Source organism: Bradyrhizobium paxllaeri, from assembly GCF_001693515.2.
Classification (GTDB): Bacteria; Pseudomonadota; Alphaproteobacteria; order Rhizobiales; family Xanthobacteraceae; genus Bradyrhizobium; species Bradyrhizobium paxllaeri.
This window is the reverse complement of record NZ_CP042968.1, coordinates 167,781-395,315: the sequence shown is the minus strand read 5'-3', so window position 1 is coordinate 395,315 and position 227,535 is coordinate 167,781. Positions and strand designations below refer to the sequence as shown.

Here is a 227,535-nt window from a genome sequence, read left to right as displayed (position 1 = left end):
CGACGCCGCTTGCGGCATACGCCGGCTAGAACGCCGTCCCCGCCCGCTTCGGTTTCGGATCTTCCCCCTCGGCTTCGCGCGGCAGCGGCGTGATCTTCAGCGCGGTGATGCGGTTGCGCTCGCGGCGCAACACGCGGAAACGGCAGCCATGGAAGGTGAAATTCTGGCCGCGTTCGGGGATCGAGCGCGCTTCGTGGATCACGAGGCCCGCCACCGTGGTCGCCTCCTCGTCGGGCAGATGCCAGTTCATGGCGCGGTTGAGATCGCGGATCGGCACCGAACCATCCACCACCACGGAGCCGTCGGCCTGAACGCGGACGCCAGCAACCACGACGTCATGCTCGTCGGAAATATCGCCGACGATCTCCTCCAGGATATCTTCCAGCGTCACCATGCCTTCGACCTCGCCGTACTCGTCGACGACGAGCGCGAAGTGGGTCTTGCGGCGGCGGAACGCCTTCAACTGTTCGGACAAAGGCCGCATCTCCGGCACGAACCAGGGCGGCAGCATGATCGCCGATACGTTGATGCGCGACATATCGCCTTCGGAGGCGCGGATCGCGCGCAACAGATCCTTGGCGTGCAGCACGCCGATGATGTTTTCGGGCTTGTCGCGCCACAGCGGAATGCGAGTGTACTCGGTCGCCAGCACCTCGCGCACCAGGTCTTCGGGTGGCAGATCGGCGTTGATCATCATCATAGCGGTGCGATGGACCATGACGTCGGATACGGCGAGATCGCCGAAGCGGAAGACGTTGTGAATGTACTCGGCCTCGCCGCTCTCAATCCCGCCATGCACGGCGGATTCCTCCACCAGTCCCTCGATCTCGGAATCGGTGAGGATTTCATGCTGCGAGGATTCCTGCACGCCGAACATGCGCAGGATCCCGCGCGAGGCGCTATTGAGTAGCCAGTTCAGCGGCCAGAAAACCAGGTAGGACAGATGCAGCGGATAGGCGATCCATTGCGAGACCGGCATCGGCTGCCTGATCGCAAACGTCTTTGGCACCTGCTCGCCGATCACGATGTGCAGCGAGGAGAATATCAGAAAGCCGGCCAGGAACGACACGAAGTGCAGGGTACGTTCCGACATGCCGAGCGGGATCAGCAGCGGCTCCAGCAGCGCCGCAACCGTGGGTTCGCCGACCCAGCCGAGGCCGAGCGAGGCCATGGTGATGCCGAGCTGGCAGCAGGCGAGATAGGCCTCGATATTGCCCATCATGCCGTGCAACAGGCGCGCGCCGAAGCGGTCCTGCTCGACCATCGCCCGGATGCGAAAGCCGCGGCTCTTGACCAGCGCAAACTCGGCGGCCACGTAAAACGCGTTGGCGGCGAGCAACAGAATCGCGAGCAGCAGATTGGACGCGGTCGAACTCATATATGCCTCGTGACAGCCCCGGCCACGCGCGACGCTTGCCCCACGCTGCGCCCCGGCAATCCCGTTCTCATCCCGACAACTTCTGTTGCAGGAAATCGCGCACCAGCGCCGGCTCCACGTCGTTTGCCACCACCGCGCGGCCGATCGCCTGCAGCAGGATGAAGGTCAGCTTGCCGCGCTTGACCTTCTTGTCCTGCGCCATCAGCGCCATCAGCGCGTCGGCATCCGCAAGCCCCTCCTGGGCAAAGCCCGCGATGTCCTGCAAATGGGTCGGCAGGCCGACGGACGCAAGGTGACGCTCGACGCGGGCAGCGTCGGCCGCCGAGATCATGCCGAGTTGAGCGGAAAACTCCGCCGCCAGCACCATGCCGATGGCAACGCCTTCGCCATGGAACAGGCGATCGGAAAAGCCGGTCGCGGCCTCCAGCGCATGGCCGAACGTATGGCCGAGGTTGAGCAGCGCGCGCTCGCCATTTTCGCGCTCGTCGCGGGAGACGATCGCGGCCTTGGCGCGGCAGGAGGTCGCGATGGCGTGCTCGCGCGCCGCGCCTCCGGAGAAGATGTCGGCGTGGTTGGCATCGAGCCAGGTGAAAAAGGCTTCGTCGCCGAGCACGCCATATTTGGCGACTTCGGCGTAGCCGGAGCGGAACTGGCGCGGCGACAGGGTGTCGAGCACGGAGGTATCCGCGATCACCAGCACTGGCTGATGAAACGCGCCGAGCAGGTTCTTGCCCTGCGGCGAATTGATGCCGGTCTTGCCGCCGACGGACGAATCCACCTGCGCCAGTAGCGAGGTCGGCACCTGCACGAAATCGACGCCGCGGCGCAGGATCGCCGCCGCGAAGCCGGCGAGATCGCCAACCACGCCGCCGCCGAGCGCGATCACCAGATCGTTGCGCTCGATCTTCGCCGCGATCAGCGCTTCCGAGACCTTCTCGAGACCGGCATAGGTTTTCGATATCTCGCCTTCCTCGACGATGACGCGCGAGGTCGGAATGCCGGCCTCGCTGAGCGAACGCTCGGTCGGCTCCAGCCAATGCTTTGCCACGGTACGGTCGGTGACGATGGCGGTGCGCACGCCCGGGCGCAGCGCGGCGACGCGCGCGCCGAGCGTCTCCAGCACGCCGCGGCCGATGACGATGTCATGGGCGCGGTCGCCGAGGGCAACATCGACCGTGATGTCAGCGGAATGTTTCAATGGCGCAGTCATGGCGTGACGTTGATCCCGTCGGTTGCCGGCTGGGCAGAAGGGCTGCCAGCGCACAGCCGGGCGCGCAGGGCATCGATACATTCGTCGACGATACGGTCGTGCGGCACGTCGCGTGACAGAATGGTCAGGTCGGCGGTCTGGTAGACCGGCTCGCGCGCTTCGAGCAGGCGGCTGACGGTCGCGACCGGATCCTCGGTCTGCAGCAGCGGCCGGTCGGCGCGGCGCCTGACGCGCTTCATGATGATGTCGACGTCCGCTTTTAGCCAGATCGAGACCGCCCTGTCGCGGATGCGATTGCGGGTCTCCTCGCGCATGAAGGCGCCGCCACCGGTGGCAAGCACCACGGGGCGGCCCTCGAGAATTCGTGCAATCACCCGGGCTTCGCCATCCCGGAAATAGGGCTCGCCATAGTTTTGGAAGATTTCCGGGATCGTCATCCGGTGTGCCGTCTCGATCTCGGTGTCGGCGTCGGTAAAGGGCAGTTGCAGCCGCACCGCCAGCCGCCGGCCGATGGTCGACTTGCCGGCACCCATCATGCCGACCAGCACGATCGAACGCCTTCCCAGCGCCGACGTGATGTCGGCCTCCTGGGTCGGGCTCGCCTGTGCCGGTGCGGCGGTCTCGGACATCAAAAACCCTGCTGTTTGGCGGGATTTGACCCGCGCTGCGCCACCTATACTACCCCCATCGAGGCCGTTGCCAGAGACTCTTGCCACGGGGATGGGAACATGATGGATGATTTCATTGGTTAATTCGCCGCCCTGAGCCCCCTATGCCCAGTTTGTTCCGCTTTCTGACGGTCGTCGGCGTGATCGCCGCGGTGATCTATGGCGCCATTTTTGCGCTGGCGAACTTCGTCACCCCAAAACCCCGGGAAATGACGGTCACGATCCCCGCAGACAAGTTCCTCAAGAAATAGCCGCTATCGTCTGATTGGTGAGAGACCAATTCGGGGAGAGGCATCTCCATCGACGGGGATGTCCGGGCAATGCGTACCAGCAAGACGGCCAAAGACGGGACACTGATCAACCTGTTCCTCGACATGCTCGCGGCGGAACAGGGCGCGGGCGACAACACGCTGGACGCCTATCGCCGCGACCTCACCGATCTCTCGGAGTTTCTGACCCGCGCCGGCGAGAGCTTTTCCGGCGCCGGGACCGACGTGCTGCGCGATTACCTCGCCGACCTTGACACCCGCGGCTTCAAATCCTCCAGCGTGGCGCGGCGGCTGTCGGCGATGCGGCATTTATTCCGCTTCCTCCTGAACGAGCGGATCCGCGGCGACGATCCGGCGGCGATCCTGTCCGGCCCGAAACGCGGCCGCGGCCTGCCGAAAGTGCTGTCGATCGCGGATGTCGACCGCATGCTGACGCGGGCGAAAGAATTGACCGAGGCCGAGAACGCTTCACCCCAGCAGCGGCTGCGTGCGCTGCGGCTCTATTGCCTCCTCGAAGTCCTCTACGCCACGGGCCTGCGCGTCTCGGAACTGGTGGCGCTGCCGCTGTCGGCCTCGCGGCGCGATGCGCGCATGATCGTCGTGCGCGGCAAGGGCAACAAGGAACGGCTGGTACCGCTCAACGAAGCCTCGCGGCAGGCGATGGCCGATTATCTCGCCGCGATGGAAGCGCTCAGACCTGAGAAGAAGAAAAGCGCCAGCCCGTCGAAATGGCTGTTTCCTTCGTTCGGCGAGAGCGGCCACCTGACGCGGCAGCATTTTGCCCGCGACCTGAAGGAACTGGCGGCGGCCTCGGGCCTTGCGCCGCGGCTGGTCTCGCCGCACGTGCTGCGCCACGCCTTTGCCAGTCATCTGCTGCATAACGGCGCGGACCTGCGCATCGTGCAGACGCTGCTCGGCCACACCGACATCTCCACCACGCAGATCTATACCCATGTGGTCGAGGAACGGCTGAAAAGCCTGGTGCGCGACCTGCATCCGCTAGCGGAGAAGTAACCTTCGCCCCAAGCGACGCCTTGACTTCCGCGCCATCTCCCCCGAAACAGCCGTTTCCCGCCCGCGGCCTTGTTTGGCGCGCTTTCGGAAAGCCGGGTCGCCGGACCGAGATGCGCGCTAAATCATTGAAGATGCGTGCTTTCCTGAAGCGAATCGAAACCGCTTCGCCACAATGCACGATGTTACCTATATTGCTTTGATGCCGGATCAGATGCGCAGCTATCTCGACTTTGAAAAACCCGTCGCCGAACTTGAAGCCAAGGTCGACGAATTGCGCGCGCTGGCGGCGTCCGGCAGCGACATCGGCGATGAAATTTCGCGCATTGAGGACAAGGCGCAGCAGGCGCTTACCGATCTCTACGACAATTTGACGCCGTGGCAGAAGACGCTGGTGGCGCGCCATCCGCAGCGCCCGCACTTCACCGATTTCGTCAATGCGCTGATTACCGAATTCACCCCGCTCGCCGGCGACCGCAAATTCGCCGACGACGAGGCGCTGATGGGCGGCTTCGGTCGTTTCCGCGGCGAGAGCATCTGCGTGATCGGCCAGGAAAAGGGCGCCACCACCGACAGCCGCATCAAGCATAATTTCGGCATGGCCCGCCCCGAAGGTTATCGCAAGGCGGTACGGCTCATGGAGATGGCGGACCGTTTCGGCATCCCCGTGCTGTCGCTTGCGGATTCCGCCGGCGCCTATCCCGGCATCGGCGCCGAAGAGCGCGGCGTGGCGGAAGCGATCGCGCGCTCGACCGACACCTGCCTCGCGCTCGGCGTCCCCAATGTCGCGATCATCACCGGCGAAGGCATGTCGGGCGGCGCCATCGCCATCACCACCGCGAACAAGGTGATGATGTTCGAGCACGCGATCTACAGCGTGATCTCGCCGGAAGCGGCGTCCTCGATCCTGTGGCGCGACGGCACCAAGGCCCAAGAAGTCGCCACCAACATGAAGATCACCGCGCAGGACATGCTGCGCTTCGGCGTGATCGACCAGATCCTGAAAGAGCCTTCCGGCGGCGCCCATCGCGATTCGGCCGCGATGATCTCGGCCACCGGTGATGCGATCGCCGAGGCCTTCAACGAGCTGCGCAACCTCGATGCGGACGGTATCCGCCGGCAGCGGCGGCAGAAATTCCTCGATATCGGCCGCAAACTGGGCTGATTGTTTCGCCCTCGGATGATCGCGTCTGGTGCGGTCACTTGGGCCTGCCCGCCACAATCTTTAACAACCTCTAAACGGCCATTATTTTCGCCAGCGCGCTTGATTCGGCCGCAATTAGGCCGCGGCGCCGGTCTTTAAATTCTGTTGACCATGCCTGCCACCCGCAGCCGCTGGACGGTCTCGTTTGGGTTGCGGCGCAGAAGGTCAAAGGATACAGTTTTATCTAATGGCTTCAGGGCATGTTCGCTGTGATTTGGGGTGCGAAAATGCCCGGGTGGGTGTGGAGCTTAGCCTTTGATTAACCGGTCGCTGGTTCGCGCGCTCGTCACGTCGGCTGCCCTCGCAGGCACGGGCGCATTACTGGCCGGCTGTAACGGCGGGGACATGTCCCTCGCCAATAACGCCAAGGCCAACCAGCCCGTCCCGCCAAAGCTGGTCGCCGACATGACGGCAAAGGACATGGATCTGCAATCCCCGATCCTGGTCCGCCTGTTCAAGCAGGAAGCCGAACTGGAAATCTGGAAGCAGGACCGCTCCGGCCGCTTCGCGCTCCTGAAGACCTATCCGATCTGCCGCTGGTCGGGCGATCTCGGCCCCAAGATCAAGGAAGGCGACCGCCAGGCGCCGGAAGGCTTCTATTCGATCTCGCCGGCGCAGATGAATCCGCAGTCGGCCTATTATCTCTCCTTCAACACCGGCTATCCCAACGCATTCGACAAGGCGCTGGGGCGCACCGGCTCGCAGTTGATGGTGCACGGCGACTGCTCCTCGCGCGGCTGCTACGCGATGACCGACGAGCAGATCGCGGAAATCTATTCGCTGGGCCGCGAATCCTTCTTCGGCGGCCAGAAATCGTTCCAGTTGCAGGCCTATCCGTTCAAGATGACGCCAACGAACATGGCGAAGCATCGCAACAACCCGAACATGCCGTTCTGGAAAATGATCAAGGAAGGCAATGATCATTTCGAGGTGACGAAGCAGGAACCGAAGGTCGATTTCTGCGAAAAGAAATACGTGTTCGATGCCGCCAAGCCGCCGAACGCGACGCGTGACCTGGTATTTGACGCTTCGGCCAAGTGCCCGGCCTATGTGATTCCCGAAGAGATCGCCGACGCCGTGCGCGACAAGCAGGCCACCGACCTTGCCGAGACCGCGCGGCTGATCGCCAAGGGAACGCCCATGGCACGCATCAACACCGGCATCGACGGCGGCATGCACCGGGTGTTCGCGGCCCGCGTGCCCGAGGGCAGCACCGGTCTTTCCGAACCCGGCGACGGCTCGAGCCTGTCGCTCATGGCGCGGGCGCCCGGCACCGTTCCCTCCCACGTCAATCCGCCGAAAGCGCCCGCCGATCGGGCGCCTTCCGAGAATTTGCTGATGGGCGCGCCGGAACAGCCGAAGCTGGTCGCCGCGCCGGCCGCCGCTCCTGCCCCCGCTCCGACGCGGGTTGCCAATGCAGCGCCGGCAGCCACGAGCCAGAATGATGGGTGGTTCTCCAATCTCGCTCGCAAGGTCGGGTTCGGTGGCGGCGCAGCCGACGCCACCGCCAGCACACCGCCTTCAAAACCGAAGGCGGCCGAGGCCAAGCAGCCCCCGCGTCCTGAAGCGTCCGCACCCAAGACCACGGCACCGAAGCCCGACACCAAGCACGCTGCCGCAACTCGCCCGCCGCTGAAACCGTCGGTGTCGGATGCTCCGGCTCCGGCCGCCAAGGACAATCGGGTCTCGGGATCGGCGCCGATCGTGTCGACGAACTCGTTCGACAGCCGCTTCGGGGCGGTGAAGTAGGAAGCCTCGTTTCGTCTCCTGACCGACGAGGAAGAGGCGGCCAACGGCACTTTTGAATAGATCTGCCGCTGATCAGGCCATTTCGCCCGGCTTGGCTCCCTTGGCTTCTTTCGCCGCAAAATCGCGGAGAGTTCTTAGCCGCCGACTATTGGGGGCGATATTGGAAGCTCGAACGAAAGCACCGTATGCATCGCCAATTCGCCGGACGTTGAGGAGAGAGAGCGCGAGGCCCTCCCATGCGCGGCAGTCAAGCGGGTCCCTTTTCACTGCTAATTCGAAGCTCGTGACTGCATCCTGATAGTGCGCCATCCTCATCAAAGACCAACCGGCCCAGGACGGTGGGTTAATCGGGATTTGCGGAAGGTCCGTCATTGTCTGGAAAGCTCGTAAGGCCCCTTGATAGTCTTGAGTTACATAGCTTTTCAGGCCGTCGACTAGATGGACCGATATCGATGCGCTCCTTGGCAGTTGATGCAGCGCATTGACTACTGTTTGTGCGGCTCGCTCGTGCGGTACTTCAAGCAAGAGGTCAGAAAGAAGAATCGCATTTTCCAGCGATGGCGCTCGCTGCAGAGCGTCTGACAGGACCTCGACCGCAGCATCGATCTCATTGCGATAATAATGCAGCTTCGCCAGCACGGACACCAGATCAGCGCTTAGCGGACAATCGCCGCCAACACACGTGGTCGTGGGGGCCTCGACTGAAATCCGTCTTAGCAACGAGTAAAAAAGAGTGGTGCACTCTTCCGGTTCAGTGGCTCGCCCTGGCTCGGGAGTTGCATCGCCGCTCGTAATGCATGTCCCAAATATCGACGCGTCAGCGTAGGTCGGAGTCGAAATGATGGAGTAAGAGGCCGACGGACCGGCGATATTCATGTAGCGCCCAATCAGCGCATCGATGAAAACTGCCGCATCTTCGATGGCGGCGGCGGACTTGCTACGGCAATCGACAACGTCAATAGCTCGCATGACATCATGTAGGAAGTTCAGCTTCACGAAAAAAGCCTGCGGCGAATAGGCCTCCAACACATAAGTTGCAAGATTGTGAACTGTTGATTGGGCCGAGAGCGCTGCCAAGACTTGAAGACCCAATGGAATTCTTCGGGCGACTGGAATTTCTCGCAACAACTGGCCAATTTGGTCGATCTGGACTTGGTCAGAAGCCAGGCGGCATTCAAGTATCGGCTCGCGAAGATTCGGCGGAGAGTAGCTATATGGATTAAGCGGCCAGACGCCGACGCCCGGAGGCGGAGATACTTCAAATCCCGGGGCCACTACGTATCCATTTTCCAAGCATAGCTGATGAGTTGCCGGCCAATTAATCACAGCCGTGACGATTCCGGCTTGATCAAGACACTCCCAGATGGTCTTTGCGGCCCCCGCTCGAAAACCTACCGTTTCATAGAGCGCAGTTTCTCCGATTTGCCTGAATGGAAGAACGATACCGTGACGATCTGCATGACAGCCGGTCGCAACCGTTGCCCAGGAAGAGATTGAAAGATGAGGGGGAGGAAAATATGTAGGACGCCGATGGCCTAGGCTTGAAAGCTTTTCCAGGTGCGGCAGGCGCTTTGCTTCCAACAACCTGGAAAGCAGGTCCCAACCCAGCCCTTCAATTGCAATGACCATATGTCTAGCGGCGGAGGTCGAGCGAGTACGCAACTTCATCCTTGACCTGTTTCGCGCCGCTCAATCGAGCAATTTGAAGGGAGAAAGACACCGCGTCCGAGCACTTGTAATGTGCTTTCTCCTCTCCTGCTTCAAAAAAAATCCGCACCGATTCATAAAGCAGAAGTAGCGGCCCCGATGGAGATTTCCACGAAGGACTGACGGCCAAGAGATCGACGGAAGGCACTTCGCCGCTGCCGTCCCAAACGATGAGGCCCAGCAAGAGACCATTCTGCGTGATCCCGATCGAGTAGCGCGCGCAGCGTTCGTCCCGCAGCAGATAGTTAAGGCGGTGCTGCGCTTGCTGCGAATCCATTCCGTAGAATTGGGCATAGAGCGAGCTCGCGGGTACGATATCCAAAGTGCGAAGCGGAGCGATGATCAGATCGGTCGGAATCTTTTTGTGGGCACGCAATTTCTCGACCTTGGGCGCCAGGGCCGCGATCGTCGGAACGGAGAATATCTCGAATGTGTAGTTGTGATATTCCGGTTGAAAACCCCAAGACAGAAGTCGAGTCTGTTCCTGGGGATATGCCGTGGGGCGCCAAGCAAAGAGTCGCTCAACCTGCCAAAGACGAACTTCCTTTCCCAGTTCGTCTAAGAGCGCTTTTCCAATTCCCTGACGACGAAATTCTGGGACAACAACGACATTTCCTCGCAGCCCATAGACACGATTTCCATAGGGCGTGAGGGAAAAACATGCAGTTCCGGCAAGGCCGCCGGAAGTTTCCGCAACGAAAATGCTCTCCATCGGCACGTTGGAAGAGGGGATATCCGGAATCAGCCGGACTACTCCCTCGATATCCGATGGAAGAGCTTTCCTCAGCCTCAAGGCTTGGCTTTGGCCGAATCGCCTAGGCGGCGGCGAGCGATTTGCTGTTCGCTCGTCTCCGATAAAGGGCAAGTCCCACGAAGCCCAACGCCATCAAAGCCCAGGTCGAAGGCTCCGGAACAGCAGCGACCTGAGTAGGCGTCAACGGTGATCCCGCAGCAAACCTGGCGCCGGTGTTGTCGTACTCATATCCCTTGAGGACGACATTATAAGGCGAGTGTACATTGCTGTTGGTGATAACCAGATCAATGAAGCCGAAGTAGGTCTGTGCTCCAGAGGTAAAGGACATCGGAACGAACAGTTCGCCCGTGTTACCGCCGAAGTTATAGGAGGCCAAAGTACCGTAGATCGGATAGTAAATCGGGTATGAGCAGTTCTTTCCGCAACTTCCCGTTCCCGCATAGTAGGTGCCGACCTGCGCGGAATAAAAACTAGCGGCTTGGCTGGCTAGGATTTCGCCCGACAAGCTGGGGGACGAACCCGGAGTCACGCCCGAGGAAACGGGTGGACCGACAAGAGTTGTCCCGATCGATTTGTATGCCGACAGACTTATTATAGTAGGCAGTGCCGTAGTAATCGGTGCCGGCATAGCCGTAGGCATTGTTTATCGCGAACTTATTGGTGCCGTCGATATCCAGCGTAAAGGTTGAATTTGGCGCTATCGACTGGTTAAGGCCTGTGACCCCGACGATAGCAGCATCAGCCACGCTTGGCGCGAAGGACAGCGCCCCCAAAGACATCAAACCCAAACGGTAATTTAACATGTCCCTGCCTCAAAAATGTTTATTAAAATTGGGCACCATAAAATTGATTCTTTTGAATCGTGTCAAGACGGGATAAACTGTTAAATATGAGCTCCGGTTAATATAGCGTGCGCGAGGGGTGCGACTTACTCTAGCTATAACCTGTGGTAGCACGGCCTTCCTTTATCGCGATTTCTGCATTTCAAGATTGAATACTCAGCAAAATCCGAAGACGGACTTGAGCTCGGGCGCTCCGCGCCGCCCTTATGCTCAACACCCGCATCGAGGCGGTGAAACTAGACGCGGACGGAAGAGCCGCACTGGACGATCAACGCAGTCGGCTCGGAACGATTCATTCCGCATTACTAGTACGCAGCCTCTTCGATTTCGAACTTGTTGCCGCGCAACACCAGGATGCCTCTAAGCATAGCTCGCTGGCTGAACGACCGCTTCAAACGATCGCAGGTCCAGCTCGATGACCCTTCCGCGCGGCAAGGAGGTGATGTAGCCTCATAACAGGCCGCCAGCGGGCAGTGCCGAAGGCCCGTCGGAGTATCAGCGGCCTGGTGCCCACGGCGGGGCTGAAATCCTTCATCTCCAGGTTTTGTGCCGGCTCGTTTTTCATGTGAGCCGGAAGAGAGGCTAACGCCTCATCGATCAAACACGCCCTGACAGGAGGACATCATGCACTTCTGTATGACTGCGCAATACACGCCGAAATCTCTCAACGCTATCCTGGAAAATCCAAAGACCAATCGCTACGAAGCGGCCAAGAAGATGGTCGAAGCCGCCGGCGGCAAGTTGATTTCGATGTACAGCACTGCTGCCAACGGGCCCGGCGTTCTCGTGATCTTCGATGTGCCCGATCCCAACTCGGCATCGGCGATGTCAGGTGTCGTGATTGCGAGCGGCGCCGTCCACAATGTAACCCTCACTCGCCTTTGGACGCCGGATGAAATCACGCAGGTTCGGCAAAAGGCGGTCCAGATCAAAGGCTCGTACACGCCGCCCGGCGGCTAAGTGATCGGTGACCGGCTACTTGCCTGCACACTGTCGAGCACGGTCATAAAAATGGTGGCAGGCGATGACCTGCCACCATTGTCGTCCTCTGAAATCAGCGCCTAACCGTACTTGCCGTGGCAGTGCTTGAACTTCTTGCCGCTGCCGCAGGGGCAATCCTCGTTGCGGCCGACCTTGCCCCAGCTGGCGGGATTTTTCGGATCGCGATCTGCGGCGGCGACCTGGGGCACCAGCGAGACGTTGGCGAACGCCATTTCGTCCTCGCCCGTGTTGGGATCGAACTTGTGCGCCTCCATCGCCGGCAGCACCGGCTGCTGCTCTTCCGGCGGCACGATCTCGACGCGCATCAACTGCGCCGTCACCGCCTCGCGCAGATGCGCGATCATCGCCTCGAACAGGCTGAAGGCCTCCGACTTGTATTCCTGCAACGGATCGCGCTGGCCGTAGCCGCGCAGGCCGATCACCTGGCGCAGATGGTCGAGCATGATCAGATGCTCGCGCCAGAGGTGGTCCAGCGTCTGCAGCAGGATGGTCTTCTCGACATAGCGCATCACGTCGGGGCCCCATTGCGCGACCTTGGCCGCCATGTGCTCGTCGACATGCTTCTCGATGCGCGCCAGCAACTCCTCGTCGGCGATACCCTCTTCCTTGGCCCATTCGTCGACCGGCAGATCGACATCGAGCACACGCTTCAATTCGTCCTTCAGGCCGGCGACATCCCACTGCTCGGCATAGGCATGCTCGGGCACGTGCTTGGCGACGACGTCGTCGACAAAGGCGTGACGCATGTCGGCAACCGTCTCGGCGACGCTGTCGTCCTTCATCAGGTCGACGCGCTGGTCGAAGATCACCTTGCGCTGGTCGTTCTGGACGTTGTCGAATTTGAGCAGGTTCTTGCGGATGTCGAAGTTGCGGGCCTCGACCTTCTGCTGCGCCTTTTCCAGCGCCTTGTTGATCCAGGGATGGATGATGGCCTCGCCCTCTTTGAGGCCGAGCCGCTGCAGCATGGTGTCGAGACGGTCGGAGCCGAAGATCCGCATCAGATCGTCTTCCAGCGACAGGAAGAACTTCGAGCGGCCGGGGTCGCCCTGACGGCCGGAACGGCCGCGAAGCTGGTTATCGATGCGGCGGGATTCATGCCGCTCCGAGCCCATGATGTAGAGACCGCCGGGCTTGGTCATGGTCTTGGCCGGCTTTGAGCCCTTGGCGGGTTCGATCTCGACCACTTCCTCCGCCTTCAGCACGATCTCGCGGAAGCGCTCGATGTCGGCCTTGATCTGCTCGATCTTTTTGGCCTTCTCGGCCTCATCGGTGATGTTGGCGGTCTCCTGCTGGATCCGCATATCGAGCGAGCCGCCGAGCTTGATGTCGGTACCGCGTCCCGCCATGTTGGTCGCGATCGTGATCGCGCCGGGGACGCCGGCTTCGGCGACGATATAGGCTTCCTGTTCGTGGAAGCGCGCGTTCAAGACCGCGAACAGCTTGGCCGGCTTGCCGGCACGCGCCGCGGCATAGAGCTTCTCCATGCCGGCTTCGCTGCCGAAATCGATCTGCTTGTAGCCGTGCTTCTTCAGATAGTCGGCAAGCACTTCCGACTTTTCGATCGAGGCGGTGCCAACCAGCACCGGCTGCATCCGCGCATTGGCGCGCTCGATCTCCGCCAGGATCGCGGCGTATTTCTCGTTCTGGGTGCGGTAGACCTCGTCGTCCTCGTCGAGACGCGCCACCGGCACGTTGGTCGGGATCTCCACGACCTCGAGCTTGTAGATGTCGAACAGTTCGTCGGCTTCGGTCGCGGCCGTGCCGGTCATGCCCGACAGCTTTTCGTACATGCGGAAATAGTTCTGGAAGGTGATCGAGGCCAGCGTCTGGTTTTCCGGCTGGACCTGGACGTGCTCCTTGGCTTCCAGCGCCTGGTGCAGGCCTTCGGAATAGCGCCGGCCGGGCATCATGCGTCCGGTGAATTCGTCGATGATCACGACTTCGTTGTCGCGGACGATGTAGTCCTTGTCGCGGGTGAACAGCGAGTGGGCGCGCAGCGCCTGGTTGACGTGGTGCACGACCGAGACGTTCTCGACGTCGTAGAGCGACTCGCCCTTGAGCTGGCCGGCGTCACGCAGCAGCGTCTCGATCTTCTCCATGCCGCCTTCGGTCAGCGTCACCGTGCGCTGCTTCTCGTCGACCTCGAAGTCGACAACCTTCTCCAGCTTCGGCATGAAGGTGTCGATGGTGTTGTAGAAATCCGAACGGTCGTCGAGCGGACCGGAGATGATCAGCGGCGTGCGCGCTTCGTCGATCAGGATCGAGTCGACTTCGTCGACGATCGCGTAATAGTGCCCGCGCTGGACCATGTCCTCCAGCCGGTACTTCATGTTGTCGCGCAGATAGTCGAAACCGTATTCGTTGTTGGTGCCGTAGGTGATGTCGCGCGAATAGGCGTCCTTGCGCTCGGCGTCATCGAGGCCATGCACGATCACGCCGACGGTGAGCCCGAGGAAATTGTAGATCTGGCCCATCCATTCGCTATCGCGGCGGGCGAGGTAATCGTTGACGGTGACGACGTGAACGCCGCGACTGGCCAGCGCGTTGAGATAGACCGCCAGCGTCGCCACCAGCGTCTTGCCTTCGCCGGTCTTCATCTCGGCGATGTCGCCCTCATGCAGCACCATGCCGCCGATCAGCTGGACGTCGAAATGCCGCTGGCCGAGGGTGCGCTTGGCGGCCTCGCGGACGGTGGCGAAGGCCGGAATCAGGATGTCGTCGAGCGTCTTGCCGTCGGCGAGCTGCTGGCGGAATTCGGCGGTGCGGGCTTTCAGCGCCTCATCCGATAGTTTCGAGACCTCGGGCTCAAGCGCGTTGATGGCGTTGACTCGGGACTGGTACCCCTTCACCCGCCGGTCGTTGGCGGAGCCGAAAAACTTGCGGGCGAGCGCGCCGATCATGCCAATTCCTGCCTTTGCCGTTACTTGCGTTACGCCGTGACGTGGTCCACCAAGTTGCCTATCAACTCACCGTGACGCATCGCGGCAAATACCCGTTCCGGGGCATCATTCGCCTAATGAGTGGGAATTAAGCAATCCAAGGTTCAACGGCAAAAAACGCAGCAAAATAAGCGCTATCGCCGCTGGAGGTTCCGGCACAGATATGGCTGGGTCGGGGTCTTGTCAACGTAGGTCCATCTGTCAAGGAATTCATCATTTTGACAGACTTTTCGCGTTGCCAAGCCGGCATGATTGGGCGAGTGTCCCGCCGCCTTTGCCGCCCCCTCTTCAAGACAAGGATTTTCCATGACCACCTCGTTCCCGGAAACGAAAACCGGCCTGCGCTTCGGCCTCGCCTCCCTGGCCACCACGGCCTGTCTGGCTGCGATTCTGGCTGCCAGCCTGCCGGTTCGTGCCCAGGACAACCCCGTTCTCGCCAAGGTTAATGGCGTGGAGATCCGCCAGAGCGACGTTGCGCTCGCGGAGGAGGAACTCGGCCCCAGCCTCGCGCAAATGGACCCGGCAACCAAGAAGGACAATGTGCTGGCCTTCCTGATCGACCTGAAGATCGTCGCCAAGGCTGCCGAGGACAAAAAAGTCGAGAATTCCGAGGACTTCAAGAAGCGCCTGGCCTTCACCCGCAGCCGCCTTTTGATGGACAGCCTGCTCGCGTCCGAGGGCAAGGCCGCGACCACCGCCGAGGCCATGAAGAAGGTCTATGAGGAGGCCGCCAAGCAGATCACCGGCGAAATGGAAGTCCACGCCCGGCACATCCTGGTCGAGACCGAGGACGAGGCCAAGGCGATCGCGGAAGAGTTGAAGAAGGGCGGTGACTTCGCCGAACTGGCGAAGAAGAAATCCAAGGACCCGGGCGCCTCCGATGGCGGCGATCTCGGCTTCTTCACCAAGGAACAGATGGTGCCGGAATTCTCCGCCGTCGCGTTCACGCTCGAACCCGGCAAGATCTCCGACCCCGTGAAGTCGCAGTTCGGCTGGCACATCATCAAGGTCGAGGAAAAGCGCGCCCGCAAGGCGCCCGACTTCGAGCAGGTCAAGGCCCAGATCGAGACCTATGTAACGCGCAAGGCACAGGCCGAATACGTGGCCAAGCTGCGCGAAGCCGCCAAGGTCGAGCGCATGGACAAGCCGGCCGAGGCCGCCAAGACCGACGCCAAGCCGGATGCCGCCAAGCCCGCGGATTCCAAGATGGCGCCGGCGAAGAAGTAAAAAACCGCTGTCACTTCTTCGAGACCGATAGTATTTACCGTTGTCATGGCCGGGCCGAAGCGCCCGGCCATTCCATGTCCGGGGACGAGTTGGCAGCCCCGGCTGCGGTTGATCCGGTCGAAGAAGGTGCTCGCATGTCCACTACCGTCTCCCCCCTCGCCCCGACCGATGTCCCCGACATGCCCGCGATTGCGGGCGTGAAGCTCGCCACCGCGGCCGCCGGCATCCGTTACAAGAACCGTACCGACGTGCTGCTCGCGGTCATGGACAAGGGAACCACGGTCGCCGGCGTCTTCACCAAATCGAAATGCCCGTCCGCGCCGGTAGAGTGGTGCCGCGCCAAGCTAGGCCGCGGCGGATCTTCTAAGCCAGCATTTGCCCGCGCGCTGGTTGTCAATTCCGGCAATGCCAATGCGTTCACCGGCAAGACCGGCAAGCAGTCGACGGCGCTGACCGCGCAGATCGCAGCGAAGGCGGTCGGCTGCTCGACATCAGACGTGTTCCTCGCCTCAACCGGCGTGATCGGCGAACCGCTGGATGCCACCAAGTTCGACGGCGTGCTGGGAACACTGGCTGAAGCTGCCACGCCCGACCACTGGATGGACGCCGCCAAGGCCATCATGACCACCGATACCTTCCCGAAGGTCGCAACCGCCACGGTGAAGCTCGGCAAGACCAAGGTCACCATCAACGGGATGGCCAAGGGCGCCGGCATGATCATGCCCGACATGGCCACCATGCTGTCCTTCGTCTTCACCGACGCGCCGGTGTCATCCGCCGTGCTGCAGTCGCTCCTCAAGACCGGCGTCGAGGACACGTTCAACGCCATCACCATCGACAGCGACACCTCGACATCGGATACGCTGCTGGCTTTCGCCACCGGCGCGGCCGCTGCCAATGGCGCGCCGAAGATCAGCCGCGCCAGCGATCCGCGCCTGAAGGCATTCGCCAAGGCTTTCCACGAGGTACTGGCCGACCTTGCCGAACAGGTCGCCCGCGACGGCGAAGGCGCACGCAAGCTGGTCGAGGTGATCGTCGAAGGCGCGACCACCAGGACCTCGGCGCGCAAGATCGCGATGTCGATCGCAAACTCGCCGCTGGTGAAGACTGCGATCGCCGGCGAGGACGCCAATTGGGGCCGCGTGGTGATGGCGGTCGGCAAGGCCGGCGAGCCCGCCAATCGCGACAAGCTTTCGATCTCGTTCAACGGCATCCGCGTCGCCAAAAGCGGCGCGCGCGATCCGTCCTACAACGAGGCGGAGGTTTCCGAGGTGATGAAGAACCCGAAGATCCAGATCAAGGTCGCGCTTGGCCTCGGCAAGGGCCGCGACCGCGTGCTGACCTGCGACCTCACCAAGGAATATGTCGCGATCAACGGCGACTACCGGTCCTGAGCGAGGCAGCGGCGCATGGCTGACATCAAGCTCACCCTCGTCGTCGCCTGCGCCCTGGTCGATACCGACAAGCGCGTCCTGATCGCGCAGCGTCCGCAAGGCAAGGCACTCGCCGGCCTCTGGGAATTCCCGGGCGGCAAGGTCGAGCCCGGCGAGCGGCCGGAGCAGACCCTGATCCGCGAACTGCACGAGGAAATCGGGATCGACGTCAGCGAGCCGTGCCTGGCGCCGCTGACCTTTGCGAGCTACGCCTATGACAACTTTCACCTCCTGATGCCGCTCTATATCTGCCGGCGCTGGGAAGGCCTGGTTGTCGCGCGCGAGGGCCAGCAACTGGCCTGGGTCCGCGCCAACAAGCTGCGCGACTATCCGATGCCGCCCGCGGACATTCCGCTGATCCCGCATCTGATTGATTTGCTGATGTGAGGCTCGTTCGCGAGCACTTCTCCTGCCGTCATTGCGAGCGTAGCGAAGCAATCCATGTGGCCACCCGGGCATAGAATGGATTGCTTCGTCGCTCCGCTCCTCGCAATGACGAGTTCGGATCAGCCCTTCGGCACCCTCTTCACTGCCGCCTCCAGACTCGCCTTCGCCGATCCCGGCCGCAGCGGCCTCTGCTGGCTCTCGTGCGGCGCCCAGCCGGACAGCCAGACAATATCGAACGTCGCGCGGATGCGGCCATCCGCGTCGGCAAACCGCTCGCCGTAAATCTGCGCCATCCGCAACATGGTCGCGCGACGGGTCGGCGTGTGCCGCCGCTCGACCAGGATATTGGTCGCCCCCATCCGCCTGAGATCGGCCATCAGGGCAAACGCGCTGTCGTAGCGCACCACGACGCGATCGACATCGGTCACCGGCAGCGCGAAGCCCGCCCGCTGCAGCAGCGCGCCGACGTCGCGCAGATCGGCGAACGGCACAACCCGCGGCGACACCCCGCCCTCGCATTCGGCTTCCGCCCCAGCAAAGCTTTGCCGGAGCTCGGTCAGCGTATCGCCGCCGAGCATCGCTGCGAGCAACAAGCCATCGGGTTTGAGCGCACGGCGAACCTGCGCCAGCACGCCCGGCAGGTCGTTCACGAACTGGAATGCAAGCGCAGAGACGGCGAGATCGAGGGACTGCGGCGGCAAGCGCAGCGTTTCAGATTGATCGGGATCGATACGGGTGATCGACTGGAAGCGATCCGCAACAGGTTTTCGCAGCAATTCGCCCGGCGTCCAGATATCTGCGACATCGGCAAAATTCCGCATCACCGCCTGCAACCGTTCTTCAAAATCCTCCCGGACGCGATCGAGCAGAAACGTCACCGGCCCGCCACGCCGCGCGCGGTCCATCCGTGCGCGCAGCAACGCGCGGTCGAACAGGAGGGGCGCGGTGATCGGGTTCGAAGCCATGCGCGGTTGGTACGCCGGCCGCCCATCTCTGGCAATGCCGCGCTTGAGCCGCACGCGGCACGGCGCTAGCCTCATCCCATGGACGCCGAGGCATCACGATCACGCTCCATCGCAAGCCAGCTTCGCGGCGCGCTCGGCGCCTGCCGCGGCATGTTTGCACACATCCCGCGGCTGGCGCTCGACATCGCGCTGCCGACGCAGTGCGTTTCCTGCCGCGAACCGGTGGATGGCGAGGGAGTCTGTGCCGAATGCTGGGCAAAATTGTCGTTCATCGCGCCGCCGTTCTGTCCGCGGCTCGGCATTCCCTTTGTCTATGATCCCGGCCCCGAATTGCTGTCGATGGAGGCGATCGCCAATCCGCCGGCCTATCAGCGCGTCCGCGCCGCGGTGCGTTATGACGACGTCGCACGCACGCTGGTTCATGCGCTGAAGTACCAGGACCGCACCGATCTCGCGCCGGCGATGGGCCGCTGGATGGCCCGGGCGGGCAAGGAATTGCTCGACGAGACCGACGTGCTGGTGCCGGTACCCCTGCACTGGCGACGCGGCTGGAGCCGCCGCTACAACCAGTCCGGCGCGCTGGCGCGGGTGATTTCGCAGCAAAGCGGCGTCAAACTGGCCGCGGAGGCGCTTCGCCGCATTCGCGCCACCGAGCAGCAGATCGGCCTGTCGCGGCCGCAACGCGCCAGCAATGTGCAGGGCGCCTTCAAGGTCGCCGCCGATCGCATGGCCGACATCCAGGGCCGCCGCGTCATCCTGATCGATGACGTGCTAACATCAGGCGCCACCACTGACGCCTGCGCCCGCGCGCTGCTGCGCGCCAAGGCCGCACAGGTCGACGTGCTGGTATTCGCGCGGGTTGTGGACAGCCACCGGGCTCCCATATAATTCAAAGGCTTGTGCTTCAAGGACTTGCCAAATCAGGGCGCGCCATGACTGCCATTGAAATCTATACCCGTCCGGGCTGCGGCTATTGTACCGCCGCCAAATCGCTGCTGACGCGCAAGAATGCCGCGTTCACGGAACTGAACGTGGCCACGGATCCGATCTATCGCGATCAGATGTACGACCGTGCGGGCCACGGCTCGACCTTTCCGCAAATCTTCATCGGCACGACCCATGTCGGCGGCTGTGACGAGCTTTACGCGCTGGACCGCGCCGGCAAGCTCGACGCCTTGCTGGCCGGAGAAAAGGCCTCATCATGAGCGCTGATTCCACCTTCACCGCTGCCATGGTGCAGATGCGCACCGGGCTGTTGCCTGAGCCGAGCCTCGAGCAGGGTGTCACACTGATCCGCGAGGCCGTGGCGCAAGGCGCCGACTACGTGCTCACGCCCGAAGTGAGCAACATGATGCAGTTGAATCGCAAGGCGCTGTTCGAGCATCTCGCATCGGAAGAAGATGACCTCTCGCTGAAAGCCTATCGCGCGCTGGCCGCGGAACTGAAGATTCATCTCCATATCGGCTCGCTGGCGCTGCGCTTCTCGCCGGAGCGCGCCGTCAACCGTTCGTTCCTGATCGGGCCTGACGGCAATCTGCTCGCCAGCTACGACAAGATCCATATGTTCGATATCGACCTGCCCGGCGGCGAGAGCTATCGCGAGTCAGCCAACTACCAGCCGGGCGAAACCGCCGTGATCTCCGATCTGCCGTGGGGCCGCATCGGACTGACGATCTGTTACGACGTGCGCTTTCCCGCGCTCTATCGGGCGCTGGCCGAAGCCGGCGCATCGTTCCTCACCGTCCCTTCCGCGTTCACGAAGAAGACCGGCGAAGCGCATTGGCACACGCTGCTGCGCGCCCGCGCCATCGAGAACGGCTGCTTCGTGTTCGCCGCGGCGCAGGCCGGCATGCACGAGAACAAGCGCGAGACCTACGGGCATTCGCTGATCATCGCGCCCTGGGGCGAAATTCTCGCCGAGGGCGGCGTCGAGCCCGGCTTGTTCCTTGCCAAGATCGACACATCCAAGGTGGAGACGGCGCGGAAGGCCGTGCCGTCGCTGCAGCATGGCAGGCGCTTCGGCATCGCCGACCCCAAGGCCGGCCCCGAGCATCTGCACCTCGTCCGGGGCTCGGCATGATCCGCTACAACCTTCGCTGCGAGAAGGGCCATGCGTTCGAAAGCTGGTTTCAAAGCTCCGCGGCCTATGAAAGCCAGGAAAAGCGCAGGCTGGTGAGCTGCCCTGCTTGCGGCTCGGTGAAGGTTGAGCGCGCCATCATGGCCCCGCAGATCGTCAGCAAGAAGGGCCGCGAGCAAGCCGCGCCCGCGCCGGCGCCCGCAGAAACAGCGGGATCGGAATCGACGCCGCTGTTGATGGCGCAGGAGCGCGAGTTGCGCGCCAAGTTGAAGGAGTTGCGCGATCACATCGTGAAAAATGCCGACAATGTCGGCGAGCGCTTTCCCAACGAAGCGCGCAAGATGCATTACGGCGATATCGAGCATCGCCCGATCTACGGCGAGGCCTCGCCGGACGAGGCGCGCGCGCTGATCGACGAAGGCGTCGAGGTCTCCCCGCTGCCGGTGCTGCCGGACGACAGGAATTAAGAAGCGGGCACGATTCCGTAGGGTGGGCAAAGCGCAGCGTGCCCACCATGTAGCGGCAAACATCTGTGGTTGGAATGGTGGGCACGCTTCGCTTTGCCCACCCTACGGCTTCTGACTACGCCGCCACCAATAGCGCCACGCCCAGCACGATCAGCACGATCCCTGACAACTCTCGCGCCGAAATGGGCTGCTTGAACGAGTAATACGCAACGGCCTGCGCGAACAACACCTCGACCAGCGCCAGCGTGCGCACGTTGGCGGCCGCCGTCAGCGCAAACGCCAGAAACCAGAACTGCGAGGCGAACGCGCCCATGAAGCCCGCCAGCATCGAGGGCCGCCACAGGCCGAAAATCTTCATCAGCACATCAGGCGCGCGGGCGAGCAGATAGACCGTCAGCACCAGCGTCTGCACGAACAGGCCGAACACCAGCGTGAAGGAGGCAGTAGTGACGAAGGAGGCGCCGGGGACCGAGATAATCGCGCCGCGGAAGCCGATTGCCGACAGCGCAAAGCAACCGGCGGCAACGAGGCCGATGATCGTCGGCTTAAGCTCGGCAAAGCCCTTCTCACCGCCCGGCCGCAGCGCGGTGATGACCACGCCGACGGTCGCGATGATGATGGCGACCACTTTCAGCACCGTCAAATGATCGCTGAGGAAGATGAAGCCGAAGATCGCGGTCTGGATTGCTTCCGTCTTCAGATAGGCCGTCGTCACGACAAAGGAGCGGTCGTTCATCGCCAGCAGCATCAGGCCGGTGGCGACGATCTGGCTCAGTGCGCCGAGCAGCAGCCATGGCCAGAACACCGCGGCCGGCCACGGCACGGGATCGCCGGTGACGGCGATCACGAGCGCGCAGAAAATAACCGAGAACGGAAAGCCGAACAGGAAGCGGATATTGGTCGCGCCCCAGGTCCCGAGCGGTCCCGTCAACGAGCGCTGCATCGCATTGCGCGCGACCTGGCCGAGCGCAGCGATGAGGGTGAAGGGAATCCAGAGCGAGGCGATGGAAAACATCGGAAATACCGGCGGGAGCTGCCGCACCGTGCCGGGCAGGACGGATCAGGTCAACCGAAGCGGCGTCATGACAGGATTGCGCTCGGCCCGAAAGGCGGTGTCGTGCCTGCGAAAGCAGGGATCAAGAATCCCTACACGCCCTCCGCCACCACCATATAGTTCACGTCCATGTCGGACGAGATGCTCCACCGGTCGGCGAGCGGGTTATAAACTACGCCGGCCTGTTCGGTGATGGTGAGGCGGTTGTTGGCGAGATGCTGCGCAAGCTCGTCCGGCGTGACGAACTTGTCCCATTGATGGGTGCCGCGCGGCAGCCAGCGCAGCACATATTCCGCGCCGACGATCGCGAGCGCAAAGCTCTTCCAGTTGCGGTTCAGCGTCGAGACCACCATCAACCCGCCCGGCTTGACCATGGCCGCGCAGCGGGTGAGGAACGCGCCGACATCGGTGACATGCTCGATCACTTCCATCGCCAGCACGATGTCGAAGCGCTCGCGGTGGTCCATCTGCTCGACGGTGGTGCAGCGATAGTCGATCGACAGATGGCCCTTGTCGGCATGCAGCCTGGCAGCGGCAATGTTGGTCGCTGACGGGTCGACCCCGATTACCTGCGCACCGAGCCGCGTCAACGGCTCGCACAACAGACCCGCGCCGCAACCGATATCGAGGATCCGCAGGCCCGACAGGCAGCTCAGGCTCCGGGCATTGCGCTCGAACTTGCGGCATGCGGCGTCTCTGATGTAGCCGAGCCGCAGCGGGTTGATCTTGTGCAGCGGGGCCATCTTGCCCCTGGGGTCCCACCACTCGTCGGACAGTTTGGAGAATTTCGCGACCTCGGCCGGGTCAACGGTCGAGCCGGTGGCGGAGAAACCGGCGGAAGAATTCTGCTGCATAGCCATGGTTCAGGTGCCGGCCGGTCGTGCGGTGATGGCATTGCGAAACGACAATGGCGAAGCGATCATATCGAGGGTCTTTCCACCCTCGCCGACCCCCAGGACCGTTACGTCGCCGTAGTTGAGGAGGCGACCGAGGATGCTCTGGTTGACGTCAACGCTCTCAACCTTGTCGACACTCATCTCGAACGTCTGCCGTTTAACAAAGCCAGTCTTGTGAACGACGCGGAAATTGGTGACGTCAGTCTCGGTGGTCCAGCGATGGAACCAGGCGGTCGCCGTCTTGTACAACGCAGCGACGGCTGCAATCGCCGCCAGCGACAGACAGATCAGCACGGATGGTCCCGCCGGCACCATGGCCGAGAGCGTCAGGAATACGCCCGCTACAATCCAGCCGATGATCGCCGGCAGGAAAAATATCCAGTGCGCATTGGTCGAATACAGCACCTTTTCCCCGGGCTGCAGGATCTCATCGATATATCGGCCCATACGCTCGCCCTGAATTAACCCGCTACCACTGCAATTTGCGCCATTTTGGGTCGAAAACGGAACCGGGGGTGCTTGCCCCGGACCGCGCCGCTATGTATACGCCGCTTTCGACCCGGGCGCTCCACTTTCCGTGCGGGTCACCTAACTTATCCTCACAGGGAATGCACGCGTCGTCATGGGCCGCCTCGTGATGAAATTCGGCGGCACGTCCGTCGCTAATATCGACCGAATCCGCAACGTCGCGCGTCACGTCAAGCGCGAAGTCGACGCCGGGCATGATGTCGCCGTCGTCGTCTCGGCCATGGCCGGCAAGACCAACGAGCTGGTCGAATGGTGCCGAGACGCCTCGCCGATGCATGATGCGCGCGAATATGACGCCGTGGTGGCGTCCGGCGAACAGGTGACCTCGGGCCTGCTCGCGATCGTGCTGCAGGGCATGGGCATCCAGGCCCGCTCCTGGCAGGGCTGGCAGATCGCGATCAAGACTTCCGACGCCCATGCCTCGGCGCGCATTCTTGAGATCGACGGCACCGAAATCATCAACCGTTTCGGAGATCGCAAGGAAGTCGCCGTCATCGCCGGCTTTCAGGGCATCAATCCGCATACCAACCGAATCACTACGCTCGGCCGCGGCGGTTCTGATACCTCGGCGGTGGCGATTGCCGCCGCCATCCGGGCCGACCGCTGTGACATCTATACCGACGTCGACGGCGTCTACACCACCGATCCGCGGGTCGTTCCCAAGGCACGGCGGCTCGACAAAATCGCGTTCGAAGACATGCTGGAACTCGCCTCGCTGGGCGCCAAGGTCCTGCAGGTGCGTTCGGTGGAACTCGGCATGGTGCACAACATGCCCGTGTTCGTCCGTTCCAGCTTTGACAAGCCCGAGGATATCGACCCGCATGGCACGCCGCCGGGCACGCTGATCTGCAGCGAGGAGGAAATCATGGAAAGCCACGTCGTCACCGGCATCGCCTTCTCCAAGGACGAAGCCCAGATTTCGCTCCGCCAGATCGAGGACAAACCCGGCGTCGCCGCCGCGATCTTCGGCCCGCTGGCGGATGCCAATATCAATGTCGACATGATCGTTCAGAACGTGTCCGAGGACGGCAAGACCACCGACCTCACCTTCACCGTTCCGGCCTCCGACTATAACCGCGCCCGCGACACCATCACCGCCTCCAAGGGCAAGATCGGCTATGCCCGGCTCGACAGCGCCACCGACGTGTCGAAGGTCTCGGTGATCGGCAGCGGCATGCGCAGCCATGCCGGCGTTGCGGCGAAGGCATTCAAGGCCCTGTCCGAGCGCAACATCAACATCCGCGCCATCACCACCTCGGAGATCAAGTTTTCGGTGCTGATCGATGCCGCCTACACCGAGCTCGCGGTGCGCACGCTGCACACGCTCTACGGGCTGGATCAGACCTAGAACGATTTTCTCTCAAATTTTGCGCATGGTCTGATCGCCAAACCGGCTTGGTTCGGCGGATCTCCGCTTCGCGGGCGCAGCATCGGCCCTGACACACACGTTATTGCTTTTGGCAGGCGTTTTGCTTGGCAAAGCAAGCCTCGATTGGCTATACGGCCTGTGAGGTGGGTTGCCGCAAACTGCACCAAGGTTTTGGCGATCCCGATTCGGCGGGATCCGTTCCTGCGGCAGCGCCGAATGAATAAAATTGTAGTATTTCGTGTGTTTCACGCCAGCTACCGGCCACCCGGCGGGCTGGCCTCGCGGGGGAGGATACCAGCATATGCGGAGCACGTCGGGAGGTCCCCGCGTCTTGTTGAGACGGCTCCGCGAAACCATGGCGGAGAAGGTCTCGGCGCAGGAACGCCTGGACAAGATCGTGGTGCTGATCGCGGCCAACATGGTGGCCGAGGTCTGCTCCTGCTACGTGCTGCGCATCGATAATACGCTCGAACTTTATGCCACCGAGGGTCTGAACCGCGACGCGGTGCACCGCACCGTGCTGAACGCGCATGAGGGCCTCGTCGGCCTGGTTTCCAGCGAGGCGAGCCCGCTCAACCTCTCGGACGCACAGAGCCACCCGGCGTTCTCGTTCCGCCCGGAGACCGGCGAAGAAATCTACCATTCGTTCCTTGGCGTGCCGATCCTGCGTGCCGGCAACACGCTCGGCGTGCTGGTCGTGCAGAACCGCGCCAAGCGCACCTATGTCGAGGAAGAGGTCGAGGCGCTGCAGACCACCGCCATGGTGCTGGCGGAGATGATCGCCTCCGGCGAACTGGCGGCGCTGGCGCAGCCCGGCGCGGAACCGGCGGCGCGGCATTCCCTGCACAAGACGGGTGCAATCCTCTCCGATGGCATCGCGCTCGGCCACGTCGTGCTGCACGAACCGCGCGTCGTCATCACCAACTACATTGCCGAAGACCTGCCGAAGGAAATCAAGAAACTGGATGCGGCGCTGGCCAAGCTGCGCGCCGATCTCGACCGCATGCTGGAGCGCGGCGATGTCGCCGAGGGCGGCGAGCACCGCGAGGTGCTGGAAGCCTACCGGATGTTCGCCAACGACCACGGCTGGTCGCACAAGCTGCACGAGGCGGTCGCCACCGGCCTCACGGCGGAAGCCGCCGTCGAACGCGTGCAGTCCGACACCCGCGCGCGCATGCTGCGTTCGACCGATCCTTATCTGCGTGACCGCCTGCACGACCTGGAAGACCTCGGCCATCGCCTGATGCGGCAACTGGTCGGCCAGGATCACGCCCCCTCGCGCGAGCAGCTTCCCGAGAACGCCATCCTGATCGCCCGCGCGATGGGCCCGGCCGCCCTGCTCGACTACGACCGCAAGCGGCTGCGCGGCCTGGTGCTGGAGGAAGGCACCGCCAATTCACACGTCTCGATCGTGGCGCGTGCGCTCGGCATTCCCGCCGTCGGCGAGGTGCCGAATGCGCCCGGCATCGCCGATCCCGGCGATGCCATCATCGTCGACGGCACTTCGGGCTCGATCTACATCCGCCCCTCAGCCGAGATCGAATCCGCCTATGCCGAGCGGGTGCGGTTCCGCGCCCGCCGCCAGGCGCAATATGCCGCGCTGCGCGACCTGCCCTGCGTGACCAAGGACGGCCAGAAAGTCGAACTGATGATCAATGCGGGTCTCGTCATCGACCTGCCGCATATCGACGACACCGGCAGTGCCGGTATCGGCCTGTTCCGCACCGAGCTGCAGTTCATGGTCGGCCAGAGCCTGCCGCGCTCGTCCGACCAGCTCGCGCTCTATCGCACCGTGCTGGACGCCGCCGGCACCAAGCCAGTGACGTTCCGCACCCTCGATATCGGCGGCGACAAGGCGCTGCCCTATATGGAGGCCGTGATCGAGGAAAATCCCGCGCTCGGCTGGCGCGCGATCCGGCTCGGCCTCGACCGGCCGGGATTGCTGCGCGGCCAGATTCGCGCGCTGCTGCGGGCCGGTGGCGGTCGCGCGCTGAAGATCATGTTTCCGATGATTTCCGATGTCGCCGAGTTCGACCAGGCCAAGGCCATCGTCGAACGCGAGCTAACGTATCTGCGACAGCACGGCCACGCGCTGCCGGAGCGCATCGACGTCGGCACCATGGTGGAAGTGCCGGCGCTGCTCTATCAGCTCGACGAACTCCTGAAGAAGGTCGACTTCGTTTCGGTCGGGTCGAACGACCTGTTCCAGTTCATGTTCGCGGTCGACCGTGGCAACGCAAAAGTTTCCGATCGCTTCGACACCATGTCGGCGCCGATCCTGCGCGCGCTGCGCGACATCGTGCGCAAGGCGCAGGCGGCGAAGAAGACGGCCTCGCTGTGCGGCGAGATGGCCTCAAAGCCGCTCGGCGCGCTGGCGCTGATTGCGCTGGGTTACCGCTCGCTGTCGCTGTCGGCTACCGGCCACGGCCCGGTAAAGGCGATGATTCTCGACCTCGACGCCAAGAAGGCCGAGGCTGTTATCATGCCGCTGCTCGACGCGCCGGCCGGCAGCGTCTCGATTCGGCAGAAGCTGACGGAATTCGCGGAAGCCGAGGGGCTGTCGTTGTAGCGAGGCTCTTGCCCGACAACGCCGCCTTTCCGCATTCGCCGCCTGAGAACAACGCCATGCTACCCGAAGCCAAACTCGATATCCTGCTTGCCCACCACGCTTCGCTCGAGGCGGAGCTGCTGGGCCAGTTGAATTCCGAAAAATACGTCCAGATCACGCGTGAGCTCGCCGAGCTCAATCCGCTGATCGACGCCGTGAAGACCTATCGCGCGGCGCGGGCCGAGATTGCCGGCGCGGAATCGCTGCTGGCTGATGCCGCCACCGATCCCGAAATGCGCAGCATGGCTGAAGCCGAGCTGGAGACGCTGCAGGCGCGCGTTGCCGAGCTGGAGCAGAAGATCCGCGTGGCGCTGCTGCCCAAGGACGCCATGGACGACCGCAACGTGATGCTGGAAATCCGCGCCGGCACCGGCGGCGATGAGGCCTCGCTGTTCGCCGGCGACCTGTTCCGGATGTATGAGCGGTTTGCGGCCTTGCAGGGCTGGAAGGTCGAGGTGATCTCTGCCTCGGAAGGCACCGTCGGCGGCTTCAAGGAAATCATCGCCGAGGTGCAGGGCCGCGGCGCATTCGCCAAACTGAAATTCGAATCCGGCGTGCACCGCGTGCAGCGCGTGCCTGATACCGAGACACAGGGACGCATTCACACCTCCGCCGCCACCGTCGCCGTGCTGCCCGAGGTCGAGGATGTCGACGTCGACATCAAGAACGAGGATCTGCGGATCGAAACCATGCGCGCGCAAGGCGCCGGCGGCCAGCACGTCAACAAGACCGAATCGGCGATCCGCATCACCCATATTCCGACCGGCATCGTCGTGATGATGCAGGACAGCCGCTCGCAACATAAGAACCGCGCTTCCGCGATGAACATCCTGCGCTCGCGCATCTATGACGCCGAACGCCAGCGCGTCGATGCCGCGCGCTCCGCCGATCGCAAAGAGAAGGTCGGCTCCGGCGACCGAAGCGAGCGCATCCGTACCTACAATTTCCCGCAGGGACGCGTCACCGACCATCGCATCAACCTGACGCTTTACAAATTGCCGCAGGTCATTGCGGGCGAATCGCTGGGCGACCTGATCGACGCGCTGACCACCGAGCACCAGGCCGCGCAGCTTGCCGCGCAGGGCGCGGCGGCGTGAGCATCATCCCCACTGTCGTCCCTGCGAAAGCAGGGACCCATAACCACCGGCTTTTGTCGCTACCCAAGATCTTAACCCGCACCGCCCCAATCGAACGGCCGCGGAGTATGGGTCCCTGCGTTCGCAGGGACGACGAGTGGAGAGGTTTGCGCGAGAGCGCCAGATGACGGATTTCGCCAACCAGACTGTCGAAGCCGCGCGGCGCGCCCTCGCCGCGCAACTCAAAACCGCCGCCATCGAATCTGCCGAACTCGACGCACGGCTTTTGATCGGCCATGCGCTCAGCCTTGACCTGACCGGCATCATCACGTCGGCACAGCGCCAGCTCACGTCGGATGAATCGGCGCGCCTCGAAGATTTCGCCCGCCGCCGTCTCGCGAGCGAGCCGGTCGCCCGCATCATTGGCCAGAGAGAGTTCTGGGGGCTGCCGCTGCAACTTTCGGCCGCGACGCTGGTGCCACGGCCCGATACCGAGACGGTGGTCGAACTGGCGCTGGAGCTGCTGCGCGCCGGCGGAAACCTCGATCGTCCGTTGCGCATCGCCGATCTCGGCACCGGCTCCGGCGCGATCCTGCTGGCGCTGTTGTCCGAATTGCCGGCGGCGCACGGATTCGGCACTGACATTTCGGCGGCAGCCTTGCAGACCGCCGCCGCCAACGCGGCACGCACCGAACTTTCGGATCGCGCGACGTTCGTCGCCTGCGACTATGCGAGCGCATTATCCGGCCCGTTCGATCTGATCGTTTCGAATCCACCTTATATCCGCTCGGCTGATATCGCCGATCTGGACCAGGAGGTCAGGAAGCACGATCCCCTGGCCGCACTCGATGGCGGCTCCGACGGGCTGGACGCCTACCGCGCTCTGATCCCCCAGGCGGCCGGGTTTCTGGCCCCGGGCGCCGCCTTGGTTGTGGAGGCCGGAGAGGGCCAAAGCGGCCCGATCCAGGCGCTGATGGCGGCCGCAGGGTTAATGTGCACAACAGCACCCAAGGCCGATCTGGCGGGCATTCCGCGGGCGGTCGCGGGCCACAAAATGGCCCGATAAAGTCCCCTTGAAACGCAAAAAAACCCCTTGGAATATTCCCCGGGAGCGACTACGTTCCGGCCACAACATCGGTCCAGGGTCGCTGGCCCCGTAGTTCATGCGGGTGAGGCCAGAGTTCTCGAAACGAGAGCCCGCCGGGTGAAAGGTTCCAAACACAGGTCGAATCGAGCGCAATAGCTGGAGCTGTGCTGCTCTCGACCGTAAAGCGAACGAAAGCCTGATATTGCGCTTGAAGACTTACGCAACAGCCACTCACGCGAAGCCGTCACGCAAGACGATTAGGCTGGTTTTGGCAGGCTGAATGATTTGGTCCGGCGGGCGAATGTCAGCCGCCGGTTGGGGAACGCGTCTTTGCTGAACGCGATGGTTGGCGAAATCGACGACATGAAACTGAACGGCATCGTGATTCGGTGCGCATAAGCGCGCGTCCGGATCGGATCAAGGCTACGACGGCAACTGCATAACTTCAGGGCTGGAATAAAGGCGACACATGAGAAACGGTCAGAACAACAAGCGGATGCGTAACCGGAACAACAACAATAACAACAATAATAACCGGCGTGGTCAGAACCCGATGACCCGGGTGTTCGAATCGAACGGACCCGATATCAAGATCCGCGGCACCGCCTCGCACGTCGCCGAAAAATACGTCCAGTTGGCGCGCGACGCGCGCTCTTCCGGCGACCCGGTCGCAGCCGAGAACTACTACCAGCACGCCGAACACTACTTCCGCCTGATCGCCGCAGCCCAGGAGCAGTTCCGGCAGAACCAGCCGCAGCCGCGCATCGACACCGAGACGCAGCCGACGGAAGACGGCGACGACGAGGGCGAGAGCTTCTCGCATTTCGGCCAAGAGCCGGGCTTCGTGCCGCAGCAGCCGCAGCCCTATATCCGCGACAACAATCCGCGTGAGCAGCGCGGCGACAGCCAGCCCTACCAGCGTGATCAGCAGCAGCCGCGCGAGCATCATCGCGATCGCGATCGCGAGCATCGTCAGCAGCCGCAATATCAGCCGCAACAGCCTCAGCCGCAGCCGGTGGTTGCCGATACCGGCGGCGTCGATCGCCTGCCCTCCTTCATCACCGGCCCACAGCCGCAGGTGAATGGCACACCCGGCGGATATGAAGAGGGCCGCGGCGAGCGTTTCCCGCGCCGTCGCCGCCGGCCGCATGGCCCGCGTCCCGACAGCATGGCCGCCCCTGCCGCGCCGAGCGAAGATTTCAATCCGGGGAACGAGTAAGCGAATTCACTCAGCTTCGTAGGGTGGGCAAAGCGAAGCGTGCCCACCGCTCTTGCAGAGCCTGCGGATAAAATGGTGGGCACGGCGCTGACGTGCCTTTGCCCACCCTGCGTTTCTACGATCCCTTGAGCTTGTCCCGCGTTGCCGTCGACGACGGCACCAGTACCGGCTCCAGCGAGGGAATCAGCCGCGTGCGTTCGCGGCCCGCGGGGATCGCGCGATAGACCTGCTTGGTCGCTTCCACGATATGCACGCCGGCGAACGGCAGCGACAGCGCGGCGCCGACGCGCTCCCACGCCATCGCCGAACGCAGAAACCAGCCCTTGCCGACCGGCGGCAGAAACAGCGCTTCGCCCCACGCCGCCGGCGTGAACCAGGTCTGCCGCAGCAATTGCGTGATCTGTGCACGCGAATAGGGCCGACCGTGGCCGAACGGCGTATTGTCGGTGCGCGTCCACACGCCGCGCCGGTTCGGGATGACGGCGATCAGGCGACCGGACGGCGCCAGCACCCGCCACACCTCGCGCAGCAGGCGCTCGGGATCGTCGGACATTTCCAGCGCATGAACCAGCAGGATGCGGTCCACCGCGGCGTCCGGTAGCGGCATTGAAAACTCGTCGATCAGGGTCGCCAGCGCTGGCCGCGCCGTCGGCCATTTCAACACGCCCTGCGCCGCCGGCATGAACGCAATGCAGCGCTCGGAATCCTCGCGAAACAGGCCGAGATAGGGCGTAGGGTAGCCGAGGCCGAGCACGCGCTGCCCCGCCGCGTCGGGCCAGCGCGCCCGGATACCGCGGTTGATCAACTGCCGCGCCACGATGCCGAGGCGCTGCGAATAGAAATCGCGGAGATCGATGACGTCGATGGTCATGCGCGCAATCTACCACACCGTGTTACATTGCGGCGCACCGAAAATGGCATTGCCGCGCAAGCGTTAACGCCATATTTCTTTGGAATTAATGGGGCTGAAAGCCTGAACACGGAGCGATCATGGCCGCGGAAATTCGCACCTTCACCTGTCTCAGCGACAATTTCGGCTATTTGATCCACGATCCCGCAACCAAGGCCACCGCATCGATCGACGCGCCGGAAGCTGGTCCGATCATCAAGGCGCTGGAGCGCGAGGGTTGGACGCTGACCGATATCCTGATCACCCACCACCATCACGACCATGTCGGCGGCGTCGCCGAATTGAAGCAGAAATATAACTGCCGCGTCGTTGCACCGCACGACAAGTCCACCAAGATCGCCAATGTCGATCTGCGCACGAGCCATGGCGACGTCATCAAGGTCGGCAGCCTGCTGGTGCGGGTGCTGGAAACGCCGGGCCACACGCTGGATCACATCTCCTACGTATTCGACGGCGAGAAGGCGGTGTTCGCCGCCGACACGCTGTTCTCGATCGGCTGCGGCCGGGTGTTCGAGGGCACCTACCCCATGATGTGGGATTCGCTGCTGAAGCTGCGCGCGCTGCCGGACGATTTCAAACTCTATTGCGGCCATGAATACACCGCTTCCAACGTCAAGTTCGCACTGACCGTCGATGGCGACAATCCCGCGCTGCAGCTCCGCGCCGCGGAAGTGACGCGGCTGCGTGCGGAGAACAAGCCGACGATCCCGGTGCTGCTGGGCGAGGAGAAAAAGACCAACGTGTTCCTGCGCGCCGACGAGCCGTCGGTAGCCGCCAGGCTGCACATGAAGGGTGCCAGCGCCGTCGAAGTGTTCGGCGAACTCCGCGAACGCAAGAACAAGTCCTGATGGCACTGCCGAAGCAAGCCGCCGACATCATCGCGCGGCTCGACCTCAAGCCGCACCCCGAGGGTGGCTACTATCGCGAGACGTTTCGCGACGAAAGCGTCGACGCCGACGGTCGCTCGCGATCGACCGCGATCTATTTCCTGCTGGCCCGCGGCGAACGCTCGCACTGGCACCGCGTCGATGCCGTGGAGACCTGGCACTATTACGCAGGGAGCGCGCTGACGCTGCGAATCGCGGATGAGAATGGCGAACGCATTATCGCACTTGGCGCCGATCTTGCCGCGGGCGAAACCCCGCAGGCAATTGTGCCAGCGCATGCATGGCAGGCGGCCGAGAGCACCGGCGACTGGACGCTGGTCGGCTGCACCGTCGCGCCCGGATTCGAGTTTGCGAAATTCGAGCTGGCACCGAAGGGTTGGGAGCCTGCTTCGTAGGGTGGGCAAAGCGCAGCAAGCCCACCATCTTGGTCTGCTGTTGCACCTAAGAATGGTGGGCACGCTTCGCTTTGCCCACCTTACGGATTCTTTCTCAATACCATATCCTTTGCCGCGATCAGGCCGCCGCCGGCGATCAGGATCGCGGCGATGGCGATCGTGGCGGTGGCTTGCGCGAAACCGGCGAGAATCAGAAACGCGGTCGAGAGCAGCGGCGTCGCGTAGGACGCGGCGCCCAGCACGCGGATGTCGCCGCGCTTCATGCCGATGTCCCAGACGAAGAACGCGGCGCCCACCGGACCGACGCCGAGCGCGATGATCGCAAGCCACTGCCCGATCGTGTCCGGCCACACCGTGGTCTCGACCATGCCGTGGACGAGCGCCGCGAGCAGCGCGGTGGCGAGGCAGAAGCCGGCCACCGCATCGGTCGGCACCGCCTTGAGCTTGCGCGACATCACTGAATAGGCCGCCCACACAAAGGCTGCTACGAAGGCGGCCGCCAATCCGGGGATTTGGGCCGGCATGAAGCCGCCAGTATTGCCGGCAAGCAGCAGCACCGTGCCGGCGAGCCCGAGCAGCGCACCGATGATGTGATGCGGCGCCAGCCGCTCACCCGGCAGCAGCGAGGAGAACAGTACGATCAAGAGCGGCCAGAGATAATTCAACAGCCCGGCTTCCGCCGGCGGCGCAAAGCGCAGCGCGAGGAAGTAAAGCGCATGATATCCGAACAGTCCGCCGACGCCGACGACCCAGGCGACCACGGGCTGCTTGAGCGCATTGAAGGCGGCCGGCCGGAACAGGAAGCTCGCAAAGGCAACCATCGCGCCGATCGCAAACGTCATGGCGGCGAGTTGGAACGCCGGGATCTTTCCAGTCGCGACCGTCAGCACCGACAGCAGCGACCACATCAGGATCGCGGTCAGGCCGATCAGGGTGGCGGCACGGGGAGTCATGAGGGCGTCATTGCGAGCGAAGCGAAGCAATCCATCTTTCTTGCTGCTCGTTGTAAAGACGTGGATGCCCGGGACAAGCCCGGGCATGACAACTTTTCATGGCCATCGCGACGTGCAACGGCGGTCGAAAACAACGATCAGGTCATATACTGCCCGCCGTTGATCGTCATCGTCGAGCCGGTGATGCCGCCGGCCTCATCGGCAGCGAGGAACACCACGGCGCGGGCGATTTCCTCGGGCTCGCCGAGACGGTTGACCGGGATCAGCGGCAGAATGCTCTTCTCCAGCACGTCCTTCGGCACCGCCTGCACCATTTCGGTGTTGATGTAGCCCGGGCAGATCGCGTTCACGGTGACGCCGCCCTTGGCATTCTCGAGCGCTAAGGCCTTGGTGAAGCCGATATCGCCGGCCTTGGCCGCGGAATAGTTGACCTGGCCGAACTGTCCCTTCTGGCCGTTGATCGAGGAGATGTTGATGATGCGGCCGAACTTGCGGGCGCGCATGCCCTCGATCACCGGGCGCGTCATGTTGAACAGCGAGCCGAGATTGGTGTTGATGACGGCGTTCCACTGATCGAGCGTCATCTTGTGGAAGGCGCCGTCCTTGGTGATGCCGGCATTGTTGACGAGCACGTCGACCGGACCGACATCGGCCTCGACCTTCTTGATGCCCTCGGCGCAGGCGTCGAACGAAGAGACGTCCCATTTGTAGACGGGGATACCGGTCTCGGATTTGAATTTCTCGGCGGCAGCGTCGTTGCCGGCATAGCTTGCCGCAACCTTGTAGCCTGCGGCCTTCAGCGCCTTGCTGATCGCAGCGCCGATGCCTCGCGTACCTCCCGTAACCAGTGCAACACGTGCCATGTCGTAGTCCTCCTTGGTAAACTCATAGTACGCCGGAATTGTCCCGGTCTTTTGACGAATGTCGGTCTTCCGTTCTTGAAAGCGCTCTTGAACGCTTCAGAGATGAAAATGCCCGGCGCGAGACCGGGCATTTCATCTTTATCAATTCGAGCCGCGGTTACGAGATGATCTTTTCATCATTCAACCGTTCACTCTGCCTTTAGTTCAGTCGCGCGCGACACACATCGCGATGCCCATGCCGCCGCCGATGCACAAAGTGGCGAGGCCCTTCTTGGCGTCGCGCTTCTGCATCTCGTACAAGAGTGTCACCAGCACGCGCGCTCCCGACGCGCCGATCGGGTGACCGATCGCGATCGCGCCGCCGTTGACGTTGACCTTGCCGGTATCCCAGCCGAGATCCTTGTTGACCGCGCAGGCCTGTGCCGCGAACGCCTCGTTGGCCTCGATCAGGTCGAGGTCGCCGACGTTCCAGCCGGCCCGCTTCAGGGCGGCGCGCGAGGCAGGGATCGGACCGGAGCCCATGATCTTGGGATCGACGCCGGCCTGGCCCCACGACACGATGCGGGCGAGCGGCTTCTTGCCCTGCTTGGCGGCTTCCTTGGCGGTCATCAGCACCACCGCAGCGGCGCCGTCATTGATGCCCGACGCGCTGCCGGCGGTCACGGTGCCTTCCTTCTCGAAGGCCGGCTTCAGCTTGGCCATCGCCTCCAGGGTTGCGCCGTGGCGGGGATATTCGTCGGTGTCGACCACCACGTCGCCCTTGCGGGTCTTGATGGTGACGGCGGCGATCTCGTCCTTGAACTTGCCGGCCTTCTGCGCGGCCTCGGCCTTCTGCTGCGAGTGGACGGCGAACTCATCCTGCTGGGCGCGGGTGATCTGCCACTGCTTGGCGACGTTCTCGGCGGTGTTACCCATGTGGTAGCCGTTGAAGGCATCCCACAGGCCGTCCTTGATCATGGTGTCGACCAGCTCGAGGCCGCCCATCTTGACGCCGCCGCGCAGATATTGCGCGTGGGGGGCCATGCTCATCGATTCCTGGCCGCCGGCGACGACAACGGAGGAATCGCCGTTGAGCAGCGCCTGGTAGCCGAGCGCGACCGAGCGCAGGCCCGAGCCGCAGAGCTGGTTGACGCCCCAGGCCGGGCTCTCCACCGGAATTCCGGCATTGATCGAGGCTTGGCGGGCCGGGTTCTGGCCTTGGGCGGCGGTCAGGATCTGGCCCATGATGACTTCGGAGACCTGGCCCGGCTCGACGCCTGCACGCTCCAGCGCCGCCTTGATGGCGATGGCGCCGAGGTCATGGGCCGGGGTGGTGGCGAACGCGCCGTTGAAGCTGCCGACCGGGGTGCGGGCGGCGCTGACGATGACGACATCGTCTGACATGGACATCTCCTTATGGGGTTTTCTTGGGCTTGAGGTTTCTTGGACGGCGGGCGGGCCGGATGGCGTGCCTGTCTCTCACCTTATCCTGTTAACCCCGTTGACCCATGTCAATCGGCAAGGCCTAAATTCCTGTCGCGGCGCATTCAAAATGATCCCGGTCGGGGTTTCCGTAGCAGCGTCCATGCCTTGGAATTAACCGTGCCGCACAAAACGGTAGCCGAGCCGCATTGAAAATGCTTACTTTGCTGCGTTTGCGTTGCTCGTCTGCCCGTCGGCCAAGCTGCCGGGTTCCCCGCTCTCGGTGTCGATGTGTGAGCTTATGGCAAAGTCAGACCAACCTACGACTATTAAAAAGTACGCCAACCGGCGGCTCTATAATACCGGCACCAGCACCTATGTAACGCTCGAAGATCTCGCGGCGATGGTGAAAGAAGGCGAGGACTTTCTCGTCTATGACGCCAAGACCGGCGACGACATTACACGTCAGGTGCTGGCGCAAATTATTTTCGAACAGGAAAACAAGGCCGGACAAAATCTGTTGCCGACGACTTTCCTGCGCCAGTTGATCCGCTTCTACGGCGACAGCATGCAGATGGTGGTGCCGAAATATCTGGAACAATCGATCGACACGCTGACGCGCGAGCAGGAAAAATTCCGCCAGCAGCTCACCAACACGTTCAGCGGCACGCCGTTCGCGCCGCTCGAAGAGCATGTCCGCCGCAACATGGAATTGTTTCAGCAGACCTTCTCGATGTTCAAGCCGTTCGTGCCGCCGCGCGGCGGGTCGAACTCGTCCGAACCGGACAAGGCGCCGGAGCCGGCGCCCGACGAGGACAATATCGACGATCTTCGCCGCCAGATGAAGGACATGCAGGACCGCCTCGAGCGCATGTCGAAGGAGCCGAAGAAGGAAGAGTAGTTCTTTTCGCGCAAACTGAATTTGTGATGGCCGGGCTCGTCCCGGCCATTTTCGTTTGGGCGATTACTCGGGCTTCACCCCGAGATCGCGCAGGATGCGGAGCATCACCTCGCTGTCGCGCTTGAATATCCGGTTCGTCGTTTGGAGATCGGCCGGCGACGACAAGATGAAGTTGGTCAGCATCTTCTGGACCGTGGGATCGGTCCCACCCTGGATCAGCAGCGCCGAAATCTTGTCGACGATATCCTTCGGCGTCGCCGAGGGCACCGCGAAGGCGGTGAAGGCCCGCAGATCGTAGAAGTCGCCGACGGCGCCCTGCTCGGTCATCGTCGGCGTGTCCGGATAGGGCGGCAGGCGGGCGCCGACCACGCCGATCAGATTGCCCGTTCCGGCCTGCACGACGGGGGCTGCAGCTGCGTAGCTTCCCGCGGCGCCATCGAGCGTCTGACCCGCGATGTCATTCCACATCGGCGCCTCTCCGCGATACTGGATGACCTGGAACTTGATGCCGTATTGCTTGGCGATCGTCTCGATCAGGACGTGCGGCGTCGAACCGATGCCGTACGAGCCCCAGTTGATGCTGCCGGCCTTCTTTGCGTATTCGACGAACTCCTTGAGATTCGTCGCGCCGGTTTTCTTGGCCGCGACAACAGGACCACCGGCGCCGCTGACCATGGTCAGATAGGTGAAATCCTTTTCGGGATCGTAGGGCAGATCCTTCACCGTCACGCGATTCTGGATCAGCGACGAGGAGATCGTGCACAGGATCGTGGTGCCATCGGGATCGGCGCGTTTCGCTTCCGTCACACCGATGGTGCCGCCGGCGCCCGCCTTGTTCTCGACGATGACGGTCTTGTTGATCTGCCGCGCCAGATAGTCACCGAAGGCGCGCGCGATGCCGTCGGTCTGGCCGCCGGCCGGATACGGCACGACGATGCGAACCGTTTTGGCCGGCCACGCCGTCTGGGCCTGCGCGATCACGGCGGGAGCGCACATCAGGGCCGCCGATCCAGTCACGAACGTTCGCCGCGTCAGCATCGTCATTTTCCTGCCCTTGGTGCGCGTTGATATTTTTTTGCTTGAGCAAGCGCTATCATGACGACGCCATTCAGGCGATGTCCGACGTGGTGACATTTCGGCACACGATGTCCGCTCAGCGGAATTTCCGCAGCGCGACGCGAAATGTGGAGAAGAAAGTTCGGCGCGAGACTAGCCTGCGGCCGGCAGCGTCTTGTCAGGCGATGCGGCCCACGGCCGCTGCGGCGAGGCAAGGCCGATCAGGCGGCCCTGGATGTAGTCGCAGCCCCATTCGCGCAGTATCACGGCGGCTTCCTCGTCCTGCACCCATTCGGCAACAGTCTTGATACCGAGCCGCCGCGCAAGATCGATCAGCGTCTGCACGAAAGCGCGATCGTCAGCCGAGCGCGCGATGTTCTGCACGAAGGCGCCGTCGATCTTCACGATATCGACGCCGAGCTTGCGCAGGTTGCGGAACGAGGTGTAGCCGGCGCCGAAATCGTCGATCGCGATCTGGCTGCCGAAGTTCTTCAGTCGTGTGATGAAGTCCCTGATATCGTCGATATCCTGGATCGCAACCGTTTCGGTGATCTCGACGATCAGCCGCTCGCCGGCGCCGGGACAGGCTTGCATCAGCGATTCGATACCCATCCACCAATCCGGGTCCATCGTGGTGTCGGGCGAGATGTTGAGGCTGAGCCGCACGTTCGGCGAGGCCGCAAGTTCGGCGATCGCGAGTTCGAGCACGCGGTGATCGACCAGCCGGATCAGGCCCAAACGCTCGGCCACCGGAACGATATCGGGCGCCAGCAGCGCCTGCCCATCCGCCTGCTCCATCCGCACCAGGCATTCGTAGAACGCCGGCTGCCGCGAGCGCGCCTCGACCACGGGCTCGAAGGCGGTGACGATCCGCCGCTCGTTCAGCGCGGTAACGATCTCGTCGGTGACGCGGATGTTGACGCGTCGCTGGGCGTCGCGCTCGACGTTCGGCTTCCACAGCGCGAACGATCCGGCCCGACGGCGCTTGGCGGCATCGAGCGTTTCCTGGGCGCGGTTGATGGCCTCGTCGGCATTGCGGGCATAGCGCGGGGTGGTGATCGCACCGATCGAGGCGGTCACCGAGACCGGGCCGGATTTGGTCGGGATCACCTCGTCGCGGATCCCGGCGAGGAAGCGCTCGGCCGCGATATTGGTGTCGTCGACGGTACAGTTCCTCAGGATCAGCCCGAACTTGTTGCCGGAGAACCGCCCGAGCACGTCACCGCCGCGCAGCTTGGCGCGGATGCGTTTTCCGACTTCGGCAATCACGGCGTCTGCGACGTCGAAGCCGAAGGCGTCGTTGACGCGCGCCAGATGATCAATGCCGATCAGCATGAAGGCGCAGGTCGATCGGAAACGCATGGCTTCCTCGATCGATTCCGCCAGCGCGGCGACGAGATGGGTGCGATTGAGTTCACCGGTCAGCGGATCGTGCCGCGACAGCCGCATGAGCTGCTCGTCGCGGGCGTGGCGCTCGTTGTTGACACGGACGATGCCTTGCGCGCGCACCGGCCTGCCGTCGGCGCCGGCAAACCAGCAACCGGTCTCCTCGATCCAGATCACGGGCGCGGAGGTCGAGGCCCGCACGCCATATTCGATCCGGTAGGGGACGCCTTCGTCGCCCCGCGCCGACGCCGATTGAGCGAGCGCGTCGGTCCGGACCGAGCGGGAAGGCTCGATCAGCCGGGCAAAACCGGCGCCGCTGGCCAGCGCTTCCGGTGGAATGTCGGTGAAAACCGCACCGGCGTTGTCGCTCCAGGTGAGGGTGTCGGCTATCAGGTCCCAGAGGAAGCTCGCCTGGCCTAGCGAGGCGAGGATGCTGGAGGCTTGCGGGACAGGAAGCATCAGGTCGCCTCGATTCGGGACACCGCCGGGTGATTCCCTGGGGCAAGGATAGTGGCTCTTCCGAAACAGAGGCTAGGTGAAGTTGATAAATAATCCGGAAACCATGTTTCACAGACTTGCCGCGCCAGCCGGGAACGAATCGGATGGGAGCGGCATAGGCCTTGCGAGGTCCCTATCGCAGTGGGGCGTTACGTCCCAAAACGTGACAGTTTTTGCCGGTTGCGGTGTGCGATGCTGGATGCCGATCGACCAGAGGAAATCCTGGATGGCGAGTTCGTCAATCTCGACGAGCCGCCCTGCGTCGAGCTGGTGCCAGTGACCCAGCCGGTGCAGTGGTCGCCAAGACGGGCGATCCCGCGGCCCGATCCGACCTTCCTTGCGCAGTTGATCGCGACCGCCGATCAGGCGCCGCAAACCCGCAGCCTGCGCCGGGCCTCGCTGGCCGACGCACAGACCGCCTATGGCGCCAGCCAGATCCGGCGCTGCAGCGCCGGCCTCCGGACACGGCAAACCATCTAGATTCTGGGGAATCAGCGCTGAGGCGTGTCCGGTTTATCCGGGGATGGCGTTGGGCCTGGACCCGGCTGCAGCCCCGGCGACGGGACTTCCGGCGATGAGGCCTCGTGCGATGTGGCTTCCGGGGAAGGCGTTTTCGGCGAGACCACTTCGGGAACGACCGGGGCTGCCTCGGGCGCGACGGTGGGCGCGGGCGGCACCGGTTTCGGTTCGGGGTGATCCTTCAACACGGATTCGGCAACAGAGGCTGCTGCCGGCGCCGCTGGTGCAACGGGCGCAGGTGCTGCTGCCGGCGCCGGCTCGATTTTGGGCTCGGCTACGGGGGCTTCCACCTTTTCGGCGCTTTTCGGTGCAGGCGCCGGCGCCGCGGCAACGGCACGGCGCCGCGTCCGCAGGGCGAGGCCGGAGAGGAAATCCACCAGCGCGAGCGCCGTCATCAGGAAGTAGGTCGACGTGCCGAACTTCGGCCACAGCACGAATTCGGCGGCCGCCGCACCGAACACGATCAGTGACAGCAGGTGGTCGGTCAGATATTTCGCGCCGGGGCGCGCGCCTTTGATGACTTCGGCAAGCAGCAGCAAAATGCTGAGCGTGAGCAGCACGTCGCTCAACGACACCGCCCACTCCGCGCCCGACATCAGCGTCACCTTTACCAGAGGATCGGTGAACGACACCTCCGGCATCAGGAAGACGATGATGTTGTAGATCGCGAGCGGAATCAGAAGCAGCGGAAAACCGACCATGGGTATCGCGCCTTGCTAGGAAAACCGGAATGTCCCCGGGCAAAGCACCCCGCCTCGCCCCTCGGGAACCGTTGGCCCACTCGTTGGCCAAATTCGGGCAGACGCCGCCGAAAGCGGCGCCTTATCCCCTATCCGGTCAGGATTCCTTCTTCTTCAGCACCTGCCGGCCCTTGTACATGCCGGTCTTCAGGTCGAGATGGTGCGGACGGCGCAGTTCGCCGGAATCCTTGTCCTCGACATAGGTCGGCTTCTTCAGCGCGTCCGCCGAGCGGCGCATGCCACGCCGCGAGGGCGATGTTTTTCTTCTCGGAACGGCCATAACGGTCCTCTAGGGGTGTTGTCGGAGGCATCGTCCGAAACCGGACGGCCCAGCGCTTCGTGCACGGGCTACGATGCCGATAAGGCCGCGCTTATAGAGGAACGGACGGCGTAAAGCTAGGCCGCCTTACGGTAAAAACAGCCGAAAATTGGCTCAGAAGGCACGATTCTCGCTCCAGCAACGCTGCAAGGCCACGGCATTGGCGCGCGCCATGTAAGTCCCGGCCAGGCGGCGCACCCCGGGGCCGGGATTCCGGGCGCTGCGCTTGACCGGATTGGGCAGGATTGCCGCCAGCAAGGCCGCCTCGCGTGCCGAAAGCGTCACCGCCGACCGGCCAAACGCGTACTTCGACCCGGCCTCGACCCCGAACTGCCCGGACGGGCCCAGTTCAGCGATGTTGAGGTAGATTTCCAGGATCCGCTGCTTCGGAAGCACCAGATCGATCCACATCGCCAGCGGCAGTTCCAGCGCCTTGCGGACCACGCTGCGGCCCGGCCACAGGAACAGATTCTTGGCCACCTGCTGGGTGATGGTCGAGCCGCCCCGGGTGGGCTCGCCATCCTCCGCATCGTCGATCGCGTCCTGCAGGGCCCCCCAATCGACCCCGCGATGGCTGCAGAATCTGGCGTCCTCGGAACCCACCACCGAGCGCGGCAGGTAGGGCGACATCGCGTTGAAATCGATCCATTGCCGCGTTACCGGCGCGCCCTTGAGCCAGCGCCAGGCCATCAGCGTCGAGACCGGATGGCCGGTGCGGTAGAACGGCGTCACCACATAGGGCAGCAGCAGCACCGCCAGCAGGATCAGCACTAAAATTCGGACAATGCGCAAATCGGATGCTTCCGGTTCAGACCAAGCCGTCCAGGACCGGTGAACAGGCCCCACCCAAGTGACATCTCCATGATATTTCGGGAGTTTTCCAGCGCTTTTGTGACGGAAGTCATGGAATTGACGAAGCCTCTGGCATCAACGATTGTCCGGGCCAAATTTGATCTGGAGCTATTCTTAATGACCACCGCCACTGCCGATTTTGCCAAACGACTGGACCAGACCGCCGAGGATACCGAAGCGCTGCTGGCGAAGCTGCTGTCCGATACGCTGTTACCCGACGAGATCGCCCGGCCGAAGCGGCTGATGGACGCGATGCGCTATTCCAGCCTCGGCGGCGGCAAGCGGCTGCGGCCCTTTCTGGTGGTCGAAAGCTCGGCCGTGTTCGGCGTCCCGCGTGAGGCGGGCCTTTTGGTCGGCGCTGCCCTGGAATGCATCCACTGCTATTCCCTGATCCATGACGATCTACCGGCGATGGACAACAGCGATTTGCGCCGGGGCCGGCCGACGCTGCACAAGAAGACCGACGACGCCACCGCGATCCTCGCCGGCGACGGGTTGCTGACGCTGGCCTTCGACATCGTCACCCGCGACGAGATCCACAAGGACGCCACGGTGCGCCTGCTTTTGACGCGGGCGCTGGCGCGCGCCTCCGGCATCGGCGGCATGGTCGGCGGCCAGATCCTCGACCTCGCCGGCGAAGGCCGGTTCGGCGATCGGGAACCGGTCGACGTGGCGCGGCTGCAGCAGATGAAGACCGGCGCGCTGTTGCGCTACGGCTGCATCGCCGGCGCGATCCTCGGCCAGTCCTCGCAAAAGGAATACCAGGCGCTCGACGATTACGGCCGCGCGCTGGGCGAGGCCTTCCAGATCGCCGACGATTTGCTCGACGTCGAGGGCGATGCCGCAGCGCTCGGCAAGCCGGCCGGCGCCGACGCGGCGCTCGGCAAGACCACTTTTGTAACGCAGCTCGGCATCGAAGGCGCCAAGCAGCGCGTGCGGGACCTCCTGGCGCGAGCGGATTCGGCGTTGTCGGTGTTCGGCGCCAAGGGCGACGTGTTGCGGGCCGCCGCGCGCTTCGTCGCGGAGCGCAAGAACTAGCGCGCAACCAAAGGCAACGGATGAGCAGGGAATTCGAAGATCACCTTGTTCGGTTCCGAAACCTGCCGCTGCCGGTCCGCGTCATCTATGGGCGACCGCGCACCTTCCTCGCGATCGCGCTCGGCATCGCCGTCTTCTTCCTGCTGCCCGACACGCGTCGGCTGGCGACACGTCTCATCGTCGGCTGGGATGTGTTTGCCGCGCTCTACCTCGTGCTCGCCTACATCATGATGCTGCGCTGTGACACCGGCCATATCAGGCGCAGCGCGGTGCTGCAGGACGACGGCCGTTTCCTGCTGCTGCTGTTGACCGCACTCGGCGCTTTCGCGAGCCTTGCCGCCATCGTGTTCGAGCTCGGCGCCTCGAAGGGCAGCACGCCCGGGCTGATCCTGGCCATGGTGACGATCGCGCTGTCATGGGCGATCGTTCACACCGCCTTCTCGCTGCACTACGCGCACGAATTCTACCGCGGGAGCAAGCCCGGCGGCCTGCAGTTTCCGAGCGGCGAGAAGCCTGCCGAGGCCGACTATTGGGACTTCGTCTACTTCTCGTTCGTGATCGGCATGACCGCGCAGGTTTCCGATGTCGGCATTACCGACCGGGTGATCCGCCGCACCGCGACGGTGCACGGCATCATTTCGTTCGTGTTCAACACGGCGCTGCTGGCCTTGATGGTGAATATCGCGGCGAGCGCGATCTGAGTCTCTGCCGTCCCGGCCTCGAACCGGGCCGGAAGGCCCCGTCGTCAGGACAGGGAAACGATGCAGATACAAAATATCGAAAACAACCCCATGCAAAGTAGAACGGGCCCCGGTCCGCTGGGCTCACGCCGCCTGCGGCCGCGGCGCGAGACGGTCCGTTGTCACGGCCTGGCCTGATCCCTCCCGCTCTTGAGGCCGGCTCTGATTGAATCAGCCCCGGGCTTGAGATGCGTGTTTTGGCGCCTTTTCTTGACGCGAACCGGTGCCGCTCGAAAAGGCTCTACGGGCACACGCCTGACATGATGGCGCCGAAGGAGTGGCAACCCGTCGCACGTTCCTGGCCGGTAAGCGGACGACCTGAAGACGACATCCCTGCACCAGTCGGTCCTTGAGAACGCGTGACAATAGCTTGCCTGGGCTGACGAGCTTGCCGTACTTCCGGATCCCGATCCCGTCTTGTTTCCGGCCTGTCGCGCTTGGCGACCGGCCTGGCGCGGCGCTTCTCGCATTCATTGTCGTCGTTGAGGTACGAACCCTCGACACAGACGATCTTGGTGCAGCGCTCGCCCTCGGCCTTGAAACCATGCTCGCAGACCAGCGGGCACACCCGCGACGACTTCAACTTGATCGTATCGAGCGTGTCGACGCTGGCGACCTTGGTGTCGAGCTTGGTTCCCGCGTAGCGGTTGAACTGCGTCAGCGACCGCTGCGAGGCGTTATTCCAGTTGCCGTCGGCGTTGCCGGAGAGGCAACCGACGCGGCGCAGTTCGGCCTGCACTGACTTGGTAACGTCAGGCTGCTGCGTGGCCGGCGTAAGCGCCGCCACGTCCATCGGCTTGTCCTTGTCGGCCGCAGCCTTGTCCGCGGCGGCGCTTTCGGCGGCGACGCGCTTCTGTTCGGCCGCGGCAGCCTGATCCTGCGCCACCTGCTTGGCCTTCTCGGCCGCGATGCGCGCCTGCTCGGCGGCCTTGGCTTCCGCCTCGGCCTTGGCCTGTTGCGACTTCCGCGCGCCTTCGGCAGCGAGCCGCGCCCGCTCCTGTTCGGCCAGCCGGGCTTTTTCGGTTGCCGCGACGCGCGTCTCCTCGGCGGCGATCTTGTCGAGCTGAAGCTTGGCGAGGCTCGAATAGAAGCCGTCGGGATACTGCGCAAGGAAGGCGTTGAGCGCGCTCTTGTTGCCGATCTGTAGCGCCAGCTCGTAATCGCGGCGGACTTCGGCCTGTGCGTTCAGGGCCGGCGCAGGCGCCGCCGCGGCGGGCGCCGGGCGAGCCGGCACCAGCGGCACGTCTTCACCGCCGAGCGAGCCATACACAAACGGTTCCTGCCGGTTGTTGGTGGTCTTCAGCACCTCGTCGCGGACGAAGCCGAACGCGCGGCGCACGTCGAGGCCGGGCTTGGTCAGATGATGCGACAGCGCCGCGGTGAACGGGCTGTTGTTGCCATCGCCGTCGGCTGCGGTCGATCCGGCCTTGGCCGAATAGGCGATCAGGACGTTCGGGCTGGTCGGCTCGACCTTGGCAAGGCCCTGCCCGATCGCGCGCGACGCAACGGTGCGCTTCATGGTGCGGGAGAACGGGTTGTCGCGGCAGGCGTCGAGAATCACGAGCCGCAGCTTCTTGGCCGGCTCGATCGCGATCAGGATACGATCGAGCGAGAAAGCCTCGTCATAAACGTCGGTGTCGCGTTCCAGCCGTGCATCGACCGGAATCAGGTAGTTCGCGCCGTCCACCTCGATGCCGTGACCGGCATAATAGACCACCGCGATATCGGCATCGCGCGCCCGGTCAGCAAAGTCGCGCAGCGCGCGGCGGGTCTCGGCCGCCGCCAGGTCGCGGCGGGAATCGACGACATCGAAGCCGGCGTCTTTCAGCGTCGCGGCCATCTTGCTGCTGTCGTTAACGGGATTGGCGAGCGGTGCGACATTCTGGTAGCTGGAGTTGCCCAGCACCAGCGCCACGCGCTTTTCGGCAAGGGCCGGTCCGCTCACGAACAGGAGGGTGGCCGCTGCAGCGGCCCATTGAAGCAGTTTCAGCGATCCAGATTTCTTCATAACACTTGTTCCGGAGCTACGCTCTTTTTACCACACCGGCCTGCCTACCAGAAGCCGCGGCCCGGCTTTGTGAGTTAAGTCACGAACCACGCCAACGTGAAACGTGTCCTCATTATTTCCTTAGTCAGACGACCGGGCCGCAAGGTTCGGCCACTGCCGACGCCATTTCTGCCGGGGTTCCCGGATCGGGCGGCACCCGGCGGCAGCCTCATGGGACAAATCCCTTCTGCCGCAGCGATGCGAGCGTTCGCCTTTTCTCAATAGCGCAATCTGCCGGTTCATGGCTTAATTCACCCCGAACAATTTCTGTTATTCCGGGAGGAAATCCGTGAATCCTGACCGATCGACCGTCGAAGCCGTCGTGCAGCATTATTTCGACGGCCTGTATGAGGGCGACGCCGAAAGGCTCGGCGCGATCTTCGACGCGACCGCCGACCTGCGCTGGCTTGAAAAAGGCGAGCTGCAGGTTTTGACCGTGCCGGACTGGCTCGATCGCGTGCGCAAGCGTCCGTCTGCCAAGGCTGAAGGCAAGCCGCGCGAGGACTTCATCGTCACCATCGACCGCTCGGACGACCAGACCGCCTTCATCAAGGTGCGCTGCCAATTGCCGCCGCGTTATTTCACCGACTATCTGGTGGCGATGAAACTGCGCGACGGCTGGAAGATCGTCTCGAAATCCTACCGCTACGATCTGCGCGAGTAATCCGTATCGGAAGATCGCGGTGTAGAGCCATCATTGCCTGCGCCAAACGCGAAGCGTTTGCGCAAGGGAGCGATAGCAACGGTCGGCTCTTGTCGACAGGCCCCTATTCCGCCGCCGCGTTCCTGCCGGGACCGCCGACGAAGCCTGCCGCATCGCCGAACCGCTCGATCATGACCGCGGTGAGGTCCTTCGCCTTGCTGGTGACGCAGGCACCGGAGCGCACGGCGTAGCGGTCCTGATGTTTCAGGTGCGGCGGCGCTTCTCCCTTTTGCAGCGCGCGGGCGGCATCCATGACAAGCTTGCGGAAATGCATGATGCCGAGATCGGTCGGGCCGAGATGTTCGCGGGCGCGGTCGGCGATCGGGCCCTGGCTGTCCTGCACGGCGGCATCCTGCTCGGAGACGCCCTTGATGCCGGTGTAGCTGGAGGTCTTCTGCAGCTTGCGATCGATCAGGTAGTCGTTCGACTTGTTGCGCAGCGGCACATAATTCTCGTCGACCACGGCCATGACGCCGTTGCCGCGATCATAGCCATCGCGTTCGGCCTGCGTCAGCGGACGTTCCGGATTCCACGCATAGGTGTAGATCCAGCAATTGGTGTCCGTCACCGGCACAAAACTCTGACCGAAAATATTCTCGCCGGGCATCGAGCTTGGCGCATAGGCGTGCACCGGCATCAGGAACTGGGCGATACGCCAGTAGATATTGTCTGATCCGGTCAGCCGCCCGCCCGCGACCGTCAGGCCGGCCTCGTGCGGATTGATCTTGATCACCGGGCGCGGATCTTCGGCGATCCATCGCATGTGGTCGGTCGCCACCCGCGTCAGCGGGTTCACAAAATGCTTCTTGATGTCGAGGATTTCGTTCTCTTCCTTCTCGAAGGAAAGATGCGCGAAGGTGAAATGCGCGGTGTCGATCGAGCCTTCCAGCGCCTGCACCCAGTTGCAGTCCTGCCATTTCTTGGTGACGTAGCGGTGCGACGGCGGCACCAGCGCCATTTCCAGATCAGGCAATTCCGGCATCTGGTCCGCCGGGCCCATATACGCCCATATCATGTCGCCCCATTCGCGCGCCGGATAGGACTTGATGCGGATCAAGTCCTTGGCGTTGAGATCCGGGTAGGACGTCGGCATGTCGACGCAACGGCCGTCGGTATCGAACTTCCAGCCGTGATAGACGCAGCGGATGCCGCATTCCTCATTGCGGCCGAGCCAGAGATTGGCGCCGCGATGCGGGCAATATTGATCGATGACCCCGACCACGCCGCGCGTATCTCGGAAGGCAAGCAACTCCTCGCCCATGACGACGATCTTCTTCGGCGTGCCGTCGGGCTCGGACAGCTCTTCGGAAAGTAGTACGGGAATCCAGAATCGCCGCAGCAATTCGCCCATGCCGGTGCCTGCACCGCTCTCGGTGAGGAATTTGTTGTCTTCGGCGCGGAGCATCGGGCGTCCTCCGGATGTTTTTGCTTTTGGCGGAGCTTGACGCAGACGCGGCTAGGCGTCAACGCGAATGCAGCAGTAGGGTGGGCAAAGCGCAGCGTGCCCACCATCGATCAACGAGTCATGGCGTGAAATGGTGGGCACGCTGCGCTTTGCCCACCCTACGAAAATTACACCGGCCTCTCCCCCTTCACCGTCACCCGCGTGCCTGAACGCGTATGCGGCCAGTAGTCCCACATCGCGCGGTGCTGGGCGCAGCGGTTGTCCCAGAAGGCGATAGCGTTTTCGGTCCAGCGGAAGCGGCACTGGAACAGCGGGTTTTCCGCGTGCTGGTAGAGATAGGCCAGCATGGCGTCGCTCTCGTCGCGGGGGACACCGATAATGTGGCGGGTGAAGCCGCGGTTGACGTAGAGCGCTTTCTTGCCGGTGACCGGATGGGTTCGTACGACCGGATGTTCGGCGCGCGGATATTCGGGACGATCGGCGACGCCGTAATTGGCGTAGAGCCCGCGATAGGTCTGCTCGCCGTCGTGCAGCGCGGTGAGCCCGTCGAGATAGGTCTTCATCTTCTCCGACAGCGCCTCATAGGCCGCATACATGTTGGCGAACAGCGTATCGCCGCCGCGCGGCGGGCATTGCTTGATGTAGAGGATCGAGCCCATCGGCGGTTCGAGGTCGCAGGACACATCCGAGTGCCAGCCCTCGCCATTGGCGCGCGGCGAATCCTTGTCGGCGTAGATCTTCATCAGCGCCGGATCGCCCTCGTTGGGCGCCGCCGGATGCACGTGCAGTTCGCCGAACTTGCGGCCAAAGGCGAGATGTTGGTCGGAGCTGATATGCTGGTCACGAAAGAAGATCACGAGATTCTCGGCGAGCGCGCGATGGATCTCGTCCATCTGGCGATTGGAGCGCGCGTCGTTCGAGACGAGCTTGCCGATGTCGACGCCGGAGATTTCCGCGCCGATGATCGGCGTCAGTTTTTCAACCGCAATGGTCTCGTAGGGATCGCTGTCGTCGGCGAGATGGCGGTAGCGCGGGCCTTGTTTGCCGGACAGCGAGGACATGGGCGATCTCCCAATCGTTTTTGATTGAGACGCATCGTAACCGAGGTGGGGCGAAGCGCAATCTCTCCGCGACGTCGTCCCGGCGGACGCCGGGACCCATAACCACAGGAGTTCATTGTTACGGAGGCTGGAGCCACAACCCGGCATAACCACGAAACCCTGTGGTTATGGGTCCCCGCGCCCCGTGCGCAATTGCGCACTAGGCGGGGACGACGGAGAAATCTTACTCCGCCGCGGTCGTTTCCGGCGTCTTGGCACCCGCGCCATAACGCTGGTCGATATAATCGATCACCAGCGCCTTGAAATCGGCGGCAATGGTCGGGCCGCGCAGGGTGCGGAACTTCTTGCCGTCTACGAACACCGGCGCGGCCGGGGCTTCGCCGGTGCCGGGCAGCGAGATGCCGATATTGGCGTGCTTGGATTCGCCGGGGCCGTTGACGATGCAGCCCATGACAGCGACGTTGAGCTGCTCGACGCCGGGATATTGCGTCTTCCAGGTCGGCATCTCGTCGCGGATGAAGTCCTGAATCGAGCGCGCCAGCTCCTGGAACGTGGTCGAGGTGGTGCGGCCGCAGCCCGGGCATGCCGCAACCAGCGGCACGAAGGTGCGGAAGCCCATGGTCTGCAGCAATTCCTGCGCGACCTGCACCTCAAGGGTACGATCGCCGCCGGGTTCGGGCGTCAGCGAAATGCGGATGGTGTCGCCGATGCCGTCCTGCAGGAGGATGCCGAGCGCGGCGGACGAGGCCACGATGCCCTTCGAGCCCATGCCGGCTTCGGTGAGGCCGAGATGGATCGCGTAGTCCGAGCGCGCGGCGAGCGTCTGGTAGACCGCGATCAGGTCCTGCACGGCGGAAACCTTCGCCGAAAGAATCATCTTGTTCTTGGGCATGCCGAGCTCTTGCGCCCGCGCCGCGGAAAGCAATGCTGACTGCACCATGGCTTCGCGGGTCACCGCGCGTGCATCGCGCGGGTTTGGCGAGGCCGTGTTCTCGTCCATCAGCTTGGTCAGCAGCTCCTGATCGAGCGAACCCCAGTTGGCGCCGATACGGACCGCCTTGTTGTTCTTGTTGGCGATCTCGATGATGTCGGCGAACTGGCTGTCGCGCTTGTTCTTGAAGCCGACATTGCCGGGATTGATGCGGTACTTGTCGAGCGCCTCGGCACAGGCCGGATATTCGGCGAGCAGCTTGTGACCGATATAGTGGAAGTCGCCGATCAAAGGCGTGGTGATGCCGCGCTTGCGCAGGCCGTCACGGATATGCGGGACGGCGGCAGCCGCCTCCTCGCGATCGACGGTGATGCGCACCATTTCCGATCCGGCGCGCGACAGCGCCGCGACCTGCGCGATCGTGCCATCGACGTCGGCGGTGTCGGTATTGGTCATCGACTGCACGACGATCGGCCCCCCCCCGCCGACGGCAACATTGCCGACCATGACCTGGGTGGTTTTATGCCGGGCCTTGGGGCCTGCGACGTCGTCTTGCGGGATTATTTCGGGCTTGTTCATGGGGCCTCGAATATCAGGTTTTGGTGACAATCACCAAGTGGGCGCCGAAAGCGCTGTGCGCCTCGTCACACTTTGATTTTTGTCTTGTATCTTCAATGGCTTATGGCGATCGCGGCGGCCGGCAGCAGGGCAAAAGACCTCGTCTTCCGTTAACCGCTATATTGGACAGGAATCGCCGAATTGAAAGGGCGGGCATCCCTCCCGGCCGCCTTTTCATAGCCCGATGCAGGCTCTAGCATCAGCCTAAAATAACGGGAGGCCATCCATGTCGGGGCATAACGGGCTCATCTCGACGGCGGAACTCGCTGATATCCTGGACCGGCCGAATTTGCGCCTGTTCGACTGCACCACCTATCTCGAACCCGCGCCCGAAGGCTCCAGCCAGCCCTATCTCACCGTCCCCGGGCGGCACACCTTCGAAGCCGGGCACATTCCCGGTGCGGACTTTCTCGATCTGCAGGGCGAATTTTCCGACGCCACTACCGAGCTTCGCTTCATGATGCCTGACGTGGCGCAGCTTGAGGCCGCGTTCGGCCGTCACGGCGTATCCAATGACAGCTGCGTGGTGCTGTACAGCCTCGGCACCCCGATGTGGGCGACGCGGTTCTGGTGGATGCTCACATCGCTGGGCTTCGAGAACGTATCTGTGCTCGACGGCGGCCTCGACAAATGGAAATTCGAGGGACGTCCGCTCGATACGGGGCCTGCGAAGGGATATAAGCCGGCGACGTTCATCGCCGAACCGAAGGACGGATTTTTCGTCGACAAGCACGAAACGCTTGCCGCAACGTCCGAGCATGGCACCGTCGTCGTCAACGCCCTCGGCCCGCAGTTTCACAGGGGATTGGAGCCCAGCCGCTACGGCCGGCCCGGCCGCGTGCCCGGCAGTTGCAACGTCTCGGCCGCGACGCTGCTCGATCCCAAAACCAAGGCCTTCGTGCCGCTCGCCGAGGCTGAAGCCAAATTCAAGGCGCAGGGGATCACGAAAGACAAGCGTGTGGTCGCCTATTGCGGCGGCGGCATCTCGGCGACGGTCGATCTGTTTCTGCTGCACCGGCTTGGCTACGACAACCTCACCCTCTACGACGGCTCGATGGGCGAATGGGCCAAGGATGCGTCGCTGCCGATCGAGACGGGGTAGACTCTCTCCCCGTCATTGCGAGCGAAGCGAAGCAATCCATCTCTCCACTCGCGCTGAAGCATGGATTGCTTCGTCGCTACGCTCCTCGCAATGACGCCGGAAGCACTACGCCGGCACGTTCGGATCCGGCACCACCTTCGGATCGGGCTTGTTGACAAGATAAAGCCCTGCGATGACCAGCAGCGCCGCGACGCCGAACGCGATCGTCAGCGTGTCGTGCAGGATGAAATAGGCGGCGACGACGCCGAACAGCGGCGTGAAGAATGTAAATGACGAGAGCTTGCTCGCCGAGTAGGTCTTCACCAGTGCAAACCATAGCACGAAGGTGCATCCCACCACCCAGATCGCCTGATAGGCCAGGAGCGAAATCGACAACGCGCTCGGCATGTGCGTGATCTCCTCGCCGAACAGCAGCGATGCGGCGCCGAGGATCGGAATCGACACAGCCGCCTGATAGCTGAGCGCCTTCTCAGGCGCGGCGTTACGAAGCTTCGTGCCTTTCGCAATCAGCGTGGTCGCGCCCCACAGCGCGCCGCCGCCTACCACCAGCAGATCGCCCAGCAGCACTTTTGCATCGACGTTTGCCTGCGGCACACCGATCGCCAGCGCGACGCCGGCAAAGCTGAGGCCCAACCCACTCCATTGCAGCATGCTCAACCGCTCGCCGAGAAACTGGTAGGAGCCCAGCGCGACGAAGAATGGCGCGGTGTAGAGGAACACGGCGGCGCGCGACGCCGAGGTGAATACCAGCCCCGTGAAGATCAGCACGAATTCGATCCCGAACAATGTGCCGGCCAAGAGGCCGGGCCACAGCGAGCCGTCGCGCTCGAAGAATTTTACGCCGCGCAGCCATCCGGCGAACAGCATGACCGGCAGAGCGCCGGCGGAACGGATCAGCGCCTGCATCATCGGCGGCACATCGGGCAGCGCGAGCTTGACCGCGATCTGATTGAACCCCCAGCTCAGGCACAGCATCAGCATCAAGGCGATCGCGCCCGGGGTGAGCGCACGCCCGGTGGAAGGTTCTAATGGCTTGGACGACATCTATCCTCGTGACCGGCTTGCCGCCGTGTTCTTTATTTCTGGCAATGGGCGCAGGTGCCGGCGATCTCGACGACGGAAAGCTTTGGGGCGAAACCTGACGCGCGCGCCGCCGCGTTGAGGCTTTGCGCTACGGGGGCTGCCGGAATTTCGCCGACGGAGCCGCAGAGTTCGCAGATCAAAAATGCCACCATCGAGGTCTCGTCATGGTCATGCGCACAGGCGAGGAACGCGTTGCGGCTTTCGATCCGATGGACGAGGCCGTTCTCCATCAGGAAATCGAGCGCGCGGTAGACCGTGATCGGCGCCGGGCGCGGCATCGATTTGGCCAGTTCGTCGATCACCTCATAGGCGCCGAGTGGGCGGTGGCTCGACAGCAGCGCCTGCAGCACCTGGCGGCGGATCGGGGTGAATTTCTGCGCCCGCCGCGCGCAAACCTGCTCGGCATGGGCGATCGCTTCCGCAGTGCAGCGGCCGTGATCGTGGTCCGGCGCGGGAAACGTTGGCTTTGTCAGGGTCATCTTAACCTTTTGTAGCACCTCTGCCCGCCAATCCAAAAGCCCGGCCGCCTATTGGTTCCCAGCCATGTGCTGGAAGCGGGTCAGGCCATCTTTAACTCGGCATGCGAAATTCATAAGCAAGCTTATTATATCGCTAGCTTATGGAGGCTGAGGGCGATGCGCGGTTCGGTGGACATGAATTTCCTGTTTACGCTCGGCGAGGTGCAGCGGATGATGCGCGCCTATGCCGATCGGCAGGCCGCACGCTACGGCATCACCCGCGCGCAATGGGCGGTTCTGGCCAAGGTCGAACGGACCGAGGGCCTGAAGCAATCGGAACTCGCCGAACAGATGGAGATGCAGCCGATCACGCTGACGCGGCTGATCGACAAGCTCTGCGACAATGGCTGGATCGAGCGCCGCGGCGACGAGAACGACCGCCGCGTCAACCGCCTCTATCTGCGCAAGGCCGCGCGCCCGCTGCTCGGCAAGCTTGCCGGACTGCGCTCCGAACTGACGGCGACCGCGCTCGACGGCATCAACCCCGCCGATGCGCACCGCCTGCTCGACCAACTCGACCTGATCAAGGAGAACGTCCGCAACGCGATCCAGCATCCTGCGAACGAACCTCCGCGAAAGGAGCAGCGTTATGGCTGATCCCGTGCTCAAATTTCCGCCCGAGCAGAAGGGCGCTCCCACAACGCGGCCGAAGCTTGCGGCTGAGCCGCGCCGCCGGCTGCTGGCCGGCCTGCGCCGCTATCGCCGCTTCCTGCTGCTCGTGGTGCTGCCGCTGGTCGCGCTGGTGGCCGGCGTGACGTTCTACCTCAACGGCGGCCGCTACGTGACCACCGACGACGCCTATGTCGGCGCGCAAAAGGTTCTGATCACGCCCGACATCTCCGGCAAGATCGAGAAGGTCGTGGTGAAGGAGGGCCAGCAGGTCAATCCCGGCGACGTGCTGTTCGAGTTCGATCCAGTGCCGTTCCGCCTCGCCGTCGCGCAGGCCAAGGCCAACCTCGCGCAAGCCAACGTCACCTACGACAATCTGATCGCGGACCTCAAGATCTACAGCCAGATGAGCGAGCTGTCGCAACAGGGCATGGAGCTGAAGCGGCGCGATGTCGAACGCAAGTCTTCGCTGGTGAAGAATAATTTCGGCTCGCAGCTCGACCTCGACAATGCATCGACCGCCCTCGTCACCGCGAGCGCGCAGTATCAGCTGCTGCAGCAGAAGATCGCGACGGCCAAGGCGCAACTGCTCGGCAATCCAGACCTGCCGCTCGCGGAATTCCCGCCCTATGCCCAGGCCAAGGCGGCGCTCGACCAGGCCCAGCGCAATCTCGACCACACGGTGATGCGCGCGCCGATGCCGGGCGTTGCCACCCAGGTCGAGCAGATTCAGCTCGGCCGCTTCGTCACCGCCGGTACGCCGGTGTTCAGCATCATCGACACCTCTAACCCCTGGGTCGACGCCAACCCGAAGGAATCCGATTTCACCTATGTCGCGGTCGGGCAGTCCGTCACGCTGGAGGTCGACGCCTTTCCGAACCATCCGTTCAAGGGCACGGTCGGCTCGCTCTCGCCCGGCACCGGCGCGCAATTCGCGATCCTGCCGCCGCAAAATGCGTCGGGCAATTTCGTCAAGGTGGTGCAGCGTGTGCCGGTGCGGATCTATTTCGACAAGAACGACAAGTTCGTCCGCAAGCTGAAAGCCGGCATGAGCGTCTACGCCACCATCGATACCAAGCATAGCCGGTCGCTGTCGGCGCTGCTTGGCCTGTCGCCCGCGGTGGCCAACCAGGACCACGATTAGCGCCATGGCAACGCCGGGCCAGCCATCGGCATCCATTCCCGGCCTGCGCCGGAACATGGTGACGATCTGCGCCATGACGGCGACCATCATGCAGGCGCTGGACACGACGATCGCCAATGTCGCGCTGCCCTACATGCAGGGCACGCTGTCGGCATCGCAGGACCAGATCAACTGGGTGCTGACCTCCTACATCGTCGCCGCCGCGATCATGACCGCGCCGGTCGGGTGGATCGCCAACCGCTTCGGCCGAAAGAGCATCTTTATCATCTGCTCGGCCGGCTTCACCCTTGCGTCCGTGATGTGCGGACTGGCGCAGGATATCACCCAGATGGTGGTGTTTCGCCTGCTGCAGGGCGTGTTCGGCGCAGCCCTGGTGCCGCTGTCGCAGGCGGTGATGCTCGATTCCTACGCGCTGCACGAACGCGCCAAGGCGATGGCGATCTGGGGCATGGGCGTGATGATGGGCCCGATCATGGGTCCCTCGCTCGGCGCCTGGCTGACCGAGACCTATTCCTGGCACTGGGTGTTCTTCGTCAACCTGCCGTTCGGCGTCATCACCGTGCTCGGCCTTATCATCTTCATGGACGAGACGAAGAAGGATCTTGGGCTGCGCTTCGACTGGTTCGGGTTCACCGCATTGGCGATCGCGATCGGCGCGCTGCAGCTCGCACTCGACCGCGGCGAGCAGCTCGGCTGGCTGGAATCCAACGAGATCATCGCCGAATTCATCGTCGCCGGCATCGGCTTCTACTATTTCCTGGCGCATTCGCTGACGACGCAGCATCCGTTCATCCAGTTCGCGCTGTTCAAGGACAAGAACTTCGTCGCCGGATGCGTGTTCATGGCGGTGATGGGACTGGTGCTGTTCTCCACCATGGCGCTGTCGTCGCCGTTCCTGCAGAACGTGATCGGATATCCGATCATCACCGCCGGGCTTCTGCTGGCGAGCCGCGGCTGCGGCACGTTCGTGGCGATGATGCTGGTCGGCCGCATGATGAACCATATCGAGGCGCGAACGCTGATCGTGTCGGGCCTTGGCATCACCTGCCTGTCGCTATACTACATGACAGGCTGGACCGACCAGACCGGCGCGACCGAGATCGTCATCATCAGCGTGGTGCAGGGCTTTGGTTTTGGTCTCGTCTTCGTGCCGCTGTCCACGGTAGCGTTCCTGACGCTGCCCAATCATCTGCGCACCGACGGCACCTCGATGCTGACCCTGATGCGCAATGTCGCCAGCTCGATCGGGATCTCACTGGTGATCGCGCAGCTGACACAGGGCACGCGCTACACCTACGCGGTCCTGTCCGAGCACATCAACCCGTTCAATCACGCGCTGCAGATGCCGAACGTGCGCGGCATGATCGATCTCGCGACCGACACCGGCCGCGCCATGGCCGACATGATGGTCAAGGTGCAGGCGCAGATCATCGCATTCTCGCACGACTACCAGTTGGTGATGATCTTCACCGCCTGCGCGATCCCGCTCGCCATCATGATCGGTTCGACCAAGGCCACCCTGCGCCAGCAATCGGCCGCGCCTGACCATGCCGTGATGGAGTAGCGCGCCGCGCCGGATCTATTTCGCCGCGCCCTGCTTGGCCTGCAGGCTCAACCACATGCCGCCAAGCGACAACACGCCGCCGATCAGATGGACCATGGTCGGCGCCTCCCCGAGGAACAGGATCGACAGCACCGCGCTGACGATCGGGCCGAGATAGAGGCTGAGCGACGTCGACACCGCGCCGAACTTCGCGCCGAGATAGGCATAGGCCGCATAGGCAAACAGCCCGGGAACGAGCCCTGCAAAGAGATAGACCAGCGCCGCGCGGCCGCTGAACGCGGCAGCAGGCGTAGACCACATTTCATGGATGGCAAAGGGCAGCGAGAACATCGCGCCCGCTGCCGCGAACAGGCCGATCCGCGCCAGAAAACTTACGCCGCTGCCGACCCGGTTCTGCAGCAGGGTGTAGCCCGCCCAGCCCAGCATGGCCATCAGCGCCAACAGATCGCCGGTCACCACGCCGGCACCGATGGCGGCATTCCCCTTGGTAATGATCAGGCCCGCGCCGGCCAGCGACAGCAGCATGCCGATGATCTGGCTTCGGTGGATGGGTTCCTGGCCCGATATGAACGAGTACAGCAGCACCGCAAGCGGCGCGAGCGCCATGATCAGCGCGAGGTTGATCGCCGAAGTCGTGACGCCGGCGAGATAGACCGGGCCGCCGCAGATAAACATGCCGAGGAAACCGGCCGCCACGATGCCCAGCGTCTGCCCCTGCAACACGCCGGGCTTTTCCCGCAACGCCATCACAATGACCGGCAGAAGGCCGAGCGCGACGATGCTCCAGCGAAAGAACGCGATCGAGAACGGCGGCACGCTCCCGGCGACGCCGCGCGCCAGGATCATGTTGGAGACCTGAGCGGTCGCAACCAAGAGGAAGCCGAGCAGGCCCAACACTTCATGCGTCTTGCCGGCGGCTTCCTTGGGTTCGATCATGTGCAATCCGGTGCTGACGCCCTGTAGATGCCACGATCTTAACGCGCCGGCTCACCGGCAGCTATAGCTCGAAGCCTGCTTTGCATCTCCGTTGCCATTCCATGTCGTCCGCAGCGGATAGACGCAGACGGGATAGCTGAGGCTGTTGTCACGCGAGGTCAGCAGGATTTCGCCGGGCGCCGTGCCCTTCTCGACCCAATCGGTCAGCGTCGTGAAGAACTGATCCTGCTCGCGTGTCGGGGTCTGGTTGGCGTTACCCGGAAGCTTTGGCAACGGCACGCTGTCGTTCTTGCCGCCGACGGTATAGGCCCGGCCTTGCGAAGAGTGCGCCGAACCCGGCACGAGATACATTCGCATGAACTTCTGTACCTCGGCATCGCCGCCCATCGCCGCCACCACGCGCTCGTGATAATTGATGTTGCCGGCGGGCGGGATCGCGTCGTCGACCAGGCCCGTGTAGACGATCACCTTGCGGCCGAGATCGCGCAACTTGCCAAGGTCCGCCTTGTCGGTGATGAGGTCGCTGAACAGCGTCGGCTGCAGCGCGACGCCCTTGTTCACGGCGTCGGCGAGCCCGGCGTAATCCAACTCCAGCCATTTGTTGCGCACATTGGTCGAGGCATTCGCGATCGGTTCGCCTGACGACGTACTGGCATCCGTCGCGTAGCTGACATCCTGCAGCGCCAGAGCGACGCCGTAGGAGGAGGCGCTGGTGATCAGGTTGCCGATGGCCGTGCTCCTGGTGAACGTCCACCAGAGCTGATTCTTGCCGAGCGACTTGCCGGACCGCGCCTCGGCGCTCTGCGCGGCATCGAAACTTCCATCGCTGGTCGCGCCGTACCAGATCCGGTTCAGCGCATGCGCCTCCTTGAGGTTCATGCAGGCCGCGGCATCGGCATTTTTGCTGGTGACGCCCTCGCCGGCCTCGCCCGCGCACAGGATGTCGGCATCGCGCGCAGGATTGTAGTCGCAGGCAAAGGGATCGAGCAGGAAGCCGAGGCCCGCCTTGTCGCAGGCGGCGACCGCGCGCTTGTTGGCGGCGGCGATTTTGGCGGCGAAGGCCGTGGCCTTCGGCTTGTCCGCCGAGGTAAAGCCGAGCTCGGTCTTCATCACGATCTGCGGATAGAGACCCGCCGTTCCGAATTTCGCGATGCTCAGCGCCGGCTGCGCGATCATGTAGCCGTCATACAGTTCAGGGTATTCCTGCACGAGCTTCAGGCCTTGCCGGCCGCCCTGCGAATGGCCGTCGTAGTAGGTATATTTCGGCGCCTTGCCGTAATAGAGGTTGACCAGCGCCTTGGTCTTGACGGCCTGTTCCACCATGGCGCGCACCGAGAAATCGCGCAGCGATTCCACATTGACCTTGCCGTCCGACAGGAACGCGAACGAGCCATCCTGATACCAGGGCTGGCCCGCGTCGGTCGTGCCCGAGGCGTATCCGATATTGGCGTTGACGATCGCCGGCACCTTGCTGCCGATCTTGTCCTGATAGCGATGACCGCCGCCGACCCATCCGCCCCCGCCATAATTGCGGATGCGCTCGTTCCAGTTGGCATGCGTCGGCAGCCAGACCTCGATGCCGATACCTTCGGAGTACGAGCGCGCCTTCTTGCCCTTTTCCGCCGTGGCGCCGCAACCGACCAACAGCTTCACGAGGCACAGATCGGCCGCCGCCGTCACCGGCTGCGGTGCGTCAGGCGCTTTCAGCTCCTCGCCCTTCTTCACCAGCCGAACCGCGACGACCTTGGTGTCGGCGTCAGGGCGGAACGCCGTCTTGATCCCGTCATCGCAGGAAAGCGTATCGGCCCAAGCCGGCGAGAGATAACCGCAGGCAGCAAACAGCAATGTTGCGCCAATGGCCTTCCGTTTCATGATCGACATCGTCTCGCTCCCCCTTACGTCTTCTCGTTTTCCATTCCTGATAGTTACGCCTTCGGCATGGTCAGCGGCCGCGATTCGCGGGTCTGGGCCGCGAGCCTGATCGCGGCGTTGGCGGCGCCGAAACCGTGATAGTTGCGGCGCTCGACGATCTCGAAGAAAAACCGCTCGTCGAACGCGTGGGTATAGACCTGGAAGAACTCGCCCTCGCCTTCGCGGTCGTAGAGAATCTGATTGTGGCGAAGCGCGGCCATCATGTCGGCATCGAGGCCGTACTTGGCTTCGATGTCGTCGTAATAATTGTCGGGAATCTTGAGGAAATCCGCGCCCCGCGCGCGCATGTCGGCGATCGCCGCGAAGATGTCGCCGCAGGAGAACGCGACATGCTGCACACCCGAGCCGAAGAATTCGTGGATGAAACGGGCCGACAGCGTGCGGGTGGCTGAGGAGCCGTTGAGCACCATGCGCAGGCCCTGATTGCCGTTGATCAACGCCTGGCTCTGCACCAGCCCGACCGGGTCCGCGATCTCCATCTGCGGCAGCCGTTCCAGATCGAGAATGCCGGTATAGAACAGCAGCCACGACAGCATCTCGTCATAGGGCATGGATTGCGAGATATGATCGACAGCATCGAGCCGGTCGCCGGAGGCATCGCTGCGCAGCGATTCGAAATCGAGGTCCCAGTTCTTGCCGGCCTGTTCGAGGAAATACAGCAGGCTGCCGCCGACGCCGCGGATCGCAGGAATTTCCAGTTCGCCCGGCCCGACCGGCTGGTAGAAGGTCCGCGCCTGCAACGCTTCCGCCCGCGCCATGGTCCTGCCGGCATCATCAACGTCGACGGCGACGGCGCAGACGCCAGGGCCATGCGCGACAAAGTGCGAATGCGCAAAGCCGTCCGGCTCGCAGTTGATGACGAGGTCGATATGGCCCTGCGACCAGCGCTCGACGTCCTTGCTGCGATGCGCACCGGTCTTGCGGAAACCGAGCTGGCCGAACAGCGCGGCGAGGCTTTTGGCTTTTTCCTCGCTCACGGCGAATTCGATGAAGCCGACGCCACGCGTGCGCGCTTTCGGCGACAGCGGCGCTGCCGAAGCACTCGGAGCCGCCGCGCGGACGTCGTCCTCGATCAGGATCAGCGAGCGCAGCCCGTCGGTTGCGGTGCGGACTGCGGAGCCGGCGCGGAACTGATCGTTGAATATTTCCAGCGACAGCGGGCCGGCATAACCCGTGGCCAATACGTCCTGCACGAAACGTGCGACCGGCAAATCGCCCTGACCGGGGAAGCAGCGGAAGTGCCGGCTCCAGGACAGCACATCGAGGCCGAGTTTCGGCGCGTCAGCCAGCTGCACCAGAAAGATCTTGTCGGCGGGAATCGATTGGATCGGCAGCGTCGGAAACGACGGCGCCAGCGCATGAAAACTGTCGAGGATGACGCCGATCGATTGGTGGTCGGCGCGCCGCACGATCTCCCAGGCGTCGCGGTAGTCGTTGACGTGACGGCCCCAGGCGAGTGCCTCATAGCCGACGCGCAGGCCCCGCGCGGCGGCCCGCTCGCCCAGCTCGCGGAAATCAGCAGCCGCGCGATCGATGCCGCCGAGCGAGGCCGGCGAGATGTTGCTGCAGATCAGCATCAAATCGGTCTGTAATTCCAGCGTCAGGTCGAACTTGCGCTCGGCGCGCGCAAAATTCCGCCCGCGCTGCGGCTCCGGCATGCCCTCGAAGTCGCGGAACGGCTGGAAGGCACAGATCGACAGCCCGAGATCCCGGCACATCTGGCCGACGTCGCGCGGGCTGCCGTTGAACGAGAGCAGATCGTTCTCGAAGATCTCGACGGCTTTGAACCCGGCCTCGGCGATCGCGCGCAGCTTTTCGTCGAGCGCGCCGCTGAGCGAAACGGTAGCGATCGAGCGTTTGTTCATGCGGCCGTCTCCGTCATGGCGCCGCCGAGGAACAATTGGCCGATGCGGGGATCGTTCAGCACGCGGTCGGCCTTGTCGACGAGCCGGGTCTGGCCGAGTTCGAGCACGATGCCGTAATCGGAAATCTCCAGCGCCGAGCGCGCGTTCTGCTCGATCATCAGGATCGATACGCCGCGGTCGCGCAATTCCTTCAGGATGTTGAACGTCTGCTGCACCATCAGCGGCGATAGCCCGATCGACGGTTCGTCGATCAGCACCAGTTGCGGATTGAGCAGCAGGCCGCGGACGATTTCGAGCTGCTTCTGCTCGCCGCCCGACAGCGTGGACGCCTGCTGCGTCGCCTTCTTGCGCAGCACCGGGAACTTGTCGAGCGCGGCCTCGATCCTGGCGGGCAGATCGGCGATGTCGCGCGCGACAACGGCGCCGAGCTGGATGTTGTCGCGCACGGACAGCTCGGGGAAGATGTTGCGGCCCTGCGGCACGTAGCAGACGCCTGCATTGAGCAGTTCGCGCTGGCTGAGCCCGGTGACGTCACGCCCCTTGAATACGACCTTGCCTTCGCGCAGCTTCAACAGGCCGAAGATCGCCTTGAACACGGTGGATTTTCCCGCGCCGTTCGGCCCGATCACGGTGGTGATGGAGCCTGCCGGCACCGAAAAACTGGTGCCGTTGAGGATCGTCATCTTGCCGTAGCCGCCGATGAGGCCTTGAACATCGAGGATGGCATCGCTCATGGGATCGATCCCTTTAGTGGCCGAGATAGGCTTCGATGACGGCGGGATTGGCGCGCACCTCGGCCGGCGTACCCATCGCCAACAGCTTGCCTTCCGCCATCACCATCACGCGCGTGCACAGCGACATCACGAATTCCATGTTGTGCTCGATCACGACAAAAGTGGCGCGCTTCTCGCGATTGATCGCCGCCAGCCGTTCCTTGAGATCGCCAAGCATGGTGAGGTTGACGCCCCCGGCGGGCTCATCGAGCAGCACCAGCCGCGGCCCGCCCATGAACGCCATCGCGGCGTCGAGCAGTTTTTGCTGGCCGTAGGACAGGCCGCCTGCGGCCTCAGTGGCGAGATGATCGAGCTTGAAGAAGCCGATCATCTGGTCGGCCGCCGCTGATAATCCGGCATCCGATGGACCGAACAGCCGCGACATCATGTTGCCCTGGTGCTCCTGGCCGGCGAGGATCAAATTTTCCCGCACCGACAGCTTCGGGAATACCTGCAGGAGCTGGAAGGTGCGGCTGACGCCGAGGCGATTCAGTTCGGACGGTCGTAATCCCGTAACGACCTTGCCGTCGACCTTCACCTCGCCATCGGTCGGCGTGAGCTGGCCGAGGATGCAGTTGAACAGCGTGGACTTGCCGCAGCCGTTCGGGCCGATCAGGCCGAGGATCTCGCCCTCCTGCACGTCGAAGCTGATGCCATCGACGGCCTTGATGCCGCCAAAGCTCTTCTTGACATTGCTGACTTCGAGGACTGCGGTCATGGCGCCGTCTCCAGTCTCGATTTGGCAACCGCGCGCAGCGCCGATGCCGCCTTGGTGCGGCGCTCGGCCAGATAGCGATCGAGGATGCCGAGGATGCCGGTCGGCGAATAGATCAGCAGCAACATCACGGCGACCGCGTACAGCATCAGGTAGTAGCCTTGGGTGAAGCGCAGCCATTCCGGCAGCAACACGGCGATCATGGCGCCGAGGAACGGACCGAAGAAGAATCCGGAGCCGCCGACGATCACCATCATCAGGAGGTCGAGCGAGAGCGAGAGATTGAACGGGACGGGATCGATATATTGCGTCAGCGGTGCATAGAGCGTGCCTGCGACACCGCCAAGGGCCGAGCCGATCGCAAAGGCCATCAGCGTGTAGCGCCTTGTGTCGATGCCGAGCGACAGCGCCCGCACCGGGTTTTCGCGCAGCGCCACGAAGGCGCGGCCCCAGGGCGAGCGGATCAGCCACCACATTGCGAGCGAGACGACGGCGAGCGATCCGAGACAGAAATAGTAAAACGGCAGCGGCCGGTTGGTGGCGAAGCCGAGGACATTGGGCCGCGGAATGCCTGAGATGCCGTAGATGCCCTTGGTGAGCCAGTCCTCGTTGCGGAACACCAGGAACGCGAGCGTCGAGAACGCCAGCGTCACGAAGGCCAGATAGTGATGCTGCACGCGCAGCGCGGGATAGCCGAGGATCCAGCCGATCGCAAAGCACAGCACGATGGCGACGCCGAGCGCTGCAATCAGCGGCAGACCCTGCGTTGTCATGATCGCCGCCGCATAGGCGCCGATGCCGACGAATGCGCCCTGCGCCAGCGACACCTGGCCGGCATATCCGAGCGTCAGGTTGAGCCCCATCGCAGCGATCGTCATCACCGCCCACTGGCTCAGGATATAGAGGCCATAGCGGTTAAAATTCATCGGCACGATGATCAGGGCCACGATGACGGCGATGCCGAGAGCGATGCGCCAATATTTTCCGTTGATGGTCATACCGTGCGCTCCTCGGGCCGGCCGAGCAGGCCCTGCGGCCGGAACAGGATGATGACGATCAGAAGAACCATCGGCACCGCGGCGCGATACTGCGTCGACACATAGGCCGCGGCCAGATTGTCCACGACGCCGATCAACAGCCCGCCGGCGATGGCGCCGCGCACCTGGTTGAACCCGCCGACGATCGCCGCGATGAATGCCGCCTGCCCCAGAACCTCGCCGGAGGAGAATTTCGCGAGATAGATCGGCGTGATCAGCAGCGAGGCCAGCGCCACCAGAAAGGCGTTGATCAGGAACGTCAGCAGGATCATACGCTCGACGGGCACACCGATGATGCGGGCAACCGTCGGGTTCTGCGCGGTCGCCTGCATCTGGTGACCGATCGAGGTGCGGTTCAGCAGCATCGTCAGGCCGATCACCACGGCGATCGCGAGCGCGAGCACGCCGAGGCTCTGCAACGACACCACGCGGCCGAGGATCGAGACGTCACCGGCCGGCACGATAGAGGGAAATGGCGAGGCCTCGGCGCTGAAAAACTGCTTCACCGCTTCCTTCATGCCGATCGCCAGCGCCATGGTCGCGATCGCCAGCGGCAGCACGCCATGCCGCAGCATCGGATCGACCAGCAGCAGCTTGAAGCCCAGCCCGAGCAGCAGCAGCGACAGCACGATGCCTGCGATGATGGCGAGCCAGAACGGCGCGCCGGCGTGCATCACCGCCAGCATCAGGAACGCCGGCAGCATCACGAATTCGCCTTGCGCGAAATTGATGGTCTGCGACGTCTGCCACAACAGCGTGAACCCGACCGCGACAAGGGCATAGATCGCCCCGGTCGCCAGGCCTGCCACGAGAAGATCGAGCAGATTGGACATGCTTCTCCCCTCACCCGTCACGCACGGACGGCGCCAATGATTTCGTTATGCTGATCACGGGGCGCGCGCTCAAACGCACGCGCCCATCCGACTCAATTCAGCTTCGGCAGCACCTGCTTGACGACCTGCTTGCCCTCGACGATTTCGACCAGAAATCCCTGGCGGTCGATGTCGCCCTTCTCGTCAAAGGTCACATCCATCAGGATGCCGGGTTCGCTCGCGGCCTTGATGGTGAGGCCGTGAAGCGTGTCAGCGAACTTTTTGGCGTCGACCTTGCCCATTTTGTCGGTCGTCGCCTTGATCATGTAGATCGCGAGATAGCCCTTCAGCCCGTTGTGGTCGGGGACGTAATTGTACTTCTTGACGAACTTTTCCCGGAAGGCCTTGACCAGATCGACCGGCGCATCGGTGGTGAGGCCGACATGGCCGCGCGCGCCGTTGGCGGCATCCCCGGCGAGTTCGACGACCTTCTGGCCGACCAGCGTCGTCTCGCCCATCAGCGGCACGGTGACCGCCTGGCGCTTCAGCTCCTTCAGTATCCGCGCGCTCTCTTCCTCGTTGAGGTAGATGAAGACGGCATCGGGTGCGGCGGCCTTGATCTTGCTGACGTCGGCCGCGAAGTCGGCTTGTCCTGCTTCGGTAGACAAGTCCGCCGCAACCTTGATGTTGTACTTGGCGAATTCCTTGGTGATGACGTCGCGGCCGCCCTTGCCGAAGTCGTTGTTGACCCAGACGACCGCGACCGATTTCGCTTTCAGCTCGTCATTGATGTATTTGGCGACCTTCGGCATCGAGGACTGCTGGCCGAACGAGGTGCGGAACAGGAACTTGTTGCCGCCTTGCGTCAGCTCTGCGGCTTCACCGCCCATGATCTGCGTGATGCCGGCTTCAGCCGCCAGCGGTGAGGTGACCTTGACGGAGCCCGAATAGCCGGGGCCGAGCAGGACATAGGGCTCATTGTCGAGCGCCTTCTGTACCTGTGCGCGCGCGACGCCGGGATTCGACTGCGAATCCGCATGCGTGACTTCCAGCTTGCGACCGAGGACCCCGCCCTTGGCGTTGATCTCCTCGATCGCGAGGTCGATGCCGTTTTTCCAGTTGTTGCCGACGGTGGCGCCGCCGCCGGACAGTTCGGCGACATCGGCGAGCTTGATCGGTGCGCCTTGCGCGAATGCGGCCGTGGTCGACACAGTGGCCAGCAGGAGTCCTGCGAAAAATCCAGATCTCATTTCCATCCCCTCTTCTTTGATCCAATGCGCGACCTTGTGACCGGCCGCGTTGTCAAGCTGCGTTCACTTTAGCGTAGCGTTTGGCCATCACGGCGTCGAATGCATTTCCCATCTCGACGGCCGACGGCTTCAATCCCGTGAACAGTTCGAAGGCGTCCGCGGCCTGATAGATCGCGAGCTCCCGCCCGGTCATGACCTCGGCGCCCTTGGCCTTGGCGGCATTCAATAGCGGTGTCCAGAGCGGCGTATAGACCGCGTCCGCCACCCAGAGATCCCCGTGCAGTAATGCATCCGGCACCGGCGTGCCGCGGTTCGGCAGCATGCCGACCGGCGAGCCGTTGACCACACCGGTGACGCCGCGCATGGCCTCCTCGACGCTGCCGGCAACCTTCGCGCTATCATGCTTCGCGATCTGGTCGGCAAGTTGCGTCGCCTTTGTGGCGTCGGTATCGAAGATCCGGATTTCACTCACGCCAATCTCGGCCAGCGCGAAGGCAATTGCCTTGCCGACACCGCCCGCGCCGATCACAGCGACGCGGCTCTGCGCGGGATCGCGGACAAGTTCGGTGATCGCCCGCGCAAATCCCGTTGTATCCGTGTTGTATCCGATCAGTCGGCCATCCCGGACCACAACGGTGTTGACGGCACCGACGGCACCCGCGCCCGGCGACAATTCATCGAGCAGGGAAATCACGGCTTCCTTGTAGGGGAAGGTCACGTTGACGCCGGCGAATCCGAGCAGGCGCACGCCGTCGAGCAGCAGTTTCAATTCTTCGCGGCTGGCACCGGCGACTTCGATCAGTTGGTAGTGGCAATGGACGCCGAGCGCTTCGGCGGCCCGCTCGTGCATCGCCGGCGACGCCGAATGCGCGATCGGCGCGCCGATCAGGCCGGTGAGAAAGCGGCGGTCGGCCGGGGCAATGGGGCGGGCGGCAGGGCTCATTGATCTTATGGGGCGCAAATGCGCGTTAGTGGCTAGGGACGGTTCGGGATACGCCCCGATCCGGCCAAACGATAGCGTTTTGCCAACCTAACACAATTACCCATTTATGCCGGATAGATAACATCATGTTATTTCTTGCGGAGCTTGGTATCAACCTTTCGCGGCGCCGTCTTGCCCGGCCCCACCGCCCGCATCTCCGAGCGCAGGCATTCGATGAAATGCTCGATGTGCAGCGACAGCGGCGCGCCGCGTTTCACCGCGATGTAGGTATCGAACCGGGTCGGCTCGACGATCTTCAACAGTTCGACGCCGGGATAGCCGCCATGGGCGACGGTGAACTGGTCGATCACGGCAATGCCGAGGCCGGCCTTGACCAGCGCGCACACGGTGGTGCCGAAGCGCGCGCGAATGGTGATGTCGTAGTCGAGTTTGTTGCGCGCAAAGATCTCCGCCATGATCCGCCCATAGGGATCGTTGGGATCGATGCCGATCAGGGGATAGCGGATGATCTCCCTGGCCGAGACCTGCTTGCAGCCGGCCAGCTCATGCCCCGCCGGCACGATGCAGAACAACTCGCCCGATGCCAGCGGCAGGAAATCGAGCCCGGGATGCTCAAGCCGGTAGCTCATGGCGACGCAATCGCCGCGGCCCAGCAACAGATAGTCGACGGCCTCCTCGATCTTGAGGATGTTGATGTCGATCCGCAGTTCCGGATAGCGGCGCCGCACCCGCTCGATCGCGCGCGGCACCATCACCTGCGAGATGCTCGGCACCGAGCCGATGCGCAGTTCGGACAGGTCGCCCCGCCCGATCTTGGAGATGATCTCGGTGAGATCATCCATCTTTTCGTAAACGCCGTTGATCTGCTCGAAGATGTTGCGGGCCTCGGGCGTCGGGAAATAGCGCCCGTTCTGGCGCTGGAAGAAGCGCACGCCCAGCGATTTCTCGGTGTATTTCACGAGACGGCTGATGCCGGGCGCCGACACGTTGAGAAGCCTTGCCGCGCCGCCGATCGTGCCGGTCACCATCACGGCGCGGATCACCTCGACCTGGCGAAGCGTCATCATGTGCGAAGTCTTGCCTGTCGCTCAGCGTCGTCCGCGATGTGATTGCGGCTATACGTCGAAGAATACCGTCTCTTTGTCGCCCTGCAGATGGATGTCGAAGCGATAAACTGCATTGCCGTTGCTGGGCTGCCGCGTCGCGATCAGCGTCGCGCGGCGGTCGGCCGGCACCAGCGCCAGCACCGGATCGGCGGCGTTGGCGGCCTCGCCGTCGAAATAGATCCGGGAATAGAGATGCAGCAGCATGCCGCGCGCAAAGACCGCAAGCACGACATGCGGCGCCTGCGGCTTGCCGTCGGGATCGGGCACGGAGCCCGGCTTGATGGTGTCGAAGGCGTAAGCGCCCTTGGCGTCGGTGCCGATGCGGCCAAAACCCTTGAAGCTGGAATTCGGCAGCGCACGCTTGTCTTGCGGATCGGAGAATCTACCTTGCGCGTCCGCCTGCCAGATCTCCAGCATGCAATCGACGATCGGCGCGCCGTCGCCGTCGAACACCGTTCCCTCAACGCGGATGCGCTCGCCCGACGTATCCGCCGTGACGAGGTTGTTGCTGAAGGCGTCGTTCCAGTCGTACTTGCCGTTCGAGGTCAGGCCGTAGGCGAAATACGGACCGACGGTCTGCGACGGGGTGACCCCGTCTGGCTTGATCTGTGCCACTTACTTGTTCTCCATCGGCGTGGCGTTGCGCCCGCGCAGCACAATGTTGAAGCGGTAGCACAGCGCCCAATCCGGCTTGGTATTGTCAAGATCGAAGGCGGAGATCATCCGGTTGCGCGCCTTTTCATCGGTGACCGAATTGAAAATCGGATCGAACGGGAACAGCGGATCGCCCGGGAAATACATCTGCGTGACGAGCCGCGAGACGAAGGAATGGCCGAACACCGAGAAGTGGATGTGGGCCGGACGCCAGGCGTTGTGGTGATTGCCCCAGGGGTAGGCGCCAGGCTTGATGGTGATGAAGCGATAATAACCCTCCGCGTCGGACTGCGTGCGGCCGGCGCCGGTGAAATTCGGATCGAGCGGCGCAGGGTGCTGATCGACGACATGCACATAGCGGCCGCAGGCATTGGCCTGCCAGAGTTCGACCAGCGTGTTCGGCACGCCGCGGCCGTCTTCATCGAGCACATGGCCGTGCACGATGATGCGCTCGCCGAGCGGCTCGCCCTTGCCTTGAACAGTGAGGTCGTGATCGTTCGCACGCACGGTCTCGTGGCCGTAGACCGGCCCGGTCAATTCCGACAGCGTGTGCCGCATCGGAATCAACGGCTTCGAGGGCGAGCGCTTGACCGTGCTCTTGTAGGCGGGAGACAGCCGCGGCGGATGCGCCGCGAGTGATTGCACTGGATAGACCAATGTCATGACGAACTCCTCCCTCGCACCGCGCTATCAGCGCAAAATCGTTTTGCGATTTTGTCGCTCAGCCACCCGCCAGATCATTATATGACATAACTAATTTGGGAAAGGGCGATTTTTCGCCTTCCCAAATCCTTGTCTTAATTGACCTTTTCGATCGCAACCGCCACACCCTGGCCGACGCCGACGCACATGGTTGCCAAGGCAAGCTTCCCGCCCCGCTTCTCCATGCCGTGCACTGCCGTCAGCGCCAGCCGCGCGCCGCTCATGCCGAGCGGGTGGCCGAGCGCGATCGCGCCGCCATGCGGGTTAACGAAGTCGGCATCGTCCTTGACGCCCAGTTGCCGCAGACAGGCTATGCCCTGCGAGGCGAAGGCTTCATTGAGCTCGATCAAATCGAAGTCGGAGATCTTGATGCCGAGCCGCTCCATCAGCTTCTTCGTCGCCGGCACCGGGCCGATGCCCATGATGCGCGGCGGCACCGCGGCCGAGGCGAGACCGAGAATACGCGCCCGCGGCGTCAGCCCGTGCTTCTTCACCGCAGCTTCCGAGGCGAGGATCATCGCGGCCGCGCCGTCATTGACGCCGGAGGCATTGCCCGCGGTCACGGTGCCGGGATTGCGCACGATCGGCTTCAGCTTTGCCAATCCTTCGAGCGTGGTCTCGGGGCGCGGATGCTCATCCTTGTCGACGGTGATGGGACCGGCCTTGCCGCCGGGCACCTGGACCGGCGTGATCTCCTCGGCGAAATAGCCCGCGGCGATCGCAGCCCCCGCGCGCTGCTGCGAGCGGATCGCCATCGCGTCCTGATCGGCGCGCGAGACCTGGAATTCCTCGGCAACGTTCTCACCGGTCTCCGGCATCGCATCGACGCCATACTGCGCCTTCATCAGCGGGTTGATGAAGCGCCAGCCGATGGTGGTGTCGTAAATGTCGGCCGAGCGCGCGAATGCTTCCGGCGCCTTGCCCATCACGAACGGGGCGCGAGTCATGGATTCGACACCGCCGGCAATCGCGAAATCGATTTCGCCGGCGCGAATTGCACGCCCCGCCGCACCGACCGCATCGAGGCCGGACGCACAGAGGCGATTGAGGGTCTGGCCGGGAACCGATTCCGGCATGCCCGCGAGCAACAGCGCCATTCTTGCAACGTTACGGTTGTCCTCGCCGGCCTGGTTCGCGCAGCCGAAAAACACCTCATCGACCTGCGACCAGTCGAGATTCGGATGCTTCGCCATCAGCGCCTTGATTGGGGTGGCGGCCAGATCGTCGGCGCGCACCTTGGCGAGCGAGCCGCCGAAACGGCCGATCGGGGTCCGGACGGCATCACAAATGAATACATCACGCATAGAATCTCTCCCTGAATGCCGTGCTTTAGGCGTTGAGCCCTACGGAACTGTCGGCGAGTTTTAGGAGCGTGCCCGCGGCAGGTCAATTGAGGCATGCTCACGCTGCGGCGCTTTCGCGGCGGGGCCGTCATGCGTTCTCAAGGGGGACTATCAGTTGAACAGCGCCGGACGTGGAAAACTCTGACAACGAGGGTAAGGGAATAGGACCGGGCGGCGAAATTTTGTAGCTTGCCGCCCGCATGACGATCCAGCAATCCATCCCCGCCCCCGCGCCCCCCGAAGCCGCACCGGCTACCGACGCAACATCGCGCGTCACGCCGATGATGGAACAGTACCTCGAGATCAAGGCCGGCCATCCCGGGCTCTTGCTGTTCTACCGGATGGGCGATTTCTACGAGCTGTTCTTCGAGGACGCCGAGATCGCCTCCAAAACGCTCGGCATCGTGCTGACCAAGCGCGGCAAGCATCAGGGCATGGATATCCCGATGTGCGGTGTGCCGGTGGAGCGCTCCGAGGACTATCTGCATCGCCTGATCAATGCCGGCCATCGTGTTGCTGTGTGCGAGCAGACGGAAAATCCCGCGGCGGCACGCGCCCGCGGCAACAAGAGCGTCGTAGCGCGCGGCGTGGTGCGGCTGGTGACGCCGGGCACGCTGACCGAAGACACGCTGCTCGATGCCCGCACCAACAACTACCTGCTGGCGATTGCGCGCGCCCGCGCCTCCGCCGGCGGCGACCGCATCGGGCTTGCCTGGATCGATATTTCCACATCCGAGTTCATGGTGACGGAATGCTCGACCGCGGAATTGGCGGCGACACTGGCGCGGATCAATCCGAACGAGGCCATCGTCACCGACGCGCTCTATGGCGATGCCGATCTCGGGCCGCTGCTGCGCGAACTGCCCTCGGTGACGCCGCTGACCCGCGACGTCTTCGACGGCGCCACCGCCGAGCGACGCCTCTGCGATTATTTCGCTGTCGCGACGATGGATGGTCTCTCCGCGATGTCGCGGCTGGAAGCGACCGCCGCTGCAGCCGCCGTCACCTATATCGATCGCACGCAAGTCGGCAAACGCCCGCCGCTGTCGCCGCCCTCGCGCGAGGCTGCCGGCACCACGATGGCGATCGACCCTGCTACCCGCGCCAATCTCGAACTGACGCGCACGCTGGCCGGCGAGCGGCGCGGATCGCTGCTCGATGCGATCGATTGCACCGTCACCGCCGCCGGTTCGCGCCTGTTGGCGCAACGCCTCGCCGCGCCGCTCACCGACAGCGCGGGAATCGCGCGGCGGCTGGATGCGATTGCGGCCTTTGTGACCGACAGTGCCGCCCGGGACGATGTTAGGACCACGCTGCGCGCCGCACCGGACATGTCGCGCGCGTTGGCGCGACTGTCGGTCGGACGCGGCGGCCCGCGCGACCTTGCAGGACTGCGCGACGGCATCCTCGCGGCGGATCAGGCGCTGGCGCGGCTCGCGCAACTCGAAGCGCCGCCATCTGAGATCATGGCCGTGATGGAAGCCTTGCGCCGGCCCTCGCGCGACCTCGCGCGCGAGTTCGAGCGCGCGCTCGCTGAACAACTGCCATTGATCAAGCGCGACGGCGGCTTCATACGCGAGAACTATGAGCCTGCGCTCGACGAGAGCCGGAACCTGCGCGACGCTTCCCGCCTCGTCGTCGCCGCGATGCAGGCGCGCTACGCCGAGGACACCGGCATCAAGGCGCTGAAGATCCGCCACAACAACGTGCTCGGCTATTTCGTCGAGGTCACCGCCCAGCACGGCGACAAGCTGATGGCGCCGCCCTTGAACGCGACCTTCATCCATCGCCAGACGCTGGCGGGGCAGGTCCGCTTCACCACCTCCGAACTCGGCGAGATCGAAGCCAAAATCGCCAATGCCGGCGACCGCGCGCTCAATCTGGAGCTCGAAATCTTCGAGCGCCTCTGTGCCATGGCGTTGGCGATCAGTGACGACCTACGCGCCGCGGCGCATGCGTTTGCGATGCTCGATGTCGCAACTTCGCTGGCGAAGCTTGCGGTCGATGACAATTATGTGCGGCCCGAGGTCGATGGCTCGCTGGGCTTCGCGGTCGAGGGCGGCCGGCACCCCGTCGTCGAACAGGCGCTGAAGCGCGACGGACAGCCGTTCATTGCCAATGCCTGCGACCTCTCACCGGGACCCGCGCAGAAATCCGGCCAGATCTGGTTGATCACCGGTCCGAACATGGCGGGTAAGTCGACCTTCCTGCGCCAGAATGCGCTGATCGCGCTGATGGCGCAGATCGGCTCCTACGTGCCGGCGTCGCGCGCCCGGATCGGCGTCGTCGATCGACTGTTCTCACGCGTCGGCGCCGCGGACGATCTCGCGCGCGGGCGCTCCACCTTCATGGTCGAAATGGTCGAGACCGCCGTGATTTTGAATCAGGCCAGCGAACGATCTCTCGTCATCCTCGACGAAATCGGCCGTGGCACTGCGACCTTCGACGGCCTGTCGATCGCATGGGCCGCGATCGAGCACCTGCACGAGGCCAACCGCTGTCGCGCGCTGTTCGCGACGCACTATCACGAGCTGACCGCGCTTTCGGCAAAACTGCCGCGGATGTTCAACGCTACTGTGCGGGTGAAGGAGTGGCAGGGTGACGTCGTATTCCTGCACGAAGTGCTGCCGGGTTCGGCCGACCGTTCCTACGGTATCCAGGTCGCGAAGCTTGCAGGCCTGCCTCCGGCGGTGATTGCGCGTGCCAAATCGGTATTGGCAAAACTCGAGGCGCAGGACCGCGGACAGACGGCGCGGGCGCTCGCTGACGATTTGCCGCTGTTTGCCGTCCCCTCCCGCGCAGCGGTGGAAGCGGCACCGCCGAGCGAGGCCGAACTGTTGATGGAGGCCGTGAAGGCGCTGCATCCCGACGAGATGTCGCCGCGCGAGGCGCTGGAGGCGCTCTATGCGCTGAAGGCGAAATTGCCGAAGTAACCACACCCGTCATTCCGGGATGGTGCGCAAGCACCAGACCCGGAATCTCGAGATTCCGGGTTCGATGCTACGCAACGCCCCGGAATGACGCTCAACCAGCCGCCTTCCTCCGCCCGAGCCACCACAGGCTTAGATTCCACCCCACGCACGTCGCCAGCGCCAGGCCCAACCCGATCACTGATCCGAACTGCAACGCCGCGACGTGCAGCACCGCAATCGCAATCCCGAGACCGATCAAGCCCCAAGCACTGTTGGCGAGCACAGCCGCGGTCGGCGGGCCGCCGATGCGGGGATGCAGAATCAACATCATCGACGTGAACACGATCGGGAATAGCGCGATGATGCCGCTGACCTTGGGGCCGACCCAACTCGATGTCGTGACCACCGTCGCCACCAGCGTTGCGACCAGCGAGGCCCGCAGCGGGATGTCGTACCAGCGCCGCCGGATCGGCGGCATTTTGGCGTGGCGGTACCGGGCGAGCAGCGGCACGCAAATGGCGTAGGCGATGACGTTTGCGATCACGCCACCGGCGAGCGACCATTGCACCGAGCGGATGACCGTGGCGAGCACGAGCCACACCGCAACCGCCGCGAGGCAACTGAGCAGCGCGCCATGGCGCTGTGCCAGCACGACGTAGATGAGGCCGAGGAAAATCGTGGCGGCGTTGATCGGCAGGCTCGCCAGTGCGCCTTCAGCGATGAAGGCGGCGTCGTGGTCGAGCGCGAGGAAGACATAGGATGGTCCCGCCGAGATCGGCAGCGTCGCGATCAGGGCGCCGATCACCGGGCCCGAGCGTTCGGTGACGATCGAAGCCGTCACCACGAACGCCGCGGTGATCGCCATGCGCAGGCCGAGCGTGAGCAGGAAGGTGAGTTCGGGGGACATTTATTCGTCGTCCCTGCGAACGCAGGGACCCATACGCCGCGGCCTATCGGTTTCGGGCCGCACTAGTTGATAGCTTCAGCAAACAATTGACGCCGGTGGTTATGGGTCCCTGCGTTCGCAGGGACGACACCGAGTTAGACCCGCTTCATCGACACCGATATCTTCGGGCCGTTCCTGATGGTCTGATAGACCACGCAATAGCGCTCCGTCAGCTTGAGCAGCAGATCGAGCTTGTCCTGCGGCGCGTCGGTGCCGACTTCGAAGCGCAGGCGGATCTCCTCGAATCCGACCGGGGCTTCCTTGTCGACGCCGAGCGTGCCGCGGAAATCGAGGTCGCCCTCGGCGATGACGATGCCAGTCTTCAGCGGCACTTCGACGGCAGTGGCGACCGACTTCAGCGTGACGCCGGCGCAGGCGACGAGGGCTTCCAGCAGCATGTCGCCGGAGCAGAGCTCCAGCCCCGAGCCGCCGGTGGCGGGATGCAGCCCGGCGACCGCCAGCGCGCGGCCGGTCTCGACCTTGCAGGCGATGCCTTCATTGTCGATCGAGCCTTTGGCTTTCAGGGTAATGACGGCGGCGGAGGGATCGGACTTGTAGCGTTCCTTGATAGGGGCCTGCATCGCGCGGAGTTCGGCGGCGTCCATCTTGTTCTCCCGGATTTTCTTTGGCTTGCCGGATTTAGTGCGAAATGGCGCCGCTGTCACCACCACATCGCTTCGCCGGCCATCGATTTTGGGTCGGTGTCGGGTATGTTGCGGTCGAGCGAGCGATCGAGCGCGGTCAGCACGTGGCGCTTGAAATTCTCGAACAAGGGCGAAGCGCGGTCGCGTGGCCGCGCCAGATTGACATTGATCACCTCGAACAGCCGCCCCGGCCGCGGCCGCATCACCAGCACGCGATCCGCCAGCACCACGGCCTCGTCGACGTCATGCGTCACCAGGATCAGGGTCGGGCGCGTATCCTTCCAGAGGTCGAGCAGGTGGTCCTGCAGGTCGCGGCGCGTGAAGGCGTCGAGCGCGGAGAACGGCTCGTCGAGCAGCAGCACTTCCGGCTGCGGCACCAGCGCACGCGCAATCGCCACCCGCTGCGCCTGCCCGCCGGAGAGTTCGCGCGGCCAGGCCTTCGCTTTGTCGGCGAGGCCGACGCGCTCCAGCGCGCGATCCACCTTCTCGCGCCTGATATCGGCCGGCAGATCCGACAAGCCGAAGCCGATATTGTCGGCGACGCTGAGCCAGGGAAGCAGCCGCGGCTCCTGAAAAATGATCCCGATCTTGGCGTGCGGCGCCGTGATAACAGCGTCGTCGAGTGTCACCGTACCCGTGCTGGCGCGATCGAGGCCGGCGATGGCGCGCAGCAGCGTCGATTTTCCGCAGCCGGAGCCGCCGATGATGGCGACGATCTCGCCGGGTTTGATCCTGGCGGAGAAGCGCTCCAGCGCGTGGACGCCGTTGGGATAGGTCTTGCCGACTTTGTCCAGCGCGAGCATCAGGCCGCTCCGCTCTGGCGGCCGAACGCATCCTGCCAGCGCAGCAAGGGCGCGGTGGCGACTTCGATCAGCCAGTCGGTGGTCTTGCCGAGGATCGCAAAAATCACGATCGCCGCCACGATCTGCGCCGGCTTGCCGAGCTGCTGGCCGTCGATCAGGAGATAGCCGAGCCCTTCGGAGGCGCCCATGAATTCGGCGGCGACGACGAACATCCAGCCAAGGCCGAGGCCGACGCGCAGCGCGACGACATAGGCCGGCAACACCGCCGGCAGCAGGATGCGGCGGATCATCGCCGGACCCGAGAGGCGGAAAATACGACCGACCTCGACGATCTTGCGGTCGACGGCGAGGATCGCGCCCATCACGCCGAGATAGACCGGGAAGAACACGCCGACCGCGATCAGCGCGATCTTCGAGGTCTCGAAAATGCCGAGCCACAGGATAAACAGCGGCACCCAGGCGATCGAGGGAATCGCGCGCAGCGCCTGCACCGTGGGATCGAGCAACTGCCGCGCAAGACCCCAATAGCCGGAGATCGCGCCCAGAATGGTTCCGGCGACGACGCCGAGACCGAAGCCGGCGCCGACGCGCGTCACCGTCGCCATGACGTGGCGCGTCAGTTCACCACTCCTCGCCAGCTCCATGACGGTGGCAAAGATCTTCGTCGGCGGCGGCACCAGCCGGCCGTTGGAATAGCCGAGCCAGACCCAGAGCTCCCAGAACAGCGCCAGCCCGACCGGCAGCAACAGCCCAAGCGCCGGCCGTGCACAACGGCGCAGGCGCGCAGGCGACGGCGGCATCGCATCGGTCCGTTCCAGCGCCGGGATTTCGACGGTCATCGACATAGCAAGACGCTTCTCGCGCGGGATTGCAAGGTGGACGCTCTTCCCTCTCTCCTTGTGGGAGAGAGTGGATCGAATGAGCGTCAGCTCATTCGAGACGGGTGAGGGGTCTGTCTCCGCGGAGAGAGACCCCTCATCCGGCGCTTCGCGCCACCTTCTCCCACAAGGGGAGAAGGGAAGGACGCGTCAATTCGTCGGCAGTGGGACCTGGTCGTCGATCAGCGCATCCAGCGTCGCTTTCACATCGACCTTGGCATCGACGACGCCGGCCTGCTGCAAAGCGAGGCCCGCGGCGAGGATGGATTCGCGTTGGGCTGCGCCGATGCGGCTGTGGGTCAGTTCGGTGCGTTCCTTGAGCTGCTTGTCGACGACCGCTTCCGGCAGCTTCGTCACGCCGATGAAGGTCTTCTTCAGGTCGTCGTAATTGGCCAGCGAATATTTGCGCGCCTCCTCGTAGATCGCGAGCACGCGGCGAACGGCGTCGGGATGATCCTTCAGGAACTGCTCGCGCACATTGAGGATGCCCCAGGTGTTGGCGTCCGCCTTGCGGAAGAACAGTTTGGCGCCCTCCTCGACTTCGGCCTGCGCCATCATCGGATCGAGGCCGGCCCAGGCATCGACGTCGCCGCGGATCAGCGCGGTCTTGCCGTCGGCGTGCTGCAGCAGCACCGGGGTGATGTCCTTTTCCGTCAGACCGGCGCCGAGCAGCGCGCGCACCAGGAAGATGTGCGGATCGGTGCCGCGGGTCACCGCGACACGCTTGCCCTTGAGGTCGGCAACCGAGGCGATCTTGGAATCCTTCCCCGTCACCAGCGCGGTCCATTCGGGGCGCGAATAGACATAGATCGACTTGATCGGGTTGCCGTTGATTCTGGCGACCAGCGCCGCCGAGCCCGCGGTCGAGCCGAAATCGATCGAGCCGGCGTTGAGGAATTCGAGCGCCTTGTTGGAACCGGCCGACTGCACCCAGACGATGCTGATACCGTCCTTGGCGAACTCCTTCTCCAGCAATCCCTTCTGCTTGAGGATCATCGACACCGGATTGTAGGTCGCCCAGTCGATGCGAATCTCCTTGAGCGGGTCGGCGGCAAAGGCCGCGCCGGGCAGCAAGGTTGAAAGCGCGATAACCGCAGCCACTGCGCGCCGTGAAATCCTGAGCATGGTCGCCCTCCCCTGAGACGCTGAAAAACATCATTTATTTTCAATAAGTTAGGTTGCGACGCAACGAGAAAATACATGCCCATAATGCGGCGGAGCAAGCACAGCTTTGCCCAAGCGGTACGGAATCCAGCATAGAATTGCCTTTGGCTTACAATCATCAGTGACAGCCCCTGCGCCGTCCGATATCGGGGAGATCATGGACAGCGTCGTGACTGAGGACCGCCCCGAGGCGGATGACCGTTTCGATACCGCGCGGGTTACCGCCGCGGTCGATGCCCTCGCCGAGAAACATGCCGGCCGCGAGGACGTGTTTCGCTCGGCGCTGGCGCAACTCCTGAAAGCCGAGATGATCGCAGCGCGCGCCACCGCGCAGGCGGTGCTGCTGAAGGACCGCCACGGCCGCCGTTGCGCCGAGCGGCTGTGCTTCATGCAGGACGAAATCATCCGCATCCTCTATTCGGCAGCGACGCGGCATCTCTATCGCTCGCACGTGCCCTCCGGCGCCGAGCGCATGGCTGTCGTCGCCACCGGTGGTTATGGCCGCGGGCTGATGGCGCCGGAATCCGACATCGATCTGTTGTTCATCCTGCCCTACAAGCAGACCGCCTGGGGCGAGCAGGTCGCTGAAGCCATTCTCTATTGCCTGTGGGACATGGGATTGAAGGTCGGCCACGCCACGCGTTCGGTCGACGAATGCATCCGCCAGGCGCGCGGTGACATGACGATCCGCACTGCGATCCTGGAGACGCGCTTTTTGACCGGCGACCAGCCGCTCTATGACGAACTGGTGGCCCGGTTCGACAAGGACGTGGTGCAGGGCACGGCTTCGGAATTCGTCACCGCCAAACTCGCCGAGCGCGAGGAGCGGCACCGCCGCGCCGGGCAGTCGCGCTACCTGGTCGAACCCAACGTCAAGGACGGCAAGGGCGGACTGCGTGACCTGCACACGCTGTTCTGGATCGCCAAATATGTCTATCGCGTGCGCGAGACCGACGAACTGGTCGAGCGCGGCGTGTTCGACGCGCAGGAATACCGCACCTTCCGCCGCTGCGCCGATTTCCTGTGGTCAGTGCGCTGCAATCTGCATTTCGTCTCGGGGCGCGCCGAGGAGCGGCTGTCGTTCGACATGCAGCGCGAGATCGCGGTCCGCCTCGGCTACACCTCGCATCCCGGCATGCAGGATGTCGAACGCTTCATGAAGCACTACTTCCTGGTGGCGAAAGACGTCGGCGATCTGACCGCGATCCTGTGCGCCAAGCTGGAAGACGAGCAGGCCAAGCCCGCGCCGGTGCTGAGCCGCATGGTGGCGCGGCTGCGGCCGGGCGCCAAGCGGCGGCGGGTGCCCGACAGCGACGACTTCATCATCGACAACAACCGCATCAACCTCGCCGCGCCCGACGTCTTCAAGCATGATCCGGTCAATTTGATCCGGATCTTCCATCTGGCGCAGAAGAACAACCTCGCCTTCCACCCCGACGCGATGCGCATGGTGACGCGCTCGCTGAAACTGGTGAACACCCAGCTTCGGGAGAACCCGGAAGCCAACCGTCTCTTCATGGAGATCCTGACCTCGAACGACGCCGAGACGGTGCTGCGGCGGATGAACGAGACCGGCGTGCTCGGTCACTTCATCCGCGCCTTCGGCAAGATCGTGTCGATGATGCAGTTCAACATGTACCACCATTATACGGTGGACGAGCATCTGATCCGCTGCATCGGCTTCCTGCAGGAGATCGAACGCGGCGGCAACGACGAATTCACGGTCGCGAGCGACCTGTTCCGCAAGATCCAGCCCGAGCATCGCGCGGTGATCTATATTGCGACGCTGCTGCACGACGTCGCCAAGGGTCGCCCGGAAGATCATTCGATCGCGGGCGCCAGGGTGGCGCGGCGATTGTGCCCGCGGCTCGGCTTTTCCGCCGCCGACACCGAGCTCGTGGCCTGGCTGATCGAAGAGCACCTGACGATGTCGACGGTGGCGCAGTCGCGCGACCTCTCCGACCGCAAGACGATCGAGAATTTCGCCGCCGTCGTGCAATCGGTCGAACAGATGAAGCTGCTGACCATCCTGACCACCGCCGACATCAGGGGCGTCGGCCCCGGCGTCTGGAACGGCTGGAAGGCGCAGCTCCTGCGCACGCTGTATTACGAAACCGAGCCGGTGCTGACCGGCGGCTTCTCGGAAGTGAACCGCGCGCAACGCATCGCCGTGGCGCAGTCCGAATTCCGCGCCGCGTTCACCGAGTGGCCGGAAGCGGAACTCAACGCCTATATCGCCCGGCATTACCCGGCCTACTGGCTCAAGGTCGATTTGCCGCGAAAGATCCGCCAGGCGCGCTTCATCCGCGCCAGCGAACAGGCCGGGCATCAGCTCGCGATCAATGTCGGCTTCGACGAGGCGCGCGGCGTCACCGAACTGACGATCCTTGCGACCGACCATCCGTGGCTGCTGTCGATCATTGCGGGAGCCTGCGCATCCGCCGGCGCCAACATCGTCGACGCGCAGATCTACACCACGACCGACGGCCGCGCGCTCGACACCATCGCGATATCAAGGGAATACGACCGCGACGAGGACGAGGGACGGCGGGCCACCCGGATCGGCGAGATGATCGAGCACGTGCTCGAAGGCAAATTGCGGCTGCCCGAGGTGGTGGCGCGCAAGGCCGCCAATCGCGGCAAGGTGCGCGCCTTCGTGGTCGAGCCCGAGGTCACCATCAACAACCAGTGGTCGGACCGCTACACCGTGATCGAGGTCTCCGGCCTCGATCGCCCCGGCCTGCTGTATCAGCTCACGACAGCGATCTCGAAGCTCAACCTCAACATCGCCTCCGCCCATGTCGCGACCTTCGGCGAACGCGCCCGCGACGTGTTCTACGTCACCGATCTGCTCGGCGCCCAGATCACCGCCCCGACCCGCCAGGCCGCGATCAAGAGCGCGCTGATCCATCTGCTCTCCAGCGAGGACAACGTCGCCAAGCCGGCGGCGTAGTCGCTGTCTCCGCCATTGCGAGCGAAGCAATACCCATCAATGCCGGTGAACGTGGCAACGGGTTTCGCGTCGCTCTACCCAGCCCTGCGACTCCAGTGTCGCCAAGCTCGCCGCCACGAAGGCGAGATAATTTGTCTGGGAAACCAGAACACCCAGGTCGAACAATTCGAGCCAAGCTTGCCACGGGTTCCCTGCCGGCACGGCAATTGCCCGCTTGCCGCCGTTAATCACGGAAGGTCGGAAGCTGCGGTCGGACCTTCGGTGCCTTGCTTCGGGTCTGATGTCATCGGAGCAAAGGATCAACTGCAGGCGTGCTTTCGGCATATCAGTCCCCAGAGCGGCAATCCCTGAACGAGCGGGTTTGACAACGGCGACGGTTGCGACCGGCAAGACGTCAGATCGATGGGTTTTCCGCGACACTTTTCCGCATGGCAATACCGGCGTTCTGCCGCCATCCGGTTCGCCAGTCAGCGTAATCATCGAGAAGCAGCGGGCCATTGAACGGAGGTTGACCCCAAACTTTCCATTCGGTTGAGCGGGCCATACGAAGGTTTAGGATCACAGCCTGGGCCTCGTGCGACGGAAGATCGCGCCCGGAGCTCGACGGAGCTTGGAGAACGGGCCGATTTTACCGTTCGGACATCCGAAAAGCTGGTAACATCCAGCCTGTTAGGAGGGCGACGTTGTCGCCGCTGATGATTGTGAACAGCAAGCGACGCAGCGCCGCTCGGGAATGGCCGAGTGTCAGTGCTGATGATGCGTGAGCCGACGATAAAGTCCTGGCGCTCGGCCGAGCAATGGCTGCTCGGCAGCATGGCGCTGGCGTTGGGAGCGGTAGCCGGTATCTGGCTGCTGGTCGGTCCGGTCCCGATGGCCGTCCCTCATTTCGCCGCCCTCGCGCTGCTGATCGCTTCGCTTGCCGCCTCGTTGATCCTGATGGGCCGGGTGGGCCGCACGCGCCGGCAGATGGAAGCGATGCTTCGGGGCCGAATGAGCGCCGAAGCGCACGCGATCGAAACGCTGCGCAACAGCGAGGCGCAATGGAAGGAGGTGTTCGAGCATAACCCGGTGATGTACTTCATGGTCGATGCGACGGGGACCGTGCTGTCCGTCAACACGTTCGGCGCCGCACAGCTTGGCTACTCCGTCAGCGAATTGCTTGGAAAATCCGTGCTGAAGGTCTTTCCTGCCGAAGAGCAACGTGCCGCCCAGAGCAATGTTGCCGTATGCCTAGAGAACATCGGCCAAACCCATAGTTGGGAAATCTGCAAGGTTCGCAAGGACGGTTCGTCGCTCTGGGTTCGTGAAAACGCCAAGGCCGTGCGGCGGCTCGACAATCAACTGATCGTGCTGATCGCATGCGAGGACATCACCGAACGCAAGGAGGCTGAAAATGCCTTGCGGCAGAGTGAAATGTACCTGGCCGAAGCTCAGCGATTAAGCCGCACAGGCAGCTTCGGCTGGCGCGTCGCCAGCGGCGAAATCATCTGGTCGGAAGAAACATTCAGAATGTTCGGCTACGACAAGGACCCCTCCATTAAGCACGCCACGATCTTCCAGCGCGTTCATCCAGACGATCGCGCGCGCGTGGAACAGACCATCGACCGCGCGTCCCGCGACGGAAAGGACTTTGCGCACGGATATCGATTGCTGATGCCCGACGGCTCGGTCAAACATGTCCATGCCACCGCGCATGCCGTAACGGATGCGTCGGGCGAGATGGAATTTGTCGGCGCGGTGACCGATATCACGGCCCGCAAGCGAGCCGAGATGAAATTGCATGAAGCGCAGGCGACCCTCGCGCATGTCACGCGCGTGACCGCGCTTGGCGAACTTGCCGCGTCGATCGCCCATGAGGTGAACCAGCCGCTCGCCGCCGTCGTCACCAATGCGGCGGCATGCCGGCGCTGGCTCGATCGCGATCCTCCCGATCTGAAGGAAGCGCGCGGGACCCTGGAGTCAATCATCAAGGACGGCAATCGGGCCGGCGAAGTGATCCAGCGTGTCCGCGCGCTCGTGAACAAGGCTCCCGATCAGAAAGCGCCCCTCAACATCAACGATGTCATCAATGAGGTCATCAGCCTGGTGCAGCATGAACTGCTCAACCACCGGATATGGCTACGGCTGGAACTCTCCTCCGATCTCCCCCTCGTCGTCGCCGATCGGGTCCAGTTGCAACAAGTGATCCTGAACCTGGTCATCAACGGCATCGAGGCCATGCAACCGGTCATGGACCGGCCGCGGGAACTGATGATTCGGACGTGCCAGGACGAAGCCCGGCAGATCATGGTGACAGTGAAGGATTGCGGCGTCGGGCTCGCCACCGAGAATGCGGATCGGCTGTTCGACGCCTTCTTCACCACCAAATCCGGTGGCATGGGGATGGGCCTGTCGATCTGCCGCTCCATCGTCGACGCTCATGGCGGACGGCTGTCCGCGTCTGGAAATACCGGCCCTGGCGCGACATTCAGCTTCACCCTGCCGCTGGATCAGGAGGATGCACCGTGACCGGGCGCCAGGCATCGCCTTCCCTCGCAGGCGCCGAAGACCCGATCGTCTTCGTCATCGACGACGATGCGTCGGTACGTGAGGCACTGAGCAGTCTCTTCCGGTCAGTGGGGTTGCGCGTCGAGGCGTTCGGTTCGGCTCACGAGTTTCTGCAATGCAAGCTTCCGAATGTCCCCAGTTGCCTGATCCTCGACATCAGGTTGCCCCGCCTGAGCGGTCTCGACTTTCAGGCCGAACTCGCCAAGGCCGACATTCAGATCCCGATCATCTTCATGACGGGTCATGGCGATATTCCGATGACGGTCCGCGCCATGAAGGCCGGGGCCGTCGATTTTCTGACCAAGCCGTTCCGCGATCAGGACATGCTGGATGCCGTAACCGCGGCAATCGAACGCGACCGCAACAGCCGCGATGAAGCGAAGGTTCTCTCAAATCTGCACGAGCTTTTCGCGACCCTCACTCCCCGGGAGCGGCAGGTGATGGCGCTCGTGACGACGGGGCTCATGAACAAGCAGATTGCAGCCGAAATCGGCCTGGCCGAGATCACGGTGAAGATCCATCGCGGGCACATCATGCGGAAAATGGGGGCGAAGTCGCTGCCGGACCTGGTGAGGATGGCCGAGCTGCTCGGGATCGGACCCGCATCCGGTCAGCCGCAAACCTAAGTATGATTTTCCCGCCCTGATTTGCAGCGCACTCTTCCCCTACGCGGCGGCACAGCAGAACACACCCTCTGGTCGTCTCCACAAAGGAATGCCTTGTCCAGCCCGATCATATCAATCATCGACGATGACGGATCGGTTCGCGCCGCGACCCACAATCTCGTGCGGTCGCTCGGCTACGTCGTGAATACATTTGCGTCGGCCGAGGAATTCCTGCGATCGCCGCGCCTGAACGATACGTCATGCGTGATAACGGATATCAGAATGCCCGCCATGAGCGGGCTCGACCTGCAGGCTCATTTGCTCGCCACCGGGTACAGGTTTCCGTTCATCTTCGTCACGGCCTTCTCAGTCGAAAGCGACCGCGACCGCGCCATGAAGGCGGGAGCAACCTGTTTCCTGAGCAAGCCGTTCGATGGGGAAACGCTGATCAAGTGCCTCGAAGCCGCGCTGGCGTCAAACGGCCGGTCCGCAACCGGATAGGCCCGCATGCGAGCCATTCATACGTAAGGATGACCGCGCCAAACATCTAGACGAATTGAAGATAATCCAGCGACGGCGCAAAACTTCGCATGTCCTTCCGAGAAGCGGAGGACGCAAAGCATCACACATTTTAGTTCGGCAAGCGGCAATTCCTCAGAAGGAGGTCGCCATGCGTACAGAACCGCGTTGCTCCGAATGTGACTGCGAAGACCCCAAGATCATTGCTCTGCGAAATCCAGGACGCGAACGCTACTGCGGACGCTTCTGTCTCGACAAAGGTCACGAGAACTTCATTCGTTGGATACGGCGTGCAAATGCGGAGGTCGCGTCATGAGTAATTGTTGCGGAAATCCGGAATGCAAGCGTCCCTTCGGACTGGTCCGGCGTAGCTGGTACTTCCAGCAGTTCTGCTCGACGAGTTGTCGCGACCTCTACAAGCGCCAACTGGAGCGCAACCGAACCTATTGGAAATGGCTCTACCAGGTGCCGGCACCTGCGGGCCGCAGAGATTACTGCTCCAGCCGATAAGCGCGGAGGGACTATGTTGGCCACGGTAAATGCGATGCTGATCGGCGCGCTGCTCGCATGGGGACCCTTGCTGGTCGTATTCCTCTATATCTTGCGGGACATGCGAAACGCTCGCCCTGACCGCGATTGACCCGAATAGCGGATGCCCCCGACGCAGTTTCAACGCGCCCGGCCGATCCGCCTCTCCTGTTCCGGAGCGCTAAATCGCCACGCCCTCGTGCTTGAGCAGCCAGCGCTTGCGCTCCAGCCCGCCGCCATACTTCACCAGCGAGCCGTTGGCGCCGATCAGGCGGTGGCAGGGCAGCACCACGCTGATCGGATTTGAACCGTTGGCGTGGCCGAGGGCGCGAACGGCGCGCGGCATCAGGAGCTTTGCGGCGAGCGCGCCGTAGCTCATCGTCGTCCCGGCCGCGATCTTCGGCAGCGCGTGCCAGACTTTCTGCTGGAACGGCGTGCCGGCGACGCGCCATTCGATCGCGGCGAGGCGGTCGAGGTCGCCCTTGAAATAGCCGGTCAAGGCCGTGCGTAGATCGCGTGGCGCCCGCGCATCGTTCAAATGCACCACGCCATAATGCAGTCGCAGCAATTGCATCATGCGCAGCTCATAGTCTTCCCAATCCAGCGCGCGGAGCAGGCCGTCCGCGTCGGTGACCAACAGCGCGGTCCCGATCGGCGTCGGCAGGCGGTCGAGATTGAAGTGTTCGGGCATCGTCATTCCCTGAAATATCCGCGCAGCGAAAAATATCCGCGGGTCATGGCGCATTTTTCACCCGTGGCGTGCTAGCGTCCACCCGAATTCCGCTGCCGGTTGGGGAACCGCACATGATCTTCATCGCCAACGCTCTGGTCGCGGTGGTCGCCGCGCTGCACGGGTTCTTTCTCGTGCTGGAGATGTTTCTCTGGGACAAGCCGTTGGGCCTGAAGATCTTCCGCAACACCATCGAGAAGGCTGGGGATTCGAAGGTGCTGGCCGCCAATCAGGGCCTGTATAATGGCTTCCTCGCGGCTGGCCTCGTTTGGGGCCTCATTCATCCTAATCCGGCCTTCGCGTTCCAGATCGAGGTGTTCTTCCTGCTCTGCGTGATCGCGGCCGGCGCCTATGGCGCGGCGACCGTCAGCCGCCGGATTCTCTATGTGCAGGCAGCGCCCGCGGTACTCGCCCTGGTCCTGCTCTGGCTGGCGTGAGAGTCTCACCTTTCCGTCACTGCCTTGCGTTGCCAAATCCGTTCCGCCAAACTCCCTGGCAACGATGACGGCTGGCCATCCAGATCGATGACCGGACACGATCATCGGTGAACACAACGGAGGCAGCGATATGAGAAGTGGCATTCTTCATCTGCTTGCAGGCGCGGCGGTTGCGGTCGCGTTGTCGGCGACATCTGCAAGTGCGCAGAAGAAATACGATACCGGCGCCACCGACATCGAGATCAAGATCGGCCAGACCGTTCCGTTCTCGGGCCCTGCATCCGCCTATGCCGGCATCGGCAAGACGCAGGCGGCCTATATGCGGATGATCAACGAGCAGGGCGGCATCAACGGCCGCAAGGTCAACCTGATCCAGTATGACGACGCCTATTCGCCGCCGAAGGCGGTGGAGCAGGTGCGCAAACTCGTCGAAGGCGACGAGGTGCTGCTGACCTTCCAGATCATCGGCACGCCGTCGAACGCCGCCGTGCAGAAATATCTCAACGCCAAGAAAGTGCCGCAGCTATTGGCGGCGACGGGCGCATCGAAATTCACAGACCCGAAGAACTTCCCGTGGACAATGGGCTTCAATCCCAATTATCAGTCCGAGGGGCGCATCTACGGCCAGTACATTCTGAAGAACCATCCCAATGCCAAGATCGGTATCCTCTATCAGAACGACGATCTCGGCCGCGACTACATCACCGGCCTGAAAGAGGCGCTCGGCGGCAAGGCGGCGTCGATGATCGTCGCCGAAGCCTCCTATGAATTGACCGATCCGACCATCGACTCACAGATCGTCAGATTGAAGGCCGCCGGCGCCGACCTGCTCTACGACGCATCGACGCCGAAATTCGCGGCGCAGGCGATCAAGAAGGTTGCCGATCTCGGCTGGAAGCCGGTCCACATCCTCGACATTAATGCGAGCCCGGTGTCGGCAACGCTGAAGCCTGCCGGCCTCGACATCTCCAAGGACATCATCTCGACCAATTACGGCAAGGACCCCGGCGATCCGCAGTGGAAGGACGACGAGGGCATGAAGGCCTATTTTGCCTTCATGGACAAATATTATCCGGAGGGCGACAAGCTCAACACCGTCAACACCTACGGCTATTCGACCGCGGAATTGCTGGTGAAGATCCTCAAGCAATGCGGCGACGATCTCACCCGCGAAAACATCATGAAGCAGGCGGCCAATCTGAAGAACGTCACCGGCAGCCTGTCGCTGCCCGGCATGGTCACCAACACCTCGCCGACCGATTATCGCATCAACAAGCAGATGCAGATGATGAAGTTCAACGGCGAGCGCTGGGAACTGTTCGGTCCCATCATCGAGGATGCCGGCCCGGCCGGTTAGGCTCTGGCTCTTCGTGTCCCGGCTACGCGGTGCACCGTTACACGGAGCACCGCCTCGGGACGCGAGATTCCTGGCCCGAACGATGAGCCTCGTTCCTGCATTAATTCGAGGCAACCGGCGAACTGGATTCTTTTTGTGCAGGCGGAACCTGCGCCTTTTGTCGACTACCGACGTATCTTGCAATGCAATATCGCTTCCGCCACTATCGTGGCAGCGATGGCATCCGCCGGGCTCAAAGCCCCGGGCAAAATCATTAGCTCAATCATAAACACACGAGGAATACAGCAATATGAGGAAGGGTTTTTTCCAACTGGCCACCGGCACGGCGCTCGCTCTTGCGCTGTCGGTCTCTACGGCGTCCGCGCAAAAAAAATACGACACCGGCGCGAGCGACACCGAGATCAAGATCGGCCAGACCAATCCATTTTCGGGACCGGCCTCCGCCTATGCCACCATCGGCAAGACCCAGGCCGCCTATATCAAGATGATCAACGACCAGGGCGGCGTGAACGGCCGCAAGATCAATCTGATCCAGTATGACGACGCCTACTCGCCGCCGAAGGCCGTCGAGCAGGTGCGCAAGCTGGTCGAAAGCGATGAGGTGCTGCTCACCTTCCAACTGCTGGGCACGCCCTCGAATGCAGCCGTGCAGAAATATCTCAACAGCAAGAAGGTGCCGCAGCTGTTCGCCGCGACCGGCGCCTCGAAGTTCACCGATCCGAAGAATTTTCCATGGACGATGGGCTTCAACCCGAACTACTTCGTCGAGGGCCGCATCTACGGCCAGTACATCATCAAGGAATATCCGAACGCCAAGATCGGCGTGCTCTATCAGAACGACGATCTCGGCAAGGATTATTTGAACGGCATCAAGGCCGGCCTCGGCGACAAGGCGGCGAAGATGATCGTGGCGGAAGCCTCCTACGAAGTCTCCGACCCGACCATCGATTCGCAGATCCTCAAGATCAAGGACGCCGGCGCGGACCTGTTCTTCTCGGCGACCACGCCGAAACAGGCGGCGCAGGCGATCAAGAAGATTTATGAGCTCAACTGGAAGCCGGTGCACATCCTCGATATCAACGCCACTTCGGTCGGCGCCGTCATGAAACCGGCGGGGCTCGAAGCCTCCAAGGGCGTGATCAGCGTCAACTATGGCAAGGACCCGCTCGATCCGACCTGGAAGGACGATCCGGGCATGAAGAAGTATTTCGAATTCATGGCGAAGTACTATCCAGACGGCGACAAGGATTCGAGCTTCAACTCCTATGGCTACATGACCACGCAATTGCTGATCCATGTGCTCAAGGCATGTGGCGACAATCTGACCCGCGAGAACGTGCTGAAGCAGGCCACCAGCCTGAAGAACGTTCAGCTCGATCTCCTGCTGCCGGGCATCACCGCCAACACGGCGCCGGACGATTATCGCGTCAACAAGCAGTTGCAGATGATGCGGTTTAACGGCGAGCGTTGGGAAATGTTCGGCCCGATCCTCGAGGACAAGGGTCCCGCGGGCTAGGCTAGCGACCCAATCGAAACGATCGGCGGAAGAAGCGATCGGCGGCCCTTCGGGGCCGCCGATTTTTTTGCCGGTGCTGTAGTGCTGTAGGGTGGGCAAAGCGCAGCGTGCCCACCATCCATCAACGAGTCATGGCGTGGATGGTGGGCACGCTTTGCTTTGCCCACCCTACGGGTCCGGCCCTACTTCGGAATCTCGCCAAACGTCTTGCCTACCGGGAGCACGGCGTGGCGGATCAGGCGGGAATCTTCCACCGCGGCCTGGCGGTGCTTGACCGCCTCGCGGTAAACGGGATCGCGGATCATTTCGGCAAACGCGGCAACACTGGGGTATTCGGCGATGAAGCAATGGTCCCAGCGCTCGTCCTGCGGTCCGATCAGCATCAGCTCGAACCGGCCCTGCCACACGATCCGCCCACCGAGCCGCTCGAACACCGGGCCACTTTCCCGGCCATAGGCGGCATAGGCCTCCGCGCCGGTCGCCTTGCGTCCGTCGGGATAGGCAGCCTGCTCGCGCAGGCGGACCAGGTTGAGCATGTGGATCGGACCCGGCCGGTCGTTGGCCCGAAACTGCGCGAATACTTCTTTCGTCGGATCGATGTGGCCCATGCGGATTTCCCCTGAGAACACGGTCGGTTGCACCGATCCTAATATGGCTCCGCCGCACCTCCTAATCCCGCATTAACCTTTCCGTAACCGACCCTTAAACAGCCACCGCTAGCGTGAAGCAGGACGGGTGTGAACGGCGTTTGCGATGGCGTGGGGACGGAAAAAGAGCGGCGGACGCAAGGAGCCGCTGTTCGGGCTTCCGGCAGCGCTCGCGGACCTGCGTCTGACGCCCGCCGACCGCATTCCGGACGCCACCGACGACGACAAGCCGAAAAAGCCAGTGCCGAAGCGCAAACACGACGAGGACGACGACGAGCCGCCGCGCGAGCGCAAAGCCCGCGCGGCCAAAAGCGGCGCCAAGCGACGCTCGAAACGCCGCTTCAGGTTCGGCCGGCTGGTCTATTGGGGCGCGGTGCTGGGCCTGTGGGCGGCGATCGCCATCATCGGCGTCGTGGTCTGGGTCGGCGCGCATCTGCCGGCGATCCAGTCGCTGGAAATCCCGAAGCGCCCGCCCACGATTCAGATCGTCGGCCTCGACGGCAGCGTGCTGGCCTCGCGGGGTGAAGCCCCCGGCTCCAATGTCGCGCTGAAGGATCTGCCGCCCTATCTGCCGAAGGCGTTCATCGCCATCGAGGACCGCCGCTTCTTTTCGCATTACGGCATCGATCCCGTCGGCATCGCACGCGCGGTCGTGGCCAACGTCATGCACCGCGGCGTCTCGCAGGGCGGCTCGACGCTGACGCAGCAACTCGCCAAGAACCTGTTCCTGACCCAGGAACGAACGATGGCGCGCAAGCTGCAGGAAGTGGAGCTGGCGCTATGGCTGGAGCGCAAGCACTCCAAGAACGAAATTCTCGAACTCTATCTCAACCGCGTCTATTTCGGCTCCGGCGCCTACGGCGTCGAGGCTGCCTCGCAGCGCTATTTCGGCAAGTCGGCGAAGAATGTCACGGTCGCGGAAGCCGCGATGCTGGCTGGCCTCGTCAAATCGCCGTCGCGGCTGGCGCCGAACCGCAACCCCGAAGGCGCGGAAGCGCGCGCCGGCATCGTGCTCGCGGCAATGGCGGACGCCAAATTCATCACCGATGCCCAGGCCAAGGCCTCGATCGGCCATCCCTCCTACAAGGTGAAGCCGGCCGGCGCCGGCACGGTCAATTACGTTGCCGACTGGATCGGCGAGGTACTCGACGATCTCGTCGGCCAGATCGACCAGAGCATCGTGGTCGAAACCACGATCGATCCGAAGCTGCAGAGTGTGGCGGAAGCCTCCATCATCGATGAACTCGCGGCCAAGAGCGTGAAATTCAACGTCACGCAGGGCGCGCTGGTGGCGATGACCCCCGATGGCGCGGTGCGCGCCATGGTCGGCGGGCGGAACTATGCCGAGAGCCAGTATAACCGCGCGGTCACGGCCAAGCGCCAACCCGGCTCGGCGTTCAAGCCGTTCATTTATCTAACCGCGATCGAAGGCGGGCTGACGCCGGAAACGATCCGCCAGGACGCACCGCTCGACCTCAAGGGCTGGCGGCCCGAGAACTACACCCATGAATATTTCGGCGCGGTGACGCTGACGCAGGCGCTTGCGATGTCGCTCAACACGGTCGCGGTGCGGCTCGGTCTCGAAGTCGGGCCGAAGAACGTGGTGCGGACCGCGCACCGGCTCGGCATCTCATCGAAGCTCGACGCCAACCCCTCGATCGCGCTTGGCACCTCGGAAGTCTCGGTCATCGAACTGGTCGCGGCCTATGCGCCGTTCGCCAATGGCGGGCTCGGCATCTCCCCGTATGTGGTGACCAAGATCCGGACCAATGAAGGCAAGCTGCTGTATGCCCGACAGCCTGACCAGCTCGGCCAGGTAATCGAGCCGCGTCATGCCGCGATGATGAATACGATGATGCAGGAAACACTGCTGTCAGGCACCGCGCGCAAGGCCGAGATTCCGGGCTGGATGGCCGCCGGCAAGACCGGCACCAGCCAGGATTTCCGCGACGCCTGGTTCATCGGCTACACGGCGAACCTCGTCACCGGCGTCTGGCTCGGCAATGACGACAACTCGCCGACCAAGAAGGCGACCGGCGGCGGCCTGCCGGTGGAAGTGTGGACCCGCTTCATGCGCACGGCCCATCAGGGCGTGCCGGTGGCAGCTCTGCCGAACGCGCAACGCGGCGGCTTCATGTCGAACCTGTTCCAGACCGCATCGCAGGTCAGCACCGCGCCGCCGCCATCGGCGCCGCAGGGCGGTTCGTACCGGCCGGCGCCGGCACGAACGTCGGCGCCGCCGCCCAACCCGAATGCGCGGCCCGAGGCTGCTGCAGGACTCGATGGCTGGCTGGTGGATCGGTTGTTTGGGCGGTAGCGCACCGTTGCGCCGCGCTTCCCGATGAACGGCGAACGGCTAGCTGGCGAAGACGACCCGCGTTTCCACCGAAACGCGCCGGTACAAATCCTCGACATCGTCGTTCACGAGCCGTATGCATCCGGACGCGACCAGATGGCCGATGGTCTTGGGTGAGTTGGTGCCGTGAATCAGCAGCCCAGGCTTGTCCAGCAACAGCGCGCGTGCTCCCAGCGGACTGCCGGGACGGCCGCCGCGAGCAGCGCGTCGGCGTCCTTCGTGTTCGCGCCCGAAGGCCGCCAGTCAGGCCATTCAAGCTTGTTCATGACGCGAGATAGGCTGCCCCCCTTCAGGCACTCCTGGGCAACTCCGATCCCATAACGGCGTGCGGAATTGTTGGCATCGATCAGATAGAGAAAGCGGTTTTCCCGATCGACCACGATCGAGCCCGGAACGACGGTGGTGCGGTAGAATACCACTTGCCGCTGCAGCGCAAACGGCAGGACTTCGCCCGAAGAGCCGCCATCGACGCCGGGCTTCAAGTCCGCCATCACGACGTCTTCGCGCCCGCGCTGCGCGTTCGGCGATGACGTCTTCACGCTGGCTGCGACGATGGCGGGGCCTTTCGTTGCTACAAAGCCGTAGACCAACGCCGACAGGGCGATGACTGCAGCTACCGCGAAGGCGCCGATAACGAGCGGTTTCCAGTTCCGGTCTGTCAACAACACTTCGTTGATGGCCGCTGCGGAGTTCGCCTCCTCGGCGGCAATGTCATCTTCGATCCGCCGGACGGCGTCTTCGAGCGCTGCGGCATGAGATGAGGCGGCCTCGCGCGTGAGGTGAGATCTCGTGATGAGGCTAAAGGCGTCCTTGTAGATCTGATCACGTGCGACCGCGTCCTTGCCTGCAATCGCTTTCATCAGCAGCGAGTAATAATCCACGGTCATGATCTGACCCCTGAATATCTACCTCACGGGAGGCGCGTATTGAATTCCGCCCTGGGTCCAGAGCGCATTCAGTCCGCGCGGGATGCTGAGCCTGGACTGTGTTCCAACGTTCCGTTCATAGATCTCTCCGTAATTGCCGACCGCGCGGACGGCGCGTGCGGCCCAGTCCTTCGCTAGGCCCAACTGTTCGCCATATTCGCCTTCGGTGCCGACCAGCCGCCTTATATTGGGATTAGGAGATTTCACCGCATCGTCGATCGTCGCCGACTTGACGCCCAGTTCCTCGGCGTTGATCAATAGAGCGTCCACTTGACCAGATTGAACCACTGATCGTCGCCTTGCCGCACCACCGGCCCGAGCGGCTCCTTCGAAATGACTTCCGGCAGGATGATATGGCTGTCAGGTGCTGACAGCTTGAGACGCTCGGCGTAGAGTTGCGAAACGTCGCTAGTCAGCACGTCGCATTTGCGATCGTCATAGGCCTTTAGGCTTTCCTCCGCAGTGCCGAGGGACAGAACCTTCAGTGCCATGTCGTTGGCCCGGAAATAGTCCGTCAAATTCAGTTCGCTGGTGGTGCCGGTCTGGGTGCAAACCGTCTTGCCGCCAAGCTGCAGGGCGGTATCGATCCCGGCATCCCGGCGCAGCAGAAAGCCCTGGCCGTCGTAATAGGCAACGCCGGCGAACATCAGGCCGAGCGAACTTTCCCGTGACATTGTCCACGTCGAGTTGCGCGACAATACGTCGATCTGGTTCGACTGCAGCGCCGCGAAGCGGGTGACCGCATCGAGCGGCACGAACGTCACCTTAGCGGGATCGCCGAAAATCGCCGCCGCCACGGCTCGGCAAATATCGACGTCGAAGCCGGTCCACGCGTTCTTGTCGTCCGCACTGGAAAAACCCAGCAGTCCCTGGCTGACGCCGCAATTGAGCGCGCCGCGCTCCTTGACCGCCTTCAACGTTTGCGCGCCGGCGGGAGGGCCGGCCGCGAGAACGAAGGCCAGAAATGCGAGGAGCGGCAGGATCACAGGCCGTTTCTTGAAATCAGGCATTTGGATCTCGCGAGCGGTGGCGGCTTCGGCGTCCTTCAGCCGAAGGGACGTCCGCAGGCTAACACAACCGGAAGGGTTCCCAATGTCTGGTTGGCCGGTGGATGGGCTGTTTGGAAGTCCCCTGTCGTCCCTGCGAAGGCAGGGACCCATACGCCGCAGCTTATCGATTGAGCGATGGAGCCAGTTGTCTTCGCAACAACTAACGACGGTGGTTATGGGTCCCTGCTTTCGCAGGGACGACATAGTGGCTAATCCTCGACCCCATACCGATGCAGATCGTTGCCGTAGGTATCAAGCCAGCGCTTGGCGCGGTCGACATGGTCGCAGATGCGGCCGACTACCCGCCAGAACCGCGGCGAGTGGTTCATCTCGACGAGATGGGCGACCTCATGGGCGGCCAGGTAGTCCAGCACATAGGGCGGCGCGAGGATCAATCGCCAGGAATAGGACAATGAACCGGCCGAGGTGCACGAACCCCAGCGACTCGACTGATCGCGGATCGACACCCGCCTGACCCTGACGCCGAGTTCCGCCGCATAGGCGAGCGATGCCTTGTTCAGGTCCTTGCGCGCCTCGCGCTTGAGAAAGTCGTGGACGCGCCGGTCCATATGCTCGGAGCCGCCGGCGACGCACAGAATCTTCTCGCCGCTGTCGCGGGTTTCGGTCCACACCGTGCCGCGTTCGCCGGCTCGATGCACCAGGCGATGCGGAACGCCACGCAACGGTACGATCGTGCCGGATTGAAACGGCGCCGCCTTCGGCAATCGGCCGAGACGGGCAGCGATCCAGCCGCCGTGAATCTGCGCGAAGTCTCGCGCTTCAGGGAGTGTGCCGCGCGGCGGCATGGTGAGGATCGCTTCGCGATCCGTCGGATGAATGCGCAAGGTGTAACGCCGCGCGCGGCGGTGCCGGCGCAGCCGAATCGCAAAGACTTGCGAGCCGTGTTTGACCAAAAGGGTCGCGGGTTCGGCGGGCCGCCGATAAAGGAGGGCGCGAGTAGCCATGTCTTGGAGTCCGGGGAGCAGGAGTTCGCCCGGATTCTGCCATATCCGCCGCCAAGGGAATCTCATCTAAATCGCTCGGCGCAAAAACAAATCATTTGCCCAATATACAGGGGCTCGGCGCTAAAAGGCCTCTACAGGATGGGCCTGGAACCTGATTTTTTGGATGGAACCGGGGGTCTAACGGGGGTCCAAAACGGCCTCAAGGAGTGAGTCTGAACTCACCCCTTGATTCGACCGAAATCTGGAATGTTTGAATCTATTCAGCAACTTATCGGCGGCCCGGGAGCGATGCGCCGGGTGCACTATTCGGCCGCACGGACCAGTGTTGGCTTGGTAGTGGCCGCTGACACGTTGGTATTCGCCGCTGACATCATGAAATCGGAGATGCGCGGCACGATTTCGGAACGGAATCGCGATCCGTTGAACACACCATAGTGTCCGACGCCCTTTTGCACGTAGTGCACGCGACGATGATCGGGAATGTGGGGGCACAAAGCGTGTGTCGCTTCGGTCTGACCGAGGCCTGAGATGTCGTCCTTCTCGCCTTCCACCGTCATCAGCGCCACGCGGTGGATCTTCGAGGGATCGACCGGCTTGCCGCGATGGGTCATCTCGCCCTTGGGCAGCGCATGCTTGACGAACACGACGTCGACCGTCTGCAGGTAATACTCCGCCGTGAGATCCATCACCGCGAGGTATTCGTCGTAGAACTCCCGGTGCTTGTCGACCATGTCGCCGTCGCCCTTCACCAGGTTGTTGAACAGTGCCTTGTGCGCGTCGGTGTGGCGGTCGAGATTCATGGTGATGAAGCCGGACAACTGTAAAAAGCCCGGATAGACGTCGCGCATCACGCCGGGATGCGGGAACGGCACTTTGGTGATGACGTGGTTGCGGAACCATTCGATGCCGCGTTCTTCGGCAAGGTTGTTCACCGCGGTCGGGTTGCGGCGGGTATCGATCGGGCCGCCCATCAGGGTCATCGACAACGGCACGAATGGATCGCGTGCGGCTTCCATCACGGAAACCGCCGCCACCACCGGGACCGAGGGCTGGCACACCGCGATCACATGCATGTTGCCGCCGAGCACGTGCAGCATCTCGATGACGTAGTCGACATAGTCGTCGAGATCGAAGCGGCCCTCGGTGAGAGGAACCATGCGCGCATCCGTCCAGTCGGTGATGTAGACTTCATGCGTCGGCAGGAACGCCTCGACCGTGCCGCGCAACAGCGTCGCGTAATGGCCGGACATTGGCGCCACGATCAGCACGCGCGGATGGGGGTTGCGCAACGGCCGCGTCAGCTTGCGATCGAAATGCAGGAGGCGGCAGAACGGCTTTTCCCAGATCGAGCGGACCTCCACCGGCGTGCGGACGCCGTTGACCTCGGTGAAGTCGAGGCCCCATTCGGGCTTGCCGTAACGGCGGGTGGTGCGCTCGAACAATTCGCAGGCGGCGGCGATCGACTTGCCGATTTCGGTATGCGACCAGGGATTAAGCGGGTTTTGAAACAGGATCTTGGTGGCGTCGGTCACCGCACGTGCCGGATTGAGCGACGCGTGGCCCATTTCGTACATCCAGTACATCGGCGTCGTGAACGCCGGACTGCCTTCGGCCACCAGCGGCGGTGCGCCGCCAAACTCACCAATCGGCATCTATTCTAACCTCTGTTTTGCGTCGCAGCATGCTGCCAAATGCGAAATTAAGCGTCAATGCAGCGATAAGTATATCTACGTACTACACAGGCCAAAAAGCCGCGGAATCCACCGGAATAGTGACTTATTCGCCACCCCCGAGCAGCGATCCTACCCGTTTGGCGCTGCGCAAAAGGGCAAGAAAGATCGCAAAGGAGGCAATCAACAACACCACGTTGATGGCCAGCGACCAGACCATCAGATCGCTCCTGAAAGTTTGATTAATGAGAAGTGCGCGCATGCCCTCGAACACATAGGTCGGCGGCAGCGTCCAGGCGATCCATTGCAGCCAGCCGGGCAGCACCGAGACCGGATAATAGACGCAGGCGAGCGGCATCAGGCCGAACATCAGCGTCCAGACGATGCTCTCGGCCCCGAGCCCGTTGCGCAGCACAAGGCCCGAGACGAAAATCCCGATCGACCAGCTCGTGAAGATCAAGTTGCAGAAGAACGCGATCAGCGGCAGCCCGATCGCGAAGAAATTGAAGTCGAAGAAGAACAACGCCAGCAGCGTCATCGGGATGACGCCGATCGCAAGCCGGATCAGGCTCATGATCATCAGCGAGATCAGAAACTCGATCGGCTTCAACGGGCTCATCATCAGGTTGCCGAGGTTGCGCGCCCACATCTCCTCGAGAAACGAGATCGAAAAACCGAGCTGGCCTCGGAACAGGATATCCCACAGGATCACCGCGCCGATCAGCGTGCCGCCGGCGCGGGCAAAGAAATTGTCGTTCTGCGCGATGTAGTTCTGCAGAAAGCCCCAGGTGATGATCTGCAGCGCCGGCCAATAGATCAGCTCCAGGAGCCGCGGCCAGGACGACATCAGGAGATACCAATAACGCAGCACCATCGCCTGGATACGGTGCCAGGAAATGGCGCGATGGGCTGTGATCTCGCTCACGATGACGTCACCTTCGCCGCCCGGCCACGCGCGACGTCAAGAAACACGTCTTCCAGCGTGGTGCGGTTGTAGCGCGCCATGATCTGGTCGGGGCTGTCGTCATCCTCGATACGGCCGCGCTTCATGATGATGACGCGGTCGCACAGCCGCTCCACTTCCAGCATGTTGTGCGACGCCAGCAGGATGGTGGCGTCATGGCTCCGGCGATAGTTCTGCAAGTGCTGCCGCACCCAGTCGGCGGTATCGGGATCGAGCGAGGCGGTCGGCTCGTCGAGCAGCAGCAGCTCGGGCTGGTTGATCAGCGCCTTTGCCAGCGCGACGCGGGTCTTCTGCCCGGCCGACAGCTTTCCATTGGCGCGATCGAGGAAATCCTTCAGGTCCAGGTCGGTAGCGAGCTGTTCGATGCGCTCAGCGAGATCCTTCACCGCATAGAGCCGGCCGAAGATGGTGAGGTTCTGCCGCACCGTGAGCCGCATCGGCATATCGACATAAGGGCTCTCGAAATTCATCCGGCCGAGCACCTCGGCGCTTTGCTCCGGCATCGCGTGTCCCAGCACCTGCACGTGCCCCGAGGTCGGCAGCACTAGCCCCATGATCATCGCGATCGTCGTGGTCTTGCCGGCGCCGTTGCCGCCGAGCAGCCCGGTGACGCTGCCGCGCGCGATCCGGAACGAGATGTCATCCACCGCCCGGGTGGTCTTGTAGAGTTTTATGAGATGCGCGACCTCGATCGCCACAGGACCTTGCGGCCCGGCCGCGGGCGATGGCGCTGGCACTGTCTCGCTATCGACCATTTCGGGGACGTTCATTGGGCCATTGCGGGGATGAGCGCAAGTGAGGCTCGTCATATAACGTCGTCATGCCCGGGCATAGTAGTCTGCCTGGCGCAGACTACGTAAACTTGCCTGCGCTCCCGGGCATCCACGTCTTCTCGATGCCGCCGCAAGAAAGACGTGGATGGCCGGGACATAGGCGAGCGGTAGCGACGCCGTCCTTCGGACGGCTATGCCCGGCCATGACAGAAAGAATGCGTCGAACGGGGCAATTTGTGATCGCTGCCCCGCACGGCTAAACTCCCGCCATGTCCGACGTTGCAGCCTCCGACTTCCGCCTGCCGCACCGCTATGTCCGTCTCGATACGATCCTCCGGCTGCGCTGGCTGGCGGCGCTCGGCCAGCTCACCGCGATCTTCATCGTGGCGCATGGGCTGGAGTTCGACTTTCCCGTCATTGCCTGTGTCGCCGTCGTCGCGGTCTCCGCACTGCTAAATCTCGCGCTGCAGGTGGCCTTCAACCCGATGCAGCGGCTGGAACCGCTCCATGCGGCGGCGCTGCTCGCGCTCAATATCGTCGAACTGGCTGCACTCCTGTTCCTGACCGGAGGCTTGCAGAATCCGTTTTCATTCCTGTTCCTCGCGCCGGTTCTGATCTCGGCGACGGTGCTGCCGATCCGGCTGACGATCGGGCTCGGCCTGCTCGCGGTCGCCTGTGCCTCGGCGCTGGTGTTCTTCCATTTGCCGCTACCCTGGGACAGTGACGACCCGCTGGTGCTGCCGCCGATCTACCTGTTCGGCGTCTGGCTTTCGATCGTGCTCGCGATCGGCGTCACCTCGCTCTATGCATTCCAGGCGGCCGAGGAGGCACGAAAGCTTTCTGACGCGCTGGCCGCGACCGAACTGGTGCTGACGCGCGAGCAGCATCTGACCCAGCTGGACGGGCTTGCGGCTGCCGCCGCGCATGAACTCGGCACGCCCTTGTCGACGATCTTCCTGATTTCGCGGGAGCTGGAAAAGACCATCGAGGGCAACGGTCAGCTCGCCTCCGACCTCAAGACTTTGCGCGAGCAGGCGCAGCGCTGCCGCGACATCCTGGCCAAGATCACCCAGCTCTCCTCCTCCGGCGCGCCGTTTGACCTGATGCCGATATCGACGCTGATCGAGGAAGCGGTGGCGCCACACCGGGATTTCGGCGTCGCGATCAAGGTGCGGCTTGCTGTCGCAGCCACGCGCGAGCCGGTCGGCGCGCGGAACCCGGCAATCCTCTACGGCGTCGGCAACATCCTGGAGAATGCCGTCGATTTCGCCCGGACGACGGTAGAGGTTAACGCCTGGTGGAACGCCGATACGGTCGAAATCGTCATTTCCGACGACGGGCCGGGCATCGCCCCCGACATGCTGAAAAGGATCGGAGAACCCTATTTGTCCCGGCGCCGTAGCGCCGATGAGGCCCATCGCGAACGTGCCGGCCTCGGGCTTGGCATTTTCATCGCTCGAACGCTGCTGGAACGCACCGGCGCCAAGGTATCCTTCTCCAACCGGACCTTTCCCGATCACGGCGCCGTGGTGCAGATCGCATGGCCGCGCGCCCGTTTCGAGGCCGCGGAAACTACCGAATCCGCTGCCGGATCAGAGAATTAGGATTCCGTTTGGGATTGAGAAAACCGGCGCCGCGCGACCTTTGGAGCCCTTGGCAGTGCTGAATCGTCGCGCCATATGCTCTATATAGTGCTCTGAATCCGCAACCGGGAAACCTTGCCTTGAACGCCATCGCCGAACTGAACGATCTCGCCGACCGCTCGCTGTTGATCGTCGAGGATGACAAGCCGTTTCTGGAGCGCCTGTCGCGCGCGATGGAGACCCGCGGCTTCGCGGTGACATCTTGCGACACCGTGTCCGACGGACTGGCGCAGATCAACAAGGCCGCGCCGGCTTTTGCGGTCGTGGACTTGCGGCTCGGCGACGGCAACGGGCTCGACGTGGTATCGGCGCTGAAGCGCAAGCGTCCCGACGCGCGCACCATCGTGCTGACCGGCTACGGCAACATCGCAACCGCCGTCACGGCGGTGAAGATGGGCGCGGTGGATTATCTCTCCAAGCCCGCCGATGCCGACGACGTCGTCGCCGCGCTTCTTGCGAGCGGCACCGAGAAATCCGAACTGCCGTCGAACCCGATGTCGGCGGATCGCGTGCGCTGGGAGCACATCCAGCGCATCTATGAGATGTGCAATCGCAACGTCTCCGAAACCGCGCGGCGCCTCAACATGCACCGCCGCACCCTGCAGCGGATTCTCGCGAAGCGCGCGCCGCGCTGACTTCCCGATCTTGTAGCCCGGATGAGCGCAGCGACATCCGGGATTTCATTAGCACCGGCCCCGGATGTCGCTTCGCTCATCCAGGCTACGATATCTGCTCTCCGATTGCATCACCGGTAACGGTTGCTCCTAAGCGGATCAGATTTTTTCGCTTGCCGCGGGGTGCAACAGCCTCGACTGTATTCCGGCTGGGCCAATCGCAGTCGCAGCCCAAGCTAGCGAGCCCGCCCGCGCTTGGAGTGACCGGCCATGAAGCATTGGATGCGCTGGCTGCCAGGTCTCGACACCCTCCGCCGATATGAAGCGGCGTGGCTCAGGCACGATATACTTGCCGGGCTCGTGCTGGCAGCCATGCTGGTCCCGGTTGGCATCGCCTACGCGGAGGCCTCGGGCTTGCCCGGCATCTACGGTCTGTACGCGACGATCATACCGCTCATTGTCTACGCATTATTCGGCCCAAGCCGCATCCTTGTCCTGGGACCGGACTCGGCACTTGCAGCTATTATCCTTGGCGTTCTCGTTCCGTTGTCGGGTGGCGATCCCCTCCGCGCCGCAACCTTGGCCGCCATGATGGCAATCGTTTCCGGAACGATATGCATTCTGGCTGGCGTCGCGCGTCTGGGCTTTGTGACCGAGCTGCTTTCGAAGCCGATACGCTACGGCTACATGAACGGAATTGCGCTGACCGTATTGATCAGCCAACTGCCGAAGCTCTTCGGCTTCTCGATCGAGAGCGACGGACCTTTGCGGAGCCTATGGGCGACCGCCCGCGCCGTCTTTGACGGAAAGACCAACTGGGCCGCCGCCGGGATTGGGCTCGGCACGTTGGCGGTCATCCTGCTGCTTCAGAGATACAAGCGACTGCCAGTCGTCCTGATTGCAGTCGTCGGGGCAACAGCCGTTGTCGCTGCGCTGGATCTTGCGACGCGTTACGACGTGACGGTCCTGGGCCCCCTTGCGCTGGGGCTGCCCGGCTTCGCCGTTCCCTGGATCGGCCCCGCCGACGTCATCCCGGTGCTGATCGGCGGTTGCGCAGTCGCCATGGTTTCCTTTGCTGACACCAGCGTGCTCTCGCGGTCATATGCCGCACGATTGGGCGATCGGGTCGACCCCAACCAGGAAATGGTGGCGCTCGGCGCCGCCAATCTGGCAACCGGACTTTTCCAGGGTTTTCCGATCAGCAGCAGCAGTTCGCGTACGCCTGTTGCCGAAGCCGCCGGCGCCCGCACCCAACTGACCAGTGTCGTTGGTGCGCTCGCCATCGCCTTCCTTCTGCTGGTGACGCCGAACCTCCTTCAACATTTGCCCAACGCGGCATTGGCCGCCGTCGTCATCGCAGCAGCGATCAGCTTGATTGAGATCACCGATCTCAAGCGCATCTACAGCATTCAGCGGTGGGAGTTCTGGCTTTCGATCGTCTGCTTTGTCGGCGTCGCTGTGCTCGGCGTGATTCCGGGAATAGGTCTGGCAATCGCCATCGCCATTGCCGAGTTTCTATGGGACGGGTGGCGTCCCCACTCCGCCGTGTTGGGCCGCGCCGACGGCGTGAAAGGTTATCACGACATCACGAGATATCCGGATGCACGCCAGATTCCCGGGCTGGTCCTGTTCCGGTGGGATGCGCCCCTGTTCTTCGCCAATGCCGAATTTTTCAAGGAGCGCGCGCTGGATGCGGTGGCGAAGTCGCCGACATCAGTACGTTGGCTGGTCGTTGCGGCGGAGCCGGTCACCAGCGTGGACGTCACTGCCGGTGATACGCTCGCTGAACTGGACGAGGCGTTGCACGCACAGGGAATTGAGCTTTGTTTTGCCGAACTCAAGGATCCCGTGAAGGACAAGCTGAGAAAATTCGGTTTGTTGGCGCAGCTTGGCGAGAATTGCTTTTTCCTCACCGTCGGCGCAGCCGTTTCCAGCTACCTGGAAGTCCATGACGTAGAGTGGGAGGACTGGGAGGACCAAGCCACCCGGTAGGCGGCTTGAAGCGGCCCGCCTGCTTCGCCGGCTAAAACTCGCTATGCCCCTGCGGATCGACCAGGCGGTTGATGCGCTGCGCGGCGGCCATTGCAAACCGCACCGTCATCGATTTGCGCGTGGCCGCCGGCAGCCGATGCTCCGGCGCTTCGCAATGCAGATGGGCGCCATAGGCATCGGCGATGATCAGGCCGGTATCTTCAGGAAATATCTCGCATGGCAGATCCTGCGTGAAGGCGAAGAACAGCCGGTCGCAATGCATCCGGTAGTCCTGCCATTTCTGGTCGGCGCGCAGATCCTCCACCGACGACTTGATCTCGACGATCCAGATTTCGCCGCGCTCGTTCAGCGCCACCAGGTCGGCGCGCCGGCCCGACGGCAGCGGCAGCTCGCTGACGCAGGAAAATCCCAGCGACCGTAACAGCCGCGCGGTGCCGCGTGCGATCGCCAGCGCCGTCTCCGACTGGCGGCGATCGGGCGCGGGCACGAGACTGATGTGGCGGGCGGGTGATGATTCCATGACGCTCGAACCATAACCGATTTCGGACCGTCCAACAGTCGGACCAGCGCACCGTCAGCCGCAATTTCGACCCCGGCCCGCCTTGTTTTCGGCCACAGCCCACCGCGAGGCGGTGGAACTTGGGTTCCGAGAGGACGAAACATCTGGAGGAGATCCATGAAGTCACGCAACACCCTTCGCTCGCTCGCATTCGCTCTCGCCACCCTCCCTCTCTCCGCCGGCCTGTCACAGGCCATCGCCAAGCCCGCCGTCGAAGTCGCCTTCGTGCTCGATACCACCGGCTCGATGGGCGGTCTGATCGAAGGCGCCAAGCGCAAGATCTGGTCCATTGCCACAGCCATCGTCGATTCCAATCCCGACGCCGACATCCGCATGGGCCTCGTCGCCTATCGCGACATCGGCGACGACTACGTCACCAGGAAGATCGACCTCACCACCGACATCCAGGATCTCTACGCCCATCTCCTGGAGTTGAAGGCGCGCGGCGGCGGCGACTGGCCGGAGAGTGTCAACGAGGCGCTCGACGTTGCCGTCAACAAGCTGCAATGGACCAGCGGCGGCGATGTCAGGCGGATCGTATTCCTGGTCGGCGACGCGCCGCCGCACATGGATTATGCGCAGGACACCAAGTATCCGGTCACGCTCTCCGTGGCGAAGCAGAGGGACATCATCGTCAACGCGGTGCTGGCCGGCAACGCCCAGGACACCGCGCGGATCTGGCGCGATATCGCCCAGAACGGCAACGGCCGCTTCATTCCGATCCCGCAGGACGGCGGCGAAGTGGTGCTGATCGAGACGCCGTTCGACGAGGAGATCATCATCCTGCAGCGCGAGATCAACGGCACCGTGATCCCCTACGGACCGAAACACCTGCAGAAACGCACCGAGGGCAAGACCAAGCAATTGTCCGACGTCGCCGCCGCAGCGCCCGCGCAGGCCTCGGAAATGGCAAGCTATCTCAACAAGCGCTCGAAGGTGACGTCCGAAGCCGTCACCGGCAACGGCGATCTCGTCGCCGATGTCACGGCCGGCCGCAGCAGCATCTCCGCAATCAAGGAGGAAGAGCTGCCCGACAATCTGCGCGCGCTGAAGCCCGAACAGCGCATGGACGAAGTCAACAAGCAGATGACCCAGCGCAAGGCACTCAACGAGAAGCTTTCGGCGCTGGTCGCCAAGCGTGACAAGTATGTTGCCGACCAGCGCGCCAAGGCGGCGCCGAAAACATCCTCGTTCGACCGCGTCGTCGAGGATACGCTGAAGGCGCAGATCAAGCGGTGAGGTAATAACCCGTCATTCCGGGGCGATGCGAAGCATCGAACCCGGAATCTCGAGATTCCGGGTTCGGCTCTCCGAGCCGCCCCGGAATGACCGCCCTCACTCAGGTGTGTCGGCCCATGGCGAGCTGATAGATCGTCACCAGAACTTCGAACAGAATCAGAAGCACGATAATCACCTCGAGCCGCAGCGAGCGCCGCGTATCGATGATATCGGTCAACACCTGCGCACTCTCGGCGATCACGGCGAGCTTGCCGTTCAGCGATTCCGCGCGCTCCTTGAGTTCGTACTCGTCCTCCAGCCGGGCATACAGCCGTTCCAGATGCGGCTTGTCCCAGAGCACGTCGGGCTTCTCTTCCACTTCGACCGGCCCCGACACCCGGTGCCGCACCAGAAGCGCGCTTCCAATATTTTGCAGGATCGAGCGACGGCTGCCGCGCATGCGCCCGCTCCGCGCCAGTTCCCGCGCGAACGGTTCGGTCGTGTCAAAGACGCTGGCGACTTCGCGTTCGTGCCGCGCCAGAACGACACTCTTCGCCAACGCCTCGCCGATCAGGATAAGCCTGTCGGGCGAAAGGCTCTGCAGGCAGATCGGGCCGCCGGGCGGGATCTGGTCTTCCTTTTCCGGAGCCAGCTCGATGATGGCGATTTCCTCGTCGCGTCGCGCGAGCTTGCCCGTCATCCGATGTTCCAGGCCGCGTAGGAACTCCTCCTCTTCCAGCGCATTCAGCCCGATCAGGACCACCACGCCATAGCGGAACAGGATAGCGACGCCATTCGCATTGACGCGAAACGCAAGCGGTATGGTGGCAAGGACATCGCCGCGCTCGAGGCCCGACATATTCAGCCGCTCGCTGACGAAGAAGGCGCGGGCAGTGATACGGGGCCCGACCAGCGGCGACGCAGAAGCCTGGCTCATGGAAGTCCCAACTGCCGAAACCACGATGCCCCCCGGAACTGGCCGGCGGCGGCGCTATCCGGCACCGCACGCCGAGCCTTCAAACCACACACAACCTATCACGGAGCCGTGTGCATCACACGCCGGTAACACGATGATTACAAACCCGTGTTGACCACCTTCCCGGGATGAATATGGTGCCCCCATGGACAACAAAACCGATACCCAGGCCGAAACCCAGGCGAAGGCCGGCGCGATGATCGTGCCGGTGACGCTGTTCGAGCAGAATTGCACCATCATCTGGCACGAGCCTTCCAAGAAGGCTGTGGTGATCGATCCCGGTGGGGACGTTCCGAGGATTCTGGAGGCGATCAAGCAGACCGGCGTCACGGTCGAGAAGATATGGCTGACGCACGGCCATATCGACCATGTCGGCGGCGCCGCCGAATTGCGCGACGCGCTGCAGGTGAAGATCGAAGGCCCGCATATCGCCGACAAATTCCTGCTCGACAACGTCGTCTCGAGCGGCGAGCGCTTCGGCATGACCGGGGTGCGCAATTTCGGGCCCGACCGCTGGCTCGACGAAGGCGATCAGGTCTCGATCGGCGACCTCACCTTCGACATCCTGCACTGCCCCGGCCACTCACCGGGCAGCGTGGTGTTCTTCAACAAGGAATTGCGCTTCGCCCATGTCGGCGACGTCCTGTTCAACGGCTCGGTCGGGCGAACCGACCTGCCCGGCGGCAGCCACGCCACGCTGATCAATTCGATCAAGGAAAAGCTGCTGCCGCTCGGCGACGACGTCGGCTTCATCTGCGGCCATGGCGCCGGCTCCAGCCTCGGCCAGGAGCGGCTGACCAATCCGTTCCTCACCGGCGAGATGTGAGCCGAATTGACGACCTGATGCGGTAGCGCGCGGCTACTTCATCAATCCCGCGGCCGTCAGCGCGCGGGTGATGACGCCGCTGACATCGATGCCGCGGCGCTTCGGTTCGCGCGGCGCCGGCTTGGGCTGGCGAACCGGCTTGTGAGACCTCGACCAGAGCTTGGCGGCAAGATCGGACGACTGCAGGGTTTCCGTCGCGGCCGATGCAACGACCTTCGGCGCCTGCGCCGGCTTGGCCGCTTCGCTGGCCGGACTGACGCGCTCAGTGAGGCCGAAGAAATTGGCGATGTGATAGGACGAGGAAATCCCCGCCTCGATCAGAAACGTGCCTTCCGCGCCATAGCGCTCGTCATTGCCGGAGAGCCCCAGCGGCGTGCCGTGGGCCATGTCTGATATGGTGTAGGATTCGACGACGGTCTCGCCGTCGGCATTCCACCAGACTTCGCGCGGATAGCCGTCGACATCGCCGATCGACATCGGCGCCGCCGGCAGACCGTGGACGTCGAGCCACTGCTTGATGATCTCGTTCGCGTTGCCCGGGTTCACCGTGCGGTCGGCGGTGCCGTGCCACACCGACACTTTCGGCCAGGGCCCCTTGTGCCTGGAGGCCTTGCGCACGAGATCGCCGAGCTTGCCGGCGGGACGCGACGTCGATTGCATCATGCCGCCGAGCGCTTCCCGGACATTGCTGGCGATGCCGAACGGCAGGCCGGCGATGATGGCACCGCCCGCGAACACGTCCGGATAGGTCGCCAGCAACACCGACGTCATCGCGCCGCCGGCGGAAAGCCCGGTCACATAGATGCGGCGCGGATCGAGCTTGTGATCGGCGACCATGCGCGCAACCATCTGCCGGATCGACGCGGCCTCGCCGCGGCCGCGCGCGATGTCGCCCGGATTGAACCAGTTGAAACAGGTATTGGCGTTGTTGGCCGCCTGCTGCTCGGGCATCAGCAACGCGAAGCCGTAGCGGTTGGCGAGCGTCGACCAGCCGGTGCCGAAATCGTAACCGGTTGCCGTCTGGCCGCAGCCGTGCAGCACGACGACAAGAGCGCGTGCAGGCAACAATTGCTCCGGCACATGGGCGAACATCTTGAGCGCGCCGGGATTGGTACCGAATCCGCTGATTTCGACCAGCGGACTCTGGGCCCCGGCCGATGTGCTTCGGCCATAGATTCCCAGGCCATTGAACCCGTTCAGCTTCGGGAAATGGCGCAAGAATTCGACGTTCTTGGCGAGGGACAACGACAGCTCCTGGGGCGATTGTTCTTAGATCACGCGATCCAGAACACATAGTTGCTGCACTGCAAAATAAAAAGGCCGTGCACTGTCATTCCCCACAATCAAATTTTGGCAGGTGACGTTAATTTGTCATCCCGTGATCCGACGCATCCATGTCAGGAATGCGGCGCAGGCGAGGATCGACGCGACAAACAGCGCGACAGAAGCGAGCAACGCCAGTCGCGCGGAGTGCGCTGATTCGATCGCGAAGAATACCGCGCCGATTGCAGCCACGCCGGCGGCGTTGGCGATTTGCGCCGTCGTGCCGTACATGCCCGAGCCCGCACCGGCGCTCGCCGGCTTGACGCTCGACAGCACCGCGCTCGACAGCGGCGCCATGACAAGACCCTGACCGTACCCGAAGACCGTCAGCACCAGCGCCAGCACGATGGCAGACGGCGCCTCGATCCATTCGACTGCAGCGACCAGCGCCGCAAGGCCCGCGATCTGCACGGCGCAGCCCTCGATCAATACCAGCGTGCCACGATGTCTGGCGCGTATTCCACCATGCCGCGAGGCGGCCACGAAGGTGAGCGCCAGCGGCAGGAAGGCCAGCCCCGCCCGCAGCGGCGGAATGTGCAGTCCCTTCTGCAGGTAGATCGTCATGACCAGGTAGAACGAGAGGTTGGCGAAGAAGAAAAAGAACACCGCGAGCAACCCACGCATGAACGCGGCATCCGACAGCAGCGCCAGATCGATCAGCGGCATGCCGCCGCGGCGGGCGACCGCCCGCTCCAGCCGCAGGAAGCCGGCGACAATGACGAGACCCGCCGCCATCACTAGCCAGACCCACGGCGACCAGTGAACATCATGGCCTAACAGCAGTGGGCCGATCAGGCACAGCAGACCGAGAAACAGCACGATGGCACCTGATATATCCAGCCGCGTGCCGGCCCGGCGTGGCGCCATCGGCATGATCTTGCAGGCGGCTGCGATGATGACGGCGCCGAAGGGCACGTTGACGAAAAACACCGCACGCCAGCCGACGCCTGCCAGATCAAGCGTCACCAGGAGGCCGCCGAGCAGAAAACCGGCCGCCCCGGCCAGCCCGAGCACGATGCCGTAAATGCCGAAGGCGCGCCCGCGCGAGGCATCCGCAAACAGCAGATGAATAGTGGCGAGCACCTGCGGCACCATCAACGCCGCGGTTGCGCCCTGCGCCAGCCGCGCCACGATCAATTCGGGCCCGGATTGCGCGAGCGCGCACCACAGCGAGGTGACGGTGAAGCCGGCTACGCCCGCGATGAAGACGTTGCGTGTGCCGTAGATGTCGCCAAGCCGCCCGCCGGTGATGACCAGCGTGGCATAGGCGATGAGATAAATTGCAATGACCGCCTCGATCTGCGCCGCGCTCGCGTGCAGCTCAACCGCAATGGTCGGGATCGCCACGTTGACGATGAAGGCATCGACCCCAAACATGAATTGCGCCGCGACCACGGTCGCGAGCACGAACCAGCGGCGCGAGGTATCGACGGGAGTTGAGACGATCTGATGCATGAGGATGGGCCTTGTCCGGGAATTCTTGCGCCGGATGATCTCAGGCCGCGGTCATCTCAGCGATTACCCCGGAGGTAAGCGATCACCCGCGTCCGTGAACGCAGCTCCCGCGGCCTGCAACCAAGCAGCATCGCCGTTTGCGCCCAAAGATGGTTCAAGGAAGCTTCATGCCTGCCGTTTCGAAATTGCTGCCCGCCGCTCTCGCCGCAATGCTGGCCGTTTCCCTTGCCGAAGGCGCATCGGCCAACCCGCAGCGGTTGCCAATGCCGTCGGACCCCGTGTGCCTGACCGCCTGTTTGACAGAGTATCAGGAACGGGAATTCCGGGCGGCGGCATGTCAGCCGGGCCGCGCGACAACCATGCGCTGGTTGCGGTCTCGCAGCATTGCCTTGCCCTTGCCCACCCCGTAGGTTTGCTGCCGAGCAAATCCAAAGAACAATAATTTCGGAGAGCAAACCCCATGGCACGCCTGAAGTTCGGAGCCTTTCTCGCCCCGCATCACCCGATCGGCGAGAATCCGCTGCTCCAGTTCCGCCGCGACCTCGACTTTGTCGAGCAGATCGACGCGCTCGGCTATGACGAGTTCTGGTGCGGCGAGCACCATTCCTCGGGCTGGGAAATGATCGCTTCACCCGAAATGTTCTTGGCGGCGGCCGGCGAGCGCACCAAGCGCATCAAGCTCGGCACCGGCGTGGTTTCGCTGCCCTATCATCACCCCTACAACGTGGCGCAGCGCATGGTGCAGCTCGACTGGATGACCGGCGGCCGCGCCATCTTCGGCTCGGGGCCGGGCGCGCTCGCCTCCGACGCGCACACGCTCGGCATCGATCCGATGACACAGCGTGACCGTCAGGACGAAGCGATCGCGATCATCCGCCGCCTGTTCAAGGGCGAGCGCGTCACCGCCAAGAGCGACTGGTTCACCATGCAGGACGCCGCGCTGCAATTGCTGCCGCTGCAGGAAGACATGCCGTTCGTGGTGGCATCGCAAATCTCGCCCTCGGGCATGACGCTGGCCGGCAAATACGGCATCGGCATCATCTCGCTCGGCTCGATGTCGACGCAGGGCCTGATGGCGCTGCCAACGCAATGGGGCTTTGCCGAGGATGCCGCGAAGAAAGCCGGCACCACGGTGAGCCGCTCCGACTGGCGCGTGCTCCTGAGCTGGCACATCGCCGAGACCCGCGAGCAGGCGCAGCGCGAGGCCGGCGCCGGCCTGATGCGCTGGCACAATGAATATAATGTCCGCACGCTGCAGCGGCCGGGGCTGGAGCCGTTCACCTCGCCAGAGGATGCGCTCGAGAAGACGGCCGGCGGCGAGAATGCCGCCTCCACCATCGGCACGCCGGACGATCTGGTCAAAACCATCAAGAACCTGATGCACGTCTCGGGCGGCGTCGGCGCCATCATCGGCTTCGTGCACGACTGGGCCAACCCGGAAAACACCCGCCGAAGCTGGGACATGGTGGCGCGCTACGTCATCCCGGAGATCAACGGCTATGTCGCCAAGCTGCGCGAGTCGCAGAAATTCCTGATCGAGAATCGCGCGGTGTTCGAGCGCGCGGGCCAGGCCGTGATGGCCAAGATCATGGAGAACGAAAAGGCGGCAGCCGCCTTGCAGCACACCGGCCCGGGCCGGGTGGCGATCCCGACCATTAACGCGCCGGATCTGCAGAAGGAAGCGGCGAAGCGCAAGGCGTGATGGCTTTGTAAGGGGCGCGGAGATCTCTCCCCCGTCATTGCGAGCGAAGCGAAGCAATCCATCCCTCAACTCGGGGATAGATGGATTGCTTCGTCGCTGCGCTCCTCGCAATGACGGGGTTAGCAGCGTCGCTCTATTCGCGAGCCAGAAGCCCCCTACTTCCCGTAATATTCCTGCACGGTGTCCCACGCGATGTTCTGCAGGAACGCTACAGTTTTTCCGTCGAGGCCGGCGAGATGGGCGTTGCCGACCGGCGAGCGCCCGGTGAGCGCCGCAAAGACCACGCAGGCGGCGAGATAAGTGCCGGCCAGGCTCGGATGGCGCTTGTCGGCGGCGTACAGACTGATCTCGGGCTGCTTGTCGAGCGCTTTCGCAAAGGCAAGGCCCGCCGGGATCACCAGCGCATTGTTTGCATTGCCTGCGATCGTATAGGCCTCGGCGAGTTGCGCCATCATTTCCGGCTTGTCGGCATAGGCGCAGGACATCAAGAACACCGGTTTGGCGCCCTTGGCGCGCACGATCTCGCTGTTCTTTTTGGCAAACTCGGTGAATACCGACTTGAGCGTCGGATGGACCGGGCACTGACTGCAATCCATCATGATGGCAACGTCGAACAACTTATCGAGCTTGTTGAAGACGACGTTGTTGTTCTCGTCGAAGGAATAGGAGCCGATCGCCTTGGGGCGGAAATAGCTTTCGACATCATGCCAGTCGATGCCGGAGCCGCTGATGGTGACGAGGTGGCGCGGTAGGCCTGCTTGTTGTCGGCGTCGGCGGCGCGTTGCATCGCCAGCACGTGACTGTGCATGCTGTTGTTGTAGTAGAAGAAGCTGTTGCCGATGAAGATTTCGGTCTTGGGAAAATCCGGCCCCAGCGTTTTGACCAAGGGTTTGGTCTGGGCCTGCGCCAACGAATTTCCGCTGAGCGTAACCAGCGCCAGCACGAGCAATCCAAGCATCCGCGGCACATCTACCCCCTGACCATTTGATTTTGGCGCACCCTACCACATGCTCGCGGCTTTGTGACGCGATCTGGAACATCCCGGGCATGGCGCCGGCCGAACGCAGGCTTTGCTGCGGCTAAACAAGGAGTTACGCCCGGGGGCAGCCAGGCGCGGCTGCCCGGCCGATATTTAAAGCCGCGACAAAGCCACCGACACGGTGGATAATATTTGCGATTTTCGCAGATCGCCCGGAGCAATTGCCATGTCGATGCAGAATGTGGCTTCATCAGTTAATATTCCGGTGCCGCCGAACCCCAAGGCGTTGCGGCATATTCCCGGCAACGAGGGCTGGCCGTTTATCGGCAACACGCTGGCGGTGCTGGCCGACCCCAAAGGACAGATCGAGAAGTCGGCCGCCAAATACGGCCTGATCTACCGCACCCATCTGTTCGGCGAGACCAGCGTGACGATGCTCGGGCCCGATGCCAACGAGCTCGTGCTGTTCGACCAGGCACGCCTGTTCTCCTCCACCCATGGCTGGGGACCGATCCTCGGCCTGTTGTTTCCGCGCGGGCTGATGCTCTTGGATTTTGAAGAGCACCGCCTGCACCGCCGCGCGCTGTCGGTGGCGTTCAAGTCGGGGCCGATGAAGTCCTATCTCGTCGATCTCGACCGCGGCATTGCCGCGCGGGTCAAGCAGTGGAAGGCGAAGCCGGGCGAGATGCTGGTGTATCCGGCGATGAAGCAGCTCACGCTCGATCTGGCGGCGACGTCGTTCCTCGGCGCCGATATCGGGCCGGAGGTCGACGAGATCACCCGCGCCTTCGTCGATATGGTGGCCGCGGCCGTGGCGCCGATCCGGCGGCCGCTGCCGTTCACGCAGATGGGCCGCGGCGTTGCCGGCCGCAAGCGGATCGTTGCCTACTTCGCCGAGCAGATACCGATCCGCCGCGCGCGCGGCGGCGGCGACGACCTGTTCTCGCAGCTATGCCAGGCGACGCACGAGAACGGCGCGCTGCTGTCGACCCAGGACATCATCGACCACATGAGTTTTCTGATGATGGCGGCGCATGACACGCTGACATCGTCACTGACCTCCTTTGTCGGCGAGCTTGCCGCCCACCCCGAATGGCAGCAGCGGTTGCGCGAGGAAGTCAAAGGCCTCGGCATCGAGGCCAACGATCCTTCCAGCCTCGACAATCTCGAAAAGATGCCGCTGTCGGAAATGGCCTTCAAGGAAGCGCTGCGGCTGAAGCCGCCGGTGCCGTCGATGCCGCGCCGCGCGGTGCGCGACTTTTCGTTTCGGGGATACAACGTTCCCGCTGGCACGCTGGTCGGCGCCAACCCGCTGTTCACGCACCATATGCCGGAGATCTGGCCCGAGCCCGACAAGTTCGATCCGATGCGTTTCTCCGAGGAGGCGCAGCGCGCCCGCAACCGCTTCGCCTGGGTGCCGTTCGGCGGCGGTGCGCATATGTGCCTCGGCCTGCACTTCGCCTATATGCAGGCGAAATGCTTCGCGCGGCATTTCCTGCAGAATCTCGAAGTGTCGCTGGAGCCCGGTTACAAGGCAGACTGGCAGATGTGGCCGATCCCGAAACCGCGGGATGGGCTGCGGGTGGTGGTGAAGGCGGTTTAGCCATATGCGTAGGGTGGCAAAGCCAACGGGTCGCGCATTCGCGCGACCCGTTGGCTTTGCCCACCCTACGATTTGCCGCTACTTCACCAGCGTCGTGAGTTGCGCGCCCTCATCTGCCACGAACACTGCGATCAATTCCGCCGGTTCGGTCATGCTGGCATTGGCCGAAATCAGATGGGTCGAGCCGGGCGGCTCGAAGAACGACTGGCCGACCCCAAACGTCTCGACCGGACCACCGGCCAATTGCGAGCGGATCTCGCCCTTGGTGATATAGGCGGTGACGGAGCCGGAATGCTGGTGCGGCGGCGTAAAGCCGCCGGGGCCATAGAACACGCGCACGATGGTGACGCGCTTGCCCGCCACGTTCGGAAGCGCATGCGAGCTGATCGGCTCGACGACATCCTGCGAGCCGGTCACGCTGTTGGCGCAGAGCGGCTCGATGATCGCCGAGACCGCATCCATGGTCGACGGCAGCGTCTTGCCGATGACGAAGGCGCAGGCGAGGCCGGCGACGATGGCGAGATAAAACGGACGGCCTTCGGATGGTGATTGCTGGAATGTTGCAGACATTTGCGTCTCTCCCCTTTTCTCAGTATATCGCCGTCATTGCGAGGAGCGAAAGCGACGAAGCAATCCACCTGTCCGGTATGCCGCGCGATGGATTGCTTCGCTTCGCTCGCAATGACGGTGTGGCCACTACCCCGCGCCCTGATCGAACGCCTTCTTCAGCATGACATAACCCTGCTGCTGCTGGCTCCAGTTGCGGCCGCCGATCATGGCGCCGTCGACCACAAGATCATGGCCGTTGACGAAGGAAGATTCGTCGCTGGCCAGAAACACCGCCGCGTGCGCAATGTCATCCGGCAGGCCGGCGCGCGGGATCGGCTGCGCCGATTTGTAGACCTCGCGCATCACGGCCGGGGTCTTTTCGGCGGCTTCCACCGACAGGCCCAGAGCTTTGCCGAAAATACCGGTCGCGATCGCGCCGGGCGAAATCGAATTGACGCGAATGTTGGATTCGCCGAGTTCCATCGCCACGCATCTGGTGAGGTGGATGACGGCGGCCTTGGCCGCGCTATAGACCATCGACGATGAATAGCCAGCCAGCGTGCCGGCGATGCTGCCGTTGTTGATGATGCTGCCGGAGCCCTGCTTGCGCATGTAAGGCGCCGCATGCTTCATGCCGAGCATCACGCTGCGAATCAGCGTCGCCATCGCCGCATCAAACCGCTCGACCTCGAGGCCTTCGATGCCGCCGGTCTGCGCCGGACCGCCGGCATTGTTGAACAGGCAATCGATGCGGCCGAATTTTTCCACCGAGAGATCGATCAGCGCCTTCATCTGCGCTTCCACCGTGACATCGGTCTGGCGGAAGATGCAAGTAGCGCCGAGCTTCCTGGCCAGCGCCTCGCCTTCCGGCGCGCGGCGGCCGGCGATGACGATTTTCGCGCCCTCTGCGACGAAGATCTCGGCGGTACGCAATCCGATGCCGCTCGTCGCACCCGTGATCACCGCGACCTTGCCGTCCAGCCGTCCCATGCTGTTCCCCCCGATATTGGTTGACGCCAATATTCCCGCCTCTTGCCGGCAAGGCAAGCGCGCTTGTTCCATCGCGTTCCCTCAGGCACCGGGCCGGTTTGCGACCTTAGATGCCCCGAAATCCTCGAATTTCGGCAGGGTTGGCCATATTTTGGATTCGCTGATCACGTGAAGTGACCATTCCGATGAAGAAATTGATCGACGAATTCAGACGCGGCTGGCATGGCATCTCCCAGCCCTCGCCGTTTTTCAGCACGGCCTTCGCGGCCGGCTGCCTCGTCCTGTCGACTATTGCCCGGTGGGGCGTCGCCCAGATCCGCCCCGACGTATTCTTCACGCCCTATTTCCCGGCGGTGTTCCTGGCCGCCGCGATCGGCGGCGCCCGGTTCGGGATCGCGACGGCTGTCGCGGGAGGCGTGCTCGGCGTCACCGTCAATTTCAGCAGCGCTCCGGCCGATTCCGCGCGGCTTGCGCTGCTACTGATGTTCTGGGGGGTCTGCGGCGTCGCCATCTGGGGCGTCGAGCATTACCGGACGATCGTCGCGCAACAACGGGAGGATTCCAAACGCCTGATCCGGGAAGAGGAATACCGCAAGCTGCTGGTCGAGGAATTGCAGCACCGGCTCAAGAACAAGACGTCGACGATCCACGCCGTGCTGCACCAGGTCCTGCAGGACCAGCCGCAGATCTGGGGCAGCATCGATCGCCGCCTCCGCGCGCTGTCGGCGACCGATGATCTGATTGCGCGGCTGGACGGCAGCGGCTGCGACATCAAGGACATGCTGCGCTCGGAGCTCGGGCCGTACGGCCATGTCCGATTCAATTTGAACGGCGACTCGCTGTTCCTGCCGGCCAAACTGGCGGTCAGCCTGGCGCTGATCTTTCACGAACTCGCGACCAATGCGGGCAAGTACGGCGCGTTTTCTTCGGCCCGCGGGCTGCTGCAGGTGTCGTGGTCGGTGTCGGACGGGCGCCTCAACGTCACCTGGGACGAGACTGAAGGTCCCGTGGTCGAGAAGGTCGGCCCGGCGGGCTTCGGCACCAAACTCTTGCAATCGGCGCTTCGTGCCTTCGACGGCAAGACCGAGATCAGCTTCCTGAAAACCGGCGTGCATTGCACGATGCAGTGCCGGCTTCCCGCAAGCTAGACACGGTAGAGCATGATCCGCAAAAGTGTGTAGCGGTTTTCCCTCGCGGAACGCGTTTGCGCGGAGATCATGCTCAAACCAAAAAGATGAAGCGGATGACGATTCGAAGATAAGTCATCCCGCTTTAGCGCCCTTTTCTCATCTTGAGACATCCATGCCGACGCAAGATGTTCGTCGTGCACTCGAAACGCGGTGAATCGAGATTCGCCTTGCACGAGACATTCTCGCCCGGTGTTGATACTCTGTTAATGACGATCGAGCGGACGTAGCTTGGAAATCGCTGACTTCTAGGGTTGTTGCGGCTTTTCGGAAGTCCGCTTAACCAATACTACAAGGGACTTTGCCAAGTTCCATCGCATGCATAGTCCCAAGAAAAACGATTTTCAGGCCGCGGCGACGCAGGCCAGCAATGAAAGTTCATTCGAATCCGAATTGAACATCCTGAGAGATGTCTTCAGGCTGCTTCCGAACGGCGTGACGGTTCAGGACGAGAACGGCGAATTCGTGCTGATGAACGAGGCCGCGGCGGCCACGCTGCAGAGGGCTGCCGCCGCGCCGGAAGCATCGCAACTTAACGATCGCCGCGAAACCTGCCTCGAATTGCTGCGTGCCGGCCGCACGGCCGTGCTGGAAGAATCCATTGCCGGCGGCCAAGCCAAGCAGGTCTTGCTGACCTCGCACCGGCCGGTCCGGATCGCAGAGCGCAATCTGCTGATCTCGAGCTCCACCGACATCTCCGAACAGAAGGCATTCGAGGAGCATCTTTTCCGCTCCGCCTATTACGACGAATTGACCGGGCTGCCGACGCGGCGCTTGATCGAGCATCGCGTCAACAGTCTCTTGAAGTACGACAACGGACAGGGCCGGTTCGCATTGGCCTTCCTAGACGTCGACAATTTCAAGCACATCAACGACTACTACGGGCATGCAGTCGGCGACGCGCTGCTGGTGGAGATGGCCAAGCGGGTGGGTCTAGATCTGCGAGATTCCGACATCCTGTCGCGGATCAGCGGCGACGAATTCGTTCTGCTGCTCAATCCGATCGAAAGCGAAGAGGAGGTCGCCGAGTTCATTCGCTTCATCCTGCAGCGGCTGAAGGCGCCGTTCTTCATCGACCAGTCCGAAATCTTCGCCTCGACCTCGATCGGCGTCAGCCTCTATCCCGAGCACGGAAGCAGCTATGAGGAGCTGCGTCAGAACGCCGATATCGCGATGTACCGCGTCAAGAATGGCAGCAAGGGCGCCGCGGCGTTCTTCGATGCCAGCATGGAGCGCGAGGCGCTGGCGCGGATGAAGGTCGAGCAGGCGTTGCGGGTGGCGATCCTGGAAAAGCGCTTCTGCTGCGCGTTCCAGCCCAAGGTCGACATCCGGACCCAGGAGATCCAGGGCGTCGAGGCGCTGGTGCGCCTGCGCGACGACGAGGGCGTGATTCAGGCCCCCAGCACGTTCATCAATCTTGCCACCGAACTCGGCCTGATCGACGAACTGACCCACCTGGTGCTGGCGGAGATCGTCAAATCGATCGACCTGATCAACGAGACCTTCGGCCCCGACACCACGATCAGCATGAACGTCGCAGCCAAGCAGGCCGGTAACCCCGAATTCATGGGACCGTTCGCCCAGGCGATCGAAGCCACCGGATTTCCCAGGCGCTTCATGATCGAGGTGACGGAGGACGCTTTCGTCACCAAGACGCATTTCCACGACGAGATCCTGCCGCTGTTCCGCAAGCTCGGCGTCAGGATCTCGATCGACGATTTCGGCATCGGCTATTCGTCGCTCTCGGCGCTGGCCGACATCACCGCCGACGAGATCAAGATCGACCGCTCCTTCATCACCGACATCCATAAGCGGCCGCGCAGCCAGGGCATCCTGCGGGCGATCGAATCCTTGAGCGAAGCGCTCGGCATGACCGTCATCGCCGAAGGGCTCGAAAGTTTCGAGGAACTGGCCTATCTGCAGGCCGCAACCAAGATCCGCTTCGCGCAAGGCTACTACTTCTCGAAGCCGATCTTCCTGGAAGATCTCAAGCTGGCGACCCCGCGCGCCAGCGAGGCGCGCGCCGGTCTGGTCAGCCGCCCCGCGCCGGAAACCCGCGCTAGCTATGCCCGCACCGGTACCTATCGCCGCTGATCGGAACCTCTTCAAGCGCCGCCGTCACGACAGCGCTTGAAGAGAGATCCGGTATTTGGCCAACCGCGAGCGTCTCCGCGTGACCCACCAAGGGCAGTTCGCCGCTGCAAGAGCCGCATTAAGCCTTAAGTAACCGGATTTCCTAACGGCTTATGACATCCGCGCATCGTATGCACGTTCCCGGGGGAAGGGCGAAATGCGCGAGCTGTTGCACCACCTGCATGGCATGAAGGCCAGAACCGTGGCGACCGGGCGGCACCTTGCCGCGACCATCCGGGGCCCGGTGCTGTGGCTGACGCTCTGCGGCGGGATACTGGTCGCGGCGATTTTCGTCGGCACCATCATGATGGCCGGTGAATTCCGCGAGCGTGCGCTTGTCAACAGCGAACGCGAACTGGAGAACACCGTTCGCCTGCTCGCCCGGCATTTCGACCAGCAATTCGAGGATTCCGACACGCTCGCCGACGACGTGATCACCCGACTGCAGATTTCCGGCATCGCCTCGGAGAAGGAGTTCCGGCAACGCGTCGCGAGCTCCGAAGCGCGCGAGATCCTGCGATCCAAGGCGGGCGTCCTGTCGTATCTCGGCGACATCTCGGTCTTCGATTCCAATGGCGACATGATCAACTGGTCGCGGCCGCTGCCGGCGCCGACGCTTAACATTTCCGAGCGCAGCTATTTCAGGAGCTTCAAATTCGACCCGCGATCGCCGTCCATTCTCACCGAGTCGGTTCGCAGCTATCTTACCGGAAAACTGAACTCGGTCATCGCGCATCGCTTGCGCGGCGAGGACGGCGCGTTCCTTGGCGTGATGACGCGGCGAATCAACCCCGCGAATTACGAAAGATTCTTCGCTTCCGTCGCCCTCGGCCCCGGCGCTGCCATCTCGATATTTCATGCCGACGGCACCCTGCTGGCGCTATCCGCGTGTCGACGAACAGATCGGCCAGAATTTCGCGAAGGCGCCGCTGTTGCAGCGCGTTCGGGACATGGGCGGCCAGCAGACGCTGCGTGTCCAAAGCCCGATCGACCAGACGGACAGGCTGGGATCCGCGGCACCGCTCTCGTATTACTCAGGCGTGGTGGTCGCGACCAACACGGTTTCCGCGGCACTTGCCGACTGGCGCGAGCAGACCCGTTTTCTGGTCCTTGCGGCCACGCTGTCGGCGGCGGTGATCGCCCTGACCCTGTTCCTGATCATCCGGCAGATCACCCGGCAGAACCGCGAGGCGCAGCAGCGGCTGGAAGCGGAACGGGGACGCCTCGATACTGCCCTGAACAACATGATCCAGGGCCTGGTAACGTTCGACGCCTCGGCGCGCCTCGTCACCTTTAACCGGCGCTATGTCGAAATGCACGATCTGTCGACCGACATCGTGAAGCCGGGCTGCCGCTTTCGCGACCTGATGCAGCATCGCAAGGACAATGGATCGTTCGACGGCGACGTCGATGCGTTCTGCTCCCTTGTCATGCGAAACGTCGCGCACGGTCAGGTCACCCACAGCATCATGCAATGCCGGGACGGACGCGCCTTCCTGGCCGTCAGCAGGCCGCTCGCGGATGGCGGCTGGGTCGCCACCATGGAAGACATCACCGAGCGGCGCAATCTCGAACAGGAGCGCGACCGCAACTACGCCTTCCTGAGCCAGATCATCGACCACATCCCCTCGCAGATCACCGTGAAGGATGTGCACGACCGACGCTATTTGCTCGTCAACCGCGTGGCGGAAGCCCAGTTCGGCGTTTCGCGCGACCTCATCATCGGCAAGACAGCCGAAGACCTCTTTACAGAGGCCGCCGCCGAGATCATTGCGGCCGACGAAGAGAAAACGCTGCAGTCCCCTGACGGCCTGTTCAAGGACGAGCATGTCTGGGAAACGCAAGGGCTGGGCCCGCGCTACATCACCTCCAGACGGCTCGGCATCCGCAATTCCGCCGGTCAGGCGCGTTACATCATCAACGTCGTCGACGACGTCACCGAGCGAAAGCTTGCCAACGAGAAGATCGCGCATCTGGCGCATTACGACGCGCTCACCGATCTTCCGAACCGGGTGCTGTTCCGCGAGCAGATCGAGCGCGAGTTGCGCAACGCCGCCGGCGGCAAACCATTCGCCCTGCTCTATATCGACATCGACGAATTCAAGGGCATCAACGACTCGCTCGGACACCATGTCGGCGACGAACTTCTGAAGGCGGTCGCGGCCTGCCTCAAGGATTGCATCAAGCCCGGCGATCTTATTGCCCGCCTGGGCGGCGACGAGTTTGCCGTCATCCAGACAGCGATCCGCGGCCGCGCCGATGTCGAGGAATTCGTGGCGAGCGTCTACGAGGCGATCCGCCAGCCCTATCAATGCCTCGGGCATCAGCTTTCGACCGACGCCAGCATCGGCATCGCGCTCGCGCCGGAAGACGGCACCGAACTCGACCAGCTGATCAAGCACGCCGACCTCGCGATGTACGCCGCCAAGGCTGAGGGGCGGCGCGTCCATCGCTTCTTCGAGCCCGCGATGGATGCCCGCGCCAAGGCGCGGCTCACCATGGAGCAGGATCTGCGGCAGGCATTGGCCGACGGCGGCTTCGAAATCTACTACCAGCCGCTGCTCGATCTCGGGAGCAATGAGGTGACGGGCTGCGAGGCGCTGTTGCGCTGGCGCCATCCCGAACGCGGCATGGTCTCTCCGGCCGAATTCATTCCGGTCGCCGAGGACACCGGACTGATCAACGAACTCGGCGACTGGGTGCTCCAGACCGCCTGTACCGAGGCAGCCGGCTGGCCGTCCCGGGTCAGGATCGCCGTCAACGTGTCGCCGATCCAGTTGAAGTCGCCGACGCTGGCGCTGCGGATCACCGGCGCGCTGGCCGCCTCCGGCCTGGCGCCCGATCGGCTCGAGATCGAAATCACCGAGGCGGTGCTGATCCATGACGACGAGACCGCGCTCGCGATCCTGCATCAGCTTCGCGCCATCGGCGTGCGCATCGCGCTCGACGATTTCGGCACCGGCTTCTCCTCGCTGAGCTATCTGAAGCGGTTCCCGTTCGACAAGATCAAGATCGACCGCTGCTTCGTCAGCGATATCGAGGTCGACGGTTCGGCGGCAATCGTGCAGGCGGTGGTGAATATTGCAGCTGCCCGCAACATGACCACGACGGCGGAAGGCGTCGAGACCGAGCAGCAGCGCGAGATATTGCGCCAGCTCGGCTGCACCCAGATGCAGGGCTATCTGTTCAGCGCACCCAAGCCCGCGGCCGAAGCCAGGCGATTGCTGGGTGCGCGATTGGAAGCCGCAACGGCCGTCGCCTGACGCCGCTCCAGCGCGCCGGTATCGAGTATCGCCGCGATCGCCGAACTGCCTCCCGCCTCCAGCGCCACGATCGCCTCCTTGGCCCAGAGGTAGGAGGCCTCGAAGATTTCCGTGTGGCGATCGAAATCCGTCACGTCGATCCCGACCGGAGACGGCGGCCGCATCACCGTGTCGAACGGTCCGACCGGTAGCGTATCGTAGCGCTGATGGGCCACCAGGCTTCGCCACAGCACGTTCACCGCGCTCGGCGCCGTGGGCAGCAGCTTCTTGCGGAACGGCGTCAGCATGGCGGCGATCAGCTCCAGCCGTCCCGGCAGCGAGGCATAATCGACGTCGAACATCTCCGCCGCCGGCTCGCCGAAATGCACGACCAGGTTGGGACCGCTCTTGAGCTGATGCATCGAGGCGAGCGGGACGTTATCGATCAGGCATCCATCGACCAGCATCGCGCCTTCCGCCGTGTAGAACGGCGGCAACAGCCCGGGAATCGCACTCGATGCCCGCACCGCCTGCCATACCGGCCCCGAGCGGATCAGTTCGAGATTGTGCGTCGAGAGATTGGTGGCGACGGCAGCGAATGGCCGCCAGCAATCCTCGATCCGGCAGTCGGGACCGTATTGATGGGCCAGCGCGCGGTCGAAGGCCTTGTGGTCGAGCAGCGCGTAGCGTGGCCAGGTCGGCCGCCGAAAACTTCTGCTCCTGACGAAGATCTCGTGCGTGCCGCGCTCGAGATGCTCGGCTTCGAGGTTTTTGGCAAAGCCCGCAACCATGGCGGAGCCGACGCTGGTGCCGACAAAGATATCGAACATCACGCCGCGTTCGCGAAACGCCTTGTAGATCCCGACATGCGCCGTGCCAAAACTGCCGCCGCCGGCGGCGACGAAGCCGATTGCCCGACCACACAGAAAGCGGACCAGGCTGTCGATATCGACCTGGTCTTCGAGCGCGACGTGGTGATGCATGAAGGCCGGCAACCGGGCAAGCCAGGCCGCGGTGCGAGAGACCTCGCCGCTTCGCCGGTCATGAACGCGCACGAGGCGCCGGGCCGAAATCGCATGAACCTCGCAGGCAAAGGCCTCGATGTCAGTCAATGGCGCTGCCGGCGCATCGCCGCGGCAGGCGAACACGACCATGTCGGCCTGGCGGATCGCCTTGCGCGCCCAGGGCGATGCGTCATGGCCGCCGAGATAGACCACCAGCGGCGCGGTGTGTTCGAGCTTGTTGAGCCACTCGGTCACGTCATGCGCATCGAGCGCGCGTCCCGGAAACATCGTCTGCAGACGGTCGGCGTCGACAATCTCGGCATCGATCGTGGCGAGCCCCTCGCGCATCCGGCGCTCGAAAGCGCCCGGCAGCGGCTCCAATCCACCGCCGATCAGCGCCACCGTTCGCGCCTTCGGCGAGGTGCGGAATGGCGCGATGCGCGCAGTTTCCCTGGCGAACCGCCGCGCCAGCGCCGCGAGCAGCGCCTCGACGATGGCGGGCGCTTCCTCGACCAGCTTCTGGTAGGCAGGACGCGTCAATGCCAGCACGCTGGTGTCGCGGATCGCGATCACGTCCGCCGTGCGCGGGACATCGGCGAAGAAGCCGATCTCGCCCACCAGTTCGCCGGCCCGCAGCTCGGCGATCGGCTCGAGATAGCCGGTCTTGCGCACCGCAAGCGCGCCGTGCAGCACCAGGAAAAGCGAATCCGACGGCCCGCCTTGCGCGACCAGCATCTGCCCCCGCACCAGATCCTGGCGGACCATGGCGCCGAGAGCCTTCAGCCGCTGTTCGGCACTGAGCGTTCGAAACAGCGCGAACTCCTCCAGCGCGGAGCTCCACGCAAGTACCGAACTCGATCCACTCATTTGGCGGTACCCGGTTGAAACGACCCGACTTTAGCGCCGGGCAGAAACTACCGCGAGTGATATAAAGGCTTGCAAGCTGGCGCACCGCAACAGCAGTCGCGTGCCAGGCGCCTTACGAATGCACTGCAGCATGACCGCCGCGCCCCTGATTTACGCCGCCCACCGGCCACGATTGTTTTCGGCGACAATGGGACGGATCAGCCGGCCAAAGCGCTCGGCCTCCTCGTCATGCAGATATCCGGACAGGCAGAACGAGTGGCAGCCGGCATCGATGAATTGCTGCAGCGTCTCGGCGCACTGGACGGGATTGCCGACGACGGCAATGCCGGCGCCGGGACGGACCTTTGTGATGCCGGTCCACAGATGCGGCAGCAGCAGGTCGCCATGCTCGCGGGCGAGCTGCTGCACACGCATGTTCGCTTCCGATTTGTTGTACAGCGTCTTCATTTCCTGCTTCTGCCGCTCGGTCGCGTGCCGCACCAGCTGGTCGGCGGCCTCCCAGGCATCCGCCTCGTTCTCACGACAGATCACCTGCAGCCGCATGCCAAAGCCGATATCGCTTTCGCGGTCGTGCGCGCGCGCCATCTCCCTGATCTCGGCGATGTTCGAGGCGATCTTTTCCGGCAGGTCGCCCCAGAACAGATGCACGTCGGAATGTTTGGCCGACAATTCCCAGGCCTGGCGCGAGCCGCCGCCGAGATAGAATTTTGGAAACGGCTGCTGCTGCGGCCGCGGCCGGATATGGGCGCCGGACAATTTGTGAAACTTTCCCTCGAAGTTTACCGGCCCGCGCGTGGTCCACAGTGCCTTGAGGATCGAGACTTCCTCCTCCATCAACTCATAGCGCGCTTCCTTCGGGTAGCGCACGCCCTCGCCTTCGACCTCGCTCTCGTTCTGGCCGGCGATCAGGTTGATGCAGATGCGCCCGCCCGACATCTGATCGAAGGTCGAGATCATCTTCGCCAGCAGCACGGGATTGATATAGCCCGGCCGCGCCGCGATCAGCGGCTTGATCGAGGATGAACGCGCCGCCATGAACGCGCCTGTGATCCAGGCTTCCCAGCACGTCGAGCCGACCGGGATCAGGAGATATTCGAAGCCGGCCTTTTCCGCCGCCTGCACCACGCGGTCGCACAGTTCGGGCGAGCCCGGAATCTGCGCGTCCATCAGGCCATAGGCGGTGGTGTCGCCATGCGTGGGCAGATACCAGCCAAATTCGAGTGGACGCATGAATGTTTCTCCCTGTCGATCCTTGTTGCTCGGTCGTTAGGCAGATGAGTTTAGCGGCTGATGAGCCTGGGGCAATCGGGTTCCCTTGCGGGGCGGTTTTCGATTCCAATCGCGTTCACGGCAAGATAAGTTCTCAGCCATGTCTCCAGTCTCGTTGCTTCTCAACATCATCTGGATCGTTCTCGGCGGCGCGTGGATGGCGTTCGGCTGGCTGGTCGCGTCCATCGTCATGGCGATCACGATCATCGGGATTCCCTGGGCGCGGGCCGCATTCAACATCGCGGCCTACACGCTGTTCCCGTTCGGTTTCACCGCGGTCTCGCGCGACGCCTATACCGGGCAGGAGGATATCGGCACCGGACCGCTCGGGGTGATCGGCAACATCATCTGGCTGGTGCTGGCGGGATGGTGGCTTGCGCTCGGGCATGTGATCACGGCAGTGTTGCTGGCCGTGACCATCATCGGCATTCCCTTTGCCTGGGCACACCTGAAGCTTGCCGGAATCGCACTGTGGCCGATCGGCAAGATCATCGTTCCCACGAACTAGCCTATGTCTATCCCGAGGCCGTCGCTTCCGCCGGCTTCAGCTGCTCGAATTCGGCGTCGCTGATCTCGGTCTGGGCCACCAGCACGCTGCAGCGCAGGCGCTTGACCAGATAGCTGCCGATCGAGCCGAACCAGCGCGCCAGCGCGCCCTGCGGGCGGTGGCCGACGACGACGAGATGCGCGCCGATTTCCTCGGCCACCTCGGCGATTTTCTGTCCGGCATCGCCGACCTCGAGCCGCGCGGTCGGGTTAAATCCCAACGCCTTCAGCCGCTCGGTGCCTTCGTTCAGGATGGCCTTGTAATCCTCGGTCTGCAGTTCGATCGGGATCGTGAGCCCGGCCTCGGGCGTCATGATCGAGGAAACCTCGACGACGGCGAGCAAAAAGACCTCGGAACGGCAGAGTTGTGCGAGCTTTGCGCCCTCCCGCAACGCACGCCGCCCCTCGACCGAGCCGTCATAGGCGAGAAGAACCTTCTTATACATCGGACGTCCCCATCCATGGTTCAACGCGCCAAGACTAGCACCAAATAATGGGAACGGATCGGAATTTTGCATCGAGAACGTGGTTATCGGCCGCCACCTTCGTCTCACCAACCCCGGCATGGGGCGTTGCCCCTGCCCGGCCAATCGGCTAAAGGAAGCCCCAACGCACCCGTAGCTCAGCTGGATAGAGCGTTGCCCTCCGAAGGCAAAGGTCACACGTTCGAATCGTGTCGGGTGCGCCAATTCCACCGAGACTACGGCCTGCTATGATAGGCTATGTGGGAAGAAGCCGTCCTCGTAGAGGGCGCGGTGTTCGATAGCGCGCGGCGCTCGCATTGGTGAACTGCCCCCTCGGCCCTCACTTCCGCCTACCCGTCGGCTCAAGCTATTCTGAAGAAGCTGGATGGAGATTTTTGCAGCATGGCTAAGCTCGTGTTCGGAATGAACCAGTCCCTGAACGGCTATGTCGATCATATGGCGTTTGCGCCAAGCCCCACGCTCTTCCGCCACTTCATCGAGGAGGCTCAGAGGCAGGCGGGCAGTGTGTACCGTCGCCAAATGTATGAGATCATGCGTTACTGGGACGACGATCATCCTGAATGGGGTGCGGAGGAACGCGCCTTTGCGGTGGCGTGGCGGAGCCAGCCGAAAAGGGTCGTCTCGCGCTCGCTGAAGTCGGTCGGCCCCAACGCCAGGCTTGTCGAGAATGATCTTGAAGGCGCGATCCGCGAGCTAAAGGCGGAGCACGACGGGGAGATCGAAGTTGCTGGCCCGGACCTGGCGCGAAGCCTCACTGAACTTGGCCTGATCGATGAGTATCGAATCTACCTGCACCCCGTCGTGCTTGGTCACGGCAAGCCATATTTCGCCGGACCCCGGCCGCCGCTCCGCCTTATGGCCAATGATCGGATTGGCGAGGACGTGATCAGGTTGACCTACGTTCCTGCTAGTTAACCCCGACGCTTAGCCCGCCGCGTCCTTGATTGCGGTTTCGAAGGTCTTTGCGTCGAAGGCCGGCATACTCTGAATCCGCCCGAGACCCTGGGTCGCGTACCAGACAGAGAACGCGAGCATCGCGCCCTCATTCGGGGCATCGACGATGTCGACGAAATCGTAGTAGCCCTGCGTGTAATGAATCGACTCGACCTTGATGCCCAGCTTGTCGAGTTTTGCCTTGGCCTTGCCGATCCGCTCCGATTGCTTGCTTGCCCACTCCGGGCTCAGATTACCAAGCAGCACATATTTCATGGCCACCTCCACGTGACGTTGATCAATGGCGCGAAGGACCGCACAATCATACGCCTTCCGACGACCCATGCCCATGCCGTTCTGCGTAGCGCGAACGGCGAGGCACGGGTTCCCCGGCCTGTATCTGGCCGGCAAACCCTACAGCCAGCGTCGTACCCGCGCGCAGTAGCGGCGATAGACGTCGCCGAACTTGCGCTCGAGATAGGCTTCCTCGCGGGCGATCACGCCGTAGCGGATGACGAGCGCGAAGGGCACCAGCGTCATCAGTAGCCAGAGGCTGTTGAAGGCAAGGGCCAGGCCGATGAGCCCCAGCACCATGCCGAGATAGATGGGATTGCGCGTGAAGCGGTAGGGGCCGGTGTCAACGATGGTCGTGCTCGGCAGGTTGGTGGGCACGTTCGAGCCGGCCCGGGTCATGGTCGAGATCGCCCATGCGAGCAGCGCCAGTGCAAGCGCAAACACGATCGCGCCGAGCCAGCCTGCCGGTAGCCCGGCCGGCAGGAATGGCAAGGGCATGAGCCAGTTGAGCGCGAACCCGGCAAGCACCGCGAGCGCCCATGCGATCGGCGGCCGGACAATGACGTTCGCAGTATCTGCCGTGTCGGCCATGGTGTGGCTTACGGGATCCTTGCCACAATTTCTGGCCGGTTTTTCTCAAGCCAGGCCACAGCCTCGGGTCCGTCGACGACGCACTCGAAGGTTTCCCAGGTTGGGTCCTCGAGGGATTCCGGTTTCAGTCGCTCGGCCGCATACTCCATGAGGTCATGCAAGGGTTCGTATCCTCGTCGGCGCTCGAGGGAATCGGCAATCGCCGTGCTGGCCCATCCGCGTCGGGCCAAATCGATAATGCTTGGCGCGTCAGCCTCGCTGAACCAGGGTGTGGCATCGAACTCGATGCAGCGGACATTATCGGCGGTATGGCACGTCGCGTGGATCATCGGATTCCTCCGTTCGCCGGCTGGCAGAGTTTCACATCGCGTCCTCTCGCGCGCCCTCAGGTTTTGACCAGGTCCCCCAGCAGGTTCGCCGCGACCGTCAGCTTGGCGAGCGTCAGGCCGCTGGCACCAATCTCCTCGACCGAGCGGCGGATGCGCGTCGCTTCGGGGTGAGCCGCGATCCAGGTCTCGACGGCCTGCTGGCCGGACTGTCCGGTTGCCAGCATATCCGCGGCCAGTCTTCTTTCGGCGCCAGCGATCTGCTCAACGGCGCGATCGATGGCCATCCGTTCGAAGTAATCGTTTGCCGGCATGCCGCGCGCGGCGGCGATAATGCGGTCGAGACGGAAGTTGGCCTCGGCGGCGAAGAAGGTCGCCGCCGCATCGCCGATGTCGCGCGTGGTGCGTTCCGCAACCGTCACGATATCGGGTGCCGAGACCAGAGCGTCGAGATCGGCAAGCTCGCCAGCGAGGCCGGACGGGACACCGGCGTCGGTGAGTTCTTGCCGTCGCTTGCCGCGCGCGGCCCGCAGGTCCGGCGGCAGGGTGGTATCGAGCCCGGCGACGATTTCGCGGATAGCAGGCCCGAAGCGCACGACGACAGCCTCCAGCCCGTCCCTGAAATCGACATTGCGGACGTACCAGGCCATGCGGGAGAGCAGCAGGTCCTGCACGGAAGCGTAGAGGGACAGCTGTAGCTGCCCGTCGATGTGGGTATCGAGTGCATCGATCGCGTCATTGAGCCACTTCAGTCCGAAGCATTCATCGACCGCCACGTAGGCCATGACGATGGTCGGGATATCGGCGTCCGTCTCGTCGATCAGGCGCACCACGGAGGCCGGGCCGCCGCGGTTGATCACCGCATTGGCGAGGCAAGTTGCAATGATCTCCCGCCGCAGGCGATGGAATTCGACCGCTGTCGGAAATTTGTCCTGCAACTCGCGCGGGAAATACTGGGATAGTTCGCGGGCAAGATAGGGGTCATCGGGCACGCTGGTGGCGAGCAGGTCATCGTAAAGGGTCAGCTTGGCGTAGGCGAGCAACACGGCAAGCTCGGGCCGCGTCAGGGACTGGCCGCGCCGTGTGCGCTCGGTGAGCGCTGCGTCGTCGGGCAGGAACTCCACCGCGCGACTGAGCAGGCCGCGCTGCTCCAGCGACTGCATCAGGCGGGTGAGGAAGCCGGTCTCGGCCAGGCCCTTGCGTTCGGCCAGCGAGAGCGCCAGCGTCTGCAGATAATTGTTGCGCAGCACCAGCACGCCGACCTCGTCGGTCATCGCGGCAAGCAGGCTGTTGCGCTCGGTGGGGCTGAGCCGCCCCTCGCGCTCGAGGCGCGCCAGCGCGATCTTGATATTGACCTCGACGTCGGACGTGTTCACGCCGGCCGAATTGTCTATTGCGTCGGTGTTGAGCTTGACGCCCTTCTGCGCCGCTTCAATACGGCCGCGCTGGGTGACGCCGAGATTGGCGCCCTCGCCGATCACCCGGGCGCGCACGTCGCCGCCCGTAATGCGGATCGGATCATTGGCGCGGTCGCCGGCCTGATCGTCGCTTTCCCCGGAGGAGCGAACATAGGTGCCGATCCCGCCAAACCACAAGAGATCCGCGCGCGCCTTCAGGATCGCCGTCATCACCTCGAAAGGCGTGGCTTGCGGCTTGTCGAGATCGAGCAGGGTACGCACTTCCGGCGCGAGCGGGATCGCCTTGAGCTGGCGCGAGAACACGCCGCCGCCTTCCGAGATCAGCGACTTGTTGTAGTCCTGCCAGCTCGATCGCGGCAGGTCGAACAGGCGCTTGCGCTCAGCAAAGCTTACGGAAGGATCAGGCGCGGGATCGATGAAGATGTCGCGATGATCGAAAGCCGCCACAAGCCTTGTCGCCGGCGAGAGCAGCATACCATTGCCGAAAACGTCGCCGGACATGTCGCCGACGCCGACCGCGGTGAACGGCATGGTCTGAATGTCGGTGCCGAGCTCGCGGAAGTGGCGCTTGACCGCCTCCCAGGCGCCGCGCGCGGTGATCCCCATCTTCTTGTGGTCGTAGCCCTGGCTGCCGCCGGAAGCGAAGGCATCGCCGAGCCAATGGTTCTTCTCGACCGAGATCGCGTTGGCGGTGTCGGAGAAGGTGGCGGTGCCCTTGTCGGCGGCGACGACGAGATAGGGATCGTCGCCGTCATGGCGTACGACGGATTCGGGCGGCACGACGATGTCGCCGTCGAGATTGTCGGTGAGTTCGAGCAGCGAGCGAACGAAGATGCGATAGGCTTCGGTGCCTTCCGCGAGCCAGGCTTCGCGATTGGAAGGCGGCGGCAGCCGCTTGGGCACGAAGCCGCCCTTGGCGCCGACCGGCACGATCACGGCGTTCTTGACCTGCTGCGCCTTCACGAGGCCCAGGATCTCGGTGCGGAAATCCTGCGGCCGGTCGGACCAGCGCAAGCCACCGCGCGCAACCTTGCCGAACCGCAGGTGAATACCTTCGACCCGGGGTGAATAGACGAAGATCTCGTAGAGAGGTCGTGGCGCCGGCAGGTCGTCGATCCGCCGCGCGTCGAACTTGAAGGAGATCACCGGACGCGGATGTCCGTTCTCGCCGATCTGCCACAGATTGGTGCGGATGGTTGCCTGCACCAGATTGGTGAAGCGCCGCAGGATGCGGTCTTCATCGAGCGAGGCGACGGATTTGAGCTGCTCCTCGATCTCGGCAAGCAGGGCCGTCTCGCGCGCCGCGCGCTCGGCATCCGTCAAGGCGAGGCGTGGATCGAGGCGGGTCTGGAACAGCGCGACGAGGGTGGCCGTGATCGCGGCGTTCTTGCGCGAGGTCTCCCACATGTAGTCCTGAGTGAACGGAGCCCGGATCTGGTGCAGGTAGCGCGACAGCGCCCGGATCGCCGAGACTTCCCGCCAGCCGAGTGCCGTGCGCAGGATCAGGGCATTGTACCCGTCCGATTCGGCGCGATCGGCGACAACAGCCATGATCGAGGCTTCCAGGCGATGGCTGAATTCCGGGGTGATCTCGATTGGCTGGCTGTCGCTGGTCTCGATCGTCATGTCGTGCAGCCAGACCGGCGCTGGCCTGGTACCGGGCACGATCTGATAGGTGCGTTCATTGACCACGCGAAGGCCGTGATTTTCGATCACCGGAACACGGTAGGACAGCGATAGCGGTGCGGCGTCCGAGAACACCTTAAGGCCGAAGCGCCTGGGATCGTTCTCGCCCTCGACGCGGTGAACCGAAATTGTCACCGGCCGGGCTGGCGTGAGCTTTTCGACGGTCGCGATATCGGCGATCGCCTGTTCCGCGCCGAACACCTCGGTATAGCCGCCGCTAAAGGCCTGGGCGTATCGGTTGGTGAGCATGCGCGCCCGCATGCCATCGGTCGACGCCGTGAGCGCGGCCTTCAGCCTGTCGGCCCAGGTCGCGGCAATGGCGCTGATCCCGGCCTCGAGCGTGGCACGCTCGATGACGGGAGTTCTGCCTTCATAGCGGCCGATGATGTAGTGGACGCGCGCAAGCGCCCCTTCAGGGAATGATACGTAGGAGGCGGACAATGTCCCCTTGTAGGCCTGCGCCAGAAAGGCACCGACGCGGGTGCGGACCTCGGTGTCGTATTTATCGCGCGGAATGAAGGTGAGGACGGAGACGAAGCGATCGAACTTGTCCACCCGCGCCAGCGCCCGGACGCGGGGGCGCTCATAGAGGATCAGGATCTCGATGACGAAATTGTTGAGCGTGTCGATGTCGATCTGGAACAGTTCGTCACGCGGATACTCTTCGAGAATATGCATGAGCGCTTTGCCGGAATGGCCGCTCGGGTCGAAGCCCGCGCGCTGGAGCACCCCCGAAACCTTGTGGCGGACATAAGGGATCTGCCGTACCGAGCGGGTATAGGCGCCTGAGGTGAAAAGGCCGACGACGCGCAATTCGCCCTCGAGCCGGCCGTCGGGCGTATAGAGCTTGATGCCTACATAATCCATCCGGATGCGGCGATGGACGCGGCTGGAGACGTTGGCCTTGATGACGATCAGCAGGGTCGGCTCGCGCATGAAGTCGCGAATTTCCGGCGTCATCACCACCATGTCGTTGCCGCGGCGCAGGACCTTCACGTCGGGATCGCGCAGGATGCCGAGGCCTTCGCCGGTTGTCATCTCGTCGAGCGCATCGCTGTCGGGCGAGAAGCGATATTCGCGAACGCCGAGGAAGGTGAAATTGTCTGCACAGAGCCATTGCAGGAACTGGTTGGCTTCGGCGAGTTCGTCGATCGGCAGCGGCGGAGGATTGGACGAGAAAGTCTTGATCGCTTCCTCGACGCGATCGCGCATGGCGCGCCAGTCGGTGACGCAGGCGCGGACGTCGCTCAATGTCCTGGTGAGGCCGTCGATCAGCTTCTTTTGATCGGCATCGGCGTCCAGGCGGGTGATGTGGAGATGAATCAGGCTTTCGCGCGTGCCCTTTGCGCCCTCGGGCAATACTTCGCCGTAGAAGCGCAGCAGCTTGCCCTGGTCATCGCGCTCCACGGCGATGATCGGGTGAGCGACGAGGGTGACTTCGATGCCCTGCTCGGTGAGCTCCGCCATGGTGGAGTCGAACAGGAAAGGCATGTTGTCATTGAGAATTTCGAGCACGGAAATCTCGCGCCCGTCCGGCATCATCGGGTTGACGATGCGGATATCGGCGCTGCCGGCCGTGCGCCGCTGCACGTGTTCCCAGGCCTGCTCCGCCAAGAGCGCAAGCGAGGCGGCATCGTAATTCGCGAGGTCCTCGGTATTGGTGTAGCCGAACAACGGTTCGGCAAAGGCCCGGGGGCTCTTGCCCGGCTGAACGTTACCTGCGGCATCGCGGATGAGAGTTGCCCGGGCCTTGTCGTCACGCCAAGCCATGATGACCTCCATTGCCGCGCCGTCCGACCGCCGCCGCGATCATCAGCTGATCCTGTAGTACATCTCTTCGAACGCCACGATCGAGTGCGTACGCGAATCCTCAGTCTCGAGCTGTCGCCGGCTGCCGCCGACAATACTACGATCGCCGAGCGAAAGGCGCACGCTGTCGTGAGGCGTGGTGAAATTCCCTACGGGTGAGCGTGAGGCCGAAGTCGGCGCCGACGGCCGCCGGACTATGGGACGGAAAAATCACAAGCAATTTCAATTGTGTATGACGCCAACAGCTTTGATTTGATGGATCCATAATCCCAGCCGCCAGCGTCCGGATTGGACGGGCCGGTTATATTGAAGGCGCATCCGGTCGCCTTGGACGGTCGCTTCGTGTTCGTCGCCGTCCTCTAGGGTTGCGGGATGTCTTTCTGCTTGAGCCATTCGCGCATCTCGCCGATCTCTCGCCTCTGGGCATCGATGATCTCGCGAGCAAGGTGCTGGTTTCGAGCATCCTTGCCGAATTTCAGGACGATCTCGGCCATGTCGATCGCGCCTTGATGGTGAGGGATCATGCCGAGCACAAAGGCCTGGTCGGGATCGACATTGGCGATGCCTTGCATCATGGGGCCATGCATGCGGTCCATGGCGGTGCGATAGGCCGCCTCGGCCGTCGCCGCTGATAATGCCGCCGTCGCGGTGGCGCCGTGCATGCTGTGCGGATGCTCGGGGTTCGGCGTGTGCGTCAGTCGCTCGCCGGCCGACGCCCCGGTATTTCCTTCGATGCCGTAAATCGCGATGTGCAGTCCCCAATATCCCGCTACGAAAATGACGAGCGCTGCCGCAAGTCCTGCCGGGACGCCGACCAGCCTGCGCTTGACGGCAGGCAGGAAATGCACCTCCCTTGTATGATCGGCCGCAATGGCGACGATGATCGCCATGATGAGCGCGTGGCCGATCAGGTCGGTGCGGCCGAACGGATAGACGGCTGCGTTGAAGATGACGAAGAGAGCGATGGCCGACAGCCGGCGGACCAGCGGCGTCCAGATCAGGCCGAATCCCATCGTGAACTCGGCGACGCCGGCCATTGGAATGAAGACGTCGCGCGGCATGCCGAAAGTCAGGAAGGGTTTTTCCTCCACGAGCGGATAGAACCAGTCGGGATAGGCGAACTTTTCGAGGCTCGACCACATCAGCGCGATGGCGACGCCCCAACGCAGCGCCTCGAAGCGATGCTTGCGCCATTCCGGATTGGACGATGCCTCCAGCACCAGATAGGCGGCGACGCCGACGCCGAGCGCGAGGTAGTCGAGCAGATGAAAGACATCGTAGTCGCGCAGTGCCAGCAGCCACAGGCCGATGATGCCGAGAGCCGCAAGCGGCTGCGTCTTGCGAGAAAAAATCAGTCCCGCAATGAGAAGCTGCACCCATGATACCCATTCGGCAGGTGTCTTGAGATCGGGTGTCAGGTAGACGCCGCCGACTGCGAAGATCGCTACGAAGAAGGCGGCGACGACCACGCGCACGAAGTCATCGAGGCGCTTCCAGAGCGGGTCGGTGATCCGGTCCATGCCGCGCAGGATCGTTTCACCCGCGCTCGACTTCTCAATCGCTCGTGTCACCAGGAAAAACACCAGTACCAGCGCGATGCCGGTCCAGAACCACAGATTGGTGAGCGTGGCCGCAATCGGCTGCGGCGGTGCACCGACGATGTAGGGCGCAAACCATTTCACATGCGCTTGCGCGGGTGCTGAGGCCGCTATCAGCGCGAGCGTGGTCAGACCCAGCAGTCGAGCCGGGAAACGAGTCAGAGCGGGATGTTTCAATTTTCTTCTCCTCGGAAGCGAGGCCCTTTACGAGTGAATGCAATCCGATTGTGTACCGGCGTGAACGATAAGCAGACCGGTACCGAATGAGATAGCTGCTTTTGCCGGATGTGGAGACGCGGAGCCCGAAACCAGGGAGCTTGTCACCCAGGATGACTTAATCTTTCTTACGCAATTCGACAGCGTCAATCATTCTCTTGGTGAGCTACCCACGACGCTTCTCCCGCGTCATAATCCTCTGTCGCGGAAGAGTTGGAAAGAAATCAGGCCATGCCGCAGGACCCGTCAGGGCCGAACGCATTTCAGTTTTTATTAACGATTGCACTGGCATAGCGCGCGATAGCGTGCCCCATCGAATTTGGTCGAATGGCCGTCTAACTTGCCCCGAAGGTAAAGATCACACGTTCGAAGCGTGCAGGGGTGCGCCAGAATTTTGAGCATTTCTTAATTTGTCGCGGCTGCCTACCCGAGATCGGTCAACCCCCGATGCATCGACGGCGCAAAGCCGAATGCGGGGCTGTGAATGCGGTTGCCATCGCTCAGGTTAGCTCAACCGATCAAGTCACCCGCCTGGGACGGCGAAGGCGGACCAACTGCTCGTTGATCTTGCCCGACGCCGCCGCATTCTCCTGAGGCGCGCTCCTTTCCCCGGAGCGCCCGCCGTCAGTTGACGGCGTAGCTGGCGGAGTGGGCCGGCGTATGACCTGATGCCACGTGACAGAAAGCCTCATAATAAGCTTCCAGCTCGGCAACGGCGCGATGCTCCCACTCGCTGGCCTGCGCCAGCAGGGAACAGCTGTGCAGCGGCCGGTAGGCCGCGGTTTGGCGGCACAGCGATGCAATCGTGCGATATCGGCGAACGTTTTCCATGATGGCCAGGCCGTTCATATCAGGATCTCCCCATTCCTTTTCCCTGAGACGAACTTGCGGCAGAACGATTTTCGATTGGTTAGCGCGGCCGGGAGAGCGCGCGCGTGGTTTCGGAACTGTTGACGGCGGACGAGCAGCGAGCGGACACCGAGCGACCTCCCGGAAGCTTACGGCTCCGCGCGAGACGCCTGCGCCGAGATCGAAGGACTGCTGCTTGAGCAAATGACATCCTGCGAACGACCATCCGCCGAAAGAAGTGAAGAACTGCTTCCCTCGTGCGCGACAGCGGGGATCAACAAAGTGCAAGCACAGTAAGCCAGTCCAATGCCGAGAAGCGACGCGGACAAGACCGCGGCAACGGACGGCAAGCCAACTGATCTTACTTGCGACGACGGTCGCGCCGTGCCCGAGTTAGCGAGCGACACTTGGCTTGAGCTGGACACGGGTCAGTATTCCCCATGAAGAATGACGGTTCGAAGATCGGCCGTCGCTTTCAGCGGCGGCGCATTGTTTCAAGCCTCTTCTCAGCTGCACGCTGTTCGGTGCGAGGCGGCGCGGACACGCTAATGGTGCTTGTGCGAGACACCATTGACACCACTGACGGCGGCTCCGGCGTTTTCCTCGATGTTGTAGATGATGTCGACAGGCCCGGCCTTCTCGAACACCAGCGTGCCCTTCACCTTCTGGCCAACCTGGAACGGCTCCTTGAGCCCCATCAGGAGGATGCGATAGGCACCGGGCTTGAGCTCCACGGTCTTGCCGGGCTTGATCTCGATGCCGTTGGCGACAGGGCGCGTCTTCGCCATGCCGTCGACATCGACCATCTCGTGCACCTCGATCTGGCTCGCCACCGGCGACGTGCCGCCGATCAGGCGGTCCGTCGTCTTTCCCTTGTTGGTGATGGTGAGATAGCCGCCCGCGATGTTGGCATCCTTCGGCGTCGGGCGCGACCAGGGATGACCGATGTCGATTGCGCCGACCTTGTATTCGTGCGCGCCGGCGGCGCCTGCGATGAGCAAAGTTGCGGCGATGAAAATGGCCGCGGTGACAAACACAAAGATATCCCTGACGACGGTTGTCATAATGTCCTACTCCGATACGCGCTGGACGGAGGGACGTGTAGAGAAACATTCAGACGCGATTACGGCTGGTGCTCGCCGTGATTGAGGCTGCCGCCGGACGTGATTGCGGCTACCGCTACGTCTACGTTGAACGCGAAAATTCAGGACGCACAACCGGCGAGCAGGCCACGCCGCTTTCGCCATGTGCCCAACACGCGACAGCCACACGGATGCCGCGCCCGCGATGACGTCTTCGTTTTTCCGCTTCGCTTCCGTCGCCAGCAAGTCGCGCTTCTCGCACGATCCAGTCAATCTGGCGCCCGATTGCGATGACTAATCGCAACACAGTAAGTGTAAGGGGGCGTATGTGTGTGCGTATCTTAGACGGCCCGCGGCCGGCATCTTTTTATCCATGATATTGTTTCTCGTTGCGCCCGCCGAAGCGCATCATCCCGGCGGCGGCGGCAATACCGGTAGCGGCGGCCCCATCAACACCATCTCGGCCGACACGCTTGCCGAAGGGATGTTCGCTGCATCCATCCGCTACGAGTTTATCCGGCTGGGTCAGCTCAACGATACCGATCTGATCGCCGCAGCAAACAGGGGCACCCACGCGCATTCGCTCCGCTCGCTCGACGCCATCTCGCTTTCGGTCGCCTACGGCATCACGAATGACCTGACGGTCGCCGTTCGCGCCTCCGGCGTGCGCCGCTCGGATATCCGCGAGGTCGGCGAGGACATGCTGAGCGGCGGCCATATGGGCATGATGAATGCGAACGACATGAGCAGCCTGATGAGTCCTGACGGCGTCAACCGGCGTGGCAACTCGGCAGGCTTCGGCGACGTCACCATGCTCGGGCAGTATCGTTTCCACAGCAACGCGCAGACCGGAACATCGGCCGCCGTGCTGTTCGGCTTCAAGGCGCCGACCGGCAGCACCAGCCAGCGCGACGCCTTCGGCCAGCTCTTCCAGGCCGAGTTTCAGCCGGGCTCGGGCTCATGGGACGGACTGATCGGCGCCGCTTTCACCAAGCGCGCGGGTCGCTGGTCGTTCGACGTGAGCGGCCTATATTATCTGATCACCAACGGCACGCAGATTACCAATCTCGGCGACCGCTTTCTGTTCGGCGGCGCGGTGTCGTATCGCCTGGTCGGCGCCACCGGCTCGGCGAAGGAGATCGAGCTGCACGAGTACTGCATGCAGCCGCGCAACCAGCTGCAGGAGCACTGCCTCTATCACGCCAATCACGACCACAGCGACATGAAGAAGACGCCCTACACGCTCGATCTCGTGCTGGAGCTCAATGGCGAGTGGCACGACAAGCAGCGCATCGCCGGCATTCCCGATCCCAATTCGGGCGGCACCACCGTCTATCTCTCGCCCGGCGTGCGCGTCGGCGTCGATCGCTTCTCGGGCTTCGTGTCCGTCGGCGTGCCGGTCATCAACCAGCACAACGGGGTTCAGTCCAAGCCGGATTTTCGCGTGCTTACGGGAATCGGCGCGCGGCTTAATTGACGCCTGTGGTTGACCGGCCATCGCTGGCCGGGCATGACGGGAAATGCTGCGCGCGCCCTTAGGCCGCGCGGATGTTGCCGAGGAATTTCCCGGTTTCGGTTTCGAGCTGCTCGGACTGCGAGGTCAGTTGCGCGGCGGCATTCAGGACGAGGGTGGCGGCAGCATCGACCTTGCTCGAGGCTTCGCGCACGCCCGTGATGTTATGCATTACCTCCTGGGCGCCCTGCGCCGCCTGCTGCACGCTGCGGGCAATCTCGTTGGTCGCAGCGCCCTGCTCTTCGACGGCGGCCGCAATGGAGCCTGTGATTTCGTTCATTTGCCCGATCGTGGTGCCGATCTCGCGGATTGCGTTGACGGTCGAGCCGGTCGCATCGCGAATTTCCTGGATCTGACTGGTGATTTCGTCCGTAGCCTTGGCCGTCTGCGACGACAGCGCCTTGACCTCGTTGGCCACGACGGCAAACCCCCTGCCAGCCTCGCCGGCCCGGGCGGCCTCGATGGTCGCGTTCAATGCCAGCAAATTGGTCTGCCCCGCGATGGTCTGGATCAGCGCCATGACCTCGCCGATCTTCTGCGAGGCCTCGACGAGCCGGCCGACCATCGCTTCGGTCCGGTTAGCCTGCCCCACCGCATTCTGGGCAATGGACGAAGACTGGGTGACCTGCCGCGCGATCTCCTGGATCGACGACGACAGCTCTTCCGCCGACGCTGCAACGGTCTGGACGTTCGACGCCGTCTGCTCGGCGGCGGCCGCGACCTTCGCGCTCTGACCCGTCGTCCCCACCGCGATCGTCGACATCGAGGAGGCCGAATTCTGCAACTCGTCGGCGGCGGTGGCGGTGCCGCGGATCACGCCACCGATGCTGCGCTCGAAATCGTCGGCGATGCGGGACAGAACCGCCTGCCGCTCCTCGGCCGAGCGCGACTTCATCGCTTCCTGCTCGGTGCGGAGTTGTGTGGTTTCGACCAGATGATCCTTGAAGACCTGGAGGCTGCGCGCGATCCGGCCGATTTCATTGGTCCGGTCGACGAATGGCACGTCGGCCGCAAGGTTGCCCTTGGCCAGTTCATCCATCGCCGCGCAGGTCTTGTTGAGCGGAACGACCAGGCCGCGGCCGAGCCAGAACGCAACCAGCGCCGCGAGGGTCAGGCCGGCGAGGCCCGCGATTCCGGCCCACATCATCCGGCTGAAGACCACGGCGTCGATATCGTCGACATAGGCGCCCGCCTGCAGCGCGAGAAGCTTGTCGCCCGCGCCAAAAGACCCGACATAGGAGACCTTGCGAAGTTCGGCGCCACCGGCCGACCGGGGTGCCAGATATTCGACAAAGCCGCCGCCGGCGCGCGCGGTACGCACGATGTCCTGGATCAAGAGCTTGCCGCTCTTGTCCTTGAACTCCCAGCGATTGACGTTGATGTATTTTGGATTGGCGTGCACATAGGTGACGCCGGCATCGGAGCTTCCCGTGCCATAGACGCCGATATAGTCGGAGTACTCGCCCCAGCGCATGGCGCTGATCGAGGCAAACGCTGCCTGGCGCGCCTGGTCCGGGCTGATCCGGCCGGCCTTGGCCTCGCCTTCGTAGGTGGCGAGAATCTTCGTCGCGGCCTCGACCAGATTGCGGACGGTGGTGCGCCGCTCGTCCAGCACCGCGTCGCGCAACACCAGGATCTGCAGGGCGGAGACGGCAAAGAGCACGATTGTCAGCGCCGCAATGATCATCGCAAAACGCTGGTAGACGGTGAGGTTACGCATGCCGTTTCTCTTCCTGTTGGTTGAGAACTCGTACCAATACAACGTTAATCGACTGTTATCGGGTTGCGCGGACGGCCCACAGCGTTCGATTGCGAGAATCGGCGCTTGAAATGACGGCGGCGCGGCGACACAATGGCGCCCATCCTTCAAACGTAATGCGCCAATGATCCCCGCACCGCGCGGACGGCATGGTGCGCTAAGAGTGACCCATAATGGCTGAAGCCGATCTCGACGTTCTCATCCGGCAAATCGCAAAGACGCAGAACAAAAACCTGATGGCCGCCGTCAAGAAGCGGCGCGACCAGATCATGGCCCGCGCGGCCAAGGCCAAGGACAAGGAGACGCGGGACCAGTTCCGGTTGATCGCCAGGAGCACAATGGAGCTCGGCACGGCCGCGGCAAAGCGGCTGCAAAACTCGGCGGCAATCACCGCCGACAGCTACGCGCGGGCAATCCGGAATGCGGCCGAGGAGGCGGCGGCAGCTGCGAAGAAGCCCGCAAAAAAGGCCGCAAAGACGAAAGAGGCCTAGCCGCCCTCGACGCCCAGCAACTTTTTCAGCTTCTGCACCGCGCTGTCAGGGGTGGTGAGGACCGGCCGCCCCGTCGCCCTGGCGACCTCGTCCGCCGCCGGCGCGAGGCTGTATTGGGCGAGCGCGATCAGGTCGCAGTCGCGCAAATCCCTTGACGCGTCCACGACCAGCCGGTCGTGGGTGGCGCGGTCGCCGCGATCGAGCGCGGCCATCGCGCCTTCCGCCAGTTTCGGCACCAGTTCGATCGACGGCGGAAACTCCGGCGGCATCGAGACCAGCGTCGGTGGAAACGTCGACAGCAATCCGACCTTCTTACCCCGCGCGACCACCTGCTCGATCATCGCCTCGTTCGGCTTGAGCACCGGCATCGGGGCGTGGGCACGCGCGACCGCCTCGATGCAGGGGCCGAACGCCGAGCAGGTGAACAGGATCGCGTCAGACCCGGTGCCGGCCGCATAGCGCCCAAGCCGGAGAAAACGTTCGGTCATGGCGTCGGTGAGCCCGCCGTCACGCGCCAGATCGGCCGACAGGCTGTCGTCGAGCAGGTTCATCAGGCGCGCCTCCGGCCAGAGCCTGGCGAAGGAAGCCTCGATCGGGACGATCGAATGTTTCAGGGCGTGGATCAGGGTGATGCGCATGCGCGACAGTCTGGCTGCGGCGCGGCCGGTGTCAACCCGGCCTGCCGCAACGCGCTTGCTGCTTACGCTGCCTTGATGCGGGCGAGGAAGCGGCCGACCTCGTTGCTGAGCGCCTCCGACTCTGCCGCGAGGCCGTCGGAGGATTCCAGAACGTCGGACGCCGTCTCGCCGGTCTGGTTGGCCGCATTCGAGACGCCGACGATGTTGTTTGAGACATTCTGCGTGCCGGAGGCGGCCTGCTGGATGTTGCGGGCGATCTCCGCCGTCGCCGCGCCCTGCTCTTCGACCGCGGCAGCGACTGTGGTGGCGATCTCCGACATCTTGTCGATGATCTGACCGATGCCCTTGATGGTATCGACCGCTTCCTGGGTCGAGCCCTGAATGGCGGAGACCTGCGCGGTGATGCCTTCGGTAGCGCGCGCCGTTTGCGTGGCAAGGCTCTTGACCTCGGAGGCAACGACGGCAAAGCCCTTGCCGGCCTCGCCGGCGCGCGCGGCCTCGATGGTCGCATTAAGCGCCAACAGGTTGGTCTGCGCTGCAATCGTGTTGATCAGGCCGACCACTTCGCCGATGCGATTGGCCGCGTTGGCAAGCTCGGTGACCGTGACTTCGCTCTTCGCCACCTGCTCCACCGCCTGGGCCGCGATCCGGGTGGATTCGCCGACCTGCCGGGAAATCTCGCTGATCGAGCTCGAAAGCTCTTCGGTGGCGGATGCCACGGTCTGGACATTGGCGGCAGCCTGCTCGGAAGCCGATGCGACGGCGCCGGTCTGTTCCTTGGCCTGCGCGGCGACCTGTGACATCTTTTCCGCCGACCCCTTCATGCGCGAGGCGGCATTGGACACCGCGGCCAGCGCGCTGGTCGCACCGTCATTGAACTCGCGCGTCAACTGGTCGATCAACGCGGCCTGCCGCTGCTTCGCCTCCTGCTCGGCGGCCTTTTCGGCCGCGGCGGCGTTGGCCTGCACGATGCCTTCGCGGAACACCGACAGCGCTTCCGCCATCTGGCCGATCTCATCGCCACCACGCCTGGTGTCGACTTCGGCGGCGAGGTCACCGCCGGCGAGCCGCGTCATGGTCTTCTCCAGGCCGACCAGACGCGCCACCAGATTACGGCCGATATAGAACCAGACGAACAAGGCGGCGCCGGCGACGCTGATCGCCGCGATCATCAGCATCACGGAGGTGCCAAAACCGATGGCCTCGTCGGAACGGTCGGTGGCTTCCTTGGTCTTGTTGGTGACGGCCTTGACCTGCGCGGTGACTTCCTTTGCAAGGTCGCCGGTCAAGCCGCGCGTCTCGTCCAGCAGCTTTTGACCGAGCTGACTGGCAGCGAGCTCCTTGCGGCGCGCCTCGAAGATCGTCTCGCCCGAGCCGAGCTTCAGCCAGGCTTCCCCCGCTTTGGGCAGGCCCTCGGTCGGTTGCAGGGTGTTGACGATATCGAGCTTCTCCTCGACCTTGGCCGACATCGCCTTGAAGTTCTTTTCCAGCGCCGTGACGCTGTCGGCATTCGGCGCGACCGCCGCGCGGTCCAGGAGACTCGATGCCAGATTGACGAAGCCGACCAGGTCGGCAAAGCCCTGTGACACCGGCACCTGGGTCGAAACCAGCTTGAGCAGCGTCATCATGGTCTGGTTGGCGTCACCGCCAAGGGTCATCGACACCATGGTGATATCAGCCTGGGCCTTTTCGCCGGCCGGCAACAGCACGTCATTGAGCTTGGTCTGGGTGTTCTGGGCCGCCTTCACGATCTCTTCGCCGCGGGCGCTGAGCTTGAGGCGATCGTCAACCGCCCCGTCAAGCGCGGCGAGCTTGGTGTTCATTGCCGCAATCAGCTTCTTCAGCCGATCGATCGCGTCGCGATCGGATTGGGTGCGAGCGATCTCGTCGAGTCGCCTGGCGATGCCTTCCTGACGCGCCTTCAGCGCGGTCATTTCCTGTTGCCGCTGCGCCTGCGATTTTGCCGCCAGCAAGGTCGGGGCGGAGCCGGCCAGCGCCTGGGTATCCGTCTGCAATCCCAGCGTTTCGACGATCTCCGGAATGTTGCGACCAGCGACACCGTGGAAGAGATCGCGAACCTGCGAGAACATCAGCCAGGCGGCGGCGCCGGCGATCACGGTGGTTCCCGATACCGCGGCGAAAGCGAAGAAAAGCTTGGCCCGGATGCCGAGTTTGCGAGCTGATGTCACAGTCTGTTTCCTCAATTCTTGAGTGCGGCTTGTTATTACTTGGTGGCAACCTTGTATTGCTGGATCAATTCGCGGGCGCGGGTGTAGAGCCGCTCGCCGTCAATGCCGAGCTTCGCCATGTTGGCCTTCCACTCGACCACAGCCGGCGCGGTCACCCGCTGCAGTTCGGCGCGCTGCCCGTCGCTGAAGGCCAGCGCCGTGAAGCGCGGATCGCTCTGCAGCTTCTTCTTGGTGACGGCTTCCTGCGCCTCGCGGATGCGCGCGCTGCCCATCGCGATGTCGGAAGAGTGTTTTTCGATAATCTTCTTCAGATCGGCCGGCATCGATTCCCACGCGGCGCGGTTCATGACGATCATCAGCGCCGGCGCGGCCAGCCGCGCGTCGATCACGACCTTCAACTGGTCGGCCAGAAACTTTCCAGCCGCGCCCTTGGTGGTGGTCGTGGAATCCCAGCCATAGGCGATGGCATCGACATAGCCGCTGGCGATGGTGTCGCCGATCATGTTGAGGGGAATGCCGAGCGGGACCGCGCCGAGCTTGGCCAGCGCCACGCCGACGGTCGTGCTCGGCGTGCGCATGCGCAGGCCGCGGAAATCCTTCACCGACTGGATCTTCTTGCCGGTCGTGAAGATCGGATAAGGCGGTAGAACATAAAGACCAAGGACCTTCACCGAGGCATAGTCCTTGTCGAGCAAGCCTTCCTTGTACAGCGACATCATCGCGGAAGTGCCCGAGATCGAATTATCGAACATGAAGGGCAGTTCCATCACCGACGACTGCGGGAAGCGGCCGGGATGATATCCCTGCACGGTTGCCGCCATCTCGATGGCGCCCTTCTCGACCATGGTGAACAGTTCGGCGGGCTTGCCGTAACCGCCAAGCGGCTTCAGCGCCACTTCAATGCGCCCGCCGGACTCCTCCTCGACCGCCTTTGCAAACGGCAGCAGGACCTGTTCATAGGCCGGCGTGTTTTCGGTATTGATCGAGCCGAAGCGCAACACCACTTCCGCTGATGACGCGGGCGTGGAGAAAATGGCGACGAGACCAAGCAGGCCTGTGGCCGCGGATGGCATCCTGGTGCGGGAGAACATTCTGTTTCCTTGGTCACCGGCAGTTGTCGAGTTTCAGCTCGCAGCACCTGTCGGTCGCATGGGCGGGTCCTTGACGGCGGCAACGATAGCTTTGGCCCATTAATCGCGGGTAAACCCTGCCTTGCGCAGCTTCCGTGCAAATACGGATACCGTCCCGCCGAGCGGAATGACGATCATCATTCTTTCCAAGACATGCCAGTGTGACGACGACGAGCGCGTGGTCAGCGCCGCCGATTGAATCGATTGCCGACGACGATGAGCGCCGCGCGCGGATGCACGAGACGGCGGAACGAGGTCGGCAATTCCTGCGCGCGGAAAATCGCTGGTCGTCTCGACGCGCTACACTTTCACCAGGCTTTCAAAGCCGCCATAGATCATCCGCTTGCCGTCAAACGGCGGCTTTGATTTGGGATCCATCATCTCGCCGAGCCGCGGATCCTTCATCACCTTGGAGTTGATCTTGTCGCGCTGGGCGCGCGACTTGTAGGTGATCCAGGCGAACACGACGGTTTCGCCGGGTTTCAGCTTTACGCTGCGCGGAAACGACGTGAGCTTGCCGACCTTGACGTCATCGGCGACCCACTCGCGGTAGTCCAGCGCACCGTATTCGCGCCAGATCTTGCCGCACTTCTTCGACAAGCGGGTATAGGCCTCGAGATTTTTCTTCGGCACGGCAACGATGAAGCCATCCACGTAAGGCATGCGGGATTCCTTTTCACATTCTCGGCGTCATTGCGAGGAGCGAAGCGACGAAGCAATCCATCTATCCACTCTGCCACGACATGGATTGCTTCTCTTCGCTCGCAATGACGGTCAGGCGCGATCAGCTATGACAACAAGATGCCTGAACCTGCGACGGCTGGTATTGGTCACGTAGCCGCACCCAGTCCATCGGATAGGGCAGCCCCTCCTCGTGTCGCCCGAGCGGCGTCAGATCGAGATAGTGGTAGGCGGCGTTCATCATGTCGAGGCCGCGCGCGAAGCAGGAATAGGTGTGGAAGATGTTCCCTGCTTCATCGCGATAGAACACGCTGATTCCGGGCGCTTCCTCGCCTCCGAACGGCGTAGTTCCATAATTGTAGTTGCTGCCCGCCGCGATCTGCTCCTGTGTGAACGACACGCCGTAATCGTAATTGAATTCGTTGCCGCCGGACGACAGCCAGTCGAAGGTCCAGCCCATCCGCTGCTTGAATGCGGCGAGCTTTGGCAGCGGCGCGCGCGAGATCGCAACCATCGTGGTGTCGCGGGCGGCCAGGTGCGGGATCATGCGCTCGAACCCGTCGGCCCAGAACGAACAGCTCTTGCAGGCCTCGTTCCAGTCGGGTGCGAACATCAGGTGCTGCACCACGAGCTGACTGCGTCCCTTGAAGAGATCGCCGAACGACACCTTGCCGTCGGGGCCGTCGAACGAATAGTTCTTCTCGACCCTGACCCAGGGCAGCGCACGACGCTCCTCGTTCAGGCGCTCGCGCGCCTTGGTGTATTCCTTCTCATGCGCGAGATGGGTTTGACGGGCGGCGATCCATTCCTCGCGAGAGACAATGCTGTGCGGCTGCATGGGCGGCCTCCTTAAGCAAGATGCGTTTCGAGCTTGGCGAGGAGTTCCGTCCATCCGCGCTCGTGGCTGTCGCGCGCTTTCTCATCGACGAACTGCGCATGATTGAAGACGAGCAGCGTGCCGCGGCCTTCCGGCTTGATCGAAATTGTCACCAGCGATTCCCGCTCCGGCGTCGAATGCCACGCCCAGCTAAACACCAGCCGCTGGTTCGGCACGACCTCGCGATAGACGCCGCCGACTTCGTTATAATTGCCGTTGGCATTGAAGCTGATGCGGTAGCGGCCGCCGACGCGCAGGTCGCTGTCGGCCTTCACGGAGCCCTCCTCTACCGAGGCCGGCCCGAACCATTGCACTAGCTTTTCCGGGTCGGCCCACGCGGCGTAGACCTTTTCGGGCGCCGCGTTGAGCCGGCGCGTGAGCGTGAGACTGGGCCGCGCGGCGAGCTCGGCGTCGCTGATGGTATCGTGCTTGGCAAGGCTTGACTGGGTGGCCATGGATCTTCCTCCACAAAAGCGGCAAGGCGGTCGAGAGCGTCGGACCAGAAGCGCTGGTAGCGATTGAGCCATTCCATCGCCTGCTCCATCGGCTGCGCGGTCAGCTGGCACGCGACCGTGCGGCCGGTCTTCTCGCGCGCGATCAGGCCGGCGTCCGACAGCACATCGAGATGCTTCATGATCGCGGGCAGCGACATCGAAAACGGCTGCGCCAGTTCGCTGATCGACAGACTTTCGCGATCCCCCAGCCGCGCCAGCAGCGCACGACGGGTCGGATCGGACAGCGCGGCAAAGGTGCGGTCCAGAATGTCTTCCTGATACTTAACCATATGGTTTAGTATAGACACAAACAAAACGCCGTCAAGCCGGCGTCTGCATCACGGATTCGAGAGGCGGCAACCAGATGCACAAATGGCCGGATCATCCGGGCTTCTTGAGCTGGATGATCCGGCCATGTTGCGGAAGCGAAGCGCGATCAATAGTCCCGATAAACCCGCATCCGCCGCTGCTGTCCGTAGGCTACGCGCGGATTGATGTTGCAATAGAGGGCGCGGCCCGAGGCCGACGCCATGCATTGCCCATAGGTCGCGTAGGAGCAGTCACCGGGGACGCCGATGCCCCTGCCCTGCAGGCAGTAGGGATAATCATAGGCTGCCACCGGCGAGCTGCCTGCCACCGTGGCAACTGTCGCCGCCGACAGCGCCAAGATCGCTAACATTGCACTGCGCATCTTAGATCTCCTCACGTTACTAAAGCCGGTCCCTTTTGCATGAAACACCACGACCGCACCGTTGTTCCGTGACCTAGATCACTGCAGCTTGATCACTGCACCTTTTCTACCTTGGCTTCCTCGATGACTTTCTTCCACTTGTCGGTTTCGGCCTGAACCATCGCGCCGAACGCTTCCGGCGTGCCGATCAGCGGTTCGCCGCCGAGATCGACCAGCCTGGCCTTGATCGCGGGTTCGGCGAGGATCTCGTTGATCTCCTTGTTCAGCTTGGCGATGACGTCCTTCGGGGTGTTCTTCGGCGCACCCACGCCGAACAGCGCGCTCGCCTCATAGCCCGGAATGGTATCGGCGAGAACAGGCACGTCGGGCAGCAGCGACGATTTCGTCGCGCTGGTCACGGCCAGCGCCCGCGCGGATCCGGCGCGGACATGCTGAAGGATGGAGGGCATGTTATCGAAGATCAACTGGACCTGACCGCCGAGCAGATCGGTGATGGCAGGCGCAGCGCCGCGATAGGGAACGTGCTGCATCTTGGCGCCCGACATCGCCATGAACATTTCGCCCGACAGATGCACCGACGTGCCGTTGCCTGACGAGGCCAGGTTCACCTTGCCCGGATTGGCCTTCACATAGGCGATGAACTCGGCGACCGTTTTCGCCGGCACGTCCTTGTTGACCGTCATCACGTTCGGCACGCGATTGAACGCCGCGACCGGCGCGATATCACGTACGACGTTGAACTTCAGGTTCGCGTAGAGCGTGGCGTTGATGTAGTTCGCAGGGTTCACCAGCAGCAACGTGTAGCCGTCCGGTTCCGCATTGATGACGGATTCGGTCGCGATGTTGTTGCCAGCGCCGGGCTTGTTCTCGATCACGAATTGCTGGCCGAGCCGTTCGGAAAGCCGCTGGCCGATCAGCCGCGCGATGATGTCGGTCGCGCCGCCCGGGGGATATCCGACGACCCATTTCACCGGCCGGGTCGGATAATCCGCCGCCGAAACGCTGCCGACCGAAGCGGCCGTGGAAAGGCCGATCACGGCCAGACAAATCGCGGTGCGACGTGAAATCATAAAGCATTCTCCTTGAAGGCCGGGATTCAGAGCCCGGTCCGTTTCTATTGAGGCGAGGTTCTATTGAACCGAACGCGGCCCGAGTTGTAACAAACTAAGTCAGGTGCGGCCAGTGCGGCACAGGCGCCGCAGACCGCGACGAAAGGATAAGACATGTCCGTCAGGGTTAACGCGCTCGACCATCTCGTGATCAATGTCTCCGACGTGGCGCGCTCCACCGAGTGGTACCGCAAGATCCTCGGCATGGAGGTCAAGGTGTTCGATCCCGGCCCGGGCAAAACGCCGCGGACCTCGCTGGTGTTCGGCAACCAGAAGATCAATGTGCGGCCGCGCGATGCCGACAAGGTCGAGTGGTTCACGGCCGACCATGAGACCGCCGGCAGCGACGATCTGTGCTTCCTGACCTCGAGCACACCGGATGAAGTCGTGGCGCATCTCAACGCCAATGGCATCGCGATCGAGGAAGGCCCGGTGGCGAAGCAAGGCGCCCGCGGCACGCTGCGCTCGGTCTATTGCCGGGACCCGGATGGCAGCTTGATCGAGATTTCGTCGTATGACGATGGCGCGAGCTAGCATCGCTCGCTCCCCATCATTGCGAGGAGTAGCGACGAAGCAATCCACACCGTCCCCGCGGGAAGTATGGATTGCTTCGCTCGCAATGACGGGGATGGAGCACGGCAAACTCCCGATTTGCCCATCGCGCCGTCCAATGGCAGAACTACTCCCAAGCAAAATCAAAAGCCGCCGCAAGGCCGCACGGGAGGACTTCCATGCCAGCTTCACAGCCAGCGCCGGGCATTATCGGACCATTCGCAGGGCTGGATGTGCCGTGGCTGTTGCGGATGCGCGCCGAAAGCCGACGCAACCATCCCTTCCTGATCTGGGCGCCGTTCGAGGGTCCGGCGCGGAAATGGTCCTACGGCGAATTCCACGAGCGCGTCGGCGCGCTTGCCGCGGGCCTCGCCAGGCGCGGCGTGAAACCCGGCGAATACGTTCTGATCCATCTCGACAATTGCATCGAGGCCATGCTGGCCTGGTTTGCCTGCGTCGAACTCGGCGCGATCGCCGTCACCACCAACACCCGCTCGGCGGCAGCCGAGATGGAATATTTCGCCGGCCATTGCGGTGCGGTTGCCGCGATCACCCAGCCAGCTTATGCCGAACTGGTCTCGGCCAATTGTCGCGGCCTGCGCTGGATCGCCGTGATCTCGCATGATGCCGGCAGTACACCCGCGCAGGGCGCGCCGCGCGGCGACAGTTTTGAGTCCCTGTTCGCCAACAGCGCCGACCGGCCGCGCCGCGCAACCGATCCGTTCGCACCGTGCAGCGTGCAATACACCTCCGGCACCACGTCACGGCCGAAGGCGGTGCTGTGGACGCATGCCAACGCATTGTGGGGTGCCAAGATCAACGCCGCGCATGAAGACCTGCATGCCGGCGATGTACACCAGACCTATCTGCCGCTGTTCCACACCAACGCGCTCGCCTATTCGATGCTGGCAACGCTGTGGGTCGGCGCCTCCTGCGTGATCCAGCCACGATTTTCGGCCAGCCGGTTCTGGAGCGTCGCGCTCGAACACGACTGCACCTGGACCTCGACGATTCCCTTCTGCATGAAGGCGCTGCTGGAGCACGAGATTCCGAAGAGCCACAAGTTCCGGCTCTGGGGTACTGCCGTATCCGAGCCACCGCCATTTGCCGCATTCGGCGTCAAAACCATCGGCTGGTGGGGGATGACGGAAACCATCACGCACGGGATCGTCGGCGAGGTCGACCAGCCCAACACGCCGATGTCGATCGGCCGCGCCGCGCCCGAGTATCAGATCCGCATCGTCGAGGATGACGGCACGCCGACGGAAGTCGGTGGCACCGGCAACCTCCTGATCAAGGGCATCCCCGGCCTGTCGCTGTTTTCGGAGTATCTCCACAACGAAAAGGCCACGCGCGAAAGCTTTGACGAGCACGGCTATTTCATCACCGGCGACCGCGTCACGCTACTCGATGACGGCTTCATCAAGTTCGGCGACCGCACCAAGGACATGCTCAAGGTCGGCGGCGAGAACGTCGCGGCGTCCGAGATCGAGCAGGTGATCGCTGTCGTGCCCGGCGTGCGCGAGGCCGCCGTGGTGGCGAAGAAGCATCCGATGCTGGATGAGGTGCCCGTCGTGTTCATCATTCCGCAGGCCGGCGTCAAGGGCGCACCGGCCGACCTGCATGACACAGTGATGGCCGCCTGCAGAAACGGCCTCGCCGATTTCAAGGTGCCGCGCGAGATTCACTTCGTCGACGACATGCCGCGCTCGACGCTGGAAAAGGTGGCGAAAGCGGAGTTGCGGAAGATGCTGGGGTGAAAATGGGCAAAGCGACTTGTCCGCCGTAGCTCAACGAGCGAAGGCGGAAGCGCGCCCACCATTCATCGGCAGCGGAGCAAGCTCATGGTGGGCACGTCGCTGGCGCTCCTTTGCCCACCCTACGCTGTCTCGATCAGTTCACCTCGAAACGGATCGGCAGCTTCTTCGGGCCGTTGACAAAGTAAGCCTGCGTCATCTTCACTTCGCCATCCAGCGTGATCGATTTCAGCCGCGGCAGCAGTTCCTCGAACAGAATCCGCATCTCCAGCTTCGCCAGATACTGCCCGAGGCAGAGATGCGCCCCGTAGCCGAACGCGACGTGGCGGTTGGGCTTGCGGTCGCAGCGGAATTGATATGGTTCTTCGAACACGTCCTCGTCGCGATTGCCGGACGCGTAGCACAGCATCAGCCAATCGCCTTTTGCGATCTTGCGGCCGCCGAGCTCGGTGTCCGCCGTCGCCGAGCGCATGAAATGCTTGACCGGGGTCATCCAACGGATCGCCTCGTCGACGAGTCCCGGAATCAGCCCGGGATCGGCTTTCACCTTCTCGAACTGCGCGGGATCTTTCGCCAGCGCCCAGATCGCGCCGGCGGTGGAGGACGACGTGGTGTCGTGGCCCGCGGTGGCGACGATCATGTAATAGCTGGTGGCGTCATGGTCCGGCATGTAGTCGCCGCCGATCTTCGCATTCGCAATGACGGTGGCGAGATCCTCGCGCGGGTTGCTGCGGCGGTCCTCGGTGATGCCACGGAAATAGGCGCCGAAATCGGCGACCACCGCCTGCATCATCCCGGAGAACTGCTCCGCCGTCAGCTTCTCCTTCATCCGCGCCGTATCGGGATCCTGCGGGCCGAACAGCTCCTGCGTCAGCCTGAGCATGCGCGGCTCGTCCTTTTCGGGAACGCCGAGAATTTCCATGATGACATGCAGGGGATAGCCGAGCGCCACGTCCTCGACGAAATCGCAGGCGCCGCCCTTGTCGAGCATGCGCTGCACGGTGGCCCGCGCGATCTCGCGCACGCGCCCCTCGAACTTCCCGAGATTGGCGGGCATGAACCAGCCCTGCGTCAGCGCGCGGTATTTCGGGTGGTCGGGCGCATCCATCTGCACCAGCGAGCGCACCAGATTGGGCCCGCCGGTGATCTTGCGGACGCGCTCTTCCACCGCGCGGTTCGTCAGCGTGGTCGGCCGGTCGGCATTGTGGAACAGCTCGTTCTGGCGGCTGATGGCCTGGATATGCGCGTGCTTTGTCACCACCCAGAACGGGTCGAATCCTTCCGGCCGCGCGATGCCGAGCGGGTTGTTGGCGCGCAGCCAGCGGTAGCTGTCATGGATGCGACGGTCGGCATAGGCGGCCGGATCGACCAGGGTTGCCGCGATGTCGGCGGGAATGTCGAGGTTCGCTGCTGGGTCGGCGGTCGTGTCCATGGATTTCCTGCCAGCGATCGTTAGCCATCGGCGGTGCCGATGATCGCCGATAACTAGCGGGCTGAAAAGTCGCATGCTTGCGTTGAGCGGCTGGGAGACCAGGCCCTCGTCATTCCGGGGTGATGCAAAGCATCGAACCCGGAAGCTCGAGATTCTCTGGTGCGCAATTGCGCACCATAGTTCGCTTCGCGCCCCGGAATGACGGAAGGACGCTCAATAATACCCGAACGCCACCGGGCGGAAGGCGTGCAGCAGATGCTGGTCGAGCTTGTCGCCCATTTCTTCCATCATGCCGAACGCCCGGGCGTGGGTGAACTGCAGGCGGTAGGCGCGCTTCTCGACCAGCGCGGCATAGATGTCCACGATCGTGGTCAGCCGCACGATGTCGCTGATCTGCTTGCCGTTGAGGCCGTTCGGATACCCGGTGCCGTCGAGGAACTCGTGGTGATGCAGCACCACGTCGAGCATCTCCGGCGGAAACCCGCCTTGCTCGAACAGCGCCTCGTAGCCGCGGCGCGGATGCTGACGCATCTCTTCCATTTCTTCCAGCGTCAGCGGTCCCGGCTTGTCCAGGATCGCCACCGGAATGAACGCCTTGCCGACGTCGTGCAGCAGCGCCGCGCGCGCGAGCCGGCGCTGGTCGTCCTCGCGCATGCCAAGATGCTGCGCATAGGCGACCGCAAAGCCGGTGACGAACAGGCAATGGCGGTAGCTGCCGGCGTGATGGCAACCGACCGTCGTCAACCATTCGCGCAAGGACGAATGCTTGATCGCCTTGAGAATCTTGTTCTCGGCCTCGACGATGTCAGTGAATTTCAGGGGAACGCCGGCCGGCAGCTTCTCGAAGATCTTGACCATCACGGCATGCGCGGCCTCGACGCCCCTGTTGAGGGCCTTGCCGCGATCGGTTTCGTCAAATCCATCGCTGTCCGGAAACGCGGCGCGGATGCGCTGCAGGATGCCTTGCGCATCGAACGGACGCGCGATCGTATCGGTGGCGCCCAGCGCCCAGGCCTGCATCGATCCGTGGTGAAGCGCATCTGCCAGCACAAACAGCCGCGGCATCTCGCGATAGGCCTCGGCGCGCAACTTGTTGCGCACCAGTTGCACGCTCTCGGCGGAGCGCAGATTGATGTCGACCACGATTCCCGCCAGATCGCGCTCCGGCGCATCGGGAATATCTGATGTCGCGATGGTGTCGACCTGGCCGACGGATCGCAGAATGCTGGCGAGTTCGCTGCTTTGATCGCTCCGATCCGAAGCCAGCAGCAGCCGGCGCCTGGTCGAAGTCTTGTTGGTGGCGGTTGTCATAAAACCCCAGACCCCTAGCGGTGATGACGTGCAACCGAGGCTAGCGGATAAGGAGTTCTCCGGGGCTTAAGAGGCATCGTGAAAGAGGACTACCGCAAACGCTAAAATTTGAACGATTCCGTTCGCTGTGCGGCGCACCGAGCACGATCTTCCTGCGAAAAGCGCATGATTCAGAGGCACTTCGCGGGGACCCGGGGACAACCGCCAACACAAATCCGCCGGGAGCATGGCCCTCGGCGGATCGTGTCGTTCGATAACTTTTCTGCCTGTTACGCCTTCATGCTTGCCTTCACCGCTTCGGCCGTGATCGGCAACGCGCGAATGCGCGCGCCGCAGGCGTTGAAGATGGCGTTGCCGAGCGCGGGAGCCACCACCGTCACCGCCGGCTCGCCAACGCCGGTCGGCTTGTCGCCGTTGGCGATGACGTTGACGGCGACTTCCGGCGTCTGGCTCATCCGCAACGGCGTGTAGGTATCGAAATTGGTCTGTTCGATACCGCCGTCCTTCAGCGTCGCCTTCTCATACATGGCGAGCGAAAGGCCCCACAGCGCCGCGCCCTCGACCTGGGCGCGGATATTGTCGGGATGCACCTGCATGCCGACGTCGGTGGCGACGGTCAGTTTCTTGACCTTGACCTCGCCGGACGGCGACACCGCAACGTGGGCCACGCAGGCGGTCCAGCTTGCGGTCGCGCGCTCCTGCGACGAGACGCAGGCGATGCCCATGCCCTCGCCTTTCGGCAGCTTGGTGGTGCCGTAACCGGCCATACCCATCGCCGCCAGCAGCGTGTTGCGCAGGCGTTGCGCACCGCCGTCGTTCTTGCCTTTGCCGTCCAGCATCGCGATGCGGTACTGCGCGGGATCCTGGCCGACCGCATGCGCGAGTTCGTCGATCATGCTTTCGACCGCCCAGAAGGTCCAGCCCGGAGCCACCGAACGCAACTGCCCGGACGGGGTGGCGGTGTGCGCCATCTCGTTCTTGATCGCACGGACATTGTGGTTGGGCACGGAATAGAAGAAGTCCGCACCATTCACGGTGAACGAGTCCAGCGGCCCCTTCTTGTCGACCGAAGGCGTCAGGAAATCGGGGATTCCCCACCGCGCAGTCGGCCACGCACTGACCACGTCGTGATTGAGCGCGATCAGCTTGCCATCGCCATCGAGACCCGCCTTCACCTTCTGGAAGGTCAGCGGACGCGAATAGTCCATGGTCATGTCGTTTTCGCGGCTGTAGATCACCTTGACCGGCTTGCCGACCGCCTTCGCCGCCTGCACCGCCGGCACCATCATGTCGGCATCGAGCCGCCGGCCGAAGCCGCCGCCCAGCCACATCTGGTGCATCACGACAAACTTGGGATCAATCCCGGCTGCACCGGCCGCGATCGCGCCGGAGCGTGTCGCGAACTGGTTGCCGGAATAGATGTGCAGGATGTCGCCCTTGAACTCGGCGGTCGCGTTCATCGGCTCCAGCGGCGCGTGGATGTTGATGCTGGTGGTGTATTCGGCTTCCAGCACCTTGGCCGCGGTACCGAAGGCCGCCGCCGTATCGCCGTCCTTGACGAAGAACTGTCCGGAATCGTCGAGCGCCTGCAGCCGCCTGGCTTCGTCGATCAACGACTGGCTCGACAGCTTGGCATTCGGGCCGTTGTCGTAGGTGATCTTCAGTGCATCCGCCGCCTTGCGGGCGTTGGCATAGGTATTGGCGACCGCCACCACCCATCCGGACGTGCTGCCGGTCTTGTCGTCGAGCGTCACGGCCTTGATGAAGCCCGGCACCTTCTTGGCCGCACTGTCGTCGACCGATTTCACCGTGGCGCCGAAACGCACCGGCGGGGTGACGACCTTGCCATAGGCCATGCCCGGCAGCATGACGTCGATGCCGTATTTCGCCGTACCGTTGCTCTTCGGCGGAATATCGAGCTGCGGCACCGAGACGCCGATCATGGTGTACTGATCGGGCGTCTTGAGCTTGATCGCCTTCAATTCATCCGCCGTGAAAGTCTTGGTGATCTTGCCGCTCTTGACGATGTCGGCAAAACTCATCTGCTTCTTCGACTTCGTGTGCGCGACGGCGGAATTACGCACCACCAGCTCGCCGGCCGGCACGCCCATGATGCTGCTTGCTGCTTCCGTCAACGCGATACGGCCGGCGGCGCCCGCGCGGCTCATCGCGTCGAAGTTCATCATCGTGCTCCAGCTGCCGCCGGTAATCTGCGCGCCGAGCACGGGATCGTTGAACTTCGGATCGTTGGACGCGAGTTGCACCCGCATGTCCTTCCAGTTCGAACCGAGTTCTTCGGAGACGATCTGCGCCATGGTCGAGGCGATGTGCTGGCCCATATCGGCCTTGCCGCAGGTGACGGTCACGATGCCGTCGGGCCCGATCGAATACCACACCGAGGGCTCGAAGCTGGAGGGCGCGGCGAGCGCCTGATCGATGCCGGGGGCGGCGGCATAGCCGAGCACGAGGCCCGTGGCGGCCGAGCCGACCAGGAACGAACGGCGGCTGAGATCGGCAGGCGCGCTGCCGGTGACTTTTACATGCGTATTCATGTGGCCCTCCGCTCGGTGCCGGCGTTAGAGGCGGTACGCATTTCGGATGCGGCGCGCATGATCGCCTTTTGAATGCGCGAATAAGTCATGCAACGGCACAGATTGCCGTCCATATGCGCGACCACTTCATCCCTGGTCGGATTGGAATTCTTCGACAGCAGTGCCGCCGCTTGCATGATTTGCCCGGACTGGCAGTAGCCGCATTGCGGCACCTGCTCGGCGATCCAGGCCTTCTGCAAGGGATGATCGCCCTTGGCGGACAGGCCTTCGATGGTGGTGATCTTCTTGCCGACGGCCTCGCTGACCAGGGTCTGGCAGGAGCGGACGGCTTCCCCATTGACGTGAACCGTGCAGGCGCCGCAGAGACCTGCGCCGCAGCCGAACTTCGTACCGGTCATCTGCAATTGCTCGCGGATGACCCAGAGCAACGGCGTATCGCCGGCCGCCTCGACGGACATATTCCGTCCATTGATGTTGAGATTTGGCATCTCGTCTCCCCTTCCGGTGTTGGCAGCCGCTTACGGCGGCATTCTCACGTTTGGGTATTGGCCGGCATCCACCGGGTCGATGCCAGTCGGCGCGAAGAATGATACCGAACTTTCCCGGAGGCAATCCAATTTGGAATCGTTCGAAGCAAGTAAAGCTTTGAAGCTGCCCGCTTGTGCGCTGCGGCAAGGCTTCGTCGTGGGCTTGTCAATCACGCGCGCGGCAGCAGGCGCATCTTCCGTTTCCGCATTTCCTATTCCCGAATGGATCGCGCTAGGATGCGGCTGGCAATGACGGCCCCGGCCGACAATCTCGCGGGATTTGCTTTGGGAAATCGACAATGCCGACCATCGATCGCGACGGAGTCAAGATCTATTACGAGGTTCACGGCTCCGGCCCACCGCTGCTGCTGACTCACGGCTATTCCTCGACCAGTGGGATGTGGCAGGGCCAGATCGCGGCCTTGTCGAAGCATCACAAGCTCGTGTTATGGGACATGCGCGGCCACGGTCAGTCCGGTTACCCCGAGGATACCGCGGCCTATAGCGAAGCACTGACGGTCGCCGACATGGCGGCGCTGCTCGATACCGTCGGCGCCGACAAGGCGATCGTCGGCGGGCTTTCGCTCGGCGGCTACATGTCGCTGGCGTTCTACCGCGCCCATCCGGATCGCGTCCGCGCGCTCTTGATCATCGATACCGGCCCGGGCTTCAAGAAGGACGAGGCCCGCGAGGTCTGGAACAAGCGCGCGCACGACACCGGCGACCGTTTCGAGCGCGAGGGGCTGGCGGTGTTGAAAACGGCCAGCCGCGAGCGCTCCAGCGTCACCCATCGCGATGCTACGGGCCTTGCGCGCGCCGCGCGCGGCATGCTGACCCAGCACGATGCCCGCGTGATCGAATCCCTGCCCGATATCAAGGTGCCGTCGCTGATCGTGGTCGGCGCCGACGACACGCCGTTCCTCGCCGCCTCCGACTACATGGCGGCCAAGATTCCCGGCGCGCAGAAGGTGGTGATCCCGGCCGCCGGCCACGCCGTCAACATCGACCAGCCGCAAGCCTTCATCGATGCCGTGCTGCCGTTCCTCGACAGCCTCGATGCCAAGGCAGGACAGAAAGCCGCCTCATGAAGACGACCGCTCTCGCCTTCGTGCTGATCATAGCCAGCTTCTCGCAAGCTGCCGCGCAGCACTTGCCGCCGATCGGCGGCCCCTACCCGCCGCCCTTCACCGAAACGCTATCGAACAACATTCCGCTGGCGTTCGGCATGGACGCCAATGAGGCCGCGCACGCGCTCGGCGTCCCGCTCAACTACATCCGCGGTCGTCCAGGCGATGAAATCTTCCTCGCCTTCCGCAACATCGGCGGCAGCGGATTGTTCTACAAGAAGGACCGGCTGTTTCTGCAATTCCGTAAAGGACGACTGGCCGGCTGGAAGGGCGACTGGGGTCACAACTGGATGTGGCAGTAGCCGCCCCGGGAACAGATCCTCGCAACCGACTTCGTGCAACTCAAACAACCCAAACAAAAAGGGATGACCCGTGGGACAGGATATCAAACTGACGGCTTCGGATGGTTTCAAACTCGGCGGCTATCGCGCCGATCCCGCCGGTGCGCCGAAAGCGGCCATCGTGGTGATCCAGGAGATCTTTGGCGTCAATCACCACATCCGCTCGGTCTGCGATCGGCTGGCAGCGGAAGGCTATGTCGCGATTGCGCCGTCGATCTTCGATCGCACCCAGCCGAACTTCCAATGCGGCTATTCACCCGACGAGATTGCGAACGCGCGAAAATTCATCGCCAATCCCGACTGGGCGGCGATGCTACGCGACACCCAGGCGGCGATCGATGCGGTGAAGGATGTCGGACCGGTCGGCATCATCGGCTTCTGCCTCGGCGGCAGCATCGCCTATGCCGCGGCGACCAAGTTGTCCGGCCTGTCGGCCGCGGTCGGCTACTACGGCGGCGCCGTCGTCCGCTTCGCCGACGACAGGCCGCAAGTGCCGACGCAACTGCATTTCGGTGAGAAGGACGCCGGCATCCCGCTGACGGATGTCGAGACCATCAAGGCCAAGCGGCCGGAGGTCGAAGTCCACGTCTATCCCGGCGCGCAGCACGGCTTTCACTGCGACGAACGGGCGAGCTACGACAAGGCCAGCGCTGATATCGCCTGGCCGCGCAGCCTGGCGTTTTTTGCGAAGCACCTGAAGAAGTAAGGCGTCTACTCTCCGCCGTCATTCCGGGATGGTCCGCAGGACCAGACCCGGAATCTCGAGATTCCGGGTTCGATGCTGCCGCATCGCCCCGGAATGACGAACTGCAACTAACGCCTCACTCGCCCTTGACGCCGGTTGCCTTCACGACATCGGCCCATTTCTCGTAGTCGCGGCGCAAGACCTTCTCGAACGTTTCCGCCGATCCACCGACCGGCACGAGGCTGAGCGTCTCGAGCCCGGCGACGCCCTCGGGCGAGGCGATGATGCGGGCGAGCTCGTCCGAAAGCTTCTTCACGATCTCCTTGGGCGTTGCGGCGGGCACGAACACGCCGAGCCAGCCTTCGATTTCAAAACCGGGGTAACCGAGTTCGCCCATCGTCGGCACGTCGGGCAGCGCGGTCCTGCGCTTTTCGCCGCCAACGGCCAACGGCCTGAGCTTGCCCGCCTTGATTTGCGCGCTCGCCGTGGTCAGGTCCTGGAACGCCGAGGTAACCGTGTTAGCAAGCAGGTCGTTCGTGAGAGGCGCCGAGCCGCGATAGGGCACGTGGGTCATGTCGATATTGGCGACCTTCTTGAGGAGTTCGCCATAGAGATGCGACGTCGTGGCGTTGCCGAAGGTGCCGTAAGGCTTTCCGGGGTTGGCCTTGGCATAATCGACCAGCTCCTTGACGGACTTGATCGGCTGCTGCTCGGGAACCACCAGAACGATGGTCGAAAGCCCGGCCTGGGTGACCGGCGCGAGATCCTTGAAGACATCATAGGGCAGCTTCGCCATGAGGCTCGGCGCCTGGATGATCTGCGTAATGCCGACCAGCACGGTGTAGCCGTCGGGCTGTGCCTTGGCGACGTAATCATTGCCGACCACGCCGCCGCCGCCGGACTTGTTCTCGACGACGACGGTCTGCTTCCACGCTTCCTGCAATTTGTTGGCCAGCAAACGCGCCAGCACGTCGGTCGCGCCGCCCGCGGGATACGGCACGACGAAGGTGATGCGCCGGCTCGGATAGGTATCCGCCGCGGCCTGATGCGAGGAGGCGCACAAAGCCGTCACGGCGATGGAAGCAAGCAGTGCTGCCGCAGTCGCCGCGCGCACCACGCTGACCGGCAAGTGATAGTTCATGGTCATACTCCGGATTGCAGGCACTCGACCGACAAACCGGCGCGCCTCGATTGAACGACGAGTTTCTACATCGCTGCAGCGCAAGATGGAACATGGTTTCGAACGTATTCAACGCATAGCGCCAATTCACCGCAACCTGGAGCTTCCAGACACGTGTGAAGCCGCACGTTTGCCACTGTAAGTTAGACCATTCCGCTCAGATTGAAGCCGCAACGCGATGCGGAACGCAGCATCCATTTCGGCGCAAAATGAATGATGAATTTTCCAGGTCAAATGCGAGGCAATTGCCTGACACAGATGCTCAGGAAAAAGCCGGATCGAAAATGACGATGCGGCGAAATGGCTCTGCGCTCTAGAACCAGCGTTCGCTGACGAGCACGGTGTCGCCCGGGCTGATCGGACTGCCGGGCGGAACGACGAAACGCGACGTACCTGACGCATCGGTGTGCGTGACCGTGACGCTGTCGCGCCGGGCGCGCGGCGAGAAGCCGCCGGCAATCGCCACCGCGCTCTCGACCGTCATGTTCGGTACATACGGATACTGGCCGGGTGCTGCGACCTCGCCGAGAATGAAGAAGGGACGATAGGCTTCGATCTCGACGGCGACCGACGGCTCCCTGATGAAGCCGGCGCGCAGCTTTGCGGCAATCGCTGCCGCCAGCCCCGCGGTGGTGCGGCCGCGCGCCGGCACCGAACCGATCAGCGGCATCGTGATCGAACCGCCGGCGCTGACGGCATAGGTGTTGGTGAGACCTTCCTGACCGTAGACAACGACGCGCAACTTGTCGCCGGCATCGAGATGATAGGCCGCGTCGTGTCGCACCGGCGCGGGTTCGGCATAGGCGACCGGCGCGGCCATCACGACGGCCGGCGGCGCTGCGCCTGGCGCGGAGGCGAAGGCGGTGCGAAGCGCGGCGACGGCGCCGCCACTGGAATCGGCCACGGCCGCCTGCGGCGGCGGGCCGCCAGGCGAACCATAAGCCACGGAATCGAGATCGCCTTGCGGCGCGACAGCGACCGGGCCGGTCGTGTGCATGCAGCCCGACAGAGCGAGCGCCGTGATGATTGCAGTGATCGGTATTCGAAACGCGCGTACAACCCGCACCGGAGCCATCCCTCAAAGCGAGACAGCTCTAGTCTTGCACCGGGTATGGTTAACAAAGGGTTTTTTGCGATCGGAGGTGGAGTAAATGAACCTCACTCTCCCCGCGCTTGCGGGGAGAGGAAAGGCAACCGGATCAGGCCGTCACACCGACGCCGATCGGGCACGACACACCGGTGCCGCCCAATCCACAATAGCCCGCCGGGTTCTTGGCGAGATATTGCTGATGATAATCCTCGGCAAAATAGAATTCACCCGACGGCGCGATCTCGGTGGTGATGGCGCCGAGCCCCTTGGACGCCAGCGCCTTCTGATACATCGCCTTCGATGCGTCGGCGGCCTGGCGCTGCGCATCGCCAAACGTGTAGATCGCCGAACGATACTGGGTGCCGACATCATTGCCCTGCCGCATGCCCTGCGTCGGGTTGTGATTTTCCCAGAACGTCTTGAGGAGTTGCTCGTAGGAGATCTTCTTCGGATCGAACACGACCAGCACCACTTCGGTATGGCCGGTGCGGCCCGAGCAAACCTCTTCATAGGTGGGATTGGGCGTATGCCCGCCGGCATAGCCGACGGCGGTGGCATGGATGCCGTCCCCGAGTTCCCAGAACTTGCGCTCCGCGCCCCAGAAGCAGCCGAGGCCAAACACAGCCTGCTCGAGGCCGGCGGGATAGGGCGGCTGAAGCTTGCGGCCGTTGACGAAGTGCGCGGTCGCAGTCGGTATCGGGGCGGCACGGCCCGGCAGCGCTTCGGCTGCACTTGGCAACGCGGTGGTCTTGCGCATGAACAACATGGAATACCTCCAGGCGGGACATCGGCGGACGCGACGATGCGCGTCGGCCGGTTGGACTTCTATATATGTCTTTACGTCGGAAGCCGCAGCCCTGTTACGCCCCCAGGGCAGGAACGGGGCTCCGGTCAGTCCCGCGAATAGCCGATCAGCGGCTTGCGAGGCCGGAACAGGATCATGAGCAGAATGCCGACCACGCCCAGCACGGCGAACACCGGCTGATCCAACAAAACCTTGACGACGCTGTTCCAGAGCCAGGGCGAGATGCCCTCCAGCCAGGTCCGGAACGCGAGCTGGCTGGACTGATGGACGTCGTTCCAGAACTGGCCGAACCGGGTGAACCGCAGGGTCTGGTCGGCGACGAAACGGGCACCGTCATAGACCATGAAGATGAATCCGCCGGCCAGGAGCAGGAGGCCAATAAGCCGGAAAAAACCGCGGATCATGCGTCACCTTATATCTGTTGCCCCGAAAAAGGCCGTCAGCCAATACCGGGGGTACCCCGGAAATTCAACCTCATCAGCACCTTACGCACCCTTTACGCCCCCTTTTCCGGCCCCCCAAAGAGGGCGGAAAGCGTTGACGGTGCAGAATGCGCCCTCTATAAGACCCCCAATGGCGGCGGGCGCAATCCCGCCGCCGCTGTTCTTTGAGCAGCGCCGCCTTCGGAAGCATTTTGGCCTCCGTCCATGGCATCCTCAAGAACGGCTACGTCAGAACACCCTGGAAAACACAACCAGCGTCCACGCAATTTGAACGGCCGGCGCGCTCAAGGGCCGACCACCCGAGCGATGACAGCCGAAGGATAGTTGAGAACATGGCCAATACCACTTCCGCCAAGAAGGCGACCCGCAAGATTGCCCGCCGCACCATCGTCAACAAGTCGCGCCGCACCCAGATGCGTGGCGCTGTCCGCACCGTCGAGGAAGCGATCAAGAGCGGCGATCACAATGCAGCCCTGGAAGCGATGAAGCGCGCGGAACCGGAACTGATGCAGGCGGCGCAGCGCAACATCATTCACAAGAACAATGCGAGCCGGAAAGTGTCGCGCCTGACTCACGCGATCGCCAAGCTCGCGAAGTGAGCTGACAGAAATCGATATTAGTCAAAGCCCGGCTTCGCCGGGCTTTTCTTTTTTGGTGGTGCGCACGAAGGCAAAATCAATTTCGCCGCGCGCGTGCATTCTGTTGACTTTCGGGCACACACGGAAGGACACGCACGGGACCGACCGTGACAATTCGAATTGTCTCGTTGCTGGACACCGGCTTACGTGTCACATTTCTCGCACCCGTAATTTTACGAGGTGCAACTTATTGCAGCGGCGTTGTCGTGCGCAGTTGCGAAAGGTGCGACCACAATGATCGCTAATCTGGCGCGAGCTTCTTCCACCTGCATCTCTGCCGCGAAGGGTTACCCTTCAAAAGCAATTCCGAAAAACTTCGTCTCGCTAATCACTTATCCACATAGCGAGGACAAGCGTTTTGAAAACCGGTCGCGGTAACCACGATTGTAACGGTTTCTTAAAAAATTTTGCGAGTGCAGCGAAAACTGTCACGCGCGCTCGCGCCGCCGGATTCTCTGCGCTGATTCAAAAACTTGGTGTGGAGTTTCGCAATTGCAGCGTTGCAACACCGCCGCAGAGTCGGGCAGCCGTGTCGAATCACGGATTGTCAGAAATCGCGCTTGGTGTATTTGTAACTCGTTCGCGACGTTCAAGGCTCTCCTGACCAGCGCGGTATGAGACCCAAGAGCGGACGTGCAAATCGGCGGCGGTGTGCGCGTTAGCGACGCTTTCCAAGCGAAGCTGAGTTGGTAACTCATAGCAATATGAGAACGGCTGTTCTGTGTCTAAATTTCCCGGCGTGGCGCTCACGTTGCAAGCGCGCTCCGGACAAGGGGAATGAGATGCTTACCGACGATGCAACGATGGGGAACGCGGAGCTTGTGAACGTGTTGAAGACGACAGACTGAGGTACGCGGCGGCGCAGCAACGAACAAGCGGATGTTCGGTGGCGGCAGACTGGCTTTGAAAACACTGGTGATCTGATTGCTCGCCGCGCGTTCTCGCGGTGAGAGGGGGAGGTACTATGCTTTACGGAATCAACGCGACATTCGACACGCCCATTTCCATCGTGACCGCTTCAGAATCCCTGAATGCTGCAGAATCCCTGAACGACGTATTTAGCCGCCCCACGCGAGCTCCGGGTAGACCGTCGAGTACGCGCTGACCTCGCGGTAGCCTCTCACTCCCTCCAGCCCTTGATCTGAGCAAACGGCGATTCTGCCGTACGCCCGATCTGTGTCTGGAGGTGACTGAAGCGCCATGTCGAGGTCACGTCTGGCAGGAAACCTGCAGGGCAGCCGCCAGACGATTTCGCAAAATACTATTACTCATTCAGAAAAGTTCTCAGGCAATGACAAATATGGAACAGGATCGCTGGTCGCGCGTGAAGGGGCGGTTGCGGACGAGCGTCGGCGAGGATGTCTATACGAGCTGGTTTGCGCGCATGGATCTCGAAAGCGTGCAGGACGAAGCCGTACATCTGTCGGTGCCGACCCGGTTTCTCAAGAGCTGGATCCAGGCGCATTACGCCGACCGTGTCCTGACCTGCTGGCAGGCAGAGATGCCGGAAGTGCACCGGATCGACCTCACCGTGCGCACGGCGATGCGATCCGCCGCACCCGCCAAGGAAGCAACCGCGCCGGCCGATCAACGCCGCACCGAGCAGGTCAACGGCCGGCCCGCGCCTGAATTGCGCGCCACGGCGACGGCGCCGGTATCCGCCAGTCATGATGCGCTCGGCGGCTCGCCGCTCGATCCGCGGCTGACCTTTGCAAGTTTTGTGATCGGCCGCTCCAACACGCTGGCGCATGCCGCCGCGCGTCAGGTCGCCGAAGGACGTCGCGGCGATCCCGTGATGTTCAACCCGCTCTACATTCACGCCGGCGTCGGCCTCGGCAAAACCCATCTGCTGCAGGCGGTGACGTGGGCCGGCAATTCGGGCAGTGAGCGCAAGGTGCTCTATCTCACCGCCGAGAAATTCATGTACGGCTTCGTCGCCGCGCTGAAGACACAGACGGCGCTGGCCTTCAAGGAAGCGCTGCGCGGCATCGACGTGCTCGTGATCGACGACCTGCAGTTCCTGCAGGGCAAGTCGACCCAGGCCGAGTTCTGCCACACGCTGAACGCGCTGATCGATGCCGGCCGCCAGGTGGTGATCGCCGCCGACCGACCGCCGTCCGATCTGGAAAGCCTCGATGATCGCGTGCGCTCGCGGCTGGCCGGCGGGCTCGTTGTCGAAATGGGTTCGCTCGGCGAAGAACTCCGGCTCGGAATCCTCAAATCGCGCGTGGCTGCGGCCCGCGCGCATCACGCGAGCTTCGATGTGCCGGAAACGGTGCTGGATTATCTGGCGCGCACCATTACCCATAATGGCCGCGACCTCGAAGGCGCCATCAACCGCCTGCTCGCCCACTCCAAGCTCAACAACCAGCCGGTGACGCTGGAAATGGCCGAGCGCGAGGTGCGGGACCTGATCCGTCCGCAGGAACCGAAGCGGATCAAGATCGAAGACATCCAGCGGGTGGTCGCGCGGCAATACAATGTCAGCCGTTCGGACCTGCTGTCGTCCCGCCGGACCGCAAACGTCGTCCGCCCGCGCCAGGTCGCGATGTATCTGGCGAAGACGCTGACGCTGCGCTCACTGCCGGAGATCGGCCGCCGGTTCGGCGGACGCGACCACACCACCGTGCTGCACGCCGTGCGCAAGATCGAGGCACTGGTGGCCCGGGATACGGCGCTGTCCGAAGAGGTCGAGTCGCTGAAACGGCAATTGCAGGAATAGTGGCTGCAGGAACAGGACCTGGCTCCTCCCAAACCTCTCCCGCCCCGATTCCAGGGCGGGAGAATTTTTTTCTGCCCCATTTTCCTGCCGCAAAAGTGGGGAACGGGGGCCCGCCTCCCTTGCACCGGAGGGCCATCCGCGCCACCTTGCGGTCCCCCCGGGGGTTTGATCAAATCCGATCCTGATCCGGCTTTTCGGGTTTCCAATGCCGCGGCGCTGCCTTGACGGGCCGCCCGGCTTTTCCATCTCTGGCGGGTATTGCAATGAAGGTCACCGTCGAACGCGCGCAACTGCTGAAATCGCTGGGTCACGTCCATCGCGTGGTTGAGCGCCGAAATACCATCCCGATCCTCGGCAACGTGCTGGTCCGCGCCGAAAACGCCAGGCTGTCGCTGAAGGCGACCGACCTCGACCTCGAGGTGACCGAAACCCTGGCGGCGGAAACCGCGACCGGCGGCTCCACCACGGTGCCGGCCCATATGTTCTACGACATCGTCCGCAAACTGCCCGACGGCTCGCAGATCGTGCTGGAAGCCGACGGCGACCGCTCGGTGATGGCGATCCGCGCCGGCCGCTCGCGCTTCACGCTGCAGACACTGCCTGAAAGCGACTTCCCCGATCTCGCCGCCGGTGACATGACGCATTCGTTCTCGCTTGCGGCCTCCGACGTCAAGCGGCTGATCGATCGCACGCAGTTTGCGATCTCAACCGAAGAGACCCGCTATTACCTCAACGGCATCTATCTGCACACCGCCGGCAGCGCCAAGGCCGCAACCCTGCGCGGGGTGGCGACCGACGGGCATCGCCTGGCGCAAATCGATCTGGCGCTGCCCTCCGGTGCCACCGGCATGCCCGGCGTGATCGTGCCGCGCAAGACGGTGGGCGAGGTGCAGCGGCTGATCGAGGACAATGAAGCCGAAATCAAAATCGAGCTGTCGCAGGGCAAGATCCGCTTCACGCTCGGCAATGTGGTGCTGACCTCGAAACTGATCGACGGAACTTTCCCGGATTACGGCCGCGTCATACCGCAGAACAACGACAAGGAACTGATCGTCGACAAGAAGGATTTCGAGGCTGCGGTAGATCGCGTTTCGACCATTTCCAGCGAGCGCGGCCGTGCCGTGAAACTCGCATTGTCTTCGGGCAAGCTGGTGCTGTCGGTGACCAATCCGGATTCCGGCAGCGCCACCGAAGAGCTCGAAGTCGAATACGCCTCCGACGCGCTCGATATCGGCTTCAACTCGCGCTATCTGCTCGACATCGCCGCCCAGATCGAAGGCGAAGTCGCCGTGCTGCGCCTGGCCGATCCCGGCTCGCCGACGCTGGTGCAGGACAAGGACAACAAGGGCGCGCTGTACGTGCTGATGCCGATGCGGGTGTGAGCCTCACTGTCATTGCCGGGCTTGACCCGGCAATCCATCAAACAAAAATGACCTATTGGGTGTACATCCTCGCGAGCAAACCCGGCGGAACACTGTATGTCGGTGTAACGAACAATCTAGTGAGGCGCGTCTACCAGCACCGCGAAGGCTTGGCTGACGGATTTACCAAGCGATACGGCATCAAAACACTGGTATACTTCGAAGCACACGACGCAATTGCGACCGCGCTTCAACGAGAGAAGAACATCAAGCATTGGTCGCGCGAGTGGAAAATCGATCTAATCGTCGCGGGCAATCCCGATTGGAAGGATTTGTACGATGAGATTGTCCGCTAGCGCGGACGATGGATTGCCGGGTCAAGCCCGGCAATGACAACCTGATATGACCCCCTCTCGCATCCACCGTCTTTCGCTCACGCACTTCCGCAACTACCGCGCGGGAAGCGTGCAGACGCGCGGCGACGTGGTGGTGCTGGTGGGGCCGAACGGCGCCGGCAAGACCAATTGCCTGGAGGCAATCTCGTTTCTCTCGCCCGGACGCGGCCTGCGGCGCGCGACGCTGGAGGATGTCGCCGACAATCAGGGCAACGGCTCCTGGGCGGTGTCCGCCGAAGTCGAGGGGGCGCTCGGACTTGCCACGCTCGGCACCGGCATCGATGCGCCGGCTGCGGAAGGCGCCTCCACGAGCCGGCGCTGCCGGATCGACCGCGAGCCCGTAAGTTCGGCGACCGCGTTCGGCGATCATCTGCGGATGGTCTGGCTGACGCCGACGATGGACGGGCTGTTTCTCGGCGCGGCTTCGGAACGGCGGCGCTTCTTCGACCGGCTGGTGCTGGCGATCGACAGCGAACATTCCAGCCGCGTGTCTGCGCTGGAACGTTCGCTACGCTCGCGCAACCGCCTGCTCGAAGTGCGCAACTATGACGACCATTGGTGTGACGCGATCGAGCGCGAAACCGCCGAGCTTGCGGTTGCGGTTGCCGCCACGCGCGGCCAGACTGTGACGCGGCTGGCGGCGATGCTGCGCGAACGTGGGCAAGCCTCCGCCTTTCCGTCGGCCCAGATCATGCTCGACGGCTGGATGGAAAACGCACTGGTCAACGAATCAGCCACCGCTGTGGAGGATCGTTACCGCGAGACCCTGCGCGCCAGCCGCGCCCGCGACGCCGCCGCCGGCCGCACGCTGGATGGCCCTCACCTCACCGACCTGCAGGTGGTCTATGCGCCGAAAAACATGCCGGCGCGCGACGCCTCCACCGGCGAGCAGAAGGCGCTCTTGATCGGGCTGGTGCTGGCCCATGCCACCCTCGTCGCCGAGATGACCGGCATCGTCCCGCTGTTGCTGCTCGACGAAGTCGTCGCCCATCTCGACCCCAGCAGGCGCAAGGCGCTGTTCGATGAGCTCGCAAAGCTCGGCGCGCAGGTCTGGATGACCGGCGCCGATCCAGCCGCCTTCGTCGATATCGGCCCGGGCGGCGAGATTTTCGACGTGGAGGCCGGCCAGGTAAGCCGCCGCACCTGAGGCCTGCGAACCCGCCCCGCTTGAACCAAATCCTGTACTGGCCCGACTAGACGTTCGATTCCAAGAAACCCGCACTGGAACTGATTGAGTGTTGGCGGATTCCTCGGTTGCGGCTGGCGCGACGAGGAACAGTATCATGGCAGGATGGCGGCAAGCGATCGAATTGGCGATGACCGACGATGAGGTTGAGACGTTGGCGGCTCTTTCGCGGTCAAGAACCGAGCCAGCGAGCCGGGTCTCGCGGGCACAGATGCTGCTGGCCTACCGGGATAATCCGTCGTTCTGTGCCGTGGGGCGCAGACTTGGGGTCCATCACCAGACCGTCGAGCGCTGTGTCGAGCGGGCGCTGGCCCATGGCCCGCTGGGGGCCCTCGACGATCGGCCGCGGCCTGGCAGGGAGCCCACGATCACGCCGGAGGCCAAAGCTTGGCTGGCGTCGCTGGCGTGCGACAAGGCCAAAGACCACGGCCATCCGCATGAATTGTGGACGACGCGATTGCTGGCACGCCATGCGCGCGTGCATGGACCAGCGGCAGGGCACAGGTGTCTGGCCAATTTGGTCCAGGGCACGGTGTGCAAGATCCTCGGCAAAGAGGAAATCAAGCCGCACAAGGTGCACTACTATCTGGAGAACCGCGACAGCGAATTCGAACAGAAGATGGCCGAGGTCCTGTGTGTCTATCGTGAAGTCGAGGTTCTGAAAAAAACCTCTACCGGATCGAAGAGGCGAGGCAAGCCGGTGGCAATCGTCTCCTGCGACGAAAAGCCAGGAATCCAGGCTATCGCAACGACGGCGCCGGATTTGCCGCCCGTGCCTGGGGCTCACGCCACCTTTGCGCGGGATCACGAGTACAAACGTCATGGCACGCTCAGTCTGTTGGCCGGGATCGATCTGCTGACCGGCAAGGTCCATGCTCTCGTGAGAGACCGCCATCGCAGCCGGGAGTTCGTTGAATTCCTCAAGTTACTCGATGCCGCTTATCCGAGAGGCACTGCAATCAAGCTGATCCTCGACAATCATTCCGCGCACATATCGAGAGAAACCACAGCGTGGCTTAACGCCCGCCCCGTCGGACGCTTTGAACTCACCTTCACTCCCAAGCACGGCTCCTGGCTCAACCTGATCGAGGGCTTCTTCTCCAAGTTTGCCCGCTCGACGTTGCGCCACATCCGGGTGACCTCAAAACACGAGCTGAAGGAGCGCATCATGGCCGGCATCGACGACGTCAACCGCCATCCGGTCATCCATACTTGGTCCTACAAACTTGCCGAGGCCGCCTGATTATGATTCGAACCAAGGAAACGCTCGACTAGTTTTCGGAAGCGGCGTTACGACGCCGGAGCCTGCGTGGCCGCGCGGGCGAAAATGGCGCGCCAATCGATACCGGAGACGAAGAATGTCGAGAACCAAGCGCGGGATCGTCCCGGCCCGAAAACACCTGCTGCCGCTGATCTTCCTGATCGGCGTCAGCCTACCGCTTGCAGCCCGAGCCGACAGCGGCACCGTCGACGTCCGCACCCTGCCGCGGCTGGAAGGCGCCGTGGAAGATACCGCTCGTACCCAATCCTACAGCCTGAGCTATGGCGTTGGCAGCGTTGTCGCGATCACGACGCAAGCCACCAAAAAGCTGCTCGTCGCCGACGGCTGGGTGCAATTTTTGCGGCCGCTGGACGAGAAGAGCACCACCCTGACTTTCAAGAAGGCCCAGCAAGGGCTCAGCATCCACTTCACCCAGGGGCTCGGCCGTCCCGACCAATCGGTGGTGTCCTACAATTCCGACCGGATCACCTCGAACGTGCCGTTCCCACCTCAGGCGACCGGCATCGTGTTTGACCAGCACCGGCCCTATCTCGGCTGCATCGCGCCTGCCGCCTTCGACGCGACGCTGGATTTCTTCCGCAAGGAGATGGCGGCGATCGGCTGGAAACAACTCACCGCCGCTGACGTGGCCGCGCGATGGCCGAACGCGGAGTTCAACGAGACGGTGGAGAACGGCGTCCGTATCTACTACACGCACGCCGACGGCGACGGGTTCTACCGGCAGCGGCCGGTCATGCTGACACTGCAGCGCCGCAGCGACGGCCAGACCGGCGTGGAAATCCGGGTCGCGTCTTTCGCACTACCCGAGACGCTGGAAGCCGACTCTGAAATGGCCGGCCTGCCCAGGCCGAAGCCGACCAAGGCGGCGAAAAGTTTGGGCGGCTCGGATTCCGTCCGCCGCCAGGTCGAGGTCGCGGTCATCGCCGAACTGCCCGCAACGCTTGCCTTCTATCGCCGCGAACTCGCCAGCCGCAACTGGACCGAAGAGACGAAGGGCGCGGTGGTCACGCCTGATAACGTCACGCTGAATTTCGTCTCCGCCGAGCAGACTGCAACGCTGACGCTCGCGCGCAAATACGATCTGACCGTCGTCGGTCTCGTCACGCAGATGACGGAAGCGGCGCTGGCAGCGCGCGCCAGGGCAAAGAAGGAAGCGGACGCGAGATTCATGAATGACGCGGCCGCTCTGGCCAAGCAGGTGATTGCCGCCGACGCGGCGCGACGCGTTGCCCAAGCCGCCAATCTCTCGGATGCGCCGCTCCGCGCACTTGCCGGTAATGCGACCCCGCTACCATTGCCGGAGAACGCGGAAGACGTGAAATTCGACGGCGCCGACGGCAACCTCGAATTCAATTCCGCTTCCAGCGTGAAGGCGGTCTCGGCCTTTTACCGTAGCTCGCTGCAGTCGCAGGGCTGGAAGGAGAGGCCCTCGGTCATCAACCAGCCCAACATGGCCGTGATGAAATTTTCAAAGGCCCGCAAGACGCTGTCGCTCACCGCCATGCAGATGGGCCCCAAGGTCCGCGTCAGCGCCGATGGATCGGGGCTGGTGGTGGCGAGCGCCGCATCGGAAAGCCGAAAGGCATCGAGCGGATCGTCCAGCAAGACGGTCGACACGCTTGAGCTCGATCCGGATTCGGCGCTGCCGGTGCCGAAGCAACGCTCCATGACCTCGATCGGCACCGGAAAAATGCCCGGCAGCGATGCACCGTTCCGCAAGGAGCTGGAAGCCAGCATCCCCGCCGAGCTCAACACCGTGCTCGCCTTCTACCGCAGCGAACTCGGCAAGCGCGGCTGGCAGGAGACCGAAGGCGCCGTCGTCAAGCCCGACCAGGCGCACCTGGCATTCACCTCTTCCGACGGACCGGCGACGCTGAAGCTCGGCCGCAGGAACGGCGAAACCACCGTCAATCTCGCACAGAAGTATCCCACCGCAGCCGCCAAAGCCGACGTCGTGCCGAAGCCGGGTCATTCGAAGCTGATGTTCGGCAATATCGGCAAGAGCGACGCCACGATTTCGATCAACAAGCAGACGATCAAGGTCGCGGCAGGCGCCGGCGGTCCGCAATCGGCCAGACCGCCGATGATCGATCTGCCGCCGGGCAAATACCAGTATGCGTTGAAAATCGCAGGCGGGCCGACGCGCAGCAACCAGATCGAGATTGGCGCCGGCGACACCTGGGGCGTGATGATCGGCCCGGGCGGCGACGTGCTGCCGTTGCAGATGTACTGAGCGCGACCTATCGCGGCCTGCTTGCAGACGCCGCGCAGGACCAGCATCACCGCAATGCCCCGCAGACCTCCAGCAGGTCCGCGGCGACCTGCCATTTTTCCGTGCAATGGCCCGCAGAAATCAGGCGATCGAGGGCGCAAAATCGACCCTCGAATCGCGCTTTTCGAGAGCCTCAGAATCGACCCTTGAAGACCTTGAAAAAGGGTAAAAAACCACCATTTATTCAAAGACTTGTAGATGGAGAGATTGCGCTAGGCGCAATGCCTCTTTCATGGCACAAATAGAGCAATCAGCGCCTCATATTGTGCAGCTGATTCGGGACACCCTCGAAGGCCTCACATGACAGAACCTGCCCGGCAGACCCCTGCCGATACTGAGCATCCAATTCCGGTCGAGTATGGCGCGGAATCGATCCGGGTGCTGAAGGGCCTCGATGCCGTGCGCAAGCGGCCGGGCATGTATATCGGCGATACCGATGACGGTTCCGGCCTGCACCACATGGTCTACGAGGTCGTCGACAACGCCATCGACGAAGCGCTCGCGGGCCACGCCACGCGCGTCGATGTCGTTCTCAATGCGGACAATTCCGTTACCGTGCGCGATGACGGCCGCGGCATTCCCGTCGACATCCACAAGGGTGAAGGCATCTCCGCAGCCGAGGTCATCATGACCCAGCTCCATGCCGGCGGTAAGTTCGACCAGAACTCCTACAAGGTTTCCGGCGGCCTGCACGGCGTCGGCGTCTCCGTCGTCAACGCGCTGTCGAGCTCGCTGAAGTTGCGGGTCTGGCGCGACGACAAGGAACATTTCGTCGAGTTCGCCCATGGCGACTCGGTGGCGCCGCTCAAGGTAGTCGGCGAAGCGCAAGGCAAGCGCGGCACCGAAGTCACCTTCCTTGCCTCGACCGAGACCTTCAAGAACATCGAGTATGATTTCGCGACCCTGGAACACAGGCTGCGCGAACTCGCCTTCCTCAACTCCGGCGTTCACATCATCCTCTCCGACATGCGTCACGCGGTCGAGAAGCGCGAGGAGATGCAATATGCCGGCGGCGTCGAGGAGTTCGTCAAATACCTCGACCGCAACAAGAAGGCGATCGTGCCGATCCCGATCATGGTGCGGTCGGAAGCCAATGGCATCGGCGTCGAGGCGGCGCTGTGGTGGAACGACAGCTACCACGAGAACGTGCTGTGCTTCACCAACAACATCCCGCAGCGCGACGGCGGCACCCATCTCGCCGGCTTCCGCGGCGCGCTGACGCGCCAGGTCAACGGCTATGCCGAGGCGAACGCGAAGAAGGAGAAGATCGCGCTCACCGGCGACGATTGCCGCGAGGGCCTCACCGCTGTGCTGTCGGTGAAGGTGCCGGACCCGAAGTTTTCGTCGCAGACCAAGGACAAGCTGGTGTCCTCGGAAGTGCGCCCGGTGGTCGAGAACGTCCTCAACGAGGCGTTGGCGGCGTGGTTCGAGGAGCATCCGACCGAAGCGAAAGTCATCGTCGGCAAGGTGATCCAGGCCGCCGCCGCGCGCGAGGCCGCCCGCAAGGCGCGCGAGCTGACCCGCAAGAGCCCGCTCAGCGTCTCCTCGCTGCCCGGCAAGCTCGCCGACTGCCAGGAAAAGGATCCGGCCAAGTCGGAACTGTTCATCGTCGAGGGTGACTCGGCCGGCGGCAGCGCCAAGCAGGGCCGCAACCGCGAATTCCAGGCGGTGCTGCCGCTGCGCGGCAAGATCCTCAATGTCGAGCGCGTCCGCACGGACAAGATGTTGTCTTCCGAGCAGATCGGCACGCTGATCACCGCGCTCGGCACCGGCATCAGCGACGACTTCTCGGCCGACAAGCTGCGCTATCACAAGATCATCGTGATGACGGACGCGGACGTCGACGGCGCCCATATCCGCACGCTGCTGCTAACCTTCTTCTACCGGCAGATGCGCGAACTGATCGATCGCGGCCACCTCTATATCGCGCAGCCGCCGCTCTACAAGGTAACGCGCGGCAAGTCCGAGCAGTACCTGAAGGACGAGCGCGCGCTGGAAGATTATCTGATCTCGACGGGGCTTGACGACTGCGTCTTCAAACCGGCATCGGGTTCGGAGCGCGCGGGCCGCGACCTGCTGTCGCTGGTCGAGGACGCGCGCGTCATCCGCGGCATCCTGAACAATCTGCACAGCCGCTATAACCGGAAGGTGGTCGAGCAAGCCGCGATTGCGGGCGTCCTCAACCCGAGGATCACCGCCGATATCGCCACCGCCAATGCCGCGGCCGAATACATCGCCAAGCGTATGGACAAGCTGGCTGACGAAGTCGAGCGCGGCTGGGTCGGCCGTTTCGCCGAGGGCGAAGGGTTCTTCTTCGAGCGCACCATCCGCGGCGTCAAGGATGTCGCCATCATCGACGACGCCCTGCTCGGCTCGGCGGATGCGCGCAAGCTCGACGACTATGCCGCGAAACTGCAGGAAGCCTATCCGAATCCCGGCCTGCTGCGCCGCAAGGATACCGAAACCACCATTCACGGGCCAGTCAGCCTGTTCGAGGCGGTGACCGACGCCGGCCGCAAGGGCGTGGCGCTGCAGCGCTACAAAGGCCTCGGCGAGATGAATCCCGATCAGCTCTGGGAAACCACGCTCGACACCAACGAGCGTTCGCTGCTGCAGGTGAAGGTCAAGGAGGTCGACGAGGCCGACGACATCTTCACCAAGCTGATGGGTGACGTGGTCGAACCGCGCCGCGAATTCATCCAGGATAACTCGCTCAGCGCCAATGTCGACGTGTGAGGCAGCGGGCGCCTGTCCCGCTTAGCCCGCCACTGCCAGCAGCAGGCTCGCCAGCTCATTTGGATGCGTAATGTACGGCAGGTGCGAGCTCGCGATTTGGCGTGATCGCCATCCCGCCGTCTCGTTCGCCGCCCGCGCGTAGCGATCGAATCCCGGATGCGGCCACTGCGTGCGAATATAGGTGCGAGGCAATTTTTCGGCGGCAGCATTCCTGCGCTTCACCGGCTCCTTGAAGTGGCCGAATGGCGTCGGGCGAAGCCTCGGCAGTATCCAATCGAGATCGGCGTCATCGGTCACTAGCCACGTCTCGGCGACAAGCTTCTTCCATGGCGGGGCAGCGAAACGCGGCAGGAGCCAGCCGTCGCCCTCTTTCTGCACCAATGCTTCCAGAGCCGGCCGGCGGTCGGGCGCGATCACGTCCAGCATGCTCTGGCCGTCGTCAGGCACGAACGCATCGAGAAACACCAGATGTGCGATCCGTTCGGGCATGTGATCGGCAACGCCTGTCATCACCATGCCGCCCGAACTGTTGCCGACGAGGATGACGTTGCGCAGGTCCTCGCATTCGATGACATTGGCGATGTCGCGGATATGGGCTTCGAGCCCGATTTCCGGCTTGGCCAGATGCGCACGTTCGCCAAGCCCGGTCAGCGTCGGAGCGAACACCTCGTGCCCTTGCGCACGCAGCAGCGGCGTCAGCTTTTTCCAGCACCAGCCGCCGAACCAGGCTGGATGGATCAGGACATAGATCATCTTGCGGCCCTCCTGCGACTGCGCATTCGAATCGCCTGAGGTCGCGACCGCGGCGATTGCCGCGCCACCGATCGCGGCCAAGGCGTCCCGGCGCGAAAAGCCTGCATAGCTGCGCTGGCCCATGGCTCTCTCCACAAGTTGCCGCCGCACAGCGGGTTTGGAGCGAGAAAGGACAGCATCGTTTGCCGAACGCCCGACGGCGACAAGTCCAAAATCTGGACTGGTTCGGGCTACCCGAACGTGTTTGAATCCTCGCCATGAAAAGCGGCTACGGCGAGTTCTGCCCGATAGCAAAGGCGTCCGAAATTTTCGCGACACGTCGGACGCCGCTCGTTCTCCGCGAGTTGATGTTGGGCGCGCACAATTTCAACGACATTCACCGCGGCGTGCCGTTGATGTCGCGGACGCTCCTGGCCGAGCGCCTGCGGCATCTGGAACAAGACGGAATCATCACAAAAAGAACTCAGCCTGACGGCTCAACCCATGAATACTGGCTGACGCCGTCAGGCGAAGCATTTCACGATGTGTTGCGCGACCTGTCGCGCTGGGGCCTGGCGCATGCCCGCGATCGCCTCGCCGCAAGCGATCTCAATCCTGGCTTGCTGATGTGGCGAATGCGCAAGCGCGTCGACATCAGCGCGTTGCCGGAGCATCGCGTGGTGATCCGCTTCGAATTCTCCGGCGTTCCCAGAAGCCGAACGGCATTGCGCGTGATTTGGCTTGTTCTCGAACGGACGGGCGCTGACATCTGCTTTAAGGATCCGGGATACGCCGCCGACCTGACCGTTCGCGGCGATGTTGCCATCCTTGTCCGGCTTTATCTCGGGTACGTGCATTGGCATGAGGTCGCTGGAAAAACATTGTCGATCGAGGGCGATCGACAGATGGCGCGACAGCTACCACTCTGGCTTCAGCTTCACAGACAACTCGGCCGGGACTACCTGCCTTTTGGACGTCCTGCGGCTTGACGGCCGTCGCGAGAGGATGCGGATGGTCGGCATTCGCCTGCGGCTGCTGCGCGCTCGGGCGAATTCTGGTAAGTCGGGGATCTTCGTTGGACTACCCCCCGCAGCGTCAATGAACGCATTACTTGTGCAGGTGTTATCTGCTATAGCGCCTGCACCAATCGTTGATTTTGCTGCAGAATTTTTCGTAATGGGAGCCTGGAAATCATGTCGGGGACAGCGCCCGTGCCGCCCATCCAGTACATCGTCGAAGGCGGCCACCGGCTTTCGGGCACGATCGAGCCGTCCGGCAACAAGAATTCGGCACTGCCGATCATCGCGGCCGCCCTGCTCACCGAGCACCCGGTGACGCTGGATAACGTGCCGCGCATTCGCGACACCGAAACGCTGGTCGAATTGATCCGCTCGGTTGGTGCATCCGCGGAATGGAAGGCGCGCAATACGCTGGTGATCCAAGCCAAGGAAGTTCGCGCCGCCGACCTCGATCCCGAACTGTGTGCGCGCATCCGCGCCTCGATCCTGCTGGCGGGGCCGCTATTGGCGCGCTGCGGCGAGGTGGCGCTGCCGCCGCCGGGCGGCGACGTCATCGGCCGCCGCCGCCTCGATACGCATTTCCTCGCCTTCGAGCAGTTGGGCGCCACCGTCACCGCCACGCACCGGCTGGAGTTCCGCGCTGTCAGGCTGAAGGGCGCCGACGTCTTCCTCGACGAGCCCAGCGTCACCGCGACAGAGAACGCGCTGGTCGCAGCGGTCGCCGCCCATGGCACGACCTATCTGCGCAACGCGGCCTCCGAGCCGCATGTGCAAGATCTCGCGCATTTCCTGGTCGCGCTCGGCGCGAAGATCGAGGGCATCGGCACCAACACCATCATCGTGCACGGTCCGGCGACGCTCGGCGGCGCCAGCTATTCGATCCAGCCCGACCATATCGAGGTCGGCTCGCTGATCGGGCTCGCCGCCGTAACCCGCTCGCCGCTGCGCATTGCGAAGGCCGGCGTCGAGCATCTGCGTTCGATCCGGATGGGCTTTGAGCGGCTCGGCATTGTCTGCGGCGTCGAGGGCGACGATCTCGTCGTGCCGTCCGGGCAGACCATGAAGATCCACGACGATTTCGGCGGGCATGTGCCGAAGCTGGAGGATCAGCCCTGGCCGGCCTTCCCGGCCGACCTGATGTCGATTGCGATCGTCACCGCCACGCAATGCGACGGCGTGATCCTGATGTTCGAGAAGATGTTCGAGTCGCGGATGTTCTTCGTCGACAAATTGATCTCGATGGGCGCCCGTATCGTGCTGTGCGATCCGCATCGCGCGATCGTCGCCGGCCCGAGCCGGCTGCGCGGCGCGCTGATGACGTCGCCCGATATCCGCGCCGGCATGGCCATGCTGCTCGCGGCCGTCGCGGCTGAAGGCACGTCGACCATCAACAACGCCGATCAGATCGAGCGCGGCTATGAGCGCATCGAGGAACGGCTCAACGCGCTGGGCGCGAGAATCACCCGAGTGCCGGCACGCGACGGCCATTAGGTCGCGGCCGCCGGCGTCACCTTTTCGACCTTCGCCGGTACTATTCTGTTGCAATGACCTCGCTCGACAAAATCGAACGCGCCTCTGTCGCGCCGCCTGCCTCAGCGGCCGTGCCCGACCGCCATCTCGCGATTGAGCTCGCCGAGACGCTGAAGCTCGCGGTGCCGCTCGCGCTGACACAGCTCGGGCAGATCGCGATGATGACGACCGATCTGGCGTTCATTGGCCGCCTCGGCAGCGAAACCGTAGCTGCGGCAGCCCTCGCCCATACGGTGTTCTTCGTCACCTTCACTTTCGGCATGGGCCTGGTATCGGCCGTAGCGCCCTTGGCAGCGCAGGCTTTTGGCGCACGCGATCCGCGCATGGTGCGGCGTGCGCTGCGCGTCGGCCTGTGGGCGGCGCTGTTGATCGCACTGCCACTGATGGTGCTGCCATTCCGCGGCGAGGCGATCCTGATCGCGCTCGGCCAAGCGCCGATGGCAGCCAAACTCGCGCAGCAATATCTGTTCGGCCTTGCCTGGGGCATCCTGCCGGCGCTGTGGTTTATTGCGATCCGCGGCTTCATGAGCGCGGTGAACCGGCCCGAGCCGGTGCTCTGGATCACGCTGGCCGCGATCCCGGCGAACGCGTTGCTGGTCTATCTGCTGCTCTACGGGAAATGGGGCCTGCCCGAACTCGGGCTGTTCGGCGCGGGCCTCGCGACCAGCATGGTCAATCTCGGCACGTTTCTGGCCGGGCTGTGGTTCACCGCGCTGCGCCGGCCGTTCCGGAAATATCACGTACTCGGCAACATCTGGCGCATCGACTGGCCGTTGATGGCGAAGCTCGCGATCGTCGGCGCGCCGATCTCGATGGCGTTTCTGCTGGAATACGGGCTGTTCGGCGCTGCCGGCCTGCTGATGGGCCTGATCAGCACCACGGCACTCGCCGCGCACCAGATTGCACTGCAGATCGCAGCCATCCTTTTTATGGTGCCGTTCGGAATCAGCATGGCGGCAACCGTTCGGGTCGGCCATGCGGTCGGCCGCCGCGACCGCGACGCCGTCAGCCGCGCAGGCTATGTGGCCATACTTCTCGGCGCTGCGTTCATGGCCACGATGACATTCGCCGTGATCCTTGCACGGTTCCAGATCGCCCAGCTATTCCTCGGCGAAGCCGTCGACGCGACCGCGACGTTGACGGCAACGCTGCTCCTGATCGGCTCCACCTTCTTTGTCGCTGATGGTATCCAAACCATCGCCGCCGGCGCGCTGCGCGGAATGAATGACACGCGCGTGCCACTCCTGTTCGCCATCTTCAGCTACTGGCTGATCGGCTTTACTTCCGCCTGTGCACTCGGGTTCTGGACATTGCTTGGCGCGAGCGGCGTCTGGGTCGGATTGTCGATCGGTACCTTCGTCTTCGCCGTTCTGCTCGTCTTGCGATTCCGGCTACTGGCGAGCAGGCTGCCCTCACCATGACCGTCCGCGAAGTGGCACCTGCCGTCGATGCCGATGCGCTGCTGGCCGGCGCGCAGTTCGCCGACGCGTTCCAGATTGAAATCGACGATCACAATCTCGATGCCCGCCGCGCGGCCGAATTGATGATGGCGCGGCAGCCGCGATGGGCCGAGGCGCTGCTGTCGCTGCGCAATTTCCTGGTCGCACCGCTCGGGCTGAAAACGTCGGGCGCCACTCCAAGCGCGCCGCGGGACATGATCGGAATCTTTCCGGTCGTGAGCGAAACACCCGAGCGCCTGATCGCCGGCTTCAACGACCGCCATCTCGACTTCCGCGTCGTTGTGGACGTGACGGCGCCCGGCGGCCCAAGGCGGGTCACCGCGACGACGCTGGTCAGGACGCACAATTGGCTCGGCCGGACTTATCTCGCGATCATCATGCCGTTCCATCGGCTGATCGTGCCGGCCCTGCTGCGCCAGGTTGCGGCCTGACGGCCGGCATAGCCTTTTCCGAAACGATAGACGTGTCGCGATATCAGTGATTTGCTCGGATCGTCCATGCGAGCCGCGGTACATTCAATGACATTGTCAGTCGACCTCTTCTTTTCCTTCCGCAGTCCCTACAGCTATCTCGCGCTGCCAAAAACCATGCAGATGGCCGCCGATTACGACGTGACGGTCAACCTGCGTCCGGTCTATCCGATCGCCGTGCGTATTCCCGGCTTCTTCAAGCGTGCCAATCCGCAGTTTGCGCGCTATGTGGTGCTCGACAGCAGCCGCGTCACCCAGCACGAGAACATCCCGTTCCGCTTTCCACGGCCGGACCCGATCGTGCAGGACATGACCACTCTCGATGTCGCCGAGCACCAGCCCTACATCCATCGCCTCACCCGGCTCGGGGCTGCCGCGCAAGCCGAGGGCCGCTCGCTGCCGTTCGCGCGCGCGATCAGCCGCGTGCTGTGGGATGGCAGCGTCGCCGGCTGGAACGAAGGCGATCATCTGACCAGGGCTGCGGCGGAAGCCGGCTTCGATCTCGCCGCGATGGATGCGGAGATCGCGGCCGATCCCGACCGTCATGAACAGATCATCGCCGGCAACGAGCAGGCCCACGCCGCATCGGGCCATTGGGGCGTGCCCACTTTCGTGTTCGAAAACGAGCCGTTCTTCGGCCAGGACCGTATCGATCTGCTGATCTGGCGCATGGAAGGCAAGGGCCTGAAGCGCCGATAGCGCATGAACGCGATACGCCAATCCTCGGCCTCCTCGGCATCTATCTCGACTAGACCTTTGCACCAGACGCCGTCTCGCACCACTCGGCATGACAGCGGTCGAGATCTCTGAGGTTCTGCCGCATCTGCTCCAACGAGAATCCCAGTGCGAAGAAGCGTTCCGCCACGTCGACCGGCACGCCGCGGGTCAGGCCGTCGCTGCGTAGCACGGCGACTTCGGCAGCATAGGCCTGCAGCGCCGCATCGACGGGCTGGATGTCCACCGCGCCACTGCCGCTTCGCAAGGACGCAGCCGCCGCGCGCATATAGTCGACGATCGCCTTGCTGACGCCGGCCAGCGGGCCCGCCAGCCTCGCCTGCACGTTGGCCGGCAGCGGAACAACACTGGCGCGGCCGATCATCACGACATCGTGGCGCAGGCGCTGGATGGTGCGCAGCAAGGGGCCGGTGTCCGGTCCCGACGACAGGTGCGCCCCGCGCTCGCGCTCGGCTTCCAGTCCGATCGCATGGAGGCTCGTCATCGCGGTGCCGATGCCATCCTGGATGCGATGCAGGGCGTCGTTATCGAGCCCGCGTGTCAGCCCCGCGAGCAGTTCGGCGAATGCGGCAGCCAGCAGCTCCAAGAGCTGCGCCGCATTGATGCGGATCTGACTGATCGCCCGCGACGGCAACACCAGGAATGAGACCACGAGCCCGGTGAGTGCGCCGACGGCGACCTCGAACAGCCGGTCAATGGTGGAATCCAGCGGATTGGCGTGGTTCATCGCCGGCACCAGCAACACGATCACGGCCGTTACCGTGGCGGCGCTCAGGCTGGGATTGATGGCCCCGATGAACGCCATCGGCGCGACCGTGAGCACCAGTAGCGCCAGCAATCCACCCTCGCCGGAATGCGGGATCAGCATTGCAATGGCGCCGCCATAGGCCGCGCCGCCGATCGTGCCAAGCATGTAATCGCGGGTTGCCTTCAGCGACCGGCCGACACTCATCTGGGTGACGATCAGCGAGGTCAGCACCGCCCATAGCGGCAGCATCAGATGCAACGCCCTGGCGGTCGCATAGGCCGCAACCGCGGCAACCGCGAGCCTGACCGCCAGCGACAGTTGTGTCTTCCGCGCTCCGATCGCTTCAAGCATGCGTTTTGCGAAGGCCATCATGCGCTGCATCCCGGAATCTGCACGCCATGCCTGTGCTAGACGACATCAGGGATAGCGATGCCCGCGACAGGGAGGCGGCTTGAAAGGTCAAGTCGGCCCGCCTACCCTGCCCGGCAAATACGAGGAAACACGATGGCCCACGAAACCGCAACGCTCGCAGCCTATGTCGCCGGCCTCAAATTCGAAGATATCCCGCCGCAGGTGCTGGAACGTGCCAAGGTGCTGACGCTCGATTTCCTCGGCAGCACGATCCGGGCGCGGCGTGATGCGGAATCCACCCCGTCGTTGCTGAAGATGCTGGAAGCGCTGGCGCTGGACGGCAAGGGTGAGGCGACCGTGTTCGGCGATAGCAAGACCTGGACGCCGGCGGTTGCCGCGCTGCTCAACGGCGCGCTCGGCCATTCCCTCGATTTCGACGACACGCATGCGGATTCCTCGCTGCATCCGAGCGCGCCCGTGGTGCCGGCGGCGTTTGCGGTCGGCGAAATGGTCGGGGCGTCCGGGCGCGACGTGCTGACTGCGATCGTGGCTGGCTATGAGGTGTGCTGCCGCCTCGGCAACGCGCTCGATCCCACCTCGCATTATGCGCGTGGCTTCCATCCGACCGCGACGGCAGGAACCTATGGCGCGGCGGCCGCCGCCGGAAAACTGTTCGGCCTCTCGAAGGATCAGATCATCTCGGCCTTTGGCGTTTCCGGCAGCCAGGCCGCGGGCTCGCTGCAATTCCTCGTCAACGGCGCCTGGAACAAGCGCTATCAGGTCGGAGCGTCGGCGATGAACGGCGTGATCGCCGCCACGCTGGCGCGCAACAATTTCATCGGCTCGACGGAATCGGTCGAGGGCAAGCATGGCCTCCTCGTCGGCTACAGCGACGACGCGCACCCGGACAAGGCGACCGTCGGCCTCGGCAAGACCTATGAGACGCTGAAGATCGGCGTGAAGCCTTATCCGAGTTGCCGTTATACCCATGCGGCGCTGGATGCGTTGATCGCGATGCGCCGGGAGCACAATCTGACGCCGGACCAGATCAAGCGCGTCGAGATCGGCCTGCATCGCAATGGCATCACGCTGACCGGCGACGCCGCCACCAAGCGGCATCCGACCTCGATCGTCGGCGGGCAGTTTTCGATGTTCTTCACCGGCGCGCTCGCACTCGATCAGGGCAGCTTCGGCTGGGACGATTACGACCGGCTTGGCGATACCGCGGTGAATGCGCTCGCCGACAAGTTCGACGTCGTGCAGGACGACCGCCTCGAGATCGGCCGCACCCACCCCTTCGGCGCGCGCGTGTCCATCACCACCACCGACGACGGCGTGCATGAACGGCTCTATGCCGACCCCTCCGGTGAGCCGGATTCGTTCCCGGACGCGCAGGCGATGCAGCAGAAATTCCTCACGCTCGCCCGTCCCGTGCTGAACGGCCGCGCCGACCAGCTTGCCGATGCGATCCTGTCGCTGGAGAGATTCGATCGCGTCGAGAAGGCCACGCAGTTGGGGCGGCAGTAGACCGAACCGGCATCAACATCGGCGGCGTCTCTTACCCTCCCCTGGAGGGTAAGCACCTCAGTTCGCTCCGGCCAGCTTTCCCTTGTTACCGGTCGCCGCCACGACATCGCGCACGAGGTCGAACACGCCGTCGGCTTCCGGCGGCCAGTTTGGCGAGCGGCCGAGCCGGACGATCACAAGCTTCTCACTCGGGATTATGATCACGTATTGCCCGATCGTACCCTTCGCGAAAAATGCTTCGCGCGGCCAGCCGCGTTCGGTGCGGTAGGTCGCGCCAAAGCTGTCGCCGAGGTTGGTCCAGAATCCCGCACCCTGGCCGACCCAGGCATTCGGCGTCGCCGTCGCCGAATATTTCACCCAGCCTTCGGGGAGGATGCGCTTTCCACCGGCCATACCGTCATTGAGATAGAGCTGGCCGAAACGCGCCCAGTCGCGCGCGCTCGCCAGCAACTGGCTCGACGCTTCCGCATTGCCCGAGGCGTCGAATTCGAGGGTTACGTTGCGCATGCCAAGCGGCTCGAACAATTCCTGCCGCGCAAAACCTATCAGATGGGCCGCGCTGCCGCCGGTGGCCTGGCGGATCAGATGCGCGAGGAGGACCGTATTGCCGTCGTGATAGTTCCACGCCGCGCCCGGCGCTGACTCCGGCGGCATGCTCGCAGCATACGCGGCCATGTCGGACTCCATGAATTTCATGCGGTTGACCGGCTCGAGCGCGGACAGCAACGATGCCTGCAGTGAACTGCCGAGCTTGAGCCCCGCGGTGTGGTGCAGCAGATGATCGAGCGTGATGGCGCGCCTTGGATCATCAGGCTTTTGCCACGCTGCGATCGGCACCGGCTCGTGCAGCTTCAACGCGCGCTTGCGCACGAGGATGCCGGCCAGCGCCGAGATCACCGACTTGGTGGCGGAGAATCCGAGCAGCGGCGTGTCGATGCCGACGCCGTCGGCATAGCGCTCGGCAATGATGCGCCCGTCCTTCAGGACCACGATGGCGCGGGTGTTGCGCGGCGTCGAGCTATCAGGCTCGGCGAAGGCGCGATCGAGCGCCGCAGCGAGTTGCGGCGTCTGCGGCGTGACAATGGCGCGGCCTGCGATCTCGGGCAGCTGCGCCGGCCTCGCTTCCGGCGGCGGCAAGGCAATATCGGCCACGGGTCCACCGTGATTGAGGTAGCAGCCAAGGCCTTCGCCGCGGTAGACCGCGTGGCTCCGGCCAACGCCGAACAGCGTCACCGTGACATCCTTGCGCGCGCGATCGACGCGATAGTCGAGTGCCCAGGCGATCAGGCCGCTGCCCGGCATGGCCGAGGTCGTCTCAGTGAACACACGGGCCGGATCGAGGCCGGAGACGAAGGTCTCAGTGCAGAGCACGTTGGCGACGAAGCCGGTCGCGACTTTTGGGACGTCGCGGGCGCGGGCGGCCGTGAGCGCTAGCGCGCTCAGCGCGGTTGAGGCAGCGAGGATGAGATTTCGTCTGGTCACGAGGGGTCTCCGGCATGACGCATCAGCGCGTGCCGGGGATAATGGCGAGGCTGCCGCCGGCCGCTCGCCGGATTTGGAATTCGCGCTGGCCGAAAGCTCAACGCGGCTCGCCGATTCCGAAATTCAATAGCAATAACAGTACGATGAAGATTAGGCGGCCATCGCCTTGAGCCGGCGATATTCGGTCGGCGTGACACCGGTGATCGCCTTGAACGCGCGGTTGAACGGCCCAAGCGACTGGAAGCCGGCGTCCATCGCAATCGTAATCACGGGCACTTCGGCCTGGCTCGGATCGGCCAGCGCGGCTTTGGCCTCCGCGATCCGGTGTTCGTTGAGGAACACATTGAAATTGCGGTAGCCGAGGCGCTGGTTGATCAGCCGCCGCAACCGGTATTCGGGAATGGCGAGTTTGGTCGCGAGTGTGCCGATGGTGACGTTGTCGTGGCGATAGATGCGCTCGTCGGCCATCAGCCGCATCAACGCATCGACCAGCTTTTGATCGGCGCCGGATTCGACCGCGGCCGCTTCGCCGGCATCGACCTGAATCTCGGGTGGAGCCGGAAACAGATCGGCGCCATCGACGCGCATCATCGCAATCGTGATCGCGCCGACGACGGCGGATAGCATCGCTGAATTCAGCGTGTTGGCGAATTCGGCGGCGCCACTACCGGACAACGAAATCTGCAGCACCGCGTTCAGACCGCCATACAGCGCCGCCGCACTGACAATGAAGACGCGGACGCGCCGGCGGCCCTCGACGAGGTCCGATGACCATGACGTAATGGTTTGCCCGACCGCGAGCCCAATGAATCCCAGCGCCAGCAGATTGATCGCAATGATGGCCGCCCTCACGCCGGAGGTGGGCGCCAGCCACATGCAATTGACGAAACTGAATGCGGTAACCGCTGCCCAGATCAGTGCGTGCCACCAGCGCAGCCGGAATGTCTCATCGAACAGCGCGCGCGTGAACAGCCAGAACACCACGACATTGCCAGTCGAGAGCGCGATGAGGGGCACATACGCCGGTGAGACCAGTGACGTCACGCCGATCGAAGCGGTCACGGCATGCGCCGCCGATCCCAGTGCGAAGACCGCAGCCAGCCGTCCGGCCAGCACCGTTCCATAACCGCGGAACAGCGACACAGCCAGCACCAGCAGCAACGCCACGGCGGCGCCGCGCAAGGCGATGTCGATGGTGGAAAGCAGCATTCGGGTGGTCCGTTGGGGCGGGTCATTCCCGCGCGGTCAATCTAGTGAGAATCGTTCCGCGGTTCAATTTGCACCGATCAGCCTTTCCAGCTGCTCCGCGACGTCACCCAGCGCTCATTGATCTTGCCGGACAGATCGACTTCGCCATCCCTCCTCGCCCCCAGCCGCCGCGCGACGGCTTGCGACGGGGCGTTGGAGGATTCGATACAGTGAATGATTTCGTCGATCTCGAAGGTCGAAAACACCCAGCCTATCGAAGCCCGCGCCGCTTCGACCCCGTAGCCCTTGCCGCGATATTCCTTGTCGATACCCCAGCCGACTTCAAAACCCGGCCAGCCCGGCGGGCACCACGGCCCGACACGGCCGATATAGCGGCGGCTCGATTTTTCCTCCACCGCGAACATGCCGAAGCCATGCAGCGCCCAATGCCCCGATATCACCGCCGCGTTACGCCAGCCGCCGATTTCGGTAGTGATCGCCCTGCCGTCGGGCGTGATGTAGCGTGCGGTATCGGGATCGGACAGCATCGCCGTATTCGCGGCAATATCGTCGCTGCGCCATGGCCGCAGGATCAGGCGCGCGGTCTCGACGACGGGGCCGTCGACGCGCAACAACTTGGCGCTGGGCTTGAGCGGAGGGATCATGGGTTTCCTGCCTCCATTTTTCTGCAATTATTATCTGCATGGTTGCTTACCGCCGTCATTGCGAGGAGCGCAAGCGACGACCCGTCCGCCGTAGCTCTGAGAGCGAAGGCGGAAGCAATACATGCTTGCTTCGTTGCGAAATGGATTGCTTCGCTACGCTCGCAATGACGTGGTGAGGCTGGTGCGCGTAGTCCGCCCCTGCATTTCCTGCTATAATCGCACAAACACAAGGAGCCCCCACATGAGCTGGCAACCCTCCAACGATCCCGTGCTCGGCGATCCCAAAACCTGCGATGCGCTCGATCTCATCATCGTGCCGCGCACCCGCGATCTCGGCGATGGATTTGCGGTGCGGCGCGCGCTGCCGCATGGCAAGCGGCAGATGGTCGGGCCTTTCATCTTCTTCGATCATTTCGGCCCGGTACAGTTCATGGCCGGCAAGGGCATGGACGTGCGGCCGCATCCGCATATCGGGCTTGCCACCGTCACCTATCTGTTCGACGGCTCGATCATGCATCGCGACAGCGAGGGCAATATCCAGGAGATCCAGCCCGGCGCGATGAACCTGATGACGGCGGGGCGCGGCATCGCGCATTCCGAACGTACGCCCGACGTGCAGCGCCGCGACGGTCAGAAGATGCTGGGCCTACAGAGCTGGATCGCGCTGCCGGCCGGATCGGAGGAAATCGCGCCGTCCTTCCAGCACTATGCGGCCGAAGCGCTGCCGACCGTGAAGGAGAACGGCTTCACCGCGCGCATCATCGCAGGAAGCGGCTTTGGCGTGAAATCGCCGGTCAGCATGGTATCGCCGTGGTTCTACACCGAGGTGACGGCGCAGGCGGCTACCTCCGTGCCGCTCGACCCGGACCATGAGGAGCGCGCGATCTATCTGGTCGACGGCGAGGTCGAGATCGCCAACGAGCGCTACGAGGGCCCGCGGCTGCTGATCTTCCGGCCCGGCGACCGCATCACCGTGAAGGCCGTGAGGCCGACGCGGATGATGTTTCTGGGCGGCGACGCCCTGGAGGGCCCGCGGCATATCTGGTGGAATTTCGTCTCCTCCAGCAAGGAGCGGATCGAGCAGGCCAAACAGGACTGGAAAACCGGCCGGTTTGCCGCCGTTCCGCAAGAACATGAGTTCATTCCGCTACCGGAGTGAGCTATTGCTCCGCTTTCCCGTTTCCGCACGCGCACCCCGGCGCGCGTGCCCCTTCGAAAGCCTGGTCTGATGAACGCGATGCTCGCCAGCGATTTGCCCCTGCCCCGGATCGGCCGCGGCAAGGTGCGCGATATCTATGCCACCGGCGGCGATTGCGTGCTGCTGCTCACCACCGACCGCATCAGCGCGTTCGACGTGGTGATGGCGGAAACCATCCCGATGAAGGGCGCGGTGCTGACGCAGATCAGCGCGTGGTGGTTTCGCCAGCTCGAGGGCGTGGTGCCGCATCACATGATCAGCGCCGATGCCGACGAGATCATCCGCAAAGTGCCTGCGCTGAAGGACCATCGCGCCGATATCCTCGGGCGCGCGATGCTGTGCCGACGCACCACCGTGTTTCCGGTCGAATGCGTGATCCGCGGCTATATCTCGGGCTCGGCCTGGAAGGAGTATGCGGCGTCCGGCACGCTTGCCGGCGAGCAGCTCGAAGCCGGCCTGGTGGAAAGCGAGAAGCTGGGCGCGCCGATCTTCAGCCCGGCGACCAAGGCCGAGACCGGCCATGACGAGAACATCACGGTGGCGCGGGTGCGCGAACTCCTGGGCAATGATGTCGCCGAGAAGCTCGAGAACATGGCGCGCACGGTCTATAATTTCGGCGAGCGGATCGCCCGTCACCAGGGCATCATCATCGCCGACACCAAGTTCGAATTCGGCCGCGCGGCCGATGGCCGCATCATCCTGATCGACGAGGTGATGACACCGGACAGTTCGCGGTTCTGGGCCGCCGACGTCTACAAGCCCGGCCGACCGCAGCCCTCCTTCGACAAGCAGCCGCTGCGCGACTATCTCGACGCCGAGCGCCGCGCCGGCCGCTGGAACGGCGACGCCCCGCCGCCCCCGCTGCCCGACAGCGTGGTGGATGCGACCAGCAAGCGGTATCTCGAGGCGTACCGGCGGGTGACCGGGGATGAGTTGACGATCTGATTCGTAATCACCTCGCGCCAATACCTCGATGTCGTCGCCCGGCTTGACCGGGCGATCCAGTACGCTGCGGCTCATCGATTTAATCAGTGACTTCTCTGGAATACTGGATCACCCGCCTTCGCGGGTGATGACGGCTTGGTTCGTGCTACACGTGCCCGGAATGACGGAGAGTGTCGGACAAACTTCGATTGCCCGTACCCGCCGTCCAGTGCGAAGCTGGCTCCCATAACAACAACAGGGAGCGCCCCATGACCGAGACGGATTCCGTGCTCGTCGAACGCGATGGCCCCGTGACCGTCGTTTCCATCAACCGCCCGCATTGCCGCAACGCCGTCGACGGCGCGACCGCGCGGAAACTTCACGATGCGTTCCTCGCTTTCGACGCCGACGAGAACGCATCCATTGCGGTGTTCACCGGCACGGGCGGCTATTTCTGTGCGGGCGCTGATCTGAAGGCGGTGGCGGTGGGGGATCCGAACAAAAAGCGCGAACTCGGCGGCCACGACTCGATCGCGCCGATGGGGCCGAGCCGCCTGAGGCTCTCGAAACCGGTGATCGCCGCGGTCGAAGGCTTTGCGGTGGCCGGCGGGATGGAGCTGGCGCTATGGGCCGATATGCGCGTGGTGGCGGAGGACGCCACCTTCGGCATCTTCTGCCGCCGCTTCGGCGTGCCCCTGATCGATCTCGGCACCATCCGCCTGCCGCGGCTGATCGGCCATTCGCAGGCGATCGACCTCATCCTCACCGGGCGCCCGGTCGGCGCGCAGGAGGCGCTGCGGATGGGGCTCGCCAATCGCGTCGTCGGCAGGGGCGAGGCCGTTGCGCACGCGATCACACTTGCAAGGGAGATCGCCCGCTTCCCGCAGACCTGCCTGTGCGCCGATCGGCTGTCGGCGCTGCAGCAATGGGACCTTGCGGAGGAAGACGCCATCGCCAACGAAATGCGCGGCGGGCTGAAGGTGATCGCCTCGGGCGAAACACTGTCGGGCGCGACGCGGTTCGCCTCCGGCGTGGGTCGGCATGGTGCGTTCGCAAGCGACGCCAGCGATTGATCATTTTGCGTAGCCCGGATGGAGCGGAGCGCCATCCGGGGTTCTCGCAAGCAGATATGGCCCGGATTGCGCTTCGCTCCATCCGGGCTTGTATGGGGTAGTGGTTGTCAAGGGGATTGATTCATTAGGGCATGGCTTTGCCTTGGCATGTTCGGTGGAGAGCAACGGCTCTTGATGGCTGTTTCGTTCCGATGGATAGCCGCTGCGCCGGACGCGGCACGGTCAAGGCTGGCCGCAGGCCACCGCCGGAGGCGGCGCGTAGCGGCCTTGACGGTGGCAAGGCCGGTGCGAAGCTTTCGGATCGGGACGTTTCGAGGCGCGCGATTGACAGCTTGACGTGATGTCCTGGACTGGGCCGTGACGTCGTATGCGGCCAACACCGCATCAACTTGTATCCGGTCGGGTGTGGTGGCCCGGACCCTGATCTTTCATGCACGGGTGAAGGTAAGGCCCAGAAGAGACGGGACCCATCTACGAAAGCGGAATCCGAAGACCCAAGCCCGGGTTCGGTCACACGTCTGTCCTGGATCACGTCGGCCGTCATTGGCACACCGGCGTTGGTTAGAGACTTGGACGCATCACAGCGCCGCTCGGCACAAGGCCGGTTTCCAGATAGCGCCAGAGCGCCACCATCAGCTTGCGCGCCAGCGCCACGATGGCGATCTTGCGGATGCGACCCTTGAGGTTGCCAACCCGCTCGCGGAACCAGCGGCTCAGCTCGCTGTCGGGCTGATGGCTCAGCCATAGCCAGGCGAGCTCGATGGCGGTCGTTCGCGCTCGGCGATTGCCAGCCTTGCTGATGCCCTGTTGCCTGCGGCTGGCGCCGCTGTCGTAGGGCATGTCGGTCAGTCCGAAGCAACTGCCGACCTGACGCCGGTTCTTGAAGTTGCGGTAGAAGACCTCGTTGGCGAGAAGCTGGGCGATGTGCGGGCCGATCGCCTTGAGTTGGGCAAGCTGAACCGCCTTCGCCTCTACCGAGTCCTTGGCCGGTGCCCGATGCGCGGCCGCATTCGCTGCCTCGAGCGCCTTGATCTGCTTGTGCACCAAGACCAGCCGCTCATGCTCGCGACGGATCTCGTCCTTCAGCCGCGGCGGCAGAGCGCGCCCATCGCCGGTACGCATCTCCTCCAGACCCGACAAGAAGTCCGGCTTCAGGGGCATGACATCGCGGATACCCTGGCCATGCAGCAGCCCCTTGATCCGATTGCTGTGCCCGGTGCGCTCCTCCAGCAGCCGCTCGCGCTCGCGCGTGCGCCGTTTGCGGTCCTCCTCCTCAGGCGTGGGAACCCGAACCATGCTGCAAACCCGCGGTTCGCCACGCAGGTAAGCCAGAAACGAGCGCATCAACTGCGCCAGGTCGATCCGATCGGTCTTGGCACGCCGTGCCCGCCGGTTCACCTCGATGCTCGACGCATCGATCTCGTAATTGAGCACCTCGTTGTCGGCAAGCCAGCGGTGCAGCCAATGACCGTCGAGACCTGCTTCATAGCAAGACAGGATACGAACCGGCTTCCCCGTCTGCGCCGCCTTCGATCGAGCCTTGACCAGCAAACTCGACAACGCCGCCAAGTCGCCACCGTCAATCCGGTAACGGCTCACCTTCTCGGCACCAGGCATCATTATGCCTAGCTGCCATTTCGCCTTGCTCAGTTCGAAAGCAACGTAAACCGTGGCATACTCGCAGCCGGCGGGTGTGTCAGCGTGATCTGTGCACATCGTGGATCCTCTGGGTGAGTGGGGGTCGCAAACTCAACTTACCCCCTGAACACCTGCCACCCATAGGATCTACGCGTGAAAGCTACACCCCGGCCATCATCACGTATTTGATCTCGACATATTCTTCCATGCCGTGATGCGAGCCTTCGCGGCCGAGACCCGATTCCTTGACGCCGCCGAAGGGTGCAACTTCGGTGGTAATGAGCCCGGTGTTGACGCCGACCATGCCGGATTCCAGCGCTTCCGCGACGCGCCAGACTCTCCCGAGATCGCGGGAATAGAAATACGACGCCAGCCCGAACGGCGAGTTGTTGCACATCGCGATCACGTCGGCCTCGTCCTTGAAGCGGAACACCGGCGCCAGCGGGCCGAACGTTTCCTCATGCGCCACCAGCGCATCCGGCTTCACATTCGAAAGCACCGTCGGCTCGAAGAAACTGCCGCCGAGCGAATGGCGTTTTCCTCCAGTGACGATTTTCGCGCCGCCCTTGACCGCATCGGCAATGTGCTTCTCGACCTTGTCGACCGCTTCCATATTGATCAGCGGGCCCTGCATTACGCCCTGCTCCGTGCCGTCGCCGATCTTCATCGCCGCGACCTTCTTCGACAGTTTCTCGACGAACTGATCGTAGATCTTGTCCTGGGCGTAGATGCGGTTGGCGCAGACGCAGGTCTGACCCATGTTGCGGTATTTCGAGACAATGGCGCCCTCGACCGCCGCATCGATATCGGCGTCGTCGAACACCACGAATGGCGCGTTGCCGCCGAGCTCGAGGCCGAGCTTCTTCACGCCCACCGAAGCCTGCTGATAGAGGATTTTCCCGACTTCAGTCGAGCCGGTGAAGCCGACGAAGCGCACCGCGGGATGCTCGCACAACACCTTGCCGATCGCGGACGAATTGCCGGTGAGGATGTTGAACACACCCTTGGGCACGCCGGCCTTCTCGGCCAACGCGACCAGCGCCAGCGCGGTCAGCGGCGTTTCATTGGCGGGCTTGAGCACGACGGTGCAACCGGCCGCGAGCGCCGGTGAGACCTTTCGCGTGATCATCGAACACGGGAAATTCCACGGCGTGATCGCGCCGCAGACGCCGATCGGCTGCTTGATCGCAAGCAGGCGCGCATCAGGCCGCTGCGTCGGAATAGTTTCGCCATAGACGCGGCGCGCTTCCTCGGCAAAGAACTCGACATAGGCGCCGCCGATATCGACCTCGCCGAGCGCTTCCGCCAGCGGCTTGCCCTGCTCGGAGGTGAGGATCAGCGCGAGATCCTCGCGGTTCGCCGCGATCAGCTCGAACCATTTGCGCAGGATATTGGAGCGCTGCTTGGCGGTGTGCTTGGCCCAGGCCGGGAACGCGCGCTCGGCGGCTTCAACAGCTTGCGTTGCTTCCGCGGTGCTGAGCGCGGGCACCTTTGCGAGTTCGACGCCATTGACGGGATTGGTGACGGGGCGCGACGGCGTGCCGACCCAGACGCCGTCGATGTAACAGCGGTCGCGCAACAGCGAGGGATCTTTCAGGCGGTCATGCAGCGAGGGGGCGGAAGCTGAAGCGCGTGCGGCGACGGGTGGGTTCATGGCGTACTCCTCGGATTTTCTTGCAGGATTGATCCGAGTATAGGCCTGCATCGCGGGCAATGCACCGCTGGCTGAGGCAACCCTGCTTCAAGGAATTTTGAGGGCTATGGGGGACCACCGTCATTCCGGGATGGTCCGAAGGACCAGACCCGGAATCTCGAGATTCCGGGTTCGATGCTGCGCATCGCCCCGGAATGACAGTCGTGTTACGCCGCGCCGCTCATATACGTCTCGCGGCGGCCGATCATGCGTTGCGCCGCCGCTTTCGCATCGGCCTTCGAGGAAGTCGCGCAGGTCCGGTATTCGAGGTCGGGCAGTTTGGCGGTGTCGCGGCGGCCGAACCAGGATTTGGCGCCGACCGCAAGCTGCGCCAGCGCCTGGGCCACATTGTCGACCGCCTCGAAAGAGTGCAGCGCGCCGGTGCCGGCGTAGCGGACTTCATACAGCCCGGGTGTTATCGGCGCCTCGATGTTCTCGCCCCGTCCGGGACGGGGATACCGCTTCCATTCACTCCAAGTCGAAATCATTGCGCACCTTTGCGACGGGCAGAAATGAGACAATTTTGGTTAATTTGGACCAGCCAACGCGCAACGTTTGTGCTGGAATTTGAACGCTTTACTGCAAAAAATCAGCGGCGGGAATCGTGGCGAAATCACGATATCGTGGATGGTGAATCCGGTCACGGCCATTGGCCACCCTCCGCCGCAGAATGCGGCGGGGTGTTGCAGTTTTGTGCCGGATGGCCCCGCGAGACCTGCCCAAACCTAACTTTAGCTTCCATCGCCCCATCACGAGATCGCGACATGGCCCGCGGCCGTCCGCTCCCGCTTGCGGGATAAGGCAGCCGGGAGGAAGATCGTTCCACTTCCATAAAAACCATTCGGGAGGTGACCCATGCAAAGCAAAGCCGCGATCGATCAGGTTCTGCGTCAGAAGTGCGAGGCAAAGGAAATTCCCGGCGTGGTCGCAATGGCCGCTACCGGAAGCGAGGTGATCTACCAGGGCGCGTTCGGCAAGCGCGACCTCGGCAAGGATGACGCCATGACCGCGGACAGCGTGTTCTGGATCGCCTCCATGACCAAGGCGATCACCTGCGCCGCCGGCATGCAGCTCGTCGAGCAGGGTAAGCTTTCGCTGGATGAGCCGATCGGCAAGCTGCTGCCCGATCTCGCCTCCCCGCAGGTGCTGGAAGGTTTTGACGCCGGCGGCGAGCCGAAACTGCGCCCCGCCACGAAACCGATCACGCTGCGCCATCTCATGACCCACACCGCCGGTTTCTGCTACGACATGTGGAACGGCGACATGGGGAAATACATGGAGAAGACCGGCACGCCCGGCATCATTTCCTGCCTGAACGCCGCGCTGAAGACGCCGATCATGTCCGATCCCGGCACGCGCTGGGAATACGGCACCAATATCGATTTCGTCGGCAAGGCGGTGGAAGCTGTGAGCGGCAAGCGGCTCGATGCCTATCTGCGCGACGACATCTTTGCGCCGCTCGGCATGAACGACATCGGCTTCAAGATCAGCGACAGCATGCGGCAGCGGCTGGTCGGCATGCACGCACGGGGCGAAGACGGCGCGCTGGCGCCGATCCCGTTCGAACTGGAACAGGCGCCGGAATTCCATATGGGCGGCGGCGGCCTCTACGGCACGGCGGCCGACTACATCAAGTTCACCCAGATGATCCTCAACAAGGGCCGCGGCAACGGCAACCAGGTGCTAAAGCCCGAGACGGTCGCGCTGATGGGCCAGAACCATATCGGCGATCTCACCTTCGGAAAAATAGCCACGATGGCGCCAATGTATACCAACGATGTCGATCTCTTTCCTGACATCGTCAAGAAGTGGGGCCTCTCTTTCCTGATCAACACCGCCAAGACGCAGGAAGGCCGCAGCGCCGGCAGCCTCGCCTGGGCGGGTCTTGCCAACACCTATTTCTGGATCGACCCGACCCGCAACGTCGCCGGCGTGATCCTGATGCAGCTGTTGCCGTTCTTCGACGGCAAGGCGCTGGAAGCGTTTGCGGGCTTTGAGCGCGGGGTGTACGCCGGGCTCGATGCGGGACAGAAGGCGGCCTAAGAGACCGTCATTGCGAGCGAAGCGAAGCAATCCATCCCTCAACACGGGGATAGATGGATTGCTTCCGCCTTCGCTCCTCATGGAGAACAACACTTGACCGACACCATTGATAGCTACGTCTCCGGCATTTCCGACGCACCGCTGCTCGGCGATACCATCGGGCACTGCCTCGATCAGGCAGCATCGCGCTGGGGCGATCGCGAGGCGCTGGTCTCGCCGAGCCATGGCGTGCGCTGGACATGGAAAGAATTCGCCTGTCACGTCGACGCGCTGGCGGCGGGTTTTCTCGCGCTCGGCTTTGAGCGTGGCGCGCGGATCGGCGTGTGGTCGCTGAACCGGCCGGAATGGACGCTGACGCAATTCGCCGCCGCCAAGGCGGGGCTCATTCTCGTCACCATCAATCCCGCCTATCGTCTGAGCGAGCTTGAATTCGCGCTTGCCAAAGTCGGCTGCGCGGCGGTCGTCACCGCGACCGCCTTCAAGACTTCCAACTATATGGAGATGCTGAACACGCTGCTGCCGGAGCTTGCGGCGTCGCAGCCGGGCGCACTGCAGGCGCAGCGGCTGCCGCAACTGCGCGCGGTAATCCAGATCGGCGGACCGAAATCCCCCGGCACCATTGCCTTCGATGACGTGAGCAAAATGGGTGGCGTGCGACACCATGAGCAGCTAGCCGAGCTTTCGAAGACGCTGCAGTTCGACGACGCCGTCAACATCCAGTTCACCAGCGGCACCACGGGCTCGCCCAAAGGCGTGACGCTGACGCACCACAACATCCTCAACAACGGCTATTTCGTCGGCCGCGCGATGCGACTGACCGAGAAGGATCGCATCTGCATTCCGGTGCCGCTCTATCACTGCTTTGGCATGGTGATGGGCAACCTCGCTTCCGTCACACTCGGCGCCACCATGGTCTATCCGGGCGAAGGTTTTGATCCGCTGGCGACGCTGCAGACCATTGAGCAGGAGAAATGCACCGCGCTTTACGGCGTGCCGACCATGTTCATCGCCGAACTCGATCATCCCGAATTCGCGCGCTTCGACCTGAAATCGCTGCGCACCGGCATCATGGCGGGTGCGCCCTGCCCGATCGAGGTGATGAAGCGCGTCAACAACGAGATGAACATGGGTGAGGTGACGATTGCCTATGGCATGACCGAGACGTCGCCAGTCAGTTTCCAGAGCTCGACCGACGATCCGCTGGAACGGCGCGTCTCCACCGTCGGCCGCATCCATCCTCATGTCGAGGTCAAGGTCGTCGATCTCGAAGGACGCGTGGTGCCGCGCGGCGAGCGCGGCGAACTCTGCACCCGCGGCTACAGTGTCATGCTGGGCTATTGGGACGAGGCCGAAAAGACCGCCGACGTCCTCGACGCCAATGGGTGGATGCACACCGGCGACATCGCGATCATCGACACCGAAGGCTATTGCAACATCGTCGGCCGCATCAAGGACATGGTGATTCGCGGCGGCGAGAACCTTTACCCACGCGAGATCGAGGAATTCCTCTATCGCCATCCCAAGATCCAGGACGTGCAGATCTTCGGCGTGGCGGACGACCGCTACGGCGAGGAGCTCTGCGCCTGGATCCGCACCCGGCCGGGCGAGACGCTCACCGCCGAGGACGTGCGCGCGTTCTGCCAGGGCCAGATCGCCCACAACAAGATCCCGCGCTACGTCGAATTCGTCGACGAATTCCCGATGACGGTGACGGGGAAGATCCAGAAGTTCCTGATGCGGGAGGCGGTGGAGGCGCGGCTAGGATTGAAGGCTGCGAAGACGGCGTGAACGAAAACGGTATGCTGTCATGCCCGGGCAAGAGCGCGAAGCGCGTCTTCGCGCTAGATGTCCCGGGCATCCACGTCTTGACGGACCATCGGCAAGAAAGACGTGGATGGCCGGGACAAGCCCTGCCATGACGAATTGAGAAACCTTCGTCCTAAACCGGCAGCCCCTTCTGCTGCGCCAGCTCCTTCAGCGACACCTGCGGCCTTGCGCCGATATGCTGAATCACTTCGGCGGCGGCGAGGGCGCCGAGACGGCCGGCGTTTTCGTAACCGGCATCGCGCACGAGGCCGAACAGAAAACCGGCGGCGAAGAGATCGCCGGCGCCTGTGGTGTCGACCAGCTTCTCGATCGGATGCGCCGGCACTGCGACGACGCCGTCCTTCGCAGCCACGACGCAGCCCTTCTCGCTGCGGGTGACGACGCCCAGTTTCGTATCCGCGCGCAACTGCTTCAGCGCGGTGTCGAAATCCGAGGTCTGGTACAGCGAATGCAGTTCGGCCTCGTTGGCGAACACGAGATCGACGGTGCCCTTGCGCATCAGGTCGAGAAACTCGTCGCGGTAGCGGTCGACGCAGAACGAATCCGACAGCGTCAGCGCCACCTGGCGGCCGGCACCGTGTGCGATGGTCGCGGCCTTGACGAAGGCTTCCTTGGCGCTCTGGGGATCCCAGAGATAGCCTTCGAGATAGACGATGCGGGACGCCGCGATCTGGCCTTCGTCGATATCGGCGGGGGTCAGATCCTGCGCCGCGCCGAGATAGGTGTTCATGGTGCGCTCGCCGTCCGGCGTCACCAGGATGTAGGAGCAGCCGGTGGCGGGGCCGGCATCGGCTGCCCTGGTCTCGTACGCGACGCCAGCGGCACGAATGTCATGGGTATAGAGGCCGCCTATCTGGTCGGCCTTCACCTTGCCGATAAAGGCCGCGCGGGCGCCGAAGCCGGCAACGCCGACGATGGTATTGGCGCCGGAGCCGCCGGAGACTTCCGTGGCCGGTCCCATGTCGCGGTAGATCGACGCGGCGCGGGCCTCGTCGATCAGCGCCATGCCGCCCTTGGCCATGCCGTGGTCGGCCAGGAATTTCTCGTCGGTTTGCGCGAAGACATCGAAAATCGCATTGCCGATCCCGAGAACGTCGTATTTTGCGTCAGTCATTCGTCCGTCCTGTTTACGGCGTTGCGCGAAGAAGCCGAGCGCGGCTAAGAAGGTTGCGGCCTACCAGATCGGCGTAGCGCCAGCAAGGGAAGCGGCTGCTATAGAAGCTCCATGATCCGCTCCTTTCTCACGGTATCCTCGGGAACGCTGGCCTCGCGGCTCCTCGGATTTGTGCGCGATTCGGCGCTCGCGGCGCTGCTCGGCGCAGGCGCGGTGGCGGATGCGTTCCTGGCGGCATTCCAACTGGTCAATGTGGTGCGGCGGCTGCTCACCGAAGGCGGGCTGAACGCGGCGCTGGTGCCGGCCTGGTTGCGGGTCCGCGAAACCGACGGCGCGGTCGCGGCCGCAGCGTTTGCGGGGCGCGTGCTCGGGACCGTCACGGCAGCGCTGATCGTCGCCACCGCGTTGCTCGCGCTGGTCATGCCGCTGGTGATCAAGGTGTTGGCGCCGGGATTTGCGGGACGCGAAACGCTGCAGCTCGCCACAGACAACGCACGGCTGATGCTGCCCTACCTCGCCTTTGCCGGTCCGGTGACGGTGATGATGGCGCTGCTGAACGCGCAACGACGATTTGCGCTGACGGCGTTCTCGCCGCTGTTGTTCAACATTGCGCTGATCGCAGTGATGGCCGTGCTGCTTGTCGCGCGACCGGATGCAGTACAGGCAGCGCAGATCGTGGCCGCGACCGTCGGCATCGCCGGCCTGTTGCAGCTGTCGGTACTGACATTGCGCCGTGGCGAGAACATCGCTGCACCCCTGCGGATTTCCTTCGACACCGAAATCCGCAGCTTCGTCCGCAAGGCCGCACCCGGCATGATGGCGTCGAGCGCGCCGCAATTGCTGATGGTGGCTGGCGCGATCATCGCCTCGGCCTCGCCCTCGGCGGTCTCGTGGCTCTATTTCGCCAACCGCCTGGTCGAGCTGCCGCTCGGCATTGTCGGCGTCGCCATGGGTACGGTGCTGATCCCGGAACTGACGCGCGCGGTGCGCGGCGATGACCATGCCGCGATCGCGCACGCGGAATCGCGCGGCCTCGAACTCGCGGTTGGCCTGGCGCTGCCGGCAACGCTGGGGCTGATCGTGCTGAGCGAACCGATCGTGCGGCTACTGTTCGAACGCGGTGCGTTCACCGCCGATGACACCCAGGCCACCGCCCGCGCGCTGATGTGGCTGACGCTGGCGCTGCCGGCGCATGTGCTGGTGAAGGCATTGTCGCCGGCCTTCTTTGCCCGCGAGGACACGATGACGCCGCTGATCGCCGCGCTGCTTGGCGTGGTGCTGGCGGTCGCGCTCGCGTATCTGCTGGGCCATTGGTACGGCGCGGACGGTATTGCGGCGGCGATTGCGCTCGGTGCGTGGAGCATGGCATTCCGCCTGATCCGCCGCGGCGCCGAGATATTTGGGTTTTCGATCGATGCCGACGCCAAGCGGCGGCTGCCGCGCATCGCGCTCGCCGCGCTCGGCATGGGCGCGCTGCTGTGGCTCGCGGCCCGGGCGCTGCCTGCCCTCGCCGAGAGCGCGCACGGCCTCGTGCAAGCCGTCCTGCTGCTGGCCGTGATCTCGGCAGGAATAGCGGCATACGGCCTGTTCTTGCGGCTTTTCGGCGTCATTGGCTGGCGCGAGGCGGTTAACGCCGTCAGGCAAGGCAAGGGTTAGCGGCTTGCGCTTGTAGCCCCTGCGTGGCAAACGACGGCGCGAAACAGGCATCCGAAACAGGATCCTTGGGGAAGCTGACAATGGCTTTTGTTGAACGGGTTTTTTCGGGCGTCCAGCCGACCGGTAATCTGCATCTCGGCAATTACCTCGGCGCGATCGTCAATTTCGTGAAGATGCAGGAAACCCATAACTGCATCTATTGCGTCGTCGACATGCACGCGATCACGATGGGCGTCGACGTCTGGGGCGGCCCGGCCGAGCTCGCGCGCAACACCCGCGAGGTCACCGCGGCGTTCATCGCCGCCGGTATCGATCCCAAGAAGCACATCGTGTTCAACCAGAGCCAGGTCACCGGCCATGCCGAACTGACCTGGATCTTCAATTGCGTGGCGCGGATCGGCTGGCTCAACCGCATGACGCAGTTCAAGGAGAAGGCCGGCAAGGACCGCGAGAACGCCTCCGTTGGGCTGTACGATTATCCGGTGCTGATGGCGGCCGACATTCTCTTGTACCGCGCCACCCATGTGCCTGTCGGCGAGGACCAGAAGCAGCATCTGGAGCTGTCACGCGACATCGCGCAGAAGTTCAACAACGATTTCGGCGATTCGATTCGCAGCCACGGCTTCGGTGACGGGCTGTTCTTTCCGCAGCCCGAGCCGCTGATCACCGGCCCCGCGACGCGGGTGATGTCGCTTCGCGACGGCACCAAGAAGATGTCGAAGTCGGACGCGTCAGATAATTCGCGCATCAACCTGACCGACGACGCCGACCTGATCGCGCAAAAGATCCGTAAAGCCAAGACCGACCCGGAACCGTTGCCGTCGGAAGAAAAGGGACTGGAGAACCGGCCCGAGGCCGACAATCTCGTCGGCATCTATGCGGCGCTGGCAAACCGCAGCAAATCCGACGTGCTCCGCGAATTCGGCGGCGGGCAGTTCTCCAGCTTCAAGAACGCGCTGGTGGAACTTTGCGTCACAAAGCTCGCGCCGATCGCTTCCGAGATGAAGCGGCTGGTCGCCGACCCCGGCCATGTCGACAGCATCCTGGTCGACGGCGCCGACCGCGCGCGCGTCCTCGCCGATGAAACCATGCGGGCGGCCCGCGACATCGTCGGTTTCATCCGAAAGGGTTAGTTGCGCTAGCTGCGTTGCAACAGCAACGCCGCTTGTCGAAAGCGGCTGCGCCGTGGCAGCATGCGGCGGTTTGGCGCAGCACCGGGACATGCATGACCACCCAGCGACGAAGCTACGAAACGGGTCACAAGCCAAAATGCCTTGTCATCGTTGACGACACCGCGGAATGGGACCGTGCGGTGTATTACGCCAGCCGCTGGGCGGTGCGCGTCGGCGGCGGCGTGGTGATGCTCCGCATCATCGCCATCGAGGACCAGAACCAGCAATGGCTCGGCGTCGCCGACCTGATGCGCGCCGAGGCCGAGGACGCCGCCAATGAGGCGCTCGATCGCGCCTCCGGCCGCGCGAACGGCATTGCGGCCATCACGCCGGAACGGGTGATCCGCGAGGGCGACCCGATCACCCAGATCCTCGACGTGATCGACCAGGACGTCGATATTTCGATGCTGGTGCTGGCGGCCAATCCGGGTCCCGAAGGGCCGGGGCCCTTGATCAGCATGATGGCGCAGGTCGCCGGCTCGTTCCCGATTCCGGTGACCATCGTGCCCGGCGATCTCACCGATGCCGAGATCGACGGCCTGTCTTAAGTATTTTCAGTTTTGACGCGTTTTCTTCACGCGAACCGGTCCCCACTTCGCTTGAAAACGCTTTGATGTACCTACAGAATTACTGATTTCCCCTCTTGATCGTGCGCCCGCGGTCGCCATCTGCTAAGGGACACCCACGCGCCGGCCTTGAACCGGCGACGCCGGAGAAAAACCATGTTCATTCAGACTGAAGCCACGCCCAATCCCGCCACGTTGAAATTCATTCCGGGCCGCACCGTGCTCGATAGCGGCACGATGGAATTTTCCAATCGCGACGCCGCCGCCCGCTCCCCGCTGGCCGAACGACTGTTCGGCGTACCCGGCGTTGCAAGCGTGTTCTACGGCTATGATTTCGTCACCGTGACCAAGACGGATGGCGACTGGCAGCATCTCAAGCCCGCGATCCTCGGCGCCATCATGGAGCACTACATGTCCGGCGCGCCGCTGCTCGCGGACGGAACCGCCGGCAGCGACGAAGCGGCGGACGAGGAAGGCGAGTTCTTCAACGAGGCCGATGCCGACACCGTCGCTACCATCAAGGACCTGATCGAGACACGGGTGCGCCCAGCCGTGGCCAATGACGGCGGCGACATCACCTTCCGCGGCTTCAAGGACGGCGTCGTCTATCTCAACATGAAGGGCGCCTGCTCCGGCTGCCCGTCATCCACGGCGACGCTGCAGCACGGCATCCAGAATCTGTTGAAGCATTTCGTGCCTGACGTGGTCGAAGTCCGGCCGATGTAAGAAGGCTGATCGGGCTCACCCGATACAATGGAATTAAGGATTTCGTCATGGCCGGGCTTGTCCCGGCCATCCACGTCTTATCTTGTGCTAAGCAAAAGACGTGGATGCCCGGGACGAGCCCGGGCATGACGAGAATATAGCCGATGCTCATCCTCTCCATCGATACCGCGCTCGACGCTTGCGCCGCGGCCGTGCTTGACACCAGCTCGGGCGGAACCATCGCGCAGGAATCGCAGGCGATGAAGCGCGGCCACGCCGAAGCCTTGATGCCGCTGATCGCACGCGTGATGAAGGCGTCCGGCGTCGCCTTTACCGCGCTCGACCGCATCGCCGCAACGACGGGTCCCGGGAGTTTCACCGGATTGCGCGTCGGCCTTTCCGCCGCCCGCGGCATTGCGCTTGCCGCCGGCAAGCCGGTCGTCGGCGTAACGACGCTGACCGCGTTTGCCGCCCCGATCGTCAGCGGGAGCAGCGAACATCCCGTCATATCAGCCGTCGATGCGCGGCATGATCACGTCTATTTTCAGGTGCTCGACGGCGACGGCGGTTCGTTGATCAAGCCGAACGTCGCGCCGGTTGCAGAAGCGCTCGACGCCGTGCGCTTCGGCGCACCGCATCTGGTCGGCAACGCGGCGAATATTCTCGCCGACCGCTGGCCGGCCGATGCGCCACCGCCTTTCAAGGTGGACCAGCAGGCCGCGCCCGATATCGCCTGGGTGGCGTGGCTGGGCGCCGCGGTCAATCCCGAGAGCTCGCCGGCACGCCCCTATTATTTGCGCGCGCCCGACGCCAAGCCGCCGAAGGATCCGTTGTCCGGCGCAGCGCAGCCGCAGTCATCATGATGGCATGGCTCTCCGATTGGTGGGGCGGCGGCGCGGCGGTGATCGAACCGGCTATCCAGCGCGACGCGGCGCGCCTGGCGCATCTGCATGGCGCATCGTTTCATCGCGGCTGGGGCGAAGGCGAATTCGAGGTGATGCTGACCGAGCGCAACACGCTCGTGCACCGCCTCAGGCTTGGGCGCAAGATCATCGGCTTTGCGGTATCGCGCATGGCCGCCGATGAGGCAGAGCTATTGTCGATTGCCATCGATGCGAACCAGCGCGGCCGCGGCCTGTCGCGCAACCTGTTGCTCACGCATCTCGGTCATCTCGCCGGCCATGGCGTACGCAAGGTGTTCCTCGAGGTCGAAGAAAACAATCAGCCGGCGCGGCGTCTGTATGAATGGGCCGGATTTGAGGTCGTCGGCCGCCGGGAACGCTATTATCAGCAGCCCGGTGGCGAACAATTGAATGCGCTTCTGATGCGACGCGACTTGTCGTAATATGCACACGGTGGCACAAAGCCCCCAACCCGCCCTCAAGGCCTTTAGAGACCATGACCGCATTGAAATCTCCGTCTGCGCAGAAAAATACCGGCATCGAGGCGCGCTGCGCCGCCACCGGCATGCGCATGACCGAACAGCGCCGGGTGATCGCACGCGTGCTGGCCGATTCGGTCGACCATCCCGATGTCGAGGAGCTCTACCGGCGCTGTGTCGCGGTCGACGACAAGATCTCGATTTCAACGGTGTATCGTACCGTCAAACTGTTCGAGGATGCCGGCATCATCGAGCGGCACGATTTCCGCGAGGGCCGCGCGCGCTACGAGCAGATGCCCGACAGCCACCATGACCATCTGATCAATCTGCGCGACGGCAAGGTGATCGAGTTCACCTCCGAGGAGATCGAGAAATTGCAGGCCGAGATCGCCAGGAAACTCGGCTACAAGCTGGTCGATCATCGGCTGGAGCTTTATTGCGTCCCGCTCGACGAAGACAAAACCTGATCGCGGGCCACCTTGAAGCAGAACTTCGATCTGGTCATCTTCGACTGCGACGGCGTGCTGGTCGACAGCGAAGTCATTTCGTGCCGCGCGCATGCGGAGACGCTGACGCGTCACGGCTATCCGATCACGTCCGAACAGGTGCTCGTTCGCTTTCTCGGCGTTTCTGACCGCGAGGCGCGCCAGACGATCGAGCGTGAGATCGACCGCAAACTGCCCGATGACTTCGAGCAACAGGTGAAGGCGGCGACGCTGAAATTTTACGAGGACGATCTGCAGGCGATCGCCCATATCGGCGAGGCGATTGGCGCGATACGACTGCCCAAATGCGTCGCTTCCAGCGGAACGCCGGAAAAGATTCGCCACGGCCTCACCTGCGCCGGCCTCTACGACCAACTCGCGCCGCATATTTTCTCCGCTACGCAGGTCGATCGCGGCAAGCCCGCGCCCGATCTGTTTCTATTTGCGGCCGAACAGATGAAGGTGCAACCGTCCCAGTGCGTCGTGATCGAGGACAGCGTTCCCGGCGTCACCGGCGGGCGCGCCGCCGGAATGACCGTGCTTGGTTTTCACGGCGGCAGCCATTGTCAGCCCGGCCATGCCGAGATGCTGCTCGCCGCTGGCGCCGCCGTGACGTTCGACGATATGCGTCAGTTGCCGGACCTGATTGCACGCGTCGGTCGAACGGGCGGCTAGACTCAATCGAGCAACCTTGCCGCGAGTTAACTGGGCGCGGAAGCCGCAGGTGATAGTCTCACGCGAACTTGCGTGAGGGGGCGGCGCATCCTGAAATTATCCGACATGTTGAAGGCCGCCTTGCCGCTCACGCTGATCGTGGCGGTGGCGGCGCTCGCGCGAAGCTGGCAGCTTTCGCAGAACGAATTCAGCAGGCAGTATTACGCCGCAGGCGTGCGCAGTCAGTTGGAGAGCTGGCACAATTTTCTGTTCAATTCGTTCGACCCTGCGGGTTTTGTTTCCATCGACAAGCCGCCGGTGGCGATCTGGCTGCAGGTCGCAAGCACGAAACTGTTCGGCTTTTCCACGTTGTCGATCCTGCTCGCCCAGGTGATGGCGGGGCTGGCCGCGATCCTCTTCGTTTACATTCTGGTGCAGAAATACTGGGGCAGGATGGCGGGAGCCGTGGCCGCGCTGTCGCTCGCGCTCAGCCCGGTCAATGTTGCGGTCGACCGTTCCAACAATACCGAGAGCTGTCTGATCCTGGTGCTGCTGACGGCGGCGTGGCTTGGCATGCGCGCCGCCGAAACCGGCCGGCTCGCGCTGCTGTGCGCCGCGATGGCGGCGATCGGCGTCGGCTTCAACGTCAAGATGGGCGCGGCGCTGGTGCTGGCGCCCGTGCTGGCCCTGGCGTTCAGCCTTGCGCGACCCCGCGCTCCCGTAACCTGGCATCTCGGGCGACAGGCACTCGCGGGCGTCGTCCTTGTCATCGTCGCACTGTCATGGGCCGTTCTCTTCGATCTCACGCCGGCGCGGGACCGGCCCTATGCGGGCAGCACCAGGCATAATTCGATGCTGGAGCTTGCTTTGGTGCATAATGGCGCGGCCCGCTTCCTTGCGATGGCTGCGCCCGCGGGCACTCCGGCAAGCCCCTCGCCCGCTGCCTTGAGTGAAACGTCACCTGCCGGCGCGGCAGTCCGGCAGCCCGTCATGACCGACGACTCGCCGGTCGGCCCTCTCCGCCTGTTTCGGCCGCGGGCCGCGACGCAGTTCGCCTGGCTGCTGCCGTTCGCGCTTCTCGGCCTCGCGTTCGCCTGGTCGGACGCGTGGAGCCCGGGCGCAGTGAGGTCACGCCGCGTCGGCGCCGCTGTCTGGACCGGCTGGCTCGCGATGTACTGGATCGTGCTCAGCTTCGCGGGCGGATTGATCCACACCTATTACGTCGCCGTGCTCGGTCCGCCGCTCGCGGTGTTTTCCGGCATCGCCGCAGCCGGGCTGTGGTCGCGATGGCAAGCGGGCAAGCTCGCGCGGCTGCACCTGCCGCTGGTCATCGTCGCCACGGCAGCCTGGCAGGCCTATCTCTGCATCGCGCAGTCCGAGACGATCGGATCCGACTGGCTCAGCCTGACATGGCTGATGTCGATTGGAGTCGCTGCGATTTGCGCTGCCGTCCTTTACACCCTTCCGCGACAGGACATCAGACCGGCAAAACTGTTCGCTGTCGCGGCCTTCGGCGCGCTACTCGTTTCACCGACCCTGACTGCCGCGAGCGTCGTTCTGAGGCGCCCGAACATCGCCACGCCGGTCGCCAACATGACCGCCCTGCTCGCGCCATCCGACACTGACCGCCTGGCATCACGGACAGCGCGGCTGGGCGCCGCCCGCCAGAAGCTCACGGGCTACCTGGCCGCCAATCGCGAGGCCGCAAAGTTTCTCGTCGCAGTGCCCAACGCCAATGTCGCCGCGCCGCTAATCATCGCAACCGGCCTGCCGGTCATGGCGATGGGCGGTTATCTCGGCGACGATCCGATCCTGACGCCTTCGGATATCGAACGGCTGGTGTCGGAGCGGCAGCTACGCTTCGTGATGCTGGGCGGATATACGCTGGCCCCGGCCAAACAGACGGCGGCGCTCGAACCGATTGCGCGGTGGGTACGCGCCCATGGTCGCGCTGTCGATCCGAAATTGTGGCGGCTGTCGGGGGCTTCGAGCAGCGCGCCCTACCGCATCAACCTCGGCAACGAATGGGTGGAAGTTCCGCCCCCCGAACTGTTCGATCTGTGGGGCAAGGCGAACTGAGCTGGACCGCGGCAGGTATTCTGGGTGCCTTTGCGCCCCGAAATGGCGGCCTAACCGGCTGGATTTTCACGCCTCAAGGCTATATTTGAGCCCCTGACGCCGGATTGGCGCCCATTCAAGCCCGATATCCAAGGTTCCATGAAGCCGCCGCGCAAGCTGCATATCAAGTCCTATGGCTGCCAAATGAACGTCTACGATGCGCAACGCATGGTGGATACGCTGGCGCCTGAAGGCTTCGTCGAGACCGACAGCGCCGAGGATGCGGATCTGGTGATCCTCAACACCTGCCACATCAGGGAAAAGGCTTCCGAAAAGGTCTACTCCGAACTTGGGCGGCTGCGGGTCGCGAAGGACGAGGCGGCGCGGAACGGGCGCGAGATGCGCATCGCGGTCGCCGGCTGCGTCGCGCAGGCCGAGGGCGAGGAGATCATTCGCCGCGCGCCAACGGTTGACGTCGTGGTCGGGCCGCAAAGCTACCATCATTTGCCGCAGCTATTGGCACGCGCCAAAAGCGAAGGCCGGGCGCTGGAAACCGAATTTCCGGTCGAGGACAAGTTCGGCTTCCTGCCGCAGCCGAAGCCGGACGCCATCCGCGCGCGCGGCATCTCCGCTTTCGTCACCGTGCAGGAAGGCTGCGACAAGTTCTGCACCTTCTGCGTGGTGCCCTATACGCGCGGCGCAGAAGTCTCGCGCCCGGTCGCCAAAATCGTCGACGACGTGAAGCGGCTCGCCGACAACGGCGTGCGCGAGATCACCCTGATCGGCCAGAACGTCAACGCCTATCACGGCGAAGGCCCTGATGGGCGGACCTGGCCGCTCGGCAAGCTGTTGCACCGCCTCGCGGAAATCGAGGGCATCGCGCGGCTGCGCTATTCGACCAGCCATCCCCGCGACGTCGAGGAGACGCTAATTGCAGCGCATCGCGACCTGGGCGCGCTGATGCCGTTCGTCCACCTTCCGGTGCAGTCCGGCTCCGACAGGATTCTGGCCGCCATGAACCGCAAGCATACCGCCGATGATTATCGGCGTGTCATCGATCGTTTCCGTACCGCCCGCCAAGATATTGCGTTTTCATCGGATTTCATCGTCGGCTTCCCAGGCGAAACCGAGGGAGAATTTGCCTCGACCCTCGCGCTTGTCATGCAAATCGGATACGCTGCGGCTTATTCGTTCAAATATTCGCCGCGGCCCGGCACGCCGGCGGCGGACATGCAGGAGACGGTGTCAGCGGCTGAAATGGACGAGCGATTGGTGCGGCTCCAGGAATTGATCGACACCCAGCAATCGGCCTTCAACCGGGCCATGATTGGTGAAACCGTCGACGTGCTGTTCGAACGCGCGGCCCGCAATCCCGGCCAGATCGTCGGCCGCACTGCTTACCTTCAGCCTGCGCATGTCTTTGCCTCGCCCGACATCATCGGACAGATCCTGCCGGTGAACATCGAGAGCCTCGAGCGCTACAGCCTGCTCGGCGAACTCGCCGGTCCCTCCGCGCGGCCTGCGCCATCGACGCTTTCCACCATGACCAATTCTTCTCAACAGACTCGGGGAGCCTGAACCCTTGCCAAAAAGCGCATCGGATTCACCTTCGCTCGCTCCCAGCCGCAAATTTGACCGCGACATGCAAGTTCCGCCCGAGACCCAGGTCGTCATCGACTTCGACGACAACCGCGCCGCTTCCGCCCTCGTCGGCCCCTACGGCCAGAACCTGGCGCTGGTCGAGCGGCGGCTCGGCGTCGTGGTCGATTCCCGCGGCAACCACATCACCATCGCTGGCACCCGCGATGGCTGCGACGCCGCGCGGCGCGTGCTGGAAACGCTCTATGCGCAGGCGCTGCAAGGCCACGATCTCTCGCAGGGCGAAGTCGAGGGCGCCATCCGCGCCGTGATCGCGCAGGGCTCGCTGTTCGAGTTCGACGCCAAGACTGCCAAGTCGACGTTCGAGACCATCAACCTGCGCAAGCGTCCGGTGCGGGCACGCACGGCGGCGCAGGATTCCTACATCCGTGCGCTGAAGCGCCACGAGATGGTGTTCGGCATCGGCCCGGCCGGAACCGGCAAGACCTGGCTCGCGGTGGCGCATGCCGCGCAGTTGTTCGAGCGCAAGGAAGTCGATCGCATCATCCTGACGCGGCCCGCGGTCGAGGCCGGCGAGCGGCTCGGCTTCCTGCCGGGCGACTTGCGCGAGAAGGTCGACCCTTACCTGAGACCGATCTACGACGCACTGTACGACCTGATGGATTCGCGGATCGTGGAGCGTGCGTTGCAGGCCGGCGAGATCGAGATCGCGCCGCTCGCCTTCATGCGCGGCCGCACGCTCACCAACGCCGTCATCATCCTCGACGAAGCGCAGAACACCACGTCGATGCAGATGAAGATGTTCCTGACCAGGCTCGGCGAGAACAGCCGCATGATCATCACCGGCGATCCCTCGCAGGTCGACCTGCCGAACGGGCAGGCGTCGGGGCTCGCCGAGGCCTGCAAGCTGCTCGACAACGTCGAGGGCATTGCGCAGGTGAAATTCACCGCGGAGGACGTCATCCGCCACGAACTGGTGGCGCGGATCGTCGCCGCCTATGAGGGATTGCCGCAGAAGCCGGCAACCGGAAAATCTTGACCGAAATATCCTCGGCCGTGGACCTGCCGCAGGCAGGCCGCGGCCGCAACCAGAACACTGTTATGCAAACCGCTGGAACGCTCGTGTCGTCCGCCCTTCCTCTCACCGAAGTTCTCGTCGTCGCCGAGTGCTGGCAGACCGAGCCGGATGCCGAGGCAGTGATCCATCGCGCCATCAACGCCGCAGCCGAATTCGCCGATGCCGATGTCGGCGAGGCGGAACTGGCGATCATGCTGACCGACGATTCAGGCATTCGCACGCTGAACAGCAACTGGCGCGGCATCGACAAGCCGACCAACGTGCTGTCGTTCCCGGCGCTGCAGCCGACCGGCGACGCGCCGGCGGACGCCCCGCGCATGCTCGGCGACATCGCTATCGCCTATGAAACCACGCGGAAAGAGGCCGATGACGAGGAAAAGCCGTTCGATCATCATCTCAGCCATCTCGCAGTCCACGGCTTCCTGCATCTGATCGGATACGACCACGAGAATGACGACGACGCCGAAGCCATGGAAAGTCTCGAACGGGAGATCCTCGCCCAGCTCGGCATTCCCGATCCGTATGCGGACCGGGAGCGGATGGACTGAAATGCCGGACTCCGACCCTATACAGGACAACCCGCGCGATACGCGCAATCTGCCGGTTCTGGTGCAGGAAGGCGAGGTACTGCGCCCCGCCGCCGATAACTGGCTGATGCGGGCGATCCGGACGCTCTTCGGCTGGAAGGCGGGATCGGTGCGCGCCGACCTTCAGGTCGTGCTCGATGCCTCGACGCCGGATGATGTCGGCTTTTCCGCCATCGAGCGCACCATGCTGCGCAACATCCTCGGCCTCAACGAGCGGCGGATCGCCGACGTCATGGTGCATCGCGCCGATATCGTCGCGGTCAAGCGTGACATTCCGCTCGGCGAGCTGATGAGCCTGTTCGAGAGCGCGGCGCATTCGCGCCTCGTGGTCTACAACGAAACGCTCGACGACCCCGAAGGCATCGTGCACATCCGTGACCTCCTGGCGTTCATGACCGCGAAGGCGCGCGTCGGCGAGACCGACAAGCCGAAGCGCAAGAAGCCGTTCCCCGCGGGCCTTGACCTGCGCGCCGTCAATCTCGCGATGCCGCTTGCCGAAGCAAACATCATCCGCAAGCTTCTCTATGTTCCGCCGTCGATGCGGGCGATCGACCTGCTGGCGCAGATGCAAGCCTCGCGCATCCATCTGGCGCTGGTGGTGGACGAATATGGCGGCACCGACGGGCTGGTGTCGATTGAGGACATCGTCGAGCAGATCGTCGGCGAGATCGACGACGAGCACGACAGCGACGAGCCGCCGGCGATCGTGCGACAGGGCGACAATGCGTTCATCGCGGACGCGCGTGCCAGCCTCGAGGATGCGCGCAAGATGATCGGTGAGGAATTCGTCACCGGCGAAGCCGGCGAGGAAGTCGAGACGCTGGGCGGCTATCTGGTGGCGCAGGTCGGCCGGCTGCCGGTGCGCGGCGAGGTGATCGCGGGCCCGGGCAATTTCGAGATCGAAGTGCTCGACGCCGACCCGCGGCGGGTCAAGCGGCTGCGGATCGGGATTCGGAAGGAACGTCCGACGCCGCGCACGGCGCGCGAGCGCAGCCGCCGCGAGAGCGCGCCCGACAGCAGCACACCGCAGGCCAACGACAACACGCCGCCGAGTTCCAGCGACGGAGCCGGCTCGCAGTGATGCCCTCAAGCAAATTCCGCGTGGCGGGACTCTCGATCATCCTCGCCTGGGGCTGGAAGCGCGCCGCGATCGCGCTGGTCGCGGGCGCGATGTCGGCGCTGGCGATGGCGCCGTTCAATGCCTGGCCGGTGCTGTTCATCACCTTTCCGGTTGCGGTCTGGCTGATCGACGGAGCCGCGGCCGGAAAATGGCGCGGTGTGCCGGCGGCGGCACTGTCAGGCTTCTGGTTCGGGCTCGGCTATTTCGTGCCCGGCCTCTACTGGACCGGCAATGCCTTCCTGGTCGATGCGCAGACCTTCGCCTGGCTGATGCCGTTCGCGGTGCTCGGCCTGCCGGCCTACCTGGCCCTGTTTCCCGCGCTCGGCTTCGCGCTGGCGCGGCTGATCTGGACGCGGGATATCTCGCGCGTGCTGGCGCTCGCGGTTGCCCTCACGGTCAGCGAATGGCTGCGCGGCTACCTGCTGTCGGGCTTCCCGTGGAATGCCTATGGCTACGCGCTGTCGGAGCCGCTCGCGCTGGCGCAGACGGCGTCGCTGATCGGGCTGTGGGGCATGACCTTCCTGGCCGTCGCGATCTTTGCCAGCCCGGCGGTACTGATCGACGGCACCTCGCGCGGCCGCAAGCCCTGGATCGCGCCGGTGGCGGCGCTGGTGCTGCTGGTGGCAATGGCGATTTACGGCGCCGTACGGCTGTCGCTGCAGCCGACGGCCCTGACCAACGTCAAACTGCGCATCATGCAGCCGAACCTGCAGCAGGACGTCAAATTCAATTACGGCGCCAAATCTGAAGTGATGCAGAAGTATCTGACGCTGTCCGACCGCGCCTCGGGGCCGCAATCCACCGGCGTGCGTGATGCGCAGATCCTGATCTGGCCGGAATCGGCTTTCCCCTTTTTCCTGACCCGCGAAGCCGACGCGATGGCGCAGATCGCCGAGCTCCTGCCCAAGGGCACGGTGCTGATCACCGGCTCCGTGCGCGCGCCCGACGGTCCGCCCGGCGCCCGCGTCTCCCGCGCCCACAACTCGATATATGTGATCGACCATGACGGTGGCGTGCTGTCGGTCTACGACAAGCTGCATCTGGTGCCGTTCGGCGAATATTTGCCGTTTCAGGAATGGATGGAAAAGCTCGGCTTCGTGCAACTGACGAAAGTGCACGGCGGCTTCATTCCCGGCACGCGGCGCCATGCGATGGAGATACCGAATGCACCGCGCGCGCTACCGCTGATTTGTTACGAGGCGATTTTTCCCGGAAATGTTGCGGCGCGTGATGATCGTCCCGGCTGGATCATCAACCTGACCAATGACGGTTGGTTCGGCAATTCGACCGGTCCCTACCAGCATCTGCAGCAGGCGCGGCTGCGTGCGATCGAAGAAGGGCTGCCGATGGTGCGTGCCGCCAACACCGGCATCTCGGCGGTGATCGATCCTTCCGGGCGGATTGTCGCACGCCTTGGCCTTGGCATCGAAGGCGTTTTGGATGCCAGCCTGCCGTCGGCGCTGTCGCCGACGATTTATGCTCGCTTTGGAGATATCCCGGCCGCCGTGATTGTGGCCGTTGCCCTGATGCTCGTCATCAGACGCCGCGCAGCAAAGCACGCTGCCTGAGATTTCCGCAGCGCAGTTTTGTCACTGGTTTACTAAAAACGCTGCGTGTGCGGTTCCACCAGTTGACAGACAGCCTGCAATTCGCTTTCTGCGGTTGCAAGCCAAAAACAACAACCAGTCACTTCCGTTGCTCAGATCGTCCGCAATTCTACCCGATCCTCCGAGCAGGATATGACGGTAACGGCGCGCCTGAGGCATGACTCTTCCACTGCCTCAATCCCGGCGCGCCATCCCAGGAGCGATGCAGATGTCTACCAAAGCGCCCAATCCGGTTGACAAGTATGTCGGCAGCCGCGTCCGGATGCGCCGCATCATGCTGGGAATGAGCCAGGAAAAACTGGGCGAAGCGCTCGGTCTCACCTTCCAGCAGGTTCAGAAATACGAGAAAGGCACCAACCGGGTCGGCGCCAGCCGCCTGCAGCAAATCTCTGAAATTCTGCAGGTACCAGTGTCGTTTCTGTTCGACGGCGGACCGAGCGGCGCAGCCAATGGTGAGGGTTTCGGCGACGGCGCCTCCCCAGCCTATGTGTCCGATTTCCTCGCAACATCAGAGGGTCTCGCGCTGACGCGCGCGTTCACGCGCATCGACGATTCCAAAATGCGGCGCTCGATCGTCGAGCTGGTCGAGCAGATCGCCTCGCGCAACGGCCCCGACCCGCGCTGACTTCAGCTCGCACCGGTTTGAAAATTTCGTATTCTGGAATATGCCTCATTTCTCGATCGGCAATTGCACATCGGGAAATGACGCCGTATCGGATACGACATGACGACATCCAATCCTTTCGACGCCACGCCGATCCTCGAAGGCATCCGCCGCTGGGTCGAGATCGAAACCCCCACCGAAGCATCCGAGCAGGTCAACAAGCTCGCCGACCTCGTCACAGAGGGTTATCGCGGCCTGCCCGCGACCGTGGAGCGGATCGCCGGGCACTCCGGCTGCGGCGACCATCTGGTGGCGCGCTCGTCATGGGGGCAGGACGAGCCGGGCATCCTGGTGCTGAGCCATCTCGATACGGTGCACCCAATGGGCTTCATCGAGCGCCTGCCGTTCCGCATCGCGGGCGACAGCGCGTTCGGTCCGGGCATCTACGACATGAAGGGCGGCGCCTATCTCGCCTACCATGCGTTCCGGCAGATCTGCGCCGACGGCGCCCGGCCGCCGCTCGGCATCACCCAGCTCTATGTCTCGGATGAAGAGATCGGTAGCCCGACCTCGCGCGCGCTGATCGAGGCCGAGGGACGCAAGGCGAAATATGTGCTGGTCACCGAACCGGCGCGCGACGGCGGCAAGATCGTCACCGGGCGCAAGGGCGTCGGACGCTTCGAGGTGTTCATCAAGGGCGTGCCCTCGCATGCCGGCACGAGGCCGCAGGACGGCCGCAGCGCCATCCACGAACTCGGCAATGTCATTCAAACGCTGGAGGCGATGAACGATCATGCGCGCGGCATCAGCGTCAATGTCGGCGTTATCAGAGGCGGCACCAAGCCGAACGTGGTCGCGGAAGAAGCCTATGCCGAGGTCGACACGCGCGTGCCGACGATCGCCGATTCCGAAGAGCTCGTTGCAAAAATCCTCAATCTGAAATCGCGCACCGAAGGCGTCACCGTCAAGGTAACAGGCGAGTTGAACCGCCCGCCTTATGAAAAGAGCAATGCCGGAGCGGCGCTTTACGAGCACGCCAAAACGATCGCGGCGGAGATCGGCTTCGACCTGGTCGATACCTCGACCGGCGGCGGCTCCGACGGCAATTTCACCGCGCCGCATACCGCAACCCTCGACGGGCTCGGCGTCGACGGCCAGGGCGCCCATACCCATTACGAGCAGATGTACATTTCCTCGATCGAGCCGAGGGCGCGGCTGTTGTATCGCCTGTACCAGACGCTGCGATGATGACCGCACCGCGCGATATTGGCGACGGCGGCGCGCCGCCGGATGACGGCGCGTCGGCACATGCGCGCGGCTCGTTCTTCGGCCGCCGCAAGGGCCACAAGCTTCGCATCCATCAGGCCGACCTGATCGATAATCTCTTGCCGCACCTGGCGCTCGATATCGCAACGCCAGCGCCCGCGCGGCTTGCTGATCTCTTCGATGGCGGCACCGATGACGTCCGGCTCGAAATCGGCTTCGGCGGTGGCGAGCATCTGATCGCGGAAGCGCAGGCCTATCCGAACATCGGATTCATCGGCTGCGAGCCCTATGTCAACGGCATGGCGAAAATCCTGACGCAGATTGAGGCGCATAATCTGCGCAACATCCGCCTCTATGCCGGCGACGCCGCCGAATTGCTGGCCTGGGCGCCGCCGCGTTCGCTGGCGCGGATCGACCTGATCCATCCCGATCCCTGGCCGAAGCGCCGGCACTGGAAGCGCCGCTTCGTGCAGGACGCTACCGTCAACACAATGGCGCGCATCCTAAGCGACGGCGGCGAGTTTCGTTTCGTCAGCGACATCGACGATTACTGCGCCTGGACGCTGGCGCATCTGATGCGCTCGCCGGATTTTCTCTGGACCGCCGAGCGCGCCGCCGACTGGCAACAGCCGTGGGACGCCTACACCATGACGCGCTACGGCCGCAAAGCCGAGCGCGAGGGACGGGTGGCGGCGTATTTGAGGTTTCGGAGAGTGAGCTGAGCTATATGCTCGTCATGCCCGGGCTTGTCCCGGGCATCCACGTCTTACAGGTGGTGCGGCGGAAAAGACGTGGATGGCCGGGACAAGCCCGGCCATGACGGAGAGAGCTAGCTCGTCCCTTTCGCCATCCGCGCCTTACGCGCGTCCGTCGCTTCCCACACCATGCGTTTGCCGCGTTCGCGACCGAGCAGCTCGATCGGATCGTGATTGTCGATGTGGCCGAACTGCCCCTTGTAGACGCTGTAGCCGCATAGCTCCTGCAGACGGCGCGGGAAGCGTTTGGCGGTTTCCCGGGGAATGCCGAGCTGCAGATTTTCCTGCTGGCGCATCCAGCCCCAGCAATAGGCGCAGGAGAAGGCGAAGCGCCGCTCATCCGAGTTGTTGGCGCCGCCGCCGTGCCACAGCGCGCTGTCGAACAGCATCACGCTGCCGGCCTTCATCGTCGCGGTCACCGCGCATAGTCCTGGCCGTATTCCGGCGAGGAATCATATTTGTGGCTGCCGGGTATGATCCGCGTCGCGCCGTTATCGTCGCGGAAATCCGACAGCGCCCAGATCGCATTGATGGTGATCGGAATGTGCGGGCGCGGCAACGGGATCAGTTGCGTGTCTTCGTGGATCGGCTGCGCCTCCTGTCCCGGTCCCAGCACCAGCGAGCAGAACGAGGACAAAAGACACTCCCTGTCCAGCACGTGCTCGACCACCGGCAGCACGTTCTCGTGCAACGGCACCTCCCAGAACAGGTCGTCATAGGTGAGGAGATTGTTGATGCGGACGGTCTTGAAGCCTTCGAACGAGGTTTTGGCAGGGCCGAGCTGATGCTCGCGCTCGATGCGCTCCAGCGTTGTGACCAAGCCTTCGACCAGTTCGGGACTTGCCGCGCCTTCAATGACGGTGAAACCGTCGTCGTGGATCCTGTTGGCATGGGCTTGAACCTGAACGTCCGTCATGTCGCGCCCCCCGGAATGACGCCGTATCGCGCCTTGACGTGAAGGATAGCGCGCCGTTTCGGGGTTTGGGAGGTATTTCCGCTGACGCCGTCATTGCCTACGACAAACGCGAAGCGTTTGCGCAAGGGAGCGCAAGCGACGAAGCAATCCATCTATCCCCGAGCGGAGAGATGGATTGCTTCGCGGAGCCTGTCATCGGGCGCGCATTCGCGCGACCCGTTGGCTCGCAATGACGAGGAGAGACCGATTACCGCGTCTTCCAGAACTCGACGACGCGCTGGGCGGTCGTGGGCATCAGGCGCACATAATTCACGCGCGCGTTTTCGATGTCGGCCGGCGATGGCGTTTTCGTCGGGCCGAGCCGAAGGATGATCAGCGCGCGCACCGTGGCCCATTCGAGGTCCATGGATTTTCCGGCGATCAGGATCGGATCGTAGCGTTCGCCGCTGATCAGGCGATCGAGGGTTTCGATCTTGACGCCGGTCATCGCCGACAGCGCGGCGATCGACTCCTCGTATTTGAAGGCCCTGGCAAAGTTGAGCAATGCGCCCTCGCCGAGCATGCCCTCACGGTGGAGTTTGAGCACGGTGCGCTGTGCCGGCAGGAAGTCGCGCCGCTCCTCGCGTTCGGACGGGGCGGTGATGGCAACCATCGCCTGCTTGATGTCGGCCTGCCGCTCGGGCTTGACGACCTGGAACAGGCGGCGGCGAATGACGTCGATGGAGCCGGAGAGCAGCTCCTTCAATTGTTCGGAAGACAGGTCGTCGCGCTGGCCAAGCTTGATCGTCAGCACGCCATCCTGGCCGGCCCGCCTGATCAGCGTCGAGTATCCATCTGACGAAAACGCTGCGCCCGCATTGCCGGCAGCGCGCCTGACCACGGCGCGGTCGCCGCGGGCGATCATGACATCGGTAAGATCGGCCGAAAGCGCGGGACGCTCCGCCATCGCCAGCAGATGACCCTGGCCCTTCATGGAGGCAATTTCGAGCAGCATCTTTTCGTCGATGACCGGCGAGTGGCGCAGCAACGGACCTGCGACGGCAATTTCATCTTCATGGGCAAGCTGGCCGACCAGACCACGCGGCGCATTCGCCAGCGTCGACAGGCGCTCGGCCAGTTCGGCGCGCGCCTCGATCTCGGCATGCGGGACGAGGCTGGTCAGGACACCATCGAACAGATCGACATGATCGGCGCGGAAGCTCGCCGCACCCTGCAGGAACAGCTCGCTGATACGGCGCATGGCATCGGCGCGGCGCTTGGGGTCGCCACGACTGACGATGTCGTCGAGTTCCGGAATCAGCGATGGTGAAATAGTCATAAACCCCGTCCAAACCGGCCAAATTGGCTGATTTTCGGGAAATCTAGGCAGCGTTTGTGAATGAAGGGTTAGATTATTGCCCACCTCTCAAAGCTTGGCAAAATCGGACTTAACGGGATCGCGGGCCTTGTCGGATTGCGGAAAAACCGCTATATCCGCGGCAACTTATGGATCTCATACGATCGCGTATTGAGAGTGGGCCCCCCGGGACCCGCTCTTTTTTATTACCTGAACCTGCCCTGCCCAGAATGGACATCAGGGGCGGCTCAGGGAACCGGCCGGACCTCCGGTTAGGCCCGACCTAAACCCATGCAAGTAAGACGCTTTTGACCCTGGACATGACCGATCCAACTGCTGTTCCCGAGGATGCCGACCTCCTGGCCGAGCCCCGTCTCGTCGTCGAGCCGGGCGTAGCGGCGCGGGTGTCGGCAGTGGCCTCCCCGGTGCTGCAGGGAATGGGCTACCGGCTGGTCCGGATCAGGATTTCCGGCGAGGCCGGCTGCACGGTGCAGATCATGGCCGAGCGGCCTGATGGTACGATGCAGATTGAGGATTGCGAGGCGATCTCGCGGGCGCTGTCGCCGGTGCTCGACGTCGCCGATCCGATCGACCGCGCCTACCGGCTGGAGATATCCTCGCCGGGCATCGACCGCCCGCTGGTGCGCCGTTCCGATTTCGAACGGTTTGGCGGACATCTCGTTAAGATCGAAATGGCTGTCGCCCATCAGGGCCGCAAGCGTTTCCGTGGTACGCTGGCCGGCGTCGAAGGCGATGCCGTGCGCCTACATCGGGATGACACACGCGCGGACGAAGATGCCGACGTGCTGCTGGTGATGGAAGACATCTCCGATGCACGGCTTGTTTTGACCGACGAATTGATTGCGGAATCGATGCGACGCGGCAAGCAGGCCGAGCGCGAACTCAAACAGAATCTCGGGCTGGCGCCGCCACCTCCGCCGCACGCGAAGAAGAGCGATCCGGCCCGGAGCAACAAACCGAAGGCGAAGTCCGGCAAGAAGCCGGAGCCGACGAATACCAAGAGACACCGCCTCGCCGCAGAAAGACTGCGCAGGGGCGAGACCGATCCTACCGAAGGAGACTAGGCCATGGCAGTCAGTGCCAACAAACTCGAGCTGCTGCAGATCGCCGACGCGGTCGCCCGCGAAAAGTCGATCGACCGCGGCATCGTGATCGCCGCGATGGAGGACGCCATCGCCAAGGCGGCCCGCGCCCGTTACGGCAGCGAGACCGACGTTCACGCCGAGATCGACGCCAAGAAGGGCGAGCTCAGGCTGTCGCGCCACATGCTGGTCGTCGAGCAGGTCGAGAACTCCTCGAACCAGATTTCGCTGGCGGACGCGCAGCGCGCCAATCCGGGCGCGCAGGTCGGCGACACCATCGCCGATACGCTACCGCCGCTGGAGTACGGCCGCATCGCCGCGCAATCCGCCAAGCAGGTGATCGTGCAGAAGGTGCGCGAGGCCGAGCGCGACCGGCAGTACCAGGAATTCAAGGACCGCATCGGCGACATCGTCAACGGCGTCGTCAAGCGCGTCGAATATGGCAGCGTGATAGTCGATCTCGGCCGCGGTGAAGCCATCATCCGCCGCGACGAGATGCTGCCGCGCGAAGTGTTCCGCAACGGCGACCGCGTTCGCGCCTACATCTTCGATGTCCGCCGCGAAACCCGTGGCCCGCAGATCTTCCTCTCCCGCACCCATCCGCAATTCATGGCAAAGCTGTTCGCGCAGGAAGTGCCTGAGATCTATGACGGCATCGTCGAGATCAAGGCGGTGGCCCGCGATCCCGGCTCGCGCGCGAAAATCGGCGTGATTTCCCGGGATTCCTCGGTGGATCCGGTCGGCGCCTGCGTCGGTATGCGCGGCTCGCGCGTGCAGGCGGTGGTGAACGAGCTGCAGGGCGAGAAGATCGACATCATTCCATGGTCGCCCGACATCGCGACTTTCGTCGTCAACGCGCTGGCGCCCGCCGAAGTCGCCAAGGTCGTGATCGACGAGGACCGCGAGCGGATCGAGGTCGTGGTTCCAGACACCAACAACCAGCTCTCGCTGGCGATCGGCCGGCGCGGACAGAACGTGCGCCTCGCCTCGCAACTGACCGGCTGGGACATCGACATCCTCACCGAGCAGGAAGAATCCGAACGCCGCCAGGCCGATTTCGAGAACTCCACGCGGGTGTTCATGGAAGCGCTGAACGTCGACGAGGTCGTCGGCCAGCTATTGGCGTCGGAAGGCTTCACCTCGGTCGAGGAACTCGCACTGGTCGATGTCAAGGAACTGGCCGGTATCGAAGGCTTCGACGAGGAAACAGCCAATGAGCTGCAGAGCCGGGCAAGGGAATATCTCGAACAGCTCGAGACAGAGCTGGAAAACAAGCGCAAGGAGCTCGGTGTGGATGATGCATTGAAGACGGTGCCCGGTGTTACCTCGAAGATGCTGGTGAAGTTCGGCGAGAACGACATCAAGTCGGTCGAGGATCTGGCGGGCTGTGCGACCGACGATCTGGTCGGCTGGACCGAGCGCAAGGAAGGCGGCGAGCCGACCAAGCATGCCGGCATTCTCGACGCCAACGAAATCTCCCGCGACGATGCCGAGCGCATGATCATGCAGGCGCGCGTCATTGCCGGCTGGATCACCGAGGCCGAACTCGCCAAGCAGACCGAGGCGGCCCAGGCTGCCGAAGACCAGACGGCGTAATGCGGGTGTTCCGCAAAACCGAAACTCTTTGCTGCGCGCCGACCGTGCGCAGATGACAGGGACCGTTCAACAGGCATGCTGGCTTTGGCTGACCCCGATCTCGACCATGGGCCGCGGACCGACAAGTCCGCGACCATGCGGATGTGCGCGGTCAGCCGCGAGGTGCGCGGCATCGACGAGCTGATCCGCTTCGTGGTCGCCCCCTCCGGCGACGTCGTTCCCGATCTGAAACGCAAGCTGCCCGGCCGCGGCCTCTGGGTATCGGCCTCGCGCCGGACGGTTGCGGAAGCGGTCCGGCGTCACCAATTTAGCCGAGGGTTCAAGCGCGACGTCCGGGTCGCGGCCACCCTTCCCGCCGATACCGAGGCCCTGCTGGAACGAAGCTGCACCGAGGCGCTGGCCATGGCGGCCAAGGCCGGTCAGGTCATTTCCGGCTTTGCCAAGGTCCAGGGCCTGCTCGAACAGGGCAGGGCTGATGTGCTGATTCACGCTTCCGACGGCGCGGCCGACGGAATCCGCAAATTGGACGCGATCGCCGGGCAAAGGGGCCGAAATGTCGGCGAATCGCGGGATTTGCCGGTTGTGACTGCTTTAACCTCGGCACAATTGGATTTGGCACTGGGCCGGTCAAATGTGATACATGCTGCGCTGCTCGCGGGCCCGGCGAGCAAAACGTTCCTGTCGCGCTGCCAGATCCTGGTTCGATACCGGACGGACGATGACGACAAGACCGGGGATGGCGGCCAGAAATTCTGACGACGACGATTGGTTCCGAAGACCCTGCTGCAATGACGGTGCGGAAAACGCACCATGCTAACGAGATTAGGACTGCTGAATGGTTGATACCAAAACGCCTGGCGACAAGACTTTGAGTGTTCCGACCAAGACCTTGACGCTGAAGCCGCGGGTCGAGACGGGCACCGTGCGCCAGAGCTTCAGCCATGGCCGGACCAAGCAGGTCGTGGTCGAAAAGCGTGGCAAGCGCCGCGTCGGCGGCGATGCGCCCGCCACGGAAACGCATGCGCCGGAGCCGGTCGTCGCCAAGGCGGCGCCCGCGGCAAAGCCCCCGCTCGGCCGCCCCGCGGCAGCGCCCGGTGGCGCGCCGCGCTCGGGTTCGGGCGTGGTGCTGCGGACGCTGACGGAAGACGAGCGTTCCGCCCGCGCCAGCGCGCTGGCCGACGCCAAGGTGCGTGAAGTCGAGGAACGGCGCCTGGCCGAGGAAGAGGCCAAGCGCCGCGCCAGCCGCGAAGGCATCGAGCAGGCCGAGCGCGAGGCCGCCGAAGCCCGCCGCAAGGCCGAGGAAGAGCGGCATCGCCAGGAAGAGGAAGCCAAGCGCAAGGCCGAAGTGGAGGCCAAGAAGCGATTTGGCGAGGCCGAGGCCAAGCCCGCGGCGCCGGCGGCACCCGCCGCCGCAGCGCGACCTGCTGCCGCCGCCGCCCGACCGGCTGCCGCACGCCCGGCTGGCGCCCGTCCCGCTGCAGCGACACCGGCTGCGCGCACGCCCGTCGCCGCCGATGGTTCCGACGAGGACGAAGGTCCGCGTCAGGTTCGGCGCGGCCCTGGCGGCGCCATGCGCCCCGCAGCGCCCCCCAAGACCACCCACAAGCCCGGACCGCAGAAGGAACGCGGCCGCCTGACGGTGGTCACCGCGCTCAATGACGATGTGCGCGAGCGCTCGATCGCCTCGTTCCGCCGCCGTACCCAGCGTCTGAAGGGCCACGCCTCCAACGAGCCAAAGGAAAAGCTGATCCGCGAGGTCACGATTCCAGAAGCCATCACCATCCAGGAACTCGCCAACCGCATGTCGGAGCGCGCGGTCGACGTCATCCGCCTGCTGATGAAGCAGGGCGCGATGCACAAGATCACCGACGTGATCGATGCCGACACGGCGCAACTGATCGCCGAGGAATTGGGTCATACCGTCAAGCGCGTCGCCGCGTCCGACGTGGAAGAGGGCCTGTTCGACATCGTCGACGACACCACCGATACCGAGCCGCGCTCGCCTGTCGTCACCGTGATGGGCCATGTCGACCACGGCAAGACATCGCTGCTCGACGCGCTGCGCCATGCCAACGTGGTGTCGGGCGAAGCCGGCGGCATCACCCAGCATATCGGCGCCTACCAGGTGACCTCGCCGGAAAGCGGCAAGAAGATCACCTTCATCGACACCCCCGGCCACGCCGCGTTCACCGCGATGCGCGCCCGCGGCGCCAAGGTCACCGACATCGTGATCCTGGTGGTTGCGGCCGATGACGGCGTCATGCCGCAGACGGTGGAAGCGATCAACCACGCCAAGGCGGCGAAGGTGCCGATGATCGTGGCGATCAACAAGATCGACAAGCCCGACTCCAAGCCGGAGCGCGTGCGCACCGAACTGCTGCAGCACGAGGTCCAGGTCGAATCGTTCGGCGGTGAAGTCGTCGACGTCGAAGTCTCCGCCAAGAACAAGACCAATCTCGACAAGCTGCTGGAGATGATCGCGCTGCAGGCCGAACTGCTCGACCTCAAGACCAATTCGGAACGGCCCGCCGAAGGCACCGTGATCGAAGCCAAGCTCGATCGCGGCCGCGGTCCGGTCGCCACCGTGCTGGTCCAGCGCGGCACGCTGCGCGTCGGCGACATCATCGTGGCCGGCGCCGAGATGGGCCGCGTCCGCGCACTGATCTCGGATCAGGGCGAGAACATCGACGAGGCCGGACCTTCGGTCCCGGTCGAGGTGCTCGGTTTCAACGGCCCGCCGGAAGCCGGCGACCGCCTTGCTGTCGTCGAGAACGAAGCCCGCGCCCGCCAGGTCACGAGCTACCGCGCCCACCAGAAGCGCGAGAACGCCGCCGCGTCGATTTCCGGCATGCGCGGCTCGCTCGAGCAGATGATGTCGCAGCTCAAGACTGCGGGCCGCAAGGAATTCCCGCTGATCGTGAAGGCCGATGTGCAGGGCTCGCTCGAGGCGATTTTGGGATCGCTGGAAAAGCTCGGCACCGAGGAAGTTGCCGCGCGCATCCTGCATGCCGGCGTCGGCGGCATCTCCGAATCCGACGTCACGCTGGCGGAAGGCTTCAATGCCGCGATCATCGGCTTCTCGGTGCGCGCCAACAAGGAAGCCGCCGCAGCCGCCAAGCGCAACGGCATCGAGATCCGCTACTACAACATCATCTACGATCTCGTCGACGACATCAAAAAGGCGATGTCCGGCCTGCTTGCGCCGACGCTGCGCGAAACCATGCTGGGGAATGCGCAGATCCTGGAAGTGTTCAACATTTCCAAGGTCGGCAAGGTCGCCGGCTGCCGCGTCACCGACGGCACCGTGGAGCGCGGCGCCAATGTTCGCCTGATCCGCGACAACGTCGTGGTGCACGAGGGCAAGCTCTCGACGCTGAAGCGCTTCAAGGATGAAGTAAAGGAAGTGCAATCCGGCCAGGAATGCGGCATGGCGTTCGAGAATTACGGCGACATGCGTGTCGGCGACGTCATCGAGTGTTATCGCGTGGAGACGATCCAGCGCTCTCTGTAAGTCCAAACCTTGCGAAGAGCTTCGGATTTTATTGACTGAAAATGTGGCGTCATGGCCGGACTTGTTCCGGCCATCCACGTCCTGATCCTGATTAAACAAGCAAGACGTGATGCCCGCGAGACGCGCGGGCTTGACGGCTATGAGAGACTCTAATGCCCCGTCACCACAACAAGGGTTCCGCTCCCGGCGGCTCGCAGCGACAATTGCGCGTCGGCGAGACCGTGCGCCATGCCCTCGCCGATATTCTGTCGCAGGGTAACGTTCACGACCCCGACCTCGAAGGCCACATCATCACCGTTCCCGAGGTGAGGATGTCACCCGACCTGAAGCTCGCGACGATTTACGTGATGCCGCTCGGCGGCCGCGATACCGACATCGTGCTCGCGGCGCTCGATCGCAACAAGAAATTCCTGCGCGGCGAGATCGCTCACCGCGTTAACTTAAAATTTTCCCCTGAGCTCCGCTTTCGCGTCGACGAACGATTCGACGAAGCGGAACGGATCGAGAAATTACTGAGAACACCTGCGGTGCAACGAGACCTCGCACCCGATTCGGACGACAAGTGATGACGATGCCCTCCGCCAACCGCGCGATCGCGCAGCAAACTGCCGATTCGCAGGGCGCTAAAAAAAATATTTTTTCAGGTGAGCCGCGCGACGAGCGCTGCGCTGGCGACGACGAACGTCGCGCCGGCGACGACGAACGTCGCGCTGGCGACGACGAACGCCGCACCAATAACGATCCGCGCCAGAAGCAGCCGCGCCAGAACAATCAGCCCCGACGCGACAAGCGCGACGTCCATGGCTGGGTCATTCTCGACAAGCCGATCGGCATGACCTCGACGCATGCGGTTGCCGTGCTCAAGCGCCTGTTCCAGGCCAAGCGCGCCGGCCATGCCGGCACGCTCGATCCGCTGGCCTCCGGCGGCTTGCCGATCGCGCTCGGCGAGGCCACCAAGACCGTTCCGTTCGTGATGGACGGCCGCAAGCGCTACCGCTTCACGGTCGCCTGGGGCGAGGAGCGCGATACCGACGATACCGAGGGGCGGGTTGTCAGGACCAGCGAACTCAGGCCATCGGCTGAGGCGATACGGGCCCTGCTGCCGCAGTTCACCGGCCTGATCGAGCAGATCCCACCGCAATATTCAGCGATCAAGGTCCAGGGCGAGCGGGCCTATGATCTGGCGCGGGACGGCGAAACCGTCGAATTGAAGCCCCGGCCGGTCGAAATTCACGAATTAACCCTTGTAGAACATGGAGATAACGGCCAGTCCGTGTTCGAGGCCGAGTGCGGCAAGGGAACCTATGTCCGGGCGCTGGCCCGCGATATCGGCCGGATTCTGGGCTGTTTCGGCCATATCTGCGCGTTGCGGCGGACGTTGGTCGGCCCATTCCGCGAGACGGACATGATTCCGCTGGAAGAGTTGGAGGCTTTATGCAATAGAGCCGCGTCTGGCGAGGGAAGCCTCGCCGACGCGCTTTTGCCCGTTGAGACCGCGCTGGACGACATCCCGGCACTGGCCGTCACACGGGCTGATGCGGCAAGGCTCCACAGGGGCCAGGCCGTTTTGTTGCGCGGACGGGATGCGCCCAATAGTAGCGGCACAGTCTATGTCACGGTGGCAGGCCGTCTTCTGGCCCTCGCCGAAATTGGCAATGGCGAACTCATCCCCAAGCGCGTGTTCAACCTGACCGGGCTGACTGCCAGCCCCGGTCGCAGCAATGAGAGAGTTTGACGATGTCGATTACCGCCGAACGCAAAGCGGAAGTCATCAAGACGAATGCCACCAAAGCCGGCGACACCGGCTCGCCCGAGGTCCAGGTTGCGATCCTTTCGGAACGCATCAACAATCTCACGGGCCACTTCAAGACCCACGTGAAGGACAATCATTCACGCCGCGGCCTGCTGAAGCTCGTGTCGACGCGCCGCTCCCTTCTCGACTACATCAAGAAGAAGGACGAGGCGCGTTACAAGGCATTGCTCGAAAAGCATAACATTCGTCGTTGATTTGAGAGTACGCGCGCAGATTGCGCGCGTTTTCGCATGATTTCCCGAAGAAAACGGACTCCGATTGTTGGAGACGATCATGCGCAAGGAGCATCATCCGACAAGGATCGTGCTCGACAAACGCCCAGCAGCAATCCGGCCGCTGGGCAGGGCAAGGTGCCCGTGACTGCCGAGAGGATGGACGCCATCCGAAAGATAAAGACCATGGCAGGATCGCCAGATGCTGATCTCGCAAAAGCGACCAGGATCTCGCCGTCTTGCGCATGGTCTTTGTGTTTTTGGGCTCCGCGCTCTCGTGAACCCATGAAAGAAGACCACTATGTTCAATAAGCATTCCGTCGAGATCGACTGGGGTGGACGTCCCCTCAAGCTGGAAACCGGCAAGATCGCCCGTCAGGCCGACGGCGCCGTGATCGCCACCTATGGCGAGACCGTTGTGCTCGCCACCGTCGTCGCTGCGAAAGCGCCGCGTGAAGGCGTCGACTTCCTGCCGCTGACCGTCGACTATCAGGAAAAGACCTATGCCGCGGGCCGCATTCCCGGCGGCTATTTCAAGCGCGAGGGCCGTCCGACCGAAAAGGAGACGCTGGTCTCCCGCCTGATCGACCGCCCGATCCGTCCGCTGTTCGCCGACGGCTGGCGCAATGAAACCCAGGTCATCGTCACCGTGCTCTCGCACGACATGGAGAACGATCCCGACGTGCTGTCGATGGTTGCCGCGTCCGCAGCGCTGACCCTTTCGGGCGCCCCGTTCAAGGGGCCGATCGGTGCGGCACGCGTCGCCTTCAGCAACGACGAATACATCCTCAACCCGACGCTCGACGAGATGACCGACACGCAGCTCGAGCTCGTCGTCGCCGGCACGACCGACGCGGTGCTGATGGTCGAGTCCGAAGCCAAGGAGCTTTCGGAAGAGATCATGCTCGGCGCCGTCATGTTCGGCCATCGCCACTTCCAGCCGGTGATCAAGGCGATCATCGAACTGGCCGAGAAGGCCGCCAAGGATCCGCGCGAGGTCACCACCATCGACAACAGCGCGATCGAGAAGGAAATGCTCGGCCTGATCGAGCAGGAGCTGCGCACGGCCTACGCGATCCCGA

The 227,535-nt window shown here is 63.4% G+C and carries 199 protein-coding genes, 1 tRNA gene and 4 pseudogenes (1 of these 204 cut by a window edge); 102 read left to right on the top strand and 102 right to left on the bottom strand.

Going from position 1 to position 227,535, the window contains the following annotated elements; translation table 11 throughout:
- Positions 1-25: 25 nt before the first annotated feature.
- The 3 genes from LMTR21_RS01840 to LMTR21_RS01830 form a co-directional block, all read right to left on the bottom strand.
- Complete coding sequence (locus LMTR21_RS01840) at positions 26-1,378, bottom strand: hemolysin family protein (protein WP_065750532.1); 1,353 nt, start codon at positions 1,376-1,378, stop codon at positions 26-28.
- A 67-nt stretch (positions 1,379-1,445) separates the two neighbouring features.
- Positions 1,446-2,588, bottom strand: coding sequence for a 3-dehydroquinate synthase (gene aroB / locus LMTR21_RS01835; RefSeq protein WP_065750531.1), 1,143 nt, complete (start codon positions 2,586-2,588; stop codon positions 1,446-1,448).
- On the bottom strand, positions 2,585-3,217 hold the full coding sequence (locus LMTR21_RS01830; RefSeq protein ID WP_065750530.1) for a shikimate kinase: 633 nt from the start codon (positions 3,215-3,217) through the stop codon (positions 2,585-2,587). Before LMTR21_RS01830 ends, aroB begins: the two co-directional genes overlap by 4 nt.
- Positions 3,218-3,360: 143 nt before the next feature.
- Between LMTR21_RS01830 and LMTR21_RS01825 the strand changes: the two genes are divergently transcribed.
- The 4 genes from LMTR21_RS01825 (at position 3,361) to LMTR21_RS01810 (ending at position 7,489) form a co-directional block, all read left to right on the top strand.
- A complete protein-coding gene (locus LMTR21_RS01825) occupies positions 3,361-3,507 on the top strand; it encodes a histidine kinase (protein ID WP_065750529.1) in 147 nt (48 codons plus the stop codon).
- 69 nt (positions 3,508-3,576) lie between these two features.
- Positions 3,577-4,539, top strand: coding sequence for a site-specific tyrosine recombinase XerD (gene xerD / locus LMTR21_RS01820; RefSeq protein ID WP_065750528.1), 963 nt, complete (start codon positions 3,577-3,579; stop codon positions 4,537-4,539).
- Positions 4,540-4,738: 199 nt separating this feature from the next.
- On the top strand, positions 4,739-5,701 hold the full coding sequence (locus LMTR21_RS01815) for an acetyl-CoA carboxylase carboxyltransferase subunit alpha (RefSeq protein WP_065750571.1): 963 nt from the start codon (positions 4,739-4,741) through the stop codon (positions 5,699-5,701).
- A gap of 294 nt (positions 5,702-5,995) precedes the next feature.
- Positions 5,996-7,489: a L,D-transpeptidase family protein gene (locus LMTR21_RS01810; RefSeq protein WP_065750527.1), complete on the top strand. Its 1,494-nt coding sequence runs from the start codon at positions 5,996-5,998 to the stop codon at positions 7,487-7,489.
- Between the two features lie 72 nt (positions 7,490-7,561).
- Here LMTR21_RS01810 and LMTR21_RS01805 read toward each other — a convergent pair whose 3' ends face one another.
- The 4 genes and pseudogenes from LMTR21_RS01805 to LMTR21_RS40505 all read right to left on the bottom strand — a co-directional run bounded on the left by LMTR21_RS01805 (position 7,562) and on the right by LMTR21_RS40505 (position 10,753).
- A complete protein-coding gene (locus LMTR21_RS01805) occupies positions 7,562-9,118 on the bottom strand; it encodes an alkaline phosphatase family protein (RefSeq protein ID WP_187399294.1) in 1,557 nt (518 codons plus the stop codon).
- 4 nt (positions 9,119-9,122) lie between these two features.
- Positions 9,123-9,908, bottom strand: a complete 786-nt coding sequence (locus tag LMTR21_RS01800; protein WP_141688062.1) for a GNAT family N-acetyltransferase — start codon at positions 9,906-9,908, stop codon at positions 9,123-9,125.
- Positions 9,909-10,011: 103 nt separating this feature from the next.
- A pseudogene (locus LMTR21_RS41705) lies at positions 10,012-10,116 on the bottom strand (PEP-CTERM sorting domain-containing protein); the annotation flags it as partial.
- Between the two features lie 304 nt (positions 10,117-10,420).
- Positions 10,421-10,753 (bottom strand): hypothetical protein, encoded by a 333-nt coding sequence (locus LMTR21_RS40505; protein WP_065750522.1) that lies wholly within the window; start codon positions 10,751-10,753, stop codon positions 10,421-10,423.
- 663 nt (positions 10,754-11,416) lie between these two features.
- On the opposite strand from LMTR21_RS40505, the gene LMTR21_RS01790 reads away from it, so the two are divergent.
- Positions 11,417-11,752, top strand: a complete 336-nt coding sequence (locus LMTR21_RS01790; RefSeq protein ID WP_065750521.1) for a GYD domain-containing protein — start codon at positions 11,417-11,419, stop codon at positions 11,750-11,752.
- Between the two features lie 101 nt (positions 11,753-11,853).
- Here LMTR21_RS01790 and secA read toward each other — a convergent pair whose 3' ends face one another.
- On the bottom strand, positions 11,854-14,694 hold the full coding sequence (secA, locus tag LMTR21_RS01785; RefSeq protein WP_065750520.1) for a preprotein translocase subunit SecA: 2,841 nt from the start codon (positions 14,692-14,694) through the stop codon (positions 11,854-11,856).
- A gap of 345 nt (positions 14,695-15,039) precedes the next feature.
- On the opposite strand from secA, the gene LMTR21_RS01780 reads away from it, so the two are divergent.
- From LMTR21_RS01780 to LMTR21_RS01770, 3 genes are all read left to right on the top strand, one after another.
- Positions 15,040-15,960, top strand: a complete 921-nt coding sequence (locus tag LMTR21_RS01780) for a peptidylprolyl isomerase (RefSeq protein ID WP_065750519.1) — start codon at positions 15,040-15,042, stop codon at positions 15,958-15,960.
- 134 nt (positions 15,961-16,094) lie between these two features.
- On the top strand, positions 16,095-17,354 hold the full coding sequence (gene argJ, locus LMTR21_RS01775; protein WP_065750570.1) for a bifunctional glutamate N-acetyltransferase/amino-acid acetyltransferase ArgJ: 1,260 nt from the start codon (positions 16,095-16,097) through the stop codon (positions 17,352-17,354).
- Positions 17,355-17,369: 15 nt separating this feature from the next.
- Positions 17,370-17,780 (top strand): (deoxy)nucleoside triphosphate pyrophosphohydrolase, encoded by a 411-nt coding sequence (locus LMTR21_RS01770; RefSeq protein WP_065750518.1) that lies wholly within the window; start codon positions 17,370-17,372, stop codon positions 17,778-17,780.
- Between the two features lie 119 nt (positions 17,781-17,899).
- Here the strand turns inward: LMTR21_RS01770 and LMTR21_RS01765 are convergent, their stop codons facing one another.
- Positions 17,900-18,745: a methyltransferase domain-containing protein gene (locus tag LMTR21_RS01765; RefSeq protein WP_065750517.1), complete on the bottom strand. Its 846-nt coding sequence runs from the start codon at positions 18,743-18,745 to the stop codon at positions 17,900-17,902.
- 78 nt (positions 18,746-18,823) lie between these two features.
- Between LMTR21_RS01765 and LMTR21_RS01760 the strand changes: the two genes are divergently transcribed.
- Genes LMTR21_RS01760 through LMTR21_RS01745 form a run of 4 tightly spaced genes read left to right on the top strand, consistent with a single transcriptional unit; the run spans position 18,824 to position 21,289 of the window.
- Positions 18,824-19,633: a ComF family protein gene (locus LMTR21_RS01760; protein ID WP_065750516.1), complete on the top strand. Its 810-nt coding sequence runs from the start codon at positions 18,824-18,826 to the stop codon at positions 19,631-19,633.
- Positions 19,634-19,677: 44 nt separating this feature from the next.
- Positions 19,678-19,950, top strand: coding sequence for a glutaredoxin 3 (gene grxC / locus LMTR21_RS01755; protein ID WP_065750515.1), 273 nt, complete (start codon positions 19,678-19,680; stop codon positions 19,948-19,950).
- Complete coding sequence (locus LMTR21_RS01750) at positions 19,947-20,825, top strand: carbon-nitrogen hydrolase family protein (protein ID WP_065750514.1); 879 nt, start codon at positions 19,947-19,949, stop codon at positions 20,823-20,825. The genes grxC and LMTR21_RS01750 overlap by 4 nt, the downstream gene beginning before the upstream one ends.
- Entirely contained in the window at positions 20,822-21,289 is a 468-nt protein-coding gene (locus LMTR21_RS01745) for a DUF1178 family protein (protein WP_065750513.1), read from the top strand. Before LMTR21_RS01750 ends, LMTR21_RS01745 begins: the two co-directional genes overlap by 4 nt.
- A 115-nt stretch (positions 21,290-21,404) precedes the next feature.
- Here the strand turns inward: LMTR21_RS01745 and LMTR21_RS01740 are convergent, their stop codons facing one another.
- The 3 genes from LMTR21_RS01740 to LMTR21_RS01730 form a co-directional block, all read right to left on the bottom strand.
- The gene (locus LMTR21_RS01740) at positions 21,405-22,304 is read right to left on the bottom strand and encodes a DMT family transporter (RefSeq protein ID WP_065750512.1); all 900 of its coding nucleotides are present in this window, start codon (positions 22,302-22,304) and stop codon (positions 21,405-21,407) included.
- A 131-nt stretch (positions 22,305-22,435) separates the two neighbouring features.
- Positions 22,436-23,203 carry a bifunctional 2-polyprenyl-6-hydroxyphenol methylase/3-demethylubiquinol 3-O-methyltransferase UbiG gene (ubiG, locus tag LMTR21_RS01735; RefSeq protein WP_065750511.1) on the bottom strand — a complete coding sequence of 256 codons (768 nt, stop codon included), beginning with the start codon at positions 23,201-23,203 and terminating at the stop codon, positions 22,436-22,438.
- Positions 23,204-23,206: 3 nt separating this feature from the next.
- Positions 23,207-23,686, bottom strand: coding sequence for a PH domain-containing protein (locus LMTR21_RS01730; RefSeq protein ID WP_065750510.1), 480 nt, complete (start codon positions 23,684-23,686; stop codon positions 23,207-23,209).
- 175 nt (positions 23,687-23,861) lie between these two features.
- Between LMTR21_RS01730 and LMTR21_RS01725 the strand changes: the two genes are divergently transcribed.
- The 5 genes from LMTR21_RS01725 (at position 23,862) to LMTR21_RS01705 (ending at position 31,126) form a co-directional block, all read left to right on the top strand.
- Complete coding sequence (locus tag LMTR21_RS01725) at positions 23,862-25,115, top strand: aspartate kinase (protein WP_065750509.1); 1,254 nt, start codon at positions 23,862-23,864, stop codon at positions 25,113-25,115.
- 322 nt (positions 25,116-25,437) lie between these two features.
- Positions 25,438-27,705, top strand: coding sequence for a phosphoenolpyruvate--protein phosphotransferase (gene ptsP / locus LMTR21_RS01720; RefSeq protein ID WP_065750508.1), 2,268 nt, complete (start codon positions 25,438-25,440; stop codon positions 27,703-27,705).
- A 56-nt stretch (positions 27,706-27,761) separates the two neighbouring features.
- Positions 27,762-28,841: a peptide chain release factor 1 gene (prfA, locus tag LMTR21_RS01715; protein ID WP_065750569.1), complete on the top strand. Its 1,080-nt coding sequence runs from the start codon at positions 27,762-27,764 to the stop codon at positions 28,839-28,841.
- A gap of 163 nt (positions 28,842-29,004) precedes the next feature.
- Positions 29,005-29,886 carry a peptide chain release factor N(5)-glutamine methyltransferase gene (gene prmC, locus LMTR21_RS01710; RefSeq protein WP_065750507.1) on the top strand — a complete coding sequence of 294 codons (882 nt, stop codon included), beginning with the start codon at positions 29,005-29,007 and terminating at the stop codon, positions 29,884-29,886.
- A 490-nt stretch (positions 29,887-30,376) separates the two neighbouring features.
- On the top strand, positions 30,377-31,126 hold the full coding sequence (locus LMTR21_RS01705) for a DUF4167 domain-containing protein (protein WP_065750506.1): 750 nt from the start codon (positions 30,377-30,379) through the stop codon (positions 31,124-31,126).
- 115 nt (positions 31,127-31,241) lie between these two features.
- Here LMTR21_RS01705 and LMTR21_RS01700 read toward each other — a convergent pair whose 3' ends face one another.
- The gene (locus LMTR21_RS01700) at positions 31,242-31,997 is read right to left on the bottom strand and encodes a methyltransferase domain-containing protein (RefSeq protein ID WP_141688061.1); all 756 of its coding nucleotides are present in this window, start codon (positions 31,995-31,997) and stop codon (positions 31,242-31,244) included.
- Between the two features lie 119 nt (positions 31,998-32,116).
- Here LMTR21_RS01700 and gloB point away from each other — a divergent pair, with 119 nt between their 5' ends.
- Together gloB and LMTR21_RS01690 are read left to right on the top strand one after the other, a co-directional pair.
- Positions 32,117-32,884 (top strand): hydroxyacylglutathione hydrolase, encoded by a 768-nt coding sequence (gloB, locus tag LMTR21_RS01695; RefSeq protein ID WP_065750505.1) that lies wholly within the window; start codon positions 32,117-32,119, stop codon positions 32,882-32,884.
- Positions 32,884-33,318, top strand: a complete 435-nt coding sequence (locus LMTR21_RS01690) for a cupin domain-containing protein (RefSeq protein ID WP_430642521.1) — start codon at positions 32,884-32,886, stop codon at positions 33,316-33,318. Before gloB ends, LMTR21_RS01690 begins: the two co-directional genes overlap by 1 nt.
- A gap of 80 nt (positions 33,319-33,398) precedes the next feature.
- Here the strand turns inward: LMTR21_RS01690 and yddG are convergent, their stop codons facing one another.
- From yddG to LMTR21_RS01675, 3 genes are all read right to left on the bottom strand, one after another.
- The gene (yddG, locus tag LMTR21_RS01685) at positions 33,399-34,271 is read right to left on the bottom strand and encodes an aromatic amino acid exporter YddG (RefSeq protein WP_065750504.1); all 873 of its coding nucleotides are present in this window, start codon (positions 34,269-34,271) and stop codon (positions 33,399-33,401) included.
- A gap of 137 nt (positions 34,272-34,408) precedes the next feature.
- Positions 34,409-35,134, bottom strand: coding sequence for an acetoacetyl-CoA reductase (gene phbB / locus LMTR21_RS01680; RefSeq protein WP_065750503.1), 726 nt, complete (start codon positions 35,132-35,134; stop codon positions 34,409-34,411).
- Between the two features lie 204 nt (positions 35,135-35,338).
- Positions 35,339-36,517 carry an acetyl-CoA C-acetyltransferase gene (locus tag LMTR21_RS01675; protein ID WP_065750566.1) on the bottom strand — a complete coding sequence of 393 codons (1,179 nt, stop codon included), beginning with the start codon at positions 36,515-36,517 and terminating at the stop codon, positions 35,339-35,341.
- A gap of 319 nt (positions 36,518-36,836) precedes the next feature.
- Here LMTR21_RS01675 and phaR point away from each other — a divergent pair, with 319 nt between their 5' ends.
- Positions 36,837-37,436, top strand: coding sequence for a polyhydroxyalkanoate synthesis repressor PhaR (gene phaR, locus LMTR21_RS01670; protein WP_065750502.1), 600 nt, complete (start codon positions 36,837-36,839; stop codon positions 37,434-37,436).
- Between the two features lie 63 nt (positions 37,437-37,499).
- Here phaR and LMTR21_RS01665 read toward each other — a convergent pair whose 3' ends face one another.
- Entirely contained in the window at positions 37,500-38,474 is a 975-nt protein-coding gene (locus LMTR21_RS01665) for a Bug family tripartite tricarboxylate transporter substrate binding protein (protein ID WP_065750565.1), read from the bottom strand.
- A gap of 171 nt (positions 38,475-38,645) precedes the next feature.
- Complete coding sequence (locus tag LMTR21_RS01660) at positions 38,646-40,337, bottom strand: putative bifunctional diguanylate cyclase/phosphodiesterase (RefSeq protein ID WP_065750501.1); 1,692 nt, start codon at positions 40,335-40,337, stop codon at positions 38,646-38,648.
- A 231-nt stretch (positions 40,338-40,568) separates the two neighbouring features.
- On the opposite strand from LMTR21_RS01660, the gene LMTR21_RS01655 reads away from it, so the two are divergent.
- The gene (locus LMTR21_RS01655; RefSeq protein ID WP_246175003.1) at positions 40,569-40,856 is read left to right on the top strand and encodes a hypothetical protein; all 288 of its coding nucleotides are present in this window, start codon (positions 40,569-40,571) and stop codon (positions 40,854-40,856) included.
- An 11-nt stretch (positions 40,857-40,867) separates the two neighbouring features.
- On the opposite strand, the gene LMTR21_RS01650 is transcribed toward LMTR21_RS01655, so the two are convergent.
- From LMTR21_RS01650 to mtgA, 3 genes are all read right to left on the bottom strand, one after another.
- A complete protein-coding gene (locus LMTR21_RS01650) occupies positions 40,868-41,596 on the bottom strand; it encodes a hypothetical protein (RefSeq protein WP_065750500.1) in 729 nt (242 codons plus the stop codon).
- 136 nt (positions 41,597-41,732) lie between these two features.
- On the bottom strand, positions 41,733-41,915 hold the full coding sequence (rpmF, locus tag LMTR21_RS01645) for a 50S ribosomal protein L32 (RefSeq protein WP_024509484.1): 183 nt from the start codon (positions 41,913-41,915) through the stop codon (positions 41,733-41,735).
- Between the two features lie 153 nt (positions 41,916-42,068).
- On the bottom strand, positions 42,069-42,746 hold the full coding sequence (gene mtgA / locus LMTR21_RS01640; protein ID WP_065750499.1) for a monofunctional biosynthetic peptidoglycan transglycosylase: 678 nt from the start codon (positions 42,744-42,746) through the stop codon (positions 42,069-42,071).
- Between the two features lie 177 nt (positions 42,747-42,923).
- Between mtgA and LMTR21_RS01635 the strand changes: the two genes are divergently transcribed.
- The gene (locus tag LMTR21_RS01635; protein ID WP_065750563.1) at positions 42,924-43,844 is read left to right on the top strand and encodes a polyprenyl synthetase family protein; all 921 of its coding nucleotides are present in this window, start codon (positions 42,924-42,926) and stop codon (positions 43,842-43,844) included.
- A 20-nt stretch (positions 43,845-43,864) separates the two neighbouring features.
- Positions 43,865-44,545 carry a DUF1345 domain-containing protein gene (locus LMTR21_RS01630; RefSeq protein WP_065750498.1) on the top strand — a complete coding sequence of 227 codons (681 nt, stop codon included), beginning with the start codon at positions 43,865-43,867 and terminating at the stop codon, positions 44,543-44,545.
- A 280-nt stretch (positions 44,546-44,825) separates the two neighbouring features.
- Here LMTR21_RS01630 and LMTR21_RS01625 read toward each other — a convergent pair whose 3' ends face one another.
- Positions 44,826-46,592: a caspase family protein gene (locus tag LMTR21_RS01625; RefSeq protein ID WP_084030378.1), complete on the bottom strand. Its 1,767-nt coding sequence runs from the start codon at positions 46,590-46,592 to the stop codon at positions 44,826-44,828.
- 328 nt (positions 46,593-46,920) lie between these two features.
- Here LMTR21_RS01625 and LMTR21_RS01620 point away from each other — a divergent pair, with 328 nt between their 5' ends.
- Positions 46,921-47,295 carry a nuclear transport factor 2 family protein gene (locus LMTR21_RS01620; RefSeq protein WP_065750497.1) on the top strand — a complete coding sequence of 125 codons (375 nt, stop codon included), beginning with the start codon at positions 46,921-46,923 and terminating at the stop codon, positions 47,293-47,295.
- A 103-nt stretch (positions 47,296-47,398) separates the two neighbouring features.
- Here the strand turns inward: LMTR21_RS01620 and LMTR21_RS01615 are convergent, their stop codons facing one another.
- The 3 genes from LMTR21_RS01615 to ispG all read right to left on the bottom strand — a co-directional run bounded on the left by LMTR21_RS01615 (position 47,399) and on the right by ispG (position 51,310).
- Positions 47,399-48,739, bottom strand: a complete 1,341-nt coding sequence (locus LMTR21_RS01615; RefSeq protein WP_065750496.1) for a Rieske 2Fe-2S domain-containing protein — start codon at positions 48,737-48,739, stop codon at positions 47,399-47,401.
- 167 nt (positions 48,740-48,906) lie between these two features.
- Positions 48,907-49,800 carry a TauD/TfdA dioxygenase family protein gene (locus LMTR21_RS01610; RefSeq protein WP_065750495.1) on the bottom strand — a complete coding sequence of 298 codons (894 nt, stop codon included), beginning with the start codon at positions 49,798-49,800 and terminating at the stop codon, positions 48,907-48,909.
- Between the two features lie 223 nt (positions 49,801-50,023).
- Positions 50,024-51,310, bottom strand: coding sequence for a flavodoxin-dependent (E)-4-hydroxy-3-methylbut-2-enyl-diphosphate synthase (gene ispG, locus LMTR21_RS01605; RefSeq protein ID WP_065750494.1), 1,287 nt, complete (start codon positions 51,308-51,310; stop codon positions 50,024-50,026).
- A gap of 265 nt (positions 51,311-51,575) precedes the next feature.
- Here ispG and LMTR21_RS01600 point away from each other — a divergent pair, with 265 nt between their 5' ends.
- Positions 51,576-52,451: a sulfurtransferase gene (locus LMTR21_RS01600; RefSeq protein ID WP_065750493.1), complete on the top strand. Its 876-nt coding sequence runs from the start codon at positions 51,576-51,578 to the stop codon at positions 52,449-52,451.
- Positions 52,452-52,556: 105 nt separating this feature from the next.
- Here the strand turns inward: LMTR21_RS01600 and LMTR21_RS01595 are convergent, their stop codons facing one another.
- Together LMTR21_RS01595 and LMTR21_RS01590 are read right to left on the bottom strand one after the other, a co-directional pair.
- The gene (locus LMTR21_RS01595) at positions 52,557-53,495 is read right to left on the bottom strand and encodes a DMT family transporter (RefSeq protein ID WP_065750492.1); all 939 of its coding nucleotides are present in this window, start codon (positions 53,493-53,495) and stop codon (positions 52,557-52,559) included.
- A gap of 32 nt (positions 53,496-53,527) precedes the next feature.
- Complete coding sequence (locus LMTR21_RS01590; protein WP_065750491.1) at positions 53,528-54,013, bottom strand: Fur family transcriptional regulator; 486 nt, start codon at positions 54,011-54,013, stop codon at positions 53,528-53,530.
- 156 nt (positions 54,014-54,169) lie between these two features.
- Between LMTR21_RS01590 and LMTR21_RS01585 the strand changes: the two genes are divergently transcribed.
- Genes LMTR21_RS01585 through LMTR21_RS01575 form a run of 3 tightly spaced genes read left to right on the top strand, consistent with a single transcriptional unit; the run spans position 54,170 to position 57,369 of the window.
- Positions 54,170-54,649 carry a MarR family winged helix-turn-helix transcriptional regulator gene (locus LMTR21_RS01585; RefSeq protein WP_065750490.1) on the top strand — a complete coding sequence of 160 codons (480 nt, stop codon included), beginning with the start codon at positions 54,170-54,172 and terminating at the stop codon, positions 54,647-54,649.
- Positions 54,642-55,805, top strand: coding sequence for an HlyD family secretion protein (locus LMTR21_RS01580; RefSeq protein ID WP_065750489.1), 1,164 nt, complete (start codon positions 54,642-54,644; stop codon positions 55,803-55,805). The genes LMTR21_RS01585 and LMTR21_RS01580 overlap by 8 nt, the downstream gene beginning before the upstream one ends.
- 4 nt (positions 55,806-55,809) lie before the next feature.
- The gene (locus LMTR21_RS01575; protein WP_065750488.1) at positions 55,810-57,369 is read left to right on the top strand and encodes an MDR family MFS transporter; all 1,560 of its coding nucleotides are present in this window, start codon (positions 55,810-55,812) and stop codon (positions 57,367-57,369) included.
- A gap of 15 nt (positions 57,370-57,384) precedes the next feature.
- Here the strand turns inward: LMTR21_RS01575 and LMTR21_RS01570 are convergent, their stop codons facing one another.
- The 13 genes from LMTR21_RS01570 to pcaF form a co-directional block, all read right to left on the bottom strand.
- The gene (locus tag LMTR21_RS01570; protein ID WP_065750487.1) at positions 57,385-58,305 is read right to left on the bottom strand and encodes a DMT family transporter; all 921 of its coding nucleotides are present in this window, start codon (positions 58,303-58,305) and stop codon (positions 57,385-57,387) included.
- Positions 58,306-58,356: 51 nt separating this feature from the next.
- On the bottom strand, positions 58,357-60,186 hold the full coding sequence (locus LMTR21_RS01565; RefSeq protein ID WP_065750486.1) for a tannase/feruloyl esterase family alpha/beta hydrolase: 1,830 nt from the start codon (positions 60,184-60,186) through the stop codon (positions 58,357-58,359).
- Between the two features lie 44 nt (positions 60,187-60,230).
- The gene (locus tag LMTR21_RS01560) at positions 60,231-62,102 is read right to left on the bottom strand and encodes a bifunctional sugar phosphate isomerase/epimerase/4-hydroxyphenylpyruvate dioxygenase family protein (protein ID WP_065750485.1); all 1,872 of its coding nucleotides are present in this window, start codon (positions 62,100-62,102) and stop codon (positions 60,231-60,233) included.
- The gene (locus LMTR21_RS01555; protein WP_065750484.1) at positions 62,099-62,836 is read right to left on the bottom strand and encodes an ABC transporter ATP-binding protein; all 738 of its coding nucleotides are present in this window, start codon (positions 62,834-62,836) and stop codon (positions 62,099-62,101) included. The genes LMTR21_RS01560 and LMTR21_RS01555 overlap by 4 nt, the downstream gene beginning before the upstream one ends.
- 13 nt (positions 62,837-62,849) lie before the next feature.
- Complete coding sequence (locus LMTR21_RS01550) at positions 62,850-63,593, bottom strand: ABC transporter ATP-binding protein (RefSeq protein WP_065750483.1); 744 nt, start codon at positions 63,591-63,593, stop codon at positions 62,850-62,852.
- Complete coding sequence (locus LMTR21_RS01545; RefSeq protein ID WP_065750482.1) at positions 63,590-64,588, bottom strand: branched-chain amino acid ABC transporter permease; 999 nt, start codon at positions 64,586-64,588, stop codon at positions 63,590-63,592. The genes LMTR21_RS01550 and LMTR21_RS01545 overlap by 4 nt, the downstream gene beginning before the upstream one ends.
- Positions 64,585-65,460 (bottom strand): branched-chain amino acid ABC transporter permease, encoded by an 876-nt coding sequence (locus tag LMTR21_RS01540; protein ID WP_065750481.1) that lies wholly within the window; start codon positions 65,458-65,460, stop codon positions 64,585-64,587. The genes LMTR21_RS01545 and LMTR21_RS01540 overlap by 4 nt, the downstream gene beginning before the upstream one ends.
- A 92-nt stretch (positions 65,461-65,552) precedes the next feature.
- Positions 65,553-66,689, bottom strand: a complete 1,137-nt coding sequence (locus LMTR21_RS01535) for an ABC transporter substrate-binding protein (protein ID WP_065750562.1) — start codon at positions 66,687-66,689, stop codon at positions 65,553-65,555.
- A 52-nt stretch (positions 66,690-66,741) separates the two neighbouring features.
- On the bottom strand, positions 66,742-67,632 hold the full coding sequence (locus LMTR21_RS01530) for a shikimate dehydrogenase (protein ID WP_065750480.1): 891 nt from the start codon (positions 67,630-67,632) through the stop codon (positions 66,742-66,744).
- 128 nt (positions 67,633-67,760) lie between these two features.
- The gene (locus LMTR21_RS01525; RefSeq protein WP_065750479.1) at positions 67,761-68,699 is read right to left on the bottom strand and encodes a LysR family transcriptional regulator; all 939 of its coding nucleotides are present in this window, start codon (positions 68,697-68,699) and stop codon (positions 67,761-67,763) included.
- 48 nt (positions 68,700-68,747) lie between these two features.
- Positions 68,748-69,353, bottom strand: coding sequence for a protocatechuate 3,4-dioxygenase subunit alpha (gene pcaG, locus LMTR21_RS01520; RefSeq protein ID WP_430642520.1), 606 nt, complete (start codon positions 69,351-69,353; stop codon positions 68,748-68,750).
- Positions 69,354-70,055 (bottom strand): protocatechuate 3,4-dioxygenase subunit beta, encoded by a 702-nt coding sequence (gene pcaH, locus LMTR21_RS01515; protein ID WP_065750478.1) that lies wholly within the window; start codon positions 70,053-70,055, stop codon positions 69,354-69,356.
- Positions 70,056-70,189: 134 nt separating this feature from the next.
- The gene (gene pcaF / locus LMTR21_RS01510; RefSeq protein WP_065750477.1) at positions 70,190-71,398 is read right to left on the bottom strand and encodes a 3-oxoadipyl-CoA thiolase; all 1,209 of its coding nucleotides are present in this window, start codon (positions 71,396-71,398) and stop codon (positions 70,190-70,192) included.
- A 239-nt stretch (positions 71,399-71,637) separates the two neighbouring features.
- On the opposite strand from pcaF, the gene mutS reads away from it, so the two are divergent.
- Positions 71,638-74,370: a DNA mismatch repair protein MutS gene (gene mutS, locus LMTR21_RS01505; protein ID WP_065750476.1), complete on the top strand. Its 2,733-nt coding sequence runs from the start codon at positions 71,638-71,640 to the stop codon at positions 74,368-74,370.
- Positions 74,371-74,461: 91 nt separating this feature from the next.
- Here mutS and LMTR21_RS01500 read toward each other — a convergent pair whose 3' ends face one another.
- The 5 genes from LMTR21_RS01500 to LMTR21_RS01480 form a co-directional block, all read right to left on the bottom strand.
- Positions 74,462-75,256 (bottom strand): hypothetical protein, encoded by a 795-nt coding sequence (locus LMTR21_RS01500; RefSeq protein WP_065750475.1) that lies wholly within the window; start codon positions 75,254-75,256, stop codon positions 74,462-74,464.
- A 134-nt stretch (positions 75,257-75,390) separates the two neighbouring features.
- A complete protein-coding gene (locus tag LMTR21_RS01495) occupies positions 75,391-75,900 on the bottom strand; it encodes an OsmC family protein (RefSeq protein WP_065750560.1) in 510 nt (169 codons plus the stop codon).
- Positions 75,901-75,956: 56 nt separating this feature from the next.
- Positions 75,957-76,742 carry an ABC transporter ATP-binding protein gene (locus tag LMTR21_RS01490; protein WP_065750474.1) on the bottom strand — a complete coding sequence of 262 codons (786 nt, stop codon included), beginning with the start codon at positions 76,740-76,742 and terminating at the stop codon, positions 75,957-75,959.
- The gene (locus tag LMTR21_RS01485; RefSeq protein ID WP_065750473.1) at positions 76,742-77,587 is read right to left on the bottom strand and encodes an ABC transporter permease; all 846 of its coding nucleotides are present in this window, start codon (positions 77,585-77,587) and stop codon (positions 76,742-76,744) included. The genes LMTR21_RS01490 and LMTR21_RS01485 overlap by 1 nt, the downstream gene beginning before the upstream one ends.
- Before the next feature lie 183 nt (positions 77,588-77,770).
- Positions 77,771-78,745, bottom strand: coding sequence for an aliphatic sulfonate ABC transporter substrate-binding protein (locus LMTR21_RS01480; RefSeq protein WP_065750472.1), 975 nt, complete (start codon positions 78,743-78,745; stop codon positions 77,771-77,773).
- 196 nt (positions 78,746-78,941) lie between these two features.
- Here LMTR21_RS01480 and LMTR21_RS01475 point away from each other — a divergent pair, with 196 nt between their 5' ends.
- Positions 78,942-81,737 carry a [protein-PII] uridylyltransferase gene (locus LMTR21_RS01475; RefSeq protein ID WP_065750471.1) on the top strand — a complete coding sequence of 932 codons (2,796 nt, stop codon included), beginning with the start codon at positions 78,942-78,944 and terminating at the stop codon, positions 81,735-81,737.
- 36 nt (positions 81,738-81,773) lie between these two features.
- On the opposite strand, the gene LMTR21_RS01470 is transcribed toward LMTR21_RS01475, so the two are convergent.
- A complete protein-coding gene (locus LMTR21_RS01470; protein WP_065750470.1) occupies positions 81,774-82,061 on the bottom strand; it encodes a hypothetical protein in 288 nt (95 codons plus the stop codon).
- 417 nt (positions 82,062-82,478) lie between these two features.
- Here LMTR21_RS01470 and LMTR21_RS01465 point away from each other — a divergent pair, with 417 nt between their 5' ends.
- The 3 genes from LMTR21_RS01465 to LMTR21_RS01455 all read left to right on the top strand — a co-directional run bounded on the left by LMTR21_RS01465 (position 82,479) and on the right by LMTR21_RS01455 (position 85,390).
- Complete coding sequence (locus LMTR21_RS01465; RefSeq protein ID WP_347339160.1) at positions 82,479-84,245, top strand: PAS domain-containing sensor histidine kinase; 1,767 nt, start codon at positions 82,479-82,481, stop codon at positions 84,243-84,245.
- Positions 84,242-84,910 carry a response regulator transcription factor gene (locus tag LMTR21_RS01460; RefSeq protein ID WP_065750469.1) on the top strand — a complete coding sequence of 223 codons (669 nt, stop codon included), beginning with the start codon at positions 84,242-84,244 and terminating at the stop codon, positions 84,908-84,910. The genes LMTR21_RS01465 and LMTR21_RS01460 overlap by 4 nt, the downstream gene beginning before the upstream one ends.
- A gap of 93 nt (positions 84,911-85,003) precedes the next feature.
- Positions 85,004-85,390: a response regulator transcription factor gene (locus LMTR21_RS01455; RefSeq protein WP_246175002.1), complete on the top strand. Its 387-nt coding sequence runs from the start codon at positions 85,004-85,006 to the stop codon at positions 85,388-85,390.
- Positions 85,391-86,117: 727 nt separating this feature from the next.
- On the opposite strand, the gene LMTR21_RS01450 is transcribed toward LMTR21_RS01455, so the two are convergent.
- Entirely contained in the window at positions 86,118-86,633 is a 516-nt protein-coding gene (locus LMTR21_RS01450) for a methylated-DNA--[protein]-cysteine S-methyltransferase (protein ID WP_065750558.1), read from the bottom strand.
- Positions 86,634-86,740: 107 nt separating this feature from the next.
- Here LMTR21_RS01450 and LMTR21_RS01445 point away from each other — a divergent pair, with 107 nt between their 5' ends.
- From LMTR21_RS01445 to LMTR21_RS01435, 3 genes are all read left to right on the top strand, one after another.
- Entirely contained in the window at positions 86,741-87,103 is a 363-nt protein-coding gene (locus LMTR21_RS01445) for a DUF1304 domain-containing protein (protein ID WP_141688060.1), read from the top strand.
- A gap of 130 nt (positions 87,104-87,233) precedes the next feature.
- Positions 87,234-88,460, top strand: a complete 1,227-nt coding sequence (locus LMTR21_RS01440) for an ABC transporter substrate-binding protein (protein WP_065750467.1) — start codon at positions 87,234-87,236, stop codon at positions 88,458-88,460.
- Positions 88,461-88,749: 289 nt separating this feature from the next.
- A complete protein-coding gene (locus LMTR21_RS01435; protein WP_065750466.1) occupies positions 88,750-89,976 on the top strand; it encodes an ABC transporter substrate-binding protein in 1,227 nt (408 codons plus the stop codon).
- 182 nt (positions 89,977-90,158) lie between these two features.
- Here LMTR21_RS01435 and LMTR21_RS01430 read toward each other — a convergent pair whose 3' ends face one another.
- Complete coding sequence (locus LMTR21_RS01430) at positions 90,159-90,584, bottom strand: DUF1330 domain-containing protein (RefSeq protein WP_057862782.1); 426 nt, start codon at positions 90,582-90,584, stop codon at positions 90,159-90,161.
- Between the two features lie 145 nt (positions 90,585-90,729).
- Here LMTR21_RS01430 and LMTR21_RS01425 point away from each other — a divergent pair, with 145 nt between their 5' ends.
- Positions 90,730-92,940 carry a transglycosylase domain-containing protein gene (locus tag LMTR21_RS01425; RefSeq protein WP_065750465.1) on the top strand — a complete coding sequence of 737 codons (2,211 nt, stop codon included), beginning with the start codon at positions 90,730-90,732 and terminating at the stop codon, positions 92,938-92,940.
- A gap of 39 nt (positions 92,941-92,979) precedes the next feature.
- Here LMTR21_RS01425 and LMTR21_RS39860 read toward each other — a convergent pair whose 3' ends face one another.
- The 7 genes and pseudogenes from LMTR21_RS39860 to LMTR21_RS01390 all read right to left on the bottom strand — a co-directional run bounded on the left by LMTR21_RS39860 (position 92,980) and on the right by LMTR21_RS01390 (position 99,308).
- On the bottom strand, positions 92,980-93,135 hold the full coding sequence (locus LMTR21_RS39860) for a L,D-transpeptidase (RefSeq protein ID WP_187399293.1): 156 nt from the start codon (positions 93,133-93,135) through the stop codon (positions 92,980-92,982).
- Positions 93,111-93,866, bottom strand: coding sequence for a L,D-transpeptidase family protein (locus LMTR21_RS01415; RefSeq protein ID WP_084030376.1), 756 nt, complete (start codon positions 93,864-93,866; stop codon positions 93,111-93,113). Before LMTR21_RS01415 ends, LMTR21_RS39860 begins: the two co-directional genes overlap by 25 nt.
- Positions 93,867-93,884: 18 nt before the next feature.
- Positions 93,885-94,915, bottom strand: a pseudogene (locus LMTR21_RS01410) (amino acid ABC transporter substrate-binding protein).
- Positions 94,916-95,163: 248 nt separating this feature from the next.
- Positions 95,164-96,014, bottom strand: a pseudogene (locus LMTR21_RS01405) (M48 family metallopeptidase).
- Between the two features lie 207 nt (positions 96,015-96,221).
- Positions 96,222-97,571: a polyhydroxyalkanoate depolymerase gene (locus LMTR21_RS01400; RefSeq protein ID WP_065750463.1), complete on the bottom strand. Its 1,350-nt coding sequence runs from the start codon at positions 97,569-97,571 to the stop codon at positions 96,222-96,224.
- Positions 97,572-97,695: 124 nt separating this feature from the next.
- Complete coding sequence (locus tag LMTR21_RS01395) at positions 97,696-98,463, bottom strand: ABC transporter permease (RefSeq protein WP_430642616.1); 768 nt, start codon at positions 98,461-98,463, stop codon at positions 97,696-97,698.
- 47 nt (positions 98,464-98,510) lie between these two features.
- Complete coding sequence (locus LMTR21_RS01390) at positions 98,511-99,308, bottom strand: ABC transporter ATP-binding protein (protein WP_065750557.1); 798 nt, start codon at positions 99,306-99,308, stop codon at positions 98,511-98,513.
- A 287-nt stretch (positions 99,309-99,595) separates the two neighbouring features.
- Between LMTR21_RS01390 and LMTR21_RS01385 the strand changes: the two genes are divergently transcribed.
- The 3 genes from LMTR21_RS01385 (at position 99,596) to LMTR21_RS01375 (ending at position 103,575) form a co-directional block, all read left to right on the top strand.
- Positions 99,596-100,930: an ActS/PrrB/RegB family redox-sensitive histidine kinase gene (locus LMTR21_RS01385; protein WP_065750461.1), complete on the top strand. Its 1,335-nt coding sequence runs from the start codon at positions 99,596-99,598 to the stop codon at positions 100,928-100,930.
- Between the two features lie 119 nt (positions 100,931-101,049).
- Complete coding sequence (locus LMTR21_RS01380) at positions 101,050-101,604, top strand: ActR/PrrA/RegA family redox response regulator transcription factor (protein ID WP_057852373.1); 555 nt, start codon at positions 101,050-101,052, stop codon at positions 101,602-101,604.
- Positions 101,605-101,853: 249 nt separating this feature from the next.
- Positions 101,854-103,575, top strand: a complete 1,722-nt coding sequence (locus tag LMTR21_RS01375) for a SulP family inorganic anion transporter (RefSeq protein ID WP_065750460.1) — start codon at positions 101,854-101,856, stop codon at positions 103,573-103,575.
- 31 nt (positions 103,576-103,606) lie between these two features.
- Here the strand turns inward: LMTR21_RS01375 and LMTR21_RS01370 are convergent, their stop codons facing one another.
- Complete coding sequence (locus LMTR21_RS01370; RefSeq protein ID WP_065750459.1) at positions 103,607-104,095, bottom strand: MmcB family DNA repair protein; 489 nt, start codon at positions 104,093-104,095, stop codon at positions 103,607-103,609.
- A gap of 156 nt (positions 104,096-104,251) precedes the next feature.
- On the opposite strand from LMTR21_RS01370, the gene LMTR21_RS01365 reads away from it, so the two are divergent.
- Positions 104,252-105,373, top strand: coding sequence for a vWA domain-containing protein (locus LMTR21_RS01365; protein ID WP_065750458.1), 1,122 nt, complete (start codon positions 104,252-104,254; stop codon positions 105,371-105,373).
- 100 nt (positions 105,374-105,473) lie between these two features.
- Here the strand turns inward: LMTR21_RS01365 and LMTR21_RS01360 are convergent, their stop codons facing one another.
- Positions 105,474-106,289 (bottom strand): RMD1 family protein, encoded by an 816-nt coding sequence (locus tag LMTR21_RS01360; protein WP_065750457.1) that lies wholly within the window; start codon positions 106,287-106,289, stop codon positions 105,474-105,476.
- Positions 106,290-106,473: 184 nt separating this feature from the next.
- Between LMTR21_RS01360 and LMTR21_RS01355 the strand changes: the two genes are divergently transcribed.
- Positions 106,474-107,154 carry an MBL fold metallo-hydrolase gene (locus tag LMTR21_RS01355; RefSeq protein WP_065750456.1) on the top strand — a complete coding sequence of 227 codons (681 nt, stop codon included), beginning with the start codon at positions 106,474-106,476 and terminating at the stop codon, positions 107,152-107,154.
- A 33-nt stretch (positions 107,155-107,187) separates the two neighbouring features.
- Here the strand turns inward: LMTR21_RS01355 and LMTR21_RS01350 are convergent, their stop codons facing one another.
- Positions 107,188-108,399 carry an extracellular catalytic domain type 1 short-chain-length polyhydroxyalkanoate depolymerase gene (locus tag LMTR21_RS01350; protein WP_065750455.1) on the bottom strand — a complete coding sequence of 404 codons (1,212 nt, stop codon included), beginning with the start codon at positions 108,397-108,399 and terminating at the stop codon, positions 107,188-107,190.
- A gap of 126 nt (positions 108,400-108,525) precedes the next feature.
- Complete coding sequence (locus LMTR21_RS01345) at positions 108,526-109,932, bottom strand: MFS transporter (protein ID WP_065750454.1); 1,407 nt, start codon at positions 109,930-109,932, stop codon at positions 108,526-108,528.
- A 167-nt stretch (positions 109,933-110,099) separates the two neighbouring features.
- Between LMTR21_RS01345 and LMTR21_RS01340 the strand changes: the two genes are divergently transcribed.
- Complete coding sequence (locus LMTR21_RS01340; protein WP_141688059.1) at positions 110,100-110,342, top strand: hypothetical protein; 243 nt, start codon at positions 110,100-110,102, stop codon at positions 110,340-110,342.
- Positions 110,343-110,392: 50 nt separating this feature from the next.
- Positions 110,393-111,634: an LLM class flavin-dependent oxidoreductase gene (locus LMTR21_RS01335; RefSeq protein WP_057862766.1), complete on the top strand. Its 1,242-nt coding sequence runs from the start codon at positions 110,393-110,395 to the stop codon at positions 111,632-111,634.
- A 155-nt stretch (positions 111,635-111,789) separates the two neighbouring features.
- Here the strand turns inward: LMTR21_RS01335 and LMTR21_RS01330 are convergent, their stop codons facing one another.
- Positions 111,790-112,683, bottom strand: a complete 894-nt coding sequence (locus tag LMTR21_RS01330; protein WP_430642517.1) for a hypothetical protein — start codon at positions 112,681-112,683, stop codon at positions 111,790-111,792.
- A 156-nt stretch (positions 112,684-112,839) separates the two neighbouring features.
- On the opposite strand from LMTR21_RS01330, the gene LMTR21_RS01325 reads away from it, so the two are divergent.
- Positions 112,840-114,216, top strand: coding sequence for a cytochrome P450 (locus LMTR21_RS01325; RefSeq protein WP_065750453.1), 1,377 nt, complete (start codon positions 112,840-112,842; stop codon positions 114,214-114,216).
- Between the two features lie 78 nt (positions 114,217-114,294).
- Here the strand turns inward: LMTR21_RS01325 and LMTR21_RS01320 are convergent, their stop codons facing one another.
- Together LMTR21_RS01320 and LMTR21_RS01315 are read right to left on the bottom strand one after the other, a co-directional pair.
- Complete coding sequence (locus LMTR21_RS01320; RefSeq protein WP_065750452.1) at positions 114,295-114,786, bottom strand: cupin domain-containing protein; 492 nt, start codon at positions 114,784-114,786, stop codon at positions 114,295-114,297.
- A gap of 126 nt (positions 114,787-114,912) precedes the next feature.
- Positions 114,913-115,755: an SDR family NAD(P)-dependent oxidoreductase gene (locus LMTR21_RS01315; RefSeq protein ID WP_065750451.1), complete on the bottom strand. Its 843-nt coding sequence runs from the start codon at positions 115,753-115,755 to the stop codon at positions 114,913-114,915.
- A gap of 185 nt (positions 115,756-115,940) precedes the next feature.
- Between LMTR21_RS01315 and LMTR21_RS01310 the strand changes: the two genes are divergently transcribed.
- From LMTR21_RS01310 to LMTR21_RS01300, 3 genes and pseudogenes are all read left to right on the top strand, one after another.
- Positions 115,941-116,903: a sensor histidine kinase gene (locus LMTR21_RS01310; RefSeq protein ID WP_065750450.1), complete on the top strand. Its 963-nt coding sequence runs from the start codon at positions 115,941-115,943 to the stop codon at positions 116,901-116,903.
- Positions 116,904-117,260: 357 nt separating this feature from the next.
- Complete coding sequence (locus LMTR21_RS01305; protein WP_065750449.1) at positions 117,261-119,036, top strand: putative bifunctional diguanylate cyclase/phosphodiesterase; 1,776 nt, start codon at positions 117,261-117,263, stop codon at positions 119,034-119,036.
- Positions 119,037-119,262: 226 nt separating this feature from the next.
- Positions 119,263-122,338 (top strand): annotated as a pseudogene (locus tag LMTR21_RS01300) (EAL domain-containing protein).
- Here LMTR21_RS01300 and LMTR21_RS01295 read toward each other — a convergent pair.
- Both LMTR21_RS01295 and LMTR21_RS01290 read right to left on the bottom strand, forming a co-directional pair.
- The gene (locus LMTR21_RS01295; protein WP_065750448.1) at positions 122,254-124,188 is read right to left on the bottom strand and encodes a patatin-like phospholipase family protein; all 1,935 of its coding nucleotides are present in this window, start codon (positions 124,186-124,188) and stop codon (positions 122,254-122,256) included. The pseudogene LMTR21_RS01300 and the gene LMTR21_RS01295 overlap by 85 nt on opposite strands.
- Before the next feature lie 150 nt (positions 124,189-124,338).
- Positions 124,339-125,418 carry an LLM class flavin-dependent oxidoreductase gene (locus LMTR21_RS01290; RefSeq protein WP_065750447.1) on the bottom strand — a complete coding sequence of 360 codons (1,080 nt, stop codon included), beginning with the start codon at positions 125,416-125,418 and terminating at the stop codon, positions 124,339-124,341.
- 139 nt (positions 125,419-125,557) lie between these two features.
- Between LMTR21_RS01290 and LMTR21_RS01285 the strand changes: the two genes are divergently transcribed.
- A complete protein-coding gene (locus tag LMTR21_RS01285) occupies positions 125,558-125,965 on the top strand; it encodes a YccF domain-containing protein (protein ID WP_065750446.1) in 408 nt (135 codons plus the stop codon).
- A gap of 7 nt (positions 125,966-125,972) precedes the next feature.
- On the opposite strand, the gene LMTR21_RS01280 is transcribed toward LMTR21_RS01285, so the two are convergent.
- Entirely contained in the window at positions 125,973-126,449 is a 477-nt protein-coding gene (locus LMTR21_RS01280) for a universal stress protein (protein ID WP_065750445.1), read from the bottom strand.
- A 165-nt stretch (positions 126,450-126,614) separates the two neighbouring features.
- Here LMTR21_RS01280 and LMTR21_RS01275 point away from each other — a divergent pair.
- Both LMTR21_RS01275 and LMTR21_RS01270 read left to right on the top strand, forming a co-directional pair.
- Positions 126,615-126,691, top strand: a tRNA-Arg gene (locus LMTR21_RS01275).
- A gap of 178 nt (positions 126,692-126,869) precedes the next feature.
- A complete protein-coding gene (locus LMTR21_RS01270; RefSeq protein ID WP_065750444.1) occupies positions 126,870-127,403 on the top strand; it encodes a dihydrofolate reductase family protein in 534 nt (177 codons plus the stop codon).
- Between the two features lie 9 nt (positions 127,404-127,412).
- Here the strand turns inward: LMTR21_RS01270 and LMTR21_RS01265 are convergent, their stop codons facing one another.
- The 7 genes from LMTR21_RS01265 to LMTR21_RS01230 all read right to left on the bottom strand — a co-directional run bounded on the left by LMTR21_RS01265 (position 127,413) and on the right by LMTR21_RS01230 (position 137,272).
- A complete protein-coding gene (locus LMTR21_RS01265; protein ID WP_246175001.1) occupies positions 127,413-127,772 on the bottom strand; it encodes a GYD domain-containing protein in 360 nt (119 codons plus the stop codon).
- A 63-nt stretch (positions 127,773-127,835) separates the two neighbouring features.
- Positions 127,836-128,306, bottom strand: a complete 471-nt coding sequence (locus tag LMTR21_RS01260) for a methyltransferase family protein (protein ID WP_065750442.1) — start codon at positions 128,304-128,306, stop codon at positions 127,836-127,838.
- An 8-nt stretch (positions 128,307-128,314) separates the two neighbouring features.
- Positions 128,315-128,635, bottom strand: a complete 321-nt coding sequence (locus LMTR21_RS01255; RefSeq protein ID WP_065750441.1) for a hypothetical protein — start codon at positions 128,633-128,635, stop codon at positions 128,315-128,317.
- A gap of 56 nt (positions 128,636-128,691) precedes the next feature.
- Positions 128,692-133,518: an NAD-glutamate dehydrogenase gene (locus LMTR21_RS01250; protein ID WP_065750440.1), complete on the bottom strand. Its 4,827-nt coding sequence runs from the start codon at positions 133,516-133,518 to the stop codon at positions 128,692-128,694.
- Positions 133,519-133,904: 386 nt separating this feature from the next.
- Positions 133,905-135,320, bottom strand: a complete 1,416-nt coding sequence (gene copM / locus LMTR21_RS01245) for a CopM family metallochaperone (RefSeq protein ID WP_246175000.1) — start codon at positions 135,318-135,320, stop codon at positions 133,905-133,907.
- A gap of 663 nt (positions 135,321-135,983) precedes the next feature.
- Complete coding sequence (locus LMTR21_RS01235) at positions 135,984-136,208, bottom strand: hypothetical protein (protein WP_065750439.1); 225 nt, start codon at positions 136,206-136,208, stop codon at positions 135,984-135,986.
- 545 nt (positions 136,209-136,753) lie between these two features.
- Positions 136,754-137,272 carry a copper chaperone PCu(A)C gene (locus LMTR21_RS01230; RefSeq protein WP_065750438.1) on the bottom strand — a complete coding sequence of 173 codons (519 nt, stop codon included), beginning with the start codon at positions 137,270-137,272 and terminating at the stop codon, positions 136,754-136,756.
- 391 nt (positions 137,273-137,663) lie between these two features.
- Here LMTR21_RS01230 and LMTR21_RS01225 point away from each other — a divergent pair, with 391 nt between their 5' ends.
- A complete protein-coding gene (locus LMTR21_RS01225) occupies positions 137,664-138,767 on the top strand; it encodes a transporter (RefSeq protein WP_065750437.1) in 1,104 nt (367 codons plus the stop codon).
- Positions 138,768-138,825: 58 nt separating this feature from the next.
- Here the strand turns inward: LMTR21_RS01225 and LMTR21_RS01220 are convergent, their stop codons facing one another.
- A complete protein-coding gene (locus LMTR21_RS01220; protein WP_065750436.1) occupies positions 138,826-140,523 on the bottom strand; it encodes a methyl-accepting chemotaxis protein in 1,698 nt (565 codons plus the stop codon).
- Positions 140,524-140,735: 212 nt separating this feature from the next.
- Here LMTR21_RS01220 and LMTR21_RS01215 point away from each other — a divergent pair, with 212 nt between their 5' ends.
- Positions 140,736-141,053, top strand: a complete 318-nt coding sequence (locus LMTR21_RS01215; RefSeq protein WP_065750435.1) for a hypothetical protein — start codon at positions 140,736-140,738, stop codon at positions 141,051-141,053.
- On the opposite strand, the gene LMTR21_RS01210 is transcribed toward LMTR21_RS01215, so the two are convergent.
- The 9 genes from LMTR21_RS01210 to LMTR21_RS01170 form a co-directional block, all read right to left on the bottom strand.
- Positions 141,050-141,691, bottom strand: a complete 642-nt coding sequence (locus LMTR21_RS01210) for an arylsulfatase (protein WP_065750434.1) — start codon at positions 141,689-141,691, stop codon at positions 141,050-141,052. The genes LMTR21_RS01215 and LMTR21_RS01210 overlap by 4 nt on opposite strands.
- A gap of 62 nt (positions 141,692-141,753) precedes the next feature.
- The gene (locus LMTR21_RS01205; RefSeq protein ID WP_065750433.1) at positions 141,754-143,880 is read right to left on the bottom strand and encodes a methyl-accepting chemotaxis protein; all 2,127 of its coding nucleotides are present in this window, start codon (positions 143,878-143,880) and stop codon (positions 141,754-141,756) included.
- 35 nt (positions 143,881-143,915) lie between these two features.
- A complete protein-coding gene (gene dctP / locus LMTR21_RS01200; RefSeq protein WP_065750432.1) occupies positions 143,916-144,971 on the bottom strand; it encodes a TRAP transporter substrate-binding protein DctP in 1,056 nt (351 codons plus the stop codon).
- Between the two features lie 339 nt (positions 144,972-145,310).
- Positions 145,311-145,673 carry a DUF1428 domain-containing protein gene (locus LMTR21_RS01195; protein ID WP_065750431.1) on the bottom strand — a complete coding sequence of 121 codons (363 nt, stop codon included), beginning with the start codon at positions 145,671-145,673 and terminating at the stop codon, positions 145,311-145,313.
- 121 nt (positions 145,674-145,794) lie between these two features.
- Positions 145,795-146,529: a DUF899 domain-containing protein gene (locus LMTR21_RS01190; RefSeq protein WP_065750430.1), complete on the bottom strand. Its 735-nt coding sequence runs from the start codon at positions 146,527-146,529 to the stop codon at positions 145,795-145,797.
- An 11-nt stretch (positions 146,530-146,540) separates the two neighbouring features.
- Complete coding sequence (locus LMTR21_RS01185; protein WP_084030385.1) at positions 146,541-146,987, bottom strand: SRPBCC family protein; 447 nt, start codon at positions 146,985-146,987, stop codon at positions 146,541-146,543.
- Positions 146,882-147,352 (bottom strand): ArsR/SmtB family transcription factor, encoded by a 471-nt coding sequence (locus LMTR21_RS01180; RefSeq protein ID WP_065750428.1) that lies wholly within the window; start codon positions 147,350-147,352, stop codon positions 146,882-146,884. The genes LMTR21_RS01185 and LMTR21_RS01180 overlap by 106 nt, the downstream gene beginning before the upstream one ends.
- A 146-nt stretch (positions 147,353-147,498) precedes the next feature.
- Positions 147,499-147,753: a DUF3551 domain-containing protein gene (locus LMTR21_RS01175; RefSeq protein WP_065750427.1), complete on the bottom strand. Its 255-nt coding sequence runs from the start codon at positions 147,751-147,753 to the stop codon at positions 147,499-147,501.
- A gap of 92 nt (positions 147,754-147,845) precedes the next feature.
- On the bottom strand, positions 147,846-148,823 hold the full coding sequence (locus LMTR21_RS01170) for a Bug family tripartite tricarboxylate transporter substrate binding protein (RefSeq protein ID WP_065750426.1): 978 nt from the start codon (positions 148,821-148,823) through the stop codon (positions 147,846-147,848).
- A gap of 153 nt (positions 148,824-148,976) precedes the next feature.
- Here LMTR21_RS01170 and LMTR21_RS01165 point away from each other — a divergent pair, with 153 nt between their 5' ends.
- Positions 148,977-149,396, top strand: a complete 420-nt coding sequence (locus LMTR21_RS01165) for a VOC family protein (protein WP_065750425.1) — start codon at positions 148,977-148,979, stop codon at positions 149,394-149,396.
- Between the two features lie 197 nt (positions 149,397-149,593).
- Complete coding sequence (locus tag LMTR21_RS01160) at positions 149,594-151,174, top strand: AMP-binding protein (protein ID WP_065750424.1); 1,581 nt, start codon at positions 149,594-149,596, stop codon at positions 151,172-151,174.
- A gap of 133 nt (positions 151,175-151,307) precedes the next feature.
- Here the strand turns inward: LMTR21_RS01160 and LMTR21_RS01155 are convergent, their stop codons facing one another.
- The 4 genes from LMTR21_RS01155 to LMTR21_RS01135 all read right to left on the bottom strand — a co-directional run bounded on the left by LMTR21_RS01155 (position 151,308) and on the right by LMTR21_RS01135 (position 156,954).
- Positions 151,308-152,603 (bottom strand): cytochrome P450, encoded by a 1,296-nt coding sequence (locus LMTR21_RS01155; protein ID WP_065750423.1) that lies wholly within the window; start codon positions 152,601-152,603, stop codon positions 151,308-151,310.
- A 213-nt stretch (positions 152,604-152,816) separates the two neighbouring features.
- Positions 152,817-153,914, bottom strand: a complete 1,098-nt coding sequence (locus LMTR21_RS01145) for an HD-GYP domain-containing protein (protein WP_065750422.1) — start codon at positions 153,912-153,914, stop codon at positions 152,817-152,819.
- A 269-nt stretch (positions 153,915-154,183) separates the two neighbouring features.
- Complete coding sequence (locus tag LMTR21_RS01140; RefSeq protein ID WP_065750421.1) at positions 154,184-156,466, bottom strand: xanthine dehydrogenase family protein molybdopterin-binding subunit; 2,283 nt, start codon at positions 156,464-156,466, stop codon at positions 154,184-154,186.
- Entirely contained in the window at positions 156,463-156,954 is a 492-nt protein-coding gene (locus LMTR21_RS01135) for a (2Fe-2S)-binding protein (protein WP_065750420.1), read from the bottom strand. Before LMTR21_RS01135 ends, LMTR21_RS01140 begins: the two co-directional genes overlap by 4 nt.
- Before the next feature lie 338 nt (positions 156,955-157,292).
- Here LMTR21_RS01135 and LMTR21_RS01130 point away from each other — a divergent pair, with 338 nt between their 5' ends.
- From LMTR21_RS01130 to LMTR21_RS01120, 3 genes are all read left to right on the top strand, one after another.
- Positions 157,293-158,081, top strand: a complete 789-nt coding sequence (locus tag LMTR21_RS01130) for an alpha/beta fold hydrolase (RefSeq protein WP_065750419.1) — start codon at positions 157,293-157,295, stop codon at positions 158,079-158,081.
- A complete protein-coding gene (locus LMTR21_RS01125; RefSeq protein ID WP_065750418.1) occupies positions 158,078-158,422 on the top strand; it encodes a hypothetical protein in 345 nt (114 codons plus the stop codon). Before LMTR21_RS01130 ends, LMTR21_RS01125 begins: the two co-directional genes overlap by 4 nt.
- Before the next feature lie 70 nt (positions 158,423-158,492).
- Positions 158,493-159,167 (top strand): dienelactone hydrolase family protein, encoded by a 675-nt coding sequence (locus LMTR21_RS01120; RefSeq protein ID WP_065750417.1) that lies wholly within the window; start codon positions 158,493-158,495, stop codon positions 159,165-159,167.
- Positions 159,168-159,282: 115 nt separating this feature from the next.
- On the opposite strand, the gene LMTR21_RS01115 is transcribed toward LMTR21_RS01120, so the two are convergent.
- The 4 genes from LMTR21_RS01115 to LMTR21_RS01100 form a co-directional block, all read right to left on the bottom strand.
- Positions 159,283-160,287, bottom strand: a complete 1,005-nt coding sequence (locus LMTR21_RS01115; RefSeq protein ID WP_065750555.1) for a Bug family tripartite tricarboxylate transporter substrate binding protein — start codon at positions 160,285-160,287, stop codon at positions 159,283-159,285.
- Between the two features lie 352 nt (positions 160,288-160,639).
- Entirely contained in the window at positions 160,640-161,401 is a 762-nt protein-coding gene (locus tag LMTR21_RS01110; RefSeq protein ID WP_065750416.1) for a polysaccharide biosynthesis/export family protein, read from the bottom strand.
- 124 nt (positions 161,402-161,525) lie between these two features.
- Entirely contained in the window at positions 161,526-162,182 is a 657-nt protein-coding gene (gene msrA / locus LMTR21_RS01105; RefSeq protein ID WP_065750415.1) for a peptide-methionine (S)-S-oxide reductase MsrA, read from the bottom strand.
- A gap of 125 nt (positions 162,183-162,307) precedes the next feature.
- Positions 162,308-162,625, bottom strand: coding sequence for a hypothetical protein (locus LMTR21_RS01100; RefSeq protein ID WP_065750414.1), 318 nt, complete (start codon positions 162,623-162,625; stop codon positions 162,308-162,310).
- Positions 162,626-162,996: 371 nt separating this feature from the next.
- Here LMTR21_RS01100 and rpsT point away from each other — a divergent pair, with 371 nt between their 5' ends.
- From rpsT to gyrB, 8 genes are all read left to right on the top strand, one after another.
- Positions 162,997-163,263: a 30S ribosomal protein S20 gene (gene rpsT / locus LMTR21_RS01095; RefSeq protein WP_065750413.1), complete on the top strand. Its 267-nt coding sequence runs from the start codon at positions 162,997-162,999 to the stop codon at positions 163,261-163,263.
- A gap of 1,330 nt (positions 163,264-164,593) precedes the next feature.
- On the top strand, positions 164,594-166,024 hold the full coding sequence (dnaA, locus tag LMTR21_RS01090) for a chromosomal replication initiator protein DnaA (RefSeq protein ID WP_065750412.1): 1,431 nt from the start codon (positions 164,594-164,596) through the stop codon (positions 166,022-166,024).
- A gap of 263 nt (positions 166,025-166,287) precedes the next feature.
- Positions 166,288-167,406 carry a DNA polymerase III subunit beta gene (gene dnaN / locus LMTR21_RS01085; protein WP_065750411.1) on the top strand — a complete coding sequence of 373 codons (1,119 nt, stop codon included), beginning with the start codon at positions 166,288-166,290 and terminating at the stop codon, positions 167,404-167,406.
- Positions 167,407-167,453: 47 nt separating this feature from the next.
- Positions 167,454-167,741, top strand: a complete 288-nt coding sequence (locus LMTR21_RS01080; protein ID WP_065750410.1) for a GIY-YIG nuclease family protein — start codon at positions 167,454-167,456, stop codon at positions 167,739-167,741.
- Between the two features lie 46 nt (positions 167,742-167,787).
- Positions 167,788-168,927 (top strand): DNA replication/repair protein RecF, encoded by a 1,140-nt coding sequence (gene recF / locus LMTR21_RS01075; RefSeq protein WP_065750409.1) that lies wholly within the window; start codon positions 167,788-167,790, stop codon positions 168,925-168,927.
- A 136-nt stretch (positions 168,928-169,063) separates the two neighbouring features.
- On the top strand, positions 169,064-170,209 hold the full coding sequence (locus LMTR21_RS01070) for an IS630 family transposase (RefSeq protein WP_065750743.1): 1,146 nt from the start codon (positions 169,064-169,066) through the stop codon (positions 170,207-170,209).
- A 115-nt stretch (positions 170,210-170,324) separates the two neighbouring features.
- Complete coding sequence (locus tag LMTR21_RS01065; RefSeq protein ID WP_065756438.1) at positions 170,325-172,481, top strand: hypothetical protein; 2,157 nt, start codon at positions 170,325-170,327, stop codon at positions 172,479-172,481.
- A 339-nt stretch (positions 172,482-172,820) separates the two neighbouring features.
- Complete coding sequence (gene gyrB, locus LMTR21_RS01060) at positions 172,821-175,256, top strand: DNA topoisomerase (ATP-hydrolyzing) subunit B (protein ID WP_065756437.1); 2,436 nt, start codon at positions 172,821-172,823, stop codon at positions 175,254-175,256.
- Positions 175,257-175,277: 21 nt separating this feature from the next.
- Here gyrB and LMTR21_RS01055 read toward each other — a convergent pair whose 3' ends face one another.
- Complete coding sequence (locus LMTR21_RS01055; RefSeq protein WP_084030999.1) at positions 175,278-176,132, bottom strand: alpha/beta fold hydrolase; 855 nt, start codon at positions 176,130-176,132, stop codon at positions 175,278-175,280.
- Between the two features lie 134 nt (positions 176,133-176,266).
- Between LMTR21_RS01055 and LMTR21_RS01050 the strand changes: the two genes are divergently transcribed.
- The 5 genes from LMTR21_RS01050 (at position 176,267) to LMTR21_RS01030 (ending at position 181,166) form a co-directional block, all read left to right on the top strand.
- Positions 176,267-176,977, top strand: a complete 711-nt coding sequence (locus tag LMTR21_RS01050; RefSeq protein WP_065756436.1) for a winged helix-turn-helix transcriptional regulator — start codon at positions 176,267-176,269, stop codon at positions 176,975-176,977.
- 222 nt (positions 176,978-177,199) lie between these two features.
- A complete protein-coding gene (murA, locus tag LMTR21_RS01045; protein WP_065756440.1) occupies positions 177,200-178,498 on the top strand; it encodes a UDP-N-acetylglucosamine 1-carboxyvinyltransferase in 1,299 nt (432 codons plus the stop codon).
- Between the two features lie 53 nt (positions 178,499-178,551).
- Positions 178,552-179,958, top strand: coding sequence for an MATE family efflux transporter (locus LMTR21_RS01040; protein ID WP_065756435.1), 1,407 nt, complete (start codon positions 178,552-178,554; stop codon positions 179,956-179,958).
- On the top strand, positions 179,955-180,428 hold the full coding sequence (locus LMTR21_RS01035) for a DUF2867 domain-containing protein (protein ID WP_065756434.1): 474 nt from the start codon (positions 179,955-179,957) through the stop codon (positions 180,426-180,428). Before LMTR21_RS01040 ends, LMTR21_RS01035 begins: the two co-directional genes overlap by 4 nt.
- Positions 180,429-180,515: 87 nt before the next feature.
- Positions 180,516-181,166 carry a 2-hydroxychromene-2-carboxylate isomerase gene (locus LMTR21_RS01030; protein ID WP_065756433.1) on the top strand — a complete coding sequence of 217 codons (651 nt, stop codon included), beginning with the start codon at positions 180,516-180,518 and terminating at the stop codon, positions 181,164-181,166.
- Between the two features lie 49 nt (positions 181,167-181,215).
- On the opposite strand, the gene LMTR21_RS01025 is transcribed toward LMTR21_RS01030, so the two are convergent.
- On the bottom strand, positions 181,216-182,319 hold the full coding sequence (locus LMTR21_RS01025) for an FUSC family protein (RefSeq protein WP_065756439.1): 1,104 nt from the start codon (positions 182,317-182,319) through the stop codon (positions 181,216-181,218).
- A 135-nt stretch (positions 182,320-182,454) separates the two neighbouring features.
- Here LMTR21_RS01025 and LMTR21_RS01020 point away from each other — a divergent pair, with 135 nt between their 5' ends.
- Entirely contained in the window at positions 182,455-183,828 is a 1,374-nt protein-coding gene (locus LMTR21_RS01020; protein WP_065756432.1) for an MmgE/PrpD family protein, read from the top strand.
- Between the two features lie 57 nt (positions 183,829-183,885).
- On the opposite strand, the gene LMTR21_RS01015 is transcribed toward LMTR21_RS01020, so the two are convergent.
- The 3 genes from LMTR21_RS01015 to LMTR21_RS01005 form a co-directional block, all read right to left on the bottom strand.
- Entirely contained in the window at positions 183,886-185,310 is a 1,425-nt protein-coding gene (locus LMTR21_RS01015; RefSeq protein ID WP_065756431.1) for a serine hydrolase domain-containing protein, read from the bottom strand.
- A 150-nt stretch (positions 185,311-185,460) separates the two neighbouring features.
- A complete protein-coding gene (locus tag LMTR21_RS01010; RefSeq protein WP_065756430.1) occupies positions 185,461-186,519 on the bottom strand; it encodes a helix-turn-helix domain-containing protein in 1,059 nt (352 codons plus the stop codon).
- A 77-nt stretch (positions 186,520-186,596) separates the two neighbouring features.
- Positions 186,597-187,163, bottom strand: a complete 567-nt coding sequence (locus LMTR21_RS01005; protein WP_065756429.1) for a GNAT family N-acetyltransferase — start codon at positions 187,161-187,163, stop codon at positions 186,597-186,599.
- Positions 187,164-187,404: 241 nt separating this feature from the next.
- Here LMTR21_RS01005 and LMTR21_RS01000 point away from each other — a divergent pair, with 241 nt between their 5' ends.
- From LMTR21_RS01000 to LMTR21_RS00990, 3 genes are all read left to right on the top strand, one after another.
- A complete protein-coding gene (locus LMTR21_RS01000; protein WP_065756428.1) occupies positions 187,405-188,322 on the top strand; it encodes a pirin family protein in 918 nt (305 codons plus the stop codon).
- A gap of 69 nt (positions 188,323-188,391) precedes the next feature.
- Positions 188,392-189,306 carry a phosphoribosylaminoimidazolesuccinocarboxamide synthase gene (locus tag LMTR21_RS00995; RefSeq protein WP_065756427.1) on the top strand — a complete coding sequence of 305 codons (915 nt, stop codon included), beginning with the start codon at positions 188,392-188,394 and terminating at the stop codon, positions 189,304-189,306.
- 248 nt (positions 189,307-189,554) lie between these two features.
- Entirely contained in the window at positions 189,555-190,358 is an 804-nt protein-coding gene (locus tag LMTR21_RS00990; RefSeq protein ID WP_065756426.1) for a crotonase/enoyl-CoA hydratase family protein, read from the top strand.
- A 561-nt stretch (positions 190,359-190,919) separates the two neighbouring features.
- Here LMTR21_RS00990 and LMTR21_RS00985 read toward each other — a convergent pair.
- The 3 genes from LMTR21_RS00985 to LMTR21_RS00975 form a co-directional block, all read right to left on the bottom strand.
- Positions 190,920-192,074, bottom strand: a complete 1,155-nt coding sequence (locus tag LMTR21_RS00985; RefSeq protein WP_065750576.1) for an IS110 family RNA-guided transposase — start codon at positions 192,072-192,074, stop codon at positions 190,920-190,922.
- 82 nt (positions 192,075-192,156) lie between these two features.
- A complete protein-coding gene (locus tag LMTR21_RS00980) occupies positions 192,157-193,650 on the bottom strand; it encodes an NAD-dependent succinate-semialdehyde dehydrogenase (protein WP_065752531.1) in 1,494 nt (497 codons plus the stop codon).
- Positions 193,651-193,856: 206 nt separating this feature from the next.
- On the bottom strand, positions 193,857-194,177 hold the full coding sequence (locus LMTR21_RS00975; protein ID WP_065752530.1) for a hypothetical protein: 321 nt from the start codon (positions 194,175-194,177) through the stop codon (positions 193,857-193,859).
- 367 nt (positions 194,178-194,544) lie between these two features.
- Here LMTR21_RS00975 and LMTR21_RS00970 point away from each other — a divergent pair, with 367 nt between their 5' ends.
- Both LMTR21_RS00970 and LMTR21_RS00965 read left to right on the top strand, forming a co-directional pair.
- Positions 194,545-195,732 (top strand): serine hydrolase domain-containing protein, encoded by a 1,188-nt coding sequence (locus LMTR21_RS00970; protein WP_065752529.1) that lies wholly within the window; start codon positions 194,545-194,547, stop codon positions 195,730-195,732.
- A gap of 93 nt (positions 195,733-195,825) precedes the next feature.
- Positions 195,826-197,520 carry an AMP-binding protein gene (locus LMTR21_RS00965; RefSeq protein ID WP_065752528.1) on the top strand — a complete coding sequence of 565 codons (1,695 nt, stop codon included), beginning with the start codon at positions 195,826-195,828 and terminating at the stop codon, positions 197,518-197,520.
- A gap of 151 nt (positions 197,521-197,671) precedes the next feature.
- Here the strand turns inward: LMTR21_RS00965 and LMTR21_RS00960 are convergent, their stop codons facing one another.
- Positions 197,672-198,673 (bottom strand): adenosine kinase, encoded by a 1,002-nt coding sequence (locus LMTR21_RS00960; RefSeq protein ID WP_065752527.1) that lies wholly within the window; start codon positions 198,671-198,673, stop codon positions 197,672-197,674.
- A 111-nt stretch (positions 198,674-198,784) separates the two neighbouring features.
- Here LMTR21_RS00960 and murJ point away from each other — a divergent pair, with 111 nt between their 5' ends.
- From murJ to trmB, 17 genes are all read left to right on the top strand, one after another.
- Positions 198,785-200,329, top strand: a complete 1,545-nt coding sequence (gene murJ, locus LMTR21_RS00955; protein ID WP_065752526.1) for a murein biosynthesis integral membrane protein MurJ — start codon at positions 198,785-198,787, stop codon at positions 200,327-200,329.
- 80 nt (positions 200,330-200,409) lie between these two features.
- The gene (gene trpS / locus LMTR21_RS00950) at positions 200,410-201,462 is read left to right on the top strand and encodes a tryptophan--tRNA ligase (protein ID WP_065752525.1); all 1,053 of its coding nucleotides are present in this window, start codon (positions 200,410-200,412) and stop codon (positions 201,460-201,462) included.
- Between the two features lie 92 nt (positions 201,463-201,554).
- The gene (locus LMTR21_RS00945) at positions 201,555-202,049 is read left to right on the top strand and encodes a universal stress protein (protein WP_065752524.1); all 495 of its coding nucleotides are present in this window, start codon (positions 201,555-201,557) and stop codon (positions 202,047-202,049) included.
- Positions 202,050-202,223: 174 nt separating this feature from the next.
- Positions 202,224-202,793 (top strand): NifU family protein, encoded by a 570-nt coding sequence (locus LMTR21_RS00940; RefSeq protein ID WP_065752523.1) that lies wholly within the window; start codon positions 202,224-202,226, stop codon positions 202,791-202,793.
- A gap of 143 nt (positions 202,794-202,936) precedes the next feature.
- Positions 202,937-203,635, top strand: coding sequence for a tRNA (adenosine(37)-N6)-threonylcarbamoyltransferase complex dimerization subunit type 1 TsaB (tsaB, locus tag LMTR21_RS00935; RefSeq protein ID WP_065752522.1), 699 nt, complete (start codon positions 202,937-202,939; stop codon positions 203,633-203,635).
- Complete coding sequence (rimI, locus tag LMTR21_RS00930; protein WP_065752521.1) at positions 203,632-204,117, top strand: ribosomal protein S18-alanine N-acetyltransferase; 486 nt, start codon at positions 203,632-203,634, stop codon at positions 204,115-204,117. Before tsaB ends, rimI begins: the two co-directional genes overlap by 4 nt.
- A gap of 53 nt (positions 204,118-204,170) precedes the next feature.
- The gene (locus LMTR21_RS00925; RefSeq protein ID WP_057862685.1) at positions 204,171-204,620 is read left to right on the top strand and encodes a Fur family transcriptional regulator; all 450 of its coding nucleotides are present in this window, start codon (positions 204,171-204,173) and stop codon (positions 204,618-204,620) included.
- 12 nt (positions 204,621-204,632) lie between these two features.
- Positions 204,633-205,313: an HAD family hydrolase gene (locus tag LMTR21_RS00920; protein WP_065752520.1), complete on the top strand. Its 681-nt coding sequence runs from the start codon at positions 204,633-204,635 to the stop codon at positions 205,311-205,313.
- 105 nt (positions 205,314-205,418) lie between these two features.
- Positions 205,419-207,371: a glycosyltransferase family 39 protein gene (locus LMTR21_RS00915; RefSeq protein WP_065752519.1), complete on the top strand. Its 1,953-nt coding sequence runs from the start codon at positions 205,419-205,421 to the stop codon at positions 207,369-207,371.
- Positions 207,372-207,509: 138 nt separating this feature from the next.
- On the top strand, positions 207,510-208,928 hold the full coding sequence (gene miaB / locus LMTR21_RS00910) for a tRNA (N6-isopentenyl adenosine(37)-C2)-methylthiotransferase MiaB (protein ID WP_065752518.1): 1,419 nt from the start codon (positions 207,510-207,512) through the stop codon (positions 208,926-208,928).
- Positions 208,929-208,932: 4 nt separating this feature from the next.
- The gene (locus tag LMTR21_RS00905) at positions 208,933-209,988 is read left to right on the top strand and encodes a PhoH family protein (RefSeq protein WP_084030568.1); all 1,056 of its coding nucleotides are present in this window, start codon (positions 208,933-208,935) and stop codon (positions 209,986-209,988) included.
- A gap of 62 nt (positions 209,989-210,050) precedes the next feature.
- Positions 210,051-210,575: an rRNA maturation RNase YbeY gene (gene ybeY, locus LMTR21_RS00900; RefSeq protein ID WP_065752536.1), complete on the top strand. Its 525-nt coding sequence runs from the start codon at positions 210,051-210,053 to the stop codon at positions 210,573-210,575.
- Between the two features lies 1 nt (position 210,576).
- A complete protein-coding gene (locus LMTR21_RS00895; protein ID WP_065752516.1) occupies positions 210,577-211,695 on the top strand; it encodes a hemolysin family protein in 1,119 nt (372 codons plus the stop codon).
- Positions 211,695-213,302 carry an apolipoprotein N-acyltransferase gene (gene lnt, locus LMTR21_RS00890; protein ID WP_141688258.1) on the top strand — a complete coding sequence of 536 codons (1,608 nt, stop codon included), beginning with the start codon at positions 211,695-211,697 and terminating at the stop codon, positions 213,300-213,302. Before LMTR21_RS00895 ends, lnt begins: the two co-directional genes overlap by 1 nt.
- 247 nt (positions 213,303-213,549) lie before the next feature.
- Positions 213,550-213,966 carry a helix-turn-helix domain-containing protein gene (locus LMTR21_RS00885; protein ID WP_057862822.1) on the top strand — a complete coding sequence of 139 codons (417 nt, stop codon included), beginning with the start codon at positions 213,550-213,552 and terminating at the stop codon, positions 213,964-213,966.
- A gap of 99 nt (positions 213,967-214,065) precedes the next feature.
- Entirely contained in the window at positions 214,066-215,193 is a 1,128-nt protein-coding gene (locus LMTR21_RS00880) for a M20 family metallopeptidase (RefSeq protein WP_065752514.1), read from the top strand.
- On the top strand, positions 215,193-215,933 hold the full coding sequence (gene trmB / locus LMTR21_RS00875) for a tRNA (guanosine(46)-N7)-methyltransferase TrmB (protein WP_430642515.1): 741 nt from the start codon (positions 215,193-215,195) through the stop codon (positions 215,931-215,933). Before LMTR21_RS00880 ends, trmB begins: the two co-directional genes overlap by 1 nt.
- Positions 215,934-216,040: 107 nt before the next feature.
- On the opposite strand, the gene LMTR21_RS41420 is transcribed toward trmB, so the two are convergent.
- From LMTR21_RS41420 to LMTR21_RS00865, 3 genes are all read right to left on the bottom strand, one after another.
- On the bottom strand, positions 216,041-216,385 hold the full coding sequence (locus tag LMTR21_RS41420; protein WP_283813538.1) for a phytanoyl-CoA dioxygenase family protein: 345 nt from the start codon (positions 216,383-216,385) through the stop codon (positions 216,041-216,043).
- Positions 216,382-216,882, bottom strand: coding sequence for a phytanoyl-CoA dioxygenase family protein (locus LMTR21_RS41415; RefSeq protein ID WP_283813537.1), 501 nt, complete (start codon positions 216,880-216,882; stop codon positions 216,382-216,384). Before LMTR21_RS41415 ends, LMTR21_RS41420 begins: the two co-directional genes overlap by 4 nt.
- A gap of 247 nt (positions 216,883-217,129) precedes the next feature.
- Complete coding sequence (locus LMTR21_RS00865; protein WP_065752512.1) at positions 217,130-218,200, bottom strand: DUF2336 domain-containing protein; 1,071 nt, start codon at positions 218,198-218,200, stop codon at positions 217,130-217,132.
- Positions 218,201-218,538: 338 nt separating this feature from the next.
- On the opposite strand from LMTR21_RS00865, the gene rimP reads away from it, so the two are divergent.
- From rimP to pnp, 8 genes are all read left to right on the top strand, one after another.
- Positions 218,539-219,303 carry a ribosome maturation factor RimP gene (gene rimP / locus LMTR21_RS00860; RefSeq protein WP_065752511.1) on the top strand — a complete coding sequence of 255 codons (765 nt, stop codon included), beginning with the start codon at positions 218,539-218,541 and terminating at the stop codon, positions 219,301-219,303.
- 3 nt (positions 219,304-219,306) lie between these two features.
- Positions 219,307-220,917, top strand: a complete 1,611-nt coding sequence (gene nusA, locus LMTR21_RS00855) for a transcription termination factor NusA (RefSeq protein ID WP_065752510.1) — start codon at positions 219,307-219,309, stop codon at positions 220,915-220,917.
- A gap of 75 nt (positions 220,918-220,992) precedes the next feature.
- Positions 220,993-221,673 carry an RNA-binding protein gene (locus LMTR21_RS00850; RefSeq protein WP_065752509.1) on the top strand — a complete coding sequence of 227 codons (681 nt, stop codon included), beginning with the start codon at positions 220,993-220,995 and terminating at the stop codon, positions 221,671-221,673.
- Between the two features lie 79 nt (positions 221,674-221,752).
- A complete protein-coding gene (gene infB, locus LMTR21_RS00845) occupies positions 221,753-224,428 on the top strand; it encodes a translation initiation factor IF-2 (RefSeq protein ID WP_065752508.1) in 2,676 nt (891 codons plus the stop codon).
- 152 nt (positions 224,429-224,580) lie between these two features.
- On the top strand, positions 224,581-224,994 hold the full coding sequence (gene rbfA, locus LMTR21_RS00840; RefSeq protein ID WP_065752507.1) for a 30S ribosome-binding factor RbfA: 414 nt from the start codon (positions 224,581-224,583) through the stop codon (positions 224,992-224,994).
- Complete coding sequence (truB, locus tag LMTR21_RS00835; RefSeq protein ID WP_141688254.1) at positions 224,994-226,163, top strand: tRNA pseudouridine(55) synthase TruB; 1,170 nt, start codon at positions 224,994-224,996, stop codon at positions 226,161-226,163. The genes rbfA and truB overlap by 1 nt, the downstream gene beginning before the upstream one ends.
- Positions 226,164-226,165: 2 nt before the next feature.
- Positions 226,166-226,435: a 30S ribosomal protein S15 gene (gene rpsO / locus LMTR21_RS00830; protein WP_028347859.1), complete on the top strand. Its 270-nt coding sequence runs from the start codon at positions 226,166-226,168 to the stop codon at positions 226,433-226,435.
- 319 nt (positions 226,436-226,754) lie between these two features.
- Positions 226,755-227,535: the 5' portion of a polyribonucleotide nucleotidyltransferase gene (gene pnp / locus LMTR21_RS00825; RefSeq protein ID WP_065752506.1), read on the top strand. It continues 1,376 nt past the right edge of the window; 781 of the gene's 2,157 nt are visible here — the first part of the coding sequence; it begins with the start codon at positions 226,755-226,757; its stop codon lies beyond the right edge, outside the window.

What these genes read in the sequence shown, in the direction of transcription:
- LMTR21_RS01840 (WP_065750532.1), bottom strand. Translation starts at nt 1,378, where the DNA reads ATGAGTTCGACCGCGTCCAATCTGCTGCTCGCGATTCTGTTGCTCGCC.
- aroB (WP_065750531.1), bottom strand. Translation starts at nt 2,588, where the DNA reads ATGACTGCGCCATTGAAACATTCCGCTGACATCACGGTCGATGTTGCC.
- LMTR21_RS01830 (WP_065750530.1), bottom strand. Translation starts at nt 3,217, where the DNA reads ATGTCCGAGACCGCCGCACCGGCACAGGCGAGCCCGACCCAGGAGGCC.
- LMTR21_RS01825 (WP_065750529.1), top strand. Translation starts at nt 3,361, where the DNA reads ATGCCCAGTTTGTTCCGCTTTCTGACGGTCGTCGGCGTGATCGCCGCG.
- xerD (WP_065750528.1), top strand. Translation starts at nt 3,577, where the DNA reads ATGCGTACCAGCAAGACGGCCAAAGACGGGACACTGATCAACCTGTTC.
- LMTR21_RS01815 (WP_065750571.1), top strand. Translation starts at nt 4,739, where the DNA reads ATGCCGGATCAGATGCGCAGCTATCTCGACTTTGAAAAACCCGTCGCC.
- LMTR21_RS01805 (WP_187399294.1), bottom strand. Translation starts at nt 9,118, where the DNA reads ATGGTCATTGCAATTGAAGGGCTGGGTTGGGACCTGCTTTCCAGGTTG.
- LMTR21_RS01800 (WP_141688062.1), bottom strand. Translation starts at nt 9,908, where the DNA reads ATGGAGAGCATTTTCGTTGCGGAAACTTCCGGCGGCCTTGCCGGAACT.
- LMTR21_RS40505 (WP_065750522.1), bottom strand. Translation starts at nt 10,753, where the DNA reads ATGTTAAATTACCGTTTGGGTTTGATGTCTTTGGGGGCGCTGTCCTTC.
- LMTR21_RS01790 (WP_065750521.1), top strand. Translation starts at nt 11,417, where the DNA reads ATGCACTTCTGTATGACTGCGCAATACACGCCGAAATCTCTCAACGCT.
- secA (WP_065750520.1), bottom strand. Translation starts at nt 14,694, where the DNA reads ATGATCGGCGCGCTCGCCCGCAAGTTTTTCGGCTCCGCCAACGACCGG.
- LMTR21_RS01780 (WP_065750519.1), top strand. Translation starts at nt 15,040, where the DNA reads ATGACCACCTCGTTCCCGGAAACGAAAACCGGCCTGCGCTTCGGCCTC.
- argJ (WP_065750570.1), top strand. Translation starts at nt 16,095, where the DNA reads ATGTCCACTACCGTCTCCCCCCTCGCCCCGACCGATGTCCCCGACATG.
- LMTR21_RS01770 (WP_065750518.1), top strand. Translation starts at nt 17,370, where the DNA reads ATGGCTGACATCAAGCTCACCCTCGTCGTCGCCTGCGCCCTGGTCGAT.
- LMTR21_RS01765 (WP_065750517.1), bottom strand. Translation starts at nt 18,745, where the DNA reads ATGGCTTCGAACCCGATCACCGCGCCCCTCCTGTTCGACCGCGCGTTG.
- LMTR21_RS01760 (WP_065750516.1), top strand. Translation starts at nt 18,824, where the DNA reads ATGGACGCCGAGGCATCACGATCACGCTCCATCGCAAGCCAGCTTCGC.
- grxC (WP_065750515.1), top strand. Translation starts at nt 19,678, where the DNA reads ATGACTGCCATTGAAATCTATACCCGTCCGGGCTGCGGCTATTGTACC.
- LMTR21_RS01750 (WP_065750514.1), top strand. Translation starts at nt 19,947, where the DNA reads ATGAGCGCTGATTCCACCTTCACCGCTGCCATGGTGCAGATGCGCACC.
- LMTR21_RS01745 (WP_065750513.1), top strand. Translation starts at nt 20,822, where the DNA reads ATGATCCGCTACAACCTTCGCTGCGAGAAGGGCCATGCGTTCGAAAGC.
- LMTR21_RS01740 (WP_065750512.1), bottom strand. Translation starts at nt 22,304, where the DNA reads ATGTTTTCCATCGCCTCGCTCTGGATTCCCTTCACCCTCATCGCTGCG.
- ubiG (WP_065750511.1), bottom strand. Translation starts at nt 23,203, where the DNA reads ATGGCTATGCAGCAGAATTCTTCCGCCGGTTTCTCCGCCACCGGCTCG.
- LMTR21_RS01730 (WP_065750510.1), bottom strand. Translation starts at nt 23,686, where the DNA reads ATGGGCCGATATATCGATGAGATCCTGCAGCCCGGGGAAAAGGTGCTG.
- LMTR21_RS01725 (WP_065750509.1), top strand. Translation starts at nt 23,862, where the DNA reads ATGGGCCGCCTCGTGATGAAATTCGGCGGCACGTCCGTCGCTAATATC.
- ptsP (WP_065750508.1), top strand. Translation starts at nt 25,438, where the DNA reads ATGCGGAGCACGTCGGGAGGTCCCCGCGTCTTGTTGAGACGGCTCCGC.
- prfA (WP_065750569.1), top strand. Translation starts at nt 27,762, where the DNA reads ATGCTACCCGAAGCCAAACTCGATATCCTGCTTGCCCACCACGCTTCG.
- prmC (WP_065750507.1), top strand. Translation starts at nt 29,005, where the DNA reads ATGACGGATTTCGCCAACCAGACTGTCGAAGCCGCGCGGCGCGCCCTC.
- LMTR21_RS01705 (WP_065750506.1), top strand. Translation starts at nt 30,377, where the DNA reads ATGAGAAACGGTCAGAACAACAAGCGGATGCGTAACCGGAACAACAAC.
- LMTR21_RS01700 (WP_141688061.1), bottom strand. Translation starts at nt 31,997, where the DNA reads ATGACCATCGACGTCATCGATCTCCGCGATTTCTATTCGCAGCGCCTC.
- gloB (WP_065750505.1), top strand. Translation starts at nt 32,117, where the DNA reads ATGGCCGCGGAAATTCGCACCTTCACCTGTCTCAGCGACAATTTCGGC.
- LMTR21_RS01690 (WP_430642521.1), top strand. Translation starts at nt 32,884, where the DNA reads ATGGCACTGCCGAAGCAAGCCGCCGACATCATCGCGCGGCTCGACCTC.
- yddG (WP_065750504.1), bottom strand. Translation starts at nt 34,271, where the DNA reads ATGACTCCCCGTGCCGCCACCCTGATCGGCCTGACCGCGATCCTGATG.
- phbB (WP_065750503.1), bottom strand. Translation starts at nt 35,134, where the DNA reads ATGGCACGTGTTGCACTGGTTACGGGAGGTACGCGAGGCATCGGCGCT.
- LMTR21_RS01675 (WP_065750566.1), bottom strand. Translation starts at nt 36,517, where the DNA reads ATGTCAGACGATGTCGTCATCGTCAGCGCCGCCCGCACCCCGGTCGGC.
- phaR (WP_065750502.1), top strand. Translation starts at nt 36,837, where the DNA reads ATGGCAAAGTCAGACCAACCTACGACTATTAAAAAGTACGCCAACCGG.
- LMTR21_RS01665 (WP_065750565.1), bottom strand. Translation starts at nt 38,474, where the DNA reads ATGCTGACGCGGCGAACGTTCGTGACTGGATCGGCGGCCCTGATGTGC.
- LMTR21_RS01660 (WP_065750501.1), bottom strand. Translation starts at nt 40,337, where the DNA reads ATGCTTCCTGTCCCGCAAGCCTCCAGCATCCTCGCCTCGCTAGGCCAG.
- LMTR21_RS01655 (WP_246175003.1), top strand. Translation starts at nt 40,569, where the DNA reads ATGCTGGATGCCGATCGACCAGAGGAAATCCTGGATGGCGAGTTCGTC.
- LMTR21_RS01650 (WP_065750500.1), bottom strand. Translation starts at nt 41,596, where the DNA reads ATGGTCGGTTTTCCGCTGCTTCTGATTCCGCTCGCGATCTACAACATC.
- rpmF (WP_024509484.1), bottom strand. Translation starts at nt 41,915, where the DNA reads ATGGCCGTTCCGAGAAGAAAAACATCGCCCTCGCGGCGTGGCATGCGC.
- LMTR21_RS01635 (WP_065750563.1), top strand. Translation starts at nt 42,924, where the DNA reads ATGACCACCGCCACTGCCGATTTTGCCAAACGACTGGACCAGACCGCC.
- LMTR21_RS01630 (WP_065750498.1), top strand. Translation starts at nt 43,865, where the DNA reads ATGAGCAGGGAATTCGAAGATCACCTTGTTCGGTTCCGAAACCTGCCG.
- LMTR21_RS01625 (WP_084030378.1), bottom strand. Translation starts at nt 46,592, where the DNA reads ATGAAGAAATCTGGATCGCTGAAACTGCTTCAATGGGCCGCTGCAGCG.
- LMTR21_RS01615 (WP_065750496.1), bottom strand. Translation starts at nt 48,739, where the DNA reads ATGCTCCGCGCCGAAGACAACAAATTCCTCACCGAGAGCGGTGCAGGC.
- LMTR21_RS01610 (WP_065750495.1), bottom strand. Translation starts at nt 49,800, where the DNA reads ATGTCCTCGCTGTCCGGCAAACAAGGCCCGCGCTACCGCCATCTCGCC.
- ispG (WP_065750494.1), bottom strand. Translation starts at nt 51,310, where the DNA reads ATGAACAAGCCCGAAATAATCCCGCAAGACGACGTCGCAGGCCCCAAG.
- LMTR21_RS01600 (WP_065750493.1), top strand. Translation starts at nt 51,576, where the DNA reads ATGTCGGGGCATAACGGGCTCATCTCGACGGCGGAACTCGCTGATATC.
- LMTR21_RS01595 (WP_065750492.1), bottom strand. Translation starts at nt 53,495, where the DNA reads ATGTCGTCCAAGCCATTAGAACCTTCCACCGGGCGTGCGCTCACCCCG.
- LMTR21_RS01590 (WP_065750491.1), bottom strand. Translation starts at nt 54,013, where the DNA reads ATGACCCTGACAAAGCCAACGTTTCCCGCGCCGGACCACGATCACGGC.
- LMTR21_RS01585 (WP_065750490.1), top strand. Translation starts at nt 54,170, where the DNA reads ATGCGCGGTTCGGTGGACATGAATTTCCTGTTTACGCTCGGCGAGGTG.
- LMTR21_RS01580 (WP_065750489.1), top strand. Translation starts at nt 54,642, where the DNA reads ATGGCTGATCCCGTGCTCAAATTTCCGCCCGAGCAGAAGGGCGCTCCC.
- LMTR21_RS01575 (WP_065750488.1), top strand. Translation starts at nt 55,810, where the DNA reads ATGGCAACGCCGGGCCAGCCATCGGCATCCATTCCCGGCCTGCGCCGG.
- LMTR21_RS01570 (WP_065750487.1), bottom strand. Translation starts at nt 58,305, where the DNA reads ATGATCGAACCCAAGGAAGCCGCCGGCAAGACGCATGAAGTGTTGGGC.
- LMTR21_RS01565 (WP_065750486.1), bottom strand. Translation starts at nt 60,186, where the DNA reads ATGTCGATCATGAAACGGAAGGCCATTGGCGCAACATTGCTGTTTGCT.
- LMTR21_RS01560 (WP_065750485.1), bottom strand. Translation starts at nt 62,102, where the DNA reads ATGAACAAACGCTCGATCGCTACCGTTTCGCTCAGCGGCGCGCTCGAC.
- LMTR21_RS01555 (WP_065750484.1), bottom strand. Translation starts at nt 62,836, where the DNA reads ATGAGCGATGCCATCCTCGATGTTCAAGGCCTCATCGGCGGCTACGGC.
- LMTR21_RS01550 (WP_065750483.1), bottom strand. Translation starts at nt 63,593, where the DNA reads ATGACCGCAGTCCTCGAAGTCAGCAATGTCAAGAAGAGCTTTGGCGGC.
- LMTR21_RS01545 (WP_065750482.1), bottom strand. Translation starts at nt 64,588, where the DNA reads ATGACCATCAACGGAAAATATTGGCGCATCGCTCTCGGCATCGCCGTC.
- LMTR21_RS01540 (WP_065750481.1), bottom strand. Translation starts at nt 65,460, where the DNA reads ATGTCCAATCTGCTCGATCTTCTCGTGGCAGGCCTGGCGACCGGGGCG.
- LMTR21_RS01535 (WP_065750562.1), bottom strand. Translation starts at nt 66,689, where the DNA reads ATGAGATCTGGATTTTTCGCAGGACTCCTGCTGGCCACTGTGTCGACC.
- LMTR21_RS01530 (WP_065750480.1), bottom strand. Translation starts at nt 67,632, where the DNA reads ATGAGCCCTGCCGCCCGCCCCATTGCCCCGGCCGACCGCCGCTTTCTC.
- LMTR21_RS01525 (WP_065750479.1), bottom strand. Translation starts at nt 68,699, where the DNA reads ATGATGACGCTTCGCCAGGTCGAGGTGATCCGCGCCGTGATGGTGACC.
- pcaH (WP_065750478.1), bottom strand. Translation starts at nt 70,055, where the DNA reads ATGACATTGGTCTATCCAGTGCAATCACTCGCGGCGCATCCGCCGCGG.
- pcaF (WP_065750477.1), bottom strand. Translation starts at nt 71,398, where the DNA reads ATGCGTGATGTATTCATTTGTGATGCCGTCCGGACCCCGATCGGCCGT.
- mutS (WP_065750476.1), top strand. Translation starts at nt 71,638, where the DNA reads ATGACGATCCAGCAATCCATCCCCGCCCCCGCGCCCCCCGAAGCCGCA.
- LMTR21_RS01500 (WP_065750475.1), bottom strand. Translation starts at nt 75,256, where the DNA reads ATGTCCCCCGAACTCACCTTCCTGCTCACGCTCGGCCTGCGCATGGCG.
- LMTR21_RS01495 (WP_065750560.1), bottom strand. Translation starts at nt 75,900, where the DNA reads ATGGACGCCGCCGAACTCCGCGCGATGCAGGCCCCTATCAAGGAACGC.
- LMTR21_RS01490 (WP_065750474.1), bottom strand. Translation starts at nt 76,742, where the DNA reads ATGCTCGCGCTGGACAAAGTCGGCAAGACCTATCCCAACGGCGTCCAC.
- LMTR21_RS01485 (WP_065750473.1), bottom strand. Translation starts at nt 77,587, where the DNA reads ATGTCGATGACCGTCGAAATCCCGGCGCTGGAACGGACCGATGCGATG.
- LMTR21_RS01480 (WP_065750472.1), bottom strand. Translation starts at nt 78,745, where the DNA reads ATGCTCAGGATTTCACGGCGCGCAGTGGCTGCGGTTATCGCGCTTTCA.
- LMTR21_RS01475 (WP_065750471.1), top strand. Translation starts at nt 78,942, where the DNA reads ATGGACAGCGTCGTGACTGAGGACCGCCCCGAGGCGGATGACCGTTTC.
- LMTR21_RS01470 (WP_065750470.1), bottom strand. Translation starts at nt 82,061, where the DNA reads ATGCCGAAAGCACGCCTGCAGTTGATCCTTTGCTCCGATGACATCAGA.
- LMTR21_RS01450 (WP_065750558.1), bottom strand. Translation starts at nt 86,633, where the DNA reads ATGACGATGCCCGAACACTTCAATCTCGACCGCCTGCCGACGCCGATC.
- LMTR21_RS01445 (WP_141688060.1), top strand. Translation starts at nt 86,741, where the DNA reads ATGATCTTCATCGCCAACGCTCTGGTCGCGGTGGTCGCCGCGCTGCAC.
- LMTR21_RS01440 (WP_065750467.1), top strand. Translation starts at nt 87,234, where the DNA reads ATGAGAAGTGGCATTCTTCATCTGCTTGCAGGCGCGGCGGTTGCGGTC.
- LMTR21_RS01435 (WP_065750466.1), top strand. Translation starts at nt 88,750, where the DNA reads ATGAGGAAGGGTTTTTTCCAACTGGCCACCGGCACGGCGCTCGCTCTT.
- LMTR21_RS01430 (WP_057862782.1), bottom strand. Translation starts at nt 90,584, where the DNA reads ATGGGCCACATCGATCCGACGAAAGAAGTATTCGCGCAGTTTCGGGCC.
- LMTR21_RS01425 (WP_065750465.1), top strand. Translation starts at nt 90,730, where the DNA reads ATGGCGTGGGGACGGAAAAAGAGCGGCGGACGCAAGGAGCCGCTGTTC.
- LMTR21_RS01415 (WP_084030376.1), bottom strand. Translation starts at nt 93,866, where the DNA reads ATGACCGTGGATTATTACTCGCTGCTGATGAAAGCGATTGCAGGCAAG.
- LMTR21_RS01400 (WP_065750463.1), bottom strand. Translation starts at nt 97,571, where the DNA reads ATGCCGATTGGTGAGTTTGGCGGCGCACCGCCGCTGGTGGCCGAAGGC.
- LMTR21_RS01395 (WP_430642616.1), bottom strand. Translation starts at nt 98,463, where the DNA reads ATGGTGCTGCGTTATTGGTATCTCCTGATGTCGTCCTGGCCGCGGCTC.
- LMTR21_RS01390 (WP_065750557.1), bottom strand. Translation starts at nt 99,308, where the DNA reads ATGGTCGATAGCGAGACAGTGCCAGCGCCATCGCCCGCGGCCGGGCCG.
- LMTR21_RS01385 (WP_065750461.1), top strand. Translation starts at nt 99,596, where the DNA reads ATGTCCGACGTTGCAGCCTCCGACTTCCGCCTGCCGCACCGCTATGTC.
- LMTR21_RS01375 (WP_065750460.1), top strand. Translation starts at nt 101,854, where the DNA reads ATGAAGCATTGGATGCGCTGGCTGCCAGGTCTCGACACCCTCCGCCGA.
- LMTR21_RS01370 (WP_065750459.1), bottom strand. Translation starts at nt 104,095, where the DNA reads ATGGAATCATCACCCGCCCGCCACATCAGTCTCGTGCCCGCGCCCGAT.
- LMTR21_RS01365 (WP_065750458.1), top strand. Translation starts at nt 104,252, where the DNA reads ATGAAGTCACGCAACACCCTTCGCTCGCTCGCATTCGCTCTCGCCACC.
- LMTR21_RS01360 (WP_065750457.1), bottom strand. Translation starts at nt 106,289, where the DNA reads ATGAGCCAGGCTTCTGCGTCGCCGCTGGTCGGGCCCCGTATCACTGCC.
- LMTR21_RS01355 (WP_065750456.1), top strand. Translation starts at nt 106,474, where the DNA reads ATGGACAACAAAACCGATACCCAGGCCGAAACCCAGGCGAAGGCCGGC.
- LMTR21_RS01345 (WP_065750454.1), bottom strand. Translation starts at nt 109,932, where the DNA reads ATGCATCAGATCGTCTCAACTCCCGTCGATACCTCGCGCCGCTGGTTC.
- LMTR21_RS01340 (WP_141688059.1), top strand. Translation starts at nt 110,100, where the DNA reads ATGCCTGCCGTTTCGAAATTGCTGCCCGCCGCTCTCGCCGCAATGCTG.
- LMTR21_RS01335 (WP_057862766.1), top strand. Translation starts at nt 110,393, where the DNA reads ATGGCACGCCTGAAGTTCGGAGCCTTTCTCGCCCCGCATCACCCGATC.
- LMTR21_RS01330 (WP_430642517.1), bottom strand. Translation starts at nt 112,683, where the DNA reads ATGCCCGGGATGTTCCAGATCGCGTCACAAAGCCGCGAGCATGTGGTA.
- LMTR21_RS01325 (WP_065750453.1), top strand. Translation starts at nt 112,840, where the DNA reads ATGTCGATGCAGAATGTGGCTTCATCAGTTAATATTCCGGTGCCGCCG.
- LMTR21_RS01320 (WP_065750452.1), bottom strand. Translation starts at nt 114,786, where the DNA reads ATGTCTGCAACATTCCAGCAATCACCATCCGAAGGCCGTCCGTTTTAT.
- LMTR21_RS01315 (WP_065750451.1), bottom strand. Translation starts at nt 115,755, where the DNA reads ATGGGACGGCTGGACGGCAAGGTCGCGGTGATCACGGGTGCGACGAGC.
- LMTR21_RS01310 (WP_065750450.1), top strand. Translation starts at nt 115,941, where the DNA reads ATGAAGAAATTGATCGACGAATTCAGACGCGGCTGGCATGGCATCTCC.
- LMTR21_RS01305 (WP_065750449.1), top strand. Translation starts at nt 117,261, where the DNA reads ATGCATAGTCCCAAGAAAAACGATTTTCAGGCCGCGGCGACGCAGGCC.
- LMTR21_RS01295 (WP_065750448.1), bottom strand. Translation starts at nt 124,188, where the DNA reads ATGAGTGGATCGAGTTCGGTACTTGCGTGGAGCTCCGCGCTGGAGGAG.
- LMTR21_RS01290 (WP_065750447.1), bottom strand. Translation starts at nt 125,418, where the DNA reads ATGCGTCCACTCGAATTTGGCTGGTATCTGCCCACGCATGGCGACACC.
- LMTR21_RS01285 (WP_065750446.1), top strand. Translation starts at nt 125,558, where the DNA reads ATGTCTCCAGTCTCGTTGCTTCTCAACATCATCTGGATCGTTCTCGGC.
- LMTR21_RS01280 (WP_065750445.1), bottom strand. Translation starts at nt 126,449, where the DNA reads ATGTATAAGAAGGTTCTTCTCGCCTATGACGGCTCGGTCGAGGGGCGG.
- LMTR21_RS01270 (WP_065750444.1), top strand. Translation starts at nt 126,870, where the DNA reads ATGGCTAAGCTCGTGTTCGGAATGAACCAGTCCCTGAACGGCTATGTC.
- LMTR21_RS01265 (WP_246175001.1), bottom strand. Translation starts at nt 127,772, where the DNA reads ATGGGCATGGGTCGTCGGAAGGCGTATGATTGTGCGGTCCTTCGCGCC.
- LMTR21_RS01260 (WP_065750442.1), bottom strand. Translation starts at nt 128,306, where the DNA reads ATGGCCGACACGGCAGATACTGCGAACGTCATTGTCCGGCCGCCGATC.
- LMTR21_RS01255 (WP_065750441.1), bottom strand. Translation starts at nt 128,635, where the DNA reads ATGATCCACGCGACGTGCCATACCGCCGATAATGTCCGCTGCATCGAG.
- LMTR21_RS01250 (WP_065750440.1), bottom strand. Translation starts at nt 133,518, where the DNA reads ATGGAGGTCATCATGGCTTGGCGTGACGACAAGGCCCGGGCAACTCTC.
- LMTR21_RS01235 (WP_065750439.1), bottom strand. Translation starts at nt 136,208, where the DNA reads ATGAACGGCCTGGCCATCATGGAAAACGTTCGCCGATATCGCACGATT.
- LMTR21_RS01230 (WP_065750438.1), bottom strand. Translation starts at nt 137,272, where the DNA reads ATGACAACCGTCGTCAGGGATATCTTTGTGTTTGTCACCGCGGCCATT.
- LMTR21_RS01225 (WP_065750437.1), top strand. Translation starts at nt 137,664, where the DNA reads ATGATATTGTTTCTCGTTGCGCCCGCCGAAGCGCATCATCCCGGCGGC.
- LMTR21_RS01220 (WP_065750436.1), bottom strand. Translation starts at nt 140,523, where the DNA reads ATGCGTAACCTCACCGTCTACCAGCGTTTTGCGATGATCATTGCGGCG.
- LMTR21_RS01215 (WP_065750435.1), top strand. Translation starts at nt 140,736, where the DNA reads ATGGCTGAAGCCGATCTCGACGTTCTCATCCGGCAAATCGCAAAGACG.
- LMTR21_RS01210 (WP_065750434.1), bottom strand. Translation starts at nt 141,691, where the DNA reads ATGCGCATCACCCTGATCCACGCCCTGAAACATTCGATCGTCCCGATC.
- dctP (WP_065750432.1), bottom strand. Translation starts at nt 144,971, where the DNA reads ATGTTCTCCCGCACCAGGATGCCATCCGCGGCCACAGGCCTGCTTGGT.
- LMTR21_RS01195 (WP_065750431.1), bottom strand. Translation starts at nt 145,673, where the DNA reads ATGCCTTACGTGGATGGCTTCATCGTTGCCGTGCCGAAGAAAAATCTC.
- LMTR21_RS01190 (WP_065750430.1), bottom strand. Translation starts at nt 146,529, where the DNA reads ATGCAGCCGCACAGCATTGTCTCTCGCGAGGAATGGATCGCCGCCCGT.
- LMTR21_RS01180 (WP_065750428.1), bottom strand. Translation starts at nt 147,352, where the DNA reads ATGGTTAAGTATCAGGAAGACATTCTGGACCGCACCTTTGCCGCGCTG.
- LMTR21_RS01175 (WP_065750427.1), bottom strand. Translation starts at nt 147,753, where the DNA reads ATGCGCAGTGCAATGTTAGCGATCTTGGCGCTGTCGGCGGCGACAGTT.
- LMTR21_RS01170 (WP_065750426.1), bottom strand. Translation starts at nt 148,823, where the DNA reads ATGATTTCACGTCGCACCGCGATTTGTCTGGCCGTGATCGGCCTTTCC.
- LMTR21_RS01165 (WP_065750425.1), top strand. Translation starts at nt 148,977, where the DNA reads ATGTCCGTCAGGGTTAACGCGCTCGACCATCTCGTGATCAATGTCTCC.
- LMTR21_RS01160 (WP_065750424.1), top strand. Translation starts at nt 149,594, where the DNA reads ATGCCAGCTTCACAGCCAGCGCCGGGCATTATCGGACCATTCGCAGGG.
- LMTR21_RS01155 (WP_065750423.1), bottom strand. Translation starts at nt 152,603, where the DNA reads ATGGACACGACCGCCGACCCAGCAGCGAACCTCGACATTCCCGCCGAC.
- LMTR21_RS01145 (WP_065750422.1), bottom strand. Translation starts at nt 153,914, where the DNA reads ATGACAACCGCCACCAACAAGACTTCGACCAGGCGCCGGCTGCTGCTG.
- LMTR21_RS01140 (WP_065750421.1), bottom strand. Translation starts at nt 156,466, where the DNA reads ATGAATACGCATGTAAAAGTCACCGGCAGCGCGCCTGCCGATCTCAGC.
- LMTR21_RS01135 (WP_065750420.1), bottom strand. Translation starts at nt 156,954, where the DNA reads ATGCCAAATCTCAACATCAATGGACGGAATATGTCCGTCGAGGCGGCC.
- LMTR21_RS01130 (WP_065750419.1), top strand. Translation starts at nt 157,293, where the DNA reads ATGCCGACCATCGATCGCGACGGAGTCAAGATCTATTACGAGGTTCAC.
- LMTR21_RS01125 (WP_065750418.1), top strand. Translation starts at nt 158,078, where the DNA reads ATGAAGACGACCGCTCTCGCCTTCGTGCTGATCATAGCCAGCTTCTCG.
- LMTR21_RS01115 (WP_065750555.1), bottom strand. Translation starts at nt 160,287, where the DNA reads ATGAACTATCACTTGCCGGTCAGCGTGGTGCGCGCGGCGACTGCGGCA.
- LMTR21_RS01110 (WP_065750416.1), bottom strand. Translation starts at nt 161,401, where the DNA reads ATGGCTCCGGTGCGGGTTGTACGCGCGTTTCGAATACCGATCACTGCA.
- msrA (WP_065750415.1), bottom strand. Translation starts at nt 162,182, where the DNA reads ATGTTGTTCATGCGCAAGACCACCGCGTTGCCAAGTGCAGCCGAAGCG.
- LMTR21_RS01100 (WP_065750414.1), bottom strand. Translation starts at nt 162,625, where the DNA reads ATGATCCGCGGTTTTTTCCGGCTTATTGGCCTCCTGCTCCTGGCCGGC.
- rpsT (WP_065750413.1), top strand. Translation starts at nt 162,997, where the DNA reads ATGGCCAATACCACTTCCGCCAAGAAGGCGACCCGCAAGATTGCCCGC.
- dnaA (WP_065750412.1), top strand. Translation starts at nt 164,594, where the DNA reads ATGACAAATATGGAACAGGATCGCTGGTCGCGCGTGAAGGGGCGGTTG.
- dnaN (WP_065750411.1), top strand. Translation starts at nt 166,288, where the DNA reads ATGAAGGTCACCGTCGAACGCGCGCAACTGCTGAAATCGCTGGGTCAC.
- LMTR21_RS01080 (WP_065750410.1), top strand. Translation starts at nt 167,454, where the DNA reads ATGACCTATTGGGTGTACATCCTCGCGAGCAAACCCGGCGGAACACTG.
- recF (WP_065750409.1), top strand. Translation starts at nt 167,788, where the DNA reads ATGACCCCCTCTCGCATCCACCGTCTTTCGCTCACGCACTTCCGCAAC.
- LMTR21_RS01070 (WP_065750743.1), top strand. Translation starts at nt 169,064, where the DNA reads ATGGCAGGATGGCGGCAAGCGATCGAATTGGCGATGACCGACGATGAG.
- LMTR21_RS01065 (WP_065756438.1), top strand. Translation starts at nt 170,325, where the DNA reads ATGTCGAGAACCAAGCGCGGGATCGTCCCGGCCCGAAAACACCTGCTG.
- gyrB (WP_065756437.1), top strand. Translation starts at nt 172,821, where the DNA reads ATGACAGAACCTGCCCGGCAGACCCCTGCCGATACTGAGCATCCAATT.
- LMTR21_RS01055 (WP_084030999.1), bottom strand. Translation starts at nt 176,132, where the DNA reads ATGGGCCAGCGCAGCTATGCAGGCTTTTCGCGCCGGGACGCCTTGGCC.
- LMTR21_RS01050 (WP_065756436.1), top strand. Translation starts at nt 176,267, where the DNA reads ATGAAAAGCGGCTACGGCGAGTTCTGCCCGATAGCAAAGGCGTCCGAA.
- LMTR21_RS01040 (WP_065756435.1), top strand. Translation starts at nt 178,552, where the DNA reads ATGACCTCGCTCGACAAAATCGAACGCGCCTCTGTCGCGCCGCCTGCC.
- LMTR21_RS01035 (WP_065756434.1), top strand. Translation starts at nt 179,955, where the DNA reads ATGACCGTCCGCGAAGTGGCACCTGCCGTCGATGCCGATGCGCTGCTG.
- LMTR21_RS01030 (WP_065756433.1), top strand. Translation starts at nt 180,516, where the DNA reads ATGACATTGTCAGTCGACCTCTTCTTTTCCTTCCGCAGTCCCTACAGC.
- LMTR21_RS01025 (WP_065756439.1), bottom strand. Translation starts at nt 182,319, where the DNA reads ATGGCCTTCGCAAAACGCATGCTTGAAGCGATCGGAGCGCGGAAGACA.
- LMTR21_RS01020 (WP_065756432.1), top strand. Translation starts at nt 182,455, where the DNA reads ATGGCCCACGAAACCGCAACGCTCGCAGCCTATGTCGCCGGCCTCAAA.
- LMTR21_RS01010 (WP_065756430.1), bottom strand. Translation starts at nt 186,519, where the DNA reads ATGCTGCTTTCCACCATCGACATCGCCTTGCGCGGCGCCGCCGTGGCG.
- LMTR21_RS01005 (WP_065756429.1), bottom strand. Translation starts at nt 187,163, where the DNA reads ATGATCCCTCCGCTCAAGCCCAGCGCCAAGTTGTTGCGCGTCGACGGC.
- LMTR21_RS01000 (WP_065756428.1), top strand. Translation starts at nt 187,405, where the DNA reads ATGAGCTGGCAACCCTCCAACGATCCCGTGCTCGGCGATCCCAAAACC.
- LMTR21_RS00995 (WP_065756427.1), top strand. Translation starts at nt 188,392, where the DNA reads ATGAACGCGATGCTCGCCAGCGATTTGCCCCTGCCCCGGATCGGCCGC.
- LMTR21_RS00990 (WP_065756426.1), top strand. Translation starts at nt 189,555, where the DNA reads ATGACCGAGACGGATTCCGTGCTCGTCGAACGCGATGGCCCCGTGACC.
- LMTR21_RS00985 (WP_065750576.1), bottom strand. Translation starts at nt 192,074, where the DNA reads ATGTGCACAGATCACGCTGACACACCCGCCGGCTGCGAGTATGCCACG.
- LMTR21_RS00980 (WP_065752531.1), bottom strand. Translation starts at nt 193,650, where the DNA reads ATGAACCCACCCGTCGCCGCACGCGCTTCAGCTTCCGCCCCCTCGCTG.
- LMTR21_RS00975 (WP_065752530.1), bottom strand. Translation starts at nt 194,177, where the DNA reads ATGATTTCGACTTGGAGTGAATGGAAGCGGTATCCCCGTCCCGGACGG.
- LMTR21_RS00970 (WP_065752529.1), top strand. Translation starts at nt 194,545, where the DNA reads ATGCAAAGCAAAGCCGCGATCGATCAGGTTCTGCGTCAGAAGTGCGAG.
- LMTR21_RS00960 (WP_065752527.1), bottom strand. Translation starts at nt 198,673, where the DNA reads ATGACTGACGCAAAATACGACGTTCTCGGGATCGGCAATGCGATTTTC.
- murJ (WP_065752526.1), top strand. Translation starts at nt 198,785, where the DNA reads ATGATCCGCTCCTTTCTCACGGTATCCTCGGGAACGCTGGCCTCGCGG.
- trpS (WP_065752525.1), top strand. Translation starts at nt 200,410, where the DNA reads ATGGCTTTTGTTGAACGGGTTTTTTCGGGCGTCCAGCCGACCGGTAAT.
- LMTR21_RS00945 (WP_065752524.1), top strand. Translation starts at nt 201,555, where the DNA reads ATGACCACCCAGCGACGAAGCTACGAAACGGGTCACAAGCCAAAATGC.
- LMTR21_RS00940 (WP_065752523.1), top strand. Translation starts at nt 202,224, where the DNA reads ATGTTCATTCAGACTGAAGCCACGCCCAATCCCGCCACGTTGAAATTC.
- tsaB (WP_065752522.1), top strand. Translation starts at nt 202,937, where the DNA reads ATGCTCATCCTCTCCATCGATACCGCGCTCGACGCTTGCGCCGCGGCC.
- rimI (WP_065752521.1), top strand. Translation starts at nt 203,632, where the DNA reads ATGATGGCATGGCTCTCCGATTGGTGGGGCGGCGGCGCGGCGGTGATC.
- LMTR21_RS00925 (WP_057862685.1), top strand. Translation starts at nt 204,171, where the DNA reads ATGACCGCATTGAAATCTCCGTCTGCGCAGAAAAATACCGGCATCGAG.
- LMTR21_RS00915 (WP_065752519.1), top strand. Translation starts at nt 205,419, where the DNA reads ATGTTGAAGGCCGCCTTGCCGCTCACGCTGATCGTGGCGGTGGCGGCG.
- miaB (WP_065752518.1), top strand. Translation starts at nt 207,510, where the DNA reads ATGAAGCCGCCGCGCAAGCTGCATATCAAGTCCTATGGCTGCCAAATG.
- ybeY (WP_065752536.1), top strand. Translation starts at nt 210,051, where the DNA reads ATGCAAACCGCTGGAACGCTCGTGTCGTCCGCCCTTCCTCTCACCGAA.
- LMTR21_RS00895 (WP_065752516.1), top strand. Translation starts at nt 210,577, where the DNA reads ATGCCGGACTCCGACCCTATACAGGACAACCCGCGCGATACGCGCAAT.
- lnt (WP_141688258.1), top strand. Translation starts at nt 211,695, where the DNA reads ATGCCCTCAAGCAAATTCCGCGTGGCGGGACTCTCGATCATCCTCGCC.
- LMTR21_RS00885 (WP_057862822.1), top strand. Translation starts at nt 213,550, where the DNA reads ATGTCTACCAAAGCGCCCAATCCGGTTGACAAGTATGTCGGCAGCCGC.
- LMTR21_RS00880 (WP_065752514.1), top strand. Translation starts at nt 214,066, where the DNA reads ATGACGACATCCAATCCTTTCGACGCCACGCCGATCCTCGAAGGCATC.
- trmB (WP_430642515.1), top strand. Translation starts at nt 215,193, where the DNA reads ATGACCGCACCGCGCGATATTGGCGACGGCGGCGCGCCGCCGGATGAC.
- LMTR21_RS41415 (WP_283813537.1), bottom strand. Translation starts at nt 216,882, where the DNA reads ATGACGGACGTTCAGGTTCAAGCCCATGCCAACAGGATCCACGACGAC.
- LMTR21_RS00865 (WP_065752512.1), bottom strand. Translation starts at nt 218,200, where the DNA reads ATGACTATTTCACCATCGCTGATTCCGGAACTCGACGACATCGTCAGT.
- rimP (WP_065752511.1), top strand. Translation starts at nt 218,539, where the DNA reads ATGACCGATCCAACTGCTGTTCCCGAGGATGCCGACCTCCTGGCCGAG.
- nusA (WP_065752510.1), top strand. Translation starts at nt 219,307, where the DNA reads ATGGCAGTCAGTGCCAACAAACTCGAGCTGCTGCAGATCGCCGACGCG.
- LMTR21_RS00850 (WP_065752509.1), top strand. Translation starts at nt 220,993, where the DNA reads ATGCTGGCTTTGGCTGACCCCGATCTCGACCATGGGCCGCGGACCGAC.
- infB (WP_065752508.1), top strand. Translation starts at nt 221,753, where the DNA reads ATGGTTGATACCAAAACGCCTGGCGACAAGACTTTGAGTGTTCCGACC.
- rbfA (WP_065752507.1), top strand. Translation starts at nt 224,581, where the DNA reads ATGCCCCGTCACCACAACAAGGGTTCCGCTCCCGGCGGCTCGCAGCGA.
- truB (WP_141688254.1), top strand. Translation starts at nt 224,994, where the DNA reads ATGACGATGCCCTCCGCCAACCGCGCGATCGCGCAGCAAACTGCCGAT.
- rpsO (WP_028347859.1), top strand. Translation starts at nt 226,166, where the DNA reads ATGTCGATTACCGCCGAACGCAAAGCGGAAGTCATCAAGACGAATGCC.